The sequence below is a fragment of the Streptomyces sp. Xyl84 genome (assembly GCF_059731885.1).
Map to the genome: position 1 here is coordinate 2,401,005 of NZ_AP029182.1, position 228,718 is coordinate 2,629,722.

General features: G+C 73.0%; 198 protein-coding genes, 2 tRNA genes, 1 pseudogene and 1 riboswitch (2 of these 202 only partly in view). Of the genes and pseudogenes, 85 read left to right on the forward strand and 116 right to left on the reverse strand.

Annotated features, from left to right (window positions below; all coding sequences use genetic code 11):
* The 15 genes from AC6I72_RS10185 to AC6I72_RS10255 all read right to left on the reverse strand — a co-directional run.
* On the reverse strand, positions 1-1,156 hold the 5' portion of the coding sequence (locus AC6I72_RS10185) for an MraY family glycosyltransferase (RefSeq protein ID WP_498000496.1). Its footprint begins 239 nt before the window's first position; only the first 1,156 of its 1,395 coding nucleotides appear in the window; its start codon is at positions 1,154-1,156; its stop codon lies off the left edge, out of view.
* 206 nt (positions 1,157-1,362) lie between these two features.
* Positions 1,363-2,601, reverse strand: coding sequence for a serine hydroxymethyltransferase (glyA, locus tag AC6I72_RS10190; RefSeq protein ID WP_498000497.1), 1,239 nt, complete (start codon positions 2,599-2,601; stop codon positions 1,363-1,365).
* 228 nt (positions 2,602-2,829) lie between these two features.
* Positions 2,830-3,498, reverse strand: a complete 669-nt coding sequence (locus AC6I72_RS10195; RefSeq protein WP_051812328.1) for an arsenate reductase/protein-tyrosine-phosphatase family protein — start codon at positions 3,496-3,498, stop codon at positions 2,830-2,832.
* Between the two features lie 52 nt (positions 3,499-3,550).
* Positions 3,551-4,198, reverse strand: a complete 648-nt coding sequence (locus AC6I72_RS10200) for an L-threonylcarbamoyladenylate synthase (RefSeq protein ID WP_037851830.1) — start codon at positions 4,196-4,198, stop codon at positions 3,551-3,553.
* Between the two features lie 61 nt (positions 4,199-4,259).
* The gene (gene prmC / locus AC6I72_RS10205; protein ID WP_498004640.1) at positions 4,260-5,099 is read right to left on the reverse strand and encodes a peptide chain release factor N(5)-glutamine methyltransferase; all 840 of its coding nucleotides are present in this window, start codon (positions 5,097-5,099) and stop codon (positions 4,260-4,262) included.
* 206 nt (positions 5,100-5,305) lie between these two features.
* Positions 5,306-6,373, reverse strand: a complete 1,068-nt coding sequence (gene prfA, locus AC6I72_RS10210; protein ID WP_498000498.1) for a peptide chain release factor 1 — start codon at positions 6,371-6,373, stop codon at positions 5,306-5,308.
* Positions 6,374-6,481: 108 nt separating this feature from the next.
* Positions 6,482-6,706 carry a 50S ribosomal protein L31 gene (gene rpmE / locus AC6I72_RS10215; protein WP_019326867.1) on the reverse strand — a complete coding sequence of 75 codons (225 nt, stop codon included), beginning with the start codon at positions 6,704-6,706 and terminating at the stop codon, positions 6,482-6,484.
* Positions 6,707-6,864: 158 nt separating this feature from the next.
* Entirely contained in the window at positions 6,865-8,007 is a 1,143-nt protein-coding gene (locus AC6I72_RS10220) for an LCP family protein (RefSeq protein ID WP_498000499.1), read from the reverse strand.
* 256 nt (positions 8,008-8,263) lie between these two features.
* Entirely contained in the window at positions 8,264-10,303 is a 2,040-nt protein-coding gene (gene rho, locus AC6I72_RS10225) for a transcription termination factor Rho (RefSeq protein WP_498000500.1), read from the reverse strand.
* A 424-nt stretch (positions 10,304-10,727) separates the two neighbouring features.
* Positions 10,728-11,645, reverse strand: a complete 918-nt coding sequence (gene thrB, locus AC6I72_RS10230; protein ID WP_498000501.1) for a homoserine kinase — start codon at positions 11,643-11,645, stop codon at positions 10,728-10,730.
* A 653-nt stretch (positions 11,646-12,298) separates the two neighbouring features.
* The gene (gene thrC, locus AC6I72_RS10235; protein WP_037851848.1) at positions 12,299-13,357 is read right to left on the reverse strand and encodes a threonine synthase; all 1,059 of its coding nucleotides are present in this window, start codon (positions 13,355-13,357) and stop codon (positions 12,299-12,301) included.
* A 6-nt stretch (positions 13,358-13,363) separates the two neighbouring features.
* The gene (locus tag AC6I72_RS10240) at positions 13,364-14,656 is read right to left on the reverse strand and encodes a homoserine dehydrogenase (protein ID WP_037851849.1); all 1,293 of its coding nucleotides are present in this window, start codon (positions 14,654-14,656) and stop codon (positions 13,364-13,366) included.
* Between the two features lie 146 nt (positions 14,657-14,802).
* Positions 14,803-16,194, reverse strand: a complete 1,392-nt coding sequence (gene lysA, locus AC6I72_RS10245; protein ID WP_498000502.1) for a diaminopimelate decarboxylase — start codon at positions 16,192-16,194, stop codon at positions 14,803-14,805.
* 22 nt (positions 16,195-16,216) lie between these two features.
* On the reverse strand, positions 16,217-17,353 hold the full coding sequence (gene nrtL / locus AC6I72_RS10250; RefSeq protein ID WP_498000503.1) for an ArgS-related anticodon-binding protein NrtL: 1,137 nt from the start codon (positions 17,351-17,353) through the stop codon (positions 16,217-16,219).
* Between the two features lie 125 nt (positions 17,354-17,478).
* Positions 17,479-18,069 (reverse strand): response regulator, encoded by a 591-nt coding sequence (locus AC6I72_RS10255; RefSeq protein ID WP_498000504.1) that lies wholly within the window; start codon positions 18,067-18,069, stop codon positions 17,479-17,481.
* 63 nt (positions 18,070-18,132) lie between these two features.
* Here AC6I72_RS10255 and AC6I72_RS10260 point away from each other — a divergent pair.
* Positions 18,133-18,204, forward strand: a tRNA-Arg gene (locus AC6I72_RS10260).
* A gap of 370 nt (positions 18,205-18,574) precedes the next feature.
* Here AC6I72_RS10260 and AC6I72_RS10265 read toward each other — a convergent pair.
* Positions 18,575-19,102: a DUF3761 domain-containing protein gene (locus tag AC6I72_RS10265; RefSeq protein WP_498000505.1), complete on the reverse strand. Its 528-nt coding sequence runs from the start codon at positions 19,100-19,102 to the stop codon at positions 18,575-18,577.
* A gap of 245 nt (positions 19,103-19,347) precedes the next feature.
* Entirely contained in the window at positions 19,348-21,018 is a 1,671-nt protein-coding gene (locus AC6I72_RS10270) for an SWIM zinc finger family protein (protein WP_498000506.1), read from the reverse strand.
* 339 nt (positions 21,019-21,357) lie between these two features.
* On the opposite strand from AC6I72_RS10270, the gene AC6I72_RS10275 reads away from it, so the two are divergent.
* Positions 21,358-23,298 carry a hypothetical protein gene (locus AC6I72_RS10275; RefSeq protein WP_498000507.1) on the forward strand — a complete coding sequence of 647 codons (1,941 nt, stop codon included), beginning with the start codon at positions 21,358-21,360 and terminating at the stop codon, positions 23,296-23,298.
* Positions 23,299-23,304: 6 nt separating this feature from the next.
* Here the strand turns inward: AC6I72_RS10275 and AC6I72_RS10280 are convergent, their stop codons facing one another.
* Positions 23,305-24,765, reverse strand: coding sequence for a hypothetical protein (locus tag AC6I72_RS10280; RefSeq protein ID WP_498000508.1), 1,461 nt, complete (start codon positions 24,763-24,765; stop codon positions 23,305-23,307).
* Positions 24,702-25,976 carry a hypothetical protein gene (locus AC6I72_RS10285; protein WP_498000509.1) on the reverse strand — a complete coding sequence of 425 codons (1,275 nt, stop codon included), beginning with the start codon at positions 25,974-25,976 and terminating at the stop codon, positions 24,702-24,704. Before AC6I72_RS10285 ends, AC6I72_RS10280 begins: the two co-directional genes overlap by 64 nt.
* 851 nt (positions 25,977-26,827) lie before the next feature.
* On the opposite strand from AC6I72_RS10285, the gene AC6I72_RS10290 reads away from it, so the two are divergent.
* From AC6I72_RS10290 to AC6I72_RS10300, 3 genes are all read left to right on the forward strand, one after another.
* On the forward strand, positions 26,828-28,378 hold the full coding sequence (locus AC6I72_RS10290) for a phenylacetate--CoA ligase family protein (protein ID WP_498000510.1): 1,551 nt from the start codon (positions 26,828-26,830) through the stop codon (positions 28,376-28,378).
* Entirely contained in the window at positions 28,375-29,613 is a 1,239-nt protein-coding gene (locus tag AC6I72_RS10295; protein WP_498000511.1) for a hypothetical protein, read from the forward strand. The genes AC6I72_RS10290 and AC6I72_RS10295 overlap by 4 nt, the downstream gene beginning before the upstream one ends.
* A 309-nt stretch (positions 29,614-29,922) precedes the next feature.
* The gene (locus AC6I72_RS10300) at positions 29,923-31,701 is read left to right on the forward strand and encodes a beta-ketoacyl-[acyl-carrier-protein] synthase family protein (protein WP_498000512.1); all 1,779 of its coding nucleotides are present in this window, start codon (positions 29,923-29,925) and stop codon (positions 31,699-31,701) included.
* Between the two features lie 294 nt (positions 31,702-31,995).
* Here AC6I72_RS10300 and ku read toward each other — a convergent pair whose 3' ends face one another.
* Complete coding sequence (gene ku, locus AC6I72_RS10305) at positions 31,996-33,084, reverse strand: non-homologous end joining protein Ku (protein WP_498000513.1); 1,089 nt, start codon at positions 33,082-33,084, stop codon at positions 31,996-31,998.
* Between the two features lie 86 nt (positions 33,085-33,170).
* Here ku and ligD point away from each other — a divergent pair, with 86 nt between their 5' ends.
* Complete coding sequence (ligD, locus tag AC6I72_RS10310; protein WP_498000514.1) at positions 33,171-34,052, forward strand: non-homologous end-joining DNA ligase; 882 nt, start codon at positions 33,171-33,173, stop codon at positions 34,050-34,052.
* A gap of 226 nt (positions 34,053-34,278) precedes the next feature.
* Here the strand turns inward: ligD and AC6I72_RS10315 are convergent, their stop codons facing one another.
* Positions 34,279-35,118 carry a nuclease-related domain-containing protein gene (locus AC6I72_RS10315; RefSeq protein WP_498000515.1) on the reverse strand — a complete coding sequence of 280 codons (840 nt, stop codon included), beginning with the start codon at positions 35,116-35,118 and terminating at the stop codon, positions 34,279-34,281.
* Between the two features lie 102 nt (positions 35,119-35,220).
* Here AC6I72_RS10315 and AC6I72_RS10320 point away from each other — a divergent pair, with 102 nt between their 5' ends.
* From AC6I72_RS10320 to AC6I72_RS10365, 10 genes are all read left to right on the forward strand, one after another.
* Complete coding sequence (locus tag AC6I72_RS10320; protein ID WP_498000516.1) at positions 35,221-35,739, forward strand: protein-tyrosine phosphatase family protein; 519 nt, start codon at positions 35,221-35,223, stop codon at positions 35,737-35,739.
* A 194-nt stretch (positions 35,740-35,933) separates the two neighbouring features.
* Entirely contained in the window at positions 35,934-36,788 is an 855-nt protein-coding gene (locus AC6I72_RS10325; protein WP_498000517.1) for a hypothetical protein, read from the forward strand.
* Complete coding sequence (locus tag AC6I72_RS10330; RefSeq protein ID WP_498000518.1) at positions 36,785-38,131, forward strand: ATP-binding protein; 1,347 nt, start codon at positions 36,785-36,787, stop codon at positions 38,129-38,131. Before AC6I72_RS10325 ends, AC6I72_RS10330 begins: the two co-directional genes overlap by 4 nt.
* Before the next feature lie 317 nt (positions 38,132-38,448).
* The gene (locus tag AC6I72_RS10335; RefSeq protein ID WP_498000519.1) at positions 38,449-38,943 is read left to right on the forward strand and encodes an SH3 domain-containing protein; all 495 of its coding nucleotides are present in this window, start codon (positions 38,449-38,451) and stop codon (positions 38,941-38,943) included.
* A gap of 43 nt (positions 38,944-38,986) precedes the next feature.
* The gene (locus AC6I72_RS10340) at positions 38,987-40,405 is read left to right on the forward strand and encodes an FtsW/RodA/SpoVE family cell cycle protein (protein ID WP_498000520.1); all 1,419 of its coding nucleotides are present in this window, start codon (positions 38,987-38,989) and stop codon (positions 40,403-40,405) included.
* 31 nt (positions 40,406-40,436) lie between these two features.
* Entirely contained in the window at positions 40,437-41,912 is a 1,476-nt protein-coding gene (locus AC6I72_RS10345; RefSeq protein ID WP_498000521.1) for a penicillin-binding transpeptidase domain-containing protein, read from the forward strand.
* Between the two features lie 135 nt (positions 41,913-42,047).
* Positions 42,048-42,986 carry an AurF N-oxygenase family protein gene (locus AC6I72_RS10350; RefSeq protein WP_498000522.1) on the forward strand — a complete coding sequence of 313 codons (939 nt, stop codon included), beginning with the start codon at positions 42,048-42,050 and terminating at the stop codon, positions 42,984-42,986.
* A gap of 83 nt (positions 42,987-43,069) precedes the next feature.
* Positions 43,070-43,726: a TetR/AcrR family transcriptional regulator gene (locus AC6I72_RS10355; RefSeq protein ID WP_037852217.1), complete on the forward strand. Its 657-nt coding sequence runs from the start codon at positions 43,070-43,072 to the stop codon at positions 43,724-43,726.
* A gap of 10 nt (positions 43,727-43,736) precedes the next feature.
* Positions 43,737-44,045 carry a DUF8847 domain-containing protein gene (locus AC6I72_RS10360; protein ID WP_498000523.1) on the forward strand — a complete coding sequence of 103 codons (309 nt, stop codon included), beginning with the start codon at positions 43,737-43,739 and terminating at the stop codon, positions 44,043-44,045.
* 102 nt (positions 44,046-44,147) lie between these two features.
* On the forward strand, positions 44,148-45,491 hold the full coding sequence (locus tag AC6I72_RS10365; protein ID WP_498000524.1) for a C40 family peptidase: 1,344 nt from the start codon (positions 44,148-44,150) through the stop codon (positions 45,489-45,491).
* A gap of 50 nt (positions 45,492-45,541) precedes the next feature.
* On the opposite strand, the gene AC6I72_RS10370 is transcribed toward AC6I72_RS10365, so the two are convergent.
* From AC6I72_RS10370 to AC6I72_RS10390, 5 genes are all read right to left on the reverse strand, one after another.
* Positions 45,542-46,810, reverse strand: a complete 1,269-nt coding sequence (locus AC6I72_RS10370; RefSeq protein ID WP_498000525.1) for a styrene monooxygenase/indole monooxygenase family protein — start codon at positions 46,808-46,810, stop codon at positions 45,542-45,544.
* 135 nt (positions 46,811-46,945) lie between these two features.
* Positions 46,946-47,599: a GTP-binding protein gene (locus tag AC6I72_RS10375; protein ID WP_498000526.1), complete on the reverse strand. Its 654-nt coding sequence runs from the start codon at positions 47,597-47,599 to the stop codon at positions 46,946-46,948.
* Positions 47,580-48,002 (reverse strand): DUF742 domain-containing protein, encoded by a 423-nt coding sequence (locus tag AC6I72_RS10380; protein ID WP_498000527.1) that lies wholly within the window; start codon positions 48,000-48,002, stop codon positions 47,580-47,582. The genes AC6I72_RS10375 and AC6I72_RS10380 overlap by 20 nt, the downstream gene beginning before the upstream one ends.
* A complete protein-coding gene (locus AC6I72_RS10385) occupies positions 47,999-48,502 on the reverse strand; it encodes a roadblock/LC7 domain-containing protein (RefSeq protein ID WP_498000528.1) in 504 nt (167 codons plus the stop codon). Before AC6I72_RS10385 ends, AC6I72_RS10380 begins: the two co-directional genes overlap by 4 nt.
* On the reverse strand, positions 48,499-51,702 hold the full coding sequence (locus AC6I72_RS10390; RefSeq protein WP_498000529.1) for a sensor histidine kinase: 3,204 nt from the start codon (positions 51,700-51,702) through the stop codon (positions 48,499-48,501). The genes AC6I72_RS10385 and AC6I72_RS10390 overlap by 4 nt, the downstream gene beginning before the upstream one ends.
* Positions 51,703-52,123: 421 nt before the next feature.
* Here AC6I72_RS10390 and AC6I72_RS10395 point away from each other — a divergent pair, with 421 nt between their 5' ends.
* The gene (locus tag AC6I72_RS10395; RefSeq protein ID WP_498000530.1) at positions 52,124-52,909 is read left to right on the forward strand and encodes a hypothetical protein; all 786 of its coding nucleotides are present in this window, start codon (positions 52,124-52,126) and stop codon (positions 52,907-52,909) included.
* Between the two features lie 337 nt (positions 52,910-53,246).
* On the opposite strand, the gene AC6I72_RS10400 is transcribed toward AC6I72_RS10395, so the two are convergent.
* Complete coding sequence (locus tag AC6I72_RS10400) at positions 53,247-53,750, reverse strand: MarR family winged helix-turn-helix transcriptional regulator (RefSeq protein WP_498000531.1); 504 nt, start codon at positions 53,748-53,750, stop codon at positions 53,247-53,249.
* Positions 53,751-54,030: 280 nt separating this feature from the next.
* On the opposite strand from AC6I72_RS10400, the gene AC6I72_RS10405 reads away from it, so the two are divergent.
* Positions 54,031-54,879 carry a lysozyme gene (locus AC6I72_RS10405; protein ID WP_498000532.1) on the forward strand — a complete coding sequence of 283 codons (849 nt, stop codon included), beginning with the start codon at positions 54,031-54,033 and terminating at the stop codon, positions 54,877-54,879.
* Positions 54,880-54,990: 111 nt separating this feature from the next.
* Here the strand turns inward: AC6I72_RS10405 and lon are convergent, their stop codons facing one another.
* Complete coding sequence (lon, locus tag AC6I72_RS10410; RefSeq protein ID WP_498000533.1) at positions 54,991-57,414, reverse strand: endopeptidase La; 2,424 nt, start codon at positions 57,412-57,414, stop codon at positions 54,991-54,993.
* 118 nt (positions 57,415-57,532) lie between these two features.
* Complete coding sequence (locus AC6I72_RS10415) at positions 57,533-58,492, reverse strand: rhomboid-like protein (RefSeq protein WP_498000534.1); 960 nt, start codon at positions 58,490-58,492, stop codon at positions 57,533-57,535.
* A gap of 230 nt (positions 58,493-58,722) precedes the next feature.
* Between AC6I72_RS10415 and AC6I72_RS10420 the strand changes: the two genes are divergently transcribed.
* From AC6I72_RS10420 to AC6I72_RS10450, 7 genes are all read left to right on the forward strand, one after another.
* Positions 58,723-59,400: a spermidine synthase gene (locus AC6I72_RS10420; protein ID WP_498000535.1), complete on the forward strand. Its 678-nt coding sequence runs from the start codon at positions 58,723-58,725 to the stop codon at positions 59,398-59,400.
* Positions 59,401-59,522: 122 nt separating this feature from the next.
* Positions 59,523-60,260, forward strand: a complete 738-nt coding sequence (locus AC6I72_RS10425) for a response regulator transcription factor (protein ID WP_037851897.1) — start codon at positions 59,523-59,525, stop codon at positions 60,258-60,260.
* Entirely contained in the window at positions 60,257-61,363 is a 1,107-nt protein-coding gene (locus AC6I72_RS10430) for a HAMP domain-containing sensor histidine kinase (protein ID WP_498000536.1), read from the forward strand. Before AC6I72_RS10425 ends, AC6I72_RS10430 begins: the two co-directional genes overlap by 4 nt.
* A gap of 361 nt (positions 61,364-61,724) precedes the next feature.
* Positions 61,725-65,567, forward strand: a complete 3,843-nt coding sequence (locus AC6I72_RS10435) for a multifunctional oxoglutarate decarboxylase/oxoglutarate dehydrogenase thiamine pyrophosphate-binding subunit/dihydrolipoyllysine-residue succinyltransferase subunit (RefSeq protein WP_498000537.1) — start codon at positions 61,725-61,727, stop codon at positions 65,565-65,567.
* A gap of 134 nt (positions 65,568-65,701) precedes the next feature.
* Positions 65,702-65,884 carry a DUF6104 family protein gene (locus tag AC6I72_RS10440; protein ID WP_019075209.1) on the forward strand — a complete coding sequence of 61 codons (183 nt, stop codon included), beginning with the start codon at positions 65,702-65,704 and terminating at the stop codon, positions 65,882-65,884.
* Between the two features lie 255 nt (positions 65,885-66,139).
* Positions 66,140-67,081: a DUF4097 family beta strand repeat-containing protein gene (locus AC6I72_RS10445; RefSeq protein ID WP_498000538.1), complete on the forward strand. Its 942-nt coding sequence runs from the start codon at positions 66,140-66,142 to the stop codon at positions 67,079-67,081.
* A 1-nt stretch (position 67,082) separates the two neighbouring features.
* Positions 67,083-68,138: a PadR family transcriptional regulator gene (locus AC6I72_RS10450; RefSeq protein ID WP_498000539.1), complete on the forward strand. Its 1,056-nt coding sequence runs from the start codon at positions 67,083-67,085 to the stop codon at positions 68,136-68,138.
* 104 nt (positions 68,139-68,242) lie between these two features.
* On the opposite strand, the gene AC6I72_RS10455 is transcribed toward AC6I72_RS10450, so the two are convergent.
* From AC6I72_RS10455 to AC6I72_RS10470, 4 genes are all read right to left on the reverse strand, one after another.
* Positions 68,243-68,806, reverse strand: a complete 564-nt coding sequence (locus AC6I72_RS10455; RefSeq protein WP_498000540.1) for a Clp protease N-terminal domain-containing protein — start codon at positions 68,804-68,806, stop codon at positions 68,243-68,245.
* Positions 68,806-69,015, reverse strand: a complete 210-nt coding sequence (locus AC6I72_RS10460; RefSeq protein WP_037851906.1) for a helix-turn-helix domain-containing protein — start codon at positions 69,013-69,015, stop codon at positions 68,806-68,808. The genes AC6I72_RS10455 and AC6I72_RS10460 overlap by 1 nt, the downstream gene beginning before the upstream one ends.
* A gap of 122 nt (positions 69,016-69,137) precedes the next feature.
* Positions 69,138-70,103 (reverse strand): zinc-binding dehydrogenase, encoded by a 966-nt coding sequence (locus AC6I72_RS10465; protein WP_498000541.1) that lies wholly within the window; start codon positions 70,101-70,103, stop codon positions 69,138-69,140.
* 190 nt (positions 70,104-70,293) lie between these two features.
* On the reverse strand, positions 70,294-71,517 hold the full coding sequence (locus tag AC6I72_RS10470) for an NAD(P)-dependent malic enzyme (RefSeq protein ID WP_366724895.1): 1,224 nt from the start codon (positions 71,515-71,517) through the stop codon (positions 70,294-70,296).
* A 546-nt stretch (positions 71,518-72,063) separates the two neighbouring features.
* Between AC6I72_RS10470 and AC6I72_RS10475 the strand changes: the two genes are divergently transcribed.
* Genes AC6I72_RS10475 through AC6I72_RS10485 form a run of 3 tightly spaced genes read left to right on the forward strand, consistent with a single transcriptional unit; the run spans position 72,064 to position 74,798 of the window.
* The gene (locus AC6I72_RS10475; RefSeq protein ID WP_498000542.1) at positions 72,064-73,026 is read left to right on the forward strand and encodes an ABC transporter substrate-binding protein; all 963 of its coding nucleotides are present in this window, start codon (positions 72,064-72,066) and stop codon (positions 73,024-73,026) included.
* A gap of 33 nt (positions 73,027-73,059) precedes the next feature.
* Positions 73,060-73,995, forward strand: a complete 936-nt coding sequence (locus tag AC6I72_RS10480; protein ID WP_498000543.1) for an amino acid ABC transporter permease — start codon at positions 73,060-73,062, stop codon at positions 73,993-73,995.
* Positions 73,996-74,045: 50 nt separating this feature from the next.
* Positions 74,046-74,798 carry an amino acid ABC transporter ATP-binding protein gene (locus AC6I72_RS10485; protein ID WP_037852220.1) on the forward strand — a complete coding sequence of 251 codons (753 nt, stop codon included), beginning with the start codon at positions 74,046-74,048 and terminating at the stop codon, positions 74,796-74,798.
* A gap of 110 nt (positions 74,799-74,908) precedes the next feature.
* On the opposite strand, the gene AC6I72_RS10490 is transcribed toward AC6I72_RS10485, so the two are convergent.
* Complete coding sequence (locus AC6I72_RS10490) at positions 74,909-75,712, reverse strand: class I SAM-dependent methyltransferase (protein WP_498000544.1); 804 nt, start codon at positions 75,710-75,712, stop codon at positions 74,909-74,911.
* Between the two features lie 102 nt (positions 75,713-75,814).
* Here AC6I72_RS10490 and AC6I72_RS10495 point away from each other — a divergent pair, with 102 nt between their 5' ends.
* On the forward strand, positions 75,815-76,444 hold the full coding sequence (locus AC6I72_RS10495) for a CGNR zinc finger domain-containing protein (RefSeq protein ID WP_498000545.1): 630 nt from the start codon (positions 75,815-75,817) through the stop codon (positions 76,442-76,444).
* Here AC6I72_RS10495 and sodX read toward each other — a convergent pair.
* A complete protein-coding gene (gene sodX / locus AC6I72_RS10500; RefSeq protein WP_498004641.1) occupies positions 76,348-76,782 on the reverse strand; it encodes a nickel-type superoxide dismutase maturation protease in 435 nt (144 codons plus the stop codon). The two genes, AC6I72_RS10495 and sodX, sit on opposite strands and share 97 nt — an antisense overlap.
* 145 nt (positions 76,783-76,927) lie before the next feature.
* On the opposite strand from sodX, the gene sodN reads away from it, so the two are divergent.
* The 4 genes from sodN to AC6I72_RS10520 all read left to right on the forward strand — a co-directional run bounded on the left by sodN (position 76,928) and on the right by AC6I72_RS10520 (position 79,189).
* A complete protein-coding gene (gene sodN, locus AC6I72_RS10505) occupies positions 76,928-77,323 on the forward strand; it encodes a superoxide dismutase, Ni (protein WP_014674929.1) in 396 nt (131 codons plus the stop codon).
* Positions 77,324-77,462: 139 nt separating this feature from the next.
* Entirely contained in the window at positions 77,463-77,873 is a 411-nt protein-coding gene (locus AC6I72_RS10510) for a helix-turn-helix transcriptional regulator (RefSeq protein ID WP_498000546.1), read from the forward strand.
* 97 nt (positions 77,874-77,970) lie between these two features.
* Positions 77,971-78,387 (forward strand): VOC family protein, encoded by a 417-nt coding sequence (locus tag AC6I72_RS10515; RefSeq protein ID WP_498000547.1) that lies wholly within the window; start codon positions 77,971-77,973, stop codon positions 78,385-78,387.
* Between the two features lie 64 nt (positions 78,388-78,451).
* Entirely contained in the window at positions 78,452-79,189 is a 738-nt protein-coding gene (locus AC6I72_RS10520; protein ID WP_498000548.1) for a VOC family protein, read from the forward strand.
* A 198-nt stretch (positions 79,190-79,387) separates the two neighbouring features.
* On the opposite strand, the gene AC6I72_RS10525 is transcribed toward AC6I72_RS10520, so the two are convergent.
* A complete protein-coding gene (locus AC6I72_RS10525) occupies positions 79,388-80,599 on the reverse strand; it encodes a family 2 encapsulin nanocompartment cargo protein polyprenyl transferase (protein ID WP_498000549.1) in 1,212 nt (403 codons plus the stop codon).
* 118 nt (positions 80,600-80,717) lie between these two features.
* Positions 80,718-82,124, reverse strand: coding sequence for a family 2B encapsulin nanocompartment shell protein (locus AC6I72_RS10530; RefSeq protein ID WP_498000550.1), 1,407 nt, complete (start codon positions 82,122-82,124; stop codon positions 80,718-80,720).
* Positions 82,125-82,404: 280 nt separating this feature from the next.
* Here AC6I72_RS10530 and AC6I72_RS10535 point away from each other — a divergent pair, with 280 nt between their 5' ends.
* Both AC6I72_RS10535 and AC6I72_RS10540 read left to right on the forward strand, forming a co-directional pair.
* On the forward strand, positions 82,405-83,322 hold the full coding sequence (locus tag AC6I72_RS10535; protein WP_498000551.1) for a 1-aminocyclopropane-1-carboxylate deaminase/D-cysteine desulfhydrase: 918 nt from the start codon (positions 82,405-82,407) through the stop codon (positions 83,320-83,322).
* 148 nt (positions 83,323-83,470) lie between these two features.
* Positions 83,471-84,253, forward strand: a pseudogene (locus AC6I72_RS10540) (IS701 family transposase); the annotation flags it as partial.
* On the opposite strand, the gene AC6I72_RS10545 reads toward AC6I72_RS10540, so the two are convergent.
* The gene (locus tag AC6I72_RS10545; RefSeq protein ID WP_366724906.1) at positions 84,253-85,845 is read right to left on the reverse strand and encodes a Na+/H+ antiporter; all 1,593 of its coding nucleotides are present in this window, start codon (positions 85,843-85,845) and stop codon (positions 84,253-84,255) included. The pseudogene AC6I72_RS10540 and the gene AC6I72_RS10545 sit on opposite strands and share 1 nt — an antisense overlap.
* A 79-nt stretch (positions 85,846-85,924) precedes the next feature.
* On the opposite strand from AC6I72_RS10545, the gene AC6I72_RS10550 reads away from it, so the two are divergent.
* The 3 genes from AC6I72_RS10550 (at position 85,925) to AC6I72_RS10560 (ending at position 88,068) form a co-directional block, all read left to right on the forward strand.
* Positions 85,925-86,185, forward strand: a complete 261-nt coding sequence (locus tag AC6I72_RS10550) for a UBP-type zinc finger domain-containing protein (RefSeq protein WP_037851926.1) — start codon at positions 85,925-85,927, stop codon at positions 86,183-86,185.
* A gap of 258 nt (positions 86,186-86,443) precedes the next feature.
* Positions 86,444-86,860, forward strand: a complete 417-nt coding sequence (locus AC6I72_RS10555) for an ATP-binding protein (protein WP_009190566.1) — start codon at positions 86,444-86,446, stop codon at positions 86,858-86,860.
* Between the two features lie 17 nt (positions 86,861-86,877).
* Entirely contained in the window at positions 86,878-88,068 is a 1,191-nt protein-coding gene (locus AC6I72_RS10560) for an RNA polymerase sigma factor SigF (RefSeq protein WP_498000552.1), read from the forward strand.
* Positions 88,069-88,274: 206 nt separating this feature from the next.
* On the opposite strand, the gene AC6I72_RS10565 is transcribed toward AC6I72_RS10560, so the two are convergent.
* Positions 88,275-88,733, reverse strand: a complete 459-nt coding sequence (locus AC6I72_RS10565; protein WP_498000553.1) for a hypothetical protein — start codon at positions 88,731-88,733, stop codon at positions 88,275-88,277.
* Between the two features lie 134 nt (positions 88,734-88,867).
* Between AC6I72_RS10565 and AC6I72_RS10570 the strand changes: the two genes are divergently transcribed.
* Positions 88,868-89,836 carry a diacylglycerol/lipid kinase family protein gene (locus AC6I72_RS10570; protein ID WP_498000554.1) on the forward strand — a complete coding sequence of 323 codons (969 nt, stop codon included), beginning with the start codon at positions 88,868-88,870 and terminating at the stop codon, positions 89,834-89,836.
* A 318-nt stretch (positions 89,837-90,154) separates the two neighbouring features.
* Positions 90,155-90,412, forward strand: coding sequence for a WhiB family transcriptional regulator (locus tag AC6I72_RS10575; protein WP_016639615.1), 258 nt, complete (start codon positions 90,155-90,157; stop codon positions 90,410-90,412).
* A gap of 325 nt (positions 90,413-90,737) precedes the next feature.
* On the opposite strand, the gene AC6I72_RS10580 is transcribed toward AC6I72_RS10575, so the two are convergent.
* Positions 90,738-92,204 carry a sensor histidine kinase gene (locus AC6I72_RS10580; RefSeq protein ID WP_498004642.1) on the reverse strand — a complete coding sequence of 489 codons (1,467 nt, stop codon included), beginning with the start codon at positions 92,202-92,204 and terminating at the stop codon, positions 90,738-90,740.
* Positions 92,205-92,841: 637 nt separating this feature from the next.
* Positions 92,842-93,492, reverse strand: a complete 651-nt coding sequence (locus AC6I72_RS10585; RefSeq protein ID WP_498000555.1) for a TetR/AcrR family transcriptional regulator — start codon at positions 93,490-93,492, stop codon at positions 92,842-92,844.
* 93 nt (positions 93,493-93,585) lie between these two features.
* Between AC6I72_RS10585 and AC6I72_RS10590 the strand changes: the two genes are divergently transcribed.
* Entirely contained in the window at positions 93,586-94,386 is an 801-nt protein-coding gene (locus tag AC6I72_RS10590; RefSeq protein WP_498000556.1) for an SDR family oxidoreductase, read from the forward strand.
* 235 nt (positions 94,387-94,621) lie between these two features.
* Entirely contained in the window at positions 94,622-95,407 is a 786-nt protein-coding gene (gene nagB / locus AC6I72_RS10595) for a glucosamine-6-phosphate deaminase (RefSeq protein WP_498000557.1), read from the forward strand.
* A gap of 493 nt (positions 95,408-95,900) precedes the next feature.
* Here the strand turns inward: nagB and AC6I72_RS10600 are convergent, their stop codons facing one another.
* The 4 genes from AC6I72_RS10600 to AC6I72_RS10615 all read right to left on the reverse strand — a co-directional run bounded on the left by AC6I72_RS10600 (position 95,901) and on the right by AC6I72_RS10615 (position 100,708).
* Complete coding sequence (locus AC6I72_RS10600; RefSeq protein ID WP_498000558.1) at positions 95,901-97,424, reverse strand: glycoside hydrolase family 3 protein; 1,524 nt, start codon at positions 97,422-97,424, stop codon at positions 95,901-95,903.
* A gap of 9 nt (positions 97,425-97,433) precedes the next feature.
* The gene (locus AC6I72_RS10605) at positions 97,434-98,300 is read right to left on the reverse strand and encodes a carbohydrate ABC transporter permease (RefSeq protein WP_498000559.1); all 867 of its coding nucleotides are present in this window, start codon (positions 98,298-98,300) and stop codon (positions 97,434-97,436) included.
* Positions 98,297-99,283 (reverse strand): carbohydrate ABC transporter permease, encoded by a 987-nt coding sequence (locus tag AC6I72_RS10610; protein WP_498000560.1) that lies wholly within the window; start codon positions 99,281-99,283, stop codon positions 98,297-98,299. The genes AC6I72_RS10605 and AC6I72_RS10610 overlap by 4 nt, the downstream gene beginning before the upstream one ends.
* A gap of 141 nt (positions 99,284-99,424) precedes the next feature.
* A complete protein-coding gene (locus tag AC6I72_RS10615; RefSeq protein ID WP_498000561.1) occupies positions 99,425-100,708 on the reverse strand; it encodes an extracellular solute-binding protein in 1,284 nt (427 codons plus the stop codon).
* Between the two features lie 465 nt (positions 100,709-101,173).
* Here AC6I72_RS10615 and AC6I72_RS10620 point away from each other — a divergent pair, with 465 nt between their 5' ends.
* From AC6I72_RS10620 to AC6I72_RS10645, 6 genes are all read left to right on the forward strand, one after another.
* Entirely contained in the window at positions 101,174-101,938 is a 765-nt protein-coding gene (locus AC6I72_RS10620) for a GntR family transcriptional regulator (protein WP_498000562.1), read from the forward strand.
* 170 nt (positions 101,939-102,108) lie between these two features.
* On the forward strand, positions 102,109-102,387 hold the full coding sequence (locus AC6I72_RS10625; protein WP_498000563.1) for a DUF3311 domain-containing protein: 279 nt from the start codon (positions 102,109-102,111) through the stop codon (positions 102,385-102,387).
* Complete coding sequence (mctP, locus tag AC6I72_RS10630) at positions 102,384-104,012, forward strand: monocarboxylate uptake permease MctP (RefSeq protein ID WP_498000564.1); 1,629 nt, start codon at positions 102,384-102,386, stop codon at positions 104,010-104,012. Before AC6I72_RS10625 ends, mctP begins: the two co-directional genes overlap by 4 nt.
* A gap of 76 nt (positions 104,013-104,088) precedes the next feature.
* On the forward strand, positions 104,089-104,595 hold the full coding sequence (locus tag AC6I72_RS10635) for a GNAT family N-acetyltransferase (RefSeq protein ID WP_498000565.1): 507 nt from the start codon (positions 104,089-104,091) through the stop codon (positions 104,593-104,595).
* 151 nt (positions 104,596-104,746) lie between these two features.
* Positions 104,747-104,883: riboswitch (cobalamin riboswitch) on the forward strand.
* A 122-nt stretch (positions 104,884-105,005) separates the two neighbouring features.
* Positions 105,006-107,378: a ribonucleoside-diphosphate reductase subunit alpha gene (locus tag AC6I72_RS10640; protein ID WP_498000566.1), complete on the forward strand. Its 2,373-nt coding sequence runs from the start codon at positions 105,006-105,008 to the stop codon at positions 107,376-107,378.
* Positions 107,378-108,397 (forward strand): ribonucleotide-diphosphate reductase subunit beta, encoded by a 1,020-nt coding sequence (locus AC6I72_RS10645; protein ID WP_498000567.1) that lies wholly within the window; start codon positions 107,378-107,380, stop codon positions 108,395-108,397. The genes AC6I72_RS10640 and AC6I72_RS10645 overlap by 1 nt, the downstream gene beginning before the upstream one ends.
* Here the strand turns inward: AC6I72_RS10645 and AC6I72_RS10650 are convergent.
* Positions 108,310-108,582, reverse strand: coding sequence for a hypothetical protein (locus tag AC6I72_RS10650; protein ID WP_498000568.1), 273 nt, complete (start codon positions 108,580-108,582; stop codon positions 108,310-108,312). The two genes, AC6I72_RS10645 and AC6I72_RS10650, sit on opposite strands and share 88 nt — an antisense overlap.
* A 92-nt stretch (positions 108,583-108,674) precedes the next feature.
* Between AC6I72_RS10650 and AC6I72_RS10655 the strand changes: the two genes are divergently transcribed.
* Positions 108,675-109,640, forward strand: a complete 966-nt coding sequence (locus tag AC6I72_RS10655) for a helix-turn-helix domain-containing protein (protein ID WP_498000569.1) — start codon at positions 108,675-108,677, stop codon at positions 109,638-109,640.
* Positions 109,641-109,667: 27 nt separating this feature from the next.
* On the opposite strand, the gene AC6I72_RS10660 is transcribed toward AC6I72_RS10655, so the two are convergent.
* The 10 genes from AC6I72_RS10660 to AC6I72_RS10705 all read right to left on the reverse strand — a co-directional run bounded on the left by AC6I72_RS10660 (position 109,668) and on the right by AC6I72_RS10705 (position 119,836).
* On the reverse strand, positions 109,668-111,044 hold the full coding sequence (locus AC6I72_RS10660) for a bifunctional albaflavenone monooxygenase/terpene synthase (RefSeq protein WP_498000570.1): 1,377 nt from the start codon (positions 111,042-111,044) through the stop codon (positions 109,668-109,670).
* Positions 111,041-112,138, reverse strand: a complete 1,098-nt coding sequence (gene cyc1 / locus AC6I72_RS10665; protein ID WP_498000571.1) for an epi-isozizaene synthase — start codon at positions 112,136-112,138, stop codon at positions 111,041-111,043. Before cyc1 ends, AC6I72_RS10660 begins: the two co-directional genes overlap by 4 nt.
* 320 nt (positions 112,139-112,458) lie before the next feature.
* Complete coding sequence (gene def / locus AC6I72_RS10670) at positions 112,459-113,109, reverse strand: peptide deformylase (RefSeq protein ID WP_037851964.1); 651 nt, start codon at positions 113,107-113,109, stop codon at positions 112,459-112,461.
* Between the two features lie 74 nt (positions 113,110-113,183).
* Complete coding sequence (locus AC6I72_RS10675; protein WP_037851965.1) at positions 113,184-114,164, reverse strand: tetratricopeptide repeat protein; 981 nt, start codon at positions 114,162-114,164, stop codon at positions 113,184-113,186.
* A gap of 104 nt (positions 114,165-114,268) precedes the next feature.
* Positions 114,269-115,492 carry an HD-GYP domain-containing protein gene (locus tag AC6I72_RS10680; protein WP_498000572.1) on the reverse strand — a complete coding sequence of 408 codons (1,224 nt, stop codon included), beginning with the start codon at positions 115,490-115,492 and terminating at the stop codon, positions 114,269-114,271.
* Positions 115,492-116,919 carry an HD-GYP domain-containing protein gene (locus AC6I72_RS10685; protein WP_498000573.1) on the reverse strand — a complete coding sequence of 476 codons (1,428 nt, stop codon included), beginning with the start codon at positions 116,917-116,919 and terminating at the stop codon, positions 115,492-115,494. Before AC6I72_RS10685 ends, AC6I72_RS10680 begins: the two co-directional genes overlap by 1 nt.
* A gap of 113 nt (positions 116,920-117,032) precedes the next feature.
* Positions 117,033-117,365, reverse strand: a complete 333-nt coding sequence (gene rsrA / locus AC6I72_RS10690) for a mycothiol system anti-sigma-R factor (protein ID WP_037851967.1) — start codon at positions 117,363-117,365, stop codon at positions 117,033-117,035.
* Positions 117,362-118,057, reverse strand: a complete 696-nt coding sequence (gene sigR / locus AC6I72_RS10695) for an RNA polymerase sigma factor SigR (protein WP_366724933.1) — start codon at positions 118,055-118,057, stop codon at positions 117,362-117,364. Before sigR ends, rsrA begins: the two co-directional genes overlap by 4 nt.
* Before the next feature lie 256 nt (positions 118,058-118,313).
* Entirely contained in the window at positions 118,314-118,952 is a 639-nt protein-coding gene (locus AC6I72_RS10700) for an alpha/beta hydrolase family protein (protein ID WP_498004643.1), read from the reverse strand.
* Between the two features lie 68 nt (positions 118,953-119,020).
* The gene (locus AC6I72_RS10705) at positions 119,021-119,836 is read right to left on the reverse strand and encodes an SOS response-associated peptidase (RefSeq protein ID WP_498000574.1); all 816 of its coding nucleotides are present in this window, start codon (positions 119,834-119,836) and stop codon (positions 119,021-119,023) included.
* 50 nt (positions 119,837-119,886) lie between these two features.
* Between AC6I72_RS10705 and AC6I72_RS10710 the strand changes: the two genes are divergently transcribed.
* The 4 genes from AC6I72_RS10710 to AC6I72_RS10725 all read left to right on the forward strand — a co-directional run bounded on the left by AC6I72_RS10710 (position 119,887) and on the right by AC6I72_RS10725 (position 123,556).
* Positions 119,887-120,609, forward strand: coding sequence for a M50 family metallopeptidase (locus tag AC6I72_RS10710; protein WP_498000575.1), 723 nt, complete (start codon positions 119,887-119,889; stop codon positions 120,607-120,609).
* 157 nt (positions 120,610-120,766) lie between these two features.
* Entirely contained in the window at positions 120,767-122,098 is a 1,332-nt protein-coding gene (gene aroA, locus AC6I72_RS10715; RefSeq protein ID WP_498000576.1) for a 3-phosphoshikimate 1-carboxyvinyltransferase, read from the forward strand.
* A gap of 17 nt (positions 122,099-122,115) precedes the next feature.
* Positions 122,116-123,126, forward strand: coding sequence for a ribosome small subunit-dependent GTPase A (rsgA, locus tag AC6I72_RS10720; RefSeq protein ID WP_498000577.1), 1,011 nt, complete (start codon positions 122,116-122,118; stop codon positions 123,124-123,126).
* A gap of 106 nt (positions 123,127-123,232) precedes the next feature.
* The gene (locus AC6I72_RS10725) at positions 123,233-123,556 is read left to right on the forward strand and encodes a DMT family transporter (protein WP_366724938.1); all 324 of its coding nucleotides are present in this window, start codon (positions 123,233-123,235) and stop codon (positions 123,554-123,556) included.
* A 63-nt stretch (positions 123,557-123,619) separates the two neighbouring features.
* Here the strand turns inward: AC6I72_RS10725 and AC6I72_RS10730 are convergent, their stop codons facing one another.
* On the reverse strand, positions 123,620-124,228 hold the full coding sequence (locus AC6I72_RS10730; RefSeq protein WP_498000578.1) for a TetR/AcrR family transcriptional regulator: 609 nt from the start codon (positions 124,226-124,228) through the stop codon (positions 123,620-123,622).
* Between the two features lie 143 nt (positions 124,229-124,371).
* Here AC6I72_RS10730 and hisN point away from each other — a divergent pair, with 143 nt between their 5' ends.
* Both hisN and AC6I72_RS10740 read left to right on the forward strand, forming a co-directional pair.
* Positions 124,372-125,172: a histidinol-phosphatase gene (gene hisN / locus AC6I72_RS10735; protein ID WP_498000579.1), complete on the forward strand. Its 801-nt coding sequence runs from the start codon at positions 124,372-124,374 to the stop codon at positions 125,170-125,172.
* Between the two features lie 191 nt (positions 125,173-125,363).
* Positions 125,364-125,765, forward strand: a complete 402-nt coding sequence (locus AC6I72_RS10740) for a CBS domain-containing protein (protein WP_498004644.1) — start codon at positions 125,364-125,366, stop codon at positions 125,763-125,765.
* 198 nt (positions 125,766-125,963) lie between these two features.
* Here AC6I72_RS10740 and AC6I72_RS10745 read toward each other — a convergent pair whose 3' ends face one another.
* The gene (locus AC6I72_RS10745; RefSeq protein ID WP_498000580.1) at positions 125,964-127,415 is read right to left on the reverse strand and encodes a catalase; all 1,452 of its coding nucleotides are present in this window, start codon (positions 127,413-127,415) and stop codon (positions 125,964-125,966) included.
* A 145-nt stretch (positions 127,416-127,560) separates the two neighbouring features.
* Here AC6I72_RS10745 and AC6I72_RS10750 point away from each other — a divergent pair, with 145 nt between their 5' ends.
* Positions 127,561-127,977, forward strand: a complete 417-nt coding sequence (locus tag AC6I72_RS10750) for a Fur family transcriptional regulator (protein WP_037851986.1) — start codon at positions 127,561-127,563, stop codon at positions 127,975-127,977.
* A gap of 165 nt (positions 127,978-128,142) precedes the next feature.
* Here the strand turns inward: AC6I72_RS10750 and AC6I72_RS10755 are convergent.
* The 3 genes from AC6I72_RS10755 to AC6I72_RS10765 form a co-directional block, all read right to left on the reverse strand.
* Positions 128,143-128,216, reverse strand: a tRNA-Met gene (locus tag AC6I72_RS10755).
* Between the two features lie 108 nt (positions 128,217-128,324).
* Complete coding sequence (locus AC6I72_RS10760; RefSeq protein ID WP_498000581.1) at positions 128,325-130,253, reverse strand: SEL1-like repeat protein; 1,929 nt, start codon at positions 130,251-130,253, stop codon at positions 128,325-128,327.
* Positions 130,254-130,477: 224 nt separating this feature from the next.
* The gene (locus AC6I72_RS10765; RefSeq protein ID WP_498004645.1) at positions 130,478-133,468 is read right to left on the reverse strand and encodes a UPF0182 family membrane protein; all 2,991 of its coding nucleotides are present in this window, start codon (positions 133,466-133,468) and stop codon (positions 130,478-130,480) included.
* A 175-nt stretch (positions 133,469-133,643) separates the two neighbouring features.
* Between AC6I72_RS10765 and AC6I72_RS10770 the strand changes: the two genes are divergently transcribed.
* Complete coding sequence (locus tag AC6I72_RS10770; protein WP_498000582.1) at positions 133,644-134,186, forward strand: PPA1309 family protein; 543 nt, start codon at positions 133,644-133,646, stop codon at positions 134,184-134,186.
* A 251-nt stretch (positions 134,187-134,437) separates the two neighbouring features.
* On the opposite strand, the gene AC6I72_RS10775 is transcribed toward AC6I72_RS10770, so the two are convergent.
* The 4 genes from AC6I72_RS10775 to AC6I72_RS10790 form a co-directional block, all read right to left on the reverse strand.
* Complete coding sequence (locus tag AC6I72_RS10775; RefSeq protein ID WP_498000583.1) at positions 134,438-135,535, reverse strand: YlbL family protein; 1,098 nt, start codon at positions 135,533-135,535, stop codon at positions 134,438-134,440.
* A 63-nt stretch (positions 135,536-135,598) separates the two neighbouring features.
* Positions 135,599-135,763: a hypothetical protein gene (locus AC6I72_RS10780; protein WP_199811499.1), complete on the reverse strand. Its 165-nt coding sequence runs from the start codon at positions 135,761-135,763 to the stop codon at positions 135,599-135,601.
* A gap of 173 nt (positions 135,764-135,936) precedes the next feature.
* On the reverse strand, positions 135,937-136,398 hold the full coding sequence (locus AC6I72_RS10785) for a molybdenum cofactor biosynthesis protein MoaE (RefSeq protein ID WP_498000584.1): 462 nt from the start codon (positions 136,396-136,398) through the stop codon (positions 135,937-135,939).
* Positions 136,399-136,568: 170 nt separating this feature from the next.
* Complete coding sequence (locus AC6I72_RS10790) at positions 136,569-137,681, reverse strand: SDR family oxidoreductase (protein WP_037851998.1); 1,113 nt, start codon at positions 137,679-137,681, stop codon at positions 136,569-136,571.
* 192 nt (positions 137,682-137,873) lie between these two features.
* Here AC6I72_RS10790 and AC6I72_RS10795 point away from each other — a divergent pair, with 192 nt between their 5' ends.
* Both AC6I72_RS10795 and AC6I72_RS10800 read left to right on the forward strand, forming a co-directional pair.
* Positions 137,874-139,355 (forward strand): zinc-dependent metalloprotease, encoded by a 1,482-nt coding sequence (locus AC6I72_RS10795; RefSeq protein ID WP_498000585.1) that lies wholly within the window; start codon positions 137,874-137,876, stop codon positions 139,353-139,355.
* Positions 139,352-139,873 carry an NUDIX hydrolase gene (locus AC6I72_RS10800; RefSeq protein WP_498000586.1) on the forward strand — a complete coding sequence of 174 codons (522 nt, stop codon included), beginning with the start codon at positions 139,352-139,354 and terminating at the stop codon, positions 139,871-139,873. Before AC6I72_RS10795 ends, AC6I72_RS10800 begins: the two co-directional genes overlap by 4 nt.
* Positions 139,874-139,956: 83 nt before the next feature.
* Here AC6I72_RS10800 and AC6I72_RS10805 read toward each other — a convergent pair whose 3' ends face one another.
* The 4 genes from AC6I72_RS10805 to AC6I72_RS10820 all read right to left on the reverse strand — a co-directional run bounded on the left by AC6I72_RS10805 (position 139,957) and on the right by AC6I72_RS10820 (position 143,927).
* Positions 139,957-140,712 carry an AIM24 family protein gene (locus AC6I72_RS10805; protein WP_498000587.1) on the reverse strand — a complete coding sequence of 252 codons (756 nt, stop codon included), beginning with the start codon at positions 140,710-140,712 and terminating at the stop codon, positions 139,957-139,959.
* A gap of 14 nt (positions 140,713-140,726) precedes the next feature.
* Entirely contained in the window at positions 140,727-141,407 is a 681-nt protein-coding gene (locus AC6I72_RS10810; protein WP_037852007.1) for an AIM24 family protein, read from the reverse strand.
* An 11-nt stretch (positions 141,408-141,418) separates the two neighbouring features.
* Positions 141,419-143,167, reverse strand: a complete 1,749-nt coding sequence (locus AC6I72_RS10815; RefSeq protein ID WP_498000588.1) for a TerD family protein — start codon at positions 143,165-143,167, stop codon at positions 141,419-141,421.
* 163 nt (positions 143,168-143,330) lie between these two features.
* Positions 143,331-143,927 (reverse strand): M48 metallopeptidase family protein, encoded by a 597-nt coding sequence (locus AC6I72_RS10820; protein WP_498000589.1) that lies wholly within the window; start codon positions 143,925-143,927, stop codon positions 143,331-143,333.
* A 276-nt stretch (positions 143,928-144,203) separates the two neighbouring features.
* Between AC6I72_RS10820 and AC6I72_RS10825 the strand changes: the two genes are divergently transcribed.
* Both AC6I72_RS10825 and AC6I72_RS10830 read left to right on the forward strand, forming a co-directional pair.
* Positions 144,204-145,418 carry a TOMM precursor leader peptide-binding protein gene (locus tag AC6I72_RS10825; RefSeq protein ID WP_498000590.1) on the forward strand — a complete coding sequence of 405 codons (1,215 nt, stop codon included), beginning with the start codon at positions 144,204-144,206 and terminating at the stop codon, positions 145,416-145,418.
* Positions 145,411-146,778: an ABC1 kinase family protein gene (locus AC6I72_RS10830; protein WP_498000591.1), complete on the forward strand. Its 1,368-nt coding sequence runs from the start codon at positions 145,411-145,413 to the stop codon at positions 146,776-146,778. The genes AC6I72_RS10825 and AC6I72_RS10830 overlap by 8 nt, the downstream gene beginning before the upstream one ends.
* 13 nt (positions 146,779-146,791) lie before the next feature.
* On the opposite strand, the gene AC6I72_RS10835 is transcribed toward AC6I72_RS10830, so the two are convergent.
* The 5 genes from AC6I72_RS10835 to AC6I72_RS10855 form a co-directional block, all read right to left on the reverse strand.
* On the reverse strand, positions 146,792-147,019 hold the full coding sequence (locus tag AC6I72_RS10835; RefSeq protein ID WP_498000592.1) for a hypothetical protein: 228 nt from the start codon (positions 147,017-147,019) through the stop codon (positions 146,792-146,794).
* Between the two features lie 131 nt (positions 147,020-147,150).
* Positions 147,151-147,477 carry a putative WhiB-interacting protein gene (locus AC6I72_RS10840; protein WP_366725995.1) on the reverse strand — a complete coding sequence of 109 codons (327 nt, stop codon included), beginning with the start codon at positions 147,475-147,477 and terminating at the stop codon, positions 147,151-147,153.
* Positions 147,474-147,842: a WhiB family transcriptional regulator gene (locus tag AC6I72_RS10845; protein ID WP_037852019.1), complete on the reverse strand. Its 369-nt coding sequence runs from the start codon at positions 147,840-147,842 to the stop codon at positions 147,474-147,476. Before AC6I72_RS10845 ends, AC6I72_RS10840 begins: the two co-directional genes overlap by 4 nt.
* A 175-nt stretch (positions 147,843-148,017) precedes the next feature.
* A complete protein-coding gene (locus tag AC6I72_RS10850) occupies positions 148,018-148,338 on the reverse strand; it encodes a hypothetical protein (protein WP_498000593.1) in 321 nt (106 codons plus the stop codon).
* Between the two features lie 165 nt (positions 148,339-148,503).
* Positions 148,504-150,807, reverse strand: coding sequence for an ATP-dependent DNA helicase UvrD2 (locus AC6I72_RS10855; protein WP_498000594.1), 2,304 nt, complete (start codon positions 150,805-150,807; stop codon positions 148,504-148,506).
* 108 nt (positions 150,808-150,915) lie between these two features.
* Here AC6I72_RS10855 and AC6I72_RS10860 point away from each other — a divergent pair, with 108 nt between their 5' ends.
* Positions 150,916-151,158 (forward strand): mycoredoxin, encoded by a 243-nt coding sequence (locus tag AC6I72_RS10860; protein WP_037852025.1) that lies wholly within the window; start codon positions 150,916-150,918, stop codon positions 151,156-151,158.
* A gap of 197 nt (positions 151,159-151,355) precedes the next feature.
* On the opposite strand, the gene nudC is transcribed toward AC6I72_RS10860, so the two are convergent.
* The 5 genes from nudC to AC6I72_RS10885 all read right to left on the reverse strand — a co-directional run bounded on the left by nudC (position 151,356) and on the right by AC6I72_RS10885 (position 161,908).
* Positions 151,356-152,300, reverse strand: coding sequence for an NAD(+) diphosphatase (gene nudC / locus AC6I72_RS10865; RefSeq protein ID WP_498000595.1), 945 nt, complete (start codon positions 152,298-152,300; stop codon positions 151,356-151,358).
* A 152-nt stretch (positions 152,301-152,452) separates the two neighbouring features.
* Positions 152,453-153,856, reverse strand: a complete 1,404-nt coding sequence (locus tag AC6I72_RS10870; RefSeq protein WP_498000596.1) for a dipeptidase — start codon at positions 153,854-153,856, stop codon at positions 152,453-152,455.
* 10 nt (positions 153,857-153,866) lie between these two features.
* Positions 153,867-157,577, reverse strand: a complete 3,711-nt coding sequence (locus AC6I72_RS10875; protein WP_498000597.1) for an ATP-dependent helicase — start codon at positions 157,575-157,577, stop codon at positions 153,867-153,869.
* A 138-nt stretch (positions 157,578-157,715) separates the two neighbouring features.
* Positions 157,716-161,189: an ATP-dependent helicase gene (locus tag AC6I72_RS10880; protein WP_498000598.1), complete on the reverse strand. Its 3,474-nt coding sequence runs from the start codon at positions 161,187-161,189 to the stop codon at positions 157,716-157,718.
* A gap of 332 nt (positions 161,190-161,521) precedes the next feature.
* Positions 161,522-161,908 (reverse strand): MGMT family protein, encoded by a 387-nt coding sequence (locus AC6I72_RS10885; protein WP_498000599.1) that lies wholly within the window; start codon positions 161,906-161,908, stop codon positions 161,522-161,524.
* A gap of 185 nt (positions 161,909-162,093) precedes the next feature.
* On the opposite strand from AC6I72_RS10885, the gene AC6I72_RS10890 reads away from it, so the two are divergent.
* Both AC6I72_RS10890 and AC6I72_RS10895 read left to right on the forward strand, forming a co-directional pair.
* Positions 162,094-165,093 carry a lysylphosphatidylglycerol synthase transmembrane domain-containing protein gene (locus AC6I72_RS10890; protein ID WP_498000600.1) on the forward strand — a complete coding sequence of 1,000 codons (3,000 nt, stop codon included), beginning with the start codon at positions 162,094-162,096 and terminating at the stop codon, positions 165,091-165,093.
* Between the two features lie 108 nt (positions 165,094-165,201).
* Complete coding sequence (locus tag AC6I72_RS10895) at positions 165,202-166,752, forward strand: alpha/beta hydrolase (RefSeq protein WP_498000601.1); 1,551 nt, start codon at positions 165,202-165,204, stop codon at positions 166,750-166,752.
* A gap of 95 nt (positions 166,753-166,847) precedes the next feature.
* Here the strand turns inward: AC6I72_RS10895 and moeZ are convergent, their stop codons facing one another.
* The 12 genes from moeZ to AC6I72_RS10955 form a co-directional block, all read right to left on the reverse strand.
* Positions 166,848-168,026: an adenylyltransferase/sulfurtransferase MoeZ gene (moeZ, locus tag AC6I72_RS10900; protein ID WP_498000602.1), complete on the reverse strand. Its 1,179-nt coding sequence runs from the start codon at positions 168,024-168,026 to the stop codon at positions 166,848-166,850.
* A 63-nt stretch (positions 168,027-168,089) separates the two neighbouring features.
* Entirely contained in the window at positions 168,090-168,839 is a 750-nt protein-coding gene (locus tag AC6I72_RS10905; RefSeq protein WP_498000603.1) for a spherulation-specific family 4 protein, read from the reverse strand.
* A complete protein-coding gene (locus AC6I72_RS10910; RefSeq protein WP_498000604.1) occupies positions 168,827-169,789 on the reverse strand; it encodes an NAD-dependent epimerase/dehydratase family protein in 963 nt (320 codons plus the stop codon). Before AC6I72_RS10910 ends, AC6I72_RS10905 begins: the two co-directional genes overlap by 13 nt.
* A gap of 282 nt (positions 169,790-170,071) precedes the next feature.
* The gene (locus AC6I72_RS10915; RefSeq protein ID WP_498000605.1) at positions 170,072-171,289 is read right to left on the reverse strand and encodes a hypothetical protein; all 1,218 of its coding nucleotides are present in this window, start codon (positions 171,287-171,289) and stop codon (positions 170,072-170,074) included.
* A 467-nt stretch (positions 171,290-171,756) separates the two neighbouring features.
* Entirely contained in the window at positions 171,757-173,547 is a 1,791-nt protein-coding gene (locus tag AC6I72_RS10920) for a DUF3492 domain-containing protein (protein WP_498000606.1), read from the reverse strand.
* Positions 173,548-173,750: 203 nt separating this feature from the next.
* Positions 173,751-175,718: a dipeptide ABC transporter ATP-binding protein gene (locus AC6I72_RS10925; RefSeq protein WP_498000607.1), complete on the reverse strand. Its 1,968-nt coding sequence runs from the start codon at positions 175,716-175,718 to the stop codon at positions 173,751-173,753.
* Positions 175,715-176,722 (reverse strand): ABC transporter permease, encoded by a 1,008-nt coding sequence (locus AC6I72_RS10930; protein WP_498000608.1) that lies wholly within the window; start codon positions 176,720-176,722, stop codon positions 175,715-175,717. The genes AC6I72_RS10925 and AC6I72_RS10930 overlap by 4 nt, the downstream gene beginning before the upstream one ends.
* Positions 176,719-177,780: an ABC transporter permease gene (locus AC6I72_RS10935; protein ID WP_498000609.1), complete on the reverse strand. Its 1,062-nt coding sequence runs from the start codon at positions 177,778-177,780 to the stop codon at positions 176,719-176,721. The genes AC6I72_RS10930 and AC6I72_RS10935 overlap by 4 nt, the downstream gene beginning before the upstream one ends.
* Positions 177,781-177,784: 4 nt before the next feature.
* On the reverse strand, positions 177,785-179,503 hold the full coding sequence (locus AC6I72_RS10940; RefSeq protein WP_498000610.1) for an ABC transporter substrate-binding protein: 1,719 nt from the start codon (positions 179,501-179,503) through the stop codon (positions 177,785-177,787).
* Positions 179,504-179,755: 252 nt separating this feature from the next.
* Positions 179,756-179,848 (reverse strand): Ms4533A family Cys-rich leader peptide, encoded by a 93-nt coding sequence (locus AC6I72_RS10945; RefSeq protein WP_498000611.1) that lies wholly within the window; start codon positions 179,846-179,848, stop codon positions 179,756-179,758.
* 69 nt (positions 179,849-179,917) lie between these two features.
* Positions 179,918-181,492 (reverse strand): DUF3152 domain-containing protein, encoded by a 1,575-nt coding sequence (locus AC6I72_RS10950; protein ID WP_498000612.1) that lies wholly within the window; start codon positions 181,490-181,492, stop codon positions 179,918-179,920.
* A gap of 8 nt (positions 181,493-181,500) precedes the next feature.
* Positions 181,501-182,577 carry an alpha/beta fold hydrolase gene (locus tag AC6I72_RS10955; RefSeq protein ID WP_498000613.1) on the reverse strand — a complete coding sequence of 359 codons (1,077 nt, stop codon included), beginning with the start codon at positions 182,575-182,577 and terminating at the stop codon, positions 181,501-181,503.
* A 256-nt stretch (positions 182,578-182,833) separates the two neighbouring features.
* On the opposite strand from AC6I72_RS10955, the gene AC6I72_RS10960 reads away from it, so the two are divergent.
* The 4 genes from AC6I72_RS10960 (at position 182,834) to AC6I72_RS10975 (ending at position 184,828) form a co-directional block, all read left to right on the forward strand.
* Positions 182,834-183,058 (forward strand): Rv3202a family protein, encoded by a 225-nt coding sequence (locus AC6I72_RS10960; RefSeq protein ID WP_498000614.1) that lies wholly within the window; start codon positions 182,834-182,836, stop codon positions 183,056-183,058.
* A 191-nt stretch (positions 183,059-183,249) separates the two neighbouring features.
* Entirely contained in the window at positions 183,250-183,894 is a 645-nt protein-coding gene (locus tag AC6I72_RS10965) for a TetR/AcrR family transcriptional regulator (RefSeq protein ID WP_037852071.1), read from the forward strand.
* Positions 183,895-184,100: 206 nt separating this feature from the next.
* Entirely contained in the window at positions 184,101-184,328 is a 228-nt protein-coding gene (locus AC6I72_RS10970; RefSeq protein ID WP_037852073.1) for a DUF3107 domain-containing protein, read from the forward strand.
* Positions 184,329-184,558: 230 nt separating this feature from the next.
* Positions 184,559-184,828 carry a hypothetical protein gene (locus AC6I72_RS10975; RefSeq protein ID WP_498000615.1) on the forward strand — a complete coding sequence of 90 codons (270 nt, stop codon included), beginning with the start codon at positions 184,559-184,561 and terminating at the stop codon, positions 184,826-184,828.
* Between the two features lie 280 nt (positions 184,829-185,108).
* Here the strand turns inward: AC6I72_RS10975 and AC6I72_RS10980 are convergent, their stop codons facing one another.
* The gene (locus tag AC6I72_RS10980) at positions 185,109-185,855 is read right to left on the reverse strand and encodes a ferritin-like fold-containing protein (RefSeq protein ID WP_037852246.1); all 747 of its coding nucleotides are present in this window, start codon (positions 185,853-185,855) and stop codon (positions 185,109-185,111) included.
* A gap of 527 nt (positions 185,856-186,382) precedes the next feature.
* Here AC6I72_RS10980 and AC6I72_RS10985 point away from each other — a divergent pair.
* Positions 186,383-188,968, forward strand: a complete 2,586-nt coding sequence (locus tag AC6I72_RS10985) for a DEAD/DEAH box helicase (protein ID WP_498000616.1) — start codon at positions 186,383-186,385, stop codon at positions 188,966-188,968.
* 170 nt (positions 188,969-189,138) lie between these two features.
* Positions 189,139-190,065: an alpha/beta fold hydrolase gene (locus AC6I72_RS10990; RefSeq protein WP_498000617.1), complete on the forward strand. Its 927-nt coding sequence runs from the start codon at positions 189,139-189,141 to the stop codon at positions 190,063-190,065.
* Between the two features lie 12 nt (positions 190,066-190,077).
* Here the strand turns inward: AC6I72_RS10990 and AC6I72_RS10995 are convergent, their stop codons facing one another.
* A complete protein-coding gene (locus tag AC6I72_RS10995) occupies positions 190,078-190,986 on the reverse strand; it encodes an NYN domain-containing protein (protein WP_498004646.1) in 909 nt (302 codons plus the stop codon).
* A gap of 230 nt (positions 190,987-191,216) precedes the next feature.
* Here AC6I72_RS10995 and AC6I72_RS11000 point away from each other — a divergent pair, with 230 nt between their 5' ends.
* Positions 191,217-191,369 (forward strand): DUF8834 family protein, encoded by a 153-nt coding sequence (locus AC6I72_RS11000; protein WP_173860878.1) that lies wholly within the window; start codon positions 191,217-191,219, stop codon positions 191,367-191,369.
* 130 nt (positions 191,370-191,499) lie between these two features.
* On the opposite strand, the gene AC6I72_RS11005 is transcribed toward AC6I72_RS11000, so the two are convergent.
* The 3 genes from AC6I72_RS11005 to AC6I72_RS11015 form a co-directional block, all read right to left on the reverse strand.
* On the reverse strand, positions 191,500-192,105 hold the full coding sequence (locus tag AC6I72_RS11005; protein ID WP_498000618.1) for a MarC family protein: 606 nt from the start codon (positions 192,103-192,105) through the stop codon (positions 191,500-191,502).
* Positions 192,106-192,212: 107 nt separating this feature from the next.
* Positions 192,213-193,097: a PHP domain-containing protein gene (locus AC6I72_RS11010; RefSeq protein WP_498000619.1), complete on the reverse strand. Its 885-nt coding sequence runs from the start codon at positions 193,095-193,097 to the stop codon at positions 192,213-192,215.
* A 322-nt stretch (positions 193,098-193,419) separates the two neighbouring features.
* Entirely contained in the window at positions 193,420-194,061 is a 642-nt protein-coding gene (locus AC6I72_RS11015; RefSeq protein WP_498000620.1) for a DUF6758 family protein, read from the reverse strand.
* A gap of 425 nt (positions 194,062-194,486) precedes the next feature.
* Here AC6I72_RS11015 and AC6I72_RS11020 point away from each other — a divergent pair, with 425 nt between their 5' ends.
* The gene (locus AC6I72_RS11020; protein WP_497999502.1) at positions 194,487-195,689 is read left to right on the forward strand and encodes an IS110 family RNA-guided transposase; all 1,203 of its coding nucleotides are present in this window, start codon (positions 194,487-194,489) and stop codon (positions 195,687-195,689) included.
* A 61-nt stretch (positions 195,690-195,750) separates the two neighbouring features.
* Positions 195,751-196,980 (forward strand): MFS transporter, encoded by a 1,230-nt coding sequence (locus AC6I72_RS11025; RefSeq protein ID WP_498000621.1) that lies wholly within the window; start codon positions 195,751-195,753, stop codon positions 196,978-196,980.
* A 31-nt stretch (positions 196,981-197,011) separates the two neighbouring features.
* Here the strand turns inward: AC6I72_RS11025 and AC6I72_RS11030 are convergent, their stop codons facing one another.
* Positions 197,012-197,596 (reverse strand): suppressor of fused domain protein, encoded by a 585-nt coding sequence (locus AC6I72_RS11030; RefSeq protein WP_498000622.1) that lies wholly within the window; start codon positions 197,594-197,596, stop codon positions 197,012-197,014.
* A 469-nt stretch (positions 197,597-198,065) separates the two neighbouring features.
* Between AC6I72_RS11030 and AC6I72_RS11035 the strand changes: the two genes are divergently transcribed.
* Both AC6I72_RS11035 and AC6I72_RS11040 read left to right on the forward strand, forming a co-directional pair.
* Positions 198,066-199,181 carry a magnesium and cobalt transport protein CorA gene (locus AC6I72_RS11035; protein ID WP_498000623.1) on the forward strand — a complete coding sequence of 372 codons (1,116 nt, stop codon included), beginning with the start codon at positions 198,066-198,068 and terminating at the stop codon, positions 199,179-199,181.
* A 41-nt stretch (positions 199,182-199,222) separates the two neighbouring features.
* A complete protein-coding gene (locus tag AC6I72_RS11040) occupies positions 199,223-199,735 on the forward strand; it encodes a hypothetical protein (protein WP_498000624.1) in 513 nt (170 codons plus the stop codon).
* A 64-nt stretch (positions 199,736-199,799) separates the two neighbouring features.
* On the opposite strand, the gene AC6I72_RS11045 is transcribed toward AC6I72_RS11040, so the two are convergent.
* Positions 199,800-200,573, reverse strand: coding sequence for a hypothetical protein (locus tag AC6I72_RS11045; protein WP_498000625.1), 774 nt, complete (start codon positions 200,571-200,573; stop codon positions 199,800-199,802).
* Positions 200,574-200,897: 324 nt separating this feature from the next.
* On the opposite strand from AC6I72_RS11045, the gene AC6I72_RS11050 reads away from it, so the two are divergent.
* From AC6I72_RS11050 to AC6I72_RS11060, 3 genes are read left to right on the forward strand one after another with little or no spacing between them, the layout of a single operon-like run.
* The gene (locus AC6I72_RS11050; RefSeq protein ID WP_498000626.1) at positions 200,898-202,214 is read left to right on the forward strand and encodes a magnesium transporter MgtE N-terminal domain-containing protein; all 1,317 of its coding nucleotides are present in this window, start codon (positions 200,898-200,900) and stop codon (positions 202,212-202,214) included.
* Positions 202,201-202,794 (forward strand): DUF1003 domain-containing protein, encoded by a 594-nt coding sequence (locus AC6I72_RS11055; protein ID WP_498000627.1) that lies wholly within the window; start codon positions 202,201-202,203, stop codon positions 202,792-202,794. The genes AC6I72_RS11050 and AC6I72_RS11055 overlap by 14 nt, the downstream gene beginning before the upstream one ends.
* A gap of 43 nt (positions 202,795-202,837) precedes the next feature.
* Positions 202,838-203,971: an Mrp/NBP35 family ATP-binding protein gene (locus AC6I72_RS11060; protein WP_498000628.1), complete on the forward strand. Its 1,134-nt coding sequence runs from the start codon at positions 202,838-202,840 to the stop codon at positions 203,969-203,971.
* Positions 203,972-204,071: 100 nt separating this feature from the next.
* Here AC6I72_RS11060 and AC6I72_RS11065 read toward each other — a convergent pair whose 3' ends face one another.
* The 5 genes from AC6I72_RS11065 to sigE form a co-directional block, all read right to left on the reverse strand.
* Positions 204,072-204,743, reverse strand: a complete 672-nt coding sequence (locus AC6I72_RS11065; RefSeq protein ID WP_037852101.1) for a hypothetical protein — start codon at positions 204,741-204,743, stop codon at positions 204,072-204,074.
* A 166-nt stretch (positions 204,744-204,909) separates the two neighbouring features.
* Positions 204,910-205,386: a sec-independent translocase gene (locus AC6I72_RS11070; RefSeq protein WP_498000629.1), complete on the reverse strand. Its 477-nt coding sequence runs from the start codon at positions 205,384-205,386 to the stop codon at positions 204,910-204,912.
* 303 nt (positions 205,387-205,689) lie between these two features.
* On the reverse strand, positions 205,690-207,957 hold the full coding sequence (locus AC6I72_RS11075; protein ID WP_498000630.1) for a S1C family serine protease: 2,268 nt from the start codon (positions 207,955-207,957) through the stop codon (positions 205,690-205,692).
* Positions 207,958-208,096: 139 nt separating this feature from the next.
* The gene (locus tag AC6I72_RS11080; protein ID WP_498000631.1) at positions 208,097-209,107 is read right to left on the reverse strand and encodes an anti-sigma factor family protein; all 1,011 of its coding nucleotides are present in this window, start codon (positions 209,105-209,107) and stop codon (positions 208,097-208,099) included.
* Entirely contained in the window at positions 209,104-209,808 is a 705-nt protein-coding gene (sigE, locus tag AC6I72_RS11085) for an RNA polymerase sigma factor SigE (protein ID WP_078883779.1), read from the reverse strand. Before sigE ends, AC6I72_RS11080 begins: the two co-directional genes overlap by 4 nt.
* Before the next feature lie 248 nt (positions 209,809-210,056).
* Here sigE and AC6I72_RS11090 point away from each other — a divergent pair, with 248 nt between their 5' ends.
* Positions 210,057-210,752, forward strand: coding sequence for an O-methyltransferase (locus tag AC6I72_RS11090; protein ID WP_498004647.1), 696 nt, complete (start codon positions 210,057-210,059; stop codon positions 210,750-210,752).
* Between the two features lie 217 nt (positions 210,753-210,969).
* Here AC6I72_RS11090 and AC6I72_RS11095 read toward each other — a convergent pair whose 3' ends face one another.
* On the reverse strand, positions 210,970-211,137 hold the full coding sequence (locus AC6I72_RS11095) for a DUF3117 domain-containing protein (protein ID WP_003966491.1): 168 nt from the start codon (positions 211,135-211,137) through the stop codon (positions 210,970-210,972).
* A 395-nt stretch (positions 211,138-211,532) separates the two neighbouring features.
* Here AC6I72_RS11095 and chcB point away from each other — a divergent pair, with 395 nt between their 5' ends.
* On the forward strand, positions 211,533-212,336 hold the full coding sequence (gene chcB / locus AC6I72_RS11100) for a 2-cyclohexenylcarbonyl CoA isomerase (RefSeq protein ID WP_498000632.1): 804 nt from the start codon (positions 211,533-211,535) through the stop codon (positions 212,334-212,336).
* 35 nt (positions 212,337-212,371) lie between these two features.
* Here the strand turns inward: chcB and AC6I72_RS11105 are convergent, their stop codons facing one another.
* Together AC6I72_RS11105 and AC6I72_RS11110 are read right to left on the reverse strand one after the other, a co-directional pair.
* A complete protein-coding gene (locus AC6I72_RS11105) occupies positions 212,372-212,968 on the reverse strand; it encodes a DNA-3-methyladenine glycosylase I (RefSeq protein ID WP_498004648.1) in 597 nt (198 codons plus the stop codon).
* A gap of 41 nt (positions 212,969-213,009) precedes the next feature.
* Positions 213,010-213,372, reverse strand: coding sequence for a DivIVA domain-containing protein (locus AC6I72_RS11110; protein WP_498000633.1), 363 nt, complete (start codon positions 213,370-213,372; stop codon positions 213,010-213,012).
* A 125-nt stretch (positions 213,373-213,497) separates the two neighbouring features.
* Here AC6I72_RS11110 and folP point away from each other — a divergent pair, with 125 nt between their 5' ends.
* Positions 213,498-214,358, forward strand: coding sequence for a dihydropteroate synthase (gene folP, locus AC6I72_RS11115; protein ID WP_366726036.1), 861 nt, complete (start codon positions 213,498-213,500; stop codon positions 214,356-214,358).
* Between the two features lie 151 nt (positions 214,359-214,509).
* On the opposite strand, the gene AC6I72_RS11120 is transcribed toward folP, so the two are convergent.
* On the reverse strand, positions 214,510-215,268 hold the full coding sequence (locus AC6I72_RS11120) for an LOG family protein (RefSeq protein WP_498000634.1): 759 nt from the start codon (positions 215,266-215,268) through the stop codon (positions 214,510-214,512).
* A 95-nt stretch (positions 215,269-215,363) separates the two neighbouring features.
* Entirely contained in the window at positions 215,364-216,443 is a 1,080-nt protein-coding gene (dapE, locus tag AC6I72_RS11125) for a succinyl-diaminopimelate desuccinylase (RefSeq protein WP_498000635.1), read from the reverse strand.
* A gap of 184 nt (positions 216,444-216,627) precedes the next feature.
* Between dapE and AC6I72_RS11130 the strand changes: the two genes are divergently transcribed.
* Together AC6I72_RS11130 and AC6I72_RS11135 are read left to right on the forward strand one after the other, a co-directional pair.
* Complete coding sequence (locus AC6I72_RS11130; protein WP_498000636.1) at positions 216,628-217,605, forward strand: heavy metal transporter; 978 nt, start codon at positions 216,628-216,630, stop codon at positions 217,603-217,605.
* 331 nt (positions 217,606-217,936) lie between these two features.
* On the forward strand, positions 217,937-218,356 hold the full coding sequence (locus AC6I72_RS11135; protein WP_037852128.1) for a hypothetical protein: 420 nt from the start codon (positions 217,937-217,939) through the stop codon (positions 218,354-218,356).
* 63 nt (positions 218,357-218,419) lie between these two features.
* Here the strand turns inward: AC6I72_RS11135 and AC6I72_RS11140 are convergent, their stop codons facing one another.
* Together AC6I72_RS11140 and fdxA are read right to left on the reverse strand one after the other, a co-directional pair.
* Positions 218,420-219,511: a bifunctional succinyldiaminopimelate transaminase/glutamate-prephenate aminotransferase gene (locus AC6I72_RS11140; protein ID WP_498000637.1), complete on the reverse strand. Its 1,092-nt coding sequence runs from the start codon at positions 219,509-219,511 to the stop codon at positions 218,420-218,422.
* 107 nt (positions 219,512-219,618) lie between these two features.
* Entirely contained in the window at positions 219,619-219,939 is a 321-nt protein-coding gene (fdxA, locus tag AC6I72_RS11145) for a ferredoxin (protein WP_360979057.1), read from the reverse strand.
* 140 nt (positions 219,940-220,079) lie between these two features.
* On the opposite strand from fdxA, the gene AC6I72_RS11150 reads away from it, so the two are divergent.
* Positions 220,080-221,132, forward strand: coding sequence for a GNAT family N-acetyltransferase (locus AC6I72_RS11150; protein WP_498000638.1), 1,053 nt, complete (start codon positions 220,080-220,082; stop codon positions 221,130-221,132).
* Between the two features lie 17 nt (positions 221,133-221,149).
* Entirely contained in the window at positions 221,150-222,001 is an 852-nt protein-coding gene (locus AC6I72_RS11155; protein ID WP_498000639.1) for a transglutaminase family protein, read from the forward strand.
* 147 nt (positions 222,002-222,148) lie between these two features.
* Here AC6I72_RS11155 and AC6I72_RS11160 read toward each other — a convergent pair whose 3' ends face one another.
* The 6 genes from AC6I72_RS11160 to AC6I72_RS11185 form a co-directional block, all read right to left on the reverse strand.
* Positions 222,149-222,763, reverse strand: coding sequence for a response regulator (locus tag AC6I72_RS11160; protein ID WP_498000640.1), 615 nt, complete (start codon positions 222,761-222,763; stop codon positions 222,149-222,151).
* On the reverse strand, positions 222,760-223,950 hold the full coding sequence (locus AC6I72_RS11165; protein ID WP_498004649.1) for a sensor histidine kinase: 1,191 nt from the start codon (positions 223,948-223,950) through the stop codon (positions 222,760-222,762). The genes AC6I72_RS11160 and AC6I72_RS11165 overlap by 4 nt, the downstream gene beginning before the upstream one ends.
* Positions 223,951-223,955: 5 nt before the next feature.
* Positions 223,956-224,696: an ABC transporter permease gene (locus tag AC6I72_RS11170; RefSeq protein WP_037852146.1), complete on the reverse strand. Its 741-nt coding sequence runs from the start codon at positions 224,694-224,696 to the stop codon at positions 223,956-223,958.
* Entirely contained in the window at positions 224,693-225,622 is a 930-nt protein-coding gene (locus tag AC6I72_RS11175) for an ABC transporter ATP-binding protein (protein ID WP_498000641.1), read from the reverse strand. Before AC6I72_RS11175 ends, AC6I72_RS11170 begins: the two co-directional genes overlap by 4 nt.
* Positions 225,623-225,858: 236 nt before the next feature.
* Positions 225,859-228,363 (reverse strand): hypothetical protein, encoded by a 2,505-nt coding sequence (locus AC6I72_RS11180; RefSeq protein WP_498000642.1) that lies wholly within the window; start codon positions 228,361-228,363, stop codon positions 225,859-225,861.
* A 197-nt stretch (positions 228,364-228,560) separates the two neighbouring features.
* On the reverse strand, positions 228,561-228,718 hold the 3' end of the coding sequence (locus AC6I72_RS11185; protein ID WP_498000643.1) for a DUF6113 family protein. It continues 280 nt past the right edge of the window; only the last 158 of its 438 coding nucleotides appear in the window; its start codon lies off the right edge, out of view — the gene reads right to left on this strand; the stop codon is at positions 228,561-228,563.

Sequence of the window (228,718 nt, forward strand, 5' to 3'; positions counted from 1 at the left end):
AGCGCGGCGGCACGAACTGCTCCGCCCAGCGCGGGGCGCGCGGGGTGAAGCGCGGCAGCAGCAGGAGGACGAGCCCGAGGAAGCTGAGCAGCACGATCCCGAGCACGATCCACATCGAGGCCGAGTTGACCGAGTAGCCGAGCGCGCCGAAGCCGATCAGCGCCGCCCAGAAGTACATGATCAGCACGGCCCGGCTGTGCGAGTGGCCGATCTGGAGCAGCCGGTGGTGCAGGTGGCCGCGGTCCGCGGCGAACGGCGACTGGCCGCGCCAGGTGCGGCGCACCACCGCGAAGACGAAGTCGGAGGCCGGGATCGCGATGATCGTCAGCGGCATCAGCAGCGGGATGTAGACGGGCACCATCTGGTGCACGGCGTTGCGCTCGGACCCGGAGAACAGCTTCATCACGTCCGGGTCGACCTGCCCGGTCACCGAGATCGCGCCGGCCGCGAGGACCAGACCGATCAGCATCGAGCCCGAGTCGCCCATGAAGATCCTGGCCGGGTGCATGTTGTGCGGCAGGAAGCCCAGGCACATGCCCATGAGGACGGCCGCGAAGAGGGTGGCCGGGGCCGCGGCCTCGATGCCGTACGAGTACCAGATCCGGTAGGCGTACATGAAGAACGCGGCGGCGGCGATGCACACCATGCCGGCGGCGAGACCGTCGAGGCCGTCCACGAAGTTGACCGCGTTGATCGTGATCACGACGAGGGCCACGGTCAGCAGCGTGCCCTGCCACTGGGTGAGCGCCACCGTGCCCACACCGGGCACCGGCAGCCACAGGATCGTCAGACCCTGCATGACCATCACACCGGCGGCGATCATCTGGCCGCCCAGCTTGATCAGGGCGTCGATCTCGAACTTGTCGTCCAGGACACCGATCAGCCAGATCAGCGCGGCACCCGACAGCAGCGCGCGCGGTTCGTTCGACTTCTCGAAGACCTCGTTGAGGTTGGTGAGGTGGTCGGCGACCAGCAGGCCCGCGCACATGCCGAAGAACATCGCGATCCCGCCGAGCCGCGGAGTGGGTTCCCGGTGCACGTCACGCGCCCGGATCTCCGGCATCGCCCCCGCCACGATCGCGAACTTGCGCACCGGCCCGGTCAGCAGGTACGTCACCGCGGCCGTGATGCAGAGCGTCAGCAGGTATTCACGCACAGGCTTCCCCACAGGTCTCGCTGGCCATCTCAGCCTCACACCCTAGCGACGCGAGCATATGTATGGGGACTTCCGGGTAGCGACGATGGTTGCACATACGGCTGTGCGCGGGCTCCGCACGGGTCCGCGTCTACCCCCGCGCGGCCCTCTCACCCCGTACGGGGCCCTCGGTACAGGCCCTGTTCAGTCCGCCCGCACGGCCCGCCTCAGCCCGGATACGGCGGGAACGCGGCGGTGAGTTCGCGCACGTCCTCCCGCGCCCGCGCGCCGTCCAGCTCCCCGCGCAGCACCTTGCCGAGCAGCACCGCGATCCGCGCCATCTCCTCCTGTCCCATGCCCTGCGTGGTCACCGCGGCCGTCCCCAGGCGCAGCCCGCGGGCGCCCGAGTGCGGCAGCGCGCAGCAGTCCAGCACGATCCCGGCGGCGGCCAGCCGCCCGCGCGCGGTGCGCCCGTCGACACCGAGCGGCGCCGGGTCGGCGGTGATCAGGTGGGTGTCGGTGCCGCCGGTGGTCACGGCCAGGCCCTCCGCGGCCAGGTACGCCGCCAGCACGCGCGCGTTGGCGACCACCTGGTGGGCGTAGGCGCCGAACGCCGGGGTGGCCGCCTCACCGAACGCCACCGCCTTCGCCGCGATGGTGTGCATCTGGGCGCCGCCCTGGGTGAACGGGAACACCGCCCGGTCCACCCGCTCGGCCAGCTCGCTCCCGCAGAGGATCATCCCGCCGCGCGGACCGCGCAGCACCTTGTGGGTGGTGGCGCACACCACGTCGGCGTACGGCACGGGGCTGGGCGCCGCTCCCCCGGCGACCAGGCCCATCGGGTGCGCGGCGTCGGCGATCAGGTAGGCGCCGACCTCGTCGGCGACCGCGCGGAAGAAGGCGTGGTCGATGTGGCGCGGGTAGGCGATGGACCCGCACACGATCGCCTTGGGCCGGTGCGTACGGGCCAGCGCACGCACCTGCTGGTGGTCGATGAGCCCGCTCTCGGCGTCCACGCCGTAGCCGACGAAGTCGAACCAGCGCCCGGAGAAGTTCGCGGGCGAACCGTGGGTGAGGTGCCCGCCGTGCGGCAGGCCGAGGGCGAGCACGGTGTCGCCGGGCCGCAGCAGCGCCGCGTAGGCGGCCAGCACCGCGGACGAGCCCGAGTGCGACTGGACGTTGGCGTGCTCGGCGCCGAAGAGCGCCTTCGCGCGCTCGACGGCGAGGCGTTCGGCGGCGTCGACGAGTTCGCAGCCGCCGTGGTGGCGGGCGCCCGGGTAGCCCTCGGCGTACTTGTTCGCCAGCGGCGAGCCGAGCGCGGCCAGCACCGCGGGCGAGGTGAAGTTCTCCGCCGCGATCAGCTGGAGCGTCGTCGACTGCCGGGCCAGCTCCCCGAGCACGATGTCGGCCACTTCCGGGTCCTGCCGCCGCAGGACATCGGCCTCTAGGCCGGGGATGACCGACATGGTGGGCTCCGGACGGTCGACGGTGACGTACGTCCAATGTAGGCCCGCACCACGGGGGCCGCTCGGCCGTTACGCCTTCACGGGGACGGACGCACGGGTGAGGCCCGGACGCCCGGGCGGCCCTCGGTGACCCGGCGCCCGGCACACCCGCCGGGGCCGGCCCGTGCGGCGCCCCCGTCGCGCGGGCGCCGCGGTCCCGGACGGCGCCGGCACCACCGGCGCCCGGGCTCAGGTCCGGGCCGGGACGCCGGTCAGGGCGGTGACGACGGGGTCCAGCGCCTCGTGTATCTCGTCGCCGATGGAGCGGAAGAACGGCAGCGGGGCGCCGTAGGGGTCGTAGACCTCGTCCGCCTCCGCGTTCGGCGCCAGGAGCCACCCGCGCAGCGCCGCGGCGGCCCGCACCAGCGCCCGGGCACGCTCGACCACACCGTCCTGGAGCGGCGGCAGCGTGGCCGGGTCGATGGCCCTCACCAGGCGGGTGAACTCCTTGAGCGTGAAGGTGCGCAGCCCCGCCGAGTGCCCCATCGAGATCACCTGGGCCCGGTGGTCGCGGGTCGCGGTGAGGACCAGGTCGGCGCGGATCACGTGCTCGTCCAGCAGTTCCCGGCCGGTGAAGCCGGAGGCGTCCGCGCCGAAGTCGGCGAGGACCGTCTCGGCGTTGGTCTCCATGGGCGCGCCCTCGTGACCCCAGGTGCCCGCGCTCTCCACGATCAGACCGCCGCCGGCCGGGTCGCCGAGCCGGTCCGCCACGAAGTGCCGGGTCAGCCGCTCGGTGATGGGCGAGCGGCACACGTTGCCGGTGCTGACGTGGAGGATGCGGAAGGCCCCGCCGGGCAGCCCCGGCTGGGCCGGGATCGTCGGGATCACCGGCTCGTCCTTCCCGCCTATGCCACGCATGGGGGTCCCCCCTGCGGGAGCCGGGCCGTGAGCCCGGGGGTGTCAGGCGCCGTCAATTCGCCACCTCGAGGTCGGGTACGACCTTGCGCAGCTCCTCGGCCGACAGCGCGCCCGCGCGCAGCAGCACCGGCACCGCGCGGCTGACGTCGACGATGGACGACGGCACGTTGCCGGGGGTCGGGCCGCCGTCGAGGTAGACGGAGACGGAGTCGCCGAGCATCTCCTGGGCGGCGTCGCACGTCTCCGGCGCGGGGTGGCCGGTGAGGTTCGCCGAGGAGACGGCCATCGGGCCGAACTCGTTGAGCAGTTCGATGGCGACCGGGTGCAGCGGCATGCGCACGGCGACCGTGCCGCGGGTGTCGCCCAGGTCCCACTGCAGGGACGGCTGGTGCCTGGCGATGAGCGTGAGGGCGCCCGGCCAGAACGCGTCCACCAGTTCCCAGGCCATCTCGGAGAAGTCCGTGACCAGCCCGTGCAGCGTGTTCGGGGAGCCGATGAGGACGGGCGTGGGCATGGCGCGCCCGCGGCCCTTGGCGGCGAGCAGGTCGGCGACGGCCTCCGAGGAGAACGCGTCGGCGCCGATGCCGTACACGGTGTCGGTCGGCAGCACCACGAGTTCGCCCCGGCGGACGGCGGACGCGGCCTCGCGCAGACCCGTCGCGCGGTCGGTCGCGTCGTTGGTGTCGTATCGCCGTGCCATTGTCAGCGGGCCTCCTCGTACACGTACTGCTGGTCTGAAGTCCTGGTGGGCTGCGCCGGGCTCATGGCAGCGCCTTGCGGGCGGTGGCGAACCGCGGCCGGTTGTTGAGGTCGGGGTGGTCGGCCGCGTCGGCCCAGCCCCGCTCCTCGGTGAAGATCCACGGCACCTGGCCGCCCTGGGTGTCGGCGTGCTCGATGACGACGACACCGCCCGGCCGCAGCAGCCGGTGCGCGGTGCGCTCGATGCCGCGGATCAGGTCGAGGCCGTCCTCGCCGGAGAACAGTGCCAGCTCGGGGTCGTAGTCGCGGGCCTCCGGGGCGACGTACTCCCATTCGGTCAGCGGGATGTACGGCGGGTTGGAGATGACGAGGTCGACCAGGCCGTCGAGGTCCGGGAAGGCGGTCAGGGCGTCGCCCTGGCGCAGGTCGACCCGGGACCCCTCGACGTTCTTGCGGGTCCACGTCAGCGCGTCCTCGCTCAGCTCCACCGCGTGCACGCGTGAGCGCGGCACCTCCTGGGCGAGGGCGAGGGCGATGGCGCCGGAGCCGGTGCACAGGTCGACGATGCACGGTTCGACCACGTCCATGGCGCGCACGGCGTCTATGGCCCAGCCGACGACCGACTCGGTCTCGGGCCGCGGCACGAACACACCGGGGCCGACCTGCAGCTCCAGGTAGCGGAAGTAGGCCCGCCCGGTGATGTGCTGCAACGGCTCGCGCTGCTCGCGCCGGGCGACGACCTCCCAGTACCGGGCGTCGAAGTCGGCGTCCTTGACGGAGTGCAGCTGGCCGCGCTTGACGCCGTGCACGAAGGCGGCCAGTTCCTCGGCGTCGTTGCGCGGCGAGGGCACACCGGCGTCGGCCAGCCGCTGGGTGGCCTGCGCCACCTCCGCGAGCAGCACGCTGCGGGGGCCTGGGGGTCGCCCCCCGGATTCTTGCTGCACGCTGGTCCTCCGTGCTCGGTAACTACTCCGTGCGTCCGTACGTCCGCGGGCCCCTGCGCCCGCGGGTCGCGCGTCCGCGGGGCCGTACGGCGGTGGCGCCGGGCCCCGCGGGGGCGCCGGGCGGCCGTGTCCGCCTCACGCCGCGGTGCCCCGCGGCCCGGGCCTCACGCGGCCGCGAGCTTGGCGGCCGAGTCGGCGTCGACGCAGGCCTGGATGACGGCGGCGAGGTCGCCGTCCAGGACCTGGTCCAGGTTGTAGGCCTTGAAGCCGACCCGGTGGTCGGAGATGCGGTTCTCCGGGAAGTTGTAGGTGCGGATCTTCTCGGAGCGGTCGACGGTGCGGACCTGGCTGCGGCGGGCGTCCGCGGCCTCCTTCTCCGCTTCCTCCTGCGCCGCCGCCAGCAGCCTGGAGCGCAGGATACGCATCGCCTGCTCCTTGTTCTGCAGCTGGCTCTTCTCGTTCTGGCAGGAGGCGACGACTCCGGTGGGCAGGTGCGTGATGCGCACCGCGGAGTCGGTGGTGTTGACCGACTGGCCGCCGGGTCCGGAGGACCGGTAGACGTCGATCCGCAGGTCGTTCGGGTTGATCTCGACGTCGACCTCCTCCGCCTCGGGCGTCACGAGGACACCCGCCGCCGAGGTGTGGATACGGCCCTGGGACTCGGTGGCCGGCACGCGCTGCACCCGGTGCACGCCGCCCTCGTACTTCAGCCGCGCCCACACGCCCTGGCCGGGCTCGAGCTGCCCGCGCGCCTTCACGGCGACCTGGACGTCCTTGTAGCCGCCCAGCTCGGACTCGGTGGCGTCGATGATCTCGGTCTTCCAGCCGACGCGCTCGGCGTAGCGCAGGTACATGCGCAGCAGGTCACCGGCGAACAGCGCGGACTCGTCGCCGCCCGCGCCGGCCTTGATCTCCAGGATGACGTCCTTGTCGTCGCTGGGATCGCGCGGCACGAGCAGCAGGCGCAGCTTCTCGGTCAGCTCCTCGCGCTGCTTGTCCAGCTCCTTGACCTCGGCGGCGAAGTCGGGGTCGTCGGCGGCCAGTTCACGCGCGGTGTCGATGTCGTCGCCGGTCTGCTTCCAGGAGCGGTACGTGGCGACGATCGGGGTCAGCTCGGCGTACCGCTTGTTGAGCTTGCGCGCGTTCGCCTGGTCGGAGTGGACCGAGGGGTCGGCGAGCTTCTTCTCCAGGTCGGCGTGCTCGACGACGAGCTCCTCGACGGCCTCGAACATCTTGGGCTCCTGCTACTGCTGGGGGAGGGGAAGGGCGGACGACCAAAAACGCCGGTCCCGGGCGCACCCCGGTGGGGGCGCGGCCGTGGACCGGCGAAATGGGGCTCGCTACTTCTTGGAGCCGGCGGCAGCCTTGCCGAAGCGGGCCTCGAAGCGGGCCACACGGCCACCGGTGTCGAGGATCTTCTGCTTGCCCGTGTAGAACGGGTGGCACTCGGAGCAGACCTCGGCCCGGATGGTGCCGGACTCGATGGTGCTGCGGGTGGTGAACGACGCGCCGCAGGTGCAGCTGACCTGCGTCTCGACGTACTCGGGGTGGATGTCGCGCTTCAAGGTGTCTCCTAGGTTCGGGAGGGCGCCGGGTCGCCGCCGCGGGATGCGGGGACGTGAACCGGGGCCGACGTACCAGTCTGCCAGGACTGGGGCCATCTCCCCAAACCGGGGGTCGGCGCGGAGTATTCCCCGCCGCACCCCGGCACGGCCCCGCGCCGCTACGCGCCGCTCACGACGCCCTTGGCCTCGCCGGTCGCCGTGCCCTCGGTGGCCGCCCTGGGGACCGGCCGGTCGTTCTTCAGGGCCGTCCAGACCTGGCGGGCCTTGGTCTCCTCGATGATCACGCGGTTGGGGTTGGCCGGGTCGTACCGGACCGGCATGGTGACCATGGTCATGTGCGAGGAGCTGATGCCCTTGAGGCCGTCGGCGAAGGAGATCAGGGAGTTCACCGAGCCGAGGTCGGAGTCGGTGGTGACGGCCTTGGTGGCGGTGTCGGCGAGGTCGTAGAGCTTCTTGGGGTCGGTGAAGACCCCGACGTGCTTGACCTGGTCGAGCAGTGCCTTGACGAAGGCCTGCTGGAGCTGGATGCGGCCCAGGTCGGAGCCGTCGCCGACGCCGTGCCGGGTGCGGACGAGGCCGAGGGCCTGCTTCCCGTCGAGGGTGTGGGTGCCCGCGGTGAGGTTCAGGTGGCTGTTGGGGTCGTCGATGGCCCTGGTCGTGGTGACCTGGACGCCGCCGAGGTCGTCGATGAGCCTCTGGAAGCCGCTGAAGTCGACCTCGAGGTAGTGGTCCATCCGGAGGCCGGTGAGCGACTCCACGGTCTTGACGGCGCAGGTCGCGCCGCCGGTGCCGTAGGACTCGTTGAACATCGCGTCGTGCGCGGCCGGGTGCGTGCCGCCCTTGGGGTCGGTGCACTCGGGGCGGTCCACGAGGGTGTCGCGGGGTACGGAGACGACGCTGGCCTTCTTGTGGCCCTCGTACACGTGCACGATCATCGCCGTGTCGGAGCGGGCGCTGCCGTCGTCGGTGCCGCCGCCCAGCTTCTTGTTGCCGCCGGCGCGGGTGTCCGAGCCGAGGACGAGGATGTTCTCGGAGCCGTTGTCGGCCTTGGAGGGCCGGTCGGTGCCGAGGGCCTGGTTGATGTCGACCGTCTTCAGGTTGCCGTTGAGCTTGAGGTACAGGTAGCCGGCACCGGTGCCGCCCAGCACCACGATGCCCGCCGCGGTCCAGGCCGTGGCCAGCAGGGCCTTGCGCCGCCCCGTGGGGGGCTTGCGGCGGCGGCCCCCGGCGCCCTTGCGGCGGGTGCTGTCGGTGCGGGACTTCCCCGGTATGCCGGGGTCCGGTGTGCTCTGGGCGGACATGTGCTCCTCAGCTCTCGTATCCGGTCGGTTACCCCTTGGTGCCTGGGTCAGGCCCGGCCGGGTCGAAGCCGTACCGCACCATCGTCGCTCTTCACGGTCAGACGAGGTAACCGGGGCAAAGGTTGCACACCGGCCCCCCAGGGTGCTGTGGCGAAGCTCTCGCCGCGCGCGGAGGCCGGGCCCCGGGGCCGGGGCGCGTCCACGGCGAAGGGCCGCCCCCTGGCGGGAGCGGCCCTTCGCTGCCGTGCGGTGCGGATCAGTCGCCGTTGCCGGGGGCCGGCGTCGTCTTCTGGATCTGCATCAGGAACTCGACGTTCGACTTGGTCTGCTTCATCTTGTCGAGGAGCAGCTCGATCGCCTGCTGCTGGTCGAGCGCGTGCAGCACCCGGCGCAGCTTCCAGACGATGCCCAGCTCCTCGGAGTTCAGCAGGATCTCCTCCTTGCGGGTGCCGGACGCGTCCACGTCCACCGCCGGGAAGATGCGCTTGTCGGCGAGCTTCCGGTCGAGCTTCAGCTCCATGTTGCCGGTGCCCTTGAACTCCTCGAAGATCACCTCGTCCATGCGGGACCCGGTGTCCACCAGGGCGGTGGCGAGGATGGTCAGCGAGCCGCCGTCCTCGATGTTGCGGGCCGCACCGAAGAAGCGCTTCGGCGGGTACAGGGCGGTCGAGTCGACACCACCGGACAGGATGCGGCCGGAGGCCGGGGCGGCGAGGTTGTACGCGCGGCCCAGACGGGTGATCGAGTCCAGCAGGACGACCACGTCGTGACCCAGCTCGACCAGGCGCTTGGCGCGCTCGATGGCCAGCTCGGCGACCGTGGTGTGGTCCTCGGCCGGGCGGTCGAAGGTCGAGGAGATGACCTCGCCCTTGACCGACCGCTGCATGTCGGTGACCTCTTCCGGACGCTCGTCGACCAGGACGACCATCAGGTGGCACTCGGGGTTGTTGTGCGTGATGGCGTTGGCGATCGCCTGCATGATCATGGTCTTGCCGGTCTTCGGCGGGGCCACGATCAGACCGCGCTGGCCCTTGCCGATCGGCGACACGAGGTCGATGATCCGGGTCGTCAGCACGCCCGCCTCGGTCTCCAGACGGAGCCGGTCCTGCGGGTACAGCGGCGTCAGCTTGTTGAACTCCGGCCGTCCGCGGCCGTGTTCGGGCGCCATGCCGTTGACGGAGTCCAGGCGCACCAGCGCGTTGAACTTCTCGCGGCGCTCGCCCTCCTTGGGCTGGCGCACGGCACCGGTGACGTGGTCGCCCTTGCGCAGGCCGTTCTTGCGGACCTGGGCGAGGGAGACGTACACGTCGTTCGGACCGGGCAGGTAGCCGGAGGTCCGGATGAAGGCGTAGTTGTCGAGGATGTCCAGGATGCCGGCGACCGGGATCAGGACGTCGTCCTCGGTGATCTGCGGCTCCTGCACGTCGTCGCGGCCACGGCGGCCACGGCGGTCGCGGTAGCGGCCGCGACGGCCCCGGCGCCCGCCGTCGAAGTCGTCGTCGTCCTGCGGGCCACTGCTGCGGTCCTGACGGCCGCCGCCCTGCTGCTGGCTCTGCTGGCGCTGGCCCTGCTGGTCGTCGCCCTTGCCGCCACGGCGGTCGCGGTCACGGTCCCGATCGCGGTCGCGGTCCCGGTCCCGGTCACGGCCGCGCTCGCGGCGGTCGCGCCGGCGGCCCTCGCCCTCGCCCGCGTCGCCCTGCTGCGGCTGCTGGCCCTGGGTCTGCTGCTGGGCGGCGGCCTCGGCCTTCGCGTCACCCTTCGCCTCGGCGGTGGCGGTCTCCGGGCTGCCCGCCTCGGCGGTGGCCCGGCGCCGGCGCCGCTCGACGGGAGCGTCGTCTCCCCCAAGCTCTCGGCTCCGCTCGACCAGGGCGGGACCCCCAGCGGGCTGGCCGGGGATCTCGATCTGCTGCTGGGCCACGGCCTTCTCGGCCGGCGCCTCGGCCGCCTTCTTCCCCGCGGCGCTCTCGTCGCCCGTGCGGGTGCGGGAGGTGGCGCGGCGCTTCGGCTTGGTCTCGGTGGCCTCGCCGGCGGCGGTCGCGGCCTTCGCGGGCGCGGCGCCCCCTGCGGCCTGCGCCTCCTTGATGACCTCGATCAGCTGGCTCTTGCGCATCCGCGCGGTGCCCCTGATGCCGAGGCCGGAGGCGACCTGCTGAAGCTCGGCCAGCACCATGCCCTCGAGGCCGGTACCGCGGCGCCGCCGGGAGCCGGCACCGGTAGCAGGCGCGGAGGCGTCCGTGGCGGGCGCGGCAGCGGTCTCCTCGACACGTGCGCCCATCAGATCGGTGGTGTCGCTCACGAAGGGTCCTTCCCTGGAGCGGACGTCGGCCTGTCTGGCTCGGCGACCGGTTGTGCTGTCCGGCTTCGGTCCTTGCTGTGTGGACCGTGCCGGGGCGGTGGTCCGCCAAAGCGGCGGAAGAGATATCTGGTGAGTGGCGCTGCCGCGACGACTCGTGGCACCCGGTGTCACGTGGCCTGGTAGCACCGTTTCCGGAGCTCCCCCAGAGGGGGGATCCCCACCTGTGGACCGCTCAGCGTCCGCGTACGACGTACTGCCCGGATACGGCGTACGGAACACAGAGTGGCTTGGGGAGCTCCCGGAAGAATGTTGGTCCCGGACTGGGACACGAAGCACCTCGCCATGGTGGGGTCGGGTGCAGACTTGAGATTAACACTACCGGATCCAACAAACATTCCCCCTCTCCACATCCGGCAATCGCGTGTCAGCCCGACAGCGGCAGCACGCAGGCGCCCTGCGCGTCGAGACTCAGCCGGTTGGCGGCCCAGCCGGTCCCCGCGAGCCGTTCCACCTTGTCGGCGGTGCCCGCGTCGGCCAGCGCCATGACCGTCGGCCCGGCGCCGGAGATGACCGCGGGGATGCCGTCCCCGCGCAGCCGCTCCACCAGTGCGGCGCTCTCCGGCATGGCCGGCGCCCGGTACTCCTGGTGGAGGCGGTCCTCGGTGGCGGGCAGCAGCAGCTCGGGGCGCCGGGTGAGGGCCTCGACGAGCAGGGCCGCACGGCCCGCGTTGACGGCCGCGTCGACGTGCGGCACGGTGCGCGGCAGCAGGCCGCGCGCGGTCTCGGTCAGGACGGGTTTCGCGGGCACGAAAACCACCGGAACGATGGAATCGGACGGCTCCATCCTGATGGCCCGGGCGGCTCCGGCCTCCATCCACGACAGGGTGAACCCGCCGAGCAGGCAGGCCGCCACGTTGTCCGGGTGGCCCTCGATCTCGGTGGCCAGTTCCAGGAGCGCCGTGTCGTCGAGCCTGGAGTCGCCGCCTATGGTCACGGCGCGGGCGGCGACGATGCCCGCGCAGATGGCGGCGGAGGAGGAACCGAGTCCGCGGCCGTGCGGGATGCGGTTCGCGCAGACGATCTCCAGGCCGCGCGGCTGCCCGCCGAGCACGTCGAACGCGGTGCGCAGCGACCGTACGAGCAGGTGCTTCTCGTCGCGCGGCAGGGTCTCGCTGCCCTCGCCGGCGATGTCGATGTGCAGCCCGGAGTCGGCCACCCGGACCACGACGTCGTCGTAGAGCCCCAGCGCGAGGCCGAAGGCATCGAAGCCCGGGCCGAGGTTGGCGCTGGTGGCGGGGACGCGCACCCGGACGGCGGCGGCGCGGAACGCTGGACCGGCCATCGCTCGTTGACTCTCCTTGAGCTGCGTGATGGTCGAGTGACATTCGACCGGGATTCGACGGATACGTGGGGCCGTGAGGACCCTCGGGGGCCGCACGGACGGCGCGGCACCGCGACATGCGGCGGCATATGCGGTGGGCGGGTTCCTTACAGCCTATCGAAGGAAGGTTCTGTGGCGACATAGGGCGCACAGGAGGCGCACGATGCGTGTCGCGAGCCTTTCCGTGCCCCCTGCCAGCAGTCCCCGGGCGGGGACGCCTTGGGAGGTCGCGGAGTTGTGCGGGCGGGACCGGGCGGCGGGGCGGGGTATGGAGCCGGGGCGCGGGGCTGGGCGTGGGGCCGGGGGGTGGCACCGGGTGCCTCGGCGGCCCCGCTGTCCGTGCTTACGGTCGAGCCGCACGGACGGCCGGTAGTGCTCAGGCCGGGCTCCGGCCGTCCGATGACAGCCGGCGGGCGAGGCAGCCGGCGGACCGGACCACCGTCACGGCGACAACCGTCGCGCGAGGCTGCCCCTACGGCCGTACGGCTCTACGGCCGACCGACCTGTAGGGCCGGACCGGTGAGGACGGTGAGGCCGAACGGTCCCGGTCCCACCACCGTCCGCTTCTCCCCCTGTCCGCCGTCCCGGACGCGGACAAGGGGAGAGGGGAACCGTCAGGCGAGGCCCAGCCGCTCCGCCGCCGTGGCCGCGTCGACCGGGACGGTGACCGGCTGCGGAGCGCCGGCGACGGCCCAGTCGGGGTCCTTGAGGCCGTTGCCCGTGACGGTGCAGACGATCCGCTGCCCCGGGTCGACCTTGCCCTGCTCGGCGGCCTTCAGCAGGCCGGCGACGGACGCGGCCGACGCCGGTTCGACGAAGACGCCCTCCTGTGCGGCCAACAGCCGGTAGGCGCGCAGGATCTCACGGTCCGTCACCTCGTCGATGGCGCCGCCGGACTCGTCGCGCGCGGCGAGGGCGTACGTCCAGGAGGCGGGGTTGCCGATCCGGATGGCGGTGGCGATGGTCGAGGGGTCCTTGACGACCTCGCCGCGCACGATCGGGGCGCTCCCGGAGGCCTGGAAGCCCCACATGCGCGGCGTCTTCGTGGAGACCGCGTCGGCGGCGTACTCCTTGTAGCCCTTCCAGTAGGCGGTGATGTTGCCCGCGTTGCCGACCGGGAGGACGTGGATGTCGGGCGCGTCGCCGAGCATGTCGACGATCTCGAAGGCGGCGGTCTTCTGCCCTTCGATACGTACCGGGTTGACCGAATTGACCAGCGCGACGGGGTAGTTGTCGCTGAGCGCGCGGGCCAGCGTGAGGCAGTCGTCGAAGTTGCCGTCGACCTGGAGGATCTTCGCGCCGTGCACGAGGGCCTGGCCCATCTTGCCGAGCGCGATCTTGCCCTGCGGCACGAGCACGGCGGAGACCATGCCCGCCCGTACGCCGTACGCGGCGGCGGAGGCCGACGTGTTGCCGGTGGAGGCGCAGATGACCGCCTTGGCGCCTTCCTCCTTGGCCTTGCTGATCGCCATGGTCATGCCGCGGTCCTTGAAGGACCCGGTCGGGTTCGCGCCCTCGACCTTGAGGTGGACCTCGCAGCCGGTGCGCTCGGAGAGCACCTGCGCGGGGACGAGGGGCGTACCGCCCTCGCGGAGCGTCACGACCGGCGTGCTGTCGGACACCGGCAGCCGGTCCCGGTACTCCTCGATGATTCCGCGCCACTGGTGGGTCATTGCTGGTTACTCTCCTTCAACCCGCATGATGCTGGCGACGCCCCGCACGGTGTCGAGGCTGCGCAGCGCCTCGACGGTGCCGGTGAGGGCGGCGTCGGACGCTCGGTGGGTGACGACGACGAGCGATGCCTCGCCGTCCTTGCCCTGCTGGCGAACTGTGTCGATGGACACCCCGTGCTCGGCGAACACGGTGGCGACCTGGGCCAGGACGCCCGGTTTGTCGGCGACGTCCAGGCTGATGTGGTAGCGCGTGACGACGTCGCCCATGGGCGAGACGGGCAGCGCGGCGTACGCGGAGTCGCCGGGGCCGGTGGCACCGCTGAGCCGGTTGCGGCAGACGGCGACGAGGTCGCCGAGGACGGCGGAGGCGGTGGGCGAACCGCCGGCGCCGGGCCCGTAGAACATCAGCCGGCCCGCGGCCTCCGACTCCACGAAGACGGCGTTGTACGCGCCGCGCACCGAGGCGAGCGGGTGGCTGAGCGGGATCATCGCGGGGTGCACGCGCGCGGTGACGGAGGCGCCGTCGGCGGCCCGCTCGCAGATGGCGAGCAGCTTGATGGTGCAGCCCATCTCCTTGGCGGAGGCGAAGTCGGCGGCGGTGACCTCGGTCATGCCCTCGCGGTAGACGTCGTCGAGGCGTACGCGGGTGTGGAAGGCGATCCCGGCGAGGATGGCGGCCTTGGCGGCGGCGTCGAAGCCCTCGACGTCGGCGGTCGGGTCGGCCTCGGCGTACCCGAGCGCGGTGGCCTCGTCGAGGGCCTCCTGGTAGCCGGCGCCCGTGGAGTCCATCTTGTCGAGGATGAAGTTGGTGGTGCCGTTGACGATGCCGAGCACCCGGTTCACCTTGTCGCCGGCCAGGGACTCGCGCAGCGGCCGGATCAGCGGGATGGCACCGGCGACGGCGGCCTCGTAGTAGAGGTCGCGGCCGTGCTCCTCGGCGGCGGCGTGCAGGGCGGCCCCGTCCTGGGCGAGGAGGGCCTTGTTCGCGGAGACGACGGAGGCGCCGTGCTCGAACGCGGTGGTGATGAGGGCCCGGGCCGGCTCGATGCCGCCGATGACCTCGATGACGACGTCGATGTCGCCGCGTTTGACGAGGGCGGTGGCGTCGGTGGTGATGAGGGCGGGGTCGATGCCCTCGCGCACCTTGGAGGGGCGCCGGACGGCGACCCCGGCGATCTCCACCGGGGCGCCGATCCTGGCCGTGAGGTCGTCGGCGTGCGTCGTCATGATGCGCGCCACCTCTGAGCCGACAACCCCACAGCCCAGCAGCGCCACCTTCAGCGGACGCGTACGCATCATCCGACCTCGTTTCCTCATACCGTCTACGGTGGGACCAGTCTCACTCACCGGACCGGAGTTTCTGTCATTTGTCCGGATCGTGAGACGTTTATTTCATTTTCGCCGGGCCGGAAGACAGGAGATCTTCCGGCCCGGCGGTGCCTGTGTCACCCGACGTCGAGACGCAGGAGATCGTCCTCCGTCTCCCGCCGGACGATGACCCGGGCCTCGCCGTCGGCGACGGCGACGACCGGCGGGCGCAGCGCGTGGTTGTAGTTGCTGGCCATGGACCGGCAGTACGCGCCCGTCGCGGGCACGGCGATGAGGTCGCCGGGCGCCAGGTCGGCCGGCAGGAACGCGTCCTTGACCACGATGTCGCCGCTCTCGCAGTGCTTGCCGACCACCCGGACGAGCATGGGCTCGGCGTCGGAGGTGCGCGAGACCAGGGCCACGCTGTACTCGGCGTCGTAGAGCGCAGTGCGGATGTTGTCCGACATGCCGCCGTCGACGGAGACGTACGTACGCAGCCCTTCCAGCGGCTTGACGGTGCCGACCTCGTAGAGGGTGAAGGCGGTGGGGCCCACGACGGCGCGTCCGGGCTCGACCGAGATGCGGGGCGTGCGCAACCGGGCGGCGTCGCACTCGCGCGTCACGATCTCGGTGAGCGCCTTGGCGATCTCGTGCGGCTCGCGCGGGTCGTCGTCGCTGGTGTAGGCGATGCCGAGACCGCCGCCGAGGTCGATCTCGGGCAGCTCGACGCCGTGCTCGTCGCGGATGTCCTTGAGCAGCCCGACCACCCGGTGCGCGGCGACCTCGAAGCCGGACATGTCGAAGATCTGCGACCCGATGTGGCTGTGGATGCCGATCAGCTCGAGACCGTCGAGCCGGAGCGCCCGCCGCACGGCCTCGGCGGCCTGGCCCCCGGCGAGGGGGATGCCGAACTTCTGGTCCTCGTGGGCGGTGGCGATGAACTCGTGCGTGTGCGCCTCGACGCCCACGGTGATCCGGATCTGGACGCGCTGCCGCTTCCCGAGGGACTGCGCGATGTGCGCGACCCGCACGATCTCCTGGAACGAGTCGAGCACGATCCGGCCGACCCCGGCGCTCACCGCGCGCTCGATCTCGGCCGCCGACTTGTTGTTCCCGTGGAAGGCGACACGGTCGGCGGGCATCCCCGCGGACAGGGCGGTGGCCAGCTCCGTCCCGGAACAGACGTCGAGGTTGAGTCCCTCCTCGTTCAGCCAGCGCACGACGGCGCGGGACAGGAAGGCCTTGCCGGCGTAGAAGACGTCGGCGTCGTGCCCGAAGGCGGTGCGCCAGGCGCGGGCGCGGGCGCGGAAGTCGGCCTCGTCCATGACGTACGCGGGCGTGCCGAACTCCTCGGCGAGCCGCGTGACGGGTACGCCGCCGACGCTCACCACACCGTCCGCGTCCCGTGTCACGGTCTGCGCCCAGACCTTCGGGTCGAGGGTGTTGAGGTCGGTCGGCGGGGCGGCGTAGTGGCCCTCGGGCAGGACATCGGCGTGACGGGGCCCGGCGGGATGTGCGGAACGGCTCATGTCGGTGTGTCTCTCTGCGCTCTCAGAGGTGGTCGGGTGCGTCGATGCCGAGCAGGGACAGGCCGCCGGCCAGCACCGTCCCGGCGGCTTCGGCGAGCGCCAGCCGGGCACGGTGGGCGGCCGAGGGTTTCTCCTCGCCGCGCGGCAGTACGTCCGGCAGCAGGGGCGGCACGGCCTCGGCGACGGTGACGAGGTGCCGGGCGAGCAGGTCGGGTGTGCGGTTGCGCGCCGCACGGGCGAGGACGCGGGGGTGGTCGGCGAGGGCGGCGAGCAGCGGGCGGGCGGCGGGCGTGCCCGTGGCTCCCGGCTGTGCGGTGAAGCCGAGACCGGCCGCGTTGCGGTGCAGGGCCCGGGTGCGGGCGTGGGCGTACCGGACGCGGAAGAGGGGGTTGCTCTCGCGCTGGACGAGGTGGTCATCGCCGGTGCGGGGCCGGTCGTGACCGGCGGGGTGGAGCAGCGCCCAGCGTCCGGCGTCACGGCCGAGGGCGAGCAGGGCGGGGACGTCGGCCGCGGGGACGGGGACCGGCCGTACGTCGACGTCCGGCCGCCCCGTCCCGGTCGCCACGTCGACGTCCAGCAGCCGCGTCCCGGTCGCTACGTCGACGTCCGGCCGCCCCGTCCCGGTCGCGTCGGCGCGGGCACCGAGCACGGCCTGCCACGACGCGGGGACGGGGCTCTCGCAGGTGGTGCGCACGAGGGCGCCCTGGGCGCGCAGCAGCCGCGCGAGGACGTCGGCGACGACGAGGGCCCGGGGTTCGGCGGCACAGTGCAGCCGGACGACCTGCCCGGCGGCGTCCTCTCCGTACCCGTACCGCCGGCCGCCGCGCAGGATCTCCGCGACCAGCCGGCCGGACGCGGCATCCGCGCCGGTGTCACGGAGGCTGATGTTGAGGAAACCGGGCCCGGTGACGACGACACCCCCGATGCCGTCGGCCGTCATGGCCATCAGGTGGTCCCGCAGCACGCCGGCGACGCGCAGCGCGCTCTGCCCGGCGGGCCGCGCGAGCTGGAGCGCGACGTTGGTGGCGTAGTCCCCGCAGCCGCCCGGCCCGGGCGGCTTGACGACGACCCGCTCCGGAAGCGGCACGCTCAGCTCCCCCGCGTCGACAGCACGGCGCACCGCGCGCAGCACGGTACGGGAGAGCTCGACGGGGGTCACGGGACAAGCGTAGGGGAGGAGGGGGGTGGGGAGGCGAGCCGGTTTGCGCGGGGTATCGGCATGTGGACGGCGGGATGGTCATGCACGGGCTGCCGGCCCTGCGGGGCACCGGCACGGCCGAAGTGCTACCGGGTACCGCGCCAGGCCCGCCGGGAGTCTCCGCTCCCCCCGGGACCGGCCCCCTCCCCGCCGGCCGTACCGGGCTGCTGCCCCCTCCCCCGCCCCTCGACCAACTGCATGACCACCCGGACGAGTTCGGAGGGCTCGAAGGGCTTGGCGAGGAAGGCGTCGACACCGGCGTCGAGCCCGGCGTCGATCTCCCCCTGCGAACAGGCGCTGACGATGGCGAGCGGGAGGTCACGGGTCCGGGGATCGGCCCGCAGCTGCGCGGCGGTCGTGAGCCCGTCGAGCCGGGGCATCACGACGTCGAGGGTGATCACATCGGGCCGCACCTGATGCACGACATCCAGACACTCGGCACCGTCGGCCGCGGTCACGACCTCGAGACCCTCAAGCTCGAGATTGACCCTGATCAGCTGCCGGATGACCTTGTTGTCGTCCACAACAAGCACCCGGCCGGAAGCCCCTGGCACAACTCGAGAGTAGGTGCCCCCCGGCCACCGCGTCCGGGTTTTCCCCACTTCCACCCCCTGCGGGGGACGCCCCGGTTCCGGGTGTACCCAACGCCCCTCCCCCCACCCCCGGAAAACGTTCATGACCACCCCCGGGGAGCTGGTAGTGTTCTACCCGTCGCCGCGCCACAGAGCACGACGAACCCCGCCCCCGTAGCTCAGGGGATAGAGCAACGGCCTCCGGAGCCGTGTGCGCAGGTTCGAATCCTGCCGGGGGCACCCTTGATGAGGTGCCTGAAGACCCCGTGATCAGTGGAGACGCTGAGTGCGGGGTCTTTGTGTTTGTGCAGGCGGGTGCCGCTTCGAGTGGATGTAGGGCGGGGGTTGCGAGGGGCGGCGGGGGCGGGATCTTGAGACGTTCCCTGGACCTCGATCCTTCGCGGTCACTCCTGATCGCCAAGGCCGCACCTGCCTGGTGGACCGCCTCCCGCCCTGCCCCGCCCCCCGTACCGAGACCGGTCGGCCGTGGGGGCCGGACACGTCACCCTGGTTCAGAAGTCCAGAAGACGTGAGGCCGGCCTCCCTTCGTCAGCCGGGCAAGCGGCCCCATACTCACGCCGCCAGCCGGAGCACCGACCCGAGACGTTGACTACCGGTAGAAGACTGCGACGCCGCCGTGGTGCGAGCAGGCGCCCTGGTGGTGAGCGGCGTACGAGTACGTTCCGTCGTTGCACAGGGCCGTCGCGCCGCCCCCGTCGGAGCTGGAGCCGCCCGACGAGCTGGAGCCGCCGCTGGACGACGAACCGCCCGATGTCGAGCTGTCGTCCGTTCCCGGGTCCGCGGCCGGGGCGTGCGCGGTGACGGTCACCTTGACCTTGACCGTCTTCGTCACCGTCGGCGCGGGCTCCGGCTTCGCCGTCTCCGTCACCGTGGGCGTCGCGGTGATCGTGGCTGTGGCGGTGGCTGTGACCGTCGCCGTCGGCCGCACCTTGTCGTTGGCCACCGGCTTCGTCGCGTTCGGGTCCTGGCCGGCGGCGCCTGCGCTGCCCACGCCGATGATGAACGCCACACCCAGGGCGGGCAGCACGAATCGTTTACGGGCCCACTTGGGTGCGGGACGGGTGGCCGGCGGGCCGGGCGGCGGCTGGAACGGCGGTTGAGGCTGGTAGTAGCTCACAGGTCCCCCCTGCTTCAGTACGTGAGGGGTGAAGTTACCTACGGCGGCACCTACCATGTGCGGAATTGGTGAAGGTGGTGATCGGGTTGTGACCTTGGAATTTTCAACTACCGTCCCCGGGGCGCCATCCCGGCCGACGCGAGCCACCCCAACCCCCAGTGACTCGTTCAACTCCAGCTGCCGACCACCCGGGCACACCGTCAAGCTCGCAGAGGTGCGACGGCGGCCCTCGCACCGGCGTCCCGTCACAGACCGTGTTCGTCCATCAGCCGCATCAGGTTGCGCTTGCGCTTCTGGGCGGCGCGCAGGGCCGTGACGTACGCCGTGAAGTCGTCCGGCGCGCCGAGGTGGTGGTGGCAGGCGCGGATGCTCAGGAGGAGGGCCACCAGTTCCTCGTAGGCGCGGTCGCCCGTGCGGTGGGTGAGGGGCTCGGCCAGGCGGAGGTAGACCATGAGGGCTTCGGCGGGGCGGGTGGCTCGGGTGCGGTCGGCGAGGGTGCACCATTGGGCGTCGTGGGCGCCGAACTGCGTCGCCGCCTGCCAGGCCGCGTCGATGTCCTCGTCGTCCAGCAGGACGTCCACCAGCACGGGACCGCGGTGGGCTTGCATGTCGCCGGCGGTGTCCGTGCTCAGCAGGGCCAGGGCTCTCTGCCGCTCCGTCGGCCAGCAGCCGGCGGCCTCGGCCGCGGTGCGCAGTTGCCGGTAGGTGAGCAGGGTGCGGCGGGCGGTGAAGTGGTCGCGGCGCAGGGTCACGGCGTCGCTGAGGCGGCCGGCTCGGGTGTAGCGGTCGGTGAGGTGGTCGACGAGGGCGGTGTCGACGGTGGCCGGGTCCGCGGCGTCACGAAGGCCTCGCTCCGCCCATTCCAGGGCCTCGGCCGAGCGGCCGGCGGTGTCGAGTTCGCGGGCGATGAGCAGATGGGTGTGGCCGTTCGGGGCGAGGTCGGCAGCGTGCACGGCGATCACCGTGTCGACGTCCCTGCCCGCCTTGGCCAGCCGCCGCATCAGGTCCTTCTCCGCCCAGCCGGTGCGGTGGGCCTGCCAGGCCTGGACCGCGTGCCGGCGCAGGGCGTCCATCCCTCGCTCTCCCAGTACGTCCTCGTAGTCCAACGGGTCGAGGTCCGTCAGGTCGGCCGCGTCGTCGACGGTGTGCGTGACCAGCCAGTGCGCCAGTTCCTCCGGGTCGGGGCGGGCGGCCCGGCAGGCGTCGTGGTGGGCCGCGGCGAGGTCGGCGCCGATCTGTCCGAGCCGTCCGTCGGAGTCGTCGACGTTCTCCGCCGCCGCGGTCAGCAGGCCGATCGCCTCCCGGGCCAGCGCCACCGCTTCCGCGGGGCGGCCCGAGCCGGTCAGGTCCCTGATCGCGGACACCGCCTGCCCGGCCTGGTCCGCGTAGGCGCGGGCGTCGGCGTACTCGACGTAGCCGTAGGAAGCGAACGGGCCGATGTCGAACAGCTCGCGCAGACGGGACCTCAGTGCGGCCAGGTCTCCCTCGGCGCTCGCCGCCCGCAGCTCCAGCCGGCGCCGCACGTTCCGGTCCTCGGCGATCTCCTTCCGTACGAGAGCCAGCAGTTCTTCGCGCGGGAGATGCGACAGCCAGGCGTCTAGGGTCCGCGCCCGGTCCCGGGCGGTTCTCCTCTGGCGGGGGAGGTCGGCCTCGCGGGTCATCATGGTCAGGCCCAGCGCGACCAGGTGTTTGCAGAAGTTGCCCTCCCGGCCGTAGGGGCAGTCGCACTCCCCCGTGAGGCCGCGGGGGCCGCCGAAGGTCAGTTCCACCTCGTACCGCTCGGTGCCGCGGACCGACGCTCTGACCCAGTCGTCACCGACCTCGATCCCCGACACGGCGTCCACGTAGCCGCGTCCGCGTTCGAAGGAACGTGCGCCGGCCAGCGCCCTCAGTTTCGCCTCGGTGAGAACGACCACGACGTCACCCTAACGGCCGTCGGCCGGGGGGGCCGTCCTCCCGCGATTCCAGGCAGAGGTGATTCGTTACCGTGTACCTCGTCCATACGTACGTTCACGTAAGGGCCTGCCGCCGAATTCCGCCAGAAGATTGTCAATTGGCTTGAAATGGGATAAAAGCTCAGAATCGCCGCGAGCCGCGAGCCGCGAGCCGCGAGCCGCGAGCCGCGAGCCGCGAGCCGCGAGCCGCGAGCCGCGAGCCGCGAGCCGCGAGCCGCGAGCCGCGAGCCGCGAGCCGCGAGCCGGTGGGGGGCGGGCGGGTTGTTCGGTAGCCGGGGTCCGGGGCGGCTGCGGGTGCCCGTGGGGGACGATGCGCACCGGTGGAGCACCTTCCGTGGGGAGCGGGTCCTGGTCGTCGCCGCCCGTACGGTCACCTCGACGGTGCGGGTGCTGGAGGCGCTGCCCTCGCTCCTTCGGGGCGACGGCCGGGTGGCCGTCGTCTTCGCCTACGACCCCACTTCGGCCTTCAACGACGGGGTCCTCGAACTGCTGAACGGCACCGGGTGCCGGGTCATGCCCTGGGAGCAGTTGGGGGAGATCAGTCCCGATCTCGTTCTCTCCGCCAGCGAGAACATCGACGTGCCGGAGGGCGACTGTCCGGTGCTGGTGCTGCCGCACGGGGTCGGGTTCCAGAAGTTGGTGCCGGATTCGCGCAGCGCGCGGGTCAGGCTCTCCGGGGTCGTACCCGACTCCCTGCTGGAGTCGGGGCGTGCCTGGCTGGCGGTGTCGCATCCGGCGCAGGAGGAACAGCTGGTCGCCGACCGCCCCGAGGCCGCCGGGCGGACGCTGCTGGTCGGTGACCCGTGCTTCGACGAACTGGTCGCGAGCCGGCCGCGCCGGGCCGCCTACCGGGAGGCCCTCGGTGTCGCGGAGGGGCAGAAGCTGGTCGTGGTCAGTTCGACGTGGGGGCCCACCTCGCTCCTCGGCACCGACCCCGGACTGCTCCCCCGCCTCCTCGCCCAACTGCCCTGCGACGAGTACCGGTTTGGTCTGATCACCCACCCCAACGTCCGGTCCGCCCACGGTGCCTGGCAGCTCCGTACGCTGCAGGCCGCCGCCCTGGACGCGGGGCTGCTGCTGATGCCGCCCGTCCACGCGTGGCGGCCCGCGCTCGTCGCGGCGGACGTCCTGCTCGGCGACCACGGGTCGGTGACGCTGTACGGGGCCGCGGCCGGTACGCCGCTGCTGCTGGCCGCGTTCGGCGGTGACGCGGTGCCCGGGACCGCCGTGCACCGGATGGCGGCCCTCGCGCCCCGGCTGGATCCCCGTGGTGACCTGCGCCGGCAGGTGGAGGACGTGGTGCGTGAGCACGCCCCGGACCGGTACGCGGCGGTCGCCCGGCACGCCTTCGCCGAACCGGGGCACGCCCTCGCCCGGCTCCGCACAGCCCTGTACCGGCTGCTGGAACTTCCCGAGCCGTCCTCCCCGCCGCCTTCCTCGCCGATGCTTCCGGTGCCCGAGCCGGAGCCGCCCGCCTCGGTGGTCACCTCCTGGCAGGTGTCCACCGAGGTCGGGGGTCCGGGGACGGCTCCCAGCGTCACCGTGCGGCGGTTCCCGGCCTCCGTCGGCGCGTACGGGACGGTGCCCTCGGAGACGTCGTCCTGTTTCACCCACCTGGCCTGCGCGGACGACGAACGCGATCACCGGCTCGTCGAGAGCGCTTCGGTACTCCTACGGCGGCTGCCCGCGCCGTCCTCCGTCTCGGCGCTGGGCTGGATCCAGGAGACGCTCGCCCGGCTGCCCGGCAGCCTCCTCGCGGCCTCGGCCGTGCGCGGGGGCTGCTGTCTGGTCGGGCTCCGGGACGGGCGGGTGGTGGAGGTCTCCGTCACCGGGGCGGCCGTGGATCCCGGGCTGCCGGCCGCGGTCGTGTACGCCCTGCTCCGGACGGGGCACCCGCTGGGAGGAGCAGGTGCCCGGACCGGTGGGAGCGCCCCTGCCGGAGGCGGCCCCGGTACGAAGTCCGGCCCCGGGTCCGGTGGCGGCGGAGGCCCTGTCGGAGGCGGCCCCGGTCCCGCGTCCGGTGGGGGCAGAGGTTCGACCGGAGTCGGCCCCGGATCCGGTGGCGACGGCATCCCTGCCAGTGTCGGCCCCGGCCCAGACTCCGGCCCCGGATCCGGCGGCGGCGGAGTCCCCGCCGACGTCGGAGCCGGTGTCCAGGTGCTGCTGCGGGTCGGTGACGCGCGGGACGAGGACGTCGTCCTTCGTGTTCGGCCCGGGTACGCCCGGCGCCCGCTCCGCTGAGCGCCGTCAGCGGCCGAGATCCGCCAGACGGCGCCGCAGGTCCTCCGCCAGGCGGCTGCCGGTCGCCTCGTGGATCGCGACGGCCCGGGTCAGGCACGCGCGGACCAGGTCCTCGCGGCCTCCCGCCCGGGTCGCGAGGTCGGCGAGGTGCACCAGGGCCTGGGCCTCGTAGTGCGTGGCCTGCACCTCGGCCAACTCCTCGGCCGCCGCTCGGAGTTCGCTGATCGCTTCCTCCGTCTCGCCGAGGTGGCCGTGCACGACGCCGATCGCGGCCGTCACCCGGGCCGCCATGCGCCGGTCGGGCTCCCGGCGGTTCTCCAGCTCGTGCCGGGCCCGGCGCAGGGTGGCCATCGCCTCCGCGTGGTCCCCCGCCGCGTCCTGCGCACAGCCCAGGAAGTACGCGGCGATGGCCGCTCCGCGCGTCTCCCCCGCCCGTTCGTTGAGTTCCAGGGAGCGCCGGTACGCCTCGGCGGCGCGCGACGGCTCGAAGAGGTCGCGGTAGCGGCCGAGGAACTCCTGCACGGAGGCGCGCAGGACCAGGTGGCCGGATGTCTCGGCCAGGGTGACGGCCCGGTCCAGTTCCGCGCCCGCCCGGTCGTTCTCGCCGAGGTCCAGCAGGGGACGTGACAGCAGGCTGCGCAGCCGCGCCTCGGCCGCCGTGGCCTCGGCGACCTGTCCGGCCGTGTCCGCCGACGCCACCGCTGCCGCCGCCGCCTCGGCGCCCAGTTCCAGTGACTCCCGCCATGCCCCGAGGTAGCGGCGGTGGAGGAAGAGCGCCGTGAACACCTCGGCCAACTGCCAGACCAGGGCGTTCAGTTGGTGCCCCGCCGCCGCGCGCAGCACCGCCAGGACGGCGGCCCGTTCGGTGTCCAGCCACTCCAGCGGCGGCGGGCCGCCTGCTGCGGCGAAGGGGTCGTCGACGCCGCGCAGCAGGGCGGACAGGTCGGTGATCCGCAGCCGGTCGCGCCTGAGCGCGCGGTCGGCGCACGCGGTGAGGACGAGGTAGTGGGTGCCCACCCGCTCCGTCAGGGCCCTGTGCTCGGTCGGCGCCTCCTCCCGGGCCGCGCACTCGCGCGCGTGCAGGCGGACCAGGTCGTGCATGCGGAAACGGCCGTCGCCGACGGCCTCCACCAGGCTCGCCCGGGCGAGAGCGCGCAGCAGCCGGCTCGCGCCCGCCGTGCCGGTGCCGGCGGCGACGGCCGCCACGCCCGCGTCGAAGACGCCGACGGGCAGCCATCCCAGCAGGCGGTAGAGCCGGGCCGCGTCCGGCGGCAGCAGCCGGTAGGCGGAGCCGAGCACAGCGGACACCGAGATCTCCTCTCCGCCCGGGGCCGGGCCGTCGAGGGCCAGGCCCGGCAGTCTTCCGGTCTCGTCCGCCAGTTCGGCGGCCAGTTCGGTCATGCTCAGAGCGTCGTCGGTGGCCAGCCGGGCCGCCACGATCTGCAGGCCACCGGCAGTCCGCCGCACAGCTCCACGAGGCGTTCCGCCGCCTCCGGTTCCGCCGCTACGGCCTCCGCGCCGCAGCGGTCCCTCAGCAGCGCCAGACCGCCGTGCGCGTCCAGCGGCCGCACGGAGATCAACTGTGCTCCGTCCAGGGCCAGTTCCCCCAGTCTGCCGTGGCTCGTCACCAGGACCGCGCTGCCCGGGCCCTTGGGGATCAGCGCGCGTACCTGGGCGGGCTGGTCCACGTCGTCCAGGACGAGCAGGATGCGCAGGCCCGCCGAGCGGGTACGGAAGAGGTTGGTCCGCTCCGCGAGTGAGCCCGGGATGCCGTCGTCGCCGCCGGGCAGCGACCGCAGGCACATGGCGAGCGCCTCCGAGACGTCCGCACCGGCCGTCCCGCCGCCGGCGCCGGTCCCGATACCGGTGCCGGAGCCGAGCCGGGTTCCGTCCCCGGCACCGGCTCCGGTCGAGGTCCCGGTCCCGGCCCCCGGCGTGGTCCGGTCAGTCTGCCGGGAGGGACCCGAGCGGTCGCGCAGGGCCGCGAAGTCGACGTACAGCTGTCCGTCCGGGAAACGCTCCCGGGCCAGCGACGCCCACCGCCAGGCCGTGGTGGTCTTGCCGACGCCGGGGAGCCCGTTCAGGACGCCTACGCCGATGCCGGCGGGCCCCGCCGTGCCTTCGGCGGGCGCGGAACCCCGCGCCCGTCCGCCGAGCACCGCGTCCAGGGCGGCGAGTTCGGCCGTACGGTTGCTGAACGGGACGGTCACGGGCGGCACTTGGTCGGGCGTGACGGCGGGTGCCGAGGCGGGGCGCGTGGGCGGGGGGACGTTGAAGGTGATGCCGCCGTGGATGTGCGAACCCTGGAAGACCGGGCCGTTGTTCACGCCTCCGGTGACGAGGTGGACGAAGGTGTGCGACGCCTCCGGTGCCAGCTCGGACAGCAGCCGCGCCAGCTCCCCGGCGGCGCCGGCGTCCTGCCGGAACACCGCCTCCAGGTGCTGCCGCAGCCTGGCCTGTACGGCCGCCTGGGCGGAGGTGTCACCCGCCGCCCTGGCACGCTCCAGTTCCGCCCTCGCCGACCCCAGGTCGTCCGCGGCGGTCCCGGAGCGCTGCGCGCCGCGCCGTCCGAAGAACGCGGCCAGCCCGCTCTTCGCGCGCTCCCACGACTCCGACACCATCAGGCCGACCAGCGTCGTCGCCCCCGACGCGGCCAGTGCCGCCAACTCGGCTTCCACACCGTCCCCTTAGCGATCCAGCGCCCCCGTGAGGCAGTCCGGCACCCACCGTAGAGAGATCCCGGCCGCTTGGACAGCGCGGCTCGCCGTACGCGAGCGAGGGGCGTCTTCGCGGCGGGCACCCCGGCAACCTCCGGGCGCCGCGCCCACGTTCCCTGTCACGCCGCCGGCCTGCTCCCGTGTCCGCGCCGTGTACCGCCGTCCCCGCGTGGTTCCTCCGCGTACCGCCGGCCGGCCCCGGCCGCGCCGTCCGCGCTCTGGGGCACGCCGTGCGGATGCGGGTGATCCCGACTCGGGCGCCGGCACCGCGTTCGGATGGGCGAGGGCGGCCTCCACCATCCTGTCGCTGAGGACCGGCCCGGCGACCTCCCGGCCGGCGCCCTGCGCGGCGAAGGCGACCACACTGCGCCGGTCGTGGCACGGGCCGCCGGCAACCCCATACGGACGCAGCGGTTCCATAAATAATCGAGCGTTCAGGCGATTTATCCGCGCATGACGTCTGGTGCGGTGCTCGTGCCCGTTCCTAGACTGCCGCTGCTTCTGCGGCCCTGTCCGGGCGGCAGCTCATCACCTGGCCCGCGCCGTCCGAACGGCGGCGCTCCGTGAGGGAGGTTCCGACCATGGTCAAGCACTACCTCAAGTACGCCCTGAGCACTCTGTCCGCCGCGATGTTCGCGCACATGGCCTGACCCCGGGCCCCGGCACGCGCCGGGGGCGGGTGGGCGGACGGGGGCCACGAGCCGCCCGTCCGCCCGGGCCGGGGCCCGCGGGTGCGAGGTGACGAGTGAAGGCCGCCGGCCCGGTCCTGGGGCGGGGCTCCGGTCCAGGTCCAGGCGTCAGGAGGGCTCCCCTTGTTCGGCACCGCCCTGAGTCAGCTCCGCTACGGCATGGCCGTGCTGCGCAACCGCCCGATCCGGCCGCGTGACCTGGAGCGCATCGCCCGCGACCTGGTCGCCACGCTGGAGGAGTTCGGCGCGCCCGGCGCCGACTCGGCGCTGCTGCCGGGGCAGGCGGGACAGATCGATCCCGAGGTGCGGCGGACGGTCACCCGGCGCAGTCTGCGGGCCACCGCGCGGGCCGCGGTCCGGCACACCGCCTACTACCGGCACGTGTTCGAGCGAGCCGGACTCGACGCCGACGCCCTCGATCCCTGCGCCGACGGTTCCGGTGCCGGCAGTTGGTCGCAGGTGCCGGTCACCTCGAAGAAGGCGCTGCGCGGCATGCCCGGGGCGTTCGTGTCGGCCGCGGCGCGGCCCGCCCTGATGGCCCTCACCACGGGGACCAGCGGAACACCCACGGCCGTCTGGTACTCGCGTGCCGAACTCGACGTCACCATCGCGCTCAGCACCATCTCGGCCGCTCTCGGCATGGGACTGCGCCCGCACCACACCCTCGCCTACGCCGGCTGCTCGCGGGCCACGCTGCCGCTGATCAACGCCGAGGAGTCGACGACGCGGGTCGGCGCGTCCTTCGTCCAGTTCGGCACGCTGGCACCGGCCCTGGCCCTGGACCGGCTCGCCGCCCCGCTCGGGCTGCCGGGCAAGGCCGGCCAGATCACCCACCTCAGCACCTCGGCCTCCTACCTGTCCGCGCTGGTGCACCGGGCCGAGCGGGACGGCTGGCGGCCCGCGGACTTCGGGCTGCTGAGCATCGGCGTGGGCGGGGAGGTGCTGTCCGGGCCGCTGCGCGAGCGCGCCGAGGCCGTGTTCGGGGCGTCCGTCGGGACCTCGTACCTGATGACCGAGACGCTGCCCTCCGGCGGTACGCCGTGCGGCCAGGGGCATCTGCACCACACCCCCGAGTTCGGGCACCTGGAGGTCCTCGACCCGCAGACCTGGGAGCCGACGCCGCCCGGCGGCACCGGCGTGATCGTGCACACCCCCTACTTCCCCTACCGGGAGTGCACGCTGCTGCTGCGCTACGCCACCGGTGACCTCGTACGGACACCCTCCACCGCGCCCGCCTGCGAGCTGGCCCACCTGCCCGCCACCTCGGAGATCCTCGGCCGCTGGACCGGGCCGCTCAGCGCCTCACTGACCACCCGCGCCGTGCTCGACCTCGTCGAGGCCGAGCCCGAGGTGCCGCTGCCCGCCCGGTACTCGGTGACCGAACAGCCCGGCGGCGGCGCGCTGTTGCACCTGCTCGTGCCCTCCCTGCCCGCGACCGCGCTGCGGGCCCGGCTGGAGGAGCGCGCCACCGCGGCGGGCCTGCCGCTGGCCGGGCTGGTGCTCTACGACGACCGGTCGGCGATGCCGCCCACCAGTCCGCTCCGCGCCGACCTGCGCGAGCACAGCTTCGAGAGCGTGCCCGCGCCCGGCCGGCCGGACCGCCCGCCCCGCACCCACGCCGTCGCCGCGCACGGCGGGGCCGCGGCGGGCGAGGAAGGAGTGGCCGGCGCGTGAACGGAACCGCCCTGGTGGCACTGAGCTGTTGCGTGGCCGCGCTCATGGCGGTGGCCGGCGGCTATCTGGTCCGGGTCGCCATGCCCCGGCCGCCGGTCGGCGTCTACGCCCCGGCGGACGTCGCCGTGCTCTGCGCCGGGGTGGTCGTGGCCCCGCTGCTGTACGGCGCGCTGCCGGGCGCCTGGGTGTCGGCGCTGTTCGGTCTGGTGCTCTGCGTGGCCGTGCAGTTCACGCTGGCTCCGCTGTGTTCCGGCCGCTGGGCCTGGTGCCTCGCGCTCGCGGCGACCGGCCTGACCGCGGGGGCGGCCGTCGCGGGCGCGGCGGCCGGGGTGCGCGCCGGCACCGGCATGCTGCTGGCCGTGGCGGTGGTGGGCGTGGCGAACCTGTGGGCGCAGAGCGGGATGCGTTCGGCCCAGGTGGCCGCGCTGGCCGCCGCGTTGACCTGTTACGACCTGATCGCCACCACGCTCACCCACGTCACCGGGGACTTCTTCGAGCAGGTGCGGGGGCGCCCGTTCGCCCCGCTGCTCGCGCTCACCGGCGGCGCGCATCCGGTCGCCGTCGGCCTCGGGGACCTGCTGCTGCTCGTCCTGTTCCCGCTGGTGGCGGCGAAGGCGTACGGCCGGGGCGCTGCGCTGCTCGCGGGGGCCGTCGGGATCGCGGTCACCAGTGCGGTCAGCGCGCTGTTCGCCCTGGGCGCGCTCACGGAGGGCTTCCCCCTGCTGACCGCGCTGGGACCGCTGATCGTGGTGCAGCACGTGGTGTGGTCGCGCCGGGCGGGCGGGGAGCGGACCACCGCCCAGTGGCGTGCCGGTGCCGTGGCGCCCGCGCCGCGGCCGGGCGCCCTCGGGCCGGACGCCCGGCTGACCGCGGCGGTCGCCCTGACGACGGCCGACCTGACGGCCGCCGCGGAAGGAATGACCGCCTCCGGCGGCGGAACGGCGGTCGGCGGCGGGGGGCTGACGGCCGCCGGCGGGGGCCCCGCGGCCACCGTCGGAGGACCAGGGGCCGCCGTCGGAGGACCAGGGAACGCCGACCAAGGGATGACGGCCACCGCTTCGGGGCCGAGCGCGGGCGACGGGGCGCTGAGGGCCATCGGCGGGCTGCCGGAGGGCAGTTGGGTCGTTCTGCGCGACGGCCGTGTCGTCGGGTCCGGCGGCTCCCCCGGCCTGGCCCGTCGCGACGCCAGGGAACGCGGGGAAGGGGCCGGGCCGCTGGTGGCCCGCCTCGTCTGAGGGGCGCCGCCCCGGCCCCCGCCCCCGTCTCTCCGCCCCCGCCTCCGTCTCCGCAGCTGACGTGCCGTAGGTCACACGGCCTCACCTCGCACTCGGCGGTGCGTGCGTGAGCTGGGGCACACCCACGCTCCGACTCGCGGTCAACTCGGCGCGTCTTGGAAGCAATTGCGGGTATTAGTACAGGTGTCCTGTTTGGGACCAACATCTATTTCCGTAGTTTTCCGGCTGTTTGTCCCTTTCACTCAGATGGTCCGCCGAACGACACCTCGGGCCACAGGAAGCAGTACGGATATGTCCAATTCATCCGAGATGCCAGAAGTCCCCCTCACCCCCCACACAGTTACCGCCGCCGAGGCCGTCCCCGGCGATCTGATCGCCCTCTCGCGGGACGAGGCCGAGCGGCGGCAGTGGTGTGTCGTGATGCACACCCTGCCCGAGTCACCGGAGACGATCCGGGTGACCCTGCGGCCGCCGCTCGGCGGCCCCGACCGCGAGGCGGTCCTCGCGCGCGGCCAGGAGGTGGTCGTCGCCGGGCGGCGCGTCGACGTCGCCGCCGTGCCCGCCGTGTCGTCGCCGCGGCTGGACGCCGTCGAGTTCCGGGACGGCGACAGCGTCACCCGGCTGCGGGCCGTCGACCCGGAGGGCGTCGAGGTGACGTACCGGCGGCGCTGGGGGCTGTGGCACCGCGACCTCGACGCCCGCACCGCGCAGACCGTGTCCGACGACGTCGTACGGGCCTGGGCGGCCGACGCCGACCGGGCCGGGTACGTCGTACGGCACCACGGACGGCCGGCCCGCGAACCCTCGGCGGCCGGACCGCGGCGGGTCGTCGTGACCGGCCTCGGGGCCATGACGCCGCTGGGCGCCGGGGTGGGCGAGCTGTGGCAGGGGCTGCTCGCGGGGCGTCACGGCATACGGGAACTGGAGGGCGAGGAGTTCGCGGAGCTGCCCGTGCGCACCGCGGGCGTCGTGCCCGTGGATCCGTCCTCCCTGCTGCCCCGCGCCGCCGCCCGGCGGATGAACCGGGCCGCGCAGTTCGCCGTGCTCGCCGCCCGCGAGGCCTGGGGCGACGCCGGGTACGCCGAGGGCGGGACGCGGGAGAGCGGGCTCGACCCGGAGCGGGTCGGCGTCAGCCTCGGCTCCATCCTCGGGGACGCCTCGGTCCTCGTCGGCGGCGACCGGAAGCTGCGCGAGAAGGGGCCGCGCGGTGTGTCCCCGCTCACCACGCCCATGACCGTGCCCTCGCAGGCCGCCTCGCAGGTCTCGCTCGACCTGCACATCACCGGCGAGGCCCGGACCGTGACCAGCGCCTGCGCCTCCGGCACCGAGGCGATCGGACAGGCCGTCGACCGCATACGGTACGGCCGTGTCGACGTCGCCCTGGCCGGTGGCGCCGAGGCCGTCGTCACGCCGGCGATCATGGCGTCCTTCGCCGCCATGCGCGCCCTGTCCGGCCTGGATCCGGCCGACGGCACCTCACCTTCGCGGCCCTTCGCCAAGGACCGCGCCGGGTTCGTCAACGGGGAGGGCGCCGGGGTGCTCGTACTGGAGGCCGAGGAGCACGCCCGCGCCCGGGGCGCCCGGATCTACTGCGAGGCCGCCGGGTGGGGGCTGTCCGCCGACGCGCACCACATGGCGGCGCCCGACCCGTCGGGCGGCGGGGTCGCGCTCGCGCTGCGGCGGGCCGTGCGCGACGCGGGCGGGCACGTCGTGGACGTCGTCCACGTCAACGCGCACGCCACCGCCACCGCGGAGGGCGACCTCGCCGAGGCCGGGGCGCTGCGGGCCGTGCTCGGGGCGGGCGGCGTGCCCGTCACCGCGCTCAAGGGACACCTCGGGCACCTGCAGGGCGCCGCGGGCGGTGTCGAGGCCGTCGCCGCCGTACTCACCCTGCACAACGGCGTCGTACCGCCGACCGTGGGCTGCGCCGAGGTCGACGAGGAGATCGCGCTCGACATCGTCACCGGCGCGCCCCGCCCCCTGCCCGGCGACGGCGACCTGGTCCTGAGCAACTCCTTCGGCTTCGGCGGCCACAACGCCGTACTGGCCCTGCGACGGCTGCCCGCCGCACGCCGGGCCGGGCACTGAGCCCTGCGGGCGCCGGCCCCTCCCGCGCCAGGGCGTGTTCCGCAAGGAGCGCCGTCCGCCCGGAGACGGGCCCCGCTGCGTCCGGCGCGCGCGCTCGCGAGGCGGAAGGCCGTCCTCGTCCGTGCCCGACGCGGACGGTCCCCCGGCGACTGGGCGAGCGAGCGTGCCGGGCGCCGCCGGGCCGGGACACGTCCCGGCCGAAGACCGAGGGGGACTCCCGGCCGAAGGCTGGGGGCACCTCAGCGCCGGCAGGAGGGAGGCTCTCGGAACCCACCAAAGTCACCGGTATTGGGCCTAGGCCGTGCGTTTGCGGGAGGCCGCCTTCTTCGCCGGGGTCTTCTTCGCGGCCGACTTGCCGGACGAGGCGGTCTTCTTCGGCTGGGCGCGCGTCTGCGACGACTTGGACGCCGTCTTCTTGGCGCCGGAGGCGGTCTTCTTCGCGGAGGAGGCCGTCTTCTTGGCGGCCGTCTTCCCGGACTCTGCCTTCTGCGGAGCGGTGCGGGCCGCCTTGCGGCGCGGGAGGTGTCTGACCTCGGCGTCCCCCTCGCCCTCGGCCTCGGCTTCCTGGCCGCCCTCCCCGGCGGTCTTCGCCCCGTCCTCCTCCTCGCCGCGGGACCGCCTGGCCGCCCGCACGCTGTTCTCCAGGGCCGCCATCAGGTCGAGGACCTTGCCGCCGGGCGCCGGTTCGTGGGTCTCGGGGGGCGCCTCGCCGGAGGCCTTCGCGGCGATGACCTCCTCCAGGGCCTCGCGGTACTCGTCGTGCAGGTCCTCCAGGTCGACCTCGCCGAGGGTGTCCATCAGGGCGTCGGCGAGGTCCAGCTCCTTGTCGCGGACCGTGACGTCGGTCTCCGGGGCGACGCCCTGGGGCGTGCGGATCTCGTCCGGCCACAGCAGCCCGTGCATGGCGATCACGTCGTCCACCACGCGGAGCATGCCCAGGCGCTCGCGCCCGCGCAGGGCGAACTTCGCGATCGCCACCCGCTCGCTGCGCTTGAGCGCCTCGCGCAGCAGGGTGTACGGCTTGGCGGCCGGGGCGCCGCTCGCGGCCAGGTAGTAGGCGTGCTCCATCTGGAGGGGGTCGATCCGGTCGGCCGGGACGAAGGCCACGATGTCGATCGTCCGGGCGGTCGGCAGCGGCAGGTGGGCCAGGTCCTCGTCGGTGATCGGGATGATGGTGCCGTCCGCGTCCTCGTACCCCTTGCCGATCTCGCCCTGGGTGACCTCGCGGTCCTCCAGCTCGCACACCTTGCGGTAGCGGATGCGGCCGCCGTCCTCCGTGTGGATCTGGCGGAAGGAGATGGTGTGGTTCTCGGTGGCGTTCACCAGCTTGATCGGGATGCTGACCAGGCCGAACGAGATGGCACCGTTCCAGATGGATCGCACGTGCAGCACCTTCCGGGTCGGATCAAGCGGAGCCGTTTCGTCATATATGTCCATGTTTCATGCGATGAGCATGCTTTTCTTATCGTATGGCGCCGATCACAGTGGTGGCGGGGCGGCGGCTCGCGCTCAGCAACCTGGAGAAGGTCCTGTATCCCGCGACCGGGTTCACCAAGGGCGAGGTGCTGCACTACTACGCGACCGTCGCGGACGTCCTCCTCCCCCATCTGCGGGACCGCCCGCTGTCCTTCCTGCGGTACCCGGACGGGCCGGACGGCCAGGTCTTCTTCGCCAAGAACGTGCCGCCCGGTACGCCCGAGTGGGTGACGACGGCCGAGGTGCCGCGCTCGGAGGGGCCGGCCCGGATGGTGCTCGTGCAGGACCTGCCGAGCCTGATGTGGGCCGCGAACCTGGTGACCGAGTTCCACACCCCGCAGTGGGTGATCGCGGCGCCCGAGGAGGCCGACCGGATCGTCTTCGACCTCGATCCGGGACCGCCGGCGACCGTGGTCGACTGCTGCCGGGTGGCGCTGTGGCTGCGGGAGCGGCTGGCCGCGGACGGGATCGAGGCGTACGCGAAGACCTCCGGGTCCAAGGGGCTGCACCTGCTGGCCGCGGTGCGCGGGGCGTCCGGCGAGCGGACCTCGGCGTACGCGAAGGGGCTGGCCGTGGAGGCGGAGAAGGCGATGCCGCGGCTGGTGGTGCACCGGATGACGCGCAGTCTGCGGCCGGGGAAGGTGTTCGTCGACTGGAGCCAGAACGCGGCGCGCAAGACGACGGCGGCGCCCTACACCCTGCGGGCGCGGGCGGAACCCGCGGTGTCGGCACCGGTGACGTGGGAGGAGGTCACCGAGTGCCGCGCCCCGGGGCGGCTCGGCTTCCGGGCGGACGACATCGCGCCGCGGATCCAGGACTTCGGCGACCTGCTGGCCCCGCTGCTGGACACGGAGCGGGCACCCGAGGTGCCGTGACCGGCGGGCTCCGTCCACCGGTCCTGGAGGCCACGGAGGCCACGGAGGCCACGGACGACCGTCCGGGGTGCCGGGGCGGACGGACCAGCCGGGGCGGACGGACCAGTCGGCGCGGCGGGCCGGCGGCGCGGCCGACCGGCGGCCGGGGAGGACCGGCGAGCGCGGCGCGGCCGGCCCACGGCCGGGACGGGAAAGGGCGCGGCCCCTCCCGCGGGCCGCCGCCGGGTCACGCCCTCGCCCAGGTGCCCCGGTCCCGCGCCATCGCGTGCAGCGCTTCCACGTCCGCCGGTTTCAGCACGCCGCTCCCTCGGCCCAGGTCCGCCAGGTCCGTGTCCCGCAGGATGCGGACGCCGCGCGGCGGGGCCGTGACCCGCAGGTCGGCCGGACCGGTCAGCGCCAGCAGCGGGTGGACCTCGGCGGTGAGGGCGCGGGAGGCGCGGTCGGCGGCGGCGCGGACGCCGCGCAGCAGGGGCTCCGGCTCGTGGCGGCCCAGCGCGACCGACGGGTCGGCCACCCGCACCCGCTGCTTGCGCGCGTACAGGGAGTGCACGGTGAACAGTCCGCCGGGGCCGATCACCAGGTGGTGGATGCGGTCGCCGCCGGGCAGCGGGACGGAGTGCAGGACGCGCCAGCCGGCGCCCTCCAGCCGGTCGAGCGCCTCCCCCGTCGCCCGCTCCGCCGCGAGCGCCCGGCGGCGCGGGTCCGGGCGGAGGCGGTGGGCGGGGACCGGGTCCCGTTCGAGGGCGACGAGCAGCGCCTCGCCGGGGCGGTTCGGCGCCAGGTCGTCGTCGGGGTGGAGGCTCAGCCGGGCCAGGTCGGCGGGGGTGGGGACGGGCGGCGGGCCCACTGCGACCGGGCCGGTGAGGAAGGGCCCGAGCACCTCCAGCACGGCCTCGCGCTCGTCCTCGGCCGGCAGGTGGACGCGGGCGGCCTCGCGGTCGTACCAGGCGAGGACGCGCCCGTCGGCGGCCCGCACGTACAGCCGCTCCTGCCCCTGGTGTCCGCCCGGTACGACGCGCAGGCGGCCCGGACCGGGCGGGCCGGGCAGCCGACGTGGTCCGCTCATGCGCCATCACCCCCGCGACCATGGGAACAGGCGGGGTGCTGCCGGGGCAAGAACACGGCTACCTTTGAAGTGCCGTGGGTGGGGAGTTGGGGAGGCGCGCCGTTGCGGACCCGTGGGAACCAGCCCGACGTACCGGCTCCGGGCAACCCCTGGAGCGAGATCGTGCCCGGCCTGTGGATGGGCGGACACGAGTTCAGGAGCGGCGCCGGAGCGCTGGAGACCGTCGTCGTGCACGACGAGTTCGACCTGGTGCAGTCGCTGCTCCGGCTCCCGGGGTACGGCCCCGGCCCCGGCGTCACGCACCAGGTGTGGCCGATCCCCGACGGGCCGCTGGACGGCACGCAGCTGGCCGGGGTGATGCGCCTCGCACAGGCCGCCTGTGCCGCGCTGGACTCCGGCGGCCGGGTGCTGGTGCGCTGCTACTCCGGATACAACCGCTCGGGCCTCGTCGTCGGCCACGCCCTGATGCTGCGCGGGTACCGGGCCGAGGAGGCGATCCGGCTGATCCGCGAGCGCCGCTCGCCGTGGGCCCTGCACAACGAGCTGTTCGCCGACTACCTGCGGGCGGGCCTGGCGACGGCCCGGCTGCTGGAGGAGCTCGGGGAGCCGGCCGCCGAGTAGGGGATCCGTTTCTCACCTTCGCTGCGTACGCTCTGCGCACGCCCCCGCGTCACACCCGCCCGGGGCGGCAGCCCGTACGCGAGAACGACTTGCCCCGAATAATACGAATAAGGTGTACGAGGCTCGCCCCGGCCACCACCCGCCACCCGCCGTCCGCCCTCCGGAGAGCAGTGTTCCGCCAACGCCCCGCCCTCGTGACCGCCGTCGTGGCCCTGCTGCTGGCCACGGCGGCGGGCTGCGGCGACGCGGGCGGACTGCGCCCCGCGGGCACCACCCCGACCGCGGTCAGCCCGGCCCGGCTCTGGCCCTCGCTGCGGCCGGCCGCCAGCCCCGCGTGGCCGTACGACGAGGTGCAGATCGAGACGGTGAAGGGGATCACCGCCCCCGGCGACGACATCCGCGCGGTCGACCCGGTGGCCGTCGTACGGGCCGAGGTCGCCGCGCACCCGGACGACTACAAGGGCGCCAAGGCGCCGTACCGGGACACGGCCGCCCGGCTGGCGGACTGCGGCGCGGGGCCGGGCCGGGGCGGCTGCCCGGTCCTGCGGCCGTACTACCGCGACCTCACCGGCGACGGGCGCGTCGACCTGACGCTGGGTTTCCGGCTGTACCCCACCAACCAGACGGCCGTGCGGGTGTACACCTTCGAGGGGCACCGGCTCGTGCAGGTCTTCGCCAACGACGACGCGGTGATCGGCGTGGAGCTGGCCGGGCGCGCCGTGATCATCCGGTCGCCGGCCGGGATCGCCGGGTACGAGTACCGCACGACGTGGACCTGGGACCCGGACCAGCGGGCGATGGTGTTCTCCCGCGACGAGTTCCTGCGCACCGGCCCGCACAAGCCGACGCGGGCCCACACCCCTGCGGCCACCGCCGCCCCCTCCCCCGTGCCCCGGCCGACGCCGACTCCCGGCCTGACCCCGCCGGCCGCCTCCTCGGGACCGGACCCGGCGTCCGGAGCCGATCCGGCGTCCGAAGACGGCCCGTGGGCCGGTTCCGGTCCGGAGGCCCCCTCCTCGTCGGCCGCGGCGTCCGCGAGCGGCCGATGAGGAGGAGGGTGCCGCTCCCCCGGTGGACCGGGACGCTCGCCGTGAAGGCCGCGGCCTTCATCACGGTGATGTGCTGCGCGCTGGCCGCGCTGCTCGGCATCCTGGTGCACGTCTCGGTGACCGACCAGACCGTCGGCCAGGCCCGCGAGCTGGCGCTGGCCCGGCTGAAGGACGCCACGAGCGCGTTCGAGTCCGGGGACACGCTGCTGCCCGGCGCGGGCGTCGACCCGGAGGGGCTGCCGCCGTCGCTGCGGCGGCTGGCGGCGGACGGGCAGCGCGGCACGGTGGTCGGGCGGCACCACGGGCGGCCCACGATGTGGGCGGCCGGCCCCGCCGACCACGGACGGACGCTGGCCGTCGAGGTCGACTACTCGCAGCAGGCGCACACCATCGCCGGTCTGGACAACGCCATCCTGTGGTCGTCCGGGCTGGCGATCGGGGCGACGCTGCTGGTGGGCGCGTTCGCGGTGACCCGGGTGACCCGGCGGCTGCACGCGACCGCGCTGGTGGCCCGGCGGATCAGCACCGGCGACCTGGACGCGCGGGTGCACGACCCGCTCGCCCGGGACCGCACCCGTCCCCAGGACGAGGTGGCCGCGGTCGCCGCCGCGCTGGACTCGATGGCCGCCTCGCTCCAGGGCAAGCTGATGGCCGAGCAGCGGTTCACCGCGGACGTGGCGCACGAGCTGCGCACCCCGCTGACCGGTCTGCACGCGGCGGCCGAACTGCTGCCGCCGGGCCGCCCGACGGAGCTGGTGCGCGACCGCGTCTCGGCGCTGCGCACGCTCACCGAGGACCTGCTGGAGATCTCCCGGCTGGACACCGGGCGGGAGCGGCCGGCCCTGGACGCCGAGCACCTGAGCACGGTGGTGCGGCGGGCGGCGCGCGCGGCGGACGCCACGGCCGGGGACGGCACGGCCGGGGACGGCACGCGGGTCAGGGTCGTCCGGGACGTGTACGTCGAGACGGACCGGCGGCGGCTGGAGCGGGTGCTGGGCAACCTGGTGGCCAACGCGCACCGGCACGGCCGGCCGCCGGTGGTGCTGACCGTGGACGGGCCGGCGGTCACCGTCCGCGACCACGGCGACGGCTATCCGGAGTACCTGCTGGAGCACGGGCCGCAGCGCTTCCGCACGGAGGGCGGTGCGACCGGGCACGGACTCGGGCTGACCATCGCCCGGGGCCAGGCGGAGGTACTGGGCGCCCGGCTGGAGTTCGCCAACGCGGCGGACGGCGGCGCGATGGCGACCCTGACCCTGCCGCAGAGCCCGCCGGGGACGGCGGAACCCCTACCGGAGGGCTCCGGACCACCCGCCAAGAAGACCAGTCCTGACCGGTCCTGACGGACCAGCACCGGATTCCCGACGGACCCACCCACCGGCTTCCTGGCGGCCTCGCGCCGGATTCCTGACGGACCCACCGGCTCCCCGGCGGCCTCGCACCGGGCTCCTGACGGGCCCGTACCCGATTCCTGGCGGACCCCTGCCGGCATCCTCGGCGGCTCGTCGCGGGCCCCCGCCCGGTCCCTGGCGGCATTTCAGGTGACGTCCTCCTCACCCCCGCAGCGTGGCGGAACGCCCCCGGCGTCTGCGCTCCTAATGTGGCGGTAAGTCAGATAAGTCCGCCCTCGCGGACTTCGTCGCCCCGCTGGAGGTTGTCCATGTCCCTGCGTTCCCCGCTCGCCCGGCTGGCCGTGACGGCCGCCGCCGGCGCCCTCCTGGCCGCCGCCGTCGCGCCCGCCGTCGCCGAAGCGGACGGCCACGGCACCCCGGCGGTCACCCCCGGCCCGGGCGGCAGCGCCACCACCACCCCGGCCGGCCAGGCCCACCCCGCCGCACCGGCCGGCACCGCCACCCCCGCACCGGCCGGCTCCCCCGCCACCACCCCGGCACCGAGCGGCACCCCGGACGCCGCCACCCGCTTCTACCGGGGCCGCGTCACCGCGCGCGGCGGCCTCGCGCTGCGCTCGCGGCCGGACCGCGGCAGCCGGGTGCTCCGGGTGGCCCGGCAGGGCGAGACCGTGTGGATCTACTGCAAGACGAACGGCTCGAACGTGGGCGGCAACCACCTGTGGTACCTGCTCGCGGACGGCACCTGGGCGTGGGGCACGGCCCGCTACATCGACAACGTCGGGCCCGCGCCACGCTGGTGCTGACCCGTACGGCGTCCGATATGCATCTTTTAGGTAGGTTCCGGGCATGAACAAGGCCGGAACCACCGGGGGCCCCGGAAACACCGGGAGCCCCGGAAGCCCTGGCCCCGCCGGAGCCACCGTGGCGGCGGCCCCGCCCGCCCCGGGCGCCGTCGTCCGGCTCCCCCGGCGCCGCGGCATCGAACTCGCCCTCATCGTCCTCGCCGTCCTGCTGTCCGTGTACGGCTACTGCGCCGTCGGCCTGGCGAAGTCCGGCACCCTCCCGCCCGGCGCCGCCGGTTACGGCGCCGGGCTCGGCGTGCTCGCGCTGCTCGCGCACGGCGCGGTGCGCCTGCGGGCGCCGTACGCCGACCCGCTGCTGCTGCCCATCGGCGTGCTGCTGAACGGGCTCGGCCTGGTGCTGATCTACCGCCTGGACCTGGAGACGCCCGGCGAGGAGGCGGCGCCCGTGCAGTTGGTGTGGTCCACCCTGGGGGTGGCACTGTTCACCCTGGTCGTGCTCGTGCTGCGCGACCACCGCTGGCTCCAGCGGTACGCGTACGTCTGCGTCGTCGCCGCCCTCGCGCTGCTCACGCTGCCCATCCTCTTCCCCGCCGTGAACGGCGCCCGCATCTGGATCCGGCTCGGCGGCTTCTCCTTCCAGCCGGGCGAGTTCGCGAAGGTGCTCCTCGCGGTGTTCTTCGCCGCCTACCTGGCCGCCAACCGCAGCGCGCTCGCGTACACCGGCCGCCGGGTGTGGCGGATGCAGCTGCCCACCGGCCGGGTGCTCGGGCCGGTGGTCGCGATCTGGCTGCTGAGCGTGGGCGTGCTGGTGCTGGAGCGGGACCTCGGGACCTCGCTGCTGTTCTTCGGGCTGTTCGTCGTGATGCTGTACATCGCCACCGGCCGCACCGGCTGGATCGCCCTCGGGCTGCTGCTCGCGGTGGCCGGAGCCTTCGCCGTCGGCTGGCTGGAGCCGCACGTGCACAGCCGGGTGGCGGAGTGGCTGCACCCGTTCGCGTCCATCGAGGCCGGCCGGGGCCCCGGCCAGGTCGCCCAGTCGCTGTTCTCGTTCGCGGCGGGCGGGCTGCTCGGCACCGGCCTGGGGCTCGGCCACTCGGTCCTGGTCGGCTTCGCGGTCAAGTCGGACTTCATCCTGGCCACCGCCGGGGAGGAACTGGGCCTGGCGGGGCTCTCGGCGGTCTTCCTGCTGTACGCGCTGCTCGTCGAGCGCGGCTACCGCGCGGGCCTGGCGCTGCGCGACCCCTTCGGCCGGCTCCTGGCGGTGGGTCTGGCCTCCATCGTGGCGCTCCAGGTCTTCGTGATCGCGGGCGGGGTGACCGGGCTGATCCCGCTGACCGGCATGGCGATGCCGTTCCTGGCCCAGGGCGGTTCGTCGGTGGTCACCAACTGGGCGATCGTGGCGCTGCTGATCCGGGTCAGCCATGTCGCGCGGCGGCAGTACGACGGGACGGTGGCGCCGTGAGGGGCGGGCGGGCCGCTTCGGAGGCCGTCCGGTGAGCCGGCACATCCGGCACGCGGCCGCCTTCTGCGTGCTGCTGCTGGTGGCGCTGCTGGTGAACACGGCCTGGCTCCAGGTGCTCCACGGCCCCTCCTACGGCGGCAATCCGGCCAACCGCCGTCCCACCATCGCCCGGTACGAGCAGCCGCGCGGTGAGATCCTGGTCGGCGGCCGGCCGGTCACCGGCTCCCGGGACACCGGCGAGCAGCTCCGCTACGAACGGACGTACGCGGACGGCCCGTTGTACGCCCCGGTCACCGGCTTCGCCTCGCAGCGCTACGGGACGACGTTCCTGGAGCACGCCGAGGACCGGGTGCTGGCGGGCACCGATCCGATGCTGGCCGGGTTCCCCCTGTGGCACGACTTCACCCGGGGCCGGCCCGCGGGCGGCAACGTGGTGACGACCCTGAACGCGGCGGCGCAGCGCGCGGCGTTCGACGGACTGGGCGCGCGCAAGGGCGCGGTCGCGGCGGTCGAACCGGCGACGGGCCGGATCCTGGCGCTGGTGTCCACCCCCTCGTACGACCCCGCGGAGCTGTCCGGGAACGGGCCGGCGGTGGCGGCGGCCTGGGCGCGGCTGAACGACGATCCGGAGAAGCCGATGCTGAACCGCGCGGTGCGGCAGACGTATCCGCCCGGTTCGACGTTCAAGGTGGTGACCGCGGCGGCGGCCCTGGACGCGGGCCTGGTGACGGACCTGGACGCGCCGACGGACTCGCCGGACCCCTACCGGCTGCCCGGCAGCACGACACGGCTGGTCAACGAGGCCGACGACTGCGAGAACGCGTCGCTGCGCCTCGCCTTCGAGTGGTCGTGCAACACGGTGTTCGCCAAGCTCGGCGTGGACGTCGGCGCGCAGGCCATGCGGCAGGCGGCGGAGGGCTTCGGTTTCGACGACCCGGACCTGAAGGTGCCCTTCTCGGTCACGCCGAGCACGTTCGACGCGCCGGCGGACCGGGCGCAGCTGGCGCTGTCGTCGATCGGGCAGTACAACACGCGGGCGACGCCGTTGCAGATGGCGATGGTCGCGGCGGCGGTCGCGAACGGCGGGCAGGTGCGGGTGCCGTACCTGGTGGAGCGGACCACGCGCAGGGGCGGGGACATCGTGTCGGCGGCCGGTTCCCAGCCGGTGCGGCAGGTGATGCGGGCGACGACGGCGGCCCGGCTGCGGGAGCTGATGTGCGGCGTGGTGACCGACGGCACCGGCGGCAACGCGGCGATCCCGGGCGCCGTGGTCGGCGGCAAGACCGGCACCGCCCAGCACGGCGTGGGCAACACGGGGACGCCGTACGCCTGGTTCATCTCCTGGGCGCAGGGCGCCGGCGACATGGATCCGCGGGTGGCGGTCGCCGTGGTGGTGGAGGACGCCTCCGCCCGGCGCGGTGACATCAGCGGCGGCGGTACGGCGGCCCCGATCGCGAAGGCGGTCATGGAGGCGGTGCTGCACGCGCCGGGGACACCGGCTCCGTAGACGCCGGGTCAACAAGTCCGGCCCAGGGGATTGACGAGCTTGCTGACAGGCAGTCTCATAAGGGGGGAGGAACTGACTCCCCGGTAACCAGCCGATCCAGCCGGCCACATGCCCGTACGACGAGGTGGGACAGCCATGACGACCGTGACGGAAGCCGACGCGCTCGCCGGACTGCGCGACGCGCTCGGACTGCTCAAGGACCGGGAGCAGGTGGCCGAGCGGCTGCTCGACTCTTCCGCCAAGCACTCCTTCGACCCGGACAGGGAACTGGACTGGGACGCGCCCTTCGAGGAGGGCAAGTGGTTCTGGCCGCCGGAACTGGTGTCGCTGTACGGCACGCCGCTGTGGAAGCGGATGAGCGAGGAGCAGCGGATCCTGCTCTCCCAGCACGAGGCCGCCGCCCTCGCCTCCCTCGGCATCTGGTTCGAACTGATCCTGATGCAGCTGCTCGTCCGGCACATCTACGACAAGTCGGCCACCAGCGCCCACGTCCGGTACGCCCTCACCGAGATCGAGGACGAGTGCCGGCACTCGAAGATGTTCGCCCGCCTGATCACCCGCGGCGGTACCCCCTGGTACCCGGTGAGCCCCGCCCACCAGCACCTCGGCCGGCTCTTCAAGACCATCTCCACCACTCCCGGCTCCTTCACCGCGACGCTGCTCGGCGAGGAGGTGCTCGACTGGATGCAGCGGCTGACCTTCCCCGACGAGCGGATACAGCCGCTGGTCCGCGGGGTCACGCGGATCCACGTCGTGGAGGAGGCCCGCCACGTGCGCTACGCCCGCGAGGAGCTGCGCCGCCAGATGGTGACGGCACCGAGGTGGTCCAAGGAGTTCACCCGGGTCACCTCCGGCGAGTTCGCCCGGGTCTTCTCCATCGCCTTCGTCAACCCCGAGGTGTACACGAACGTGGGGCTGGACAAGCGCGAGGCCATGGCCCAGGTGAAGGCCAGCGGCCACCGGCGCGAGGTCATGCAGAACGGCGCCAGGCGGCTCACCGACTTCCTCGACGACATCGGGGTGCTGCGGGGCGTCGGACGGCAGCTGTGGCGGTCCTCGGGCCTGCTGGCGTAGGTCCCGTCGTGGACGCGCGGTGGCGCGGGAAGGGGCCTGATCGGCACGGCCGTGCGGGGCGGTCACCGATTACGCTGCTGGTCATGAGCCCTGCCGCCCCGACCCCCGCCTACCGCCGCCTCAGCGTCGAGGAACGGCGCGCTCAGCTGCTCGAAGCGGCCCTGTCCCTCTTCGCGCACCGGGCGCCCGAGGAGGTCTCGCTGGACGACGTGGCGGAGGCCGCCGGCGTGTCACGGCCGCTGGTGTACCGGTACTTCCCCGGCGGCAAGCAGCAACTGTACGAGGCCGCGCTGCGCTCCGCCGCCGACGAGCTGCGGCACTGCTTCGACGAGCCGCGCACCGGCCCCCTGCTGCCCCGCCTCGCCCGCGCCCTCGACCGCTACCTGGCCTTCGTCGACCAGCACGACGCCGGGTTCACCGCGCTGCTCCAGGGCGGCAGCGTGGTCGAGACGTCCCGCACGACCGCCATCGTGGACGGGGTGCGCCGGGCCGCCGCCGAGCACATCCTCAGCCACCTGCGGGTGACCGACCCCGGGCCGCGGCTGCGGATGACCGTGCGGATGTGGATCACGGCCGTGGAGGCCGCCTCCCTGATCTGGCTCGACGAGGACAAGCAGCCGCCCCTCGGGGAGCTGCGGGACTGGCTGGTCGAACAGTTCGTGGCCGTGCTGACGGTGACCGCCGCCCGTGACGCGCAGACCGCCGCCCTGGTCCAGGGCCTGACCTCGGCGGATGACTGACACTGGTGCCGTGAAGAGCGAACAGACCCCGTTCGAGGGCGGCCCCATGGACGGCCGCGTGCTGCCCGTGCTGGTGGGTCCCACCGGCCACCCGCCCAAGACGTACCGCATCCCGGTCCCGGACCCGGCGGGCGGCCCGCCCACCGTGCTCGTCTACCGGCGGGTGCCGCGCGCACAGAGCAGGAGGCTGGGGCTGCCGCGGGGGTGGAAGTACGAGTTCGACCCGGAGGGGAAACAGGACGGCCGGCCGAAGTGGCCGTGGTCCCGTCCCACGCCCCGGAACGGCCCGGAGGGCAAGCCGGGTGACACCGGCGGGTGACCGTGTTGCGCCGGCCGGCGTACCACGGGCACACAAATCGGCTCATACGTCGAATCCTCACGGTGTGGAGCGGAGAGGCCGCCCCGCGCCGGAGGTGATGACGTGTCAAAAAGGGCGCTGCGCCTGGTGTGCACGGCGGCGATGGCGGCCCAGGCCGCCCTCGTGCCGGTGACCGCCGGTGCCCAGCCACGGCCGGCCGGCCCCGGGCAGGGGCCGGGGCAGTCGTCGGAGCAGCCGGCCCCGCAGTCGCCGGAGCAGCCGGCCCGGCCGTCGTCGGGCGGTGCGCCGGGACAGCCGTCCGGACACCTGCTCACCCTGCCGGGCGCTCGGACGGACCGTCAGCCGGTCGGCGGACCGAGCGGCCAGTCGCTGGAGCAGCCGTCCGTCGTCGCCCTGCTGACGGATTTCCAGGCGTTGTACCAGCAGGCCGAGCAGGCCACCGAGACCTACAACGCCGCCGCGCAGCGGCTGGAGCGGCAGCGCGCCGAGACCGACCGGCTGACCGCCGCCCTCGCCCGGGCCCGGGCCGCCCTGCACGACGGCCGGGCGGCGGCCGGACGGCTGGCCCGGCAGGAGTACCAGGGCACCAGCGACTTCTCCCCCTACCTGCGGCTGATGCTGGCCCGCGACCCGCAGCACGCGCTGGAGGAGGGCCACGTCATCGGCCAGCTGGCGCGGGAGCGGTCCGAGACGGTGGCCCGGCTGACGGCCAGCGAGAAGAAGGCGCAGGACCTGGCGCGCGCCGCCCGCTCGGCGCTCGACACCCGTCTCGCCCTGGCTCGCCGCCGGCAGCGGGCCCGCGACGACGTCCGCGGCAAGCTGCAGGCCATCGAGAAACTGCTCGCCTCGCTCAGCCCGGCGCGGCTGACGGCGCTCGCCGCTCTGGAGGAGGCCGGGATCGCGCGGGCGCAGGACAGGCTCCTGGCCTCGGGCGCCCTCGGCGGCGACCGGCCGCCCACCCCGCAGGGCGAGGCGGCGGTGCGCTACGCGGTGGACCAGCTCGGCAAGCCGTACCAGTGGGGCGCGACCGGCCCGGCGGCGTACGACTGCTCGGGCCTGACCTCGCGGGCCTGGGGCCAGGCCGGTACGCCCATCCCGCGCACCAGCCAGGAGCAGTGGGCCCGGCTCGCGCACGTACCGCTGAAGGAGCTGCGGCCCGGCGACCTGGTGGTGTACTTCCCCGAGGCCACGCACGTCGCCCTCTACCTCGGCCACGGCCTGGTGGTGCAGGCGCCCCGGCCGGGCGCGCGGGTGAAGGTGTCACCGCTGGCCGCCAACCCGGTACTGGGGGCGGTGCGGCCCGACCCGGCCGGCAAGCCCCTGCCGCGCTACACGCCGCCGAGGCTCCCCGCACTCCCCCGGGACCCGGCCGGCGGACCGGCCGCGGGGCCGGCGACCGTGGGGCCGCCCGCGGTCTTCGGTCCGGCGAAGCCCGCGGTCCTGTAGAAGCCCTGGTGGACCAGGGCCTCCGGCCCGACCCTGACGACAGGGCCTAGCTAGGCCGCCGGGCCGGCGGTGGCTGCGACCTCGGCCAGGTAGGCCTCCGTCTTCGCCGGCTCGTAGAAGAAGTTCTCGAAGTCGGCCGGGTTGTCGAAGGCGTTGGCGAAGCGGTCGGCGACCGGCTGGAACCGGACACCGGCGCCGAGCAGGTTCAGGACGTGCTCCGGCGGCGGGGCCAGCATGGCGTTCGTCCACTTGGTGACGTGCTGGGCGGTGTTCCAGTAGCGGTCGAACGTCTGCTGCATCCACTCCTCGTCGAACGGCTTGTCACCGTGTTCGAGGATGGAGGCGAGGTAGGCGGCGGCGCACTTGGACGCCGAGTTGGAACCCTGCCCGGTGACCGGGTCGTTGGCGACGACGACGTCCGCGACACCCAGGACCAGGCCACCGCCGGGCAGCCGGCCGACCGGCTTGCGCACGGTGGGCGGGTAGCGGCCGGCGAGGGTGCCGCCGGCGTCGGTGAGTTCGACGTGCGCGGCCCGCTCGTACTCCCAGGGCGTGAACGTGCGCATGAGGTCCAGCGTCAGGGCCAGGTGCTGAGCCGGGTCCTTGACGCCCTGGAAGGCGTCGAGCGGACCCCCGGGTATGCCCTCCCAGAACAGGATGTCGGCGCGGCCGGAGACGGTGTACGTCGGCATGACGAACAGCTCGCCGACCCCGGGGACCACGTTGCAGCGGACCGCGTCGAACTCCGGGTGCTCCGGGCGCGGGCCCAGGCCGTGCACGTACGCCACCGCCAGCGCGCGCTGCGGCGTGCTGTACGGGGACCGCTCGGCGTCCCGCTCGAACATCGACACCAGCTCGCCCTTGCCCGCCGAGACGAGGACGAGGTCGTAGGCGCGGGAGAAGTAGTCGAGGTCGCCGACGGCCGCGCCGTGGATGACGAGCTGGCCGCCGCGCTGCGCGAAGGTCTCCATCCAGCCGGCCATCTTCACCCGCTGGTCCACCGACTGCGCGTACCCGTCGAGGCGGCCCACCCAGTCGATCGCGCGCTGGGTGGGGCCCGGGTCGTGGGAGCCGGGGGCGGCGACCGAGACACCGAGGCCCTCGATCCGCGGGGCCTGGGCCTCCCAGAAGTTCAGCTGCAGGTCACGCTCGTGCTGGAGCGCGGTGTGGAACATGCACTGCGTCGACATGACCCGGCCGGAGCGGATCTCGTCCGCGGTCCGGTTGGACATCAGGGTGACCTCGTACCCGTGCGACTGGAGGCCGAGGGCGAGCTGGAGACCGGACTGGCCGGCCCCCACGACGAGTATCTTGCGCATGCGGGTGGTGCCTCCTACGGCTGTGGGACTGCTCGAAGGATCGTGCTCGAAGGATCGCGGTCGAAGGAGCGTGCCCGGAGGATCCGGGCCGCGGGGATCACGCTCGGCGGACCCTTCGGCGGATCGTGCGGCGGCTCATTCGGGGGTCTCCTCGAGGGCGTGGGCCACGAGGGCCAGCAGCGTCTCGACGGCGGAGATCCTGCGCCGCGCGTCCATGATCATGACAGGTATGTGCGCGGGGACGGTGAGCGCCTCCCGGACGTCCTCCGGTTCGAACAGCTCGCTGCCGTCGAAGTGGTTGACCGCGACGACGTACGGCAGCCCGCAGCTCTCGAAGTAGTCCAGCGCCGGGAAACAGTCCTTCAGCCGCCGGGTGTCGGCCAGCACGACGGCACCGATCGCACCGCGCACCAGGTCGTCCCACATGAACCAGAACCGCTGCTGGCCCGGCGTACCGAACAGGTACAGCACCAGATCGTCGTCGAGCGTGATCCGGCCGAAGTCCATGGCGACGGTCGTGCTGACCTTGCCCGGGGTGGCGGTCAGGTCGTCGGTCTCGGCGCTCGCCTCGGTCATCAGCGCCTCGGTCTGCAACGGCGTGATCTCCGAGACGGCGGTGACCAGCGTGGTCTTGCCCACGCCGAAGCCGCCGGCCACCACGATCTTCGTGGCGATCGGGGCCCGCGTACGGTCCGTCTGCCAGGGCCGCAGCGCCTCGTCCGGCTCGTCGAGCGGGGCGGCGCCGGGGACGAAGGCGGCGACGGCGGAGTCAGAGACGGCGGAGTCCACTCAGCACCCTTTCCAGCAGAGCGCGGTCCGGACGGCCGGTGCCGTGACCGGTCCCGGTTCCGTACACACGGATCTTTCCCTGGTCCGCGAGGTCGCTCAGGAGCACGCGGACCACACCGAGCGGCATCCTCAGCAGCGCGGCGATCTCGGCCACCGTACGCATCCGGCGGCACAGTTCGACGATGGCCCGCATCTCCGGCATGACCCGGGTGGACAGCGGGGCGCTCGTCAGTTCCCTGCGCTCGTCGGCGGGTTCGAGCGCGGCGGTGCTCGCCACGAACGTCTCCACGAGCAGCACGTGCCCGAAGCGGGTGCGTCCGCCGGTGAGCGAGTAGGGGCGGACGCGGGCGGGTTTTCGGTCCCCGCCGCGGACCGGCAGCTGCTGCCGGGGCACACCGCTCATCGGGCGCTCCCGGCCGACTCGGTCTCCAGGGACTTGCGCAGCTCGCTGCGGAGTTCGGGCGTCAGGACGTGTCCGGCGCGGCCCACGAAGAGTGCCATGTGGTACGCCACCACGCTCATGTCGCACTCCGCGGAGCCGTGCACGCCGAGCAGCGAGCCGTCGCTGATCGACATCACGAACAGGCTGCCCTCGTCCATCGCGACCATCGTGTGCTTGACCGCACCGGACTCCATCAGCCTGGCCGCACCGACGGTGAGGCTGCCGATGCCGGAGACGATGGTGGCCAGGTCGGCGGCGGAGCCGCGCGGCCCGGCGGGGGCAGCGGAACGGGGCCTGCGGGCCTCGCTGTTGCGGCCGGGGTCGGAGGAGAGGAGCAGGAGGCCGTCGGAGGAGACCACGGCGACCGATTCGATGCCGGGCACCTCCTCGACCAGATTGGTCAGCAGCCAGTGCAGGTTGCGGGCCTCACTGCTCAGTCCGAAGGTGGTGGGCGCTGTCAACTGCTTGCCTCCTCGACTGTGCCCCCCGTGGATTGCTCGGCTTGCGTGCGGGTGGCCGGCGTCGGCCGGCGGTTCTGGGCGGTCTGGTCCGCGATCTCCGCCTCCACATCGCGGTAGCCGGCCTGGGCTCCTCGGCGGAAGCCGCCCAGGCGGCGGCGGAGGGCCTCGGCATCCACCGAGCCGGTGCGCTGGCGCGGGGCTTGGGCGGGTGTGGTGATTCTGGGGGTGCGCTTGGGAAGACCCTTGGCGGTCAGGGTCTCTTCGGGCGCCCGCGCGTGCTCGGCGCCGTCCGAGTCCGGCTCCTCGTCACCGGCCGCACCGGGCGCGGGGGCCGCGTCCGGCGTACGGGCGGGCGCGGGGGCCGCGCCGGGCCAGGGCGCCGACTCGGAGGCCGGGGCGGGGGCGGGGGTTTCAGCGGGTGCGGGGGCCTGCCCGGAGGCGACCTCCCTCGTGGGCGCCGCTCCCGGCCACGGCGCCGCCGACTCGGCCGCGGGCCTCGAACCGGGCGCGGAGGACCCTCCGGTCAGGGAGGACCCTTGCGGCGCGGAAACCGTCCCGGTCCCGGAGGCCGTCCCGGACGCGGGAGCGAGTCCCGGCCAGGGCGCGGTCTCGGCCGCGGAGGCCGCCCCGGAGGGGGAGGCCGACCCGGACGCGGAGGCGTCCTGCGCTGCCGGGGCCGGTGCCGCCGGGTCGGGGTGGCGGCGTGCCGTCTCGTGCGGCGCGGCGGTGTCCCGGTCGCGGGCGGGCTCCTCGGGGGCGTCCCGGTCCGCGGTCCGGTCCACCGCGGTGTCGCGGTCCGGTTTCCCGGCGGGGGCGTCCCGGTCCGGAGCCGGGGTCGGGAGCAGCAGCTCCATCGTCGTCTCGGACGGGGACTCCCGCGGTGTCGTCTCCTCTGTGTCCCCGGCCGCCTCGGACTCCCGTACCGCCTGCTCCGCCAGGGCGACCAGCGGGTCCGGGCCGCCGTCCTGGGCGCGGGCGTGCAGCACGTTGGAGTTGGCCTCGGCGTCGGCGCCGGGCAGGGAGAAGGTGCCGGTGCCGCCCTCGCCGGGGCCGGCCGCCGGGACCGCGGAGGCGGGCGCGGGGGCCAGCAGCGGCCGGGGCACCACGACGACGGCCGCCGTGCCGCCCTGCTTCTGCTCGCGCAACTGGACGCGCACGCCGTGCCGGTGACCGAGGCGGGCCACCACGTACAGGCCGAGACCCAGGTCCTTGGCGTCCTCCTCGCCGTCCTGGTGGTAGGCGGCGTCCGGGCCCGGATCGGCGAGCCGGGCGTTGAGGCGGGTCAGCCGCTCCCCGTCCACGCCGATGCCCTCGTCCTGGACGGAGAGCATGATCTCGCCGTTCTCCAGGAGCCATCCGGAGACCTCGACGGGCCGGTCGGGCGGCGAGAACGCGGTGGCGTTCTCCATGAGTTCGGCCAGCAGGTGGGAGAGGTCGTCGGCGGCGAAGCCGGCCACGTGCGCGTGCGGGGGCAGCGCGGCGATGCGGACCCGTTCGTAGCGCTCGATCTCGCTGACCGCGGCGCGTACGACGTCGACCAGCGGGACCGGCCCGGCGTGCTGCTGCACGTGCTCGGTGCCGGCCAGCACGAGGAGGTTCTCGCTGTGCCGGCGCATCACCGTGGCGAAGTGGTCGAGTTTGAAGAGCGTGGCGAGGCGGTCGGGGTCCTGCTCGCGCTCCTCCAGGCCCTCGATGACGGTGAGCTGCCGCTCGACCAGGCCCAGCGTGCGCAGCGCCAGGTTGGCGAAGGTGGAGCCGACGCCGGCGCGCATCCGGTCCAGCCGCGCCGTCGCCTCGGCGAGTTCGGCGCGCAGTTCCTCGCGGGCGTCGGCCATCTTCTGCCGCTGGCCGACCAGGTGCTTGCGGTCGGCCTCCAGGGTGGCGACGCGTTCGGCGAGCGCGGCGGCCTGGGTGTGCAGGGCGTTGACGGACCGGACGACCTGGGCGTACTCGTCGTTGCGGCCGGTGAAGCGGATCGGTTCCTCGGCGGCGAGGTCCTCGGCACCGGCCAGGCGGGCGGAGCCCAGGCGCAGGACGGCCAGCGGCCGGGTGAGGGTGCGGGCCAGGGCGGTGGCGATGCCGACGGCGAGGAGCACGAGGGCGCCGAGCAGGGCGATCCGCAGCTCCAGCGCGGTGACGTCGTCGTCGCGGAGTTTCGCCAGGTCCTTGGTGCGGTGGTCGTAGAGGGAGGACTCGGCGCCGCGCATCAGGTCGATCCGGGCCGTGAGGGCGGTGTCGGCCTTCTTGGCGCTGGTGGCGAGGTCGGAGTCGGACAGCGTCGGCTGGTCGGTGAGCCTGGCCAGGTAGGCGGTGGCCGAGTTGACCTCGGGACCGGTGACGGTGGAGTCGTAGGAGTCGCGGGCCGCCTCGGGCGCGGTCTCGCGGAACGCGGCGAGCGCGGCGTCGGAACGGACCCGGGCCTGCTGGGCCGCGGCGCTGAGGGCGTCCCGCAGCTTGGTGTCGGCCTTGGAGGAGCTGGTCGTCTCGGCCGGCAGGCCGGTGACCGGGTCGTAGGCGGTGCGCGTGGTGTACGGCACGTTCAGGGCGGCGAGCAGCAGGCCGCGGGCGGCGGCGGCCTGCTGGACGGCGGTGTCCAGTTCGGCGAGGGCGTGTGCGCCGGAGCCGGCCCGCGGGGGCGTCCGCTCGGCCAGTTGCCCGGCGAGCCGGTGCAGTTCGGCGATGGTGGCGGAGTACGCCTGGTGGGCCTGGAGGGCGCTGCTCTGGCCGGTGAGCGCCGAGCGGCGCACGGCGGCGATGCCGTCGAGGTCCGTGCGCAGCCAGCCCGGCGTGCCGGGGTCGGTGCGCAGCTCGTCGACCTGGCGGTCCACGCGGGTGCTGCGCTGCTCGGAGGGCGCCTTGGACTTGGGGCGGCCGGCGGCGATGTAGGAGGTGACCTCGTCGCGTTCGTCGGCGAGGGAGTGGGCGAGGGCGAGGGCGTCCTGGGTCTGTCCGGCGAGGGTGACCAGGTCCTGCGAGTCGCTCAGCCGGCCGGAGGCGTCGATCGCGCCGGGCGCGCCGGCGCCGGCCACGACGGCGGCCACCACGGCGACGGAGACGACGAGGCGGTTGCGTACGTGCGTGGGGCGGCCCTTGCCCACCGGGCTGGCGGTGGGGACGGCGGAGGGTGTGCCGGTCGTCCGCTCGGGTCCCTTCGCGGTGGCCGTCTGCTTGCCTGTGCGCCGAGGCCGCTTCTTCTGCACCGGTGCTCGCATTCCTGTACTCGTGTACTCATGGGCCCGGGTGGCGCCTCGTCAGCTGGTGCGACTGGTACGTCCACCCTCCCCCGGGCTCCCGCCGTCCGTGTGGCGCGAGCAGGGGGCCTGCATCGGTCTCCGACCCTCCCAGTGCCGGTGGGCAGTGGTCCCGCATCGTCCGACCGGCCACCCGAAGGAGTGAACATCGGAGGGGAGTTGGCGGGCAAGTTCCTCCGGCGAGTGCCAGGGTGCCGTGCGGCGGGCCGGTTGGACGTCGGCGGCAGGCTTTGGCAGGATTCGCCGCCACGCCTTCCCGGAGTGCTCCAATCCGCCTCAAATCAGGCGCCTGACCTGCGCCCCTGCGTCAATTCCAAGGCGAATGGCCTCCTTTGGCGGATCATGTGAAGGCCTGGTGCAGACTGGCCGGATGCGAACTGAGGTTGTTTCGGAGCCGGGTCTGCCGGATCACCCGAACGAGGACTTCGCCGCCTTCGCCCTGCCCGCCGACGGGCAGGGCGGGTGCCTGGTCGTCCTGGACGGGGTGACCCCGCCGCGGGAGACGGGGTGTCTGCATTCGGTCCCCTGGTACACCTCCAGGCTCGGCGGCGGACTGCTGGAACTGACCGTTTCGCGGCGAGATATGACACTTGTGGAGGCCCTCGCGCGCACGATCCACGGCACCGCGGAGGCTCACTCGCTCACCTGTGACCTTTCTCACCCCCGCACGCCGCAGGCAACCGTGGTGGTCGTACGGTGGTCCGCCGGTTCGGTCGAGTACCTGGTCCTGTCCGACTCGGCGCTCCTGCTGGAGTCGCCCGACGGCCTGGTCACCCCGGTCCTGGACGACCGGCTGGCCCGGCTGCCGCGCGCCGCGCTGGCCACGGACGCGCTGGTCGACGCCACCCTGCGCAACAAGGAGGGCGGCTTCTTCACCGCCGCGGCCGACCCCTCGGTGGCGGAGCGGGCGGTGACGGGCACCGTGCCGCGCTCCCGGGTCCGGGCCCTGGCGGCGCTCACCGACGGGGCGGCCCGCTGGGTGGAGAAGTTCGGCGAGGGCGACTGGGCCCAGTGCTTCGCCCTCCTGCGCAAGGAGGGGCCACGAGCCCTGGTGGACCGCGTACGCCTGCTGGAACGCGCCGACCGCGAGGAACGGACCCGTCTCGGCCGCAGCAAGACCCACGACGACGCGACGGCGGCGTTCGCGGAGCTGTGAGCGGGGGCGCGGCCCGCCGGCCGGCGAGGGGGCGGGGTGGGCCGCCGGCCTGGGAGAGGGCCGGGGCGGCCCTTCGGCCGGCGAGCGGGGGCGCGGAGCCCGGGCTGCGGGCGGCGCCAGGCGGTGTCGCCCCACGCCGCGTCATTCGCGGCGCGGGGAGGTGTCTGCCCGCCGTGCCACACGCGGGGCGGCGCGGGCGGCACCGGGCGCTGCCGGCCCCGCCGCGTCGCCCGCGGTCCGGGGCGGCGTCACCCGGTCGCGCCGCTCACGGCGCAGGACGGGCGATGTCACCCCGCCGTGCCACTCGCGGACGCGAGGTCGTGTCACCCCCGCCGTGTCAGTTCTCGTGTTTCTCCATGACGCCGTTCAGTTCGTGCAGCAGGCGGGCCAGTTCGGCGACCTCGCGGCGGTCCCAGTGGTCGAGCTGTCTGACGTAGCGCCCCCGCCGGGCATCGCGCACCTTGCCGACCCGGCGGCGGCCGTCGTCGGTGAGCGCGATCAGCCAGGCCCGCCCGTCCGCGGGGTCCGGCTCGCGCGCGACGAGCCCCAGCTCCTCCAGGGCGCGCAACTGACGGGACATCGTGGCCTTGCCGACGCCGATGTAGGCGGCGAGTGCCGTGGCGCGCTGGCTGCCGCACTCGTCCAGCCGGACCAGCAGTCCGTACGCCGAGGACTCCAGTTCCGGGTGCACCTCACGGGCCATCTCGGCCTGGCTGGCCCGGGCGCGCCGCAGCAGTACGGTCATCTCCCGTTCCAGGGAGAGGAACTCGCGGTCCACACCACCGGGCGCCGCGGTGCCAGGCTCGGCGGCCCGATGCCCGCCCTTCGCGTCTTCGTGCACGTCAACCCCTGCCTGGAGTGTCGCCGGTCCTGAAAGTTTCCGCCGCTCGCCGCCATCGCCGCAGCTTGGTCAGTATTTCGCAGGCGTAGACCAACGGCGGACTCCGGGCCCCCTTCCCAGAGTCGTTCTACGTGCGTAGCGTCTTGCCCAGGCACTGAATGGCATGCCCACGCCATCGGACTCCCCGGCGGGTCTCCCCAGGCCCGCGCTCCCCTCGTGCGACCGTGGGCCATGCCCGCGTTTCCCCCCACCGAGCACCACCGAACTTCGGAGGCACGTGATGCCCGTGCACAGATCCGGAACGGCCCGCATGCGGCGGCTGACCGCCGCGGGAGTCCTGCTCGCGGCGTTCTCCTTCTTCCTCACCAGCCCCTCCTCGGCCGACACCGGCGCCGGCAGCGGTGCCGCCGACGGCACCACGCCCGCCCGGGGCTCCGCCTACATGGGCATGGGCGTCGCGGCGCACGACGGCCGCAGCGGCACGCCCACGACGGACTCCGCCACCCAGACCGAGGGCGTCGACGTCAGCGGCTACCAGGGCAACGTCGCCTGGTCCACCCTGTGGAACAGCGGGGTGCGCTGGGCGTACACGAAGGCGACCGAGGGGACGTACTACACGAACCCCTCCTTCACCCAGCAGTACAACGGCTCCTACAACGTCGGGATGATCCGCGGCTCGTACCACTTCGCCACCCCGGACACCACCAGCGGCGCGACCCAGGCCAACTACTTCGTCGACCACGGCGGCGGCTGGTCCAAGGACGGCAAGACCCTGCCGGGCGCCCTCGACATCGAGTGGAACCCCTACGGCGCGGCCTGCTACGGCAAGTCCACGAGCGCGATGGTCAGCTGGATCGCCGATTTCCTCAACACCTACAAGGCGCGCACCGGCCGTGACGCCGTGATCTACACGGCCACCAGCTGGTGGACCCAGTGCACCGGCAACTACGGCGGCTTCGCCTCGAAGAACCCGCTGTGGATCGCCCGGTACGCCTCGACGGTGGGGACGCTCCCGGCCGGCTGGAGCTACTACACGATGTGGCAGTACACCTCGTCCGGCCCGACCGTCGGTGACCACGACAAGTTCAACGGCGCGCTGGACCGGGTGCAGGCCCTGGCCAACGGCTGAGCCGCGGCCGGCGGCCCACCCGCCCCCGTACGCGGGCAGACGTACGCGGACCGGCGAAGGCCCGGGCCTCCCTCACGGGACCCGGGCCTTCACCCTGCCCGGCAGCGTCCGTCACGCCGCTGCCGGAACCTCCGCCTCCGCGCCGTTCACGGCCGGTGCGAGGGCCAGTTCCAGGACCTGGCGGACGTCGGTGACGGCGTGGACGTCGAGCTTGTCCAGCACCTCGGCGGGGACGTCGTCCAGGTCGGGTTCGTTGCGCTTGGGGATGATCACCGTCGTCACACCCGCCCGGTGCGCGGCGAGCAGCTTCTGCTTGACGCCGCCGATGGGCAGGACCCGCCCGGTCAGCGACACCTCGCCGGTCATCGCCACGTCCGTGCGGACCAGGCGGCCGGACAGGAGCGAGGCCAGGGCGGTGGTCATCGTGACGCCCGCGCTCGGGCCGTCCTTCGGCACCGCGCCCGCCGGGAAGTGGATGTGCACGCCCCGGTCCTTCAGATCGCCCACCGGCAGTTCCAGCTCGGCACCGTGGCTGCGCAGGAAGCTGAGCGCGATCTGCGCGGACTCCTTCATCACGTCACCGAGCTGACCGGTCAGGGTCAGGCCCGCCGCGCCCGTCTCGGGGTCCGCGAGGGACGCCTCGACGTACAGCACGTCGCCGCCCGCGCCGGTGACCGCGAGGCCGGTGGCCACCCCGGGCACGGCCGTCCGGCGCTCCGCCGGGTCCTGGGCGGACTCCGGCACGTGGTGCGGCCGGCCGATCAGGCCCCGCAGATCGCCCTCGGTGACGGTGAACGGCAGCTCCCGCTCCCCCAGCTCGTGCTGGGCCGCCACCTTGCGCAGCAGCCGCGCGACGGACCGCTCCAGGGTGCGCACCCCGGCCTCGCGGGTGTACTCGCCCGCGAGCTTGCGCAGCGCGCCCTCCTCGATCGTGACCTCGTCCTTGTCGAGACCGGCCCGCTCCAGCTGGCGCGGGAGCAGGTGGTCGCGGGCGATGACGATCTTCTCGTCCTCGGTGTAGCCGTCCAGTCGCACGATCTCCATACGGTCGGCGAGAGCCTCCGGGATTGCCTCCAGGACGTTCGCGGTGGCCAGGAAGACGACGTCCGACAGGTCCAGCTCGACCTCCAGGTAGTGGTCCCGGAAGGTGTGGTTCTGCGCGGGGTCCAGGACCTCCAGCAGAGCCGCGGCCGGGTCGCCCCGGAAGTCGGAGCCGACCTTGTCGATCTCGTCGAGCAGGACCACCGGGTTCATCGACCCGGCCTCCTTGACGGCGCGCACGATGCGGCCCGGCAGCGCGCCGACGTAGGTGCGCCGGTGGCCGCGGATCTCCGCCTCGTCCCGGACACCGCCGAGGGCGACGCGGACGAACTTGCGGCCCATCGCGTGGGCCACGGACTCGCCCAGACTGGTCTTGCCGACACCGGGCGGCCCCACCAGGGCGAGCACGGCACCGCCGCGCCGGCCGCCGATCACGCCGAGGCCGCGGTCGCTGCGGCGCTTGCGCACCGCCAGGTACTCGGTGATCCGCTCCTTCACGTCCTGCAGGCCCGCGTGCTCGGCGTCCAGGACCGCGCGGGCGCCCTGGATGTCGTAGACGTCCTCGCTCCGCTCGTTCCACGGCAGTTCCAGGACGGTGTCCAGCCAGGTGCGGATCCAGGAGCCCTCGGGCGAGGCGTCGGAGGCGCGCTCCAGCTTGTCGACCTCCTTGAGCGCGGCCTCGCGGACCTTGTCCGGAAGGTCGGCCGCCTCGACGCGGGCGCGGTAGTCGTCGCTCTCCTCGCCCTCGCTCTCGCCGTTCAGGTCGCGCAGTTCCTTGCGGACGGCCTCCAGCTGACGGCGCAGCAGGAACTCGCGCTGCTGCTTGTCGACGCCTTCCTGGACGTCCTTGGCGATGGTCTCGGCGACGTCCTGCTCGGCGAGGTGGTCGCGCAGCTGGCGGGTGGCGAGCCGGAGGCGGGCCACCGGCTCGGCGGTCTCCAGCAGCTCGATCTTCTGTTCGGTGGTCAGGAACGGCGAGTAGCCGGAGTTGTCGGCGAGCGCGGAGACGTCGTCGATGGCCTGGACACGGTCGACGACCTGCCAGGCGCCGCGCTTGCGCAGCCAGGCGGTGGCGAGGGCCTTGTACTCCTTGACCAGTTCGGCGACCTGGCCGGGCAGCGGGTCCGGCACGCTCTCGTCGATCCGCGTGCCCTCGACCCACAGCGCGGCGCCCGGCCCGGTGGTCCCGGCGCCGATGCTCACCCGGCTCCGGCCGCGGATCAGCGCGCCCGGGTCGCCGTCGGCCAGCCGGCCGACCTGCTCGACCGTGCCCAGCACGCCCGTCCTGGCGTACGTCCCCTCGATGCGTGGCACCAGCAGGACCCTGGGCTTCCCGGGCTCCGACCTGGCGGCGGCCTGCGCGGCCTCCACCGCGGCCCGTACCTCGGCATCACTCAGGTCCAGCGGCACCACCATGCCGGGCAGCACGACCTCGTCGTCGAGCGGCAGCACAGGCAGGGTGAGCGGTGTGAACGCCGTGGACTCAGTAGCCATGATCTCCCCTTCGGCAGTCAAGTTGAGCTATGCCGACTCAATGCACGGGCGGGGCCGATTGTTCCCAGGCTGCTGTTCGCCGTCAGCGATCACGGGCGGGGGAAAATTCCGGGCCCGGTCAGCGGGGGGCGTGCGCCGGGGCGCGGGGGCGCAGCACCGGCCGGCAGGCGATGCCGGCGGCGAGGGCGATGAGGTGGCCGCAGTCGGTCATCGGGTCGGTGAACGCCACCAGGTTCACCACCTGCATCCCGGCGAACGCGACCAGGACGGGGCCGCCCAGCCAGGGGCGCAGCAGCCCGCACAGCGCGCCGACGCTCGCGGCGACCCCGAAGCTGATCCCGTAGTCCAGGCGGTGCAGCGCGGCGCCGGGCAGCCGGCCGGCCAGGACCGCGACACCGACGGGGATCTCCGTGGCCAGGGTGGCGAACACGTGCCCGAGCAGGAAGACGCCTGCCGCGCGCGCCGCGCCGACCCGCCGTTCGAGCGCCGTGAGCACCAGCAGGAAGCAGAGCGAGTACGCCGTCAGCACCCCGCCCGCGATCCACAGCGCACTGGCCGCCAGCACCCCGACCGGCTCCCGCACCAGGTGGGCGACGTCCGTACTGGAGCCGCGGTAGAGGGCGTCCAGCACGGCGGGGCCGGTGTACCGCGCGACGAGCGAGGTGACGGCGAGCACGCTCGCGTACCAGAAGGTGAACGGCGTCCCGCCCGGACCGGGCAGCAGCCGCCACACCCGCGCGCCGCCGAGCCTGTCGCCGGCCGCCCTGCCGAACCGGCTCCCGGACGCCCTGCCGGGCCGGCCGCCGCGCGCGGCGGCGGGCGAGGACGCCGGGCGGGGCCGGCCGGCCGCTGCCCGCCGGGCGCAGGCGGGCGCCGCCGGCGTGCCGGGCGCCGGGGCCGCCGGGAGCGCGCCGCGCCCGCCGGACTCCGGCTGCCCGGAAAGGTCCCCGGGGACACCCTCGCCCCGGCCGGGTTCCCGGGGCGGGGCGCCGGCGGGGGAGGCCGTCCGGGGCCGCTGCCGGGGCATGCCCTCCACCAGGGGCGGGGCCGCGGCGTCGGTGTCCGCAGTCCGTTCCACGGCAGGGCTCCTTGACGTCGGGCCCCCACCCTTGGCGTCCGGCGGGCCGCTGTCTATGACCGGCGCCACCCGGCGGCCGATTCACAGCAACCTATTAACTTCCCCCGGGCGCCGGGCCGCCCGGGCCCGTCGCCGCCCGCGCGGGCGAACGCGCCGTCCCCGCGCGGGGCTCCGCCCGCGTCACCCCTCAACCATGGGGTGGCGAGTCCGCGTTCGGGCAGGATGGCCGCATGAACGCCTCGTACGAGACACCCGTGGTCCTGGACCGCAGCGAGGGCCCCCACGGAGAGGTCGTGCTGCGCCGGCACGGAGAACTGCTGCAGATCATCGCCAACGGCTGCTTCCTGATGGACACCTCCGACGGGCGGTCGGAACGGCTGCTCGTGGACGCCGCGCTCGCCGCCCTGGACGGCCGTCCCGCCCCGCGCGTGCTGATCGGCGGCCTCGGCGTCGGCTTCTCACTCGCGCACGCCGCGGCCCAGGACCGCTGGGGCCGGATCACGGTCGTCGAGCGCGAGCCGGCGATCGTCGGCTGGCACCAGGACGGACCGCTGGCCGCACTGACCGCGACGGCACTGGCCGACCCGCGCACCGACATCGTCGAGGCCGACCTGATCGCCTACGTCAATGAGACGTCCGCCACGTTCGACGCGCTGTGCCTGGACATCGACAACGGCCCCGGATGGACCGTCACGGAGGGCAACGGAGAGCTGTACACACCCCCCGGACTGGCAAGCTGCGCAAGGGTGTTGAGGCCCGGCGGCGTGCTCGCGGTGTGGTCGGCGAAACCCTCTCCGGAATTTGAAGGAACCTTGCGGAATGTCGGGTTCAAGCAGGTGCGCACCGAAGAGATCCCGGTTGCCCGGGGCGTTCCGGACGTCGTGCACCTCGCCGTCAGGGCTGGATAGCAAAGGCACCGTGACTCCCCGTACGCTGCATCCCTGACGCCGATCATTCAAGCGTCAATCGCAACTACGCGCAGTCAAGGAATCACCCCACTGGTTCCGGAAAGCACACTCAGGGGCGGGCGATGGAGCAGACACACACCGCGCACAACGGCACGACGGCCGGACCGGGCGCGCAGCGCCGGGTCCTGGTGGTCGAGGACGACCAGACCATCATGGATGCCATCGCCACCCGCCTGCGCGCCGAGGGCTTCCTGGTGCAGACCGCGGGCGACGGGCCGAGCGCGGTCGACACCGCGGAGGCCTGGCAGCCCGATCTGCTGATTCTCGACATCATGCTGCCCGGCTTCGACGGCCTGGAGGTCTGCCGCCGGGTCCAGGCCCAGCGGCCGGTGCCGGTGCTGATGCTCACCGCGCGCGACGACGAGACCGACATGCTGGTCGGCCTCGGGGTCGGCGCCGACGACTACATGACCAAGCCTTTCTCCATGCGGGAGCTGGCCGCCCGCGTGCACGTGCTGCTGCGCCGCGTGGAGCGGGCGGCGCTGGCCGCGGCGACCCCGCGCAGCGGGATCCTGCGCCTGGGCGAGCTGGAGATCGACCACGCGCAGCGCAGGGTGCGGGTGCGCGGCGAGGACGTCCACCTGACGCCCACCGAGTTCGACCTGCTGGTGTGCCTGGCGAACACCCCGCGCGCGGTGCTCTCGCGCGAGCAGCTCCTGGCGGAGGTGTGGGACTGGGCGGACGCCTCCGGCACCCGTACCGTCGACAGCCACATCAAGGCGCTGCGCCGGAAGATCGGCGCCGAGCGGATCCGCACGGTGCACGGCGTGGGCTACGCGCTGGAGACGCCGACCCCATGAGCGAGGGGCCGGCCGCGCGCAGGGACCGGGGGGAGCCCTGGGGCGGGGTACGCCCGTTCTCGGTCAAGACGAAGCTGGGCGCGCTGGTCGTCATCGCGGTGCTGATCACCACCGGACTGTCGATGATCGCGGTGCACACCAAGACCGAGCTGCGCTTCATCATGGTCTTCTCCATGATCGCCACGCTCCTGATCACCCAGTTCGTGGCGCACTCGCTGACCGCCCCGCTGGACGAGATGAACGCGGTGGCCCGCTCCATCTCGCACGGCGACTACACGCGCCGGGTGCGCGAGAACCGCCGGGACGAGCTGGGCGACCTCGCCCAGACGATCAACCGCATGGCGGACGAGCTGGCCGCCCAGGACCGCCAGCGCAAGGAGCTGGTGGCGAACGTCTCGCACGAGCTGCGCACGCCGATCGCGGGTCTGCGCGCGGTCCTGGAGAACATCGTCGACGGGGTCACCGAGGCCGACGCGGAGACCATGCGCACGGCCCTGAAGCAGACCGAGCGGCTGGGCCGCCTGGTGGAGACCCTGCTGGACCTGTCCCGCCTGGACAACGGCGTCGTGCCGCTCAGGACGCGGCGCTTCGAGGTGTGGCCGTACCTGTCGGGCGTGCTGAAGGAGGCCAACATGGTGGCCTCCGCGCGCGCGGGCATGGCCTCCGGTTCCGGCAGTCACACCCGCACGGACGTCCACCTGCGACTCGACGTCGAGCCGCTGAGCCTGACCGCGCACGCGGATCCCGAGCGGATCCACCAGGTGGTCGCCAATCTCATCGACAACGCCGTCAAGCACAGCCCGCCGCACGGCCGGGTGACGGTGCGGGCGCGGCGCGGGCCGCAGCCGGAGTCGCTGGAGCTGGAGGTCATCGACGAGGGGCCGGGCATCCCGCGCTCCGAGTGGCACCGCGTCTTCGAGCGCTTCAACCGGGGCGCCGTGAGCCGGCCGCACGGGCCGGGCAGCGACGGCGGTACGGGCCTGGGGCTGGCGATCGCCCGCTGGGCGGTGGATCTGCACGGCGGCCGGATCGGGGTGGCCGAATCCGATCGCGGCTGCCGGATCCTCATCACCCTTCCCGGGCTTCCCTCTGTACCAAGTTGACGTAAAGTTCGATCCGGAACCTGAAGATCCACGAGCGGTCCACGAGCGGTCCTCGAGCGTGGCGCCGCCCGGCCCACCGCCCGACGGCGCTCCGGCCGGTACGTCTGCGGCTCACTCCCGTCGCAGGCGGACACGTGTGATCGGGCCGGGGCCTGCACCCTCCCGGGGCCAGGCCCGGATGGCCCCTTCCCTCTCACGGGCGAACCACGCTTGTTTCCCGCCATTTCAAGCCCCGAAACACAGCTTTCGATGTGACTTACGCGACGATGAACGGGCTCGACCTGACCTTCACGCTCTTGGAGGCGTAGCCTTTATTCCCGCTGTCCATCACCTTGTGAAGCGGAAGAGGGCGGTTGCCGCCGTGTCGCCACAGTCCCCCAGTAACTCGAGCATCTCGACCGAGACCGACCAAGCCGGGAAGAACCCCGCAGCCGCGTTCGGTGCCAACGAGTGGCTCGTCGACGAGATCTATCAGCAGTACCTCCAGGACCCGAACTCCGTAGACCGTGCCTGGTGGGACTTCTTCGCCGACTACAAGCCGGGGGCCGCCGCCGCTGCCCCGACGGCTCCGGCGGGTACTGCGGCCACGGGGGCCGCAGGCACCACCCCCACGGCTCCCCAGGCGCCCGCCGCCCCGGCGGCCCCGGCCCAGCCCGCGCAGGCCCCGGCCGCGCCGCCCGCCGCCGCCGCTCCGGCACCGGCCGCCCCGGCCCCCGCCGCCGCTCCGGCCCCCGCTCCGGCGAAGCCCGCCGCGCAGGCCCCGGCCCCGGCGAAGCCCGCCGCCGCCAAGCCCGCGCCCGCCGCCAAGAAGGCCGAGCCCGCCACCGAGGCCCCCGCCGGCCCCGAGTACGTGACGCTGCGCGGCCCGTCCGCCGCGGTCGCCAAGAACATGAACGCCTCCCTGGAGCTGCCCACGGCCACGTCCGTGCGCGCCGTCCCGGTGAAGCTGCTGTTCGACAACCGCATCGTCATCAACAACCACCTCAAGCGGGCCCGGGGCGGGAAGATCTCCTTCACGCACCTCATCGGCTACGCGATGGTGCAGGCCATCAAGGCCATGCCGTCGATGAACTGGTCGTTCGGCGAGAAGGACGGCAAGCCGACCCTCGTCAAGCCGGCCCACGTCAACCTCGGTCTCGCCATCGACCTGGTCAAGCCCAACGGCGACCGCCAGCTCGTCGTCGCGGCGATCAAGAAGGCCGAGACGCTGAACTTCTTCGAGTTCTGGCAGGCCTACGAGGACATCGTCCGCCGCGCCCGCGACGGCAAGCTGACGATGGACGACTTCACCGGCGTCACCGTCTCCCTGACCAACCCCGGCGGCCTCGGCACGGTCCACTCCGTGCCGCGTCTGATGCCCGGCCAGTCGGTGATCATGGGCGTCGGCTCCATGGACTACCCGGCGGAGTTCCAGGGCACCAGCCAGGACACCCTGAACAAGCTCGGCATCTCCAAGGTCATGACGCTCACGTCGACCTACGACCACCGGGTGATCCAGGGCGCCGCCTCCGGCGAGTTCCTGCGCCAGGTCGCCAACCTGCTGCTCGGCGAGAACGGCTTCTACGACGAGATCTTCGAGGCGCTGCGCATCCCCTACGAGCCGGTCCGCTGGCTCAAGGACATCGACGCCAGCCACGACGACGACGTCACCAAGGCCGCCCGCGTCTTCGAGCTGATCCACTCCTACCGGGTCCGCGGCCACGTCATGGCCGACACCGACCCGCTGGAGTACCAGCAGCGCAAGCACCCCGACCTGGACATCACCGAGCACGGGCTCACCCTGTGGGACCTGGAGCGCGAGTTCGCCGTCGGCGGCTTCGCCGGCAAGTCGATGATGAAGCTGCGCGACATCCTCGGCGTGCTGCGCGACTCGTACTGCCGCACCGTCGGCATCGAGTTCATGCACATCCAGGACCCCAAGCAGCGCAAGTGGATCCAGGACCGCGTGGAGCGCCCGCACTCCAAGCCGGAGCGCGAGGAGCAGCTGCGCATCCTGCGCCGGCTGAACGCGGCGGAGGCCTTCGAGACCTTCCTGCAGACGAAGTACGTCGGCCAGAAGCGCTTCTCCCTGGAGGGCGGCGAGTCCGTCATCCCGCTGCTCGACGCGGTCCTCGACTCGGCCGCCGAGTCGCGCCTGGACGAGGTCGTCATCGGCATGGCCCACCGCGGCCGCCTCAACGTGCTCGCCAACATCGTCGGCAAGTCCTACGCGCAGATCTTCCGCGAGTTCGAGGGCAACCTCGACCCGAAGTCGATGCACGGCTCCGGCGACGTGAAGTACCACCTGGGCGCCGAGGGCACCTTCACCGGCCTGGACGGCGAGCAGATCAAGGTCTCGCTGGCCGCGAACCCGTCCCACCTGGAGACGGTCGACCCGGTCATCGAGGGCATCTCCCGCGCCAAGCAGGACATCATCAACAAGGGCGGCACGGACTTCACCGTCCTGCCGGTGGCGATCCACGGCGACGCGGCCTTCGCGGGCCAGGGCGTGGTGGCCGAGACCCTGAACATGTCGCAGCTGCGCGGCTACCGCACCGGCGGCACGGTCCACATCGTCATCAACAACCAGGTCGGCTTCACCGCCGCCCCGGAGTCCTCGCGCTCCTCGATGTACGCCACCGACGTGGCCCGCATGATCGAGGCCCCGATCTTCCACGTCAACGGCGACGACCCCGAGGCCGTCGTGCGCGTGGCGCGGCTCGCCTTCGAGTTCCGCCAGGCGTTCAACAAGGACGTGGTGATCGACCTCATCTGCTACCGCCGCCGCGGTCACAACGAGTCGGACAACCCGGCCTTCACCCAGCCGCTGATGTACGACCTGATCGACAAGAAGCGCTCGGTGCGCAAGCTCTACACCGAGTCCCTGATCGGTCGCGGCGACATCACCCTGGAAGAGGCCGAGCAGGCGCTGCAGGACTACCAGGGCCAGCTGGAGAAGGTCTTCACCGAGGTCCGCGAGGCCACCTCGCAGCCGTCCGCCCCCCAGTCCCCGGACCCGCAGGCGGGCTTCCCGGTCGAGGTCAGCACCGCGATCTCCGCCGAGGTCGTCAAGCGCATCGCCGAGTCCCAGGTCAACATCCCCGACCACTTCACCGTCCACCCGCGTCTGCTGCCGCAGCTGCAGCGCCGGGCGGCCATGGTCGAGGACGGCACCATCGACTGGGGCATGGGCGAGACCCTCGCCATCGGCTCGCTGCTCCTGGAGGGCGTCCCGGTCCGGCTCTCCGGCCAGGACTCCCGCCGCGGCACCTTCGGCCAGCGCCACGCGGTGCTGATCGACCGCGAGACCGGCGAGGACTACACGCCGCTGCTGTACCTCTCCGACGACCAGGCCCGCTACAACGTCTACGACTCGCTGCTCTCCGAGTACGCGGTCATGGGCTTCGAGTACGGCTACTCGCTGACCCGCCCGGACGCGCTGGTGATGTGGGAGGCCCAGTTCGGCGACTTCGCCAACGGCGCCCAGTCGGTCATCGACGAGTACATCTCGGCCGCCGAGCAGAAGTGGGGCCAGACCTCCGGCGTCACGCTGCTGCTGCCGCACGGCTACGAGGGCCAGGGCCCGGACCACTCCTCGGCCCGCATCGAGCGCTACCTGCAGCTGTGCGCGCAGAACAACATGACGGTCGCGATGCCGACCCTGCCGTCGAACTACTTCCACCTCCTGCGGTGGCAGGTGCACAACCCGCACCACAAGCCGCTGGTGGTCTTCACCCCGAAGTCGATGCTGCGCCTGAAGGCCGCCGCCTCGAAGACGGAGGAGTTCACGACGGGCCAGTTCCGCCCGGTCATCGGCGACGACTCGGTCGAGCCGAACGCCGTGAAGAAGGTCGTCTTCTGCGCCGGCAAGGTCTACTACGACCTCGACGCCGAGCGGAAGAAGCGCGGCGTGACGGACACCGCGATCATCCGCATCGAGCGCCTGTACCCGCTGCCGGGTGCGGAGCTGCAGGCGGAGATCAAGAAGTACCCGAACGCCGAGAAGTACCTGTGGACGCAGGAGGAGCCGGCGAACCAGGGTGCCTGGCCGTTCATCGCGCTCAACCTGATCGACCACCTGGACCTGGCGGTCGGCGCGGACGTGCCGCACAGCGAGCGGCTGCGCCGCATCTCGCGTCCGCACTCCTCCTCCCCGGCCGTGGGTTCCGCCAAGCGGCACCAGGCCGAGCAGGAGCAGCTGGTGCGCGAGGTGTTCGAGGCGTAACCGCTGCCGCGGGGCGTCACTGCGTCGCAGGGCGCCGTCGCCGCGCGGACCGCGACCGGCCGGGCCGCACCCCCTCACCCGGGGGTGCGGCCCGGCCGTTTCCGCGAGACTGCGGCGCCTCTATCCTTGACCTCATGTACTTCACCGACCGTGGCATCGAAGAGCTGGAGAAGAGGCGGGGCGAGGAGGAGGTCACCTTCGAGTGGCTGGCCGAGCAGCTGCGGACCTTCGTCGACCTGAACCCGGACTTCGAGGTCCCGGTGGAGCGGCTGGCCACCTGGCTGGCGCGGCTGGACGACGAGGACGACGACGAGTGACAAACGGCTGACGGCCGGGACGGGGCGCCCCTTCGGGGGCGCCTTTCGCGTTCCACCGCACGTAGTACGGAGGGGGCGGTCGGCGACGCTCGCGTTTCACGGTGTGTCTTGACTTTCCGTGTCCGCGATATATCGTGTCCAGTGGGGTCGCGATATGGCGTGTCGTGTCCGGCGCGCCGCTCGCCTCCCCGACCCGGTCCCGTCTTCCGGTCCTGCCGCCCCGTGGGGTCCGGTCCGTCCCAGGAGGTCTGCACCATGTCCGAGTGGTCCGTGGGCGAGCCCGTCAAGCTCACCTTCGACGAGCCCCCGACGCAGCTGAACGTCCGCATCGTCCACGGAACGGTCAACGTCGTGGGCACGGACGACGGTTCCGCCCGCATGGAGGTCTCCCGCATCGAGGGACCGCCCCTGGTCGTCACCCAGCGCGGCTCCACCCTGACCGTGGCCTACGACGACCTGCCCTGGAAGGGCCTCCTCAAGTGGCTCGACCGCAGGGGCTGGCAGCGCAGTGCCGTCATCTCGCTGGCCGTCCCCGCGAGCACGCACGTCGAGGTCGGGGTCGTCGGCGCCGCCGCCATGGTCTCGGGCATCGACGGGCGGACGGAGGTGAGGGGCGTCACCGGCGACACCACGCTGGTGGGCGTCACCGGCCCGGTCCGCGCGGACACCGTCTCGGGGAACGTGGAGGCGCAGGCCCTCTCGGGCGACCTCCGGTTCAAGTCGGTCTCCGGTGACCTGACCCTCGTCGAGGGTTCCGGCTCGTCGGTGCGGGCCGACTCCGTGAGCGGATCGATGATCGTGGACCTCGACCGGGCGGCCTCCCCCACCGACATCAGCCTGACGAACGTGTCCGGCGAGATCGCCATCCGCCTGCCCCACCCGGCCGACGCGGAGGTGGAGGCGAACACGGCGAGCGGCTCGGTCTCCAACGCCTTCGAGGACCTCCGGGTGAGCGGCCAGTGGGGCGCCAAGCGGATCACGGGACGGCTGGGCACCGGCCGGGGCAGGCTGAAGGCGACGACGGTCTCCGGTTCCATCGCCCTGCTGCGGCGCCCGCCCGCCGAGGAGGACACCCCCTGGGGTTCCGGCCCCGCCGCCGGCGGCCCCGCCGACGCCCCGGCCGACCCCGTGGCCGGCTCCGCCGACGGCACGCCCGACGGCCCGACCGCCGGACCGACCGACAAGAAGGTGCTCTGACATGCCCCCCGTCTTCGCCCACGGCCGCCTCCGCCTCTATCTGCTCAAGCTGCTCGACGAGGCCCCGCGCCACGGCTACGAGGTGATCCGCCTCCTGGAGGAGCGCTTCCAGGGCCTGTACGCACCCTCTGCCGGCACCGTCTACCCCCGGCTGGCGAAGCTGGAGGCCGAGGGCCTGGTCACCCACACCACCGAGGGCGGCCGGAAGGTGTACGCCATCACCGACGCGGGCCGCGCCGAACTGGCCGACCGCAGCGGTGAACTGGCCGATCTGGAACTGGAGATCCGCGAGTCGGTCGCCGAACTCGCCGCCGAGATCCGGGCCGACGTGCGCGGCGCGGCGGGTGATCTGCGGCGCGAGATGCGCGCGGCGGCCTCCCAGGCCCGGCAGGGCTCCGCCGCTGGCTCGGGCGCACAGGAGTACGCCGGCGCCGACAGCGCGGACAGCGGCGACAAAGAGGCCTGGCGCGCGGCCAAGGAGGAGATGCGCCGCGTCAAGCAGGAGTGGAAGGAGCAGGCCCGGCGGGCCAAGGACGAGAGCCGCCGGGCACGCGAGGAGGCCCAGCGGGCCCGGCGCCAGGCCAAGGAGGCCCAGGAGCGGGCACGGGCCCAGGCCCAGGAGGAGTTCCAGCGCATCGCCCGGCGGGTGCAGGACCAGGTGCAGGACCACTTCGCGCGCGGCGACTGGCCCACGGGGGTGCGTGAGGGCCTGACCGAGCTGACCAAGGAGTTCGGCGACTTCGGCAAGGAGTTCGGCAAGGGCCTGGCCAAGGACTTCGGCTTCGGACCGGCGGCCGCCGGTCCGCAGGGGCCCGCCGAGTACTCCGAGACCCCGCCGGACTTTCCCGCCGCCTACGAACCGTCCTGGGCGCACGAGGACACCACCGGCGATCCGGCCCGCGACCTGGACCGGCTCCTGGACCGCTTCCGCGACGACATCCGCGACGCGGCCCGCGACCACGGCGTCACCGCGGACCAGCTCCGCACCACGCGCCGTCATCTGGCGACGGCCGCGGCACACATCGGGGAGGTCCTGCGCGGCACCCCGAAGTCCTGAGAGGCGGGCCTGAGAGGCGAGCCCGGGACGCGAGGGGTCCGGCGCCCCGGCGCCCACCCCCCTGGTGGAGGGAGCCGGCCGGCGGCCGGGCCGCCGGGTGCGCCTCAGCCGGCCGCCCGGGTCTCCGTGTCGCCGTACAGCACGCGGGTCAGCGACGTGTACGTCACCCCGTGGTCGGCGAGCACCTCGCAGGGCACACCCGGCCGGACGGTCAGGGCGAGGAGGATGTGCTCGTCGCCGATGCGCCGGTCGCGGCGGGCCACCGCCATGCGCAGCGCCTTCTCCAGGATCCTCTTGGCGTCGCGGCTGAAAGGGCGGCGGCCCGACCAGGGCGCGTCCTCCCGGCCCGTGGACAGGGCCCCGGCACCGTGCGCCGCCTCCACCCGGGAGACCAGTTCCAGGACGTCGATGCCGAGCCCGGCGAGGGCGTCGGTGTCGGCGCGGGACAGACCGGCGCGCCGCCGCGCGTCGTGCAGTTCCCGACGTACGGCGTCCTTGTGCGCGTCCAGTCCCAGCGCCGCCAGGGCGAAGGAGGCGCGGCTCGCTTCGCGGTCCAGTACGGCGAGCAGCAGATGCTCGGCGTCCACGGACGGCGAGCCGCCCGCTTCGGCATGGGCCACGGCCCCCTGTACGACGGCGCGGGCGTCCTTCGTGAACCGTTCGAACATCACTGCCTCCCGTACTTCTTGTGCACGGCCTGCCTGCTGACGCCGAGTTCGGCGGCGATCTCCTGCCACGACCAGCCCTGGTTGCGCGCACTGCGCACCTGCACCGCCTCCAGCTGCTCCAGCAGCCGGCGCAGCGCGGCGACGGCCCGCAGCCCGACCCGCGGGTCGCGGTCGCCCGCCCGCTCGGCGAGATCCGTTGCGTCGGTCATGCTGTCAACTTACGTTGACAGCACTCCACCTGTCAACCATGGTTGACGAAAGGCCCTGTGGACGCACGAGCGGCGGGCCCGGGAACCGGGCCCGCCGCTCGAAGAACCCCGAAGGGCGGGGATCAGGACGTGGTGAGCACGATCTTGCCGAACTGGCCTCCGGCCTCCATCCGCTCGAAGCCCTCCCGGGCCCGCTCCAGCGGCAGCACCTCGTCGATGACGGGGCGCACCCCGGTGGTGGCGCAGAAGGAGAGCAGGTCCTCCAGTTCGTCCTTGGTGCCCATCGTGGAGCCGACCACCTTCAGCTCCAGGAAGAAGATCCGGGTCAGCTCGGCGTGCGAGGGGCGGTCGCCGCTGGTGGCCCCGGAGATGACGATCGTGCCGCCGGGGCGCAGCGACTTCACCGAGTGCGACCAGGTGGCGGCGCCGACGGTCTCGATCACCGCGTCCACCCGCTGCGGCAGCCGGGCCCCCGGCTCCACCGCCTCCACCGCGCCGAGTTCCAGCGCCCGCTTGCGCTTGGCCTCGTCGCGGCTGGTGGCGAAGACCTTGAGCCCGGCCGCCTTGCCGAGCACGATCGCGGCCGTGGCCACCCCGCCGCCCGCGCCCTGCACGAGTACGGAGTCGCCCGGCCGCACCCCGGCGTTGGTGAAGAGCATCCGGTAGGCGGTGAGCCAGGCGGTGGGCAGGCAGGCGGCTTCCTCGAAGGAGAGCCCCTCGGGCTTGGGCAGGACGTTCCAGGTCGGCACGGAGACCTGCTCGGCGAAGGTGCCCTGGTAGCGCTCGGTGAGGATGGAGCGCGGCTCCTTGGGGCCGACACCGTGCCCGCTCTGGCCGATGACCGAGTGCAGGACGACCTCGTTGCCGTCCTCGTCGACACCGGCGGCGTCGCAGCCGAGGATCATGGGCAGCTTGTCCTCGGGCAGTCCCACGCCCTTGAGCGACCAGAGGTCGTGATGGTTCAGGGAGGCGGCCCTGACGTCGATCGTGCTCCAGCCGGGGCGGGCCTCGGGGGCCGGGCGCTCCCCCGTCTCCAGGCCGTTCAGCGGCTGGTCGCGGTCGATTCGGGCGGCGTAGACAGCGAACATGACCTTGACGATAGGGGCGGCCCGACGCCCGCGGAACCAGGCGGCGCTGTGACACACGCCCTCTTGCCAAGCCCGCCCCCCGGCCGGCGCCGGACAGCCGGACGGCCCCGCCCGAGGGGCGGGGCCGTCCGGGTGAGGTGCGGGCCGGTCACCGAGGGGGTGCCGGCCCGTCACCGGGGCGGGAGGCGCGTCAGCGCCGGGCCACGCCCTCCGCGCGCGCCGCCGCCGCGACGGCCGCCGTCACGGCCGGGGCGACCCGCTCGTCGAACGGCGAGGGGATCACGTAGTCCGCGGCGAGGTCGTCGCCGACGACCCCGGCCAGCGCCTCGGCCGCCGCGATCTTCATGCCCTCGGTGATCCGGGACGCCCGCACCTGGAGCGCGCCCGCGAAGATGCCGGGGAACGCCAGGACGTTGTTGATCTGGTTGGGGAAGTCCGACCGCCCGGTGGCCACGACCGCCGCGTACTTGTGCGCGACGTCCGGGTGCACCTCCGGGTTCGGGTTGGCCATGGCGAAGACGAAGGCGCCCTTCGCCATCGAGGCCACCGCGGTCTCGGGCACCGTACCGCCGGAGACGCCGATGAAGACGTCGGCGCCGGCCAGCGCGTCCTCCAGGGAGCCGCTGAGGCCCGCCTTGTTGGTGAACTCGGCCAGTTCCCGCTTGACGGGGGTCAGGTCCTCCCGGCCGGCGGAGACGACGCCCTTGCGGTCGGCGACCGCGACGTCGCCGATGCCGGCCTCGACCAGCATCTTGGCGATGGCGACACCGGCCGCGCCCGCGCCCGAGATGACGGCCCGCAGTTCGCCGATGCCCCGGCCGCTCAGCCGTGCCGCGTTGCGCAGCGCGGCGAGCGTGACGACCGCCGTGCCGTGCTGGTCGTCGTGGAAGACCGGGATGTCCAGGCGCTCCTGAAGCTTGCGTTCGATCTCGAAGCACCGGGGCGCCGAGATGTCCTCCAGGTTCACGCCGCCGAAGGACGGCGCGAGGCGCACCACGGTCTCGACGATCTCGTCGGCGTCGGTGCAGTCGAGCGCGATCGGCACGGCGTCCACGCCGCCGAACTGCTTGAAGAGGATCGCCTTGCCCTCCATCACCGGGAGGGAGGCTTCGGGCCCGATGTCGCCGAGGCCCAGCACGGCCGTTCCGTCGGTCACGACGGCGACCACGGACGATTTCCACGTGTAGTCGTGGACCAGTTCCGGCTGCTCGGCGATGGCGGTGCACACCCGCGCGACGCCGGGCGTGTACGCCAGGGACAGGTCGTCCTTGTCACGGACGGGAACGGTGGCCTGCACGGCCATCTTCCCGCCACGGTGCAGCGCGAAAGCCGGATCGAAGGAATCGAGCGGCTCTGCCCCGCCGTCCTGGTCCGTACTGCTGTCGCTGCGAGGATTGACGATCTCCGCTGCCACTTGGTTTTACCCCTTAATTGTTCATGGATTGAGGGTGGCCACTCCTGGTGAGGGGTGGGCGGGACCGCGCACGGCCCGGTGAGTGATGCGTTCGTGCCGTACGCGACGGGCGCGCCGCACACGCGCCCTGAGCCCCGGATGAGGGGTGTAAAGAACCTTCTTACCGGACGGACGCCATGGACGACGAGTCCATAACGCCAAGGTCACATGACGACGACACGACACGTGGCCCAATATGGGGACAAGTACTCGTCTAAGCCTTGACAAGTGCTCGAATTCGCCCATAAGCCGTCACCCGGCCGCCCGCATCCCGAGACGGGCCGAAGATTTTCCGGCCGGAAGGAGGCATTCCCGCGGATGATCCGGTCACGGGCGGCCGGTCACGCGGGTTCGGGGGTCACCCGTTATCCGATTTTGACATGGGGATTGCCCTGAACGGCGCAGCCCGAATGGCAAGATGCGTCAATCACACGAGGTCGCGACACCCGAAGGTGTGTGTTCTCGTCGACCCATCGGCATCTCCACCCATCCGCCGGAGGAACCACCATGACCGCACGCTCCACCCGTCGTACGACCGCCGCGCACTCCCGTCTGGCAGCGGCCGGTGCGATCGCGGTCGCAGGCGCCCTGCTCCTCACCGGCTGCGGTGACCAGACCAAGGACAAGGACACCTCCTCGGGCAGCTCGTCCTCCGCCGGCTCCGCCCCGCTCGCCGGCAAGCTCCCGGCGGAGATCCGCGACAAGGGTGTCATCAAGGTCGGCTCCGACATCGCCTACGCGCCGGTCGAGTTCAAGGACAAGTCGGGCAAGGTCGCCGGACTCGACCCCGATGTCGCCGCCGCCCTGGGCAAGCAGCTCGGCGTGACGTTCCAGTTCGAGAACGGCACCTTCGACGCCCTGCTCACCGGCATCCGCTCCAGCCGCTACGACATCGCGATGTCGGCGATGACGGACAACAAGAGCCGGCAGCAGGGTGTCGACCCGACCACCGGCAAGAAGGTCGGCGAGGGCGTCGACTTCGTCGACTACCTCCAGGCCGGCGTCTCCATCTACACGCGCAAGGGCGACACCGGCGGCATCAGCTCCTGGTCCGACCTGTGCGGCAAGAAGATCGCCCTGGAGCGCGGCACCGTCTCGCAGGACCTGGCCAAGGCCGAGGCCAAGAAGTGTCCGGCCGGCAAGAAGCTCACCATCGAGGCGTTCGACGACGACCAGCAGGCCCAGACCCGCCTGCGCTCGGGCGGCGTGGACGCGGCCTCCTCCGACTTCCCGGTCGCCGCGTACGCGGTGAAGACCTCCGGCGGCGGCAACGACTTCCAGATCGTCGGCCAGCAGGTCGAGGCGGCCCCGTACGGCATCGCCGTCGGCAAGAGCAACACCCAGCTGCGCGACGCGCTGCAGGCCGCGGTGAACGCGATCATCAAGAACGGCGAGTACCAGAAGATCCTGGAGAAGTGGGGCGCCCAGGACGGCGCCGTCAAGGAGTCCACCGTCAACGGCGGCAAGTGACCGCGCCCGAGCGGCCGCTGAGAGGCGACATCCGTGACTGCTGACATCGACAGGACGACGGGGCCCGAGGGCGCCCCCGCCACCGGACCCCAGGCGATCAAGGCCATACCGGTCCGGCACTACGGGCGCTACGTCACCGCGCTCGTCGCGATCGCGATCCTGGTGGCGATCGTCTACGCGTTCGGCCAGGGCAAGATCAACTGGCACGCCGTTCCCGACTACTTCTTCGACGACCGGATCACCACCGGCGTCGGCAAGACCCTCCTGCTGACGGTCCTGTCGATGCTGATCGGCATCGTCGGCGGCATCGTCCTCGCGGTGATGCGCCTGTCGAAGAACCCGGTGACCTCGGCCATCGCGTGGTTCTACATCTGGTTCTTCCGCGGCACCCCGGTCCTCGTCCAGCTGTTCCTCTGGTTCAACCTGGGCCTGGTCTTCGAGTACGTCAACCTGATGCCGTTCTACAAGGACTACTGGTCGAACTTCATGACGCCGCTGCTGACGGCGCTGCTCGGCCTGGGCCTGAACGAGGCGGCGTACATGGCGGAGATCTGCCGCGCCGGCCTGCTCGCCGTCGACGAGGGCCAGACCGAGGCCGCCCACGCGCTGGGCATGAGCCACGGCAAGACCCTGCGCCGCGTCATCATCCCGCAGGCGATGCGGGTGATCGTGCCGCCGACCGGCAACGAGGTCATCAACATGCTGAAGACGACCTCCCTGGTGGCGGCCGTCCAGTATCCGGAGCTGTTCCGCTACGCCCAGGACATCGGGCAGGTCTCCGGTGCCCCGGTGGAGATGTACTTCCTCGCCGCCGCCTGGTACCTGATCATGACCTCCGTGCTGAGCGTGGGCCAGTTCTACATCGAGCGGTACTACGCCCGCGGCTCCAGCCGCGCCCTCCCGGCGACGCCGTGGCAGAAGGTCAGGGCACACCTGACGTCCTTCTCCAGCAGGAAGGTCACGGCATGACCGACAAGCTCACCAAGCAGGACTCCCCCGCGCACGGCACGGGCGTGGCGATGGTGAAGGCCGAGGGCGTGCACAAGTCCTTCGGCCAGGTCGAGGTCCTCAAGGGCATCGACCTGGAGGTCAGGCCGGGCGAGGTGTTCTGCCTCATCGGCCCCTCCGGCTCCGGCAAGTCGACGTTCCTGCGCTGCATCAACCACCTGGAGAAGATCAACGCGGGCCGGCTGTACGTCGACGGCGAGCTGGTCGGCTACCGCCAGCACGGCGACAAGCTCTACGAGCTGCGCGACCGCGAGGTCGCGATGAAGCGCCGGGACATCGGCATGGTCTTCCAGCGCTTCAACCTGTTCCCGCACATGACGGCCGTTGAGAACGTCATGGAGGCACCGGTCCAGGTCAAGGGCGTGAACAAGGGCGGGGCCCGGGAACGCGCGATGCAGCTGCTGGAGCGGGTGGGCCTGGCGGACCGGGCCGGGCACTACCCCTCCCAGCTCTCCGGCGGCCAGCAGCAGCGCGTGGCCATCGCCCGTGCGCTGGCCATGGACCCGAAGCTGATGCTGTTCGACGAGCCGACCTCGGCGCTCGACCCGGAGCTGGTCGGTGACGTGCTCGACGTCATGCGCGACCTCGCCGAGTCGGGCATGACGATGGTCGTCGTCACCCACGAGATGGGCTTCGCCCGCGAGGTGGGCGACAGCCTGGTCTTCATGGACGAGGGTGTGGTGGTCGAGTCCGGCCACCCGCGTGAGGTGCTGACCAACCCGCGGCACGAGCGCACCCAGTCGTTCCTGTCGAAGGTCCTCTGAGGCGCTCCGGCCGGCGCCGCGCCGCGCGCGCGAAGGGGCGGTACGGAGACTCCGTACCGCCCCTTCCGGCCTCGTACCGCACCTTCGTGCGACCGCTGGCTCGCGCGTCCTCACTTCAGCGCGAGCAGCAGCGTGTCCGAGGGCGAGCACCACACCGGCCGGGCCTCCGCGAAGCCCTTCTCCCGCAGCACCCGCGCGTGCCAGGCGGCGGAGGGCATGTCGCCGTCGGCGTGCTCCCCGTAGATCTCGAAGCGGCGGGCGGTCGGGGCGGCCAGGACCGGGTCCTCGGCGGCCACCTGCCACCACTCGGCCCAGTCCAGGGCCCCCGCGCGCTTGGCCGCGTCCATGCGCGCGTGCCGCTGGGCGCGTTCGGCCGCGTTGATCCGCGGGGTGGTCTCGTCGATCATGTGGTCCGCGTTCATGAAGACACCACCGTCGCGGACGAGTCGCGCGACCTGACCGTAGAGGGCGGCGAGGGGTTCGCTGTGCAGCCAGTGCAGGGCGGTGGCGGTCAGGACGGCGTCGTAGGAGTCGTACGGCAGCTTCGCCGTCCAGTCGGGCTCCTTCAGGTCGGCGCTGACGAAGGAGACCCGTCCGTCGCCCTCGAAGGTGCCTTCGGCGATGGCGAGCAGTGCCGGGTCGAGGTCGACGCCGGTGCTGGTGGCGCCGGGGAAGCGGGCGAGGAGGCGGGCGGTGACGGTGCCGGTGCCGCAGGCGAGGTCCAGGACCCGCGGCGCGTCCCCGACCAGGGCCTCCACCATGTCGAGCATGATGCGGAAGCGGTCCTCCCGGTCGGGCATGTACCACTCCTGCTGCCGGTCCCAGCTCTCCTGCCAGGCCCGCCAGTCCGTCCCCGCGGCCGTGACGTCCCCGCCCGCGCCCGCCGTCGTGACGTCCGTGCCCGTGTCCGTCATCGCAGTCCTCCCTCACTCGACACTCGCGTAATACCCTGGAACCACGACCGGCTGTTACAAGGCCGTGCCCGTCACCATAGAGCGCCCGCGTAAGGACTACAAGTGGAACTGGCCTATTACTCGGATTACGCCGTACGTCTCGTCAACAGTGAGGAACCGGCCCGGGGCAAGGACGTGCTGACCACGGTGGAGGCGGTCCGGGACCTGTTCGGCGCGAACGCCTCGGCGGCCCGCCGGGCCACGGAGGCCGACGTCACCCGCTTCCGCTCGGTGCGGGCCCGGCTGCGCGCCGTCTTCGAGGCCGCCGACCAGGGCGACGAGACCCTCGCGGTCGCCCTGCTGAACTCCCTGCTGCTGGAGTTCCCGGTGAGCCCCCAGATCTCCGGGCACGACCACCGCGACGACGACGGCCGCCCGCTGTGGCACATGCACCTGGCCGACCACCCGTCCAACGCCACGGCGGGCTACGCGGCGATCGCCGCCATGGGCCTGGCCTTCCACCTGACCGAGTACGGCGTGGACCGCCTGGGCCTGTGCGAGGCGGCCCCCTGCCGCAACGCCTACCTGGACACCTCGACCAACCGCTCGCGCCGCTACTGCTCCGACCGCTGCGCCACCCGCGCCAACGTGGCCGCCTACCGCGCCCGCAAACGCCTGGAGGCCGACCGGTCGGTGAGCACGGGCCTGACGGCCGACAGCGCCCAGCGCACCCGCGCGAACGGCGAACGCTGAACGGCCCGGCGCGGCCGGAGGCGCAGCCACACCTTCGCCAGCACCAGTTCCTCGGGCACGGTGCCGTAGTCGGTGCTGTCCCCGCCGGCGTACGCGTTGTCGCCGAGCACCCACCAGCCGCCCTCGCGCCGCTCCACCGCCCGCTTGACGACGAGCAGGTCCTGCTGGAACGGATGGCGCAGCACGATCACGTCACCCGGACGGACGCGGGCGCCGTACTGCACCACCAGCCGGTCCCCGTGGTGCAGCGTGGGCACCATGGACGGCCCGGTCACCTCGGCCAGCCCAAGAGGCAGTACGGCACCCCTGCGCTCACCCTCCTGCAACAGCTCCGGCATCCCCGGCACCTCCCCGGTCCGTTCCTCCACCAGTCTCAGTCTGACCCTGGACTTTTGTCCTAAGCCCCAGGGGGCACCCGCGAAAACGGGCCTTGCACGGAGTAATGTCCCACCTGAGAAGACGATCACGAGGAAGGAATGCTCCATGCTTTCCCGCCTGTTTGCCCCCAAGGTCAAGGTCAGCGCGCACTGCGACCTGCCCTGCGGCGTGTACGACCCGGCCCAGGCCCGCATCGAGGCGGAGTCGGTGAAGGCCGTCCAGGAGAAGATGGCCGGCAACGACGACCCGCACTTCCAGGCTCGCGCCACGGTCATCAAGGAGCAGCGCGCCGAGCTGGCCAAGCACCACGTCTCCGTGCTGTGGAGCGACTACTTCAAGGCCCCGCACTTCGAGAAGTACCCCGAGCTGCACCAGCTGGTCAACGACACCCTCAAGGCCCTCTCGGCCGCCAAGGCCTCCACCGACCCGGCCACGGGTCAGAAGGCCCTGGACTACATCGCCCAGATCGACAAGATCTTCTGGGAGACCAAGAAGGCCTGAACCTCGAGGCTCGGTCCGGTGACCGGCGGTCGGTGCACCACCGCGGGCCGCTCCGGACGGTGAAGGGCCCGGCCGTGCGGCCGGGCCCTTCGCCGTGGGCGGGTCCTCCCGGCGGCCGGCGTGCGATGCTGGCCGGGTGATGTCGCGAGAGGATCTGGTCCGGTTGCGGGGGGCCCGGGACCGGATGGACCGGGAGTACGCCGAGCCCCTGGACGTGGCGGCGCTCGCGCGGACCGCGCTGATGTCGCCGGGGCACTTCCAGCGCAGTTTCCGTGAGGCGTACGGGGAGACCCCCTACACCTACCTCATGACCCGGCGCATCGAGCGGGCCAAGTCCCTGCTCAGGCGGGGTGACATGAGTGTGACGGAGGTGTGCCTGGCGGTCGGCTGCACCTCGCTGGGCTCGTTCAGTTCACGCTTCACCGAACTGGTCGGCGAGACCCCGAGCGCCTACCGCGCCCGCTCGCACGAGGAGAGCGCGGTGATCCCGGCCTGCGTGACCCGCGCCTTCACCCGCCCGAGGCGCACGGGGCCCCCGCCCGGGCCGTAGTGCCGGTCCGGCGGATCAGGCCGCGGGCCTCGGTCCTGTGGCCGCCGGGCGGCGCGAGCCGGTGAACCTTTCCGGTCACAGCACTAGCGTGGTGCGTATGGATCTCACACTCCGGCAGTGCTTCATCGCCGTGGACGACCACGACAAGGCGCTCACCTTCTACTGCGACGTGCTGGGACTGGAAGTCCGCAACGACGTCGGGTTCGAGGGGATGCGGTGGGTGACCGTGGGGTCGCCGGCCCAGCCCGACGTGGAAATCGTCCTGGAGCCGCCCGCGGCCCATCCGGACATCTCCCCGGCCGACAAGGAGATCATGGCCCGGCTGCTGGCCAAGGGCGTGCTGCGGGGCGTCAACTTCACCACGGGCGACTGCGACGCCCTCTTCGCGCGGGTCCGGGAGTACGGCGCCGACGTCGTCCAGGAGCCCATGGACCAGCCCTACGGCGTACGGGACTGCGCGTTCCGGGACCCGGCCGGGAACATGCTGCGGTTCATGCAGCGCGCGCGGGAATGAACGGGCTGCCGGGTGCCGCGGACGGGGCTCTCCCGCCCGCGCGTCCGCGCCCTACGATCACGCCATGAGCATCCGCTGGACGTACGCCTTCCTCGACCGGCCCGCCGGGCTCTTCGGCCCTGCCCTGGACTTCTGGTCGGCCGTCACGGACACCCGGCCGTCCGAACCGCGGGGCGGGAACGACGAGTTCGCCACCCTGGTCCCGGCGGACCCCGGCGTCGACGCCTGCGGCAAGGTGCAGGCCGTCACGGACGGCCGGGGCGGCGCGCACCTCGACCTCGCCGTCGACGACGTCCCGGGCCTGGTCGCTGCAGCCGTACGGCTCGGGGCCTCGGTCTTCGCCGAGCACGAGGGGTGGGCCGTCCTGCGCTCACCGGCAGGGCAGTTGTTCTGCGCGGTGCCCTGGCACGGGGAGGCGGTGCGCCCGCCCGTCGTCCGCGGCAGCCGCCTGGACCAGGTGTGCCTGGACGTGCCGCCGTCCGCCTTCGCCGGCGAAGTCGCCTTCTGGAGCGGCCTCCTGGAGGACTGGGAGTCGCGGCCCGGCTCCCGCCCCGAGTTCCACGTGCTCGAACCGCCGTCCCGGCTGCCGGTCCGGATGCTGCTGCAACGGCTGGACGAGGAACGGCCCGCCACCGCTCATGTGGACCTGGCCTGCGCGGACATCGGTGCCACCCGCGCCTGGCACGAGCGCCTGGGCGCGACCCACGTGGCCGATCACCCGCACTGGACGGTGCTGCGGGACCCGGCCGGCGGGGTGTACTGCCTGACCGGCCGGGACCCCGGCACGGGCGGCCTGCCGTAGGGCCCCCGAACGGCGTGCTTTCTCCCACCAGGCCGGTGCAGGGGGCCGGCGCAGAGCGTGCGTGGGCCCGGTGCCGGTGCGGTGAGGGGCGGGTCCCGCACACCGTGGGGCAGTGCGGGACCCGCCGAGCCGGAGCCCCGGGTCCGCACGGGGTCAGGAACCGTGCGGACCCGGGGCCGCCGGAGTCTCGGGCGCGCCTCAGCTGCTGCGCCGGGTCACGAACTCGGCCAGCGCCAGCAGCCCCCCGGCGGCGGCGGGGTCCGGAACGGCGCGGGAGAGCTCGTGGACGGCCTGGGCCATCCGGTCGGCCGCCTGGGACTGCGCCCAGTCCCGGCCACCGGCCCGCTCCACCGCCAGCGCGGCACGCTCCTCCTCTCCTTCCTGATGGGGCCGGGCGTACAGCTCGGCGAGTTCCTCGGCCGCCGGGGTGCCGGAGGTGAGTGCGGCGACCACGGGCAGGGACTTCTTTCGGGCGGCGAGGTCGGCTCCGGCGGGCTTGCCGGTGCGGCGCGGGTCGCCCCATATGCCGATCACGTCGTCGATGAGCTGGAACGCCAGCCCCGCCTGCCGGCCGAACGCGTCCAGCGCCTCCACCTCCTCCTCGCCGGCCCCCGCGTACAGCGCCCCGGCGGCGCAGGCGCAGCCGATCAGCGCCCCTGTCTTGGCCTCGGCCATGGCGAGCACCTCGGCGAGGGTGACCTGGTCGGGCGGGCGCCGCTCCAGGGCCGTGTCCGCGTGTTGGCCCGCGCACAGCTCGACGACGCAGGACGCGAGCCGGGAGGCGACCGCACGCGACGCCGGATGCGGGTCCTCGGCGAGCATCCGCAGGGCCAGCGCCTGCAGGGCGTCCCCGGCGAGGATGGCGTCGGCGTCGCCGAACACCGCCCACGCCGTGGGCCGGTGCCGGCGGGTGGCGTCCCGGTCCATCACGTCGTCGTGCAGCAGCGTGAAGTTGTGGACCAGTTCCACCGCCGCCGCGGCCCGGGCGGCCCCGGCTCTCGCCCCCGGTCCGCCGAGCGCGGCGGCCGCGGTGAGCACCAGGGCCGGACGGATCGCCTTGCCGGCGTTTCCCGCGGTCGGTGTGCCGTCCGCGTCCTCCCAGCCGAAGTGGTAGCTCGCGACCCGGCGCATCGAGGCGGGCAGCGAGGCGACCGCGGAGCGCAGCTCGGGGTCGAACGACACCCGCGCCCGTTCCAGGATCTCCGCCGCGTCCTGCCCGTCCCACGCACCCTCCTGCCCCCGGCAGCCGCCCCCCGGGCCGCCGGCAGCGGTATCGGACCCGTCGAGGCGGCCGGGCCCGGTGGGCCGGGGCAGCGGCTCCACGGGCGCCGCCCCCTCCTGCCGCGCCGCCGGCGCGGCGCCCCGCGCACCGGGCGGACGGGGCGTCGTCCCTGTCATGAACTCGGCCATCCGCTCCCCCTCGGAGACTGCGAGAACCGTGGCGTCCGCCCGCAGGGCACCGGGCGCGCGCCGCCGGGGTGTACTACCCGGCCCGTGGGGCGGGGACACCGGTGTCCGGCGAAGGGCCTCAGCGCCAACGCCCGACCTCGATGTTCTCCAGCACACCCAGGGCGTCCGGCACCAGGACCGCCGCCGAGAAGTAGGCCGTCACCAGGTACTTGATGATGGCCTGTTCGTTGATTCCCATGAAGCGCACGGACAGGCTCGGTTCGATCTCGTCCGGGATGCCCTTGGCGCGCAGCCCGATGACGCCCTGGTCCTCCTCTCCAGTGCGCAGCGCGATGATCGAGCTGGTCCGCGCCTCGGTGACCGGGATCTTGTTGCACGGGAAGATCGGCACCCCGCGCCAGGTGGGGATCCGGTTGCCGCCCATGTCGATCGTCTCGGGGACCAGTCCCCGCTTGTTCAGCTCGCGGCCGAACGCGGCGATGGCACGCGGGTGGGCGAGGAACAGTTTGGTGCTGCGGCGCCGGCTGAGCAGTTCGTCCATGTCGTCGGGGCTCGGCACCCCGTCGTGCGGCTGGATCCGCTGGTCGTACTCGCAGTTGTGGAGCAGTCCGAAGTCACGGTTGTTGATCAGCTCGTGCTCCTGGCGCTCCTTCAACGCCTCGACGGTGAGCCTGAGTTGCTGCTCCGTCTGGTTCATCGGCTGGTTGTAGAGGTCGGCCACCCGCGAGTGGATCCGCAGGACGGTCTGGGCGATGCTCAGCTCGTACTCGCGGGGCCGGGCCTCGTAATCGACGAAGGTGTGCGGAATGTCCGGCTCGCCGCTGTGCCCCGCGGCGAGCTCGACCGCCTTCTCGCCGTACTTGTTGGTGCGCTGCCCGGGGATCGAGCGCAGTCGCCCCAGGTGGGCGGTGAGCGAGTCGGCGCGCTCGGCGACCTGCTCGAAGTCGTGCCGGGACAGGACGAGCACGGTGCAGGCGGTGGCGGCGCGGACCGTGTGGTCCCACATGGCGTCCGGGTCGAGCAGCGCCTGTTCGCCGAAGTAGGCCCCGTCGGCGAGGACGCCGAGGACCTGGTCGTCACCGTAGGGGCCGGTGCCGACCTTCTCGGCCCTGCCGTGCGCGAGGAGGTAGACCTCCTCGGCCTGGTTGCCGAAGGAGGCGATCACCTGTCCGGCGGCGATCTCTCGCTGCCTGCAGCGCTGGGCCAGTTCGGAGAGCACGTCGTCGTCCTCGTACCCGCGCAGCACCGGCAGCTCGCCGAGTTCGGCGGGGATCACCTCGACGCGGTCGCCGGTCTTCACGAAGGTGATCCGGCCGTCGCCGACCGCGTAGGTGAGCCGCCGGTTGACCCGGTACGTGCCGCCCTGCACGTCGACCCACGGCAGCATGCGCAGCAGCCAGCGTGAGCTGATCTCCTGCATCTGGGGTACGGACTTGGTGGTGGTGGCCAGGTTCCGCGCGGCCGCGGTGCCGAGGCTCTGCTGCGGCCGGTCCTGCTCCGTGCGGACCTCTTCGCCTACCGACATAGAGAATTGCCCTCCCGCTCTCATGCCCGGCACGATCGGCGCCGCGCATCGATTTGCGAGCCCCAGCCTTCCATCACGTAACGTGTCCGTGCTATTACACGAAAGAGCGGGAATGGATCACCGTCGGTCCGGGCACGCGTAGCGATCCTGTTCGACTCGTACTCGATCTCGGTGGGACCGGCCCCCGGCGACCACGCCCCCGCCGTCGTCCGCAGCGGTGACCGCGGCACAGGCTCAGCGGCCTCGGCGCGGGCGCAGCGGTGCCGGGGACAATGGGCGGATGACCAGCTCCGCCGTCCCCGTCCCCCGCCCTGCCGCGCCGGCGCCGAGGCTCCCCTCACCCGTGCAGGAGCTGAGCGACGACCGGTTCGGCCGGCGCGGGCTGCGCCTGCTGCTCAAGCGGGACGACCTGATCCATCCGGAGCTGACCGGCAACAAGTGGCGCAAGCTCGCCCCGAACCTCCGGGCCGCCGCCGGACGGACCGTCGTCACCTTCGGCGGCGCCTACTCCAACCACCTGCGGGCCACCGCGGCGGCGGGCCGCCTCCTCGGGCTGCCCACGGTGGGTGTGGTCCGCGGCCAGGAGCTGGCCGACCGTCCCCTCAACCCCTCCCTGGCCCGGTGTGCGGCCGACGGGATGCGTCTTCACTTCGTCGACCGGCAGACGTACCGGCGCAAGGCCGAACCGGCGACCCTGGCGGCCGTCCTGCGCGCGGTCGGGGCCGCGGACGCCTTCGTGGTGCCCGAGGGCGGCAGCAACTCCCTCGCCGTGCACGGCTGCACGGCGCTCGGCGCGGAGCTGAGCGACCGGGCCGACGTCGTCGCCGTCGCCTGCGGGACCGGCGGCACGCTGGCGGGCCTGGCCGCCGGGCTGCCGGAGGGCAGGCGGGCCCTCGGCATACCGGTGCTCAGGGGCGGTTTCCTGGAGGCCGCGGTGCGAGCCCTGCAGGAGGAGGCCTTCGGCGCCCGGCGCGGCACGTGGTCCCTCGACGACCGCTTCCACTTCGGCGGCTACGCCCGCACCACCCCCCGGCTCGACGCCTTCGCCGAGGACTTCGGCGCGCGCCACGGCCTGCCGGTCGAGCGCCTGTACGTCGCCAAGATGCTGTACGGGCTGCTCACGCTGGCCGAGGAGGGTGCCTTCGCGCGCGGGACGACGATCGCCGCCGTCGTGACGGGGCGGCCGTTCCCGTCGTAGCCAGGTCTTCCGAGCAGCGGCTCGACGAGCCGCGCTCCCCGGGCGGCCCCGGCCGCGGGCCGGGCGGCGGCGCGGGATCCGGGCCCGTGCGGCTAGTAGTGCTTCGTTACGTTGAGTGATCTCGGCTGATCGCGGGCAGCTTCCCGGAATGAGGTTGGGGGAAGTGGAACGGCTCCGGGGCGAGTTATCGGAGTTCGTTGCCGATATGTTCGGGTCGTTTCCGCGGCGGGATCAGCGGCGGTGGGGCGAGTGTTATCTGCGGGGCCTGATGCTCGACGGCCGGCGCAAGTCGATCCAGCCGATGGCCGAGCGTCTGCCGGACGGGAACATGCAGGCCCTGCAGCAGTTCGTGAACCAGTCGCCATGGGATCCGCTGCCGGTCAGGCAGCGGATCGCCGAGCGGCTGTCCGGAGTTGTCAGGCCCGAGGTGTGGGTGATCGACGATGTGTCGTTCCCCAAGTGCGGCAAGGCGTCGGTCGGGGTGGCCCGCCAGTACTGCGGAGCGGTCGGCAAACGGGCGAACTGCCAGGTCGCGGTCAGTGTCCATGCCGCCACCGACACGGCCTCGTGCCCGTTGGAGTGGCAGTTGTATCTGCCGCGTGAGTGGACGGACGAACCGGAGCGATGCCGCAGGGCAGGTGTCCCCGACGACGTGGTGCACCAGGAGAAGTGGCGTCTCGCGCTCGGCCTGCTGGACACACTCGCCCAGTGGCAGTTGAAGGCACCGGTCGTGGTCGCCGACGCCGGCTACGGCGTCAGCACCCCCTTCCGACTCGGCCTCGAGGAGCGAGGGCTGTCCTATGTCCTGGTCCTGACCGGGAAGGAAGTCGCCCACCCGGAGGATGTTGAGCCGTACCAGCCTGCTTACGGCGGACTCGGACCGCCCACCCTTCCCCGCTACCGCACCCCACCGCGAACCGTCTGCGCCCTCTAGGCGGCTTCCCGGTAGGCGGCCGCCTCCTCCAGGTCCAGCCTGCGCAGCAGCGTGCGCAGCATCTCGTCGTCGATGTAGCGGCCGTCCCGCAGGCGCACGAAGACCGCGCGCTCGGCGCCGATCATGTCCCGGGAGAGCCTGCGGTAGGTGTCGTCGACCGACTCGCCGGTGACCGGGTTGGTCTGGCCGAGGCGTTCCCACACGGCGTTGCGGCGGCGTTCCAGAACCGAGCGCAGCCGGTCGGCCAGCGGTGGCGGCAGGGCGTTGCGCTCGTCGGTGAGCAGTTCCTCCAGGCGCTGTTCGGCGACCCGGGAGGCCTGCGCCTGGGCGTTCGCCTCGGCGAGCGTGGCGGCCTGCGTGTCGTGGCCGGGGAACTTCAGCAGGCGGATCAGCGGCGGCAGGGTCAGGCCCTGCACGACCAGCGTCCCGATGACCGTGGTGAAGGTCAGGAAGAGGATCAGGTTCCGCTGCGGGAAGGGCCCTCCGCCGTGCACCGTGAGCGGGATCGAGAAGGCGATGGCCAGGGACACCACACCCCGCATCCCCGCCCACGCGGTGACCATGGCACCTCTCCACGTGGGGTTCTCCTCCCGCTCCCGCACCCGCCGCAGCAGCCGCGGCAGGAACGTCGCCGGGTACACCCAAACGAACCGGGTGGCCACGACCACCAGGAAGACGGCGATCGCGTACCAGGCCGCCGCCGCTCCGGCGTACTCCTCCAGACCCCGCAGGACGACCGGCAGTTGGAGGCCGATGAGGGCGAACACCGCCGACTCCAGGACGAACGCGACCATCTTCCACACGGCCTCCTCCTGGAGGCGGGTGGCGAAATCGACCTCCCACGCGCGGTGACCCAGGTAGAGGGCGACGGTGACGACCGCGAGGACCCCGGAGGCGTGCACCTGCTCGGCGACGCCGTAGGCGACGAACGGGATCAGCAGGGAGAGCGTGTTCTGCAGCAGCGCCTCCTTCAGGTGGGTGCGCAGCCAGTGCAGCGGCGCCATCAGCACGAGTCCGACGCCGACACCGCCGACCGCGGCGACGAGGAACTCCTCCACTCCCCCGGACCAGGTCGCGCCCTCGCCGACGGCCGCGGCGAGGGCCACCTTGTAGGCGGTGATCGCGGTGGCGTCGTTGAGCAGGGACTCCCCCTGGAGGATCGTGGTGATGCGCGAGGGGAGCCCGACGCGGCGGGCCACCGCCGTGGCCGCGACCGCGTCCGGCGGGGCCACCACGGCGCCCAGCACCAGGGCCGCCGTCAGCGGCAGCCCCGGGACGATCAGGTACGCGGCCCAGCCCACCACGAAGGTCGCGAACAGCGCGTACCCGACCGAGAGCAGCGCCACGGGCCGCAGTTGTGCGCGCAGGTCCAGGTAGGAGCTGTCCGCGGCGGACGTGTACAGCAGCGGGGGCAGCAGCAGCGGCAGGACCACCTCGGGGTCGAGGGTGTAGTCCGGCACCCCGGGAACGTAGGAGACGGCCAGCCCGGCGGCGACCAGCAGCAGCGGTGCCGGTACCGGGGTGCGCCGGGCGGCCCCCGCCACCACGGCGCTGCCCGCCACCAGCAACAGCAGCGGCATCACGTCCATCGTCCTCGCCCACCCATCGTCTCGTCCCGCCCGGATCGCCCCGCGCGGTCATCCGCGCGGACGTCGTAATCTGGCAATCATGAAACAGTGCACGCACACCGACGCGCTGCCGCATCCGGAGCCCGGTCCCCGCAGCGAGACGTGCCCGGAGTGCCTGCGGGACGGTACACACCCCGTGCAGCTGCGGCTGTGCCTGACCTGTGGCCACGTGGGATGCTGCGACTCGTCGCCCGGGCAGCACGCCACGAAGCACCACAAGGACACCGGACACCCGGTGATGCGGACCTTCGAACCCGGGGAAGACTGGCGTTGGTGCTTCGTGGACCACGTCCTGGTGTGACCGGACTTTCGGACGGTTCGACCGTCTGACGTGTGGGTACGTCAACCCGGCGCGTGTCGCTCCCATTTGGATCCGCCCGACCCCTAGCCACGGAGCGTGTCCGCAGGTTTACTATGAGTGACAGAATGGGGTCGGGGTCCCGGGGACAGGAATGTCGAGCGCGCGGTAGCGTCACCGCTGGACCATGAATCGTGTGCCCCGGGGGGCGACCCTCGGCCCGAGAGAGCTTGTAGAGCTTGTACCACCTTGGAGGTGAGGGTGTCCCAGATCGCAGGCGAGCCCGCGGCGAACCAGGACTTCGTGGAAGTCCGGCTGCCGGCTGCGGGTGCCTACCTGTCGGTGCTGCGGACGGCCACGGCCGGCCTGGCGGCCCGTTTGGACTTCACCCTCGACGAGATCGAGGACCTGCGCATCGCGGTGGACGAGGCCTGCGCGATCCTGCTCCAGCAGGCCGTGCCCGGCTCGGTGCTCAGCTGTGTCTTCCGGCTGGTCGACGACTCCCTGGAGGTCACCGTCTCGGCCCCGACCACCGACGGTCACGCCCCCTCGCGGGACACCTTCGCCTGGACCGTTCTGTCGGCCCTGGCGGGCAAGGTCTCCTCCGCCGTGGACGAGGACAAGACCGTTTCGATCAGCCTCTACAAACAGCGCGGCGCGGGACCCGGGCCGGCGTGAGGAACGGGGACGGGCCGGTGCGGGACGAAGAGCGCGGCACACGGGAGCTGCCGGCCGAGGGCGCCATCGCGCCCCGTGCCGACGCGGCCGGGACTCCTTCCGGGGGCGGGCCGGGCGCGCCGGCGGGGCCTTCACGGCCCGCGGGCGGCATCGAGGGCATCGACGGCATCCCCGAGCAGGCCAGACCGCACCCGGACGACGAGACCCCGCGGCCCGGTCGTGCGGGCGAGGGGCCGCGGGAGCGGGACGACGCCGTGCAGGGCACGCCTCCGCCGACGCGGAGCGATGCCTCCGCCGGCCACGGGGGTCCCCCCGTCCGTTCCCCGCAGCCGGGGGCGCAGGAGCGGGCAGGGGCTCGGGGAAGGGCGACGGGCGGGACGATGAGCGAGCACGAGCGATACTCCGAGGACGCCGCGCAGGGCGCCCCGAGCGTGCACGGCACGCGGCACGACCCTCATGACCGCAGTGGCGCCCGCGCGATGTTCGTGGAGCTGCGCGCGCTGCCGGAGGGCAGCCCGCAGTACGCGGAGCTGCGCAACCAGCTGGTCCGGATGCACCTGCCGCTCGTCGAGCACCTCGCGCGCCGTTTCCGCAACCGGGGCGAGCCGCTGGACGACCTCACCCAGGTCGCCACCATCGGGCTGATCAAGTCGGTCGACCGGTTCGACCCCGACCGCGGCGTCGAGTTCTCCACGTACGCGACCCCGACGGTCGTCGGTGAGATCAAGCGGCACTTCCGGGACAAGGGCTGGGCCGTGCGGGTGCCGCGCCGGCTGCAGGAGCTGCGGCTCTCCCTCACCACGGCGACGGCCGAGCTGTCCCAGCTGCACGGCCGCTCCCCCACGGTGCACGAGCTGGCGGAGAAGCTCGCCATCTCGGAGGAGGAGGTCCTGGAGGGTCTGGAATCGGCCAACGCCTACTCCACGCTGTCCCTGGACGTCCCCGACACCGACGACGAGTCCCCGGCGGTCGCGGACACCCTCGGCGCGGAGGACGAGGCGCTGGAGGGCGTGGAGTACCGCGAGTCGCTGAAGCCGCTGCTGGAGGACCTCCCGCCGCGTGAGAAGCGCATCCTGCTGCTGCGTTTCTTCGGCAACATGACCCAGTCGCAGATCGCGCAGGAGGTCGGCATCTCGCAGATGCACGTCTCCCGCCTGCTGGCCCGCACCCTGGCCCAGCTGCGGGAGAAGCTGCTGGTGGAGGAGTAGCCCCGCGCGCGAGCGGTGGTGCGGCCGCGCGGGACGCTGGGCGGCCGGCTCGTGGGTGCGTGCGGCGCACGGCGCACGGCGCAGCAGAGCGTCCGGGCGACGGCGGTCCGCCGCAAGAACGAAGCCGGACGCGAGGGAGCCGGGCATCCTGCGGCAACGCCGCAGATGCGTACCCTGCGCCCGCGGCACCGGCCGCCGGCCAGGTGCTAGCGCTGTTCGCTCTCGTGCGCGCGGCCCGGGCCCCTGATGCCGAGGGCGCGGGTCGTCGCCGGGTGCACGAGCAGGACCAGGGAGGCCACGGCCACGACCGCGAGCGCGATGCCCGCCGGGACGGCCACGCTGTCGGCCTGCAGCAGGCTGTAGGCGACGGGCAGCGCCATGATCTGGGTGATGACCGCCGGCCCCCGGCTCCAGCCGCGCCGGCGCAGCAGCCCGCGGGCGGCCAGCAGCGGCAGCAGCGCCAGCACGAGGACGGTGATCCCGCCGGTGACCGCCTGCTGCCGGTCACCGCCGTCGCCCGTGAGGCCGAGCACCAGCATCCAGACGCCGCCGACGAGCAGTGCGAGCCCCTCCAGCGCGCACAGCGCCGCGGCGGAGGTCAGCCGTCCTGGGCGCGGGCCGGAGGCGTCCGTGGAGTCGGTCCGGGAGTTCTGCTCACTGCTCACCCCAGAAGGGTAGCCTCAGCCCGCGGAGCACCCCTCGCGGAGCCGACCGCCGTGTCCAGGCTCACGTCCGCTCCTCTTACCCGATCCCTACCTCGGCCTGGGCCGAGTACTCCTCAGTAGGTACGCTGCTGACCATGCGTGCACTTCTCGTGGTCAATCCGGCGGCAACCACCACAAGCGCACGTACGCGCGACGTCCTGATCCACGCCCTCGCCAGTGAGATGAAACTGGACGCGGTCACCACCCAGTACCGGGGCCACGCCCGCGACCTGGGCCGGCAGGCGGCGGACAGCGACGACGTCGACCTGGTCGTGGCCCTCGGCGGCGACGGCACGGTCAACGAGGTGGTGAACGGCCTGCTGCACCGGGGTCCCGACCCCGAGCGCCTGCCCCGCCTCGCGGTGGTGCCGGGAGGCTCCACCAACGTCTTCGCCCGCGCCCTGGGCCTGCCCAACGACGCGGTCGAGGCGACCGGCGCGATCCTGGACGCCCTGCGCGAGGGAAGCGAGCGCACGGTCGGCCTGGGGCTCGCGTCCGGGACGCCGGGCACCGACGACGCGGCGGTCCCCGAACGCTGGTTCACCTTCAACGCCGGCCTCGGATTCGACGCGGGTGTCGTCGGCCGCGTCGAGCAGCAGCGGGAGCGCGGCAAGAAGTCCACGCACGCCCTGTACGTGCGCCAGGTGCTGCGCCAGTTCTTCGGCGAGCCGAACCGCCGGCACGGCGCGATCACCCTGGAGCAGCCGGGCGAGGACCCGGTCGCCGACCTGGTGGTGGCGATAGTCTCGAACACCTCGCCGTGGACCTACCTGGGCAATCGCCCGATGTACACGTCCCCCAAGGCGTCGTTCGACACCGGCCTGGACGTGCTCGGTCTCAGCCGTCTGTCCACGGCCGCGGTCGCCCGGTACGGCACCCAGTTGCTCACTTCGTCCCCGGAGCGCGGACCGCAGGGCAGGCACGCCCTGTCGCTGCACGACCTGAGCAGCTTCACCTTGCATTCGAAGGCGCCGCTCCCCCTCCAGATGGACGGTGACCACCTGGGGCTGCGTACGAGCGTGACGTTCACAGGCGTACGCCGTGCACTGCGTGTGATTGTGTGAGTGGAAGGGCCCAAAGTCCTTTCACTCGAACGTTTAGGCCAGGATCCACCCCATGGAAGTACGGCTGTGACCTAGTCGACACCGAGGAATCCAAAAAAAGTTTCCGGAAGGGGTTGTATCCGCCGCCGAGGTTTGCGAATCTCTACATGGCGATCGGGACGGCCCACACACCGGGCCCCGGAGATCGCCGGAACCCCTCTTCAATCCACAGGACCACGCCAGGGAAACCTGACGGTCGGCCCTTCACTTGTTGAGGGATTCGTGAAAGCGTTCACATTCACAAGCACTTGCACGTAATACCAAGGAGAGGTAGCAGCCATGGACTGGCGTCACAACGCCGTTTGCCGCGAGGAAGACCCCGAGCTCTTCTTCCCCATCGGCAACACCGGTCCTGCGCTGCTGCAGATCGAGGAAGCCAAGGCCGTCTGCCGTCGCTGCCCGGTTATGGAGCAGTGCCTGCAGTGGGCGCTCGAGTCCGGCCAGGACTCCGGCGTCTGGGGTGGTCTCAGCGAGGACGAGCGCCGTGCGATGAAGCGCCGCGCCGCCCGCAACCGGGCCCGTCAGGCCTCCGCCTGACCACAGCCACCCCGCTGACAGCCTGAGCTTGGCGGCGCGTGCAGCGTGCACGCATCCCCCGCCCCCGAGCCGCAGCGCGCAGTACCCCCGATGCTCCCCCAGGCTCTTCGAGCACGGGGTACCCCCATTCCGATGGGGCAGCAACGAGCGACTGGCCCCGGACCTGCCAAGGTCCGGGGCTTTTTGCTGTGCCGACGACGGGGCGGGGCGGATCCCGCGGGGAGCGGTCGTGGCGGGGAGCGATCCTCGTGAGGAACGGTCACCGCGTGGAGAACTGTTCGCCGTGAGCAGCCGTTCGCCGTGAGGAACGGCTCGCCGCCACCGGCTACTTGGGCGTCCCCACCGGGATGTCGAGCACCACGCGCGTGCCCCGCTCGGGCGCCGGGACCATGTCGAAGGTGCCGCCCAACTCGCCCTCCACCAGGGTCCGTACGATCTGCAGGCCGAGATTGCCCGAACTGTGCGGGTCGAAGCCCTCGGGCAGCCCCACTCCGTCGTCCTGCACGGTGACGAGCAGACGGCCCTCGCGAGTGGTGCCGCCGCGGACCGCCGACACCTCGACGGTTCCGGTGTCGCCCTCCAGGAAGCCGTGCTCCAGGGCGTTCTGCAGGATCTCGGTCAGGACCATCGACAACGGCGTGGCGACCTCGGCGTCCAGGATCCCGAACCGGCCGCTGCGCCGGCCGGCGACCTTGCCCGGCGAGATCTCGGCGACCATGGCCAGCACCCGGTCGGCGATCTCGTCGAACTCCACCCGCTCGTCCAGGTTCTGAGACAGCGTCTCATGGACGATGGCGATCGAACCGACCCGGCGAACCGCCTCCTCCAGTGCCTCCCGGCCGCGTTCGGAGTCGATGCGCCGGGCCTGGAGCCGGAGCAGCGCGGCCACCGTCTGGAGGTTGTTCTTGACCCGGTGGTGGATCTCCCGGATGGTCGCGTCCTTGGTGATCAACTCGCGTTCGCGGCGGCGCAGTTCGGTGACGTCGCGGAGCAGGACCAGTGAACCGATGCGGGTTCCCTTGGGCTTGAGCGGGATGGCCCGGAACTGGATCACCCCGTCGTGCGCCTCGATCTCGAACTCGCGCGGCGCCCAGCCGCTCGCCAGCTTCACCAGCGCCTCGTCCACCGGGGCGCGGGACGGGGCGAGTTCGGCCGTGGCCTCGCCGAGATGATGGCCGACCAGGTCGGCGGCCAGACCGAGCCGGTGGTAGGCGGACAGCGCGTTCGGCGAGGCGTAGGTGACCACGCCGTCGGCGTCCAGCCGGATCAGGCCGTCCCCGACGCGCGGCGAGGCGTCCATGTCGACCTGCTGGTCGGGGAAGGGGAAGGAGCCGGCCGCGATCATCTGGGCCAGGTCGGAGGCGCTCTGCAGGTACGTCAGCTCCAGCCGGCTCGGGGTGCGCACGGTGAGGAGGTTGGTGTTGCGCGCGATGACCCCGAGGACGCGTCCCTGGCGCCGCACCGGGATGGACTCGACCCGGACCGGTACCTCCTCGCGCCACTCCGGGTCTCCCTCGCGGACGATCCTCCCCTCGTCGAGCGCGGCGTCGAGCATCGGGCGGCGGCCGCGCGGGACGAGGTGACCGATCATGTCGTCCTGGTAGGACGTCGGGCCGGTGTTGGGCCGCATCTGGGCGACGGAGACGTAACGGGTGCCGTCCAGCGTGGGTACCCACAGCACCAGGTCGGCGAAGGAGAGGTCGGAGAGCAGCTGCCACTCCGAGACCAGCAGGTGGAGCCATTCGAGATCGGAGTCGTCGAGGGCGGTGTGCTGGCGTACGAGTTCGTTCATGGAGGGCACGTCTGCGAGCGTACCCGGGCGTTTGTACGGTTTCGAAATACGCGGGGGCACGGGGGACGGGCCCGCGAGGGACCGGGTGAGGCACTGCGAGGGGCGGGCCCTGTGACTGCCGGAGAAGTGCGGGCCCCGGGGCCGGGTGCGGCCCGGCCCGGAGACACCCGCGGGCCGCGGCGCCTGAGAGGGACCCTCAACCCTCCCGGCACCGCAGCCCGGAGCAACATCGGCCGTGGGGTGTGCGGTCCCGGTCGGCCGAAGGGTGAGGAGCCGGGGCAGTCAGGGCAGAGAGCACCGGTTCCTCGGTCCGCCCTCCTGTGCGGGGAGGACGGAGGTTCACGTGTTCACCTCGGTGCCTGTGACGCGCGAGCGCGGCGCACAGGCCCTTGTTCTGGATCCCTCTCGATTCTGGACTAGACCACTTGTGCCTGTCCATGAGCGGGAAGCACTTCGTTGTGCCTTCTTCGTCGAACGACCGGCCGAGACCGGTGCGGGTCAGCGGCCGAGCCCACCGGCGCGCCCGCCTGCGGTGACCGGCCGGACCTGCCGGACCTGCCGGACCTACCGGACCGGCCGCCGGCCGTCAGGGGCCGGACGCCGGGCGTTCGTCACGGAGCAGCCTAGCCCGCCCGGCTCAGCCACGGGGCCAGATGGTCATGGCAATTTCCGCGACCGCCTCCAGTTCCTCGCGGCTCGCACCGTCGCGGGCCTGCTGGGACATCCCCTGGATCAGCGCGCCGGCGTACCGGGCGAGCGCGCCGGTGTCGGTGTCCGCGGGCAGGGTGCCGGCGGCCACGTCCGCCTTGATACGGCTCTCGAAGGCGGCGATGTTCTCGTTGCGCCGCGCCCGCAGGGACTGTTCGACCTCGGGCGTCGTGCAGTTGGTGGCCGCGTGGATGACCAGGCAGCCGTGCGGACGGCCCGGGGCGGTGTACTCGGCCGCCGCCTCGCGCAGGATCCGTTCGACGGCGGCGCGGGCCGTGGGCTCCTCCGTCAGGGCACGGGCGCCGAAGGACCCGTACCGCTCGCCGTAGTCGCGGACCACCTCGGCGAAGAGCGCCTGCTTGTCACCGAAGGCCGCGTAGAGGCTGGGGGCGCCGATGCCCATGGCTCGGGTGAGGTCCGATACGGAGGTGCCTTCGTACCCGTGCTCCCAGAAGGCCAGAACGGCCTTCTCCAGTGCCGTCGCCCGGTCGAACGAGCGGGGCCGGCCGCGGCGCCGGGCACCGGGCACGCCGGCCGCACCCGCGCTGACCTGCTCTTCTGTCGCCTGCTTCACCACCATGGGATGATTTTATAGCGGACACTAGAGAAATGACAGCCGCGTGCGGTACGGTCTTTCTGTAGCGACCGCTAGGGAAATTCGAAGGGGCTTGCCATGGGGACGGACGAGCGCTCGGGCGCGACCGGAGGGGCGGACAGGGCCGCGGGCTCGCTCGCGGGGAGGACCGCGCTGGTCACCGGGGCGAGCAGGGGCATCGGGCGAGGTGTCGCCGAGCGGCTGGCACGGGACGGCGCGCGCGTCGCCGTGCACTACGGGAGCAACGAGGCGGCGGCACAGGAGACGGTCGCCGCGATCCGGGCGGCGGGCGGCTCGGCCTTCGCCATCGGCGTCGAGCTGGGGCGGCCCGGCGACGCCGAGGCACTCTGGGCGGAGTTCGACCGGCAAGCGGACGGTGTGGACATCCTGGTGAACAACGCGGGGATCGGCACGTCACCGCCGCTGGAAGAGATCGACGAGGAGCAGTACGACCGGGTCTTCGCGGTGAACACCAAGGCACCGTTCTTCATCGTCCGGCACGGCCTGGACCGCCTGCGTGACGGCGGCAGGATCGTCAACATCTCCACCGGCCTCGCTCGCGACGCCGTCATGCCGGACAAGGTGGCCTACGCGATGACGAAGGCCGCGCTCGACGTGTTCAGCCGGGACCTGTCGAAGCTGCTGGGTCCGCGCGGCATCACGGTGAACTCGGTGGGGCCGGGCCTCATCGACACCGACAACACGGCCGGACTGCTGCACCGGACACCGGGCGGCTGGGAGCGGGGGGCGGCGATGTCCGCGCTCGGACGCGTGGGCACACCGGCCGACGTGGCGGACGTGGTGGCGTTCCTCGTCTCGGACGGGGGACGGTGGGTGACGGGGAGCTGGGTGGACGCGACGGGGGGTTCGCTGAGGTAGGCGCGGTGCGGGGCCGCCGGGTCGCGTCCGGGCGGACGGGGCCGGGAAGTGACGGGCGGAAAGGCGGCAGCAGCGGGGAGGTGACGACCGGGTGGCGAGGCCCTGAAGCCGAGGGCCGGGGGTTGCGCGGGACGGGTCCTGGGAACCCGATTCTGCTAGATTGGTCTAAACCACACGACCCCTCCTTTCCGGGTCCGGTCCCCTTCTCGGCTCTCCTCAGATCGGCAGGCCCAGCGTGGAAGTTGTCATCGTTCCGGATGCCAGGGCGGGCGGCGAGCTCATCGCCGAGGCCATGGCGCAGCTGCTGCGGCGGAAGCCCGACGCCCTGCTCGGCGTGGCCACGGGTTCTACTCCGCTGCCCGTCTACGAAGCGCTGGCGGCCAAGGTGCGTTCCGGCGCCGCTGACACCTCCCGGGCGCGGATCGCCCAGCTCGACGAGTACGTGGGGCTGCCCGCCGATCACCCGGAGTCCTACCGCTCCGTGCTGCGCCGGGAGGTGCTGGAGCCGCTGGGGATCGGCATGGAGGCGTTCCTTGGGCCCGACGGCACCGCCGAGGACGTGCAGGCGGCCTGCCAGGCGTACGACAAGGCGCTGGTCGACGCGGGGGGTGTGGATCTCCAGCTGCTCGGCATCGGCACCGACGGGCACATCGGGTTCAACGAGCCGTGCTCGTCGCTCGCCTCGCGGACGCGCATCAAGACACTGACCGAGCAGACGCGTGTGGACAACGCGCGCTTCTTCGACGACGACGTCGACCAGGTCCCGCACCACGTGATCACCCAGGGCATCGGCACGATCCTCGAGGCCCGGCACCTGGTGCTGCTGGCGACGGGTGAGGGCAAGGCGGACGCGGTCGCCGCGACCGTCGAGGGACCGGTCGCGGCGGTCTGCCCGGCCTCGGCGCTGCAGCTCCACCCGCACGCCACCGTCGTCGTCGACGAGGCCGCCGCCGCCAAGCTGAAGCTCGCCGACTACTTCCGCCACACCTACGCCAACAAGCCGGAGTGGCAGGGCATCTAGGGCCCGCCCTGCCGCCCCCGCGCGGCAGGGCGGGGGCGCCGGTTGCCCTGCAGGGCGCGACCGGCGCCTTCGCCGTACGCCCCCCGGAGCCCGGCCGAGCCCACGCCGGCCCCTTGCCCCCGCCAGCGGCCGAGCCGTCGACGGCATCACCGGCCACCGGCGCGGCACTCGTCCCGCCGGTACAGCACATGTCCTGCCCGCTGCCGGCCGTGCTCGGACCCCTGGACGACCACCGCCCCGGAACTGAACCCCGGACCCGGCGCCCCCACGGCCCACCAGCGGCCCCGCGCCGACCCGCGCCTCGCCCGGCTCCCGCGCCCGCCGGCGTCCATGGACGGGTCAGGTCCGCAGGCGCCCTCCGGGGCCGGGAATGGACGGCCCCGCCCGGCAGGGTGCTGCCGGGCGGACGAACCCCGTCACAGGCGGGGAGCCGGTGCGCGGATCAAGGCGCCCTCGAAGAGCGCGCGTCGCAGGAACCACCGTCCTGCGCCGCTCACTCCCCCGCGATGGCCTCTCCCGCGATGACCTCCGCCGCTGCCCGGCCGCATACGCGGGCCGCGCCGTGGGTCGCGATGTGGAGGGAGCCCCTGGAGGGAGCCTGGGGGACGCCCATCTCGACCACGATGGTGTCGGGGCGCGCCGCGATCAGGGTGTCGAGGGCCGCCGCCATCCAGGGATGGCGGTGCTCGTCGCGGACGACCGCCACCACCCTGCGGCCGTCCGCCGCCTCCAGGGCCGCCTGCCCGGCGTCCGGGCCGCTGAAGCTGCCGGTCTCCGTGCCGGGCAGGAGGCGGCCGAGTTCCGCCGCCACGCCCCAGGGGGTCTCGGTGCCGACGGCGATGTTGGCGACGGGGGTGAGGGCGGCGACGTAGGGCGGCCGGACCAGGGGGGTGAACGTTTCAGCAACGGTGACCCGCAGGGCGCGGCGGGCCGCCCTGAGTCCGACCTCCGGGTCGGCGGGGGTCCGCGCCGCGGCGGCCGCCGCGGTGGCGGTCCAGCGGGCGAGGGCGCGCACACGTTCGGCGGCGTCCGCGAGCCGCTCCTCGGGCAGGTCCCCGGAGCGGACCGCGGCGACCAGGGCGTCGCGCAGGCGGCGTACGGTCTCCTCGTCCGCGAGCCCGCCGCCCACGCAGATCGCGTCGGCACCGGCGGCGACGGCGAGGACGCTGCCCCGCTCGATGCCGTAGGTGTCGGCGATGGCCTTCATCTCCACGGCGTCGGTGACGATCAGGCCGTCGTAGCCCAGTTCGCCGCGCAGGAGGTCGGTCAGGACGCGCCGGGACAACGTTGCCGGAAGTTCCGGCTCCAGGGCCGGTACGAGGATGTGGGCGCTCATCACGGCCTTGGTGCCGGCGGCGATCGCCGCGCGGAACGGGGCCAGGTCGCGCGCTTGGAGCACGTCGGTGTCCACGTCGATGCGCGGCAGCGCGTGGTGGGAGTCGACCGCGGTGTCGCCGTGCCCGGGGAAGTGCTTGGTGCAGGCGGCGACGCCCGCCGCCTGCAGTCCGGTGACGTAGGCGGCGGTGTGCCGGGCGACCAGGTCCGGGGCGGCGCCGAAGGAGCGGACGCCGATGACCGGGTTGCCGGGGTTGGAGTTGACGTCGGCCGAGGGCGCCCAGTTGAAGTTGGCGCCGCACTCGGCGAGCCGCCGGCCCAGCTCCCGGGCGACGTGCTCGGTCAGCTCCACGTCGTCCACCGCGCCCAGCGCGTGGTTGCCGGGGAAGCTGGAGCCGGTGCGCACCTCCAGGCGCGTGACGTCGCCGCCCTCCTCGTCGATGGCGACCAGGACGTCCTCGCGTTCGGCGCGGAGCTGGGCGGTGAGGGCGCTCAGCTGCCCGGCCGTGGCGACGTTGCGGCCGAACAGGGCGACCGAGGCCAGGCCTTCGCCGAGGTGGCGCAGCAGCCAGCCGGGGGCCGTGGTCCCGGTGAAGCCGGGCTGGAGGACGGTCAGCGCGTCACGGGCGAGAGCGTCGTTCTGCGAGCCGGACGCGGTGGTGCCGCTGGCGAATGTCGTCATCGGGTGGCGTTATCCCTTCACGGCGCCCGCGGTCAGGCCCGCGGCCATCTTGCGCTGTACGAGGAGGAACAGAACGACGATCGGTACGGCCATCATGGTGGCTCCGGCCATCATCGGGGCGTATTCGGTGCCGTGCTTGGTGGTGAAGTTGCCGAGCCAGACAGTAGCGGTCTCGTGCTCCTGGCTCATCAGCATCAGGGCGTAGAGGTACTCGTTCCAGGCCTGGATGAAGCCGTAGACGGAGGTGGCGACCATGCCGGGGGCGAGCAGGGGGAAGACGACCCGGACGAAGGCGCCGGTGCGGGTGCAGCCGTCGACCATGGCGGCCTCCTCCAGCTCCTTGGGGATGTTGACGATGAAGCCGCGCAGTGTCCACACCGTGAAGGGGAGGATGAAGGTCAGGTACGTGATAATGAGGCCGGTCAGCTTGTCGTACTGCCCCAGGTCGTTGAGGAGCAGGAAGATCGGGATGATCATCGCGACCAGCGGCACCATCTGCACCGCCAGGATGCCCACGATCACGATCTTGCGGCCGCGGAAGGCGAACCGGGAGATGGCGAGCGCGGCCAGGGTGCCGACGACCATGCCGACGACCACCACGACCAGCGAGACGACGAGGCTGCGCCCGACCGGACCCCAGAAGTCGGCGATGTCCAGGGCGCGTTTGAAGTTGTCGAAGGTGAGGCCCGTCGGCAGCAGGCTCGGGTCCGGGTCGATGGCGTCCTTGGCCGGCTTGAACGCCGTGTTGAGCATCCAGTAGAGGGGGAAGCCCAGGACGAGGAAGACCAGCAGGCCGAGCAGGTTCCAGCCGAGCTTCGGCGACCGGCGGCGGCGGACCGGAGGGGTGGCGGTGGTCGTGCCGCTCAGGGTGCTCATTCGACCTCTCCGATCTTCAGCATCTGGCGCATGTACACGGCGACCACGCCCAGCAGCAGCAACACGGTGATCAGGGCGATCGCCGAGCCCTGCGCGTAGTCGTTGACCACGAAGGCGCGGTCGTAGGAGTAGGTGTTGAGGATCTGGAACTCCGCCTCGGGGTGGCCGCCGCGCATGACGAACACCTGCGGGAAGACGCCCATGTCCCAGATGACCGACAGGGTCGTGAGCATCACGATGATCGGCTTGAGGACGGGCAGCGTGACGTAGCGGAAGACGCCCCACGCGCCGGCGCCGTCCAGCCGGGCGGCCTCCTCCATCTCCTTGGGCACCTGGGTGAGGCCCGCGCTGAGCGTGATGACGACGAAGGGCACGGCCCCCCACACCACGAGGAGCATGATCACGGCGAGGCCCTGGGGGCCGCTGGCGAACCAGTTGTGGCCGATCATGTCGACCCCGGGCAACTTGCTGACCAGCGCGTTGAGGATGCCGTAGTCGGAGTCGAAGATCCACTTGAAGACGGTGGTGGCGACGATGACGGGCATGCCCCAGCTCGCCACCAGCACGATGTTGATCAGTGTCTTCACCCAGCCGGAGACCCGCTGCTGGAGCAGGGCCAGCGCCATGCCGATGACCATGGTGAGGACCACGCAGCCGACGGCGAAGACGATGGTGCGTACGACGACGGCCCAGAAGTCGCCGTCGCTCAGCACCTTGCTGAAGTTGTCGAACCCGACCCACTCGGCGCCCTGGAAGCCCCACAGCTGCGGCTGCCCGAACTTCTGGAAGGACAGGGTGACCAGGCGGACCAGCGGGTAGGCCATGACCAGGGCGAGGACCAGCAGGCAGGGCGCGAGGAGCAGCCAGGGGGTCGCCGCGCCGCCGGACGTCCGGTTTCTGCGTGGCCGGTTCACCGCGGCGGGCGGCGGCGCCTGCCGCGGCGGCGGCACCTTGGCAGGGGTGGTCGTGTCTGCGGCACTCATCGCGCGCTCCTCAGCGGTCCCTCATCAGGTGGTACGAAGGCGAAGCAGGCCAAAGCCGTGCGCGGCCGCACGGGGGCCGGGCCCCGGTCAGCGGCCGTGCCAGGAGCAGGGCCCCGCGCGCGGCGGGGCCCTGCGCCCGGGTCACTTGGTGTTGATGACCTTGTCGATCGCGGCGTCCGCGTCCTTGGCCGCGGCCTCGACCGACTTCTTGCCGGTGCCGATGCTCTGCAGCATGGTCTGCAGCACCTGGGCCTTCTCGACCTGGCCCCAGCCCGGCGCCATCGGGACGAACCAGCTGGACTCGGCGGCGGTGGCCGGGACCGCGGTCTTCGGGTCGCTCTTCAGCGTCGCGAGGTCGGTCTTGTTGTTGGGCAGGTTGCCCTTGGCGATCAGGCCCTTCTGGCCGCCCGAGCCGGTGAAGGCGTTGATCCACTCGGCGGCGAGCGCCTGCGCCTTGGACTTGACCGGGACGGCGAGGTCCGAACCGCCCAGGAAGACCGGCATGTTCTTGCCGGACGGGCCGGGCATCACGAAGTTCTCGACCTTGTCCGCGAGCTTGCCGACCTTGTCGTTCTTCGGGTCGGCGGCGGTCGCGCCCTCCCAGGCGGCGGCGAAGATCATGCCGGACTTGCCCTGGCCGTAGACGATCGGCCGGTCGGCCTCGTCCTTGGTCTTGTCGCCGTGCATGTACTTGTCGAGGACGGCCTTGTAGTCGTTCAGGCCCTTGAGGGACTCGGGGGAGGACAGGTTGGCCTTCCACTGGCCGCCCTCCTCCTTGGCGATGGAGCCGCCGGCGTCGTAGACGAAGGACATGGCGGCGTACCAGTCACGGCTGGGCTGGTACCACGCGCTGAACTTGTCGCCCTGCTTCCTCTGCACCTTGTCCAGGTCGGAGAGCAGTTCCTGGTACGTCTTCGGGGTGGTCTTCACACCGGCCTGGGCGAAGACGTCCTTACGCCAGTTGGCCACGCGGCCGCCGGCGTAGTAGGGGACGCCGTAGGTCTTGTCCTCGTAGGTCACCGAGGCCTTGAGGCCGTCCAGCCAGCCGGAGGAGTTGTCGAACTTCGACGCGTCCAGGGGGGCGAAGGCGCCCTTGACCATGTAGCCGAGCATCTCGGTGTTGCCCATCTCGACCACGTCGGGGGCCTTGTCGGTGGCGAGCACCGCGTCGAGCTTGGTGTTCTTGTCCGGCCAGCCGTAGTACTCGTGCTTGACCTTCAGGCCCGGGTGCTTCTTGGCGACCGCGTCGTCGGCCGCCTTGACCAGGTCCGGCCAGTTGTTCTGCGCGTCGACGGTGAGCCAGACGGTCAGCTCCTTGGCGTCGGCCCCCTTCGAGCCCCCGTCCTTGTCGTCACTGCCGCCACACGCCGCGATGGAGACCATCATGCCCGCGATACCGATCGCAGCAACCAGCTTGCGCTTCACGCCACCCTCCTCAAGGGATGCCACAAACCCCCCTGCCTCCCCGCGGTTGAGCGACAGTGGAAGCGTCAGCGCATACCGCCCATGGGGCTGGGACCTGGACCAATGGTGTAGACCAGTAGGGGGAGCTTGGCCCAGACCAATAGGGCTGTCAAGGGTGCGCCGACCCGCTCAACTGCTCCGTTATGGGACCGCGATATGCAGGGACCTTTCATTGCTCAAGCGGTCAAACGGACGTCCCCGCTCCACTGGACCACCGGCCGTCATCTCCCCCTGGCCGGACGCCTGTTCGTGTGGACCACCCGTCCCAGGGACGGACGATGGACTAGACCAGCAGGGGTCACGGCGGTATACAGAGGAGATCACGGAGCGTGCGGGAGAGCACCACGCACAAGAAGCCGTGCCACGATGTGAGCCGTGGCCGACGGGACGTCGGCCGCTTCGGCACCGGAGCCGGGAAGGCGGAGCATGAGCACCGACGTCAGCAGTGCGGAGAACGAGGGTGGGGCGACCGTCCGTACCGCGCGCGTGCCCAAGTACTACCGCCTGAAGAAGCACCTGCTCGACATGACCCAGACGCAGGCGCCCGGGACCCCCGTGCCGCCCGAGCGGACGCTGGCGGCCGAGTTCGACACCTCGCGCACGACCGTGCGCCAGGCGCTGCAGGAACTGGTCGTCGAGGGCCGGCTCGAACGCATCCAGGGCAAGGGCACCTTCGTCGCCAAGCCGAAGGTCTCCCAGGCGCTGCAACTGACCTCCTACACCGAGGACATGCGTGCCCAGGGCCTGGAGCCGACCTCCCAGCTGCTGGACATCGGCTACATCACCGCCGACGACCGGCTCGCCGGCCTGCTCGACATCACCACCGGCGGGCGCGTCCTGCGCATCGAGCGGCTGCGCATGGCCAACGGCGAGCCCATGGCCATCGAGACCACCCACCTGTCGGCCAAGCGCTTCCCCGCGCTGCGCCGCAGCCTGGTGAAGTACACCTCCCTGTACACCGCCCTCGCCGAGGTCTACGACGTCCATCTCGCCGAGGCCGAGGAGACCATCGAGACCTCACTGGCCACCCCGCGCGAGGCCGGCCTGCTCGGCACCGACGTGGGCCTGCCGATGCTGCTGCTCTCCCGGCACTCCCAGGACCGCACGGGCCAGCCCGTGGAGTGGGTGCGCTCGGTGTACCGCGGCGACCGCTACAAGTTCGTGGCGCGGCTCAAGCGGCCGATCGACTGACCGCGCGGGCCCCTCACCGGCCCCCGCCGCGCCCCTGCGGCCGGTCCCCGGCACGGCCCGCGCGGCCGTATGCGGAACCGGTATGCGGACAAGGGGTTCCGTTACCTGTCACCGTGACCTAGATTGCCTGCGCAATCGCACGGCTGACCAGCGAGGGGACGGAGCCGCACATGTCAGATGGGCCAGGAGTGGGCAAAGGGGTGGTGACCCCCCTGCGGGTCGTCATCGGCCTCTGCCTCGTCGCGCCGTTCGTGGCGATGCTGTGGGTCGGTTCGTACGCCAAGGTCGGCCCCACGTTCATCGGCATCCCGTTCTTCTACTGGTACCAGATGCTGTGGGTGATCATCTCCACGGTCCTCACGGTGATCGCCTACCGGCTGTGGCAGCACGACCAGCGCGGTCGCCGCACGGCGGGCACCGCCTCCGCGAAGGGCGGTGCGACCCGGTGAAGGACGGCGTCAACGGCGTCGCGCTCGGCGTCTTCATCTTCTTCTTCCTGCTGGTCACCGTCATGGGGTTCCTGGCCGCGCGCTGGCGCCGGGCGGAGAACGAGCAGAGCCTGGACGAGTGGGGTCTGGGCGGCCGGTCGTTCGGCACCTGGATCACCTGGTTCCTGCTCGGCGGCGACCTGTACACGGCGTACACCTTCGTCGCCGTGCCCGCGGCGATCTACGCGACCGGCGCGGCCGGGTTCTTCGCGGTGCCGTACACGATCCTGGTGTACCCGCTGATCTTCACCTTCCTGCCGCGGCTGTGGTCGGTCTCGCACAAGCACGGGTACGTGACGACGTCGGACTTCGTGCGCGGCCGGTTCGGCTCCAAGGGCCTGTCGCTGGCGGTGGCGCTCACCGGCATCCTCGCCACCATGCCGTACATCGCGCTCCAGCTCGTCGGCATCCAGGCGGTGCTCGACGTGATGGGTGTGGGCGGCGGCGAGAACACCAACTGGTTCGTGAAGGACCTGCCGCTGCTGATCGCCTTCGGCGTGCTGGCGGCGTACACGTACTCCTCGGGTCTGCGCGCGCCGGCGCTGATCGCGTTCGTGAAGGACGCGCTCATCTACATCGTCATCGCGGTCGCGATCATCTACATCCCGATCAAGCTGGGCGGCTTCGACGACATCTTCGCCAAGGCCGCCGACGCGTTCGGCCAGATCAACCCGCAGACACACAAACCCCGCGGGGCCGTCGTCCCGGGCGAGGCGAGCCAGTGGACCTACGCCACCCTCGCCCTGGGCTCCGCGCTCGCGCTGTTCATGTACCCGCACTCGATCACCGCGACGCTCTCCTCCAGGAGCCGTGAGGTGATCCGCCGCAACACCACGATCCTGCCGCTGTACTCGCTGATGCTGGGTCTGCTGGCGCTGCTGGGCTTCATGGCCATCGCGGCGGGCGTGAAGGTCCAGAACGGGCAGCTCGCCATCCCGCAGCTGTTCGAGGACATGTTCCCCGACTGGTTCACCGGCATCGCCTTCGCGGCGATCGGCATCGGGGCGCTGGTCCCGGCGGCGATCATGTCGATCGCCGCGGCGAACCTGTTCACCCGCAACATCTACAAGGACTTCATCAGGCCGGACGCGACGGCCGAGCAGGAGACCAAGGTCTCCAAGCTGGTGTCCCTGCTGGTGAAGGTGGGCGCGCTGGTCTTCGTGCTGACCATGGACAAGACCGTGGCGATCAACTTCCAGCTGCTGGGCGGGATCTGGATCCTGCAGACCTTCCCGGCCCTGGTGGGCGGTCTGTTCACCCGCTGGTTCCACCGCTGGGCGCTGCTGGCCGGCTGGGCCGTGGGCATGGTCTACGGCACGGTCGCGGCCTACGGGGTCGCCTCCCCGACGCAGAAGCACTTCGGCGGCTCGGCCAAGGAGATCCCGGGCATCGGCGAGATCGGCTACATCGGCATGACGGCGTTCGCCCTGAACGTGATCGTCACCGTCGTCCTGACCTTCGTCCTCAAGGCGCTGAAGGCCCCCGACGGCGTCGACGAGACCAGCCCGCAGGACTACACCGCCGACGCGGGTGACCCCGGCGTCGCGGTCGAACTGCCGCCGGCCACGGCGGGCAGCGCGCACTGAGCCGCCGCACCCACGCCGACGGGCCGCCGGGAAAACCGGCGGCCCGTCGTCGTACCCGTGCGGCACACTCGGCCCCATGGACCTCGTGATCAGGCCGGCCGAGCCCGGCGAGTACGGCACCCTCGGTGAGATCACCGCCCAGGCCTATCTCCAGGACGGGCTGCTGGACTTCGGGGAGGACGATCCGTACCTGGGCGCGCTGCGGGACGTCGCCGGGCGGGCGGCCGCCGCCGAGGTTCTGGTGGCCGTCGCGGACGACGCGGTGGCCGGCGGGGTCGCCTTCGTGCCGTCGGGCGGCGCCATGGCGGACATAGCCGGGCCCGGCGAGGCCGAGATACGCATGCTGGCGGTCGCCCGCGCCGCGCGCGGCCGGGGCGCGGGCGAGGCCCTGGTACGGGCCTGTCTGGAGCGGGCGCGGGCCACCGAGGGATGCGTGCGGGTCGTGCTGTCCACCCAGCCCACGATGCACGCCGCCCACCGCCTCTACGAACGCCTGGGCTTCGTCCGCACCCCGCAGCGGGACTGGAACCCGCTGCCGGAGCTGGACGACATCTCGCTGCTCACCTACGCGTTGACCCTCTGACACCCGCTGACGGCCGCTCAGACCCGCCGACAGCCACTGGGACCCGTGGAGTCCCGCCGCCGGCCACCGACCGCCACTGACATCCACTGACATCTTCCGCGTCGACGCGGCACAACATATGGGGGTGCTTCCCTCGCCCGGCACAAGATGTATGCTCATGCTCGCTGTCGTCGCAGGGGAATCCGGTGCGAATCCGGAACTGTCCCGCAACGGTGTACCCGTACGCACATGCCCTCGAGGCCGTGTACGGGCGTCAGTCCGAGGACCTGCCGACAGTGCACCCGGCCGTCCGGTCCGGGTGCCTGACGTCCGGGCCTCGCGGAATGGGCCGGTGGACGCGGCGCCGCGTGCGCTCGTGTGCTGCCCCCTGCCCTCGGTGAGGCCCCGTGCCGAGCGAGGGAGAGCCACACGTGACCATCGCGCCCGCCGATCCGGTCTCAGCCGAAGGCAACCTGGAGAACGACGGTCCCGGTGCCGCGCTGCTGCGGACCCTGACCGAGCTGACCGCCGACCTCCCCGACGCCGACCCCGGCCGGGTCGCCGCCGCCGCGCTGCGCGGCCGTTCGGCCCGCGCGGACGAGGCGGAGCTGCGGGAGCTGGCCACCGAGGCGGCGGCCGGACTCATCTCGGAGGACCCCGCCTACTCACGGCTGGCCGCCCGCCTGCTGACGCTCTCCCTGCGCGCCGAGGCCGCCTCGCAGGGGGTCACGACCTTCACCGAGTCGGTGGCCGTGGGCCACCGGGAGGGGCTGATCGCCGACCGGACCGCCGCGTTCGTCCGCCTCCACGCCGCGCGCCTGGACGCGCTGGCCGACCCGGCCGCCGACGACCGCTTCGGCTACTTCGGGCTGCGCACCCTCTACAGCCGCTACCTGCTGCGGCACCCGATCACCCGCAAGGTGATCGAGACACCCCAGCACTTCATGCTGCGGGTGGCCGCCGGTCTCGCCGAGGACGACAGCCCGCGGGCCGCCGACGAGGTCGCCGCGCTCTACGGGCTCATGAGCCGCCTCGACTACCTCCCCTCCTCCCCCACGCTCTTCAACTCCGGCACCCGCCACCCCCAGATGTCCTCCTGCTATCTGCTCGACTCCCCCAAGGACGAGCTGGACAGCATCTACGACCGCTACCACCAGGTGGCCCGGCTCTCCAAGCACGCCGGCGGCATCGGCATCGCCTACTCCCGCATCCGCTCGCGCGGTTCGCTGATCCGCGGCACCAACGGGCACTCCAACGGCATCGTGCCGTTCCTGAAGACCCTGGACGCCTCGGTGGCCGCCGTGAACCAGGGCGGCCGGCGCAAGGGCGCGGCCGCCGTCTACCTGGAGACCTGGCACTCCGACATCGAGGAGTTCCTGGAGCTGCGCGACAACACCGGCGAGGACGCGCGCCGCACCCACAACCTCAACCTGGCGCACTGGGTCCCGGACGAGTTCATGCGCCGCGTCGACGCCGACGGGCCGTGGTCGCTGTTCTCCCCGGCCGACGTGCCGGAGCTGGTGGACCTGTGGGGCGAGGAGTTCGACGCGGCCTACCGCGCGGCCGAGGCGGCCGGTCTCGCGCAGAAGACCCTGCCCGCCCGTGAGCTGTACGGCCGGATGATGCGCACCCTCGCGCAGACCGGCAACGGCTGGATGACCTTCAAGGACGCCGCCAACCGGACCGCCAACCAGACGGCCGAACCGGGCCACGTCATCCACTCCTCGAACCTCTGCACGGAGATCCTGGAGGTCACCGACGACGGCGAGACGGCAGTCTGCAACCTCGGCTCGGTCAACCTCGGCGCCTTCGCCGACCCGGAGCGCGGGGACCTCGACTGGGAGCGGCTGGACGAGACGGTCCGCACCGCCGTCACGTTCCTGGACCGCGTGGTCGACATCAACTTCTACCCGACCGAGCAGGCGGCCCGTTCCAACGCCCGCTGGCGGCCGGTCGGTCTGGGCGCGATGGGGCTGCAGGACGTCTTCTTCCGGCTGCGGCTGCCCTTCGACTCGCCCGAGGCGAAGGCGCTGTCCACCCGGATCGCCGAGCGGATCATGCTGGCCGCCTACGAGGCCTCCGCCGACCTCGCCGAACGGAACGCCCCTCTGCCCGCCTGGGAGAAGACCCGCGCCGCGCGCGGTGTGCTGCACCCCGACCACTACGACGTGGACCTCACCTGGCCCGAGCGCTGGGCGGCGCTGCGCGAACGGATCGCCGCCGTCGGCATGCGCAACTCGCTGCTGCTGGCCATCGCGCCGACCGCCACCATCGCCTCCATCGCGGGCGTCTACGAGTGCATCGAGCCGCAGGTCTCCAACCTGTTCAAGCGCGAGACGCTCTCGGGCGAGTTCCTCCAGGTCAACTCCTACCTGGTGCACGACCTCAAGGCGCTCGGCGTGTGGGACGCCCGCACCCGGGAGGCGCTGCGCGAGGCGAACGGCTCGGTGCAGGACTTCGCGTGGATCCCCGAGGACGTGCGGCGGCTGTACCGCACGGCGTGGGAGATCCCGCAGCGCGGTCTGATCGACATGGCCGCCGCCCGCACGCCGTTCCTGGACCAGGCCCAGTCGCTGAACCTGTTCCTGGAGACGCCCACCATCGGCAAGCTCTCCTCGATGTACGCCTACGCCTGGAAGCAGGGCCTGAAGACGACGTACTACCTGCGCTCGCGCCCGGCGACCCGGATCGCCCGCGCGGCCCGCGCGCAGACCCCCGCCACCGTCCCCGTCCAGCAGCCGGCCGACTCCGACGCGGTCGCCTGCTCCCTTGAGAACCCCGAGTCCTGCGAGGCCTGCCAGTGATGACCAGCACCAGCCGCACCACCAACCTGCTCGACCCGGGCTTCGAGCTGACCCTGCGCCCCATGCGCTACCCGGACTTCTACGAGCGCTACCGGGACGCCATCAAGAACACCTGGCACGTCGAGGAGGTCGACCTCCACTCGGACGTGGCCGACCTCGCCAGGCTCACCCCCGGCGAGCAGCACCTCATCGGCCGCCTGGTCGCGTTCTTCGCCACCGGTGACTCGATCGTCGCCAACAACCTGGTGCTCACCCTCTACAAGCACATCAACTCCCCCGAGGCGCGCCTGTACCTGAGCAGGCAGCTGTTCGAGGAGGCCGTGCACGTCCAGTTCTACCTGACGCTGCTCGACACCTACCTGCCCGACCCGGAGGACCGGGCGGCGGCCTTCGCGGCCGTGGAGAACATCCCGTCCATCCGGGAGAAGGCCGAGTTCTGCTTCAGGTGGATGGACTCGGTGGAGAAGCTGGACCGGCTGGAGACGAAGGCGGACCGCCGGCGCTTCCTGCTCAACCTCATCTGCTTCGCCGCCTGCATCGAGGGCCTGTTCTTCTACGGCGCCTTCGCCTACGTCTACTGGTTCCGCAGCCGGGGCCTGCTGCACGGCCTGGCCACGGGCACCAACTGGGTGTTCCGGGACGAGACGATGCACATGTCGTTCGCCTTCGACGTGGTGGACACGGTCCGCAAGGAGGAGCCGGACCTCTTCGACGACGGACTGGAGCAGCAGGTCACCGACATGCTGCGGGAGGCCGTCGAGGCCGAGCTGCAGTTCGCACGCGACCTGTGCGGTGACGGCCTCCCGGGCATGAACACCGACTCGATGCGGCAGTACCTCCAGTGCGTGGCCGACCAGCGGCTGACCCGCCTGGGCTTCGCTCCGGTGTACGGCTCCGAGAACCCCTTCTCCTTCATGGAGCTGCAGGGTGTTCAGGAGCTGACCAACTTCTTCGAGCGGCGTCCGTCGGCGTACCAGGTGGCGGTGGAGGGCACCGTCGACCTGGACGAGGACTTCTGAGTCCTCTCCTTCGCCTGCTGTGCCTCGCGGTACTCCTGTTCCTGGTGTGCCTTCTGTGCCTCGCGGATGCTGCGGTCGACGCGCTTGTCGCGCACGATGCCGAGCACCGAGGGCAGGGCCATCAGGGCCAGGAGTCCGAAGGTGGCGAGCATTCCGATCAGGGCCTGTGTCTGGTCTGCGTTCATGCACACCAGCATCGCGCCGGACGCTCCTGTCCGTGAGTGGCAGGACTGCCGCGCATCTTCAAATTCCTGCCACTTCCCGGCACACTGGCGGCATGTTGCAGAACGTGGCGGCCGTCCTGCTGGACGGCGTGCATCCCTTCGAGCTGGGTGTGGTCTGCGAGGTCTTCGGGATCGACCGCAGCGACGACGGGCTGCCGGTGTACGACTTCGCGGTGGTCTCCGCGGAGGGCCCCTCGCTGGGCACCCACGTGGGCGGCCTGAGCGTCACCACCCCGTACGGCCTCGACCGGCTCGACGAGGCCGACCTGATCGCCGTGCCCGCCGGGAACGACTTCGCCAGCCGGGTCTACCCGCCCGAGCTGCTGGCCGCCCTGCGCCGGGCCGTGGACCGGGGCACGCGGGTGCTGAGCGTGTGCTCGGGGGTGTTCGTGCTGGGCGCGGCCGGGCTGCTGGAGGGGCGGCGCTGCGCGGTGCACTGGCACCACGCGGCCGAGCTGTCCCGGCAGTACCCGCACGCCACCGTCGAGCCGGACGTGCTCTACGTCGACGAGGACCCGGTGATCACCTCGGCCGGCACGGCCGCCGGCATCGACGCCTGTCTGCACCTGGTGCGCAAGGAGCAGGGCCCGGAGGTCGCCAACAAGATCGCCCGGCGGATGGTGGTGCCCCCGCACCGGGACGGCGGGCAGGCCCAGTACATCGAGCGTCCGCTGCCTCGGTCCCGGTGCGACACGGTGGGTGAGGTGCTGGTGTGGATGGAGCGGCACCTGGGCGAGGAGGTCACCGTCGAGCAGCTCGCCGCCCGCGCCCACATGTCGCCGCGCACCTTCGCCCGCCGCTTCCAGCAGGAGACGGGCACCACCCCGTACCGCTGGCTCCTGCGCCAGCGGGTGCTGCTGGCGCAGGGCCTGCTGGAGGCGACGGACGAGACGATGGACGCGATCGCGGACCGGGCCGGGTTCGGCACCGCGGCGGCGCTGCGCCACCAGTTCGTCCGCGCGCTGGGCACCACGCCGAACGCCTACCGGCGCGCGTTCAGGGGCCCCGAGGCCGCCTGAACGCGCGCTCGCCGGGCGGGCCGCCGGTCAGCGGGGCAGGGCCCGCAGCAGCAGGCGGCGCGGACGCAGCGTGATCCCGATGCGGGGCCTCGGGTCGGAGCCGGGTGCCTGCTCGAAGCGGTAGGCGCCGGCGATCGCGGCGGTGAGCAGCGTGAGTTCGGCCATCGAGAAGTGGTCGCTGGGGCACTTGCGGTTGCCCACGCTGAACGGGCTCATCGCGTACTTGGGGACCTCGGCGGACCGCTCCGGGAGCCAGCGGTCGGGGTCGAACTCCTCGTGCCGGTCGTAGGAGCGGGGGTCGCGCTGGATGGCGTACGGGCTGTAGATGACGTCCGCGCCCGCCGGGATGGTGCAGCCGCCCAGCTCGGTGTCGGCGACCGTCCGGCGGGTCAGAATCCAGACGGCGGGATAGAGCCGCATTGTCTCTACGACGACATTCGCCGTGTACCTCAGTTTTCGGACGTCGTCGAATGTGACGGGGCGGTCGCCCACCACCGTTTTCACCTCGTCGCGGATCTTGTCACCGAGGTGCGGGTGCTCGGTGAGGACGAGAAGCAGCGACATGATCATGGATCCGACGGTTTCGCTGCCCGGGGTGAGTATCGCGATGACCTGATCGTGGATCTCCTGCTCCCCAATAGGCTCGCCATTCTCGTCCTTCGCCTCCAGCAAAGCCGTCAGCAAATCGTCCGGTTTTTGACCGCTCGCCCGGCGGTCGGCGACGATCTCGTCGACCAGGAGATGCAAATCGGCCAATGCGCGGTTGAATTCCCGGTTCCCGGCGAGCGGGACCTTGTAAAGGGGTCCGAGCGGCACGACCATGCGCTGGTACATGCCGCTGAACAGCGTGGCCAGCGCGGCGCAGATGCGCTCGGCGCGGGCGTCCATGTAGCTGCCGCGCATCAGGCACCGGGCGGCGACGCGCACGGCGACGCGGAAGGACTCCGCGGTCACGTCGAGCACCTCGCCCGACCGCCAGCGCTCCACCAGGGCGTGCGCCTCCTCGGTCATGATCGGCCCGTACTCGGGGATCACGTCGAGCCGGAAGGCGGGCTGGATGGTGCGCCGCTGGCGGCGGTGGAGCGGGCCGTTGGCGGTGGCCACGCCCTCCTTGCCGAGCAGGCTCTCCAGGGACTCCCACAGGGGGCCCGCGATGATGTAGTCGGGGCTGAGCGCCAGCGCCCCGGTGAGGGCGGGCGCGGTGACGGCGTACACCGTCTTCGGGCCGAGCCTGAGACGGACGACGTCGCCGTGGTCGCGCAGCCGGCTCAGGAAGGCCAGCGGGTCGCGGGCCAGCCGCAGGCCGTGGCCCAGGAGCGGGACCGCGCCGCCGGCCAGGGGCGGTTCACGCCGTGGCCGGCCCGTCTGCGACCTGTCCTCGGGCTTCACCGACTCGACGGTCATTTCTCACCTGCCGCTTCGTTGTTGACGTAGGGGGGCGTGGACCGGTCGTCCCAGCTGTCGACCATGTACCGGCCGGACTCGTGATGGAACCAGTAGACGGAGCTGAACCAGTTGCGCATATTGCCGACGCAGGCCCGCACGGCGGAACTCAGTTCTTTCCCGCGTACCGTCCCGTCCGCGAGAGCGTCAGCGAAACGCAATGCTTCCTGTTCCGCGACAAGGAATTCTGCTATGCATTCCTCGATACGGCGGCGGATTTCCGCTATTGCTTCCTCGAGACTCAGCCCTTCGTGTTTGACCAGACTTATCCCGAGGTTGTGCACCTCGTCACCCGCTATTTCCTTCGGCAGGGAACACAGGTCGTTGTACCAGGCGGCGAATTCCTGGCTCAGCAGGGCCGGACGCCGGTAGGCGGGATGCTTCCGGACGGCGTCCGGGAGTTCGCAGCCCGCGCTCGGCTCCAGCAGGTCCGTCCAGATCCAGTGGGCGAAGGTGAGCCGGCGCAGGGCCAGGTACTCCTCGACCGGGGGCACGACGCCCTCGCCGCGGTTGTGGAACTCCCGGTCGTACGCGTCGATCACCGCGTGGAAGTGCCGGGCGAAGCGGGCGTTCCAGGTGCCCGGCAGGAACGAGTACAGCCGCAGCACGCTGTCCGCGAACCCCGCTACCAGGGCGTCCGGGTGGTGCAGGTGTTCCCGCGGGGCGTCGAGCGCCGTGTGCAGCGCCCTTCGCAGCCTGCGCCAGGCGACGGGACGGCCGTGGACGATGTCACGGTCGTGCCGGTCGTCCCAGAGGAAGAACCAGGCGCTGTAGTCCGCGATGGCCTGCAGCACCTCGTCCGGGGCTCCGAGGTAGTACCCCGCCATCAGGTCGGTGTAGCGCAGGCCGTCGGCGTGCTGCTCCACCTTGTCCGCCGGCATGAGCCGCTTTTCGAGCAGCCAACCGCGGGTCTTCTCCTGGAGTTCGGGCCAATAGGCGTGCAACTTCCTGGGAAACGCCGCTTCGATCACCGGAAGAGCGAGTGACGGTGGCACCGCGACCGCCGTCGGTGTGGATGTGGACGTCGATGTGGTGCTGTATGGGAAAGCTGGCACGAACAACCCCTCTCAGCCGCCAGTGGCGCCCGCCCCTTCGCTGTGCCCGGCGCACGCCGTCACGCATCCCCGTACTCCCATTCAGCACCACAACTGACCTTCCTGGGAACGGATTTGGCCCACTCGTCGGCTGGGATGCCGAGAATATCCCCTTGTGTGACTGATTCTGATTCAACAGTTGCGCAGAGTACAAAGACCCGACCGGGTGAGTGGCCGTGCCATGAACACAAAGACGGCGCCCGGCCGGTGTGCGGTCGGGCGCCGTGTGCGCGACGGGCGCGCCCCGGCGGTGCCGGGGCAGCCCTGGGGCGGCGGGGGGCTCAGTCGTTGGCGACCACGGGGTAGCGCGGCTCGTTCTCGGCCATCTGCCGCAGCGCGTCCTTGCGCTCCCGCTTGGAGAGCCGGTCGATGTAGAGGTAGCCGTAGAGGTGGTCGGTCTCGTGCTGCAAACAGCGTGCGAAGTAGCCGGTGCCGCGCACCTTGACGGGGTTGCCCCGCTCGTCCTGGCCGGTCACCTCGGCGTAGTCGGGGCGGGCGAGCGGCGCGTAGGCGGTCGGCACCGACAGGCAGCCCTCGTTGCTGTCGTCCAGACGGCGCCGGTCCGCGGGCAGCTCGACGAGGCGCGGGTTGCAGACGACGCCCACGTGCCGCACGCCCTCGTCGTCGGGGCAGTCGTAGACGAAGACCTTGAGGTCGACGCCGATCTGGTTGGCGGCCAGGCCCACCCCCTCGGCGGTGCGCTGGCTGGCGAACATGTCCGCGACCAGCTGCTGAAGCTCGTCACCGAACTCGGTGACGTCCCTGCACTCCTTGTGCAGCACCGGGTTGCCGACGACCGTGATCGGCCGCGAGGTGCCCCGCTCGCGCCAGGCCGCCTCGCGCGCCTCGCAGTCCTCCGTGTCGACGACATAGCCCTCGTCGTCGACCGGGAGCACGCCCGCCTGCTGCTGATCGGTGTCCTGCTGCGCCATGACCGACGTACGCCTTCCTGCAAGCCTGAGAAGTTCTGCCCGTACAGCCTACGGGGACCGGCACGGGCCCCGCTTCAGCAGACCTCTTCGAGGTCCCGCCAGTCACGGGAATCGGGGCTGTCCGCGACCCACCCGTCCAGCAGTCCGCGCACCAGCGAGGCCGGGGCGGCCACCCCGCACTCCCGCTCCGGCACCCACAGCTGCCCGTCGGTGCGGTGGCCCAGCGGCCCGGGGTGCCCCGGCTCGCTGTGGTCGTGCGGGTCCAGGTGCACGCCGTCGCCCTCGTCGGAGGGCATCCGCGACTCCGAGCACGTGCGGCACAGCAGGCGGACCGAGGACGACCAGTCCTCGGCGGCGAACCCGGCGTCCGCGGCGAGCTGCTCCAGCGCGTCCCGGTCGGCCTCGGTGGCGGCCTCCAGCAGGACCACCCAGGTGGGCACCGGTGAGGGAGCCCACAGTTCGATCTCGTCGAAGACGGGGAAGCTGTGCCCGGCGGCGGTGGTCCGCTCGCCGTGGGGCACGCCGTCGTGCAGCACGACCTCGCCCCAGCGCCGCCCGGAGGAGGGCAGCGGGATCGACAGCACCTCGATCCGGGCCGGGTCCAGCCGCCGGCCCCACACCACCTCGGCCTCGCCCTCCGGCGACAGCCGCACCGCCGCACTGCCCAGCTCCATGCCGACCGGTTCACCGGCGGCGGCCGCGCCCCCGGGCACCTTCAGGCCGTACGCCTGCCACGCCCGGCGGGCCAGCGGCCAGTCCTGCAGCGCGGTGGCCGCGATGCCGACGTTCCACCAGTCCGGCGCCCCGGTCTCCTTCTCCAGCAGGGCCACGGCCCGCAGGCCCGCCGCCCGCGCCTGTTCCCAGTCGTGCCGGAACTTGTGCAGCAGCGCGAGGTTGAACCAGGACTCCGACAGCCAGGGCTCCAGATCGGCGGCGCGCGTCAGCAGCGCGCCCGCGTCCTCGTACCGGCCGTCGCCGATCAGGGTGAACGCGCGGTCGGTGGCCTGCCGCCAGGAGGCGGAGGGCCGGTGCCGTCCCTTGCCGAAGATCCTCACGATTCCCGCCTGCCAGTTCCGTCGTATGGGCTGGCTCTGCCCCCGGACACCCTTTCCTTCGCATCCAACCACGTACGGCTTGAGGGGCGCTCATTACCCATGGGTTACCCCACAGCGGGGGGAGTCAGACAATCCCCCCGGGCCAGGACCCGGGCCAGAGATTCCACCACATCGGCGGCGTACTCGCCCGCGGTGGCCAGCCGCAGCTCCTCCAGCGCCTTCAGCGAGCCGCCGGGCCCGGCGTCGCGCACCTTCTCGTCGTAGGCGTTCACGGCCCGGACGATCCGCGCGGGCAGCGGCTGCTCCGCGCACGGGTCGGCCTGCCGCTCCACCACCACCGCGACCTCCCGGTCCACCCCGGTCTGCCGGACCACGGCGCCGCCCAGCAGCGCGATCCGCCGCCGCTCGGCGGCGGGCAGTCCCGCGGTGGCGCCCGCGGGCACCGGGTCGACGAGGCTGAGCTGGCCGATGTCGTGCATGAGGGCCGCGTGCTCCAGCACGGTCAGCTCCGGCTCCGCGAGGCCAAGGTCCCGGCCCACGGCCCGGCTGAGCGCCGCCACCCGCCGGGCGTGCCCGGCCGGGGTGTACCCGGCGACCTCGGTGGCGCGGGCCAGCGAGGCGATGGTCTGCCGGTAGGTGTCCCGCACGGACGCGTACCGCCGCAGGGACAGCTGGGTGAGCAGCAGCGGCACACAGAAGACGGGCAGCGCCCACAGGCCCGCCACGGCGACCCCCAGCGCCATCACCGCGCCCGTGGCGCACACCGCGGACCCGATGCCGAGCAGGCCCCGCAGTTCCTCGCGCAGCAGCGGGCCGAACGGCCACCGGGCGCGCCGGTGGGCCTGTGCGGCGGCGAGCACGGCGCCGCACAGCGACGTGAGCACGAGGAGGGCGACCAGCAGCAGGGCGTGCGCGGGTCCGCCCCATGCCCGGAACACCCCGGCGTTGTAGAGCGGTTGGAAGCAGACGGCGGCGAAGGAGACGGTGAGGACGCGGCGGACCAGGTGGTCGAGGGTCCGGCTCTGCCCGCGGGCGATGTGCGGTACGCCGCCGAGGAGCGAGGCGGCGAGCACCACGGCGACCACCTGGCAGGCGGTGTGGTGGCTGGGCCGGCCGGCGTCCTCGCCGAGCAGGGCGTACGACAGCGCCCCGGCGGCCCCGAGCGGCGCGGCCTCGCCGACCTCGGTCCCGGGCCACCGGGTCAGCTCGCCGACCAGCACGAGCGCGCCGAAGGCCAGGGCGGTCCCGGGCGCCTCCAGCCCGGTCCACAGGGTGAGGGTCAGGCAGAGCGCGGCGACCAGGAGGGCGGCGGCGCGCAGGAACACCATCAGGACGCCGGGGTGCCGGTGCCCGGGCCGGCACTCGCGACGGCGCCGGGGCCGGTACTCGCGCGGTCACCGGCGACGCTGCCGGGCCCGGTGCGCGGCGCGGCGGGGCCGGCCGGTGGGCGGGGCGGTCCCGGGCGGGTGTCCTCCGCGGCGGTGACCGACGGCTGCCAGCCGTCCCGGTCCAGGGCCCGTACCAGGGCGGCGACCATGCGCGGGTCGAACTGCGCGCCCGCGCAGCGTTCCAGTTCCGTCAGGGCGGCCCCGACCGGCCGGGCACGCCGGTAGGAGCGGGTGGACGTCATCGCGTCGAACGCGTCGGCGACGGCGACCACGCGCGCGCACTCGGGGATCTGGGCGCCCCGCAGGCCGTAGGGGTAGCCGCTGCCGTCGAGCCGCTCGTGGTGGTGCAGGATCGCCGACCGGGCCTCGCCCAGGAAGGAGATCCCGCGCACCATCTCGTGCCCGTACTCGGGGTGCAGTTCGATCACGCGCCGCTCCTCGGCGGTGAGCGGGCCGTCCTTGCGCAGCAGCCGGGTGGGCACGCCCAGTTTGCCGACGTCGTGCAGGATCCCGGCGAAGCGCAGCACCTCCACGCGGTCGTCGTCCATGCCCAGCTCCCGGGCGATCATCATGGAGGCCTGTCCGACGCGTTCGCTGTGCCCGCGCGTGTACCCGTCCTTGAGGTCGACGGCCTGCACCAGGGCGCGGATGGTCGCCCGGTGGGCGGCGCGCTCGCGGTCGTACTGCGCGTACACCCACCAGGACACGCACATGGGCAGCAGGACGAGCAGCGCCGCGGCCGGCCCGTACGGGCTGCGCCACAGGACCGCCATCATCAGGCCGCCCAGGCCGTGCACGCCGATCGGCGCCAGCGAGCGGACGAACAGGCCGCACCAGGCGCGGCGCACCGACGGCCGCCCCGGCCGCCGCGGCGTCCCCGCCGGTCCGCCGGCGGCCGGCAGCAGGATGCCCCCGTCCAGCACCGTCAGCATCAGGCAGAACGCCGTCACGGCGGCACCGGCGGGGACGAGGGCGTAGGGGAAGTCGTGGCCGACGACGGCGTCGCGTCCGCCCAGCTCCCAGTGGACGCGGGCCGCCGCCCACACGGCGAGGGTGAGCTGCGCCGCCCGCCAGACGCGGCGCAGGGTCTCGGGGCGCCGTCCGGCCGCGGTGAGCAGGGCGCCGGGCAGCGGGACCAGCGCGGCGGCGGGCGGCGGCAGCAGGAAGGCGGCGGCCAGCAGGACGGGGTAGAAGGGCCCCGCGAGGTGCCGTCGGACGAGCAGCCGGCCGCAGCCGGCGTAGACCGCGGCGAGCGCGCACACCGCCCACCAGGGCGCCGGCATCACCGGCAGGGGCAGCAGGCACGCCAGGGCGCCGAGGGCGACACAGGTGACGTACGCGCGGGTGCGTGGCGCAACCGCCTCCATGACGCCCCTCCCGGTCGTGCCCGTCCACAGCCAGTGGGCCGAGCCTAGGGCGCGGGGAGGGGAGTGCGCGGGCCGATAACCCGCGCATTGGCACGTACGGGTGAACCGGAGGTTCAGGACTCCTGGGGGGTCACCGGTGCCGTGGTCACGTCACGGTCGGACGGTACGGAACGGCCGGAGGCGGGCTGGCCGCCCGACCGGATCAGGTCGAGCCGGCCCATGACCTTGGCGCGCAGGTCCGAGGGAACGTCGTCATGGCCGCAGCACCGCTTGACCAGCTTCTTCACGGCCTGCTCCAGGCCGTACTTCTCCAGGCACGGGGAGCATTCCTCGAAGTGCTGCCGGAACTTGTCGCGATCGACGTCCGGCATCTCGCTGTCGAGGAACTCGTACAGGTGGTCGAGGACCTCACTGCAGTCCGTCTCGTGCGGCTCTCCGCAGCTCATGAGCCCGAGCCTTTCGCTTCGTTCGACTCTCCGGCGCCGGCCGGGACCAGTCCCCGCTCGCGGGCGTAGTCCTCGAGCATGCCGCGCAGTTGACGGCGGCCCCGGTGCAGCCGGGACATCACCGTGCCGATGGGTGTCCCCATGATGTCCGCGATCTCCTTGTACGCAAAGCCCTCTACGTCCGCGAGATACACGGCGATGCGGAATTCCTCGGGGATCGCCTGGAGCGCTTCCTTGACGTCCGAGTCGGGCAGGTGGTCGAGCGCCTGCGACTCCGCGGAGCGCAGACCCGTCGACATGTGCGACTCGGCACGGGCGAGCTGCCAGTCCTCGATCTCCTCCGCGGCGCTGCGCTGGGGCTCACGCTGCTTCTTGCGGTAGGAGTTGATGAAGGTGTTGGTGAGGATCCGGTAGAGCCACGCCTTGAGGTTGGTGCCCTCGCGGAACTGGTGGAAGGACGCGTACGCCTTGGCGTACGTCTCCTGCACCAGGTCCTCGGCGTCGGCCGGGTTGCGCGTCATGCGCAGCGCCGCCGAGTACATCTGGTCCAGGAATTCCAGGGCGTCCCGCTCGAAGCGCGCGCTGCGCGCGGCGGTCGACTCCGCGGGCGCGTCCGCACCCGTGCCCTGGCCCTCGGGCAGCTCCGCCTGGCCGTTGTCGGTCCCTGCGTCGGTACCGGGAACCGGACCCACCTCCTCAAGCGACGTCGTGGGACCGAAGGCGGTCCCACTCGTTTCGGAGGATAGACGACGATCCGGTCCGCCCGCCGCCCGAATAGGGGCGGTCCGGGCCGCGTGCAGCACCGACCAGTCCAGGTCAGTACGGCTGCTGCGGGCCGGGCAGATGGTCGAACCCATGCGGCGGACTCCCTTTCCATGACGTCGGCACTGGGGCACCAGCGCTTCTGTCCGGCTCAACAGTGCGCGCACGGCCCGCATTCCCGGGGCGTCACCCGAGTGACGCGGTCCACCGCAGCACACCGCCGGTGAGGACGCCGAGGGCCTGGTCCTGGGTGATCCCGGCGCGCTTGGGCACCGCGAAGCCGTGGTCGCCGTGCGGGACGGTGATCAGCTCGAAGGGGCCCTCGGGGAACTCCTGCGGCCTTCCGAACGGGTCGTTGCCGCCCTGGACGACGAGCGTGGGCACGCCGGCGGCGAGCAGTTCCGCGGCGCGCGACTTCTCCGGCCTGCCCGGCGGGTGCAGCGGGAAGCCGAGGGCGAGCACGGCGTGCGCGCCGAGTGCGGCGGCTGTGCGGCAGGCGACGCGCGCGCCCGCGCTGCGCCCGCCCGAGACGACCGGCAGTCCCGGGGCGGCGAGCGCGGGCCAGACGCCGCGCCAGCCGGTGTCCAGGGTCTTCGGGGCGGGCGCCACCTTCTTCCCGGCCACCCGCCAGGGCTGCTCGACGAGCGCGACCGTCACCCCGTGCCCGGGGAGCGTGCCCGCGAGGGCCTGGAGGTCGCGGGCCTCGATGCCGCCGCCCGCGCCGTGGCCGACGGCGAGGACGAGGCGTGCCCCGGCGGCCTGGTGCCAGGTGACGCGGGCCGGTCCCGCCTCCGTCTCGACGGTCTCGCGGGTGTCAGGGATCACAGGGGTCACCTGGCCGAGGATGCCAGAAGGGGGGCCGGAAGGCGGGACGGCGGCAGGCCGAAGGCGGGTCAGAAGAGGGTGCCCTCTTCCGGCGCCGCCAGTTCCTTCAGCAGCTCGGGACCGTTGTTGCGGACGTTGCTCACCGCCGTGGACACGGGGTGGGCGCGCATCAGCCCCTCGGGCGGCGGGGCCAGCAGGGACCGCAGGTCGCCCGGGTCCGTGCGGGCCGGGTCCAGCCAGGCGTCCCAGCGGTCGGGGGTGAGCATCAGCGGCATCCGGGGGTGGATGTCGGCCAGCGACCGCGGCCCCTCGGCGGGCGCCACCGCCAGCGGGGCCCGCTCGGCTTCCGTGGTGATCACCGAGCAGGTCACCCACCAGGCCCGCGGATGGTCGTCGGGCAGCGTGCGGTCCCGCCAGAACTCGTACAGCCCCGCCATCGCGAACACCGATCCGTCCGCCGGCGTCACGAAGTACGGCTGCTTGCGCGGGCGTTTCCGCTTCCCCTCGACCTCCAGCTCCCGCTCCTCGGTGCCGGTGACCCACTCGTAGTAGCCGTCGGCGGGCACGATGCAGCGCCGGGCGGCGAAGGCGCGGCGGTACGACGGCTTCTCGTGCACCGTCTCCGCGCGGGCGTTGATCATCCGGGCGGCGCCCTCGGGGCTCTTCGCCCACGACGGGACCAGTCCCCACCTCAGCTTGCGCAGCTGCCGAACCGGGCGGGGGTCCTGCGCGTCCTTCACAGGACGGTCGAGGACGACGTGGACCTCCTTGGTGGGAGCCACGTTGTAGTCGGGCTCCAGGATCTCCTCGGGCTCCCACTTCTCGATGCCGAAGACGCCCGCGAGGTCCTCGGCCCCGCGACTGGCTGCATACCGTCCGCACATACGTGCCACACTGCCAGACTCCGTACGACAAGAGGGAGCCGCTCGGAAACATGGACAGTCTCGCCTCCGTCGCGTTGCCCGGCCTGTGGGACCGGCTCGTCGGCAGCCAGCCGGGACCCGACCTGTGGGTGGTGCTCGCCACCGCGGCCGCCGCCCTCGCCGTGGTGGTCCCGCACACCCTGTGGCGCGTCTCCCGCAACGCCGTCACCATCGCCCACGAGGGCGGCCACGGCCTGGTGGCGCTGCTCACCGGCCGCACACTGACCGGGATACGGCTGCACTCCGACACCAGCGGCCTCACCGTCAGCCGCGGCAAGCCCTACGGCCTCGGCATGATCCTCACGGCGGCCTCCGGCTACACCGCTCCCCCGCTGCTGGGCCTCGGCGGCGCCGCGCTGCTGGCCGCCGGACGCGTGACCCTGCTGCTGTGGGCGGCCACGGCTCTGCTGGTGGCCATGCTCGTGATGATCCGCAACGCGTACGGCGTGCTGACCGTGGTCCTCGCCGGCGGCACGTTCCTGCTGGTGTCCTGGCTGGCCGGGACCCAGGTGCAGGCCGCGTTCGCGTACGCGGTGGTGTGGTTCCTGCTGCTCGGCGGGGTGCGTCCGGCCTTCGAACTCCAGGTCAAGCGCTCGCGCGGGGGCGCCGGGGACTCGGACGCGGACCAGCTGGCCCGGCTGACGCACGTACCGGCGGCCCTGTGGCTGTTCCTCTTCCACGCGGTGTCGCTGTGCTCGCTGATGGGCGGGGGCCGCTGGCTGCTCGGCGTCTGACCGTCCCGCCGCGCCGGCGGGGACCGGCCGGCCGTTGCCGACACCGGCGGCCACCGTGCCGGCCCTCCCGGGGCCCGGCGGGCATCGTGCCGCTCACCTCCGTGCACCGGTGCACGGCAGGAAGGCCGGCTCGACACCCTCCTTATAGAGTGGGCCCATGGCCCCGAACCCCGCCCACACCGCCCTCTGGCCCGCCCCGCACGCGAGCGGAGCCGTCGACGCGACGGTCCACGTGCCCGGGTCCAAGTCGGTCACCAACCGTGCCCTCGTGCTGGCCGCCCTGGCCTCCGAGCCGGGCTGGCTGCGCCGCCCGCTGCGCTCCCGGGACACCCTGCTGATGGCCGGTGCGCTGCGGGCGATGGGGGTCGGCATCGAGGAGACGGTGTCCTCCAGTTCCTCCGGCTCCGGCGGCTCCGGCGAGGCGTGGCGCGTCATCCCCGCGGGGCTGCACGGCCCGGCCACCGTCGACGTGGGCAACGCGGGCACGGTGATGCGCTTCCTGCCGCCGGTCGCCGCGCTCGCCGACGGCCCGATCCGCTTCGACGGCGACCCCCGCTCCTACGAGCGTCCGCTGCACGGCGTGATCGACGCGCTGCGCGCGCTGGGCGCCCGGATCGACGACGACGGACGCGGCGCGCTGCCGCTGACCGTGCACGGCGGCGGTGCCCTGGACGGCGGCCCGGTCGAGATCGACGCCTCCTCGTCCTCCCAGTTCGTCAGTGCCCTGCTGCTGTCCGGGCCGCGCTTCAACCAGGGCGTCGAGGTCCGCCACGTCGGGTCGTCGCTGCCGTCGATGCCGCACATCCGGATGACGGTGGACATGCTGCGCGCGGTCGGGGCCCAGGTGGACACACCGGAGTCGGGCGGCGAGCCGAACGTCTGGCGTGTCACCCCGGGTGCCCTGCTCGGCCGGGACCTGACGATCGAGCCTGACCTGTCCAACGCGCAGCCGTTCCTGGCGGCGGCGCTGGTGACCGGCGGCAAGGTGGTCGTCCCGGACTGGCCGGAGCGGACCACGCAGCCGGGCGACCGGCTGCGGGAGATCTTCACCGAGATGGGCGGCTCCTGCGAACTGACCGACTACGGGCTGGTGTTCACGGGCTCGGGAGCGGTGCACGGCATCGACGTGGACCTGGGCGAGGTGGGCGAGCTGACCCCCGGCATCGCCGCGGTCGCCGCGCTCGCGGACTCCCCGTCGACCCTGCGGGGCGTGGCCCACCTGCGGCTGCACGAGACCGACCGGCTGGCCGCGCTCACCAAGGAGATCAACGAACTCGGCGGTGACGTGACGGAGACGGCCGACGGCCTGCACATCCGGCCGCGCCCGCTGCACGGCGGCGTCTTCCACACCTACGAGGACCACCGCATGGCGACGGCCGGTGCGATCATCGGCCTGGCGGTCGAGGGCGTAGAGATCGAGAACGTGGCGACGACGGCGAAGACCCTGCCGGACTTCCCCGACCTGTGGACCGGGATGCTCGGGGCGTAGGACACGGGGAACAGGTCATGCGCCGCTACGGCAAGCACACCGACGAGGACGACATCCGCTCCCGGCCCAACCGCCGCGGAAACCGGCCGCGTACGCACATCCGCCCCAAGCACGAGGACGCCGCCGACGGCATGGTGCTCACCGTCGACCGGGGACGGCTGACGTGCCTGGTCGACGGCCGCACGGTCATGGCGATGAAAGCACGCGAACTGGGCCGCAAGGCCGCCGTCGTGGGCGACCAGGTGGCCCTCGTCGGCGATCTGTCCGGCGCGAAGGACACCCTCGCGCGCATCGTCCGCATCGGCGAGCGCACCTCCGTGCTGCGCCGCACCGCGGACGACGACGACCCCTACGAGCGCGTGGTGGTGGCGAACGCCGACCAACTGGCCATCGTCACCGCGCTCGCCGACCCCGAGCCGCGCCCCCGGCTGATCGACCGCTGCCTGGTGGCGGCGTACGACGCGGGGCTCGCCCCGCTCCTGGTGATGACGAAGTCGGACCTGGCCCCGCCGGACAAGCTCCTGGAACTGTACGGGGCGCTGGACATCCCCTACGTCGTCACCAGCCGCGAGGAGCTGGAGGCCGGAGACGCGGCGGACCGGGTGCGGGCGCATCTGGGCGGCCGGGTCACCGCGTTCGTGGGGCACTCCGGCGTCGGCAAGACCACGCTCGTCAACGCCCTGGTCCCCGCCGAGCGGCAGCGGACGACGGGGCACGTGAACGCGGTGACCGGCCGGGGCCGGCACACCACCACCTCGGCGCTCGCGCTGCCGCTGGCCGGCGGCGACGGCTGGGTCGTGGACACCCCGGGCGTGCGGTCCTTCGGGCTCGCCCACATCGACCCGTCCCGGGTCATCCACGCCTTCCCCGACCTGGAGCCCGGCACCGAGGGCTGCCCGCGCGCGTGCAGTCACGACGAGCCGGACTGCGCGCTGGACGCCTGGGTGGCCGAGGGTCACGCCGACCCCGCCCGGCTGTACTCGCTGCGCCGCCTGCTGGCCACGCGGGAGCGCACGGAGGGCGACTGACCGGGCGCCGGGCGCCCGCGTTGTTTGCCGCACCCGTGGGCAGGTAAGTGCATAATCGCACCGAGCCGGAGCGGCCACGGAACGCGGACACACGGGAGGACAGCACATGGCGTGGCTGCTGGTCATCGTCGCGGGACTGCTCGAGACCGGCTTCGCCGTCTGTCTGAAACTCTCGCACGGCTTCACCCGGCTGTGGCCGACCATCGCCTTCGCCTGCTTCGCCCTCGGCAGCTTCGGTCTGCTCACCCTGTCCCTGCGCAAGCTCGACGTGGGGCCGGCGTACGCGGTGTGGACCGGCATCGGCGCGGCGGGCACCGCGATCTACGGCATGATCTTCCTCGGCGACCTGGTGTCGACCCTGAAGATCGTCTCGATCAGCCTCGTCATCCTCGGTGTGATCGGCCTCCAGCTGTCGGGCTCCACGCACTGAACCGCCGTGCCGGCGGGGCGGAGGAGAGCCACCGCGGGGTGCGGACACCGGCTCGCGTTCCGCTCAGCCGGGCCGGCCTCGGTGCAGCAGGCCGTCCACCAGACCGGCCATCCCCCTCTCCTGGGGCGGGGCCGCGACGCAGGACAGCGCGAGGCGGAACACCAGTTCGCAGACGCCGGCCAGCTCGGCCCGGTCCGCCTCCGTCGCGCCCGGCGCGCACACGGCCGCCACGGCCCGGTCGCGGACGGTGGCGAGGAGTGCGGCGGGCGAGGGCAGCGTGCCGTCCGCCGCACGCCGGGCCGGCACGCCACCGGGGGACGGGGCCGCCGACCGGGCCGGCGAAGGCAGCCGCTCGCTCCAGCAGCCGGTCAGCACGGCCTTGACCAGCGGGTCGCCGCCCGCCGCGGACGCGGTCCACTCGGCGGCGGCGGTGAGCCGCCGCACCGGGTCGCCGTGCCCGGCCAGGGCGCGCTCAACACCCGCGAGCCAGCCGTCCGCCGCTCTCCTGACCAGCGCCCGCGCCAGCCCGTCCTTGCTGCCGAACTCGTTGTACAGCGTCTGACGCGACACGCCGGCCGACGCGGCGACGTCCACCATCCGCACCACGGACCACGGCCGCCGGGCCAGCGCCGAACGCGCGGCGTCCAGCAGGGATTCCCGCGCTGCGGGCATCGTCGCCTCCTGGGGAGCAGCTGTGCGCACAGGTTTGACGCGGGCGCGGGCACTGTCGAGGGTCCGCGGCGGCTTGCCGCGTCCACCTGGTGTTCAGCACCCCCTGTGGCCCTGATTCGCCTCGGACGGATACCGTTCCGTACATGCCCGACTACCTCGACGATCTGCGTCTGGCCCACGTCCTCGCGGACGCGGCGGACGCGGCCACCATGGACCGCTTCAAGGCGCTCGACCTCAAGGTCGAGACGAAGCCCGACATGACCCCGGTCAGTGAGGCGGACAAGGCGGCCGAGGAACTGATCCGCGGTCAGCTGCAGCGCGCCCGCCCCCGTGACGCGGTCCTCGGGGAGGAGTACGGCATCGAGGGCAGCGGCCCCCGCCGCTGGGTCGTCGACCCGATCGACGGCACCAAGAACTACGTGCGCGGTGTGCCCGTGTGGGCCACGCTGATCTCCCTGATGGAGGCCGGCGAGGGCGGGTACGAGCCGGTCGTCGGCGTCGTCTCCGCGCCCGCGCTCGGGCGCCGCTGGTGGGCCGCGAAGGGACACGGCGCGTTCGCCGGCCGCAGTCTGGCGCAGGCGTCCCGGCTCCAGGTCTCCCGCGTGTCCCGGCTCGCGGACGCCTCCTTCGCGTACTCCTCGCTCAGCGGCTGGGAGGAGCAGGGGCGGCTGGGCGGCTTCCTGGACCTGACCCGCGAGGTGTGGCGCACGCGGGCGTACGGCGACTTCTGGCCCTACATGATGGTGGCCGAGGGTTCGGTGGACTTCTGCGCCGAGCCCGAGCTGTCGCTGTGGGACATGGCCGCGAACGCGATCGTCGTCACCGAGGCCGGCGGCACCTTCACCGGTCTGGACGGGCGCCCCGGCCCGCACAGCGGGAACGCGGCGGCGTCGAACGGGCTGCTGCACGACGAGATGCTGGGGTATCTCAACCGGCGCGCCTGAGCATCTGCCGGCACCCCCGCACCACCCGGCACCGCACGCGCGCCCTCTTGTTGACCGCGGCTTTGCCTGCGACTCTGGGAAGCCCCCACTTGTGAACAAGTGAATCCAACCCTCACGCGGTTCCGGACCCTCCGGGGCGCCGCGCCCGCGTGGATTCCTTGAGGAGGTGGCTCCATCCCATGCCCGTCCCCCTGCTGGTCCGCGACGCCATGAGCACGGTGGTCCTCACCATCGGCCCCGACCACACCCTCCGCCAGGCAGCCGCCCTGATGTCGGCCCGCCGCGTCGGCGCGGCCGTGGTCCACGACCCCGACGCCGGCGGCATCGGCATCCTCACCGAACGCGACATCCTCAACTCCGTGGGTCTGGGCCAGAGTCCGGACACCGAGCACGCCCACGCCCACACCACCACCGACGTCGTCTTCGCGGCGCCGTCGTGGACCGTGGAGGAGGCGGCACGGGCCATGGCGCACGGCGGTTTCCGCCACCTCATCGTCCTGGAACGCGGCGAACCGGCCGGCATCGTCTCGGTCCGCGACATCATCCGCTGCTGGGCGCCGGCCCGGCAGCACGCGGCACGGGTGCCCGCCTGAGCGCGCCCCGGCTCACGGCGGGCCGGCCCGGCAGCACGATGCACGGGTGCCCGCCTGAGCGCGCCCCGGCTCACGGCGGGGACCCGGCGCCGGGCACCCCCGCCGCACGAGACGGAGGGCGCGCGGCACGAACGGCGGCGGGCCGGGTTCCCGAAGGAACCCGGCCCGCCGGTCCCGGCAGACGGTCCAGTGCCGGAGTCAGCCGCGCAGCGCCTGCACGGCGGCCTCCAGCCGCTTGCCGAAGTCTCCGTCGGCCTGACGGAAGTTGCCGATCGCGCGCTCGACGATGTCCTCGCGCGAGACCTGGGAGAGGGCACCGGCGAGGTTGCCGATCAGCCGGTCCTTCTCCTCGTCCGTCATCAGCCGGTAGAGGTTGCCCGCCTGGACGAAGTCGTTGTCCTCGGCGTGCGAGGGAGCCGCGTGGTCACCGGTGGCACCCGCCACCTCGACGGGCTGCCACAGCGGGCGGTCCGTCTGGAAGGGGCCGCCGAAGCTGTTCGGCTCGTAGTTCTTCGCGCCCTTGTGGCGGCCGTCGTACAGGTAGCCGTCACGGGCGTGGGTGCGCGCCTCGGTGGCGTGCGGCCGGTTCACCGGCAGGTGCGCGGCGTTGATGCCGACGCGGTAGCGGTGGGCGTCGCCGTAGGCGAACAGGCGGCCCTGGAGCATCTTGTCCGGGGAGGGGCCGATGCCGGGCACGAAGTTCGCCGGGGTGAAGATCGACTGCTCGACCTCGGCGAAGACGTTCTCCGGGTTGCGGTTCAGCTCCAGCTTGCCGAACTCGATCAGCGGGTAGTCGGCGTGCGGCCACACCTTGGTCAGGTCGAACGGGTTGAACCGGTAGCCCGCCGCGTCCGCCGCCGGCATGATCTGCGCGTACACCGTCCAGGAGGGGAACTCGCCGCGCTCGATCGCCTCGCGCAGGTCGCGCTGGTGCGAGTCGGGGTCCTTGCCCGCCAGGACGTCCGCCTCCTCGGCGGTCAGGCACTTGATGCCCTGGTCCGTCTTGAAGTGGTACTTGACCCAGAAGGCCTCGCCGGCCTCGTTGTTCCACTGGTACGTGTGCGAGCCGAAGCCGTCCATGTGCCGGTAGGAGGCGGGGATGCCGCGGTCGCCGAAGAGCCAGGTCACCTGGTGCGTGGACTCCGGCGACAGGCTCCAGAAGTCCCAGACGTTGTCCGGCTCGGTGGAACCCGTGTACGGGTCGCGCTTCTGGGTGTGGATGAAGTCGGGGAACTTGATGGCGTCCTTGATGAAGAACACCGGGGTGTTGTTGCCGACGAGGTCGTAGTTGCCCTCCTCGGTGTAGAACTTCAGCGCGAAACCGCGGGGGTCACGGACGGCGTCCGCGGCGCCGAGGTTGCCGGCCACGGTGGAGAAGCGGAGGAAGGTCTCCGTCTCCTTGCCGACCTCGGAGAGGAACTTGGCGCGCGTGTAGCGCGTGACGTCGGCGGTGACCGTGAAGGTGCCGTACGCGCCGGCGCCGCGGGCGTGCACCACACGCTCCGGGATCCGCTCGCGGTTGAAGTGGGCGAGCTTCTCCAGGAGGAGCTGGTCCTGGACGAGAACCGGGCCGCCGACGCCCGCGGTCTCGCTGTTCTGGTTGTCGGCTACCGGAGCACCGGCCTCCGTGGTGAGCGGCCCCTGGGTCACGTCGCCTCCTGCGGCATTTTTTTCTGCGGTCCTGTCGCTTGGCCTGAGCCAGTCTCGATCCTACAATGGACAATGTCTAAGTCAAGCCAGGCTCCAAAGTCACACTTGTTCGGGATCTGTTCTCCTTGCTGTTAGGCTGGTGTGTATGAGTGACCTTCTGGAACGGCTGCGTGGACGCGGCTGGCGCATGACCGCGCAGCGTCGCGTCGTGGCCGAGGTCCTGGACGGCGAGCACGTACATCTGACCGCCGACGAGGTGCACGCGCGGGCCGTGGCCAAGCTGCCGGAGATCTCCCGCGCCACCGTCTACAACACGCTGGGCGAGCTGGTCACGCTGGGCGAGGTGCTGGAGGTCAGCACCGACAAGCGCGCCAAGCGGTACGACCCCAACGCGCACCGGCCGCACCACCACCTGGTCTGCGCGGGCTGCGGCGCGATCCGCGACGTGCACCCGAGCGGCAACCCGCTGGCCGACCTGCCGGACTCCGAGCGCTTCGGCTTCACGGTCTCGGACGTCGAGGTGACGTACCGCGGGCTCTGCCCGAACTGCTCGTCGGCCTGACGGCCCGCTGACGTAGGGCACTCGGCCCCGGCGCCTCTCCTGGCGCCGGGGCCGAGTGCCGTACGGGTCCGGGGAGGGCGGGTGCGGGCAGGGCGGGCGCACCGGCGGCCGGGACAACGCACCGAGGGCCGGAATCCTGATCGGATTCCGGCCCTCGGCCTTCAGTAGCGGGGACAGGATTTGAACCTGCGACCTCTGGGTTATGAGCCCAGCGAGCTACCGAGCTGCTCCACCCCGCGTCGATGAATAGAACACTACGTGACCGACGGGAGAAGAAGCAAATCGCTTCTCCTGGGCCCCCGTCGGCAGCGGTCCGCGGGGCGTCGCGCCGCGGCGGCCCGCGGACGTCACGCCGACAGTTCCTCGCGCAGCGCGTCCCGCAGCCGTGCCGCCCGCTGGGCGACCTCTCGCGGGCCCAGCGCCACGGCCCGGTCGGCCCACCGCTGCCCCTCCGCCAGCTCGCCCCGCCGCGCGCAGACGAGGGCCAGCCGCAGCGCCGCCCTCCCGTGCCCGGCATCGGCGGCCCGGGTCCACCACAGGACCGCCTCCGGCTCGCTGCCCTCCCGGGCGAGCAGCAGCCCGAGGTTGAACGCGCCGTTGCGGGAGCCGGCCTCCGCGGCCTCCCGGTACCACCGTGCCGCCTCGACCACGTCCCCGCGTGCGGCGGCCAGCATGCCCACCCGCACCTGCGCGCGGCGGTGGCCCTGGGAGGCCGCCCGCTCGTACCACTCCTCGCACTCGGTCTTCTCGTGGATCACCGACTCCCCGAGTTCGTGCGCGGGCGGCGGCGGACGGCGCGCGTCGAGCAGGGACGCCAGCCGGTACGCGGCCTCCGCGCTCCCGCCGCCGGCCGCGCACCGCAGGTGCCGCTCGGCCTCCCGCTCGTCGCCGCCGCGCAGCCGGGCCATCCCCACCTGGAGGGCCGCCTCCGTGTGCCCGGCCGCCGCCGCCCGCTCGTACCAGCGCAGCGCCTCGGCCTCCAGGCCGCGCCCCGCGTAGAGGATGCCCAGGTTGAAGGCGGCGTCGACGCTGCCGGCCTCGGCCGCCTTGGAGAACCACGGCTCCGCCCCGGCCGTGTCCCCGCCCTGGAGCAGCAGGACCGCCAGCGCGTTCGCGGCCTCCCGGTGACCGGCGTAGGCCGCGTGCCGGTACCACTGCTCGGCCTGGGGGGTGCGTCCCTGCTCGGCGCAGAGCAGCGCCAGGTTGTACGCGCCGTTGACGTCACCGGCGTCCATCGCCGCGCGGTACCAGCGCTCGGCGGTCTGCGTCTCGCCGCGCTCGGCGTGCAGCGCGCCCAGCGCGTTCGCCGCGTTGCCGTCGCCGTCCTGGGCCGCGCGCAGCCACCACACGGCGGCGCTCTCGGTGTCCCCCGCGTCGCGCAGCAGGAAGCCGAGCGCGCAGGCCGCCCGCGCCTCGCCGTCCTTGGCGGACGTCAGGTACCAGCGGCCGGCCTCCTTCAGCTCCCCCCGCTTCTCCAGGATCGCGCCCAGGTGGAGCGCGGCACGCCGGTGCCCGCGGGCGGCGGCCTGCCGGTACCACTGCTCGGCCTCCGCCGGTGGGCCCGCGCCGCTGTCCGCGGCCGACTCCCCGGCCCGCCGGTCCAGTGCCCGCGCCAGGCGGTACGCGGCCTCCCGGTGCCCCCGCTCGGCGGCGACGCGCATCCAGCGCTCGGCGTCCGCGTCGGCACGGTGTTCGAGCAGGTCGGCGAGTGCGTAGGCGCCCAGGACGTGGCCCTGCTCGGCGGACTGGCGCAGCCAGTACTCGGCGGCGGGCTCGTCGCCGCGCTCGCGGTGGTGCCGTCCGAGCGCGTGGGCGGCCGGGGCGGAGCCCGCGACGGCGGCGATACGCCACCAGCCGGCCGCCTCGTCGGCGTACCCGCGCTGCTGGAGGAGGACTCCCAGGTTGTTGGCCGCCGCCCGGTCACCGGCCGCGGTGGCGGCGCGCAGGTGGGGTTCGGCTCCGTCGAGGTCGCCGCGGCGCAGCAGCATGGCCCCCAGGACGCTCATCGCCTCGACGTCGCCGGCCTCGGCGGCGAGCCGGCGGCGCGCCAGCTCGGCGACCTCGTCGGCGACCGCGCCGGTCTCGTCGGGGCCGGTCCCGTCGGTGCCGGTGCCGTCCAGGCCGAGCGGGACCGCACCGGTCCGGTCCGTGCCCGCGTGACGTGTACCGGTCGCGTACGGGTGCGCGCTTCCGGCCCCCTCGGGCTCCTCGGCCGGCCCGCGATCGGAAGTCTGCACAAATCGCCCTGACTCGAACAGAGTTACCTTGTCCCCCATAACGTCCATCGTCGCACCACCCGCAACCTGGGTACACCCGGTATACCGCAGCCAGTGAGGTCACTTCAGCGTTTTGTCGACATGCCCACAGAGAGACAAGTCAAACACAGATCGCCCAACTCCCCTCGGCGGCACGGCGGTCCGGCAGGTCGGCACATGCGTTCGCACATCACGGAGGCCCGGATCCGCATCGGGATCCGGGCCTCCGAGTCGGTCAGGAACGGTCAGGTTCCGTTCCCGCTTTTGTCATTTCCGTTCTTGGCGTCGCCATTCCCGGCACCGCCGGTTTTGGCGCCACCGGTTGCGGCGTCACCGTTCTTGGCAGCGCCGTTCTTGCCGCTGCTCTGCTTCTGGGCCTCGGCCTGGGCGTCCTCGGCCCGCTTGAGCGCGTCCTGCAGCTCCTGCTGCGCCTTGCCGTACGCCTGCCAGTCGGTCGGCTTCTTGTTCAGCGCGGTCTGGCCCTCGTCGAACGCCTTCTGGGCGTCCTCCAGCGCCTGCCTGACCGTCGGACTGCTCGACGCCGGCGGGTTGCCGGTGCCGGTCCCCGTGTCCGGCGGCGGGTTCGCGGCACCGGAGGTGCCGAAGACCTTGTCGAGCGCCTCGCCGAGACTGTCCTCGAACGCGGTGGCCCCGCCGTAGGTCACCAGGACCTTGCGCATCAGCGGGTACTTGAGCTGTCCGCCGCGCACGTAGACCGGTTCGACGTAGAGGAATCCGCCGTCGAGCGGGATGGTGAGCAGGTTGCCGTACTCGATCTCCGAATCGCCGCCTCTGATGAGCTTCACGAACTCGGCGATGTTCTGCGAGGAGTTGGAGTTGAACTGGCTCTGCACCTGTTTCGGGCCGCCGACCGTCGTGCTTCTCGGCTTCAGGATCCTGATCTTGCCGTAGTCGGACGTGCCCGCCTGCGAGTCGACCGCCATGAACGCGCTGAGGTTGTCCCGGCCGTTGGGCGTGAACGTCGTCGTGAGCGAGAAGGCCTGGGACGCCTGGCCGGGCATCTTCATGGTCAGGTAGTACGGCGGCACCGCGTTGCCCGACTTGTTCGTCGGGTCGTCGGGCACCTGCCAGACCTCGCTGCTGCTGAGGAAGGTCTGCGCGTCCTGCACGTGGTAGCGGGTGAGCAGCTCGCGCTGGACCTTGAACAGGTCCTGCGGGTAGCGCAGGTGCTCCATCAGCTGGGAGGAGATGGCCGTCTTCGGCTGCACCGTGTCGGGGAAGGCCTTCATCCAGGTCTTCAGGACCGGGTCCTGGGTGTCCCACTGGTACAGCTTGACCTCACCGGTGTAGGCGTCGACGGTCGCCTTCACCGAGTTGCGGATGTAGTTGACCTGGTTCTGCTGGGCCACCACCGCGCGCTGGTTGTTGTTGTACGTCAGCGAGTCGGCCGTGGTGTCGCCGAGCGTCGTACGGGAGGCGTACGGATAGCCGTTGGTCGTCGTGTAGGCGTCGACGATCCACTGGATGCGGCCCTTGACCACCGCCGGGTAGGCGTCGCCGTCGATGGTCAGCCAGGGCGCCACCGCCTCGACGCGCTCCTTGGGCGTGCGGTTGTACAGGATCCGCGAACCGTCCCCGATGGCGCCGGAGTACAGGATCTGCGGCTCGCCGAACGCCAGCGCGTACGCGGCCCGGTTGACCGGGCTGGACAGGCTGACACCGCTCCCGCCCTGGTAACTGGTGGTCTTCTCGCCGTCGTTGTTCGAGTAGTCGATCTCCTTCTGGGGACCGCCGACGATCGAGTAGGTGGTGGTCTTCTCGCCGTAGTAGACGCGCTGCTCGTAGGTGCCGAGGTCGCCGGTGGACGGCAGGTTCTTCTCGGTGAAGACCGGCTCGCCGTTGCTGGCCTCGGTGCCCTTGGCGGCGACCACGCCGTAACCGTGGGTGTAACGGAAGTGGCTGTTGATCCAGTTCTTCTTGATGCCGTCGAAGTTCAGCTCGCGCAGGCCGACGACCGTGTCCTGGACCTTGCCGTCCTTGGTGGGGTACCGGTCCACGTCCAGGTTGTTCGGGAAGGTGTAGAACCCGCGGATCTGCTGGATCTGCTGGAAGGTGGGCGAGACGATGTTCGGGTCGAGGATGCGGACGCTCGCCGTCTTGTCCACCTGGTCGCGCAGCGTCGACCTGTCCTTGGTGCTGCTCGTGCCGTCGTAGTCGGACACCTCGGTGTGGTCGATGCCGTACGCCTCACGCGTCGCCTCGATGTTCTTCGCGACGTACGGTGCTTCCTTGGCCTGCTCGTTGGGCTGCACCTGGAACTTCTGGACGATCGCCGGGTACAGACCGCCGATGAGGATCGCCGAGAGCACCATCAGGCCGAACCCGATCACCGGCAGCTGCCAGGTGCGCCGCCAGAGCGTGGCGAAGAACAGCAGCGCGCAGATGACGGCGATGCAGAACAGGATCGTCTTGGCCGGCAGGTAGGCGTTGGCGTCGACGTATCTCAGGCCCGTCCAGTTGTCGGTGGCCTTGAAGTCGCTGGACTTGACCGCGAGCCCGTACCGGTCGAGCCAGTACGCGACGGCCTTCAGCGCGACGAAGACACCGAGCAGGACCGACAGGTGCCCGGTGGCCGCGGCCGTGGCCCGCGCGCCGGGGCTGGTGACCCGCAGTCCGCCGTACAGGTAGTGGGTCAGCACCGCGGCGATCAGGGACAGGATCGCGGCGGCGAAGCCGAAGCCCAGCAGGAAGCGGTACCAGGGCAGGTCGAAGGCGTAGAACGAGACGTCGAGGTGGAACTGCGGGTCGGTCCTGTGGAACGGCACGCCGTTGACCCACAGCAGCCAGGTCCGCCACTGGCCGGCGGCGGAGGCCCCCGCGATCAGGCCCACCACGGCCGTGATCCCGCACAGCAGCCACTTCTTGTACGGCGCGATGCCCATCCGGTAGCGGTCGAGGTTCTGCTGCTCCATCGACATGGCGCTCAGCGGGGGCCGCAGCCGGTGCGCGAGCCAGACGTTGAACCCCACGGCCAGCGCCATCAGCAGGCCGAAGACGAGGAACAGCCCGATCTTGGTCCACAGTGTGGTGGTGAACACGGACGAGTAGTGCACCGACCGGTACCACAGCCAGTCCGTCCAGAAGCCCGCGAACATCGTGAACGCGATGCCGAGAGCGGCAAGGACGCCCAGTGTCATCAGCAGGGTCCGGGCTCGCCGGGACGGGCGGCCGACTCTGATCCGCGGCCCGGACGGGCCTCCGCCGCGGTCCGGCATCTGGAAAGCCAAGGTGCGCACCTCGAAGTTCGCTGGTGGTTCGCTGTCGTTGCGTCAGGCCCCCGTGTCCGCGGACCGTACGGTGCGCCCTCCGATCGCGGGCGCACACCTATGCAACTTACTCACCGTTTATTCGGTTCCCGATTCCGGCCGGGAACGAGGCAGGATTGTGACCATGTCCAACACTCCCATGGCAGCGAACCCGCTCACCCGGGCCGTACTCGAGATCGACGAGTACGCCTCCGGCCTCGGCTGGGACCAGCCCGCTCGCCTCTTCGCCCTCGTCGACACCGCACGGCTGCGGACCGAGGAACCCGCCCTCGCCGCCCAGCTCGGCCTCCAGGACGAGCCGGAGACCTCCGGTCTCACCCCGATCGAGCAGGACGAGGTCCCCGCGGACCGCCCGCTCGACGAGTTCCTCGCCACGATCGCCTGGCCCGACGCGGTCGCGGGATGCGCCCTCACCGTGGAGCGCCTGATGCTGCCGCCGTCCGCCGAGGCCCAGGTCCCGCAGGGGCTGGACGAGACGAAGCTCACCCAGTGGGTGGCCGGCCACCCCGAGCGCCAGGAGGTCCGCATGACGGTCGCCGTGCTGCGCGACGGCTCCCGGGACTCGGCGCTGCGCCTGCGGGAGAAGGACTCCGTTACGGAGGTCCTCACCGGCTCCGGGCTGGTACCGGGCCTGGCGGAAGCCCTGGCGGCCACGTTCGAGGACTGAGGCGCGAGGGGGCTTGCGGGGGGGGCTGCTCCGCGAGCGCGGGGGGCTGGGGCGCCCTGGGGGCGCCCGGGGGCGCTGGGGCGCCCTCTGAGCGCCGGGGGCTGTGCGGGCGGACCGGCGGAGGGCTGTGAGCGCGGTGGGGCCTGTGAGAGACACCGTGAGGGCTCTCAGCGCGGTGGGGGGCTGTGAGCGTGCGCGGCCGGGGCCTGGGGCTCCGGCCGCGCACGGCAGCGTCGGGGGCCGGTGGCGGGTCAGCCCTTGGCCGTGCAGGTGGGCAGGTCCGCCGTCCTACCGGAACGGATGTCCTTGAGGGCGCCGAGCGCGTCGCCGATGGTGCCGACCTTGACCAGGGTCAGTCCGGAGGGCGTGTCCTTCGCGGCGGCCGCGCAGTTGTCGGCGGGCGTCAGGAAGTACTGGGCGCCCTTGTCGCGTGCGCCGATGGTCTTCAGCTCGATGCCGCCGATCGGCCCGACCTTGCCGTCGTCGTCGATCGTCCCGGTGCCGGCCACGAACTTGCCGCCGGTCAGGCTGCCCGGGGTGAGCTTGTCGTAGAGGCCCAGCGCGAACATCAGGCCGGCGCTGGGACCGCCGACGTCCGCGAGCTTGATGTCGATCGTGAACGGGAAGGTGTGGTCGGTCCCCGCGGAGATGCCGACGACGGCCCGCTGGGGACCGCCGTCGTCGGACTTCGCCGTGGTGAGGGTGACGTCCTTGGTGGCCGTCGCCGTCCTGTGCGCCTTCTCGGCGGCGGCCTGGTCCTTGGCGGGGACGATGGTGAAGACGACGTCCTGGCCCGGCTTGTGCTTGGTGACCAGCTTGGCGACGTCGGCGGGCTCCTTGACCGGGGTGCCGTCCACGGCCTTGATGACGTCACCGGCGTGCAGCCTGCCCTGCGCCGGGGTGCCCTTGACCACGGTCGAGACGATCACCCAGCTCTGCACCGGGATGCCGAGTTCCTTCAGCGCGGAGACCTTCGCGCTCTCCTGGGACTGGCTGAACTCCTCGGCGTTCTCCTGGCTGGACTGCTCCTCGGTCTTGCCGTCCGGGTAGAGCGTGTCGTGCGGGACGATCTTGTTGTCGTGGGCGAGCCAGCCGTAGACGGCCTCCACGAGGTTCATCCGGTAGTCGGGGCTGGTGACCCGGACGGTGGTCATGTTCAGATGGCCGTCCGTCGGATAGGTCTTGTGCCCGCTGACCTGCAGCACCGGCTCGCCGTCGTGCTCACTGAGGGTGTTGACCGTGGGTCCCGGGGACATCTCCGAGTACGGCACCGGGAGGAACACTCCCGCGCACAGGAGCGCGATCAGCATCAGGGTGGAGGCGAGCATCGTCGCGGTGCGGCGTGGCATGTCTCGACAGTACGGGACGGGCCTGTCGGCGCACCGTCAGGGCGGCCGTCCGCCGTCCCCGCTTCAGGTGCCGGACGTGGACCTCTCCATGGCTTCGCGGAAGCGGTTGTACCCGTCGAGTTCGGGGCCGTCGCTGCGGATCCTGCGCGTGCGGTTGGCCCAGCTCCCCCACAGACCGGCGGCTATCCCGGCCACGAGTGGAATCAGCAACCAGGCGAGCGCTGCCATGCCGACCTCCCTACCCCAATCGAGCGACCGCGAGTGACTGATCAGCAGATTAACCATCCGCACTGACAACGCTCGGGCCAGGGTGCCGGTTACGCAACCGGGGACGCGGCACGGGAGCGGCGCCGGGCAGCGGCCGCGTCACCCGGCGCGGGCCCCGCGGGCACCGGCCCGTCTCAGCAGGCCCCAACCCACTCCTCCGTACCGTCGGAGAACCTCTGGTGCTTCCAGATCGGCACCTCGTGCTTGAGGTCGTCGATCAGCTTCCGGCAGGCCTCGAAGGCCTCGCCCCGGTGCGGGCACGACACGCCGACGACGACAGCGAGATCGCCGACCTTCAGATCCCCCACCCGGTGGACGGCGGCGAGCGCCCGCACCGGGTACTCGGCCACGACCTTCTCGGCGATCCGCCGCATCTCGGCCTCGGCGCTGGGGTGGCAGGAGTAGCCCAGCTCGTCGACGTCGGCGCCCCCGTCATGGTTGCGCACGGTCCCCACGAACAGCGCCGTCCCCCCGGCCGCGTCGTCCCCGACGGCCCGGAAGACCTCGTCCAGGGACAGCGCGGTCTCCCGGATGCCGATGAGCTTGATGGGGTCGCCGGCCGCGTACTCGCCGGGGTGATCGTGGATGGGTGCCATGCCCCCATCGTGCCGCACGCGCGCGAGGACACGGAATAGCGTGATCGCCCCGCACACACGCGTACGGCTTTGGAGCCTCCTACGACGCCGGGCCGGCCGGGCGGCAGCCCCCGGGTACGGCGGCCGGGCGGGGCTGCCGGGCCGGGGCGGCCGGGCGGGGCGGCCGCCCGTCAGATGCGGCGTCGGGCCTTGCGGGCCCGGCGCACCACCGCGGCGGCGCCCAGCAGCGCGACCGTCGCGCCCGCCGCGCCCGCGGCCGTCGCGTCCTTGCGCCCGAGCCGGCGTCCGGCCACCGTGTGCCGCCCGGCGACCTCCTCCAGCAGCTCCGCGAGGACCTCCTCGTTCGTCCACTTCGGCCGCCACCCGGCGTCGTGCAGCCGGCTCCCGCTGACCACCCACGGGTACATCGTGTAGGCGAGGTCCCCGGCCGGGGACGGGGTGAGCCCGATCCGGTGCAGCCGGGCCGCCGCGCCGAGCGCGACCGCCGACGGCAGCTCCATCCGCCGGATCCCGCTCAGCTCCTCGACCTCCTCCTGCTCCAGCCAGCCGTCGCAGCCGACGGCCAGCTCCCCCTCCGCCTTCTCCAGCACGGCGTACTCCAGCGCGCTGCACAGGTCCTCGACGTGGCAGAACTGCCAGGCGGGCCGCGACCCGGCCACCACCAGCAGGCGGGGCGACTCGAAGTACCTGGTCAGCGCGGTGTCGGTGCCCCCGACCAGGACCGCCGGGCGGACGACGGTGACGTTGAGTCCTGGGTGCGCCCGGGGCGCGCGCCGCGCCAGCCGCTCGATCTCCAGCAGGTCCCCGACGCCGGTCGCCTCCGCGGTCGCCCGCAGTTCGGCGTCCTCGGACAGCGGCAGCTCGTTCTCCGGCAGCGCCCCGTAGACCATCGCCGAGGTGCACAGCACCACCCGGTGCACGCCGGCCGCGGCGGCCGCGGTCAGCACGGTCTGCGTCCCCCGGACGTTGTAGGCGCTGCGCGCGGCGGGGTCGGTCTCCAGGTCGAGGTCGAGCGCCAGGTGCACCACGACGTCGGCGCCGCGCAGCCGGTCGGCGATCGCCGGGTCCCGCACGTCGAGGACGTGCCACTGCGCCGCCGCGCACTCCCCGCGCCGCTCGTCGATCGCGATGACCTGCCTGACCTCGGCGGACGCGGCCAGCCGCTCGGTGAGCAGGGCACCGACCCCGCTCGCGGCTCCGGTGACCGCGACGACGGGCCCGCGCACGGCGGGGGTGCTTTCATGGTTTCGCGCTGCGCGAACCTGTGGATCTGGGGAACTCACCGGGCGTCTCCAGCGGTTGTCTTCCATACGGGCGCGAACGACGCGTACGTACCAGGTGGCATCCATCCTGCCGCAGGCGTCCTGTCGGCGAAGCACCGAGCCCCGAACCGCTCACGGTGTCTACGCTGGGTGGTGTTGTCGGGCAGCCGCGCCGCCGGAAAGAACCGGTGGCCTTACCAGCCGAGGAACCCCGTGAGTGACACCCCATTCGGATTCGGCCTTCCGCCGGAGGAGCCGGACGACGGCGACGAGGGCAAGAAGAAGGACCAGCAGAGCGGCGGTGGGCAGGGGCCGGCCAACCCGTTCGGTTTCGGGCTGCCCGGAGCCGGAGGCTTTGGCGGGCCCGGCGCCGACAATCCGCTCGCAGCGATGTTCGGCTCGCTGAACCCCACCGACCTGGGCGCCGCCTTCCAGCAGCTCGGCCAGATGCTCTCCTACGAGGGCGGCCCGGTGAACTGGGACATGGCCAAGCAGATCGCCCGCCAGACGGTCTCCCAGGGCACCTCCGACGGCACGAAGGACGCCAGCGTCGGCGCCGCCGAGCGCACCGCCGTCCAGGAGGCCGTCCGCCTGGCCGACCTGTGGCTGGACGACGCGACGTCCCTGCCCTCGGGCGCCGCCTCGACGGTGGCGTGGTCGCGCGCGGAGTGGGTCGAGGCGACCCTTCCCGCCTGGCAGGAGCTGGTCGACCCGGTCGCCGAGCGCGTCGGCAGTGCCATGGGCGACGTGCTGCCCGAGGAGATGCAGGCCATGGCCGGCCCGCTCATCGGCATGATGCGCTCCATGGGCGGCGCCATGTTCGGCACGCAGATCGGGCAGGCCGTGGGCGTGCTGGCCGGCGAGGTCGTCGGCTCGACCGACATCGGCCTGCCGCTCGCCCCGGCCGGCAAGGCCGCGCTGCTCCCGGTGAACGTGGAGAAGTTCGGCAAGGACCTGGGGGTGCCCCAGGAGGAGGTGCGGCTGTACCTCGCGCTGCGCGAGGCCGCCCACCAGCGGCTGTTCGCGCACGTGCCGTGGCTGCGTTCGCACCTGTTCGGCGCGGTCGACGGCTACGCGCGCGGGATCAAGGTCGACACCGCCAAGCTGGAGGACGTGGTCGGCCAGTTCGACCCGCAGAACCCCGAGCAGTTGCAGGACGCCCTCCAGCAGGGCATGTTCCAGCCGGAGGACACCCCGGAGCAGAAGGCCGCCCTGGCTCGTCTGGAGACCGCCCTGGCGCTCGTGGAGGGCTGGGTGGACGCGGTGGTGCACGCCGCCGCGAAGCCCCGTCTGTCGTCCGCCGACGCGCTGCGGGAGACGCTGCGCCGCCGCCGGGCCTCGGGCGGCCCTGCCGAGCAGACGTTCGCCACGCTGATCGGCCTGGAGCTGCGTCCGCGCCGGCTGCGGGACGCGTCCCGTCTGTGGGCCTCGCTCACGGACGCGCGCGGGGTCGAGGGCCGGGACGCCCTGTGGGCCCACCCGGACATGCTGCCGACCGCCGCCGACCTGGACGACCCGGACGGCTTCGTGCACCGCGAGCAGCTGGACTTCTCCGAGCTGGACAAGATGCTCGGCGAGGCGGCGCGCGGCAAGCCGGACCTGCACAAGAAGGACGCGGACGAGGGCCAGGCCGGGGACGGCGACGGGGACAAGGGCCCCTCGGACGGCGAGGGCAAGGACGACGGCGCCGAGTGAGCCTCTTCGACGACGCGGTCCTCGTGCTCAAGGGCTACGAGGACCAGACGGAGCTGCGCCAGGCCTACCTGGACCATCTGGCCGCGCACCCGGACGGCATGTGGAAGGCCTGCGGGGCGGGGCACATCACCGCGAGCGCCCTGGTGATCGACCCCGAGCGCGGCCGGGTGCTGCTGACCCTGCACAAGAAGCTGCGCATGTGGCTGCAGATGGGCGGCCACTGCGAACCGGGCGACGCCACCGTCGCGGCCGCCGCACTGCGGGAGGCCACGGAGGAGTCCGGCATCGCGGGGCTCACTCTGCTCCCGGGCGGTCCGGTGCGGCTGGACCGGCATCCGATCCCGCCGCCGTGCCACTGGCACCTCGACGTGCAGTACGCCGTGCTCGCCCCGCCCGGGGCCGTCGAGGCGATCTCCGACGAGTCGCTGGATCTGCGCTGGTTCGCCTTCGACGAGGTGCCGGACGTGGCGGACGAGTCGGTCGTACGGCTGCTGGAGGCCACGCGGGCCAGGCTCTGAACGGGGCCCGTCAGGGTGGATGGGAGGGGCGACCACGTCGGCGGTCGCCCCTCACCCGTGTCCGGCCTCGCAGGCCCGCCCGCTCAGCTCCAGACGTTGCCCTGGTTCTGCCCCCGGGCCCCCTGCTGGCCCATGCCGAACTGCGCGGCGAGGCCCTGCCCGATCACCGCGTTCTGCGGCGGCAGCAGCTCACTGGGCTGGACGAGCGCGTAGCCGCTGCCCATGAAGCTCAGCTCCCAGCCCTCCCCCGTGTTGCCGCGGCGCCGCCACACCCCCGAGGAGTGGGTCTGGGCCTGCATCTGCACCCGCAGCCCCGTGGACCAGGCGACGATGGCGTCCGCGTCGCAGTTGACGTACTTGTCGGGCGTCACCTGCATCATCAGCGGCGCCCCGGAGGTCATCAGGGCCACCTTGCCGCGGCCCGTGATGTTCAGCTGGTACTTCCCCGAGCCGGAGATGCCGTACATGCTGTCGACGGCGATGACCTCGTGGTGCAGCGAGGAGTCCATCGCCAGGACGTAGCTGCTGTCGACCGTGAGGCCGTCCTGCTCGACGTCCATGACGTGCACGTACTGGGCGAGGTTGGCGAGGAAGACGGTGCCCTGCCCGTGGCAGCGCATCAGGTCCAGGCCCTCGCCCGTGTAGGCACGCGCGCGCCCCTGGTCGTTGTTCTGGTACTCGGCGTCGAACTCGACCATGCCCTGGTAGGCGACCATCGTCCCCTTGCGGGCCAGGATGTCGTCGTGGCCCTCCAGGACGACGCGCAGCATCTGCTTGTTCTGCAGACTCCAGCGCTCCTGGCTCTGGACGTCGTTGTGGGCGAAAAGCGGGCTCTGCATGTTCTGTCTCCCCCTCAGCCCCGGATCCGGAGGCGGTCGGTGCTGTCCTCGCTGGGCTGGACGACGACGATGCCCTGTCCGGAGAACGCCATCTGGTAGGCCTCGCCGCTGCCCCGCCCGATCAGGGACTGCGCCTTGAAGCTCCGCTTGCCCTTCACCTTCAGGTTCGGTGACCAGGCGACGAGCGCGTCCGGGTCGACGTAGGTCTCGTCCTCCCCGCCGCCGCAGTCGACGACGATCGGCTTGCCGCGGGAGGTCAGCGCGACCCACCCCTGGCCGGAGATCTTGGTGTTCCACAGGCCCTGCCCGGCGAACTTCGCCAGTCCCTTGACCCGCTCCACGCCCCACTGGAGGTGCGCGTCGAAGGCCAGCAGGTTCGTGGCGTTGACCGAGATGGCGTCCCCGCCCAGGTTGATGACGACCACGTCGGCACCGTAGTCGGCGAGGTAGAGCAGGCCGTCGCCGGTGCACTTCATCAGCGGCGCGCCCTCGCCGGTGATCCAGTCCCGGGCGATCTGGCGCACGGCCGGCGGGTTGGGCTCGTACTGGACGAAGCCCTCGTAGGCGACCATCGACCCCACGCGCGCGAAGAGGTCGTTCCCGGTCTGCATGGCGACCTTCAGCATGTGGCTGCCGTGGTTCTCCATGCGGGCGGTGACGGGTGCGGGGGCGTAGCCCGCGAGCGGCTGGTTCATGACGGGCTCCCTCAGACCTCGTAGGGCTGGACGACGACGAAGTTGCCGGGCGCGGCCCGGAACTGCAGGTTGACGCCCTCCCCGGTGTGTCCCGGGTAGGCGTTGCGGCGCATGCGCACCTGGCTGGAGACGATCACCTGGGCGGCGGCGGACCAGGCGACGACGGCGTTGGAGTCGACGAACGTCGTCGGGGTCACCGGCAGGACGACGGGCGTGCCGTGCGTCTTGACGACGACGGTGCCGGTGCCCTGGAACTGCATCGTGAACAGCGCGCCGCCGGGGATGCCGTGCCCCTCGATGCGGCGGACCTCGTACTGCAGGCTCTCGTCGAAGGCGAGGACGTTCTCCGCCGAGACGCAGATCGCGTCGCCCTGCAGTTCGACCGGGTGCAGGTGGGCGGAGTTCTCGGCGAAGAACACCTGGCCCTGGCCCGTGCAGCGCATGAGCTGCATCTCCTGGCCGGTGGCGTTGCCGACGATGCGGCCCGCGAAGCCGGCGCCCTTGTAGCTGAAGTCGACCTTGCCCTGGTAGAGCACCATGCTGCCCTGCCGGGCGAGGACGGGCTGCCCGCCCGTGCCGAGGTCGGCGCGGATCAGCTTGCCGTTCTGCAGCGTCCAGCGCTGACCGGTGGGCGTCTCCTTGAACCGCTGGAGCGCGGCGGCCACACCGGCGCCCTGGGGTGCGTGGCCGCCGCCCTGGGGAGCCCCGTAGGGGGCGGGCTGTCCGGGGACCTGCCCGAACTGCGGCTGCCGGCCGTAATCGGCGGGCGGCGCGGGCTGGCCGTAACCGGGCGGCGCGGTCGGGGCGTGGGGCGCCGGGGGCCGGCCGTAGCCCGGGGGCGGGGGTGCCGCCGGGCCGGGGGCCGGCTGGCCGTACGGCGGCTGGTGGCCCGGCTGGCCGTAGGGCGCCGGAGCCGGGGCCGGCGGCGGGACGGTGCCTCCGGGCGGGTTCACGGGCGCGATGAGGGTCGGTGCGGCGTGCACGGAGGGGGCGGGCGCCGGTGCCGGCGGGCCGGGCTGCGGAGTGGATCCGGGGGGCGGCGCGTAGCCCTGGGCGGCGGGCTGCGGCGGGGCCGCCGGGGCCGGAGCGGGTGCCGACGGGGCCGGGGAGGCGGGCGGCGAGCCGGCGGGGGCGCCGAAGGGGGGTGGAGCGGCCGCCTGGGCGGGCGGGGCGAAGCCGGGTGCCCCGCCGGACTGCGCCTGCTGCGGTGCTGCCGGGGCGGGTGCCTCTTCTTCCAGTACCTCGCCGCCGAAGTTCTTCAGGAGGGCTTCGAGGCCGCCGTCGAACCCCTGTCCGACCGCGGCGAACCGCCAGACGTCCTTGAGGTAGATGTCCCCCAGCATCACGGCCCGCTCGGTGGAGAACTCCGCGCCGGTGAAGGCGTACCGGGCCACCTCCTCGCCGCCCGCGACGATGCGCAGGTAGCCGGGGGCGATCTGCGACATCTGCCCCGCGCCGTCGATGGTCGCCGTGAACGACAGTTTCTGGATCTGCGGCGGGATCCGGTCGAGCGTGACCCTGAAGGACTCCGTGTCGCCGGCCTGCGCGCCCAGCAGCTGGATGGCCTCCTCGGGGGACTTCGGCTGGTTGAAGAAGACGAAGTACCGGTCGTCGGAGAGCCGTTCCCCGGCGTCGAGTCCGAAGCAGCTGATGTCGAAGGTCAGTCCGGGGCCGGAGATCTGTACTCCCACGTACAGATCCGTGCCCGCGGTCAGGTCACTGATCCTGGCCTTGTGGCCGCGTTGGAATTCCCTGGGCATGCGTAACGACCGTCCCCCATCCCGAGTGCGAGTGCGTCGCGTCAGGCTAGCGGCAAAGTCCGACACCGGACCAAGCCGGTACAGACCCGGTACACAATCCCCGCGCGGCCGTGGCGTACGCCCCTCGGGGCGCCCCGCTCGCCGTTTCAGGAGGGACGAGCGCTCACTCGTCCGGGTCGGCGGGCGGATGCGGCAGCCGCGCCGCCGCGGCCACCCCCTCCAGGTAGCCGCGGGCCCGCTCGGTGCGCGGGTAGGCCTCCAGGAGACGCCAGAAGTCGGGGCCGTGACCGGGCACCAGCAGGTGGGCCAGTTCGTGCAGGAGTACGTAGTCGACGACGTACTCGGGCATGCCCCGGAGACGGTGCGAGAGCCGGATGCTGCCCTCGGCCGGGGTGCACGAGCCCCAGCGGGTGTTCTGGTTGGTGACCCAGCGGACCGAGGCGGGCCGCGCCCTGCCGTCGTAGTACTGCGCCGAGAGCCGTGCGGCGCGAGCGGCCAGTTCCGTGTCACCGGGCGACCGGCGGCTCTCCTGGGCGGCCAGCTTGCCGAGCATGACGTTCACCCAGCGCCGCTCCTCCGCCTCGGACATCCGGGCGGGGATGAGCACGACGGTGCGGTCGCCGTCGCGGTACGCGGAGACCGTCCTGCGGCGGCGGGTACTCCTGCGGACCTCGATGGGACCCGCCGCCGGGCCGCTCGGCGGCGGGCTCGTCCTGCCGCGTTGCGGCGTTCCGGCGCGGTGCAGTGGGTCGGCGGACACGCCCCGACGTTACCGGGTGTACGCGGTGGAAGTCCCGGCTGCCGGACGGTTCCCCGCCGATCCCCCACCGACGGTCCGATTCGTACGACGAATCCCCACCGCCTGTGGACAACTTTCGGCACCGTCCGGCGGGAGCGGGCATGCTGGCACTCGTCGGCGGAGCATGACCGGCTCCCCGGCAGCCGTACCTCTCTTCCCTCTCGTTCCCCTCCCCTTTCTGCTGTCTCATCCGTTTCTCTTCCTGCTGTCTCATCCATCCGGCTACGGGGGCCGCTCATGCATCCGATGGTGAAACCCGCGCTGCGGCGCGGCTGGCGCGATCTCAACACCGTGCAGTTCGGGATGACACCCGCGCACGCCCTGACCCTGGGACCCGTCGACACCGCGACGGGGAGCTTCCTCGACCTGCTCAACGGCACACGCGGACTGCCCCTGCTGCGGGAGCAGGGCCACCGCATGGACCTGCCCGAGGGGCATGTCGACCTGCTCGTGGAGCGGCTGGCCCGCGCCGGTCTTCTGGACGACGCGCGCGGCGGCGGCGCGGAGGCCGGTGAGCTGCGGGCGAGGAAAGAGGTCATGGACCGGCTGGGGCCCGACCTCGCCGCCCTGTCCGTCCTGACCCGTGAACCGGGTGAGGCGATCGACCGGCTGGCCGCCCGGCGCGGTATGCGGGTGCAGGTGCGCGGCGCGGGCCGGGTGGGGGCGGTGCTGGCCGCCCTGCTGTCCGGTGCGGGTGTCGGCGAGGTCGAGGTGATGGACGGCGGCTGCGTGGAACCGTGGGACGTCGCCCCCGGAGGGCTGCCCGCCGACGCCGTGGGTGAGCGCAGGGACGCCGCGGCGCGCCGGGCCGTGCGCCGGGCCGCCCCGGGCCGTCCGGTGCGCCAAGGCCGGGGGACGCCGTCCGGGGCGGAGGAGACCGGTCATTCACTGGTCGTCCTCGCCCCGCGCGACGACGTCTCGGTGTACGCGCCCGATCCGGCCGCGGCGGCTCCCCTGATCGCGTCGGGCACCCCTCATCTGTACGCCGGGGTGGTGGAGGCCACCGGTGTCGTGGGGCCCCTGGTCCTGCCCGGGCTGACGAGCTGCGCGGAGTGTCTGCACCGGGGGCGCGCGGACCGGGACGAGACGTGGCCGCGGCTGGTGGCCCAGTGGCGGTCCGGCAGGCAGCCCCGGGTACGCCCCTGCGACCTGGCCCTCGCCACGACCGTCGCGGGACTGGCGGCGGCCCACGCGCTGGCCTTCCTGGACGGGGACTCGCCCTCCAGCGCGGGCGCCCGCTGGGAAGTGTCGGCGCCCGCGCTGAACTGGCACGGGCGCCCGGTGTGGCCGCATCCGGACTGCGCCTGCGGGGCGGTGCGCGATTCCGTGGCGGAAGACACCTCAAAGGAGGCCGGTCCACGCGCGACAATGGCGGGGCAACAGCCGTCGTCCACGCCCCGCCCGCAGGCGGACGCGACACGGCTTGCTGGGACTTGGAGGGCGCATGTCTGATCTTCCCCGGAAGGCGGTCACCCGGACCGCCAAGCTCGCCGCGCTCCCGCTCGGCTTCGCCGGGAGAGCGACCTGGGGCCTCGGCAAACGGATCGTGGGCGAGTCCGCGGAGATCGTCGGCCGGGAGCTGCAGCAGCGCACGGCCGATCAGCTCTTCAAGGTGCTCGGCGAGCTGAAGGGCGGCGCGATGAAGTTCGGGCAGGCCCTGTCCGTCTTCGAGTCGGCGCTGCCCGAGGAGGTCGCCGGCCCCTACCGGGCGGCTCTGACCAAGCTCCAGGAAGCCGCGCCGCCGATGCCGACGCGCACGGTGCACGCCGTGCTGGAGGAGCGGCTGGGGACGGACTGGCGTGCGCTGTTCGAGGAGTTCGAGGACAAACCGGCCGCGGCGGCCTCCATCGGCCAGGTGCACCGGGCGGTGTGGCACGACGGCCGTGAGGTGGCCGTCAAGGTCCAGTACCCCGGTGCCGGTGAGGCCCTGCTGTCCGACCTGGCGCAGTTGAGCAGGTTCGCCCGCCTGCTGGGGCCGCTGATCCCCGGCATGGACATCAAGCCCCTCATCGCGGAGCTGAGGGACCGGGTCTCCGAGGAACTGGACTACGGCCTGGAGGCGGAGGCGCAGCAGGCGCACGCGGAGGAGTTCGCGGACGACCCGGACGTCGTGGTCCCGGCGGTGGTCCACCAGTGCGAGCAGGTCCTGGTCACCGAGTGGATCGACGGTGTCCCGCTGGCGGAGGTGATCGCGGACGGCACCCAGGAGCAGCGCGACCGCGCCGGCCAGCTCCTCGCCCGGTTCCTGTTCTCGGGCCCCGCCCGCACCGGCCTGCTCCACGCCGACCCGCACCCGGGCAACTTCCGCCTGCTCCCCGGCGGCCCCGAGGGTGAGGACGACTGGCGCCTGGGTGTCCTGGACTTCGGCACCGTCGACCGGCTGCCCGGCGGCCTGCCGGAGCCGATCGGCGCGTCCCTGCGGATGACGCTGGACGGCGAGGCCGACGCGGTCTACGACATGCTGTGCGCGGAGGGCTTCGTCAAGGAGTCGATCGAGCTGGACCCGGACGCCGTGCTCGACTACCTGCTGCCGATCATCGAACCGGCCCAGGTGGAGGAGTTCACGTTCACCCGGGGCTGGATGCGCAGCCAGGCGGCCCGCATCGCCGATCCCCGCTCCCCCGCCTACCAGCTGGGCAAACGGCTCAATCTGCCCCCGGCGTACCTGCTGATCCACCGTGTGACGCTGAGCACGATCGGCGTGCTGTGCCAGCTGGGCGCCACGGTACGGCTGAGGGACGAGCTGGAGGAGTGGCTGCCGGGCTTCGTCACCGGGGCGGAGGAGGAGGAAGAGGCCGTCGTCGAGGCGTGAGCCGCACAGGGGATCACCACCAGGCGGAGTCGAGCCGTCCCTCGATCGACCGCAGGTGCTCACGGGAGCAGGCGTCGCAGAAGTAGCGGCGCACTCCGTCCTCGACGGAACAGGTCCAGGTGGGAGGCGGTTGTGGCGCCGAGGTGCCGCAGCGGGCGCAGCTCACGGGCGGCCGCCGGGCGTCGCCGCCGGCTCCGTGGGCGCCGGGCTCTCCGTCGGGGTCTGCGCAGGGACGCGTCACGGGGTGACGATACCTCCGCGCCGGGGACGGCGGGCGTGACGCACCGCGGGGCCGGTCCGTGCGAACGGACCGGCCCCGCGAACGCAGAGGCGCCTTCCCGGCCGGGAGGCCACCGCTGAGCGGTGTGGCGGTTACTGCATGACCGCCATGGCGAGCGCGCGGCGGGCGCGCCGCGAGGCGCGCTCGGCGCGGCGCTGCATCCGGCGGGCGGTCACCAGGCGCACGGCCAGGCGTTCGCGCTCCACCTCGTGCAGCCGCTCCTGCATATGCGCACGAGCCATGGCTTCTGGGATGAGTTGCATCTCTCGGGTCCTGTTCTGTCGCGAGTCGTTCGCGCCGGTGGTGGTGACGTCTTCGGTGGCGGAGCCTGCGGGCTCGCTGGGGGCGGACGGCTTCATCGGGGCCTGCTTCTGGGGGTCGTGCGTGAGGGGGCGATCGATGGTTCCTGCGATGTTCATGCCGCAACCGGGTTCTTGCGCGGGCGGCCACGCGGCCGCTTCCGGGCGACGACAACGCCCTGGACGAACAGTTCGCCGCCCCAGACGCCCCAGGGCTCGCGCCGCTCCTTGGCGCCGGCGAGGCAGGCCTCGATCAGCGGGCAGGTGCGGCACAGGGACTTGGCGTACTCCACGTCCGCCGGCGACTCGGCGAAGAAGACCTCCGGGTCGTAGGAACGGCAGGGGACGGGCACGCCGAGGTTCTCGATGGCGTCGTCGAGCGCGGTGAGCGCGGTGAGCGGGATCAAGGCGGGGTCCTCCGTGAGACCGGGCTTGGGGATCGTGTCGGAAGGCGGTACGGACGGGGCGTGCGCTTCGAGTTGCACGGGTGGTCTTCCTCGTCTGGTCGGTCCGGCCGGGTCGGCCGGGTGTCGGCTGGGTACCGGGTTCTTTTCTTGTCCCGAGGCCCCTTCGGTCTGTCGTCCCCGTTCGGGAAAAACAGAAGGGCCGCGGATCCCGGGTGGGGTTCCGCGGCCCTGAAGGCGCCGGCCTGATCGACGATCAGGCTGGATCACTCCAGGGTTCTGGCCCACGGAAGGCCCACATCAGGTGGTGCTGCGTCGTCTGCTTCCGGATACCGGCACCGGCCGCCGCAAAGGCATAGGCATGCGCCTGTGCCGCTACTGCTTCCAGTGCCTCGGTCGGTCGCTCATTGCGCTCGCGGACAGGAAGACCCGCGATGGACAGGAAGGACTCGGAGCGCACGGCGCGAACGCCGGACACACCGGTGCCCTGGTCCGAGACGCCGAGCATGCACAGGGAAGCGACCGAGCGATCGGTCATTTTGGCGGTGCTGAAGAAGCTGCTCTTGATGCTGATCACTGGACTCGCCTCCTCTCGGCGTCTGGGGGACTGGGGTGAGCCAGTCCGTACGGATATGCAAGTACAACACGGAGTCAGGGCCTCAAGGAAGACCGCTGTTCCCGTGACCAAGAACCTATGGGGATTCCCCGGGCATGCGCAAACTATTTTTCCGACGAGTTCGCATCAGTCGTCGATCACTGTGCCCGTACGCTCCTGACCTGTGCAGATGGCGAGAACATCGGCTCCGTGACGGCGCAGCTTACGTGTCCCGACACCGGGGATGCGCGCCAGCTCGCGGGCGTCGTCGGGGGCGGCCTCGGCGATCGCCATCAGGGTTCTGTCGGTGAAGACGCAGAAGGCGGGCTGCCCGCTGAGCCGCGCCTGCTCCTCCCGCCACTCGCGCAGCCGCTCGTACAGGCCCTCGTCCATGTCGGAGGGGCAGCCGTCGCAGCGCATCAGCTTCATCTCGCCGGCGTCGGTGAGGGTGCGGCCGCAGACCCGGCACCGGGCCGGAACCCGCTGCATCCGCCGGGTGGCGGCCTGCGGCCCCCGGGCCGCAGTGCCCCCCGCCGCCGCGGTCCCGCGTTCGATCCCTCCGGCCGCGCCCCGGCCGCCCCGGCCGGCCACGGCGGCCGAGCCGGGGCGAAGTCCGTCGAGGAAGCGGCTGGGGCGGCGGCTGGGACGACCGCCCGGCGTGCGGGTCAGGGACCAGGACAGGTGCAGCCGCTCGCGGGCGCGGGTGACGCCGACGTAGAGCAGGCGGCGCTCCTCCTCGATCTGTTCGTCCGTCCTGGCGTAGGTGATCGGGATCATGCCCTCGCCGACGCCGACGAGGAAGACGACGTCCCATTCCAGGCCCTTGGCCGAGTGCAGGGAGGCGAGGGTGACGCCCTGGACGGTGGGGGCGTGCTGGGCGTTCGCCCGTTCGTCGAGTTCGGCCACGAGGTCGGCGAGGGTGGCGCCCGGCCGGGCGGCGGCGAAGTCCCGAGCGAGGTTCACCAGCGCGGCCAGCGACTCCCAGCGCTCCCTGACGGCACCCGAGCCGGCCGGGGGCTGGGCGGTCCAGCCCTCGCCCGACAGCACGGCACGCACCTGGGAAGGCAGGTCGACGGCCTCGTCGAGGAGGGAGTCGTTGCCTCCGAAGCGGGCAGCGGCCCGCAGGGCGACGCTCGCCTTGCGGACCTCGGGCCGGTCGAAGAAGCGCTCGGCGCCGCGCAGCTGGTAGGGCACCCCGGCGTCCGCCAGGGCCTGCTCGTAGATCTCGGACTGGGCGTTCGTCCGGAACAGGACCGCGATCTCGCTCGCCGGGACCCCGGAGGCGATGAGGTCGTGGATGCGGCGGGCCGCGCCCTCGGCCTCGGCGGGCTCGTCCGCGTACTCGGTGTAGTCCGGCTCCGGGCCCGCGGGGCGCTGCGAGACCAGTTCCAGCCGGTGGTCGGCGGCGCGGCCGCGTGCCTGGGCGAGCAGCCCGTTGGCGAGACGGACGACCTGGGGGGTGGAGCGGTAGTCGCGGACCAGTTTGACGACGGTGGCTTGCGGGTGCCGGACGCGGAAGTCGAGGAGATGGTCGGGGGTTGCTCCTGTGAACGAATAAATGGTCTGGCTGGCGTCACCGACGACGCAGACGCTGTCCCGCTCCCCCAGCCACAGTTCCAGCAGGCGCTGCTGCAGGGGGCTGACGTCCTGGTACTCGTCCACCACGAAGTGCTGGTACTGGGCGCGGACCTGTTCGGCGACGTCGCGACGGTCCTGAAGGATGGCGACGGTCAGCAGCAGGACGTCCTCGAAGTCGATGACCGAGCGGTCCCGCTTGAGGTCTTCGTAGACCGAGTACAGCTGGGCGACCTCGGCCGGGTCACGGGGGGTTTCGCGACCGGCCTTCGCTGCTGCGAGGGCGTAGTCGGCCGGGACGGTCTGGGTGACCTTGGCCCACTCGATCTCCGCGGTGACGTCCCGCAGCTCGCCGCGGTCCAGCCGGATGCGGCAGGCCGCGGCCGCGTCCGCCACGAGCTGGATCTTGCGGTCCACGAGCCGGGGCATGGTGCCACCGACCGCTTTCGGCCAGAAGTACTGGAGCTGACGCAGGGCGGCGGAGTGGAAGGTGCGGGCCTGGACGCCCTGGGCACCGAGCTGGCGCAGCCGACCGCGCATCTCGCCCGCGGCGCGGTTGGTGAACGTGACGGCGAGCACGCTGGAGGGCTGGAGGATCCCGGCGCGCACGCCGTAGGCGATCCGGTGGGTGATCGCGCGGGTCTTTCCCGTCCCGGCTCCCGCCAGCACGCACACCGGGCCGTGCAGCGCGGTGGCGACCTCGCGCTGCTCGGGGTCGAGCCCTTCGAGCACCGCGTCGGCAGAGTCCGGTACCTGCGGGAAGAGGGTGGAGTGCGTTGCTGCTGTCACACAGCCATGCTGCCAGGTCGCGGGAGACGGGTGAGCTGGTTGTCCACAGGCGGCCCCTCGCAGTCGTACTAATGCGACGGGACTCACCCGCCTCCCCCGGGCGTCGATACCCCCCGTGGGAATGCGGGGGGCGGTGACGTACGTTCATCGACTGCGACCACTACGTCCCCGACCCGCTGAAGGAGCGCGAGAGACATGCCGGGCACTGTGACGATGTACAGCACCACGTGGTGCGGCTACTGCCGCCGGCTCAAGAGCCAGATGGACCGCGAAGGCATCGCGTACAACGAGATCAACATCGAGCAGGACCCGGAGTCGGCGGCCTTCGTCGAGAAGGCGAACGGCGGCAACCAGACGGTGCCGACCGTGCTCTTCGAGGACGGGTCGACGCTGACGAACCCGTCGCTGGCGCAGGTCAAGCAGAAGATCGGCGTCTGAGTCCGTCCCCTGCCCCGTGCGGGGAACCGTGCTCGGCACGCGCGGAAGGCGGCCCCCGTGATCGCTGGATCACGGGGGCCGCCTTCGTGCGCCTGCGGGGCCGCGGCCGGGGGGCTCGGCGTGCTCTCCTGCCGGACTGCCGGGCTGTCGCGCTCAGCGCGGGCCCGGCGCGGTCGGGACCTGGGCCTGGGCCTGGCTCAGACGAAGGTCCTCGTCGGCAGCGGCTTGCCGTACCAGAGTTCGATGAGCCGGGCCGCGATGGAGATGCCGTAGGGCGGCAGGACCTCGCCGGACTCGAACGCCGCGAGCAGCTCCTCGCGGGAGAACCAGCGGGCCTCGTGGATCTCGTCGCCGTCGACGTCGATGTCGGTGGAGGTGGCGTGCGCCATGAAGCCGAGCATGAGGCTGGAGGGGAACGGCCAGGGCTGGCTGGCGACGTACTCGACCTCGCCGACGGCGATGCCGACCTCCTCGTGGACCTCGCGGCGCACCGACTGCTCGATGGACTCCCCCGGCTCGACGAAACCGGCGAGCGTGGAGAAGCGGCCCTCCGGCCAGTGCACCTGGCGGCCCAGGAGGATACGGTCCTCGTCGTCGGTGACCGCCATGATCACCGCGGGGTCGGTGCGCGGGTAGTGCTCGGCGCCGCAGGCCGGGCAGCGGCGGATGTGGCCGGCCGCGGCGATCACGGTGCGCTCCCCGCAGCGGGAGCAGAAGCGGTGCAGCCGCTGCCAGTTCTCCAGGGCCACCGCGTGCACCATCAGACCGGCGTCGCGGGGTGACAGCAGCAGGCCGGCCTCGCGCAGTCCCGCCGGGCGCGCGGACTGGTCCATCCGGCCGGGCAGCGAGTCCTTCTGCAGCGCGAAGTAGCTGACGCCCTCGTCGTCGGTGCCGAGGAAGTAGCGGTGCGCCTCGGTGAGGGGGGCTTCGAAGGACGGGGTCATGACGAGTTCGGTGCGGCCGTCGGGTGTCTCGTCGATGAGTGCCTGGCCGCCGGAGACCACGAAGCAGCGGGTGGTGGGGTGGCTCCATGCCGCGGCGAGCCAGGCCTCGTCGAGCCGGTGGTGGGCGGCCCGGTCGATGCCGCTGGGCGCGGTGAGCGAGACGGGGCGGTCTGCGGTGTGGTCGGTCCAGGTGGTCACGGGTGCTTCCAACTCCCCCGGTGCAACGGTTGATTCGGCGGCGGTTCAGCGGGACGTACGGCAGGAGGGGGCCGGGTCCGGCGGGACGTCAAGGGCGCGGGGCGGCCCCTCCAGTGTGCCCCTCGTGCGACGGCGTCCCGGACGGCGGTGGGTCAGGGTGCATCGCGCCAGTGCCCGGCGAGATCGCCCCACAGGTACGCGCTGGTCTCGACGCCCTTGAGCAGCAGGTCCAGCTCGACCTTCTCGTTCGGGGCGTGCCAGCCGTCGGAGGGGACGGAGATGCCCAGGAAGAGCACGGGGGCGCCCAGCACCTCCTGGAGGTCGGCGGCCGGCCCGGAGCCGCCCTCACGGGTGAAGCGGACGGGGGTCTGGAAGGCCCTGCTCATGGCACGGACCACGGACTGCAGCGCCGGGTGGTCCAGCGGGGTCAGGCACGGGCGGGTGGCCGCGCCGAACACCGTCTCGTGCCGGATCCCGTCGGGCACCTGTTCGTCGATCCAGGCGCGGACAGCCTTCTCGACGTGGTCGGGGTCCTGGCCCGCGACCAGGCGGAACGACAGCTTCACCATGGCCGTGGACGGGATGATCGTCTTGCTGCCGGGGCCCTGGTAACCGCCCCCGATGCCGTTGACCTCGGCGGTGGGGCGGGCCCAGATCCGCTCCAGGGTGGTGTGCCCGGCCTCTCCCCGGGCGGCGTACGACTTGGCGGTGCGCAGCCACTGTGCCTCGTCGAAGGGCAGTTCGGCGAAGAGGGCGCGTTCGCGGTCGGTCAGCTCCACGACGCCGTCGTAGAAGCCGGGGACGGCCACGCGCGCGTGTTCGTCGTGCAGCGCGGCGACCAGGCGGGCGGCGGCGGTCGCCGGGTTGGGCACGGCACCGCCGAAGGAGCCGGAGTGGATGTCCTGGTCCGGGCCGTACAGGCGGATCTCGCACTCGGCGAGTCCGCGCATGCCGGTGCACACCGTGGGCGTGTCCTCGGACCACATGCCCGTGTCGGAGACGATCACCGCGTCGGCGGCGAGCCGGTCCGCACGGCTGTCGACCAGGGCGCGGAAGTGCGGGGAGCCGGACTCCTCCTCGCCCTCGATCAGCAGCTTGAGGTGGACGGCCGGGGTGGTGCGCCCGGTGGCGGCCAGGTGGGCGCGGACACCGAGTGTGTGGAAGAACACCTGGCCCTTGTCGTCGGCCGCCCCGCGCGCGTGGAGCCGGTTGTCCCGGACGACCGGCTCGAAGGGCTCGGTGTCCCAGCCGTCCTCGCGGGCGGCGGGCTGCACGTCGTGGTGGCCGTAGACCAGGACGGTGGGGGCGCCGGGGTCGTCCGAGGGCCACTCGGCGTAGACGGCCGGGGCGCCCGGGGTCTGCCAGACCTCGGCGGTGGGGAAACCGGTCTCCTTGAGCTTGGCGGCGAGCCAGTCGGCGCTGCGCCGTACGTCGGGCGCGTGGTCGGGCTGCGCCGACACGGAAGGGATGCGCAGCCACTCGGCGAGGTCGTCGAGGAAGGCGGCGCGGTGCTGCTCGATGTACGTGCGGACGGCGCTGTCCGGGGTCTGGCTCATGCTCCCGAGCCTATCGGCCCGCGGTGGCATCCGGTTCGGGCGGTTCGTCACACTGCGGACCGGGCCGCGGCCGGGGCGGGGGTCCCTCCTGGGCGCCGGGCCGGGGGTCGTCCAGCAGCAGCCGTTCCAGCGCGGCCCGGTCCGGCAGCGGGTCCGGGCGTACGACCTCTCCGGTGCGTACGTACACGAACGCTGCCGCGACCCGCTCCAGGGGCAGTCCGTGCCGTTCGGCCCAGGCCAGCCGGTACACGGCGAGCTGGAGCGGGTCCGCCGTGCGGGAGCGGTGCGTCTTCCAGTCGACGATCTCGTACGTCACCTCCCGGCCTTCGCCCTCCTTGTAGACGGCGTCGATCCGGCCACGGACGACGCGGCCGGCGATCTCCAGCTGGAAGGGCGCCTCGACGCGGTGGGGGGTGCGGCGGGCGTACGGAGTGCGTTCGAAGGCTGCCTTGAGGGCTTCCAGGTCCTGCTCGTCGAGGATCTCGGCGTCGGAGCCGGGCAGCTCCTCGGGCTCCAGCAGGGGCAGGGTGAGCGCCTCGAAGCGGGTCTCGACCCAGGCGTGGAAACGGGTGCCACGGCGTGCGGCCGGTTGCGGAGGGAGCGGCATGGGACGCGCGAGTTCCCGTGCGAAGCCGTCCGGGTCCGCCGCCAGGCGCATCAGCTGGGAGGCGGTCAGGGTCGCCGGCAGGGGGACGTCGACGACGCTCTGCCGGGCACGGCGAAGCTCTCCGGTGAGTGCGTCGAGGTCGCGGTCCCAGGAGGCGACGGTGCGGGCTTCCTCCGGAGTGAGGTGCGCGGGTTCGGGCTCCGGGACGCGTTCCGGTTCGGGCTCCGGGACGCGTTCCGGTCCGTGTTCCAGGGCGGGCTCCGGTCCGTGTACCGGGGCGTGTTCCCGTCCGTGTTCCGGGGCGGCTTCCGGGTCGTGTTCCGCAGCGGGCGCCCGGCGGGATCCGGGGGTGCGTCCCTCGCCGGAGGTCGCCTGGTGCGGGATCGCGGGGGCGGGGCGGTCGGCGCTCCAGGAGTCCCAGTCGCCGGGCTCGTCCTCGGCGGGGACCCCGTCGTCGAAAGGCGGTGCGTCGTCGAAGGGGGGTGCCTCGTCGAAAGGGGGTGCCTCGTCGTAAGAAGGCGCGTCGTCCCGCGGGGGCGGGGGCCAGTCCGGGTCGTCGTGGGAGTCCGGTGTGTGCGCGGCCGGCGGGAGGCCGCGGGCGTCCGCGCGGGCGGCGAGGTCGTCGAGGTGGGCCAGGACCGTCGCGGCGGCGGCGCGGCGGCGGGCCAGGGCCGTCTCGTCCAGCGGCAGGGGCCAGACCTGATCCGCCTCGGCACGGTGCAGGACCGGGTTCTCCTCGTCCTCCTCCGGTTGCTCCGCCCAGACCTCGGTCTCGCCGTACCCGGCCGCGCAGTGGTCGTGCAGCGCCAGCAGGAAGCCGGAGGGGCCGCGAGGCTTCTTCTGGCTCGGTCCCCACCAGTGGCCGGAGCCGAGCAGCAGTGAGCGCGGGCGGGTGAAGGTGACGTAGCCGAGGCGCAGTTCCTCGGTGTGCTGGTGGTCCTTCATGGCCTCGTGGAAGGCCTTCATGCCGCGTGCGTCCCAGCTGCCGACGTCGGGCAGGGTGTCGGCGTCGCCGCGCAGGGCGTGCGGGAGGACCTTGCCCTGGCTGGTCCACTTCTCCCGGCCCTGCCCGCTCGGGAAGGCGCCGGTGACCAGTCCGGGGACGGCGACGACGTCCCACTCCAAACCCTTGGAGCGGTGCGCGGTGAGCACCTTGACCGTGTTCTCGCCGCCGGGCAGCGCGTTGTCGAGGCCCTTCTCGTACTGGGCGGCGGTGCGCAGGAAAGCGAGGAAGGCCAGCAGGGACGCCTCGCTCTCGTGGGCGGCGAAGGAGGCGGCGACGTCCAGGAAGTTCGACAGGGTCTCGCGGCGGCGGGCGGCCAGGGCATGCGGGGACGCCGACAGTTCCACCTCCAGGCCGGTGACGGCCAGCACCCGGTGCAGGACGTCCATCAGCGGGTCGGACAGGGAGCGGCGCAGGTCGCGCAGCTCGGCGGCGAGCCGCGCGAAGCGCACGCGCGCGTCCGGCGAGAACGGCAGCCCGTCGTCGCCGCCCCGGCCGTCCAGGGGCGTCTCCAGGAACGTGTCGAGGGCGTCGGCCAGGGAGACCACCTCGGCCGGGTCGACGCCCTCGACCGCCTCGGCGAGCCGTCGGTCCGGGTCGTCGTCGCCGTCCGCGCGCGCGTGGGCGACGAGCAGCCGCGCCCGGCGTCCGAGGAGCGCCAGGTCGCGCGGGCCGATCCGCCACCGCGGGCCGGTCAGCAGCCGTACCAGGGAGGCGTTGGCCCCCGGGTCCTGCAGGACCTCGCACACGGCGACGAGGTCGGCGACCTCGGGCAGGTGGAGCAGCCCGGACAGGCCGACCACCTCGACGGGGACGTCACGGGCGACCAGGGCACCCTGGATCTCGGCGAAGTCGGCCGCCGTACGGCACAGGACCGCGATCTCACCAGGTGCCTTGCCGGTCCGCACCAGGTGGGCGATCGAGTCGGCGAGCCACCCGATCTCCTCGGCGTGGGTGCGCAGCAGCGCGCAGCGCACCAGTCCGTCGCGTTCGGCTCCGGGGGCCGGGCGGAGGGCTTCCACGCCCGCGTGCATGGCCCGCAGGGGCTCGGCGAGGCCGTTGGCGAGGTCGAGGAGCCGGCCGCCGCTGCGCCGGTTCTCGCTGAGGGCCTGCCGGGTGGCGGGCCGGCCGTCGGCATGCGGGAAGTGCTCGGGGAAGTCGTCGAGGTTGGCGACGGAGGCCCCACGCCAGCCGTAGATCGCCTGGCAGGGGTCACCGACGGCGGTGACGGGGTGGCCCGTGCCGTCGCCGAACAGGCCCGCCAGCAGGAGGCGCTGGGCGACCGAGGTGTCCTGGTACTCGTCCAGGAGGACCACCCGGAACTCGTCGCGCAGCACCCGGCCGACCTCGGGGAGGCGGGCGAGCCGCGCGGCGAGGGCGATCTGGTCGCCGAAGTCCAGCAGGTCGCGCTCGCGTTTGGCGGCCCGGTAGCGCAGCACCAGCTCGGCCAGGTCCCGGCGGGCGGCTGCCGTCTCGGGGACCTTGCGCAGGTCGGCGTTGGTGAGCTTGGCGCCCTGGAGGGTGTCCAGCAGTCCGGCGTCCCACGCGCGCAGGTCCTCGGGTCGCACCAGGTGCTCGGCCAGCTCGGCGTCGAGAGCGAGGAGGTCGCTGACCAGGTCCGGGAAGGAACGGGTCAGTGCCGGGTAGGGGCCGGGGGCCTCGCGCAGGACGCGTGCGGCGAGCTGGTAGCGGGTGGCGTCGGCGAGCAGGCGGGTGGTGGGCTCCAGGCCGATGCGCAGGCCGTGGTCGGCCAGGAGACGGCCGGCGAAGGCGTGGTAGGTGGAGATCACCGGCTCGCCGGGCGGACGGTCCGGGTCGATGACGTCGGGGTCGGTGACGCCGGCCCGGACCAGTGCCGTGCGGACCCGCTCGGCCAGCTCACCGGCCGCCTTGTTGGTGAAGGTCAGGCCGAGGACCTGTTCGGGGGCGACCTGGCCGGTGCCCACCAGCCAGACCACGCGGGCCGCCATCACGGTCGTCTTCCCCGACCCGGCTCCGGCCACGATCACCTGCGGGGCGGGCGGCGCGGTGATGCAGGCCGTCTGCTCCGGGGTGAAGGGGATCCCGAGCAGTGCCTTGAGCTGTTCGGGATCGGTGATACGGGCGGGCACGTCGAAAAGGCTAGCGGCGGGCACTGACAACCGGTGCCCGGTTCACCTGCCGGAACCGAAGAAGCGCAGGTCAGCCCAGGTGGTGCCGTACGTCACGCGGGCCGGCGGGCTCGCTCGCCACCGGGCGGGCCGCCCGGGTCACTCGACGACCTGGCGGCCTTCCGGCCGTGCGCTGCAGGAGGCACGGAACGCGCAGTGGGTGCAGTGCTGCCCCGCGGTCGGCGTGAACCGCTCGTCGAGGACCTTCCCGGCGGCGGTGGCCAGCAGGTCACCGACCCACTCCCCCTCCAGCGGCTCCTGGGCCTGCACCTTCGGCAGGGTCTCCCCGCCGTCCCGCTTGGCCGCGCCCTGCCGCAGCTGGACCAGTTCGGCGCCGCCCGGCTCGGGGCGGCCGCCGTCGAAGGCGTCGTCGACGGCGCCCTCGCGGACGGCGAGCTGGTAGACGGCGAGCTGGGGATGGCGGGCCACCTCGGCGCCGGTGGGTGCCTGTCTGCCGGTCTTGAAGTCGACGACGTACGCGCGGCCCTCGCCGTCGGTCTCCACCCGGTCCATGGAGCCTCGGATGCGCACCTGGTGGCCGCCCGCGCTCAACGTCACGTCGAAGTCGTGCTCGCTGGCCACCGGTGTCCGGCCGGCGCGGTCCAGGACGTGCCATTTCAGGAAGCGTTCGAGCGCCACGCGCGCGTTCTCCCGCTCCTGCCGCGACTTCCAGGGCGCGTCGAAGGCCAGGGCGTTCCAGACGGTCTCCAGGCGCTCCATGAGGACGGCGAGGTCGGCGGGCGTCCGGCCGGAGGCGACCTCGTCGGCGAGGACGTGCACCACGTTGCCGAAGCCCTGGGCGGCGCTCGCAGGAGCGTCCGCCTTCACCTCGCGGCCCAGGAACCACTGCAGGGCGCAGGTGTGGGCGAGCTGGTCGAGGGCGCTGCCGGAGAGCACGACCGGCTGGTCGCGGTCGCGCAGCGGAACCTTGCTCTCGGTCGGTTCGGCCATGCCCCACCACCGGTAGGGGTGCGCCGAGGGGACGAGCGGGCGGCCCTCCTCGTCGGCGAGGGCGGCGAGCCGGGCCAGGCGGCGGGCGGCGGCCTCGCGCAGGGCGTCGGACACGCGCGGGTCCACGGTCGTGGCACGCAGCTCGGCGACCAGGGCCGCGACGGACAGCGGGCGGCGGGGACGGCAGGTGACGTCCTTCGGTTCGACACCCAGTTCGGTCAGGAAGCGTGAGGGCTGGTCGCCGTCGTCCGCGGGTGCCTTCACCGCGGTCACGACCAGGCGTTCACGCGCGCGCGTGGCGGCCACGTAGAAGAGCCGGCGCTCCTCGGCCAGCAGGGCGCCGGGGGTGAGCGGCTCGGCGAGGCCGTCGCGCCCGATGCGGTCCGCCTCCAGCAGGGAGCCGCGGCGCCGCAGGTCCGGCCACAGCCCTTCCTGGACGCCCGCGACGACGACGAGGCGCCACTGGAGGCCCTTGGAGCGGTGCGCGGTCATCAGGCGCACCGCGTCCGGGCGCACGGCACGCCGTGTGAGCGTGTCGGCGGCGATGTCCTGGGCCTCGACCTCCTCCAGGAAGTTCAGCGCGCCGCGGCCGCCGGTGCGCTCCTCCGCGCGCGCGGCGGTCGCGAACAGCGCGCACACGGCGTCCAGGTCCCGGTCGGCGTTGCGGCCGGCGGCGCCGCCGCGCCGGGTGGCACGTTCCAGGCGCGCGGGCCACGGAGTGCCCTCCCACAGGTCCCACAGCGCCTCCTCTGCGGTACCGCCGCCCGCCAGGCGCTCCCTGGCCTTCCTGAGCAGCGCGCCGAGACGCTGGGCACCGCGCGCGTACGCGGGGTCGTGGGTCACCAGGCGTTCGGGTTCGGCCAGTGCCCGTGCGAGCAGGTCGTTCGAGGACGGGGGCAGGGGATTGCCCGCGGCGCGCTCCTCCTCGCGCAGCGCGCGGCCGAGACGGCGCAGGTCGGCGGTGTCCATGCCGGCGAGGGGCGAGGCGAGGAGGGCCAGGGCGGTTTCGGTGTCCAGCCAGCAGGGTCCGGCCTGCGCGGCGGTCTCGGCGGCGGCCGTCTGCGGGGCCTCCCGCGCCTCGGTGCGGTCGGGTCGCGCGGCAGCCACCGGGGCGGCGATCTGCTCGTCGTCGGCGGGCGGCTCGCCGGGTTGTTCGACGCCCTGTTCAAAGTGTTCGAGGCCCTGTTCCACGGACTGTCCGGCGGACGTCGTCGCGGCGCGCGGGGCCGCTTCGGCCGTCGCCACCGCGCGCAGGGCGGTCAGCAGCGGCGTGACCGCCGGTTCGTGGCGCAGCGGCAGGTCGTCGCCGTCGACGTCCAGTGGCACACCGGCGGCCGTCAGCGCGCGGCGCAGGGTCGGTATGGTGCGGGCGCCCGCGCGTACCAGCACGGCCATCTCGCCCCAGGGGACGCCGTCCTCCAGGTGGGCACGGCGCAGGATGTCGGCGATGTTGTCCACCTCGGTGCCCGCCGTCGGGTACGTGTGGACCTCGACGCGCCCGCCGTCCGTCACCGGGATCAGCTCCCGGTGGGCGCGGACCTTGTCGGCCGGGAGCCGGGTGAGGGGCATGCGCCGGGTGAGCAGGCGGGTGGCGGCCAGCAGCGCGCCGCCGGAGCGGCGGGAGGTGCGCAGCACGGCGACGGGGGCGGGGCGGCCGTCCGCGCCGGGGAACGTCCGCGGGAAGTCGAGGATGCCGTTGACGTCCGCGCCCCGGAACGCGTAGATCGACTGGTCGGGGTCGCCGAAGGCGAGCAGGGTCCTGCCGCCTCCCGCCATCGCGCGCAGCAGCCGCACCTGCGCCGGATCGGTGTCCTGGTACTCGTCCACGCAGACGACGTCGTACTGCGCGGCGAGCCGCTCGGCGACATCGGGGCGGCCGGCGAGGAGCACCGCGCGGTGCACGAGTTCGGCGTAGTCGAGGACGCCCTGGAGGTCGAGGACGTCGAGGTACTCGGCGAGGAAGGCGGCGGCGGCCTGCCAGTCGGGGCGGCCGATGCGGCGCGCGAACGCCGCGAGCGCGTCGGGGCCGAGGCCCAGTTCCCGGCTGCGGGCGAGGACGGCGCGGACCTCGTCGGCGAAGCCGCGGGTGGTCAGGCAGGCGCGCAGTTCGTCGGGCCAGCGCACATGGGCCAGGCCCAGTCGTTCCAGGTCGACCTGGCCGGCCAGGAGGTCGCGGACGGTCACGTCCTGCTCGGGTCCGGACAACAGCCGCAGCGGCTCCACGAACAGACCGGTGTCCTGGTGAGCGCGGACGAGGGCGTAGCAGAAGGAGTGGAAGGTGGTCGCCCGGGGCGCACGGGCCGCTCCGACGCGCTGTGCCATGCGGTCGCGCAGTTCCATGGCGGCCTTGCGGCTGAAGGTCAGCACCAGGATCCGCTCGGGGTCCTGCCCCCGGGCGATCCGTGCGGCGACGGACTCGACCAGGGTCGTGGTCTTGCCGGTGCCGGGGCCCGCGAGGACGAGCAGCGGACCGGCCCGGTGGTCAACCACGGCACGCTGGGCGGCGTCCAGACGAGGGGGATCAGGCCGGGCCGGCGGGGTACGCACCAGTCGGTAAGCGCCACGGTCCCCCTGCCGCACCTCGTGGTGCGGCAGGTGCCTGGTGGAGGAAGAGGAGCTCACGTGGTTCGCCGGTCCTGGTGGGTGTGCTGGATTGGGTCGCGGCCGACGCGGAGCGCCGTGGCCGCGGGGGAGGTCCGCCGGCCGCGGCGGGCGGTGGCCTCGGGGTGAGGGGGACACGCTCGGCCGACGCTACGCCCGCGCCCCCTCCGGAAGCAGGGCTTCCCCTGCTTCCCGCGGGCCGGACCGGCTTCGCGGCCGCCCACGGCGGATACGGCGAGCGCTGCCGTCGCGTGTGTCTCTCGATGCACGAACGTACGGCATCACGCGCACGTGCCGGGATTCGCTCGTACGGGTCCCGGGCTCCCCATGGGCGGGCCGGATGGCGGAAGCTGTCAGGTGTGACCCTGCGCACGTTCGCCGCCGTCGCCGTCCCAGCGGGCCCGCCGCATGTCGAGCCGGGGCAGGTGGCCCTCGGCCGTCCTGCCCGCCTGGCGCAGCGGCGTGCCCTCGGAGCGGTAGTGGGCGAGCGCTCTCAGTTCGTGCCCCGGGAGCAGGACGCCGTCCGCGCGGACGACCCGCCACCAGGGGACGGCGCCGCCGTAGAGCGCCATGACGCGGCCCACCTGGCGGGGCCCTCCCTCCTCCAGCCACTCGGCGACGTCCCCGTACGTCATGACCCGGCCCGCGGGGATGCCCTCGGCGACCTCCAGGACCCGCTCGGCGTACTCGGGCAGCGTCCCGGCCGGGCCGCTGTCGTCCGCAAGGCTCACTTCGCTCATCCCACCCATCCTGCCCCACGCCACCGACAGTGCGGCCCGGCCGCCACCCGTCGTGAGCCTCGCTCCAGGGCGGCGGTTCCGGCAGACTGTCGGACCCGCATATGCACCCTGATGCCCCCGTGTGTCGGTGGGGCATGCCACCATCATGCGGGCGGTGACCGGTGATACGAGACCAAGAAGAGACCATGAAGCAGCAGGGTGTGCACCCCGACGACGCGGAGGGCACCTCTGGGGTCTCGTCGCGCCCGGACACCGGTGACGCGGACCGCGCGAAGGAGACGGGCCGCGGTAAGGAGACGAGCCGTGCCGACGGCCCGCACGGCGGGGGCGGCCCGCACGGCGGCGACAACGCGGGCAGCTCTGGCGGCGCGGGCGGTCCGGCTTCCCGGGGTCCCGGCGAACAGGCCGCCGCGGCAGAGGAGCAGCCCCCCGCCGACGCGGGCGGGCCTCCCGACGGCGACCGGGGCGGGCGTTCCGGCGGGGAGGCGGACGAGCCGCCCGCCGTGGACCGACCGCCCGCCGGGGGCGCGGGCAAGGAGCCCGGCGAGAGTGCCGACGTGGCGCACATCGACGAGGTGGAGGGCGACGAACCGCTGCTCCCCGCGCGCGTGCACCGTCCCTCGGACCTGATGCGGCTGCTGGTGGGCGTGCTCGCCGTGGTCGTCCTGCTCGCCGTCGCCGCGTTCGCGCACGGCACGACCTCCGGCCTCGAACAGGACATCAACAAGGGCACGGGCCAGGCCCCCGACTTCCTCATCAAGATCGCCGGACTGGTGTCCAGCATCGCGATCCTGCTGGTGCCGGTGGCCTTCGCGATCGAACGGCTGATCAAACGCGACGGGCTGCGGATCGCCGACGGCGTCCTCGCGGCGGTCCTCGCGCACGGGGTGACCCTCGCCACCGACCTGTGGGTGGCCAAGGCGGCACCGGGCTCCATCCAGGACGCCCTCACCCAGCCCTCCCCCGGCAACCTGCACGCGCTGACCGACCCGGTGCACGGCTACCTCGCCCCGGTCATCGCGTACATGACGGCCGTCGGCATGTCCCGCAGACCTCGCTGGCGTTCGGTGCTGTGGATCGTTCTGCTGCTCGACGCCTTCTCCATGCTGGTCACCGGGTACACCACACCGTTCTCGATCATCCTGACGGTTCTGATCGGCTGGTCCATCGCCTACGGCACCCTGTACGCGGTCGGCTCGCCGAATGTCCGTCCCACCGGCCGGACCCTGATGGCGGGGCTGCAGACCGTCGGCTTCCGCCCGGTGAGCGCGGCCCGCCAGGAGGCGGCCGAGACGACCGCCGACAACGGGGACCGCGGCCGGCGCTACTTCGTCACCCTGGAGGACGGTCCGCCGCTGGACGTCACGGTCGTCGACCGCGAACAGCAGGCACAGGGCTTCTTCTACCGGCTGTGGCGCAACATCACACTGCGCGGGTTCGCCACCCGCAGCAGCCTGCAGTCGTTGCGCCAGGCCCTGGAGCAGGAGGCGCTGCTCGCCTACGCGGCCATCGCCGCCGGTGCCAACGCGCCCAAGCTGATCGCGACCTCCGAGCTGGGCCCCGACGCTGTGATGCTCGTCTACGAGCACACCGGCGGGCGCACGCTCGACTCTCTGGCGGACGAGGAGATCACCGACGAACTGCTGCGCCACGCCTGGCACCAGGTGCGGGCGCTGCAGTCCCGGCGCATCGCGCACCGCAGGCTGGCGGGCGACGCGATCGTGGTGGATCGTTCCGGCAAGGTGATCCTGACCGACCTGCGCGGCGGCGAGATCGCCGCGGGGGACCTGCTGCTGCGCATGGACGTCGCCCAGCTGGTCACGACGCTCGGCCTGCGCGTGGGCGCCGAGCGCGCGGTCGCCTCGGCGGTCGACGTCCTGGGGCCGGACGCGGTCGCCGACTGTCTGCCCATGCTCCAGCCGATCGCCCTGACCCGCTCCACCCGCGCCACCTTGCGAAGGCTGGCGCGGGAGCGGGCGCAGCGCGAGCGCGACGCCGTCCTGGAGGCGTCCCGGCAGGCCAAGCAGGCACGCCTGGAGCACGCCTCCCAGAGCGCCGGGGCGCCGACCGGTGTCGTCCTGGAGAAGACGGACCGCAAGCAGGACAAGAAGACCGAACGGGCCGAGGCGCGCGCGGAGAAACGGGCCATCGACGAGGCCCTGGAGGAGGCCCGCGAAGAGGACCTGCTGACGCAGATCCGCCACCAGGTGCTGCGGATCAGGCCCCAGGCCCCGGTCGAACCGGCCCGGCTGGAACGCGTACGGCCGCGGACGCTGATCAGCTTCATCGCCGGTGCCATCGGCGCGTACTACCTGCTGACGCAGCTCACGCACATCGAGTTCAACACGCTGTTCGCCCACGCCCAGTGGGGCTGGCTGGCCGCGGCGGTGCTGTTCTCGGCGCTCAGCTACGTCGCGGCGGCGATGGCGCTGCTGGGGTTCGTGCCGGAGCGGGTGCCGTTCGTGCGGACGGTGGCCGCCCAGGTCGCCGGGTCGTTCGTGAAGATCGTGGCACCGGCGGCGGTCGGCGGTGTGGCCCTCAACACGCGCTTCCTGCAGCGGGCCGGCGTGCGCCCGGGGCTCGCGGTGGCGAGCGTCGGAGCGTCCCAGCTGTTCGGGCTCGGCTGCCACATCCTGATGCTGCTGTCCTTCGGCTATCTGACGGGCACGGAGAAGACACCGTCGCTGTCGCCGTCCCGCACGGTCATCGCCGGACTGCTGACGGTCGCGGTGCTCGTCCTGGTGGTCACCTCGGTGCCGTTCCTGCGGAAGTTCGTGGTCACGCGCGTGCGGTCGCTGTTCGCCGGAGTGGTGCCGCGCATGCTGGACGTGCTCCAGCGGCCGCAGAAGCTCGTCACCGGCATCGGCGGCATGCTGCTGCTGACCGCCTGCTTCGTGATGTGCCTGGACGCCTCCATCCGGGCGTTCGGCGACGAGTCGACCTCGCTGAGCATCGCGAGCGTGGCCGTGGTCTTCCTCGCCGGCAACGCGCTCGGTTCCGCCGCCCCGACCCCGGGCGGGGTGGGCGCGGTCGAGGCCACGCTGACCGTCGGCCTGATCGCCGTGGGGCTGCCCAAGGAGGTGGCGGCCCCCGCGGTGCTCATGTTCCGGCTGCTGACGCTGTGGCTGCCGGTGCTGCCGGGGTGGCTGGCCTTCAACCATCTGACGCGCAAGGGCTCCTTGTAGGAGGGCCCGGGGCAGCTGCCTCCGCTCCTCCTGGCCGCGCGGGCCTCGGATACCCCCGGACGGCCCGCGTCCCGCGCGGGAGGGCGTACGCGGCGTGAGGATGGAGTCATGCAGAACCCGCGCGGACTGCGCGCAGCCGCCCTGACCGCAACCGCCGTGCTGCTGGCCGCCCTGGTGGCGGGCTGCGGCGGCGACGGTTCCCAGGACACCCACGGGAACCTGGCGGCCCAGAAGCTGGACTGGAGGGACTGCCCGGCCCCGTCCGCGGCCGAGGGCGGCGGCGCGGCCCCCACCCCGCTGCCCGACGGCGGCACCTGGCAGTGCGCCACCATGAAGGCGCCGCTGGACTGGAACAGGCCCAAGGGCGACACGATCGGCATCGCACTGATCCGGGCCAGGGCCGACGGGCCCGGCCGGCGCATCGGTTCGCTGATCTTCAACTTCGGCGGCCCGGGCGGCTCCGGCGTGAGCACGCTGCCCTCCTTCGCGCAGGACTACGCCAAGCTCCGCACCCGTTACGACCTGGTCAGCTTCGATCCGCGCGGGGTGGGCCGCAGCGCGGGCGTGCGGTGCGAGAGCGACGCGCAGCTCGACCAGTACTTCCAGCAGGACGCGACGCCCGACGACGCGGCCGAGCGGGCGGCCTACCTGAAGAACACCGAGCAGTTCAACGCGGACTGCGAGAAGAACTCCGCGAGGATCCTCCCGCATGTGCGCACGACCGACGCGGCCCGGGACATGGACCTCATGCGGCAGGTCCTCGGCGACTCGCGGCTTCACTACTTCGGCATCTCCTACGGGACGGAGCTGGGCGGCGTCTACGCCCACCTCTTCCCCGGCCACGTGGGCCGCGCCGTGCTCGACGCGGTCGTCGATCCCACGCAGACCCCCGAGCAGAGTTCGCTCGGACAGGCCAGGGGATTCCAGCTGGCCATGGACAACTTCGCGCACGACTGCGTCTCGAAGAGTTCCCCGTGTCCCCTCGGCAGCACGGCCCAGGAGGTGGAGAACCGCGTCGCCGCGCTCCTCAAGAAGCTCGACGGCGCACCGATCCCCGGTATCTTCCCCCGGCAGCTGACCCAGACGGCCGCGACCAACGGCATCGCCCAGGCCCTGTACTCCAAGGAACTGTGGGAGCCGCTCACCGAGGGACTGGAGCAGGCCTACGCAGGCGACGGCCGGATCCTCATGCTGCTGTCCGACGCGATGAACGGCCGCAGCCAGAACGGCGAGTACAGCAACCTCACGGCGGCGAACGTGGCCATCAACTGCGCCGACGAGAAGCAGCGCTACGACCCGGCGTACGTGCAGCGGAAGCTGCCGCAGTTCCGGGCCGCCTCCCCGCTGTTCGGGGACTTCCTGGCCTGGGGCATGCTCAGCTGCAGGCACTGGGCGGTGCCCGGTGCGGCCGACCGCCCCGACGTGAGCGCGCACGGCTCGGCGCCGATCCTCGTCGTGGGCAACACCGGCGACCCGGCCACGCCGTACGAGGGCGCGAAGAAGATGGTGGACGCGCTGGGCCAGGGTGTCGCGGTGGAACTGACCTACAAGGGCCAGGGGCACGGCGCCTACAACAGCGGGAACAAGTGCGTGCAGAACGCGGTGAACGGCTACCTGCTCGGCGGGAAGGTACCGGCGGCCGGCACCGTGTGCTCGTAGCCGCCCGTGCCGGCCGACAACGACGGAAGCCCACGGCATCTGAGGAGTTCAGAGCCGTGGGCTTCCTGAGCCCCGCTGGTAAGCGAGACCCGTGATCAGTAGACCGGCTTGTGCGGTTCGATCTGGTTGACCCAGCCGATCACGCCGCCGCCGACGTGCACGGCGTCCGCGAAGCCCGCGGACTTCAGCACGGCGAGGACTTCCGCACTGCGGACACCCGTCTTGCAGTTCAAGACGATCTTCTTGTCCTGCGGGAGGCTCTCCAGGGCGGTGCCCATCAGGAACTCGTTCTTCGGGATCAGGCGGGCGCCCGGGATGGAGACGATCTCGAACTCGTTCGGCTCGCGGACGTCGATGAGCTCGATGTTCTCGCCGTCGTCGATCCACTCCTTGAGCTGCTTGGGAGTGATCGTGGAGTCGGCCGCCGCCGCCTGGGCCTCCTCGGAGACGACGCCGCAGAAGGCCTCGTAGTCGATGAGTTCCGTGACGGTCGGGTTCTCGCCGCACACCGCGCAGTTCGGGTCCTTGCGGACCTTGACCTGGCGGTACTGCATCTCCAGGGCGTCGTAGATCATCAGGCGGCCGACGAGCGGCTCGCCGATGCCCGCGAGGAGCTTGATCGCCTCGTTGACCTGGATGGAGCCGATGGACGCGCAGAGCACGCCCAGGACGCCGCCCTCGGCGCAGGAGGGAACCATGCCGGGGGGCGGGGGCTCCGGGTAGAGGCAGCGGTAGCAGGGACCGTGCTCGGACCAGAACACGGAGGCCTGGCCGTCGAAGCGGTAGATCGAACCCCACACGTACGGCTTGTCGAGGAGCACACACGCGTCGTTGACCAGGTAGCGGGTCGCGAAGTTGTCCGTGCCGTCGACGATCAGGTCGTACTGGCTGAAGATGTCCATCACGTTGTCGGCCTCGAGCCGCTCCTCGTGAAGGACCACGTTCACGTACGGGTTGATGCCCTTGACGGTGTCACGCGCGGACTCGGCCTTGGAGCGGCCGATGTCGGACTGGCTGTGGATGACCTGGCGCTGCAGGTTCGACTCGTCGACCTCGTCGAACTCCACGATGCCGAGCGTGCCGACGCCCGCGGCGGCCATGTACATCAGCGCCGGCGAGCCCAGGCCGCCGGCGCCCACACAGAGCACCTTGGCGTTCTTCAGCCGCTTCTGCCCGTCCATCCCCACATCCGGGATGATCAGGTGGCGGGAGTACCTGCGGACCTCGTCTACGGTGAGCTCATCAGCTGGCTCGACCAGGGGTGGCAGCGACACGGGGACTCCGTTGGTCGGTCAATCACTACAGTTGTTCTCCCCGTAACACTGCCACGGCCTTCTTCATTCCGAGACTCCCGTTCCGACCTGCGAGACGATGTCGTCCCAGTAGCCGGGCAGGGTCTCCCAGGGGTCGCTCCGGCCGCCGTGGTCCGTGCGGTCGGTGAACCAGATCGTCGCCGCGCCCTGCCAGCGGGCCACGCGCAGCGCCTCGTCGAGATGACCGCGCGGCACTCCGTGCACGAAGTGGCAGAAGCGCTCGGGCGGGTGGTCGGCGGTCCATTCGGCGGCCCGCGAGAAACGGTAGTCGCTCCAGGACCCGTTGAAGGTGACCAGCTGGTCGGCGTTCTCGACGTAGCCCGGGTAGGGGTGGGTGCCGTGGCCGAGGACCACATGGGCGTCGGCGCGCAGCGCGCGCAGGGAGGTGATCGTGCGGCGGGTCTCGGGCAGCCCTTCGCGGGTGGCGGGGCAGCGGTCCAGGAAGAAGCCGTCGACCTGATACCACTCCAGGTAGCGGTGTGCGTCGGCGATCACTTCGATCCGGGGCCGGTAGCCCTGGGCGCTGCCGATGCGGCCGAGGACCCGGACGCCCGCGTTGCGCAGGCGTCCGGCCGCGTCGAGGCAGTGCGGGTCGGGCTGTACGCCGGGGCCGCCGGCGACGTCGAGGACGGCCCAGTGCAGGGGCGCGCCGGGCCGGGTGAGCGCGTTCCACTCGGCCGGGGCGAGCAGGGGGTGCGCGCATCCGGGGACGCCGAGGCCGGTGCGCACCCCGGTGCCGGACGTCCCGGCCCGAAGGCCGGTCAGATACGGCATGCGGCCTCCATCCAGATGTCGGCGAGGGACTCTTCGAGGCTGATCCGGGGGCGCCAGCCGAGCCGGTCGCGTGCGGTACGGACGTCGGCCTGCTGCCAGCCGCCGCAGCCGTCGGGGTACGGGTACCCGACGGGCGCCGGGTGGTCCGGGTCGGTGCGGGGGTGGCCGATGGTGGGCCGGAGGTGGCCGCCGGGCGGCCCGTCGAGTTCGTGGAGGGCACCGCCGTACCCGGCCACCCGCGCCAGGACGGACGCGGCGTCGCGCAGCCGGACGGCGCGGCCCGACCCGATGTTGATGACGCCCTGGGCGGCCGAGAGGGAGGCTGCGTGCACGGCACGGGCCACGTCGCGGACGTCGACGAAGTCGCGCTGGGCGGCCAGACCGCCGAGTTTGAGGTCGCCGTCGCCGGACTGCATGGCGCGCCGCATGGCTTCGGCGAGGCGGCCGAGCGGCGAACCGGCCGGGGTGCCGGGCCCGGCGGGCGAGAAGACCCGGAGCACGACGGCGTCGAGTCCGGAGCCGAGGACGAGTTCGGTCGCCGCGAGCTTGCTGACCCCGTACGGGCCGCCGGGGCGGGGCACCGCGTCCTCCGCGGTGGAGGAACCGGGCTGGCTGGGGCCGTACTCGGCGCCGCAGCCGATCTGCACCAGGCGGGCACCGCATCCGCTGCGCCGCAGCGCCTCGCAGACGGTGGCGACGGCGACGGTGTTGTGCCGGGTGAGTTCGCGGGCGCCGCCGCGGGTGGCACCGGCGCAGTTGATGACGACACCGGGGTGGACGGCGTCGAGGAAGCGGGTGAGCGCTCCGGGACTGCCCGTGGCGAGGTCGAAGCGGACGTCGGCGTCGTCACCTCGGCCGAGCGCGGTGAGCTGGACGGCCGGGTCGGCGAGCAGGCGGTCGGCGACGAAACGGCCGAGGTATCCGGTTGCTCCGATCAGCAGAACCCTCATCGGGCGGCTCCCGGGGTGTGCGCTCCGGTGGCTCCGGATGCTCCGGACGCTCCGGATCGGGCGGTGATCATCTGGTGTTCTCCTTCAGGGGGGTGGTGCGGTGGGCTCCGGCTGCGCGGCCGGGCGCCCGTGGTCCGCCCGCGGCCGGTTCCGCCTGCGGCTCCGGTCCGGTGCGGTCGCGTGGGGGGGTGCGCCGGGGGCGCGTGGTGCGCGCGGCTCCCGGAGCGCGCCCGGGGGTGTGCTGCGGACGGACGCGGGTGGTGGGTGCCCGCCCGGCGCCCGTCACGGCTGCGTCCCGGTGGGCGCATGGGCCGACGCCCTGGTCAGGGTGCGGGTCGCGTGCACCAGGAGGGCCGTGGCCGCGGCTCCGCAGGCGAGCGCCGGGACACTGCCCGGTCCCCAGGCGGTCAGGAGGGTGTCGACCGGGACGGCGAGGGGGTCACAGCCCGGCAGACGGCCGGCGAAGACGCTCGCCTGGGCCGTCACCTCCGCCCAGGCGGCGGCGCCGAGAGCGACGGCCGGGGCGTGGGTGAAGCCGTGTGTGGCGAGGAGGCGGGCGAGCAGCAGCAGGGCACCCAGGGGAAGGGTCTGGGCGAGGCCGGCGGGCTCGTGCAGGACCCTGCCGCAGACCACGAGCAGCACGGCCAGAGCGCACAGGAACCCGGCGAACACCGCGAGGAGCAGAGGCCGTACGGAGGCGGCGAACTCTTCCAGGCCGCGGCTGGCCGTCAGCCTGCGCCGGGCGCGCACCGCGAACAGGTGCGCCCCCCAGCACGCCGGGGCGCAGGCGAGGGCGAGCGCCAGGACGGGGACGGTGGTCAGCGGCCAGGGGCCGGTCGCGGAGCCGTCGGGCAGTTCGTCGGGGCCGCCCCCGACGGCCGCGCCCAGCAGGCCGTCGCCGAGGACGGCGTAGACCAGGAGCCAGCACGTCCAGGCGCGGGCGCCGGGCGGCTGGGGGCCGGTCCGGCCGGGGCCGCGGGGGCTGAGCGGGCCGCGGCGGAGCAGGGCGCGCACGGCCAGGGCCAGGGACAGGACGCCGATCCCGGCCACCGCCGGACGGACGCGGCCCGCGGTCAGGTGCAGTCCGGCCACCGTCGCCGCGCCCAGGGCGCCGGGCAACAGGCTGAGCACGATCCAGCCGGCTCCCGCACGGGGCTCGTCGCGGTGCTCGGGGCGAGGAGGTGCCCCGGTGCCGCGTGCGATGCGGGCGTACATCTCCTCGGCGAGGGAGAAGACGTCGCGGTGGCGGAAGCGGGCGGCGGTTCGGTCGGTGACGCCGTGCGCCTCGAGTCCGGCGGCGATCTCCAGCGGGTCGACGGCGCGTTCGCACAGCTCGCGGTGGCGGGGCAGCAGGGTCCTGACCGGGTCGGCGGCGCCCCGGCGCGGGGCGGGGGCCGCGCCGGGGGCCCGGTCGCGGTGCAGGACCGTGCCACGCCCGGGTCCGGGCGCCCCGCCGTGCGCCGCCGAGCCGCCGACGTCACCACGACGGCCTCCCGGCACGGCGCCTTCCTGGCCGCCAACGCCTCCGCGGCCCACACCGCCTTCCGGCGCGGCGCCGCCTGCTCCCCCGACACCGCTTCCCGGGGCGGCACCGCTTCCCTGGCCGGCGCCGCCTGCTTGCCCGAGACCGCTTCCCACCACGGCACCGCCTCCCTGGCCGACACCGCCTCCCACCACAGCGCCGCTTCCCTGCCCGCCACCGCCACCCGGCGCGGCACCGCCCCCGCCTGCCTGCCCTGGGCGGGCGGTGCCCGGTGGGGTGGCGGGGCGCACGGGACCGTCGAGACCGGTGTCGTGGGGCGGCCGCTCCTCCGCTGCTGCGCCCGCCCCCTCCCCCGGCGGCCGGACGTCGGTGCCGCGCCGCGGCGCCCGGGCCGCGGGGGGCCGCAGCAGCCACTGCCGCGATTCCGCGTTCCAGGCGCCGGGGTTCGCCGGGGTGGCCGGGGGGTGGGGTTCTCTCGGGCTGGTCATCGGGCGGCCTCCGGGGCCGGAGCTGTGCGCTGGGTGCGGGAGCCGGCGGCAGCGGCCCAGGCGGGGCCGCCGCGCCGGGCCGGTGAGGAGGCCGCGGCTGCGGCCCCGGCGCCGGTCGCCGCCGTCGTGGCCGCACCGGTCCAGCGGCCCGCGAGGTGGGACTCGGCCGGGGCGGCGAACGGAAGGGGCTCACCGGAGTCGTCCAGGACGACCCGCCGGACCGGGCACCGCGAGACGATCTCCAGGTAAATGCCGTGAAATGCCGCGATGTTCTGCTCGACGGTGAACAGTTCGAGTGCGCGGGCGCGGGCGGCGGCCCCCAGGCGCGCACGGCGCTCCGGGTCGCGCAGCAGTGCCACGCACGCCTCCGCGAGCGCCCGCGGATTGCGCGGGGGCACGACCAGCCCGGTGCCGCCGATGACCTCGACGACCGCGCCGACGTCCGTGGAGACCGTCGCGCACCCGGAGAACATCGCCTCCACCAGCCCGGCCGGGAAGCCCTCGACGACGCTGGACAGGACGATCACGGCACCGGAGGCGTAGGCGTCGGCGAGGGTCGGTGCCTCCGGGCCGCCGACCTCCTCGAAGGAGACCGGGTTCTCGCCGACGGTGTGCGGGCCCTCGGCCTCGTCCGGGAAGAGCTGGGCGGCCAGCGCCTTGCAGTGCCCCAGGTAGGCGGCGGCCTCGGGGCCGCCGGGCGTGGCCGTGGACACGATCCGCAGCCGTGCCCGCGGCTGTGCCCAGCGGACCTCCGCGAAGGCGTGCAGCAGGGACACCAGGTCCTTGGCGGGTTCGATGCGCCCGATCCACACCAGCGTGTCCTCGGCGGCCGCCTGCGGCGAGGCGCCGCCGCCGGTCTCCGCGCCCTCGCCGGCCTCGGCGAACGCGGTGGCGTCCATGCCCGGGTGGACGGTGCGCAGCCTGGCGGGGTCGGCGCCGCAGCGCTCCTGCCAGCGACGGGTGTGGGCGTTGCCGTGGGTGAGGAGGGCGGCCTGCCGGTAGACCTCCGTGACGAGCCGGCCGTGGAAGGCGGCGAGCAGGGCGCGGGCGGGCGGGGCGGTTCCGTCGGCGGCGGAGGCCAGGTAGTGCGAGCGCAGCGGTACGCCGTACTCGGTGACCAGGACAGGGACGCCGCAGAAGTGGCGCGCGAGCAGGCCGGGCAGGGCCGCGGTGCCGCCGCCGGCGGTGTGGCAGACGTCGGCGGCGCCCAGGCCGTCCTCGTCGTACCAGTCGAGCGAGAGGGGGCGCAGGGAGTGCTCCAGGTGCGCGGCCACGGTGAGGAGATCCGGTACGCGCGCCTCGCGCGCGGCGCGCGAGGCACTGGGTGCGCGGCAGGCGTGCTCCAGCGCGCGGACGGCGGTCTCCGAGCGGAGCGCGCCCGCCAGTCCGCCCGTGTCGCGGGCCAGTTCCGCGAGCCCGTACAGCGCGCTGGCGAAACGGTCCGCCTCGCCGTCCCGGCGCTCCCCGGAGCCCTGGCCGCCGGGGCCGGGGCCGCTCGCCGCGCCCAGCACCGCTGCCAGTTCCCCGTAGCACTCGGCGAAGCGCCGGCGCGCACGGCGCCCGAGCCGCGCGCCGTCGTCCTCGGTGGCCCACAAGGGGGCCGTACGGACCCGGCTGACCTGCCGGGGCAGCGGAACCCAGCCCTCGTCCTCCTGCCGGCGGCTCCGGCTGAGCGCGTAGAGGTCGAACTCGTGCTGCCCGAGCCCGCGCACGAGCCGTTCGCACCAGAGTCCGGCGTCACCGCTCACATACGGGTAGCCACCCTCCGTCACCAGTCCGATGCGCACGCGTGCACCCCCGTTCTCTCCCGTGTGGAGAGCCGCCGTCGCACCGGCGGCTCGCAGCGGGACGAACGTATGCGGACATGCCGGTGGCGCGACGGACGGTTGTCCATCGCGCCACCAGAAGGGGTGAACGGTCGTGACTTTCCCGTGCGGACGGCGTTTCGCCGCGCTAGGAGATCAACAGGAGATCAGCCGGACACGCTTCGTCAGGCCGCGGCCAGCTCCCGCCGCTGGGCCCGGCGCCGGGCGGCGGCCTCCGGGTCGAGCGCCGGTACGGCCGCCAGGAGTTGCCGGGTGTAGGGGTCCCGGGGGGCGTCGTAGACCTCTCCCGCCGGACCCTCCTCGACGATCCGGCCCCGGCGCATCACCGCGACCCGGTCGCTGACCTGGCGCACCACGGCGAGGTCGTGGGCGATGAAGACCAGCGCGATCCCGAGGTCCCGCTGCAACTCGCCGAGCAGGGCGACCACCTGCGCCTGTGTGGTGACGTCCAGGGCGGAGACGGGCTCGTCGCACACGATCACGCGCGGGTCGGCCGCGAGCGCACGCGCGATGCCGACGCGCTGGCGCTGTCCGCCGCTGAACTCGTGCGGGTAGCGGTCGTGGTGCGCCCCGTCGAGCCCCACGCGCTCCAGCAGTTCGCCCACGCGCCGCCGGATGCGCTGCTCGTCCCGCTCCCCCCGCGCCCGCAGGGGGTCCGCGACGGACTCCCCCACGCTGCGGCGCGGGTTGAGGGAGGAGACGGGGTCCTGGAAGACCATCTGCACGGCCGGGTTCACCCCGGCCCCGGGACGGCCCTCGAACCGGACCTCGCCCGCCGTCGGCTCCAGGAGTCCGACCAGCATGCGGCCCAGCGTGGTCTTGCCGCTTCCGCTCTCGCCCACGACGCCCAGGGTCTCGCCCCGGCGCACGGTCAGCGACACGCCGTCCACGGCCGCGAACGCCCGCCTGCCGCGCCCGAACTCGCGCCGCAGCCCGTTCGCCTCCAGCACGACCTCGGCGGCCCCGCCGCCCTCAGCAGCACCGCCAGCCCCGGCAGCGTCAACCACAACTACGCCATCGACACCTGCGGCCGCTGCACCCTCAGCAGCACCGCCACCCCCAGCAGCGCCAACGGCAACGGCAACGGCACCAGCCGCGACACCGCCACCGACCCCGGCGGCTCCGGCGGCCCCGGCCGCCCCGGCCGCCCCGGTCACCTCGGCACCGGCAGCACCGGCAGCACCGGCGGCCCCCGTCACCTCGGCGCCGACCGCCGAGGACGCACCCGAGGACACCCGTACGTCCTCCTCACGCGCTCCCGTCTCCCCGCGCGCTCCGCCCGCGCCACCGTGCCCCGCGCCCCCGCCGTCCAAGCGCGGCACCGCGGCCAGCAGTTCCCTGGTGTACTCGGCGGCCGGCGCGCCCAGCACCCCGGCGACCGGCCCGTGCTCCACGGCGCGCCCGTGCCGCATGACCAGCACGTCCTCGACGCTCTCGGCGGCGACTCCCACGTCGTGGGTGACGAGGAGGAGGCCCATCCCGGTCTCCTCGCGCAGCGTGTGCAGCAGGTCGAGGATCTGGGCCTGCACGGTCACGTCGAGCGCGGTGGTCGGTTCGTCGGCGATCAGCAGCTCGGGGGCGCACGCCAGCGCCATCGCGATCAGGGCGCGCTGGCGCATGCCACCGCTGAACTCGTGCGGGCGCGAACGCGAGCGCCGCGCCGCGTCGGGGATCCCGACCCGGTCCAGCACCTCCACGGCACGCGCGCGTGCGGCACGTCGTGACGCACGCGCGTGCGTGCGGTACACCTCGGCGATCTGGTCACCGATGGCGTAGTACGGGTCCAGGGAGGACAGCGGGTCCTGGAAGACCATGGCGGCCTTCCCGCCGCGCAGCCGCCGCAGTTCCTCCTCGGAGGCGGACCGCACATCGGTGCCGGCCACCCGGACCGCCCCGCCCACCCGCGCCCCGGTGCCGCGGTGCAGCCCCAGCAGGGCGGAGGCGACCGTGGACTTGCCCGAGCCGGACTCACCGACCAGGGCCAGCGCACCGCCCCGGGGCAGCCGGAAGGAGAGCCCGTCCACCGCCCGCAGTGTCCCGAACCCGACGGTCAGGTCCGTCACTTCGACGAGGTCCGTCCCCTCGGCCGGACCCGCGGTGTCCGTGGCGTCGATCAGGTTCGTCGGGCTCATGCGAGTACCACCCGTCGGTCGGCCACCGCGAACAGGACGTCCGCGACGGCGTTGGCGATGACCACGAAGAAGCCGATGACCAGGACCATGCCGACGACCACCGGCAGGTCGACGACGTTCACCGCGTGCACCAGTTCCTGGCCGATTCCGGGCAGACCGAAGAGGGTCTCGGTGAGCACCGCGCCACCGACCGCCGAGCCGACGTTGTTGGCGTTCAGCGCGATGACCGGTGCGAGAGCGCCGCGCAGGGCGTGCCGCCCCACGATCGACCGCTCGCCCACGCCGTACGCCCGGAAGGTGCGGATGTGGTCCTCGGCGAGGGTCTCCAGCATCGACGCCCGGGTCATGCGGGCGAAGGTCGCGGCCTCGATCAGGGCGAGCGACAGCCACGGCAGCAGCAGGTTCCACGCCCACTGCTCGGGGTCGTCGGTGAGGTTCACGTACTGCGGGAAGGGCAGCCACTGGAACTCGCCGCAGACGACGATCATCAGGATCAGGCCGATGACGAAGACGGGTGTGGCCGTGCCCGCGAGCGTGACGGCGGTGAGCACCCGTTCGGAGAGCCGGCCGCGCCGCCAGGCGGAGAGCACGCCGGTGCCCACGCCCAGCAGGAGCCACAGCACCATCGCGCCGAACACGAGGGACAGGCTCACGGGCAGCTTGGTCAGGATGATGCTCAGGACCTGCCGGCCGGTCTGGTAGGAGATCCCGAGGCAGGGCGCCGGGCAGTGCTCGACGGACGTGCCGGTCGAGTAGTCCTGGCCGGCGACGAGCCCCTGCAGGAAGTGCCAGTAGCGCAGGGAGAGCGGATCGTCCAGCCGCAGTTGCTGGGCGACCTGGTGCACCTGTTCCGGCGAGCAGCGCGGCCCGCAGGTGATCTGGGCGACGTTGCCGGGGGTGACGTAGAAGACGACGTAGACGATCACCGAGATGGCGAAGAGGGTGATCAGCGCGCCGAGGGCGCGGCGCAGCACGAACCCTCCGAGTCCGCCGAAGGCGCTCATGCGGTGGCCTCCTTGCGTGCTTCCCTGGGCGGGATCCCGGTCTGTGCGCCCGGCCCCGGACCGGTGTCCGTGCCGCTCTCGCGCCTGCGGCCGGTGCCGATGCGCAGGCGGGAGGCGGCGCGCGGGTCGAGGGCCGTGCGGACGCCGTCGCCGAGGACGGTCAGGGCCACCACGGTCACGAAGAGGGCGCCCGCGGGGAGCATCAGGTACTGCGGCGCCGCCTGGTACCAGACGTCGGCGGCGGTCAGCATCTGCCCCCAGGACGGGGTGGGCGGCTTCACGCCGACGCCGAGGAAGGACAGGGCCGCCTCGACGGAGATGTTGGCGGGGACGAGCAGGGCGGCGTAGGTGATGACCGGGGCCGCGAGGCCCGGCAGCAGCTCGCGCCGGGCGATGCGCACGGTGCCCCAGCCGCTGAGCCGGGCGGCGGCGACGTGGTCGAGGCCCTTGAGGGTGAGGGTCTGGGCGCGCACGATCTTGGCGATGTTGCCCCAGGCGATCAGGCCGATGACGAGGGTGACCAGGACCGGGCGCGGGAAGCTCGACGGCACGACCGCGAGCAGCGCCAGCGCCATGATCATCAACGGCATGGAGACGATGATGTCGGTGGCCCGGCTGAGCAGTTGGTCGACCCAGCGGTTGCCGAGCGCGGCGGTGACACCGACCGCGACCCCGATGGCGATCTGTATGAGGGTGGCGGCGAGCGCCACGCCCAGGGAGACCCGGGCGCCGTAGACCAGGCGGGCGAACAGGTCGCGCCCGGTCTGCGGTTCGACACCGAGCCAGTGGTGGGCGCCGGCCCCGCCGAAGGAGCCGACGGGCACGCCGCCGCGCGCGGAGTCGACGAGGTCCGGGTGGTAGGTGGTGGGGTCCTGGCCCTCCAGCGCGGTGAGCAGCGGCGCGGCGAGCGCGACCAGGACGAGCAGCGCGACGACGGCCGCCGCGACGAGGGCGGCGCGCTGCGCACGCAGCCGCCGCCAGAACTGACGGGCCCCCGAGGCCGCCGGGACGGGTGTGTCCGTCCCGGCGGCCGGGGAGGCGGCAAGTACCTCGCTCACGGCGTCACTTCACCGCGACCTGGGAGATGTCCAGCACACCGGTCCAGTCGCTGATCACGATGTTCTTGACGTCCTTGCCGTACAGGCGCTTGTAGACGGGGTGGAACAGCGGCACGGTCAGGGCCTGCTCGCCGATCTTCTTGTCCAGGGCGCCCCAGCGCGCGGCGGCGGCGTCCAGGTCGGTCAGCTTGTTGATCGCGTCGATCTCGTCGTCGACGGACTTGTCGTCGAGCTGGCCGCTGTTGAAGTTGGCGCCGTCCTTCACGATCTGGCGTCCGTCGAAGATCGGGGCCAGGAAGGGGCCGCCGGAGGGCCAGTCGGCGCCCCAGTGGGCCAGGAAGAAGCCCGGCTCGGTCTTCACGTTCTGGGTCTTGTCCGAGTAGTCGTTCTTCTCGAGCCCCTGCAGCCTGACCGTGATGCCGGCCTTCTTCAGCGCGTCCTGGACCGCGGTGGCGATCTCCGGGCTGGTCTCGAAGTCCTTGCTGTTGGAGTGGGTGAGCGTGACGGTGAGCCCGTTGGGGTGGCCCGCCTCCTTCAGCAGCTGCCGGGCCTTGGCCGGGTCGCCGGAGGCGCCCGCCGGGAAGAGGTCGTAGGGGGTGTAGCCGAAGGACTTCTGGTTCGGCAGGAAGGTGGTGGCGGGCTCGGCGAGCGCGCTGCCGCCGGCCGCGTTGACGACCGAGGAGCGGTCGATGGCGTAGGAGACGGCCTGGCGCACCTTGGGGTCGTCGAACGGCTTGACCTTCGGGTTGAAGGCTATGTAGTTCGTGTAACCGAAGTGGCCGGTGCCCACGCGCGCGGCGAGTTCCTTGTCGCCGCTGACCTTGGCGAGTTCGGCGGGGCCGAGGTTGGTGTCGGTGGTGACGGCGGCGGCGTCCGGTCCCTGGGACGCGGAGAGCCGCTGGTTGATCACGGACGAGTCCAGCCCGGAGCGTACGTCGATCTTGTCCGGGTAGGCCTTGCGCTCGGCGTCGGTGGCGGCCGACCAGTTCGGGTTGCGCTCCAGGACGAGGTGCTCGCCGTCGTTCTCGTTCTTGACGACCTTGTACGGGCCGGACGAGACCGGGTGCTCCTCGTACGCGGTACCGGTGTCCTTGGCCTTGGGCACCGGCGCGAACTGCGTCTGCGTGGCCAGGAAGGGGAACTCGCCCTCGGGTTTGTTCAGGTGGAAGACGATCGTCCGGGCGTCCGGCGTCTCGATCGCGGCCAGGCCCTTCTTGTCCTTGTAGGGCCCCTGGTAGCCGGCCGCGCCGACCAGCCAGTCCCGCAGGTAGGGGGCGCCGCCGGAGAGTTCGGGAGCGAAGGAGCGCTCGATGCCGTACTTGATGTCGGCGGAGGTGATCGGGGTCCCGTCCTCGTACTTGAGGCCCTCCTTGAGGGTGTACGTCCACACGGTCGCGTCCTTGCTGGGGCGCCCGGTGTCGGTGGCGAGGTCCGGGACGACCTTGGCGCCGGCGGCGCCGTTCTCGCGGTTGCGGGTGGTGAGGGTGCGGAAGACGAGGGAGGGGACGTTGCCGCCGCCGGAGGTGTACAGGCGGGCCGGGTCGAAGTCCTGCTGCGGCTGCGCGTTCAGGACGTTCAGGGTGCCGCCCTTGTGGGGCTGCGAGTCGCCGCCGGCGCCCTTGACGTCGTTGTCCTTCGGCCCGCAGGCGACGGCGCCCGCTGCCACGACCAGGCTGACGGATACCGCGGCCACGCGGCGGGCTGAGACGGACGGTTGGCGCATCGCAGTGACGACCTCTCGGGAGGAGTGCCCCCGGTTCTGGGTCCGGGGAGCACGGAGTACAGGGACCGTCTCGGATCGCGAGACGGACGGACGAGGGATGAGACGAATCCAGACAGACGTCTGCTTCGGCGGCGGGTCGTCGGACCACCAGGAGCCGCAGCACCGCGCTGCGGCGCTCAGCGGGAGCGCACGGAAGGGCGGGGCCTCACGGCGAGGGGGAGAACAGGGCGACGCGCGCGCCGGGGGCGGGCGTCAGCAACAGTGGATGTCGGCCACACAGAGGGCGGTCACACCGAGGAGCGCCCTCTCGATGGGGGCGCTGCCGGCAGCGTGACGGGACCACATGCGCAGAAATATGAACGACCGTTCGGCGCATTGTCAACATGATCCGCGGGCCGCTCACCGGGCCCGGCGTCAACTCTTCGGATACGGCCAGGAGTTCGGCAGACAGTGGATTCCGTCATGGTCCAGGAACTTGGTCTGCTGCTGCATGACCGGAGCCAGCTCGCCGTCCTTCTGGCAGCTGACGTGGTTGTGGCCGAGGCGGTGACCGACCTCGTGGTTGATCAGCATCTGCCGGTAGGCGTACATCCGGTCGCCGAAGGTCTTCGCGCCCTGTGCCCACCGGTAGGCGTTGATCATCACGCGCGGGGTGGCGGCCGAGTCGCAGGAGACGTTGTCCTCGGTGGTGTCCAGGCCCGACTTGGCGCACCAGGCGGCCGTGGTGCCGGGGCTGGCGAGCGTGATCACGAAGTCGCTCGCACCGGAGGAGACGCGCTCGAAGGTGCGTGCCCCGTCGTGCGCCCAGCTGCGGTCGTCGTTGAGGGTCTTCTGCACGGCGTCGGCGAAGAGCCGGGCGTCGAGGCCGAGGCCCTGTTCCACGTCGACCCGGTAGGTGTACTTCCGCCCCCGGCCCGGTGCCTCGGCGGAGCCCGGGACCACGTCGAACCTGCCCGGGCCCTTGAGGGTGGGGCTCAGTTCGTACTTCAGGTTCATCTTCTGCTCGTACGTCAGCGTCTTCACGCCGGGTGAGGGGGACGGGCTCGTCCGGCCGCCGGGGCCCGCGACGGAACGGGCGCCGCTGTCCTCGCCGGTGGCCGCCTGCGTCCGCGTCCCGGTCCCGGAGCGGTCGTCGCCGACCTGTCCGGCCACGATGACGGCGAGCACGGTGGTGACGGCGGCGGCCGCGATACCGGTGAAGGTACGGCCCTTGGCGCTCCTGCCCCCGGCGGGCGCGCCGGGGCCCGCGGGCGGCGCGGCGCCGTCCAGGTCTCCGGGAACGGCGCCCCCACCGGAGCGGCCGGCCCGCTCGGCCGGTGCGGTCGCCGGTGCCGAAGGCGCCGCCGGGGGGCGCGCGGCGCGGCGGGAGCGCGGGACGAAGGCGTCCGCGCTCTCGTCGAACGCGTCGAGGTAGTCCTGCCGGGGGCCGTCGGCGGGCGGCGCCTGCCGCTGCCGCGGGATGGGCACGGTGGGACCGGCGGGGCCGGTGCCGCCCGGAGCGGGGGTGCCTTGCGCGGACGCGGGACGGGCCGGGGCGTCGTGGCCGGACGGGCCGTCCTGGCCGGACGGCCGGCCGGGGCCGGCGGCTGCCGGCCGTCCCCCTCCCGTGCCGCCCGCCGCCGCGGACCGCGCCCTGAACTCCCCCCAGCCGCCCCCGCTTTCCCGCTGCTCGGGATGACCGCCGCGGGCCTGCGGTACACCGCGCGCGGGGGTGCCGTCCGACAGCCGGGGCACGCCGTGCGCGGGCGTACCGCCGGGGAAGTGAGGGCCGCTGCCGTACGCCGAGGGTGCCGCCGGGGCGCCCTGTGCGGGCGGACCGCCGCGGCGCTCGCGGCCTGCGTCTGCCCGCGCCGCCCCCCACGCGTCCGGGGTGCGTGCCGCCCCCGGGGCACCCGCTGTCGTCCCCTCTGCTCCCGCTGTGCCCGTCGTCTCCGTCGTTCGCGCGCTGTCGCCCTTCGGGGCGGGGCCGCGGCGGCTGTGGCGTCCCACGTGGTCCGTCAGCCTCCCAAGCCCGCGTCGCGGGCGCCCTCGTCGGCCCCCGCACCGCATTCTTCCGTACCGGATGTCCGGGCACCCGGTGCTTCCGCGCCGGATCCCTCCGGCCTGTCCGGCACCCCCGGCCCTCCCGCGTCCGCGAGCAGCTCCCGGAACGCGGTCGCCACCGTCTCCGGGTACTCCATCATCGCCACGTGCCCGGCGTCGGGCAGGGTGACCAGGCGGGAGTCACGGAAGGCGCGCGCCGCGCGCCGTGCCATGCGGTAGCCGACCAGCTGGTCCCGGCCGCCGTAGACCAGCAGCGTGGGGGCGAGGACCCGCTCGGCCTGGCGCCACAGACCGTGCTGCCCGCCCAGGGTGTACGCGTCGACGATACCGCGCGCGGAACGCGTCATCGCGTCCCAGAAGTACGGCAGTTGAAGCCGCCGCTCCATCTCCTCGACCGCGTTGCGGAACCCCTCCGGGGTGACCCGCTCCGGGTCGCCGTAGCACAGGGCCATGACACCGCGGACCCGCTGCTCCGCCGTCCAGTCCCGGGTGAGCCGGGTGAACAGCGCGGTGACGCCCGGCAGCGCGAGCATTCCGGTCGGCAGGGCGGAGCGCTGGACCCGCAGTTCGGGCAGCGCGGGGGAGATCAGCGTGAGCGTACGGACGAGGTCGGGGCGCAGCGCGGCGACGCGCGTCGAGACGGCGCCGCCCAGCGAGTTGCCGAGGAGGTGGACCGGCTCGCCGCCCGAGGCGTCCAGGTGGCGGATCACCGCGCGCGCGTGGGCGGTGACCGAGTAGTTGCCGTCGTCCGGGGGCGGGGAGTCGCCGAAGCCCGGCAGGTCGAGCGCCTCGCCGTCGACGTCGCCGGCCAGGAGCGCCATCAGCGCCGACCAGTTCTGCGAGGAGCCGCCGAGTCCGTGGACGTACAGGGCGCGGGGCAGGCCCTCGCGCGCGGGGGGCCGGGAGCGCACCGTCAGGGTGATTCCCGGCAGTTCGACCGAGCGCAGCCGCTCCCCCTCCTCGACCCCGGCGGGCCCCACCCTGGGAAGTACGTTGGCGGGCGGCACGGCGGGCAGCTCGGTCGAAGACATGCGGCAATGTTACGAGACGATCACGCCGCGATTTGTGTGTTCGCCGTCACAGCAGCCCCCTGCCGCCCCGCCCGCCCCACGCACCGCACACCAGGTGAACGCCCCGCCCGCCGCACCGCGGTACGGACGCGCACCGCATGGCATCCGGATCGGGTGTCTCCTACCCTCTTACAGAGGGCACCCGCATGCAGCCCCTGCTTCTTCCAGGGACACACGAGGACATTCGCAGGGACGTTCACAGGAAGGGAGCCCCACCATGGCATTCGACCCCACCGATCCCGAGACGTTCGAGGACGAGGCCACCGAGAACGGCACGGAGATCGACGTCGAGGCCCCCGAGGACGACGCCGCCGAGCAGCAGGCCGACATCGCACCGGACCGCGACGACCCCCTGACGGGCGTGGACCCCGCCCGGGCGAACGAAGCCGATCTCGCCGAGCAGGCACGGGTCGTGTCCCTCGACGAGGACGACTACCGGTGACGGTGCCGGACAGCCGCTGAGCAGCGGCGGCGATCTCCTATGCCCGGACTCGACCTGTTGGAAACCCTCTGTGCCGGTTTCTTCACCGTCCGGTCCGTGAAATTCTGCGCTCGCACCGCGCACAGTACGGTTACCGAAAAGTACGATGGCGGCGCGGCGCACACCGCACAGGGACGACTTTGGGAGGCGGCGTGACAGCCATCGAGCAGACAGAGGCGGCGCGCCCGCGAGGCACGCGCCTGCCGCGCCGTGCCCGGCGGAACCAGCTGCTGGGCGCCGCCCAGGAAGTCTTCGTGGCGCAGGGCTACCACGCCGCCGCCATGGACGACATCGCCGAGCGCGCCGGCGTCAGCAAGCCGGTGCTGTACCAGCACTTCCCGGGCAAGCTCGACCTCTACCTGGCGCTGCTGGACCAGCACTGCGAGGCGCTGATCCAGTCCGTGCGCGGCGCGCTGGCGTCGACGACCGACAACAAGCAGCGCGTGCGGGCGACGATGGACGCCTACTTCGCCTACGTCGAGGACGACGGCGGTGCCTTCCGGCTGGTCTTCGAGTCGGACCTGACGAACGAGCCCGCGGTGCGCGAGCGCGTCGACAAGGTCACCACCGAGTGCGCCGAGGCGATCTGCGACGTCATCGCCGAGGACACCGGCCTCTCCCGCGCGGAGTCGATGCTGCTCGCCTCCGGGCTGGGCGGCCTCGCGCAGGTGGTGGCCCGCTCCTGGCTGCACAGCGACCGCAGCGTCCCGCGCGACCAGGCGGTCCAGCTGCTGACCTCCCTGGCCTGGCGCGGCATCGCGGGCTTCCCGCTGCACGGCATCGAGCAGCACCACTGAGCACCGCGGCCGGCGCCGCCCCGAGCGGCATCGTCGGCCGGTACCGCCGAGCAGCGCGCGGGAGCACCGAGCCGGTCGTTTGTTCCCGCCCGCTGTTCGCTCCTGGCGTTCTCCGGCGGAGCATGTCCCTCCCCTCACCGGGCTAATGTGTGCTGGGTACGGCGCGGAAGGCCGCGCACTTCACTGACCGTCGGAGGGACATAGCCGTGGAGGTCAAGATCGGCGTGCAGCACGCGCCCCGCGAGATCGTTCTGGAGAGCGGTCAGAGCCCCGAGGAGGTCGAGCGGGCGGTGGCCGAGGCTCTGGCCGGCAAGTCGCAGCTGCTGACCCTCGTGGACGAGCACGGTCGCAAGGTGCTGGTCCCGGCCGAGCGTCTCGCGTACGTCGAGCTGGGCGAGCCGGCTCCGCGCAAGGTGGGCTTCGGGGCCCTGTAGGCGCGGACGACAGGTGGGGCCCGGCGGTCGGTGACCGCCGGGCCCCACGTGCGTCCACCTGCTGTCCCTCGCGTCGCCGCGCGCGCCGCGCGAGGGCTTCACCGGCCGCCGCGCGGGGGCTTCACAGGCCACGCACGAACAGCCCACAGGGGAGGGTTGCATTTCGCAGGTCAGGGGTATGACGGGGCTACGACCGCCAGCACCGGCCGACCGTGTGGGAGGGAACCGTGATGTTCTTGGAGGCCTTCGGCTCCGCCGTGCTCGGCCTGCTGCTCGGCTGGGCCGCCCTGCGCCGTCTGTCGCACCGGCTGCCGTCCCGCCTCCTGGTGCTGTCGACCGGCGCCGGGGGCGCCCTCCTCGGAGACTTCGTCACGCACAGCGCGCTGGGCTCCGCCCCCGTGGTGTCGAGCCTGGCCGGAGCGGCGGTCGTCTCGGCCGCCTCTCTCTCCCTGCTGCTGCGCCCGGCCGGCCGCCTGCGCCGACGATCCCTGACGGCGTGAGCCGGCCCCCGGCCGCGTGAGCCGACGCCGGGTGCCGGCCGCGTTGGCGTAAGCCGGCTCCCGACGCCGTAAGCCGGTCCCCGACGCCGTAAGCCGGTCCCCGACGCCGTACAACCGCCCCCCACCCCGTGGCCGCCGAGTAAGACGGCAGCCCTCACCGCGCAGGACGCTCCCCGCCGCACGACCGGCGTCCTCGCCTCCGCGAGCCCGCGGGTCCCGCGAAAAGGCGGCCCGGCAGCCGAGGGCCACCGGACCGCCGCACGCCCGCCCCGGGGCCGCGCTACGCGGCCAGACCCAGCGCGGCCATCCGCTTGGTGTGCGCCTCCGTGATGCGGGTGAACATCCGGCCGACCTCGGCGAGGTCGAAGCCGTCCGCCACACCGCCGACGAGCATCGTGGACAGCGCGTCGCGGTCGGCGACGACCCGCTGCGACTGCGACAGGGCCTCGCCCATCAGCCGCCGCGCCCACAGCGCGAGCCTGCCTCCCACGCGCGGGTCCGCGTCGATCGCCGCGCGCACCTTCTCGACCGCGAAACCGGCGTGCCCGGTGTCGTCGAGGACGGCCAGCACCAGCTCGCGGGTGTCGGAGTCCAGCCGGGCCGCGACCTCCCGGTAGAAGTCACTGGCGATCGAGTCGCCCACGTACGCCTTGACGAGCCCTTCCAGCCAGTCCGAGGGCGCAGTCTGCCGGTGGAAGCCGTCGAGCGCGGCGACGAAGGGGTCCATCGCCGCGGTGGGCTCCGCGCCGATCTCCGTGAGCCGGTCGCGCAGCCGCTCGAAGTGGTGGAACTCGGCCGAGGCCATCTTCGCCAGCTCTGCCTTGTCCGCGAGGGTGGGCGCCAGCTTGGCGTCCTCCGCGAGCCGTTCGAACGCCGCTAGCTCCCCGTAGGCGAGCGCGCCGAGCAGGTCCACGACGGCGGCGCGGTACTGCGGGTCGGCGGCGGCCGTCGCCCAGTCCTGGGCGGCGATCCCGGTGCGTTCGGCGGGTGCGTCGGAGGCCTGGTCAGGCTTGTCAGAGCTGGTCATGAAGCGCACAATAGCCCGCTCGCGGGGCCCCGGAGAGACCTTGCCGATCAGTGTGACGACGACTACGTGACCAAATCGGCCATCGCGTGTGCGCGATTCCGGGGTATGGTGGTAATGCGCCTGCTGGGCACGCCGGGTCTCCCGGCGCAATCCGACAGGCCGCACGCATGAGGATGCCCGGTCGGTGGCCCGATCGGCTCCGACCCGACAGCCCTCCCTGACCGTACGGCACTGTGCGTACGACGATCGGAGGGACACCCTCAGCGGTACGAGCGCTGGACCTGCCCGTGGGCAGGTCCGCAGAGCGTCGGCAGAGGTCCCGTGCCACTACGGCCGGCCTGAGCGGTTCGCCCGTACGGCCGCCGACGTCCCCGGCACGGTCCGACACGACCCCCGCGCTCGCCTCGCACCGCACACACAGAAGAGGCAGCACCCTGACTACGACGTTCCGAGAGCTCGGAATCCTTCCCGAGACCGCCGAGGCCCTGGAGGCCGTCGGCATCATCAACCCCTTCCCCATCCAGGAGATGACGCTCCCCGTGGCCCTGTCGGGCACGGACGTCATCGGCCAGGCCAAGACCGGCACCGGCAAGACGCTGGGCTTCGGCCTCCCGCTCCTCGAGCGCGTCACCGTCCCCGCCGACGTCGAGGCCGGACGCGCCACCCCTGAAGCCCTCACCGATGCCCCGCAGGCCCTCGTCGTCGTCCCCACGCGCGAGCTGTGCGTCCAGGTCACCAACGACCTGCTGACCGCCGGCAAGGTGCGCAACGTGCGGGTCCTCGCGATCTACGGCGGCCGGGCCTACGAGCCCCAGGTCGAGGCCCTGAAGAAGGGCGTCGACGTGGTCGTCGGCACCCCGGGCCGCCTGCTGGACCTGGCCGGCCAGAAGAAGCTCGACCTCAAGCACGTCAGGGCGCTCGTCCTGGACGAGGCCGACGAGATGCTCGACCTGGGCTTCCTGCCCGACGTCGAGAAGATCATCGGCATGCTGCCGGCCAAGCGGCAGACCATGCTGTTCTCGGCGACCATGCCGGGCGCGGTCATCGGTCTGGCCCGCCGCTACATGTCCCGGCCCACGCACATCCGCGCCACCGCGCCGGACGACGAGGGCGTGACGGTCGCGAACATCAAGCAGTTCGTCTACCGCGCGCACAACATGGACAAGCCGGAGATGGTCGCCCGCATACTGCAGTCCGAGGGCCGCGGACTGGCGATGATCTTCTGCCGGACCAAGCGCACGGCCGCGGACATCGCCGAGCAGCTCCAGCGCCGCGGTTTCGCCTCCGGCGCGGTCCACGGCGACCTGGGCCAGGGCGCCCGCGAGCAGGCGCTGCGCGCCTTCCGCAACGGCAAGGTCGACGTCCTCGTCTGCACCGACGTCGCCGCGCGCGGCATCGACGTCGAGGGCGTCACGCACGTCATCAACTACCAGTCCCCCGAGGACGAGAAGACGTACCTGCACCGGGTCGGCCGTACCGGCCGCGCGGGCGCCAAGGGTACGGCGATCACCCTCGTCGACTGGGACGACATCCCGCGCTGGCAGCTGATCAACAAGGCGCTGGAGCTGGACTTCAACGACCCGGTGGAGACGTACTCGAGCTCCCCGCACCTGTTCTCCGACCTCGGCATCCCCGAGGGCACGAGGGGCACCCTGCCGCGCTCGGAGCGCACCCGCGCCGGACTGGCCGCGGAGGAGCTGGAGGACCTCGGCGAGACCGGTGGTCGCGGTGCCCGCGGGCGTGGCGGCCGGGGCGGTCGCCCCGAGGGACGGTCCGCCGACCACGAGCGCGAGCGCGAGCGGGACCGCGAGCGTCCCGAGCGCACCCCGCGCCGCCGGCGCCGTACACGCAATGGCGCGCCCATCGACCCGGCTGCGCCCGCCGCCGCTGCGCCCGCCGTGGCCACGCCGGCCGAGCCGGCGTCCACGGAGGAGGCCGCCGGCCCCCGCACCCCGCGCCGCCGACGGCGCACCCGTGCCGGTGCGCACGCGCAGCAGGCGGCGCCCGCGGCGGTGACGGCCACCGAGCCGGTGACCTCCTCGTCCGTGGTCACGGCGCAGCCCGCCGAGGCACCGGTGACGGAGGCGCCCGCCCCGGACACCGCGCAGGCCGCCGCGGCCGTGGAAGCGGTCGAGGCCGTGGAGAAGCCGCGCCGCCGCCGCACCCGCAGGGCCGCCGAGCCCACGGCGGCGACGGCGGTGACCGCGTCCGAGGCCGCGCCCGCCGAGGCTGTCACGGCCGTGCCCGAGGCCGGTGCCGAGGCGGCCGCCCCGGCTCCCCGCCGCCGTACCCGCAAGGCGGCCACCGCCGAGGTGACCCCCGAGACGGTGACCGACACCGCCGAGGCGGCGCCCGCCGAGGCCAAGCCCAAGCGCACCCGCAAGACCGCCGCCCCCAAGGCGACCGCCGCCGACACGACGGAAGCCCCCGAGGCCGAGGCCAAGCCCAAGCGCGCCCCGCGCAAGAAGGCCACCACCGCCGAGGTGACGCCCGAGACGGTGACCGACACCGCCGAAGGCACCCTCGCGGAGGCCAAGCCCAAGCGCGCCCCGCGCAAGAAGGCCGCCACCGCCGAGGCGCCCCCCGAGACGGTGACCGACACCGCCGAGGCCGCGCCCGCCGAGGCCAAGCCGAAGCGCACCCGCAAGAAGGCCACCGCCGCCGAGGCGACCCCCGAGACGGTGACCGACACCGCCGAAGGCACCCTCGCGGAGGCCAAGCCCAAGCGCGCCCCGCGCAAGAAGGCCGCCACCGCCGAGACGACCCCCGAGACGGTGACCGACACCGCCGAGGCCGCGCCCGCCGAGGCCAAGCCCAAGCGCACCCGCAAGACCGCCGCCCCCAAGGCGACCGCCGCCGACACGACGGAAGCCCCCGAGGCCGAGGCCAAGCCCAAGCGCGCCACCCGCAAGAAGGCCACCGCCGCGCAGGCACCGGAAGCCGCCGAGGCCGGGGAGGCGGAGGCCAAGCCGCGCCGCCGTGCCCGTAAGGCCGCCGGGACCGCCGACACCGCCGGGGCGGAGATCCCGGCGCAGGCGACCGGCGAGCCGGAGGCCGCACCGCGCCGCAGGGCCCGCAAGACGGCCGCGGCCGTGGAGTCCGCGGAGGCGTAGCCGACGGGCGTGCGGCAACGCGCCCCTCGTTCGACGACGGCCCGGTCCACCTCGTGTGGGCCGGGCCGTCGTCGTTCCCGGCGTCCGGGCCCGGCCCGCACAGGGGCCTGGCCGGACGCCCCGCACGAGGCGGAGCGGCCGCCTCGTCCCGCGCCCGATAACCTCACCGCATGAGCAGGCCTGCGACCTTCGTCCCGCCGCCCGGTGCCCGCGGCTACCGGCTGCGGACCGCGCGCGGTGAGTTCGCCGTCGTCGACGCGCCCGCGGCGGCCGGTGCCGAGCCCAGGGGCACGGCGCTGCTGCTGCCCGGCTTCACCGGCAGCAAGGAGGACTTCAACCCGCTGCACGCACCGCTGGCCGCGCGCGGGTACCGGACCGTGGCCGTGGACGGGCGCGGGCAGTTCGAGTCGGACGGGCCCGAGGACGACGAGTCCGCCTACGCGCAGGAGCAGCTCGCCCGGGACGTCCTCGCCCAGGCCGCCGCGCTCGGTACGCCGCTGCACCTGGTCGGGCACTCCCTCGGCGGCCACATCGCCCGCGCGGCCGTGCTGCTCGACCCTTCCCCGTTCGTCTCGCTCACCCTCATGTCGTCCGGACCGGCACAGGTCTCCCTCGCGCAGCAGCAGCGCGTGAAGCTGCTGCACGACGCGCTCGCGGTGATGTCGATGGCCGAGGTGTGGGAGGTCATCCGGTCGATGGAGCGTCCCGCGGCGGCGCCCGGGGAAGGGAACGGATTCCTCGCGGCGTCCGCGGAGGGCCACGGCTCCCTCGCGGCGGACCTCGACCCGGCCGCCGACGACCGGGAGGACCTGCGCCGTCGCTGGCTGGGCACCAAGCCCGCGCAGCTCCTCGCCACCGGCCGCCTGCTGTGCACGGAACCGGACCGGACCGCCGCTCTCGCCGCCGTCGCGCTGCCGTTCCATGTGCTCTCGGGCGCCCGGGACGACGCCTGGCCGGTGCCGCTGCTGGACGAGATGGCCGTACGGCTGGGGGCCCGGCGCACGGTCGTCGAGGGCGCCGAGCACTCCCCCAACTGCGACCGGCCGCTCGCCACCGCCCGCGCGCTCGCCGACTTCTGGGACGGCACGGGCCGGTAGGCGCGTCCTGCGTCAGTACTGCGCCTGGAGGTGGTCCCAGAAGCCGTCCCGCAGGGCGCGCCGCAGGTCGGCCTGGCCGCGCAGCGAGTACTGGAGCAGACCTTCGGCCTCGACCAGCAGGTCCTGGTCCACCGAGCCGGGCAGGTAGGGATGGCCGGGGAGGAGTTCGGCGAGGCTGTCCCGGCCGCGGGCCCCGAGCCACTTCGCGGCGATCTGCGCGCCGACGAAGCGGACGTCCTCACGGCTCGGCCGGGCGGTGCCGGCGGGGTCGTACGTCACCGCCGTGCGCCGGGAGACGTAGGGCTTGAAGAAGTCGAGGTCGAGGGTGCGCTGGCTGTCGACCTCCCACAGCAGCGGTTCGGCCTGGTTGCGGCCCTCGGGGGCCTCGATGCCCCACAGGTGGACCCGCGCGCCGTAGCCCTGGGCGGCCTCCACGGCGGAGACCAGGTCCTCGTCGCCGCCGAGCAGGGCGGCGTCGCTGATGGCGCGGTGCCGGGCCAGGGACTCCAGGTCCGAGCGGATGAGGGAGTCGACGCCCTTCTGCTGGTTGTTGGCGTTGAGGTTGCCGAGACGGACCTTGACGTCGGGCAGCTCGGCGATGGTCTGCTGCTCGGCGGTGTGGATGCGGCGCCGGGCGCCGTCGTACCAGTACACGCGCAGCAGCCGGCTGTCGGCGAAGATCGTGCGGGCGCGGTCGATCAGCGCGTCGATGAGGCCCTCCGCGTCCAGGTCGAAGGCGCGGCGGTCCTCGGTGCCGGCCACGAGGCGGCCCGCGGCGGCGTAGAGGTACCCGGCGTCGACGAAGATCGCGTGCGTCGAGGGTGTCTTGGCCACCTCGGCGAGCATGCGTTCCAGCAGCTCGTTCGTGCGGTCGATGCGGGCGGCGAGCGCCGCGCGGTCCTCGTTCATGGCCTCGTTCATCGGGTCCATTGTCCTGGTGGTCACGCTGCGAACACAACCGGTCCCGGTCGGTCGTTCGAATGTCCCTGACGCGTCAGTAATTAGGCGGTCGAAAATTTTCTTTAGCGTAGGGAATGTTCGTCACGGGGAACTCGTTGACTACATACGGAGCACGGGGCGCCGTAGCCACGTGCACCATCCATCTCACAGTAATTCTCCGCAGGAGGATGACCAGACGAAGGGAGAAGCCCGTGCGCTTCGAGATCATGCGACTCGACGAGGTCGACGGCACCACCGTGGACAGCACCGTCGTGGACGCCGCCTCCGTCAATCGGATCGTTCAGCAGGCCGCGGCCGTAGGCCAGCGCCTCTGGATCCGCCCGGCCGACACCCCGGCCTCGTAACACCGGGCCGGTTTTCACACTTCGGAGCCCCCGCACGGCACGCATGAGCGTGCCGCGGCGGGGGCTCCGTCCGTCGGTGCGGCCCGCCGCGGCGGGCCGGGGCGGGCCGAGGCGGGGCGGGCCGGGGCGGTCAGGCGCCCCGGACGACCTGGGTGATGCCGTTGATGATCTGCTGGACGGCGATCGCGGAGAGCATCATGCCCGCCAGCCGCGTCACCAGGACCACGCCGCCGTCCTTGATCACCCGGATGATCAGCAGCGAGTAGCGCATGACCAGCCACAGCACGACGTGGATCGCGAGGATCGCCGACCACACCGAGATCTGGCCGCCGAAGCCGTCCGCCTTCTGCACGGCGAGGATGACGGACACGATCGCGCCGGGGCCCGCCAGCAGCGGCATGCCCAGCGGGACCAGGGCGACGTTGACGTCCTTGGTCGCCTTGGGCTCGTCGGTCTTGCCGGTGAGCAGGTCCAGCGCGATCAGCAGCAGGAGCAGCCCGCCCGCGATCATCAGCGCGGGGACGGAGACGTGCAGGTAGTCGAGGATCTGGTGGCCGAGCACACCGAACACGGCGATGACACCGCCGGCCACGCAGACGGCCTGGAAGGCCATCCGCTTCTGGATCTTGGCGGGGCGTCCGGCGGTCAGCGCGAGGAAGATCGGGGTGATCCCGGGGGGATCCATGATGACAAAAAGGGTGAGGAACAGGGAGCCGAAGACGGCAGCGTCGAACATCGTCTGAACAGGCCTTGCGTACGTGCGGAGAGGGGGAGGGAAAAAGGCAGGGGTGGGTGCGGGAGCGCCCGGAGAGCCGGAGAGGGGCCAGAGGGTGGCAGGGGCCGTCAGGCCGCGCCCGCGCCCGCGTCCGTGCGGCTTCCGCCGGCGCCCGGCACCGGGAACGCGCCGGTCGCCCGCCGCGTGATCTCCCCGTACACGTCGGGGTCGGTGGTGAACTCGCCCAGGGAGATGGTCTTGCGGCTGCCGTGGTAGTCGCTGGAGCCGGTGACCAGCAGTCCCAGTTCCTTCGCCAGGCCGCGCAGCCGGGCCCGGGTGTCCGGGTCGTGGTCCATGTGGTCGGCCTCGATGCCGTCGAGACCGGCGGCGGCCAGCTCGGCGATGGCGGACTCCGGGACCGTACGGCCGCGCTTGGCCGCGGCCGGGTGGGCGAAGACGCAGACCCCGCCGGCGCCCTTGACCAGGCGGATCGCCTCGAACGGGTCCGTCTCGTGCTTGGCGACCCAGGCCCGGCCGCCGTCGGCCAGCCACTGGCCGGTGAAGGCGTCGCTCACGGTCGGTACGACGCCCAGCTCCACGAGCGCGGAGGCGACGTGCGGCCGCCCGACCGAGCCGTCGCCGGCGATCCGCGCGACCTGCTCCCAGGAGACCGGGACGCCCAGCGCGTTCAGCTTGGCGACCATGCCCTTGGCACGGGGCACCCGGTCGTCGCGGACCAGCTCCCGCTCGGCGAGCAGGGCGGGCTCCTCGGGGTCGAAGAGGTAGGCCAGCAGGTGCATGCTGACGCCGTCGAGCCGGCAGGACAGCTCGGCGCCGGTGACCAGGGTGAGTCCCTCGGGGAGCGCGGCGATGGCCTCCGCGTGCCCGCGCGTGGTGTCGTGGTCGGTCAGCGCGACGACGTCCAGTCCGGCCGCGGCGGCGCCCAGCACCAGCTCGGCCGGGGTGTCCGTGCCGTCGGAAGCGGTGGAGTGGGTGTGCAGGTCGATACGCACGACACGGACTCCAGGCGACGGGACGGAAAGGGACACTCAAGGATAACGGGAGACAAGGGATGCCTTGTCACACCCGCCGACCCGTTCCGCCCCCTACAGATTCCGCCTGGGGGCGCCGGCAGCCGCGGAGCGCGCCCGCCCGCGGCTGGAGCGGCCGCGGAGCAGCGCGGTCCGCTCACGGCGGGAGCGACCGCGGGGGACGGTCCGCCCACGGCTCGGGCCGCCCCCGGCCGCGGCGGTCCGGCGCACGGTCCGCCCGCGGCCGCGGCAGCCGCAGGGCGCGGACGGCTTACGGCCGCAGCAGCCGTGGCGCACCCTCCGCCTACGGCTGGAGCAGTCGCGGCGACAGTGCCCCGCACGGCACCAGGTCGATCTCGGCGCCCGCGTCCCGCAGGTCGGCCAGGACCAGTTCGTCGTACATCAGCAGGCCCGACTGCTCGGGCCAGACGACCGCCCACAGCCACAGCCCGCGGGCCTCGCCCGCGAAGACGGCGCGGTCGACCGGGGCACCGGAGACGTGCCACAGCGGGGTCGGGCGGCCCGCGGCCAGCACCTTCGCGTCCGGCGGCTTCTCGACGTTCAGGCAGGGGCCGGGGTCGGGGCCCTCGATGCCGGCGTAGCGGGCGCCGAGTCCGACGCCGAGTTCCTCGGCGACCAGGATCAGCTCCCCCATGCCGCCCAGCGGGCCGGGACCCGAGCAGGCCACGGCGCTCGCGCGGCCGCCGCTGCGGTCGTCACCCGCGCCGGCCACGCCCGTGAAGAGCCAGCCGACGGGGAGCGGCCACGGCATCCACACGGGCACCTGGGTGCGGTGCACCACGACGCCGAGCCCCTCGACGCTGGGCGGGGTCACGGGCTGCACCGGATACACCGTCCCGTGGACAGCGCACTGCCAGGTGTCGCTGAAGAGTCCGGGAGCCCTGACCCGGCCACCGCACTTCGGGCAACTGGGTTCGCCCCTCATAGGGCCCCACGCTCCTACCCGGACCGCGCCGCGTCAAGGACGATCACCCGTCCGGAGGGAACGGCCCCGCCGGAGACCAACTAGATGCATCTTGCATTAATTAGCCGCGCTAACTTACTATGTGCATACGCCAACCATATGGCCGCCCCATCATCTCGTCCCCCCCGTTATCTTTTTCGCGGTCCTGCAAGAGGGCCGCTGGCCTCCGGGCCCGGCATGACTGTTGCCCCCTGTCGATCGGATGACCTGGGGGGTGGTGTCACCGGGTCCGAGGGGTGCCGTCGGAGACGCTGATCAGAGGTCCGACCACCGTCCTGCCGGGCGCAATGCCCGGCCGCTCGCGGGCGGCAGGTCTGCATAACGTGGCTGCGCGAGAACGGCTCCCGACCCTGGGGCCGGCACGCATCGACGCATGTGGGGGCACGGTGATCAGCATCGACGGGGTGGACGTCTTCCTGGGCCTGGACGTCGGCAAGCAGACGCATCACGGACACGGTCTGACCCCGGCCGGGAAGACGGTCTTCGACAAGGCGTTGCCGAACAGCGAACCAAAGCTGCGGGCCGTCTTCGACAAGCTCAAGACCAAGTTCGGCACCGTCCTGGTGGTCGTGGACCAGCCCGCCTCCATCGGCGCCCTGCCGCTGACCGTCGCCCGGGACACCGGCTGCCAGGTCGCCTACCTGCCCGGCCTGGCAATGCGCAGGATCGCCGACCTCTACCCCGGCGAGGCCAAGACCGACGCGAAGGACGCCGCCGTCATCGCGGACGCCGCCCGCACCATGCCCCACACCCTGCGCACCCTCGACCTGACCGACGAGGCCACCGCCGAGCTGACCATGCTGGTCGGCTTCGACCAGGACCTCGCCGGCGAGGCCAACCGCACCTCCAACCGCATCCGCGGCCTGCTCACCCAGTTCCACCCCAGCCTCGAACGCGTCCTCGGCCCCCGCCTGGACCACCAGGCCGTCACCTGGCTCCTCGAGCGCTACGGATCCCCGCAGGCCCTGCGCAAGGCAGGCCGCCGCAGGCTGGTCGAGATCGTCCGTCCGAGGGCACCGCGGATGGCCGAGCGGCTGGTCGACGACATCTTCACCGCACTCGACGAACAGACCGTCACCGTCCCCGGCACCGGCACTCTCGACGTGATCGTCCCGTCGCTGGCGAAGTCGCTGGCCGCCGTCCACGAACAACGCCGGGCCCTTCAGGCCAGGATCGAAGCCCTGCTGGAGGCCCACCCTCTTTCCGAGGTCCTGACGTCGATGCCCGGCATCGGAGTCAGGACCGCCGCAGTCCTCCTGACCACCGTCGGTGACGGCAGCAGCTTTCCCACCGCCGCCCACCTGGCCTCCTACGCCGGCCTCGCCCCGGCAACCCGGCAGTCCGGCACGTCGATCCATGGTGAACACGCCCCCAGAGGCGGGAACCGGCAGCTGAAACGGGCGATGTTCCTCTCCGCGTTCGCAGCCCTCCACGATCCCGCCTCCCGCACCTACTACGACCGCTGCCGAGCCCGCGGCAAGACCCACACCCAGGCCCTCCTCCGCCTCGCCCGCCACCGCATCAGCGTCCTGTTCGCCATGCTCCGCGACGGAACCTTCTACGAACCGAGGAACCCTCGACTCGCTTGACGAAAGACATAGAGGCACCCCCCCCACCGTCCCCCTCCCTCCAGCCCGGATTGGAGCACTCATGGCCGCGGACCCCTTCGACGCGGGTGCCGGCAGCATCCTGCGGCAGCCGAAGGCAGTCTGGGCGACGGCCGGCGCGTCCGTCGTCGCCTTCATGGGCATCGGTCTGGTCGACCCGATCCTGCCCTCCATCGCCAAGGGCCTGGACGCCACCGCCAGCCAGGTCTCCCTGCTGTTCACCTCGTACTTCCTGATCACCGCCGTGGCGATGCTGGTGACCGGCTTCGTCTCCAGCCGCATCGGCGGCCGCAAGACCCTGCTGCTCGGCCTCGCCTTCGTCGTGGTCTTCGCCGGGCTCGCCGGCACCTCCGGCTCGGTCGGCCAGCTGGTCGGCTACCGGGCCGGCTGGGGCCTGGGCAACGCGCTCTTCGTCTCCACCGCGCTCGCGGTCATCGTCGGCGCGGCGGCGGGCGGCAGCGCGGCGGCCATCCTGCTCTACGAGTCCGCGCTCGGCCTCGGCATGGCGTGCGGCCCGCTGGTGGGCGCCCTGCTGGGCAACGCCAGCTGGCGCTACCCGTTCTTCGGCACCGCGTGCCTCATGGCCGTCGGCTTCCTGTGCATCACGGCCTTCCTCAAGGAGCAGCCCAAGCCGGCCCGCAAGACCTCGCTGCTCGACCCGGTCAAGGCGCTCGGCCACGGCGGCCTCGCCTCGGCGGCGGTCTCGGCGTTCTTCTACAACTACACGTTCTTCACCGTGCTGGCCTTCACGCCGTTCGTGCTGGACATGACGCCGTACAAGTCGGGCGCGGTGTTCTTCGCCTGGGGCCTGCTGCTCGCGGTCTTCTCGGTGCTGGTGGCCCCGCGCATGCAGGCGCGGTTCGGGTCGCTGAAGGTGCTCGGCGGCTCCCTGGTGCTGCTCGCCGCCGACGTCGTCGTCCTCGGCTACGGCAGCCACACCACGGCGATCGTCTGCACCGTCCTGTCCGGCGCGTTCATCGGCGTGAACAACACCGTCTACACCGAGCTGGCGCTCGGCGTCTCGGACGCGCCGCGCCCGGTGGCGAGCGCGGGCTACAACTTCGTCCGCTGGTTCGCCGCCGCGGCGGCTCCGTACCTGGCACCGAAGATCGAGGAGTGGACCGACATCCACGTCCCGTTCGTGGTCGCCGGCGCCACCGCCGTGGTGGGCGCGCTGGTGGTCCTGGTGCGGCGCCGGGCCCTCGCCCACGAGGCGGAGGAGCTGGAACCGCGCCACGCGACGGAGGACGGGGTCACGGTTTTCGCCAACTGACGCACTCCACCCGGCTCTTGGGTGAGTTCGGTCACTCCAGCGGGGCGGACCGGCGGGCAGGGTCCCGCAGGTCCGTCCCGCTGCTCAGCCAGCGCTCCTGGAGGGCCTGCGCGCCGTGCACCCGCTTCCAGGCGGCCTCGTTCGGCGTCATCGGCAGCAGCGGCAGGAACCGTACGGGATCGAGCGGCGCGCCGAGTTCCAGGTCCTCCACCAGGCCGCCCGGCTCGGCCACCAGGACCGAGGTGAAGGGCGCACCCGGCCACAGCGCGTCCCCCACGTCGAGGGAGGCGCCGGGGGCCACGACCACGCCCTCGACCTGCGGGGACGCGCCGAGCACGGCGAGCGGGCGGAGCACCTTGTCGGTGTCGGCGAGCCCGGCCCGCACACTCAGCACCAGTTCGGCGCGCGGTCCTTCGACCGGGTCGGCGAGCATCGCCGTGGGATCCGCCATGGGGTGGGCCGACATGCCGAGGGTGGCGTACCGGACGATGTCACCCTCCAGGAAGCGCAGCACCTCGATACGGTCCGTGCCGAGGAAGGTGACCGCCGCGCGCGCGTCCGGCTCGCCCAGCGCGGAGCGCAACCGGGCCTCGACCAGAGGAAGAACATCTGCCATGCCGCGAGCATAGAACTCGTCAGTACCCGGCAAAGCGGCACCTTGACACGTCGGCCGACTGATACTCTTGCCCGTGGTTCGGGGCAGCACGCAGAGCGTCGCCATCAGGCTCCGGACACCGATGGGACTCCCTTACGAGGGACCGGCCGGAGGAGGTGGGGCTGTCATGGATCGAAGTCGACCGTGCAGTAGCACCCGCTCTTCCCGCCGCTGATGTAGCTGTTCCGGCTCCGGCTGACCCGCCACCTCTCGCCTTCGTGCCCCCGCGCGTCGTACGGAAGAGCACTTCGTTTCGTTTGCCTGATCGCCCGATCTGACCGATCGAATCAGTGACGAGGCCCGTCACCGCGTCGGTGCGGTGCTCCCCGCTTTGTGGACGTGCGAAACATCCGCACACCGGACGTCCTCATTCCGGGCAGTTCCGACCGTCGTCGGCGCTCTTCGTCGCTCGTCACGAAGGAGCCCCGCCATGTCGATGATCCGTGACCTGCGTGCCGTGGTCCGTCCGTCCCGCCCCACGCAGCGCAAGGACAGCGGCACGTACGACACCACCCGCGACCCGGCCACCCCCTCGGCCGTCGTCGACTGCGCCGTCTACCGCGACGGCGCCCGTCTGGAGACCCCCGCACCGCTCACCCCGCAGGAGGCGATGCGCCAGGTGCGGCGCGACGGGGGCTTCGTGTGGATCGGGCTGCACGAGCCGACCGAGTCCGAATTCGCGGGCATCGCCTCGGAGTTCGGCCTGCACCCCCTCGCCGTCGAGGACGCCGTCCAGGCCCACCAGCGGCCCAAGCTGGAGCGCTACGACGACTCCCTGTTCACCGTCTTCAAGACCATCCACTACGTCGACCACGACCAGCTCACCGCCAACAGCGAGGTGGTCGAGACCGGCGAGGTGATGTGCTTCACCGGGCGGGACTTCTTCATCACCGTCCGGCACGGCGGACAGGGCTCGCTGCGGGCCCTGCGCCACCGGCTCCAGGACGACCCCGAGCTGCTGGCCAGGGGCCCCTCGGCGGTGCTGCACGCCATCGCCGACCACGTCGTCGACGGCTACATCGCGGTCGCCTCCGCCCTCCAGGACGACGTGGACGAGGTCGAGACCGAGGTGTTCTCGCCGGGCCGCGGCCGCACCCCGCGCGGCACCGACGCCGGACGGATCTACCAGCTCAAGCGCGAGGTCATGGAGTTCAAGCGCGCGGTGTCGCCGCTGCTGCGGCCCATGCAGCTGCTGAGCGAGCGGCCGATGCGGCTGATCGACCCGGACATCCAGAAGTACTTCCGGGACGTCGCCGACCACCTGGCCCGCGTCCAGGAGCAGGTCATCGGCTTCGACGAACTGCTCAACTCCATCCTCCAGGCCAACCTCGCCCAGGCGTCCGTCGCCCAGAACGAGGACATGCGCAAGATCACCGCGTGGGCCGCGATCATCGCCGTACCGACGATGGTCTGCGGGGTCTACGGCATGAACTTCAAGTACATGCCCGAGACGCACTGGAAGTACGGCTACCCGGTGGTCATGGCCGTCACCGCCGCGATCTGTCTCGGCATCCACCGCACCCTCAAGCGCAACGGCTGGCTGTGACCGCCGGCACCGCGCCGGGCGCGCCTGGCTACCCTGCTCCCATGACTGGTGCGTTCCTCGACCGGGCCCTCGTCGAGGAGGCCACGAAGAAGTCCGGCCTCATCTGGGTCGAGGGCCCTGGTGGCCCGGCCCGCGCGCTGTGGCACGTCTGGCACGAGGGCGCGGCGTGCCTGGTCGGTGACGGCCCCGGCGAGCAGCCGCTGCCGCACCTGACCGACGGGGCCACCGCCGAGGTCACCGTGCGCAGCAAGGACAAGGGCGGCCGGCTGGTCACCTGGACGGCGCGGACCGTGGAGCTGGCGCCTCGGTCGCCGGCGTGGCAGGAGACGGTGGCCGAGCTGAAGGGCAAGCGCCTGAACGCGCCCGACGGCGAGGCCATGACCGGACGGTGGGCCCGCGAGTGCCGGGTGCTGCGCCTGGAGCCGACGGGGACGGTCGGACCGCTGCCCGACGGCTCGCTGGCCCAGCCGCCGCTGCCCACCCCGGCGACCACCCGGCAGCCCGCCCCTGCGGGGCTGCCCCGGCTGCTGCTGAAGAAGCGGCGGCGGAAGTGACCGCACCCGGCGGGGGAGACCGCCCGTGGTGTCCCCGGTACGCCAAAGCGTCCGGGGGCGCCGGTCAGGACGCCGGCAGTTGCCGGCCGTAGTCGACCGTCTCGTCCGCGTCCGGCTCGCTCAGCGGGAAGTCCTTGCCCCACTCGGAGAAGCTGAGCGTGCCCGCGTCCCCGGCGCGGGCGAGCCGCAGCGGGTAGGGGGTGCCTTCCAGGGAGACGTCCAGGGTGCCGCCGGTGCCCTTGCCGCCGGTGACGCGGATGGTGCGCACCCCGGACTGCTCGTGGTGACCGTCCGTCGCCAGCGCGCCGTGCAGTGTCAGCAGGCTCTCCAGGAGCACCTGCTTGTCCGTGAAGCCGCTGAACCGCTGGTAGGCGGGGTCTCCCTGCGGCACCTTCACGTACTTGCCGTCGAGCTTGTCCCCCGCGCCGCCGTCCGCGCCGCTCTTCCCGCTCCCCGCGTCCTTGCCGTCGGCGTTGTTCCAGAACTGGGCGTCCGCCTTCAGGTACAGCTGCCTGCCCACCCGCAGCAGCCCGAACGTCACCCCCTGCGAGGTGACCGAGCCGGTGCCGCCGCCGGACTTCAGCCGCATGTCGAGCCGGTAGGTACGGCCGTTGCTGACCACGTTCCCCGACAGGTGCACGGCACCGGCGGACCCCGCGGCGGCCGCGGCCCTGGCCTGGATCCGGTCGGCCGGGAGCTTGCCCACGCCGTTGGTGCCCGCGTCGGGATCGTCCGCCGAGCACCCCGTCAGGCCCGTGCCCGTGACGACCGCCAGTGCGCACAGCGCGCTCGCCAGCACGGCACGGCGGGTACGGCGGGACGGGGGGATCGCAGTCACGGGCGGCACTGCCTTTCTGCTCGCGTTCGGCGGGTGCTGGTCAGCGGCGGTGCTGCGGCGCGTACGCGGGGTGCACGGCACGCAGACGGCGCGACGGGAGGGGCCCGGGGGCCCTGTCGGCGTACGGCAGCGTACCGGGGGCGGCACCGCCCGGCGGAGCCAGTCCGTCCGCACCGCTCACCAGGGCGGATCCGAACGGGACGGACTAGCCTGAAGCCCACTTGAGCGGGCAGGGGGGAACGGACGCCCCGGGAAGGCGCCGCATCCCGGACGCCCGGACAGCACGAGCACATACGTCACAGAGCACGCAAAGGAGGCGCGGTCATGGCAGCGGGCGCTCCCCGGATCTTCGTCTCGCACCTCGCCGGTGTCGCCGTCTTCGACCCGACGGGCGACCAGGTGGGGCGGGTGCGTGATCTGGTCGTCATGCTGCGCGTCCGGCGCCGGCCGCCCCGCCTGCTCGGCCTGGTCGTCGAACTGTCCACCCGGCGCCGCATCTTCCTGCCGATGACCCGGGTCACGAGCATCGAGTCGGGCCAGGTCATCACCACCGGGGTGCTCAACGTGCGGCGGTTCGAGCAGCGGCCCACCGAACGGCTGGTCTTCGGCGAGCTGCTGGACCGGCGGGTCACGCTCGTGGAGAGCGACGAGGAGGCGACGGTGCTGGACGTGTCGGTGCACCAGCTGCCGGCGCGCCGGGACTGGGAGGTCGACCGCGTCTTCGTCAGGAAGGGGCGCAGGGCCGGCGCCTTCCGCCGCAGCAAGGGCGAGACGCTGACCGTGGAGTGGTCGGCCGTCACCGGTTTCTCGCTGGAGGAGCACGGGCAGGGCGCGGAGAGCCTGCTCGCCACCTTCGAACAGCTGCGCCCCGCCGACCTCGCCAACGTGCTGCACCACCTGTCGCCCAAGCGGCGCGCGGAGGTCGCCGCCGCCCTGGACGACGACCGGCTCGCGGACGTCCTCGAGGAACTCCCCGAGGACGACCAGATCGAGATCCTCGGCAAACTGAAGGGCGAGCGCGCGGCCGACGTGCTGGAGGCCATGGACCCCGACGACGCCGCCGACCTGCTCGCCGAGCTGCCCGAGGAGGAGCAGGAGCGGCTGCTGAGCCTGATGCAGCCCGCCGACGCGGCCGACATGCGCCGCCTGATGTCGTACGAGGAGCACACGGCGGGCGGGCTGATGACGACCGAGCCGATCGTCCTGCGCCCGGACGCCACCGTCGCCGACGCGCTCGCCCGGGTCCGCAACCGGGACCTGTCCCCCGCGCTCGCCGCGCAGGTCTACGTCTGCCGGCCGCCCGACGAGACCCCGACCGGCAAGTACCTGGGCACGGTCCACTTCCAGCGGCTGCTGCGCGACCCGCCCTACACGCTCGTCAGCTCGATCCTGGACGACGATCTGCAGCCGCTCGCGCCGGACGCCACGCTGCCGGTGGTCGCCGGGTTCTTCGCCACGTACGACATGGTCGCGGCGCCCGTCGTGGACGAGGCCGGCGCGCTGCTGGGCGCGGTCACCGTGGACGACGTCCTGGACCACATGCTGCCGGACGACTGGCGCGAGACGGAGTTCCACCTGGACGACGGGCCGGCCGGCACGGCGGGAGACGGACAGGGGGTGGGCGCGCATGGCGGAGCGTGAGAGCACGCGCGAGCGGCACCCGGCCGGGGCCACCGCCGCGGGCCGCCCCCGCACCGCCCGGCTGGACCAGCCGCGCCCGCTGCGGCGCCGGCTGCTGCCCGAGTGGGACCCGGAGGCCTTCGGCCGGCTGTCCGAGCGGATCGCGCGCTTCCTGGGCACCGGACGGTTCATCGTCTGGATGACGGTGGTGATCATCGTCTGGATCATCTGGAACGTGGCCGCCCCGCGCCACCTGCGCTTCGACGAGTACCCGTTCATCTTCCTGACCCTCGCGCTGTCCCTGCAGGCCTCCTACGCCGCCCCGCTGATCCTGCTGGCGCAGAACCGGCAGGACGACCGGGACCGGGTCAACCTGGAGCAGGACCGCAAGCAGAACGAGCGGTCGATCGCCGACACCGAGTACCTGACCCGGGAGATCGCCGCGCTGCGCATGGGCCTGGGCGAGGTGGCGACCCGCGACTGGATCCGCTCGGAGCTGCAGGACATGATGAAGGATCTGGAGGAGCGGTACGACGGCCACCGCGAACCTGCCGTATTCCCGGCAGAACGTCCGCCCCTACGTGACATGGACGACCGCTGACGGGGGTCCCGGGGCCGCCGCCGCGCGCCGTACCATCGTCCTTATGGCTACGGAAGACGCGGTGCGCGCAGCGCTGGCGACGGTTGACGACCCCGAGATCCACCGACCCATCACCGAGCTGGGCATGGTCAAATCGGTGGAGATCGGCGCGGACGGATCGGTCGCGGTCACCGTGTACCTGACGGTCTCCGGCTGCCCCATGCGCGAGACGATCACCCAGCGCGTGACCGACGCGGTCTCGCGGGTCGAGGGCGTCACCCGGGTCGACGTGTCGCTGGACGTGATGAGCGACGAGCAGCGCAAGGAGCTGGCCAGTGCCCTGCGCGGCGGCCAGGCCGAGCGCGAGGTCCCCTTCGCCAAGCCGGGCAACCTGACCCGGGTCTACGCCGTCGCCTCCGGCAAGGGCGGTGTCGGCAAGTCCTCGGTGACGGTGAACCTGGCGGCGGCGATGGCGGCCGACGGCCTGAAGGTGGGCGTGGTCGACGCCGACATCTACGGTCACAGCGTGCCGCGCATGCTGGGCGCGGACGGCCGTCCCACCCAGGTCGAGAACATGATCATGCCGCCGTCCGCGAACGGCGTGAAGGTCATCTCCATCGGCATGTTCACCCCGGGCAACGCGCCGGTGGTCTGGCGCGGCCCGATGCTGCACCGCGCGCTCCAGCAGTTCCTCGCGGACGTGTACTGGGGCGACCTGGACGTCCTGCTGCTCGACCTGCCGCCCGGCACCGGTGACATCGCCATCTCCGTGGCCCAGCTCGTGCCGAACGCGGAGATCCTGGTGGTGACGACGCCTCAGCAGGCGGCCGCCGAGGTCGCCGAACGGGCGGGCTCCATCGCCGTGCAGACCCACCAGAAGATCGTCGGCGTGGTCGAGAACATGTCCGGTCTGCCCTGCCCGCACTGCGGCGAGATGGTCGACGTGTTCGGCACGGGCGGCGGCCAGCTGGTCGCCGACGGCCTGACCCGCACCACCGGCGCCTCGGTCCCGGTCCTCGGCTCCATCCCGATCGACGTCCGGCTGCGCGAGGGCGGCGACGAGGGCAAGCCGGTCGTCCTGACCGACCCGGACTCCCCGGCCGGCGCGGCGCTGCGCGGGATCGCGGGCAAGCTCGGCGGACGGCAGCGGGGCCTGTCGGGGCTCTCGCTGGGGCTCACGCCGAAGAACAAGTTCTAGGCCCGGCCGCGAACGCCGGGCCCGGCCACGGCTGTCGTACGACGAGGAAGGGCGCCGTCCGCACGGACGGCGCCCTTCCTCGTCGCGGCCGGCGCGCGGGTCACGCGTAGGCGGTGATGTCCTCCACGACGGCGAAGCCCAGCCCGTACGCGCTCATCCCCCGCCCGTACGCCCCCACGTGCACCCCCTGCGAAGTCGATCCGGCTAGCACCCAGCCGAACTCGGACTCCCGGTAGTGGAAGGGGGTCGGGACGCCGTCCACCGGCAGCGAGAGCGTCGACCAGTCCGGGCCGGACAGGTCGTCGGCCAGCACCCACGCCGTCTCGGTCTGCTGCTCCAGCCAGTCGTCGCGCAGGGCGTGGTCCATCTGCATGGGCCAGGTGACGGACAGCAGCCCGACCCCCGCCAGCCAGGCCGCCGAGGAGACGGAGGTCGCCTCCAGGCGGCCCGTGCCGTCGGCGAGCTGCCGGACCGGGCTGGCCGCGACGGTGACGACGACCGTGAACTTCTCCCTGGGGTCGTCCGGGGAGCCGGACACGAACTCGTTGCGCACCGAGGGCTCGTCGCCGTGCCCGAGGGAACCGTGCTCCACATGGCCGTCGGCCGAGGTGCCGACCTGCATCAGCCGGCGCGGACCCGTGAAGGCCTCGTCCAGGCCGTACCACGGGAAGGGCGCCAGCAGGTAGCCGTCGACCGTGCGCCGGGCGGAGGAGAGCTGTTGTCCGCCCTCCTCGGCCGGTGCCTGCGCGACCGCCCTACTTGTCGTCTCCATGAACCCGGACGCCTCCTCGCTCTCGTCGGACCGGCGCGCCCGCCCCCCATCGGGCGTACTCGTCCGGTCCGCACAACAACTCGGCAGCATATCGACCCCGCCCCGGGGCGCAGGGAACGCGCCCCGGGGCGTGGCCCGGGCAGGCGGCGGGTTCCGGCCGTGTGGGTCAGGTGGCGTCGGCGTCGAACGGCGGGCGGTCGTCCCGCTCGGGGCTCTCGGGCTTCTTGGTCATGTCGACGCGGCCGCTCCCCGGTGCGGGGGAGGCCGGCGAGGAGGACGCGACGGACGAGGAGGAGGACGAGGCCGGCGCGGAGTCGGAGTCGTAGCTGCGCACGGCGTCCGTGACCTCGGCCATCTCCTTCTTCAGGTCGAAGCCGTTGCGGATCTCCTTCAGCCCCAGGTCGTCGTTGTCCAGCTGCTTGCGGATGAACGTCTTGGGGTTGAGGTCCTCGAACTCGAAGTCCTTGAACTCCGGGCCCAGCTCCTGGCGGATGTCCTGCTTGGCCGACTCCGAGAACTCACGGATCTTCCGGATCGTGCGCACCACGTCCTGGATGACCTTCGGGAGCTTGTCCGGACCGAACACGAGCACGCCCAGGACGATGAGCGTCGCCAGCTCGGGCAGTCCTATGTCGTTGAACACCTGAAGCTCCTTGCGATGTCCGTGGTCCTCGGCCCTCGGGCGGTCCGGTCTGTGCGGGTCTATCCGTGGTCCGGGCCGGATCCACGGTACCCGCCCCAGGTGTCCGACCGGTACCGTCCCGAGGTGTCGGAGTCCGTGTACACGACCAGTTTCCCGGCTTGTCCGCCTCGCGGAAGGTCCGCGCCGCGCCGGCGGGAGGTCCGGGGCGGCCTCGCGGAAGGCCCGGGGCGGGTGCGCGGAAGGTCCGGGGCGGGCGGGGACGCTCGTGTGCCGCGGGCGGGCGGGCCGCGAGCGGAGACCGCGTCAGCCGCTGTCCGAGGAGCCGAGCACCAGGGTGACCCGCCGTTTCTGGCCGCCGCGTTCGACGGTCAGGTCCAGGCGGTCGCCGGGGCGGTGGGCGCGGGTCCTGACGATCAGTTCCTCGCCCGAGTGGACGGGCACGCCGTCCACCGCGGTGATGACGTCGCCGGCCCTGATGCCCGCCTTGGCGCCCGGCCCGCCCGGAGTGACCGGGGACCCGCCGCCCTTCGCCTTGTCCCCGACCTTGGCGCCGTCCCCCGGGTAGGCCATGTCGAGGGTCACCCCGATCACCGGGTGACTGGCCCGGCCCGTGTTGATCAGCTCCTCCGCCACCCGCTTGGCCTGGTTGACCGGTATGGCGAAGCCGAGGCCGATGGAGCCCGCCTGGCCCGTCTGCACGTCCGACCCGGTGTCGGCGGAGCGGATGGCCGAGTTGATCCCCACGACCCGGCCGCGGGAGTCGAGGAGGGGGCCGCCGGAGTTGCCCGGGTTGATCGGCGCGTCGGTCTGGAGCGCGTCGACGTACGACAGGTCGCTGCCGTCGCCCTTCTCGCCGCCGGCCGTGATGGGCCGCTCCTTGGCGCTGATGATGCCGGAGGTGACGGTGTCGGCCAGGTCGAAGGGGGCGCCGATGGCGACGACCGGGTCGCCCACCCGCACGTTGTCGGAGTTGCCCAGCGGCATCGGGGTCAGCCCGCGCACGCCGCGGACCTGCACGACGGCGAGGTCGTAGCCGGTGTCGCGGCCGACGATCGTGCCCCGGGCGGTCTGGCCGCCGTTGAAGGTCACCGATATGTCGCCGCCGGAGGCGGCGGGGCCGACGACGTGGTTGTTGGTGAGGATGTGGCCGAGGCGGTCGAGGACGAAGCCGGTGCCGGTGTCCTGCTCGCCGGAACCGGACACGTGCAGGGTCACGACGCTGGGCAGGGCGCGGGCGGCGATCCCGGCCACGCTGTCCGGGGCGCGGCCGGCCGGCTCCTTGCCGGCCTGCGGCAGCTCCACGGTCCCGAAGCCGCCGTTGCGTTCGAGGTACGCCCCCGCCACCCCGCCGGCCACCCCGGCCACCCCGGCCACCAGCGCCAGCAGCACGGCCCCGCCCACGAGGGACCGCCGCACCCGCCCGCGCCGCCGCTCCCCGCTCACGGCCCCGGCCCCGCTCTCCAGCAACGGCCCGGCCGCCGGCCGTACCGCCCAGGGGTCGTAGCGCTGCCACGGATCGACGGCGCCGGCGAGGCCGGCGGCCTCCTGCGGCGCGGGAGCACCGGCCCCGGAGGGCGCCGCGGCGGGGTCGGCCCCACCGGGCGGCGCTGTCGCCGGGGCGGGCGGAGGCGGCACGTCGGCCGGGGCGATGCCCTGGGGCAGTACGTCGGCTGGGACGGCGGGATCGGGCAGGACGGCGGCATACGCGGCGGGCGCGGGGACGGCCGGGGGCACGGGTCCGGGAGCAGGTACAGGCGCTCCTGCGGGCGGGGGCGGTGTCAGCGCGGCCGGGTGCTGCACCGGCGGTGCGGGGGCCCACGGGCCCGGTTCCCCGTAGGGCGGGGTGCTGTAGGGATCGGGGTCGTGCAGCGGCCTGGGGCGCTGAGCGGCGGGCCCGGCCGGCCCGGGCGCCCCGGGCACTGCGAACGGCCCGGACGCCGCCGGCGGCTCAGGCACCGTCGATGACCCGGGTGCCGACAACTCGTCGAGCGTCGCCGACGACCCGGGCGCCGCCGGTGCACCGGGCACCGCCGGCCCGTCGAACACCGTCGGCTTGTCGAGCGGCACCGGCGGCTCAGGCACCGACGACGACCCGGGCGCCGCCGGTGCACCGGGCGCCGTCGGCCCGTCGAGCACCTCCGGCTTGTCGAGGGCCCCCGACGGCTCAGGCACCGCCAACGAGCCGGGCGCCGCCAGTGCGCCGGGCGCCGCCAACTCGTCGAGCGCCCCCGACGACCCGGGCGCCGTCGGCCCGTCCGGCGTCGGTGCTGGGCCGGGCGGGGCGGGCTCCTCGGACGGCACCGGCGTGCCAGGTGTCGCCGGGAGGATGTCCCGTTGTGGCGTCGCGGGACGTTCCAGTTCGTAGTCGCCCTCGTGGTGCACGGGGGCGACGGCGGGCGCCGTCGGTTCCGGGGCGGGGACGGCCGCGGGCGGGGCCGCCGACGTCGCCGCCGGAACCTCCGGGGTGCCCTGGGCGTCCTGGCCCTCCGAGGCGTCAGGGGCGCCCGGGGCCTGCCGGGGGCGGCTCCACCAGTTCGGGCGGGTGGACTTCTGGGGCTTCCCCTCGTTCATGCTCTCCCCAAGGTGCCCGCCACGGCTCGTCGGCGGTGGCCGTGCTTCGTCGACTGCGCGCCCGGACGGGTGTCATGGGCGCGACCACCTGGATTCAACCAGGTTCCCCGGCCACCGCGCAGGAGCCTGCCGCCGTCGGTCAGGGCGCCAGGTGCGAGGTGGCGGGGGACGGCGGACGGGGTGTCGGTCCGGGCGCCGGTGCGGTGAGCAGGCCGGGCGCGGTGAGCTGCGGGTCGGCGGACCACCCGGTCAGGGCGATCGGCGGCCGGGCACTGAGCGGGCGTATCAGCGGGGACAGGATCGCGGCCCCCGCGCTCATCGGCGCCGCCAGCGTGTGCACCGCGTCCGTCACCGGTGCCGCGGCGGCGGCCGGGGCCGGCACGCCGGGCAGCAGGGGCGCGGACAGCGACGTCGGCGCGTAAGGGGCCGTGCCGGTCGACCGCTGCACCGGCAGCGGTCCGGTGGGCGACTGGCGGCGCCGAGAGACCTCGGCCGTTCCCGCCGCCGCGCCCGCCGGACGCGCCGGGGTCACATTGCTGCCCGTGCCGGAGCCGCCGCGGGCCTCCGCGGTCGTGTCGCCCGCCGCGCCGGTGGTGACGCCGCCGAGGGCGACCGCGGCCAGCGACACCGCGCCGGCCGCGACGAACGCGAAGCGCAGCCCGCGCGAGGCCGGCCGCTCACCGTCGGGGCGGCCCACCGGGTGGATCCGGAAGCCTTCCGGCCGCTCCGGCTCCGGTTCGGACGCGTACGGTCCGGCCGCGGCGTACTCGAAGGGGAACCGCTCGCCGCGCCGCACGCCGAACGTCCCGGAGTCCCCGGAGCCCTGCGTGCGCCCGGGGAACCCGGGAAGCCTGCCGGGAAAGCCTCCCGCGCCCAGCGGCGAACCGCTGTCGCCGTCGCCGCCCGGCAGCCCCTGCAGGCGGGCCAGGAAGCTCTCGGAGGGCGGCGGGGGGGCCGTCTCGGCGAAGACGTTCTTCAGGCGGCGCTGCGCGTCGACCTCCGCCTTGCACTTCGCGCAGGTGGCCACGTGCGCCAGGACGCGCTCACGCGTCTCATGACCCAGCTCTCCGTCGACCAGGGCGGAGAGTCGGTCTCCCAGATGCTGTTCCGCGAGGCCCCTCACGGCGGGGTCGGGTCGGGATCCACTCACGCGGTCGCGCCCCCTCCTCCCAGCGCGGCGACGCGGGGCACGAAGCGGCGCCGCTCGGCCTGCCGGGCCTCGGGCGAACGGTGCGCCAGGGCCTTGCGCAGCTGCGAACGGCCGCGGTGGATGCGTGAGCGCACCGTGCCGAGCTTGACGCCCAGAGTGGCGGCGATCTCCTCGTAGGAGAGTCCCTCGATGTCGCACAGGACGACCGCGGCGCGGAACTCGGGCGCCAGGGTGTCCAGGGCCTGCTGGACGTCCGCGTCGAAGTGCGCGTCGTTGAAGAGCTGCTGCGGGGTGGGCTCCTTGCTGGCCAGCCGCTCGGCCGCGTCGTCGCCGAGCGCGTCGAAGCGGATGCGCTGCTTGCGGCGGACCATGTCCAGGAACAGGTTGGTCGTGATGCGGTGCAGCCAGCCCTCGAAGGTGCCGGGCGTGTAGGTCGACAGGGAGCGGAAGACGCGGACGAAGACCTCCTGGGTGAGGTCCTCGGCGTCGTGCTGGTTACCGGTGAGGCGGTAGGCCAGGCGGTAGACGCGGCCGCTGTGGGTGCTGACGATCTCCTCCCAGGTGGGCGGAGTCCACGCCTGCCCGTCCGCGTCGCTGGAGAAGGTCGCGGTCTGGGCGGGGCCCTCGGCGTGGGTCGGGTCAGCAGCGGTGTCGTTCACGGATTTCGGCCTGCTCGCCGATCCGAGAAAGCGCCGCAGCACTCCTCCCCGATCCACGGGCGCGGCCGCACCTCCCCTGTCGGCTCTGGTGGTGTCCAGTGGAGCCCCTACCATAGCCACCTCGCCCGTTAGCTCCGGATAAGCGGTTTTACTTGAATTTGACACGCCCTGCCACGCCTCATCCGGCTGCGTCAGCACTTGCTCGTCGTCCCGATCCATCCCATACCCCCCGTCCTGCCTCCGGTCGCCTCGCCGGGCTCTCCCCCACCCCTTCAAACGCCCGGTCCCATCTGCGGGTTCCCGGCCCCAACGGATACAGTCACGCCGAGGCATCCACGGGACAGGAGAGGGTCATTACCGGCAACCGGCAGACGAGCTGGGCGTTCGCCGACGCCTATGTCGCCGAGGACGACGCACTGCGCTGGGCCCGGGACCGGGCCGGCGAGGCAGGGCTGCGTCCGGTGTCCCCCGCCGCGGGCGCGGCGCTGCGGTTGCTCGCCGCCACCGTGGACGCGAAGGCGGTCGCGGAGATCGGGACCGGCACCGGCGTCTCCGGCATCCACCTCCTGCACGGCATGCGCCCGGACGGGGTGCTGACCACCGTCGACCCCGAGCCGGAGCACCAGCAGTTCGCCCGGCAGGCGTTCAGGGCCGCCGGCTTCGCCAGCAACCGCTCCCGCTTCATCCCCGGCCGCGCGCTGGAGGTCCTGCCGCGCCTCGCGGACGCCGGGTACGACCTGGTGTTCTGCGACGGCGACCGGCAGGAGTTCCCGGACTATCTCGGGGAATCGCTGCGTCTGCTGAGGCCGGGTGGCCTGGTCGTCTTCGAAGGCGTCTTCGCGCACGGCCGCACGGTCGACTCCGGACCGCAGCCCGCGGAGGTCGTGCGGCTGCGGGAACTGCTGCGCACGGTGCGCGAGAGCCCCGAGCTGGTGCCCTCGCTGCTCCCGGTGGGCGACGGCCTGCTGTGCGCGGTCAAGCGCTGAACCGCCGCGCCGCCTGCGCCGTCCCGTGTGCCGCGCCGCCCCGCGCGGTGCGCCGTCGCGAGCACTGAACTGCAAAGACCGCCGGGCGCGAAGCGCTGGGCGCAGGGCGCGGGAAGAGGCCGCGGGCGGCCCGGAATGTTGGGCGGGGCCCGGAAAACAGTGACCCCGGCACCGCTCACGGTGCCGGGGTCACTGAAAGGGTATGGTCGCTTCCGCGTCAGCCGACGACCTTCTTGAGGGCGTCGCCGAGCGCGTCGGCCTCGTCCGGGGTCAGCTCGACGACGAGTCGACCGCCGCCTTCGAGCGGAACGCGCATGACGATGCCCCGCCCCTCCTTGGTCACCTCGAGCGGGCCATCACCCGTCCGCGGCTTCATGGCCGCCATGCTCGTTCCCCTTCCTGAAACCCAGCTCATCGTCAAAGCCGACGGCGCACCGAAAGGGCACACACGCGCGCGGTCCACCCGCAAAACGGCCCAGGACACGCGACACCGGCATCGAACACATTGCTTCCCAGCCATTATCCCGCATCTCAGGACCCGATGACCAACATCGGTAGGCATCGCTTGGGCAACGCGCGCGAGCAAAACCACTCAATTCGGGGATGTGACTGCGATACTGCGCACCCGCGACCGCACCTTCCGGCTCCCGGCCCGCCCGAATTCTTTGACGCAGGTCACACGCCCGCTCCGCACCCGGGCCGGTGATCTCCGTCATGCTGTCCCTCGGACACAGGACGTACCGGCCGGTACGCCGGAGCCGACAGCGGAGGGGATGCCCCATGGCCGACACCGTGCTCTACGAGGTGAGCGACGGGCTCGCGACGATCACGCTGAACCGCCCGGAGGCGATGAACGCGCTGAACATCGCGGCCAAGGTCGCGCTGCGGGACGCGGCCGAATCCGCGGCGGCCGACACCGCCGTACGGGCGGTGCTGCTGACCGCCGCCGGTGACCGGGCGTTCTGCGTGGGCCAGGACCTCAAGGAGCACATCGGGCTGCTGGCCGCCGACCGGGAGAGCGGGTCGGGGCAGACGATGAGTACCGTGCGGGAGCACTACAACCCGATCGTGCGGGCGCTGGCGGGTGCGGCCAAGCCCGTGGTCGCCGCGGTGAACGGGGTGGCCGCCGGGGCGGGCTTCGGCTTCGCGCTCGCCGCCGACCACCGGATCGTCGCCGACACCGCGTCCTTCAACACGTCCTTCGCGGGCGTCGCGCTCACCGCGGACTCGGGCATCTCCTGGACCCTGCCGCGGGTGGTCGGCGCCGGCCGCGCGACCGACCTGCTGCTCTTCCCGCGCACCGTGAGCGCCCAGGAGGCCCTGGAGCTGGGGATCGCCGACCGGGTGGTACCGGCGGCCGAGCTGCGCGCCGAGGCCGAGAGGACCGCGCGGAAGCTGGCCGCGGGCCCGACGCTGGCGTACGCGGCGCTCAAGGAGTCGGTGGCCTACGGTCTGACGCACTCCCTCCTGGAGACGCTGGACAAGGAGGACGAGCTGCAGACGCGGGCGGGACAGTCCGAGGACCACGCCATCGCCGTCCAGGCGTTCGTCGACAAGGAGAAGCCGAAGTACCTGGGCCGCTGACCCGCAGGTCGCGGCCGCGCCGCCCCTGAGCCGGGTCAGGGGCGGCGGCGTGCCACGCAGTCCGCGAGGTGGTCGTCGACCAGCCCGCACGCCTGCATCAGGGCGTACGCCGTGGTCGGGCCGACGAAGCGCAGGCCGCGCTTCTTGAGGGCCTTGGACAGGGCCGTGGACTGCTCGGTGACGGCGGGGACGTCCGCGAGGGTCCGCGGAGCCGTCCGGGTGGCCGGGTCGGGGGCGTGGGACCAGATGAGCTCGTCCAGCTCGCCCGGGGACCACGCGGCGAGCACGCGCGCGTTGGCGAGGGTGGCGTCGACCTTGGCGCGGTTGCGGATGATCCCGGTGTCGGCGAGCAGGCGGGCGCGGTCGGCGTCGGTGAACCGGGCCACCGCGGCGATCCGGAAACCGGCGAAGGCGGCCCGGAAGCCGGGGCGGCGGCGCAGGATCGTGATCCAGGACAGCCCCGACTGGAAGGCCTCCAGGCTGAGCCGTTCGTACAGGGCGTCGTCGCCGTGGACCGGGCGGCCCCACTCCTCGTCGTGGTAGGCCACGTACTCGGGCGCCGACAGCGCCCAGGGGCAGCGCCGGGCGCCGTCCGGGCCCGCGAGTGCCGTTCCGGCCGCCGTGTCGGTCACCGGGCTCTGGGCCGCCGCCTCCTTGGTCGCCGCTCCGTCCGTCACCGGTGGTCCTCCGTTCCCGGCAGGTCCGGCTTGGTCAGGCGTACCGGGGCCGCGGCGGAGCGGGCGCCGGCCAGCGCGGACTCCAGGCCGGCGATCCGGGCGTCGCGCTCGGCGAGTTCGGCGCCGAGCCGGCCGAGGGCGTCGTCCACGTCGGCCATGCGGTAGCCGCGGACGGCGAGCGGGAAGCGCAGGCTCTCCACGTCGGTGCGGTCCACCGGGCGGTCCGGCGGCAGCGGGTCGTGCAGCCGCTCGGGCGCCGCCTCGGGCAGCGGGCCGCTGCCCCCGCCGCCCACGACGGCGAGGGTCACCGCGGCGACGACGACCGCGAGCGCGACGACCAGGAACAAGAACATCACCATCGCTGAGGTCCCCACGGAGTTACGGAGTCTGTCGTATGTGTCAGGGTCCGATCGTGCCATGGGACGCTGACGGTTAGGGTCGCAGGCGGCCCAAGACCGGAACGTAGGAGAAGAGGTCACAGCGGATGCTCAGGCTGGGCAGGCGTGAATTCGGCGCCCACGAGCCGGTGATCATGGCGATCGTCAACCGGACCCCGGACTCCTTCTACGACCAGGGGGCGACGTTCCGCGACGAGCCCGCCCTCGCGCGGGTGGAGCAGGCGGTCGCCGAGGGGGCCGCGATCGTCGACATCGGCGGGGTGAAGGCCGGTCCCGGCGCGGAGGTGACGGCCGAGGAGGAGGCGCGGCGCACGGTCGGCTTCGTGGCCGAGGTGCGGCGGCGCTTCCCGGACGTCGTCATCAGCGTGGACACCTGGCGGGCGGACGTCGGCGAGGCGGTGTGCGAGGCCGGCGCGGATCTGCTGAACGACGCGTGGGGCGGTGTGGACCCGCGCCTCGCCGAGGTCGCCGCCCGGTACCGGGTGGGGCTGGTGTGCACGCACGCGGGCGGCGCCGAGCCGCGGACCCGGCCGCACCGGGTGACGTACGACGACGTCATGGCCGACATCCTGAAGGTCACCGTGGGGCTGGCCGAGCGGGCGGTGGCGCTCGGGGTGCCGCGGGAGTCGGTGCTGATCGATCCCGGGCACGACTTCGGGAAGAACACGCGGCACAGCCTGGAGGCGACGCGGCGGCTGGACGAGATGGTCGCCACGGGCTGGCCGGTGCTGGTGTCGCTGTCCAACAAGGACTTCGTGGGGGAGACGCTGGACCGGCCGGTGAAGGAGCGGGTGGTGGGGACGCTGGCGACGACCGCGGTGTCGGCGTGGCTGGGGGCCCAGGTGTACCGGGTGCACGAGGTCGCCGAGACGCGGCAGGTGGTGGACATGGTGGCGGCCATCGCGGGGCACCGGGCGCCTGCGGTGGCCCGGCGGGGACTGGCGTAGGGGGCTTCCGCCCCCGCCGCCCCTTCCCTTCCCGTCCCGGACCCGGCGCTCCGCCCCCGGGCCCCCGTGCGCGGCCGACCGCGCGGCGGGGGTTCCCGCGGCGGAGCCGCGGGCCGACGCGGCCCCGCGCCTCTTCGCCTCCGGGGCGCTTCTACTTGCCCGCTTCCTTCGACATCAGCGCCACCGCCTCCTCCACGTCGTCCGTGACGTGGAAGAGGGTCAGGTCGGCCTCGGCCGCCTTGCCCTGGGCGATGAGGGTGTGGGTCAGCCAGTCGACCAGGCCGCCCCAGTAGGCGGTGCCGAAGAGGACGATCGGGAAGCGGGTGACCTTCTGGGTCTGCACCAGGGTGAGCGCCTCGAAGAGTTCGTCGAGGGTGCCGAGGCCGCCGGGCAGGACCACGAAGCCCTGCGCGTACTTCACGAACATCATCTTGCGGACGAAGAAGTAACGGAAGTTGAGGCCGATGTCGACGTAGGGGTTCAGCCCCTGCTCGAAGGGCAGCTCGATACCCAGGCCGACCGAGATGCCCCCGGCCTCGCAGGCACCCTTGTTCGCCGCCTCCATCGCGCCCGGGCCGCCGCCCGTGATCACCGCGAAGCCCGCGTCGACCAGGCCCCGCCCGAGCCGCACCCCGGCCTCGTACTCCACGGAGTCCACCGGGGTGCGCGCCGAGCCGAACACGCTGATGGCAGGCGGGAGTTCGGCCAGCGTGCCGAAGCCCTCGATGAACTCCGACTGGATGCGCAGCACCCGCCAGGGGTCGGTGTGCACCCAGTCGGTGGGGGCGCGCTCGTCCAGCAGCCGCTGGTCCGTGGTGCTGGCCTGGACCTGTCCCCGGCGCCGGAGCACCGGTCCCAGGCGCTGCTCCTCCGGCGGCTGCTTCTTGCCCTCGGGGTTGCCTGTCGGCATGTGCGCTCCCTCCACGTGCGGTCGTTCCACCTCAGCGTAGGTCTCCGCGGGTTACCGGCGGGGGACCTCGGCCGGTCGGGTTCGTGGCCGCCGGGTCAGCCCGTCAGCCACGCCCGCAGGCGCTCCTCGCCCAGGAGGATCTTCTCCGTCTCCACCCGCTCGTCCCGCTTGTGCGCCAAGTGCGGGTTGCCGGGACCGTAGTTGACGGCGGGGACGCCGAGTGCCGAGAAGCGGGAGACGTCCGTCCAGCCGTACTTGGGCTGCGGGGTGCCGCCGACCGCCTCGATGAAGGCCGCGGCGGCCGGGTGGTCGAGGCCGGGCAGCGCGCCGCCGCTGTGGTCGTCGATCACGAACTCCTCGACGCCGCAGTCCGCGAAGACCTCGCGGACATGGGCGACCGCCTCCTCCTCGCTGCGGTCGGGCGCGTAGCGGAAGTTGACGGTGACGACGCACTCGTCGGGGATGACGTTGCCCGCAACTCCGCCGGAGATGCCGACCGCGTTGAGGCCCTCGCGGTACTCCAGGCCGTCGATGACGGGGTAGCGGGGCTGGTACTCGGCGAGCTTGCGCAGGATCGGCGCGGCGGCGTGGACGGCGTTGGCGCCCATCCAGCCGCGCGCGGAGTGGGCCCGCTCGCCCTTGGTCCTCAGCAGCACGCGCAGGGTGCCCTGGCAGCCGCCCTCGACCTGGCCGTCGGAGGGTTCGAGCAGGATCGCGAAGTCGCCCGCGAGCCAGTCCGGCCGGGCCTCGGCGACGTGCTTGAGGCCGTTCAGCTCGGCGGCGACCTCCTCGTTGTCGTAGAAGACGAACGTCAGGTCGCGGTTGGGGGCCGGGACGGTGGCGGCGATGCGCAACTGCACGGCCACGCCGGACTTCATGTCGCAGGTACCGCAGCCCCACAGGACCCCGTCGTCGTCCAGCCGGGACGGCACGTTGTCGGCGATGGGGACGGTGTCGATGTGGCCGGCCAGGATCACGCGCTGGTCGTGCCCGAGGTTCGTGCGGGCGACGACGTTGTTGCCCAGACGGTCGACCGTCAGGTGCGGCAGGGCGCGCAGCGCGGCCTCGATCGCGTCGGCCAGCGGCTTCTCGGTGCCGCTCTCCGAGGGGAAGTCGACGAGCTGCGCGGTCAGCCGCGCGGCGTCCAGCGTGAGGTCAAGCGGGGTATCGGCCATGCCGCCGACCCTAGGCCCTGCCCGGCGGATCGTGCCACCGGCGCCCGGCCTCCCCGCCGGGCCGGACCGCACCTCCGCGCACCTGCGGCGCTCGGACCGGACCGAGCGCCCGGACCGGCCCCGCGCCGCCGCGTCCCCGCCTACCGCGCGCTGCGGCGCGGTCACTCTCCAGTACCTTGTACGCGTGCCAGAGCCGTCCCCCACTCCGAAGCGTCGTGGCCGCCTCCTCAGAATCGGGGCGGCCCTCGTCGTCCTCCTCGCGGTCGCGGGTTATCTCACGGTGCAGTACCTGACCGGCGGGACGGGTCCCGGCTGCGAGGTCGTCTCCGCCGACCGGGACGGCGGGGCGTACGAGTTCACGCCGGAGCAGGCGGTGAACGCGGCGACGATCGCGGCCGTCGGCACCGGGCGCGGCATGCCCGAGCGGGCCGTGACGATCGCGCTGGCGACCGCCCTGCAGGAGTCGGGGCTGCGCAACGTCGACCACGGCGACCGGGACTCCCGCGGCCTGTTCCAGCAGCGGCCCTCGCAGGGCTGGGGGACGGCGAAGGAGATCATGGACCCGGCGTACGCGGCGGGGATGTTCTACGAGCACCTGACCAAGGTCCGCGACTACACCCGGCTGCCGCTGACGGTGGCCGCGCAGCGGGTGCAGCGCAGCGGTTTCCCGGAGGCGTACGCCCGGCACGAGCGGGACGCCACGCTGCTGTCCGCCGCGCTCACCGGGCGAGCCGCGGCCACGCTGACCTGCCAGGGCCGTCCGGGGATCAGCCCCGCGACCGGTCCGGCGGCGGTGCGGGCGGCTCTCGTACGGGACTTCGGGCGGGACGTGGTGCAGGAGGCCGGTGCGCAGGTGGGCGGCCGGGACGGTGCCGCGCCGCCGTCGGCCGCGCCGGGCGGCGGCGCGGACGAGCGGACGGTGACGCTGCCGGTGCGGGACGACACCGGCTCGCGCGGCGGGCGCAGCCTGGCGGAGCGCGGCTGGCAGCTGGCGCACTGGGCGGTGGCCAACGCCTCGGCGCTGCACATCGAGCGGGTGTCCTACGCCGGCCGGGAGTGGACCGCGGGGGTCACCGAGGGCGAGTGGCGGGCGGCCGACGGGAAGAACGCCGACGGGGCCGGCGCGGGGGCCGGCGCGGTCCGCATCACGACGGGGCACTAGTTCGGATCTTCACCCGCCGGGGTGGCGCGGCCGGGTGGGCGCGGCGGTGTGCGCAGGTTTTCGCGCCGTCACCCGGCTGTGCGCCAAAACCCTTGGAATCACAGTGCTGTAAGGATTCAGCAGGCTTTCCACGCGGTTGCCCTTTGCCCGTTTTTATCCACAGCAGATTATGCGACGCATTGCCAACTCTTTACGTTGCCCCGCCGCAACCTTCGCGGGCTTCGAGCGGTAGTCACTGCGTCCGGGCCGGGCCACCGACGGCCCCACGGCTTCCGGTGAAGTACCGGGCCCGGTCGGACACTTCAAGGTTCTCTCCCGTCGAAGGAGCAACATGTCCCTCCCTCTGACCCGCCGGATCGCCCGTGCCGCGCTGCTCGTCGCCGCCGGGGCGGCTGCCGGGGTCGGTGCGGCCGGCTCCGCCGGTGCTGCGCCCCAGCTGCCGGCCACCCCGAACCTGGGCGGGCTGACCGCCCTGGACACGGCGAGCGTCGGCAACACCGCGGACGGTGCGGCGCAGCACGTCACCGGGGTCGCGGGCGACACCGGCAGCAAGGCGCTCAAGCAGGCCGTGCCGGCCGCGGGCAAGACCGGCGGCAAGCTGGTGAAGCAGACCACGCCGGTGGCGCAGAAGACGGCGGGCGACACGGCGGGCACCGCGGCCGGTCTCCTCGGTGACACCGCGAAGACGGCGACGAAGGGCGGCCTGCCGACGCAGGGCCTGCCGGTCCAGGGCCTGCCGCTGGGCGGCTGACCTCCGCCGGTACGACGCGACGGGGCCCGGGGATCTCCCCGGGCCCCGTCGGCGCGTGTGCGGTCAGAGCCGGGCCACGGCCGCCGCGATCCGTTCGTCCGTGGCCGTGAGGGCGACGCGGACGAAGCGGTCGCCGGCCGGGCCGTAGAAGTCGCCGGGGGCGACCAGGATGCCGAGGGCGGCCAGGTGGGCCACCGTGTCCCAGCAGGACTCGCCGCGCGTCGCCCACAGGTAGAGGCTGGCCTCGCTGTGCTCGATGGTGAAGCCGTGGGCGAGCAGCGCCTGGCGCAGGGCGGTGCGGCGGGCCGCGTAGCGCTCGCGCTGCTCGCGCACGTGCGTGTCGTCGCCCAGCGCCGCCACGACCGCCGCCTGCGTCGGCGCCGAGGTCATCATGCCGCCGTGCTTGCGGATCTCCAGCAGCGGGCCGAGGACGGCCGGGTCACCGGCGAGGAACGCGGCGCGGTAGCCGGCCAGGTTGGAGCGCTTGGAGAGCGAGTGGACGGCGACGATCCCGTCGTAGGAGCCGCCGTTCACGTCGGGGTGCAGGACGGAGACCGGGTCCGCCTCCCAGCCCAGTTCGAGGTAGCACTCGTCGGAGACGACCAGGACGCCGTGCTCGCGGGCCCAGGCGACGATCCGGGTCAGCTCCTCCTTGCCGAGGACCTTGCCGGTCGGGTTGGACGGCGAGTTCAGCCACAGCAGCTTCAGCCGCGCCGGGTCCAGCTCCGTGGGGTCGTCGTAGGCCACGTACTCGGCGCGGGCCAGCCGGGCGCCCACCTCGTAGGTCGGGTAGGCCAGGCGCGGGAAGGCGACCGTGTCGCCGGGGCCGAGGCCGAGCTGCGTGGGGAGCCAGGCGACCAGTTCCTTGGAGCCGACGATCGGCAGGACGTGGCGGTGGGTGACCCCGCGCGCCCCGAGCCGGCGCTCGACCCAGCCGGTGATCGCGTCGCGCATCTCGGGCGTGCCCCACACCGTCGGGTAGCCCGGCGAGTCGGCCGCCGCGACCAGCGCCTTCTGGATCAGCTCGGGGACCGGGTCGACGGGGGTGCCGACCGAGAGGTCGACGATGCCGTCCGGGTGGGCTGCGGCCGTCTTCTTGTACGGCTCCAGCTTGTCCCAGGGGAAGGTGGGGAGTCGGTCGGAGACTGCGGACACGGGTTCTGGCTCACTTTCTGGTACGGAAAACGCCTCGGTCCCGTACGGCTGCCGACGCGCGGGGCGGTCAGGCCGTACGGGACCGAGGCGGCGGGGCCACCGGACGGTTACTCGCCCTGCGGCGGCAGCGCGGAGATGACCGGGTGGTCGCGCTCGATCAGCCCGAGCTTGCTGGCGCCGCCGGGAGAGCCCAGCTCGTCGAAGAACTCCACATTGGCCTTGTAGTAGTCCTTCCACTCCTCCGGAGTGTCGTCCTCGTAGAAGATCGCCTCGACCGGGCAGACCGGCTCACAGGCACCACAGTCGACGCATTCGTCCGGGTGGATGTACAAGGACCGCTGGCCCTCGTAGATGCAGTCGACCGGGCACTCCTCGATGCACGCCTTGTCCTTGACGTCGACACAAGGCTGCGCGATGACGTAGGTCACGCTGTCGTTCCTCCTCGATAGGGCGCTGGCGGGCCTCCACAGGCTCCGCCGCCTGGCGCGCGGGAGCGCGGCGTCGTCGATGCCCGCACCTAGTATCTCCGTTCCGGGGCATGATCCATACAGGAGGGGTGAACTGACCTGTGGAAATCTGGGCGGCAGGACGGCTTGAGGTCCGCATCACCGCTGCTGACGTGGGCAAACGGGTCTCCGTGCGGCGCTCGGCCGAACCGCGGGGAACGGGTGAGAAGTTCACCGACACGGTCGGTGTTCTCACATCATGGGACAATGGTGTGCTGCTGATCACACGAAAGGACGGCGAAACCGTCCGGATCGCGGAATCCGCACTGGTGGCCGGGAAGGTCGTGCCCGCCGCGCCGGCCCGCCGCCGGGGCCCCGCCGCCACCTACCCCGAACTCGCGCGTGTCGCCGCGCGCGCCTGGCAGCCGGTGGAGAGCGAGCGGCTCGGCGGGTGGGAGCTGCGGGCGGCCTCCGGCTTCACCCGCCGGGCCAACTCCGTCCTGCCCCTCGGCGACCCCGGCCTCCCGCTCGACGCGGCGCTGGAGGCCGTACGACGCTGGTACGGGGAGCGCGGCCTGCCCGCGTACGTCCAGACCGCCACCGGCGGCGAGGGCACGCAGGAGCAGCTGTGCGCGGAGCTGGAGCGGCGCGGCTGGACCCGTGAGGTGACCGCCGAGCTGTGGACCGGTGCGCTCGCGCCGGTCGCGGACCGGGCGGAGGGCGGCTCCGGCGGGCCGTCCGGGGCCGTGCTGTCCCGCACGGCCGACGAGGCGTGGCTCGCCCGGTACCAGCGCAAGGGGGTGAGCGAGGTGGCCCTGAGAGTCCTGGCGGCAGGGCCCTCGGTGTGGTTCGCGTCCGTCCCGGGCGCGGCCGCCGGGGCGCCGCCCGCCGCGATCGGGCGGTGCGTCGTGGACGGACGGTGGGCCTCGTTCGCCGCCGTCGAGGTGGACCCGGCGCGGCGGCGCCAGGGGCTGGCCTCCACCGTGCTGGCCGCGCTCGCCCGGCAGGCCCTCGACGAGGGCGCCTCGGCCGCCTGGCTCCAGGTGGAGACGGACAACACCGCGGCGCGTGCGTTGTACGCCGGTCTGGGCTTCGCCACGCACCACACGTACCACCACTACCGCGAGCCGGGACCGGCGGCGGGGACGGGTCCGTCCGCGCCCGGCATCTCGTGAAAGGACACGGGCCCGCCATGCGCCACCCCAGTCCCCCACCGCCCGGCCGGTCGGCCGAGCTGCGCCGGCGCTTCGCCGACCAGGCGCGCGCGGAGCGGCCCGACCTGGCGGCGCTGTGCCTGCTGGTGGGCGCGGCGGGGGACGGGACGCTGGACGAGGCCGGCCTGGACGCGGCGCAACTGGAACTCGACCGGCTGGCCGGGCAACTGCCCTACCGGCCCGGCGGGCCCCTCGCGTGGGCGCGGGCGCTGCGTGAGCTGCTCGGCGAGCGGCACGGGTTCCGCGGCTCGGCCGCGGACTACGAGCGGCTGGACTCCTCCCTGCTGCACACGGTGCTGCGGCGGCGGCGCGGACTGCCGATCCTGCTGTCCGTGGTGTGGATGGAGGTCGCGCGACGGGCGGGAGCACCGGTGTACGGGGTGGCGCTGCCGGGCCACTTCGTGGTCGGCTTCGGCACGGCCGGGCAGCAGGTGCTCGCCGACCCGTTCGACGGGGGCCGGGTGCTGACCGGGGCGGACGCGGAGCTGCTGGTCACCGGGGCGACGGGGGCGCCGCTGGAGCCGTCGATGCTGGTGCCCGCGGAGCCGCTGGACCTCGTCATGCGGATCCTGAACAACATCCGGGCGTGGGCCGCCGCCCGGCCCGAACGGTCGGACGTGGCGCTGTGGGCGGTCGAGCTGTCCCTGCTGCTGCCCTCGCACCCGGCGCGGCTGCGGTACGAGCGGGCCCGGCTGCTGGTGGAGCGGGGCGACTTCGTCGAGGGGGCGAAGGCGCTGGAGGCCTACGCGGAGGTGGTGGGCGCGGTGGACGAGGGCGCCGGCCGGCGGGTGCGCGGAGAGGCGCTTGCCGCGCGGGCCCGGTTGAACTGAGACCGGCTGCCGGCGGCGGCTGCCGCGGGGTGCCCCGGTGCGGTCGGGGCGTGCCCGGACGGGCGGGTGCGGGTGCGCTGGGGCCGGCCGGCGCCCACGCGGCGAGGCCGCTGCCGGAACGCCCCGCGCCCCCAGGGGCGCGGCCGGTCAGAGCCAGCCCTTCTCCCGCGCGATGCGGACCGCCTCCGCCCTGTTCCTGACCGCCAGTTTCTGGATCGCGGTGGAGAGGTAGTTGCGGACCGTGCCCTGGGAGAGGTGGAGGGCGGTGGCCAGTTCGGCGTTGGTGGAACCGTCGGCGGCGGCGCGCAGGACCTCGCGTTCGCGGTCGGTCAGCGGGTTGGCGCCCTCCGCGAGGGCCGCGGCGGCGAGTGTGGGGTCGATGACCCGTTCGCCGGCGAGCACCTTGCGCACGGCCTCGGCGAGCTGGGCGGCCGGGGCGTCCTTGACGAGGAAGGCGTCGGCGCCCGCCTCCATGGCGCTGCGCAGGTAGCCGGGGCGGCCGAAGGTGGTGAGGACGACCAGCCGGACCGCGGGCAGTTCCTTGTGGAGCCGGGCCGCCGCCTCGATGCCGGTGCAGCCGGGCATCTCGATGTCCAGCAGGGCCACGTCGACGTCGTGGGCGTGCGCGGCGGCCACGACCTCGTCCCCGCGCGCCACCTGGGCGACGACCTCGATGTCGTCCTCCAGGCCGAGCAGTGCGGCCAGTGCCTCGCGGACCATCGACTGGTCCTCGGCGAGGAGAACCCTGATCGTGCTGCTCATGCCGGGGATCCTACGTGCCCCGGTGCGGCGGCCGGCACCCGGGCGACCAGCCGGAACCCGCGCCCGGACCGGCCCGCCTCCAGCATGCCGCCCGCCTTCTCCAGGCGCTCCTGGAGGCCGGTGAGGCCGTTGCCGGGCCCGGTGCCCGGGCCGCCGGGGCCGTCGTCCTCCACGGACAGTTCGAGCATCGGCCCGTCCAGGGTCTGGCGGCGCACGACCTCGACCGCGCAGCGCCGGGCGCCGCTGTGCCGTACGACGTTGGTGACGGCCTCGCGCAGCGCCCAGGCGAGCGCGGCCTCGCTCTCCTCGGGGACGCCGGTGAGGTCGGGCTCGGCGGGCAGTCGGGGGCTCACCCCGGCCGCCGTCAACGCGACCTGGGCACCGGCCAGTTCACCGGCCAGGCGGGGCCGCCGGTAGCCGGTGACGGCCTCCCGCACGTCGACCAGGGCCTGCCGGCTCACCTGCTCGATGTCGGCGACCTGCTGGGCGGCCTTGTCCGGGTGGGCGGGGAGCATCCGGCCGGCCAGCTCGCTCTTCAGCGTGATCAGGGAGAGCGAGTGGCCGAGCAGGTCGTGCAGGTCACGGGCGAGGCGCAGGCGCTCCTCGTTGGCGGCGAGCTGGGCGACGGTGGCGCGGGCCTGGCGCAGTTCGACCGTCGTGCGCACCAGCTGCCGTACGCCGCTCATCGCGAAGCCGACGAGCAGCACCAGCAGGACCATCGTCCACATGTCCCCCGCGCCGACGATCCGGCCGACGGCCAGCATCACCGCGGTGGTCAGCGGGATCGTCCAGTAGGCGACGCGCAGCGGGAACGCCGTGCCGCACACGACCGCGACGTACACGAACAGGCCGACCCACGCGCCGCCGAGGGTCAGGCTCAGCACCACCGCGAGGACCCCGAGGACGGCGACCAGGCAGAGGAGGACCCGCGGCGGGAAGGGCCGGCCCATGTTGCGGAAGATCAGCGCCAGGTAGGTCCCGGTGAAGGCGGCCAGGCCGGCCCAGCCGGCGGCGGTGGCCGCGGGCGTGTGCGTGCCCGCGGCCAGGTCGCGCACCGGCGAGCTGAGGAAGATCAGCCAGGGCAGGATCCACAGCAGCTTGCGCCAGGCCTCGCCCAGGTCGCGGGGCGGCTCCCCCATGCGCAGCAGCCGGTCCTGGCGGGCTTCCCCGATGCGGTCGTCCGTCATGGCGCTCACGCCTTCAGCGTGTCCTTCCGGTACAGCCAGGCCGCGCCGCCCGCGAACAGGGCGAAGAAGACGACCAGGATGGTGATGTCCTTGGCGTGCGGGGCCTGGCTCTGTTCGATGGCCTGCCCCAGAGCAGCGTACGCGTGCGTGGGCAGCCACTTCGCGATGTCCTGGAGCCACTGCGGGAAGGTGGTCGAGGGCATCCACAGGCCGCCGAGCAGCGACAGACCGAAGTAGACGATCATGGTGATCGGGCGGACCGCGTCACCGCTGGCGAGGTAGCCGATGGCAACCCCGAGCGCGGCGAAGACCAGGCTGCCGGCCCAGATCGCGCCGGTGAGGGCGAGCCACTGCCAGGCGTCGAGGCGGACCTGCTTGACGACGGCGGCGACCACGAAGACGACGACGATGGACGGCAGGCTCACCACGGCCGCGCTGGCGGTCTTCGCGAACACGTAGCCGCGCCCCGGCAGCGTGGTCAGCCGCAGCTGCCGCACCCAGCCGCTCTCGCGCTCCTTGGCGATGCGCTCGCTGTTGCCCATGAGCACGGCGGTCAGGGCGCCGAAGGAGGCCATGGAGACCATCATGTACGTCGGCAGGGTCAGGGCGGTGCCGTCGATCCTGGCGTCGCCGTCGGCCTGGCCGGCGATGATCAGGAACAGGATCGAGGGGTAGAGCACGGAGAAGAACAGGAACTTGCGGTTGCGCAGGGAGCGGGCGATCTCCAGCTTGATCAGGCTGTTCACGACTGCTTGGCCTCCTCGGCCTCGGTGATGGCGACGAACGCCTGCTCCAGACCGAGCCCGGCGACTTCGAGGTTGCGGGGGTAGACACCGAGCCCGTACAGGGCGTGGACGGTCGCGTCGGCGTCTGCGGACTGGATGCGGACGGTCTGGCCGCTGACGTCGAGGGAGGTCAGGAAGGGCAGGCCGCGCAGGGCGGACTCGTCGATGGCGCCCTCCAGGTCGAAGGCGATCCGCCGGGCGCCCGCCTTCGCCTTGATCTCGGCGGCGGTGCCGTCGGCCAGCAGCCTGCCCCGGTGCAGCACCAGCACCCGGTCGGCGATGGCGTCGGCCTCTTCCAGGTAGTGGGTGGCGAACAGGACCGTACGGCCCTGGTCGGCCTGCTCGCGCATGGTGGCCCAGAAGGCCTGGCGGGCGGAGACGTCCATGCCGGTGGTCGGCTCGTCCAGGACGATCAGGTCGCTGTCACCGGCGGTGGCGAGGGCGAAGCGGACGCGCTGGGCCTGGCCGCCGGAGAGCTTGTTGACCTTGCGGTCGGCGATCTGCGTGATCCCCGCCCGGGCCAGCACGTCGTCCGCCTTGTACGGCTTGGGGTGCAGGGCGCAGGCGAGCTTCACCAGTTCGGCGACGGTGACCTCGTCCATCAGTCCGCCGCTCTGCAGCATGGCACCCACGTGTCCGGCGACGATGGCCTCGCGCGGGCCGGTCCCGAAGACGGCGACGGATCCGCTGTCGGGGTTCTTGAGGCCGAGGAGCAGGTCGAGGGTGGTCGACTTGCCCGCGCCGTTCGGGCCGAGCAGCGCCACGGTCTCCCCCGGGTACAGGGCGAGGCTGAGCCCGTCCACGGCCCGTACGTTCCCGTAGCTCTTGGTCACCTGGTCGAACGCCACCACCGCGGTCGCGGTGGCGGTCTCCGCTGTCGTCGTCATGTCCCCATGGTCGCCGGGCGGCCGGGGCGGGCGGCAGTGTCGGCGGTCCTGACGACGGGATGACAGATGTCATGCGGGACGGGTGAGGGCGGGGCCGCGGGGCGCTGGACGCGGGGGCGCGGTGGAGGGGCGGGCCGGCGAACGGCCCGCACGGCGAAGGGGCCTTCGGTGCGCGGGTGCGCTCCGAAGGCCCCTTCGCCGTCGACGGGCGGTCCGCCGGCCGGGACCGGGGTCGATCAGTCGGGATTGGTGTCGATGATGCCGACCCGGTTGGTCCTGCTGACCAGGGCGGGCCGCAGGGCGGCGATCACGTCCTGGACCGTGACGGGCGTCTTCTGCCCGTTGCCCCGGGTGATCAGCACCCCGTCGAAGACACCGCCGTAGAGCTGCTTGAGCTTCTCCTGGTCGTAGTACTCGACGAGCTTGCCGTCGACCGCCTTGACCCCGAGGAACTTCCACAGCGACTTCTGCGGGCTCATCGGCAGGCCGTGCGCCGCGTCGGCCCGCACGGTCACCTTGGCCGACATCGCCGGCTCGGCGAACTGCTTCATCATCCGGTCGACCTCGGCGTCGGAGACCGTCGGCTGCCGGGTGGTGGTGGGGACCTGGACCGGCGCGGCCGTGCCCGTCTCCACCTGGGTGCGGTACGCCTGCTCGACCGCCTGCACGGAACGGGCGGCGTCGATGCCCTTGCCCGCCTTGCCGTACACGGCGACGGCCTTGCCCGGCTCGAACCGGATGGTGCCGTCGGTGGCCGAGCCGGCGCCGCCCGCCGCGCTCTGCAGCGCCGCCTGGAGCTTCTCCTCGTCGACCGGCATCTGCGGCTCGACCACCCGGTGGTTGCCGAACAGCGAGCCGATCACGGAGACGGGGTTGTAGTCGCTGCGCGCCGCCGCGCTCGCCGTCGCCTGGGTGTCGAGCTGGAGCCCCGCCTGGTCGGGCCGGAGACTGACGGTCCTGCCGTCGACCGACATCTTCAGCGGCTGCTTCTCACGCTTGCCGAAGGCGTCGTCGAGCTTCTTGACGGCGTCGTCGCGGCTGCCGCCGCCGATGTCCACGCCGAGCACGGTGGTGCCCTTGGGCACGTCGGAGTGGTTCATCAGCAGTCCGGCGCCGTAGGCGACGCCCGCGGCGACGACCACCAGGCCGCCGAGCAGCGCGACCTTGCTGCGGCCCTTCTTCTTGGGCGCCTTGGTGGCCTTGGCCGGCTTCCCCGCCGAACCGTTGCTCTGCCGACCCGGCTCGGACGAGGCGGGGGACGTGGACGATCCCGTACGGGGGCCGCCCGCGACCGGCCGGAACGGTGAGTCGGCCTCGCCGCCCGCGCGGCTGCCGCTGCCGTTCCCGGGGGACACGACGGGCATGCCGCTGGTGACGGTGTGTCCGGAGACGTTGTCCGGCCGGTGGGCGTGGCCGCCCGCGCCCGGCTCGGGAGCGGGCTTCTGCGGGGTGAGGATCGCGGTGTCGTCACTCAGACCGCCGCCGGGCAGGGCGGAGCCCGGGTGCGCGGAGCCCGGGTGCGCGGAGCCCTGGTGCGCGGTGGGCGCGCCGGGTGCCGCGGGCGTGCCGGGGACTCCCGCAGGGGTGCCGCCGTCGGGCAGCAGGGGGCCGTCGCCGGTCACCGGGCCGCCGGTCGGTCCGGCCGGGCCGGGCGAACCGCCCAGGCCGCCGGGGCCGCCGGGGACGCCCGCGCCGTCGAAACCGCCGAGGCCGCCGGGACCGCCGGGCCCCTCGGGTCCGCCCTGACCACCCTGGCCGTTCTGGCCGTTGCCGGTGAAGAACGGCAGGTCGTCGCGGCGCGGTTCGCCGCCGGGACGGGAGCCACCGGACAACGGTCCCGCGGCCAGCGCCTCGGTGACGTCGAAGGAACCGGTGCCGCCGCCGTGGCCCGGCGCGACCGGGCCGCCGGTGGCGCCGGGCAGGCCGGAGCCCTTGCCGCCGCCGGAGCGGGAGGCTCCGCCGGGCGCCCGCATGGCGCCGACGACACCGCCGGGGCGGGATGCGGCACCCGGCCGCGAGCCGCCGGAACCGTTCACGCCGGAGGATGCCGCCCCGGAGGGACCCGTACCGGAGGGTCCGGAGGCGGACGATCCGGTGCCGGAGCCGCGGGAGGACCCCGCACCGTTCACGGAGGCGCCGCCCGCGTCCGAACCGCCCGGGAGTCCGGCACCGTTGGTGGCGCCGCCGCCCTGACCGCCCTTGCCCGCGGAGGACTTGCGGGGCGCGAACCAGTCGCTGGTCGCCTTCTCCTCGGCGGGGGCGGCGGATTCGGCGCCGGACGGCGCGCTGCCGCCGCCGGAGGGCGCCGGGGCGCCGCCCGAGGGCCGTACGTCACCGCGGACGTCGTCGCGGCGTGGGCCGCCGTCGCCGGCGCTCCCGGCAAGGCCGGTCACGTCGCTGCCGTCGCCCGGCCGGGCCCCGTGGACGGCCGGCCGGTCACCGGTCCCCGCGGACCTCTCGGCCGTCCCGGTCCGGCTGCCGGACTGCTCGGCCTCGCCGCCCTCGGCGACGGTCTTGCGGACGACCACCGGCGGAATCGGCCGGGATCCGGGGATGTTGATCCGGATCCGGGTCGTCAGCGTGGTCTCGGTCTTGCGTTCCTCCGGCTGCGTGGCCGAACGGCCCGCCGCCGCACCGTCGTCGGAGGGCGCCGGCACACCGTACGGCGGGGTCCCCGAAGGATAGGCGGCTCCTCCGCGCCCGCTGGGCCCGGAGGACGGAGTGTCAGTTTCACGACTCAAGGCAGGTTCTCCCGGTTGGCTCCGCCGCCCGTCACGACCTCACTCGCGTGGGGGTCCCCCCTGCACGAGCGCAGTCGAGCGTTTGGGGGAAGCTCGGCGGCGCGCACCACCATACTGGCCACTTCAGGCCCTCATCCCGGGACCGCCGGGGAAACCCGCACCGGACCCGCACGGGGACTTGGGGAAGAAGTAGTACGTCACTCGCCAAGTCGGGCTTCGCGGCCTTCCGGTTGCCTCCCACCGCCCCAGGTGGCGCAGATCACAGCCACGGCCATGCCGCCGAGCAGGAAGAGGTAGGAGCCGCCGCCCGCGGCGAAGAAGAAGTCGCCCTCGGGGCGGCTGGCGGTGAGCAGCA

Coding starts and splice junctions, on each gene's coding strand:
- glyA (WP_498000497.1), bottom strand. CDS start 2,601: ATGTCGGTCATCCCCGGCCTAGAGGCCGATGTCCTGCGGCGGCAGGAC.
- AC6I72_RS10195 (WP_051812328.1), bottom strand. CDS start 3,498: ATGCGTGGCATAGGCGGGAAGGACGAGCCGGTGATCCCGACGATCCCG.
- AC6I72_RS10200 (WP_037851830.1), bottom strand. CDS start 4,198: ATGGCACGGCGATACGACACCAACGACGCGACCGACCGCGCGACGGGT.
- prfA (WP_498000498.1), bottom strand. CDS start 6,373: ATGTTCGAGGCCGTCGAGGAGCTCGTCGTCGAGCACGCCGACCTGGAG.
- AC6I72_RS10220 (WP_498000499.1), bottom strand. CDS start 8,007: ATGTCCGCCCAGAGCACACCGGACCCCGGCATACCGGGGAAGTCCCGC.
- thrB (WP_498000501.1), bottom strand. CDS start 11,645: ATGGCCGGTCCAGCGTTCCGCGCCGCCGCCGTCCGGGTGCGCGTCCCC.
- thrC (WP_037851848.1), bottom strand. CDS start 13,357: ATGACCCACCAGTGGCGCGGAATCATCGAGGAGTACCGGGACCGGCTG.
- AC6I72_RS10240 (WP_037851849.1), bottom strand. CDS start 14,656: ATGATGCGTACGCGTCCGCTGAAGGTGGCGCTGCTGGGCTGTGGGGTT.
- lysA (WP_498000502.1), bottom strand. CDS start 16,194: ATGAGCCGTTCCGCACATCCCGCCGGGCCCCGTCACGCCGATGTCCTG.
- AC6I72_RS10255 (WP_498000504.1), bottom strand. CDS start 18,069: ATGAACGTTTTCCGGGGGTGGGGGGAGGGGCGTTGGGTACACCCGGAA.
- AC6I72_RS10300 (WP_498000512.1), top strand. CDS start 29,923: ATGCCAGAAGTCCCCCTCACCCCCCACACAGTTACCGCCGCCGAGGCC.
- ligD (WP_498000514.1), top strand. CDS start 33,171: ATGGCGCCGATCACAGTGGTGGCGGGGCGGCGGCTCGCGCTCAGCAAC.
- AC6I72_RS10315 (WP_498000515.1), bottom strand. CDS start 35,118: ATGAGCGGACCACGTCGGCTGCCCGGCCCGCCCGGTCCGGGCCGCCTG.
- AC6I72_RS10330 (WP_498000518.1), top strand. CDS start 36,785: ATGAGGAGGAGGGTGCCGCTCCCCCGGTGGACCGGGACGCTCGCCGTG.
- AC6I72_RS10335 (WP_498000519.1), top strand. CDS start 38,449: ATGTCCCTGCGTTCCCCGCTCGCCCGGCTGGCCGTGACGGCCGCCGCC.
- AC6I72_RS10340 (WP_498000520.1), top strand. CDS start 38,987: ATGAACAAGGCCGGAACCACCGGGGGCCCCGGAAACACCGGGAGCCCC.
- AC6I72_RS10350 (WP_498000522.1), top strand. CDS start 42,048: ATGACGACCGTGACGGAAGCCGACGCGCTCGCCGGACTGCGCGACGCG.
- AC6I72_RS10355 (WP_037852217.1), top strand. CDS start 43,070: ATGAGCCCTGCCGCCCCGACCCCCGCCTACCGCCGCCTCAGCGTCGAG.
- AC6I72_RS10370 (WP_498000525.1), bottom strand. CDS start 46,810: ATGCGCAAGATACTCGTCGTGGGGGCCGGCCAGTCCGGTCTCCAGCTC.
- AC6I72_RS10380 (WP_498000527.1), bottom strand. CDS start 48,002: ATGAGCGGTGTGCCCCGGCAGCAGCTGCCGGTCCGCGGCGGGGACCGA.
- AC6I72_RS10395 (WP_498000530.1), top strand. CDS start 52,124: ATGCGAACTGAGGTTGTTTCGGAGCCGGGTCTGCCGGATCACCCGAAC.
- AC6I72_RS10405 (WP_498000532.1), top strand. CDS start 54,031: ATGCCCGTGCACAGATCCGGAACGGCCCGCATGCGGCGGCTGACCGCC.
- lon (WP_498000533.1), bottom strand. CDS start 57,414: ATGGCTACTGAGTCCACGGCGTTCACACCGCTCACCCTGCCTGTGCTG.
- AC6I72_RS10420 (WP_498000535.1), top strand. CDS start 58,723: ATGAACGCCTCGTACGAGACACCCGTGGTCCTGGACCGCAGCGAGGGC.
- AC6I72_RS10425 (WP_037851897.1), top strand. CDS start 59,523: ATGGAGCAGACACACACCGCGCACAACGGCACGACGGCCGGACCGGGC.
- AC6I72_RS10430 (WP_498000536.1), top strand. CDS start 60,257: ATGAGCGAGGGGCCGGCCGCGCGCAGGGACCGGGGGGAGCCCTGGGGC.
- AC6I72_RS10440 (WP_019075209.1), top strand. CDS start 65,702: ATGTACTTCACCGACCGTGGCATCGAAGAGCTGGAGAAGAGGCGGGGC.
- AC6I72_RS10445 (WP_498000538.1), top strand. CDS start 66,140: ATGTCCGAGTGGTCCGTGGGCGAGCCCGTCAAGCTCACCTTCGACGAG.
- AC6I72_RS10450 (WP_498000539.1), top strand. CDS start 67,083: ATGCCCCCCGTCTTCGCCCACGGCCGCCTCCGCCTCTATCTGCTCAAG.
- AC6I72_RS10455 (WP_498000540.1), bottom strand. CDS start 68,806: ATGTTCGAACGGTTCACGAAGGACGCCCGCGCCGTCGTACAGGGGGCC.
- AC6I72_RS10460 (WP_037851906.1), bottom strand. CDS start 69,015: ATGACCGACGCAACGGATCTCGCCGAGCGGGCGGGCGACCGCGACCCG.
- AC6I72_RS10465 (WP_498000541.1), bottom strand. CDS start 70,103: ATGTTCGCTGTCTACGCCGCCCGAATCGACCGCGACCAGCCGCTGAAC.
- AC6I72_RS10475 (WP_498000542.1), top strand. CDS start 72,064: ATGACCGCACGCTCCACCCGTCGTACGACCGCCGCGCACTCCCGTCTG.
- AC6I72_RS10485 (WP_037852220.1), top strand. CDS start 74,046: ATGGTGAAGGCCGAGGGCGTGCACAAGTCCTTCGGCCAGGTCGAGGTC.
- AC6I72_RS10490 (WP_498000544.1), bottom strand. CDS start 75,712: ATGACGGACACGGGCACGGACGTCACGACGGCGGGCGCGGGCGGGGAC.
- sodX (WP_498004641.1), bottom strand. CDS start 76,782: ATGCCGGAGCTGTTGCAGGAGGGTGAGCGCAGGGGTGCCGTACTGCCT.
- sodN (WP_014674929.1), top strand. CDS start 76,928: ATGCTTTCCCGCCTGTTTGCCCCCAAGGTCAAGGTCAGCGCGCACTGC.
- AC6I72_RS10510 (WP_498000546.1), top strand. CDS start 77,463: ATGTCGCGAGAGGATCTGGTCCGGTTGCGGGGGGCCCGGGACCGGATG.
- AC6I72_RS10515 (WP_498000547.1), top strand. CDS start 77,971: ATGGATCTCACACTCCGGCAGTGCTTCATCGCCGTGGACGACCACGAC.
- AC6I72_RS10520 (WP_498000548.1), top strand. CDS start 78,452: ATGAGCATCCGCTGGACGTACGCCTTCCTCGACCGGCCCGCCGGGCTC.
- AC6I72_RS10525 (WP_498000549.1), bottom strand. CDS start 80,599: ATGGCCGAGTTCATGACAGGGACGACGCCCCGTCCGCCCGGTGCGCGG.
- AC6I72_RS10530 (WP_498000550.1), bottom strand. CDS start 82,124: ATGTCGGTAGGCGAAGAGGTCCGCACGGAGCAGGACCGGCCGCAGCAG.
- AC6I72_RS10535 (WP_498000551.1), top strand. CDS start 82,405: ATGACCAGCTCCGCCGTCCCCGTCCCCCGCCCTGCCGCGCCGGCGCCG.
- AC6I72_RS10545 (WP_366724906.1), bottom strand. CDS start 85,845: ATGGACGTGATGCCGCTGCTGTTGCTGGTGGCGGGCAGCGCCGTGGTG.
- AC6I72_RS10550 (WP_037851926.1), top strand. CDS start 85,925: ATGAAACAGTGCACGCACACCGACGCGCTGCCGCATCCGGAGCCCGGT.
- AC6I72_RS10570 (WP_498000554.1), top strand. CDS start 88,868: ATGCGTGCACTTCTCGTGGTCAATCCGGCGGCAACCACCACAAGCGCA.
- AC6I72_RS10575 (WP_016639615.1), top strand. CDS start 90,155: ATGGACTGGCGTCACAACGCCGTTTGCCGCGAGGAAGACCCCGAGCTC.
- AC6I72_RS10580 (WP_498004642.1), bottom strand. CDS start 92,204: ATGAACGAACTCGTACGCCAGCACACCGCCCTCGACGACTCCGATCTC.
- AC6I72_RS10585 (WP_498000555.1), bottom strand. CDS start 93,492: ATGGTGGTGAAGCAGGCGACAGAAGAGCAGGTCAGCGCGGGTGCGGCC.
- AC6I72_RS10590 (WP_498000556.1), top strand. CDS start 93,586: ATGGGGACGGACGAGCGCTCGGGCGCGACCGGAGGGGCGGACAGGGCC.
- AC6I72_RS10600 (WP_498000558.1), bottom strand. CDS start 97,424: ATGACGACATTCGCCAGCGGCACCACCGCGTCCGGCTCGCAGAACGAC.
- AC6I72_RS10605 (WP_498000559.1), bottom strand. CDS start 98,300: ATGAGCACCCTGAGCGGCACGACCACCGCCACCCCTCCGGTCCGCCGC.
- AC6I72_RS10610 (WP_498000560.1), bottom strand. CDS start 99,283: ATGAGTGCCGCAGACACGACCACCCCTGCCAAGGTGCCGCCGCCGCGG.
- AC6I72_RS10620 (WP_498000562.1), top strand. CDS start 101,174: ATGAGCACCGACGTCAGCAGTGCGGAGAACGAGGGTGGGGCGACCGTC.
- AC6I72_RS10625 (WP_498000563.1), top strand. CDS start 102,109: ATGTCAGATGGGCCAGGAGTGGGCAAAGGGGTGGTGACCCCCCTGCGG.
- AC6I72_RS10635 (WP_498000565.1), top strand. CDS start 104,089: ATGGACCTCGTGATCAGGCCGGCCGAGCCCGGCGAGTACGGCACCCTC.
- AC6I72_RS10645 (WP_498000567.1), top strand. CDS start 107,378: ATGACCAGCACCAGCCGCACCACCAACCTGCTCGACCCGGGCTTCGAG.
- AC6I72_RS10650 (WP_498000568.1), bottom strand. CDS start 108,582: ATGAACGCAGACCAGACACAGGCCCTGATCGGAATGCTCGCCACCTTC.
- AC6I72_RS10655 (WP_498000569.1), top strand. CDS start 108,675: ATGTTGCAGAACGTGGCGGCCGTCCTGCTGGACGGCGTGCATCCCTTC.
- AC6I72_RS10660 (WP_498000570.1), bottom strand. CDS start 111,044: ATGACCGTCGAGTCGGTGAAGCCCGAGGACAGGTCGCAGACGGGCCGG.
- def (WP_037851964.1), bottom strand. CDS start 113,109: ATGGCGCAGCAGGACACCGATCAGCAGCAGGCGGGCGTGCTCCCGGTC.
- AC6I72_RS10680 (WP_498000572.1), bottom strand. CDS start 115,492: ATGGTGTTCCTGCGCGCCGCCGCCCTCCTGGTCGCCGCGCTCTGCCTG.
- AC6I72_RS10685 (WP_498000573.1), bottom strand. CDS start 116,919: ATGGAGGCGGTTGCGCCACGCACCCGCGCGTACGTCACCTGTGTCGCC.
- rsrA (WP_037851967.1), bottom strand. CDS start 117,365: ATGAGCTGCGGAGAGCCGCACGAGACGGACTGCAGTGAGGTCCTCGAC.
- AC6I72_RS10705 (WP_498000574.1), bottom strand. CDS start 119,836: ATGTGCGGACGGTATGCAGCCAGTCGCGGGGCCGAGGACCTCGCGGGC.
- AC6I72_RS10710 (WP_498000575.1), top strand. CDS start 119,887: ATGGACAGTCTCGCCTCCGTCGCGTTGCCCGGCCTGTGGGACCGGCTC.
- aroA (WP_498000576.1), top strand. CDS start 120,767: ATGGCCCCGAACCCCGCCCACACCGCCCTCTGGCCCGCCCCGCACGCG.
- rsgA (WP_498000577.1), top strand. CDS start 122,116: ATGCGCCGCTACGGCAAGCACACCGACGAGGACGACATCCGCTCCCGG.
- AC6I72_RS10725 (WP_366724938.1), top strand. CDS start 123,233: ATGGCGTGGCTGCTGGTCATCGTCGCGGGACTGCTCGAGACCGGCTTC.
- AC6I72_RS10730 (WP_498000578.1), bottom strand. CDS start 124,228: ATGCCCGCAGCGCGGGAATCCCTGCTGGACGCCGCGCGTTCGGCGCTG.
- hisN (WP_498000579.1), top strand. CDS start 124,372: ATGCCCGACTACCTCGACGATCTGCGTCTGGCCCACGTCCTCGCGGAC.
- AC6I72_RS10750 (WP_037851986.1), top strand. CDS start 127,561: ATGAGTGACCTTCTGGAACGGCTGCGTGGACGCGGCTGGCGCATGACC.
- AC6I72_RS10760 (WP_498000581.1), bottom strand. CDS start 130,253: ATGGGGGACAAGGTAACTCTGTTCGAGTCAGGGCGATTTGTGCAGACT.
- AC6I72_RS10765 (WP_498004645.1), bottom strand. CDS start 133,468: ATGCCGGACCGCGGCGGAGGCCCGTCCGGGCCGCGGATCAGAGTCGGC.
- AC6I72_RS10770 (WP_498000582.1), top strand. CDS start 133,644: ATGTCCAACACTCCCATGGCAGCGAACCCGCTCACCCGGGCCGTACTC.
- AC6I72_RS10775 (WP_498000583.1), bottom strand. CDS start 135,535: ATGCCACGCCGCACCGCGACGATGCTCGCCTCCACCCTGATGCTGATC.
- AC6I72_RS10780 (WP_199811499.1), bottom strand. CDS start 135,763: ATGGCAGCGCTCGCCTGGTTGCTGATTCCACTCGTGGCCGGGATAGCC.
- AC6I72_RS10785 (WP_498000584.1), bottom strand. CDS start 136,398: ATGGCACCCATCCACGATCACCCCGGCGAGTACGCGGCCGGCGACCCC.
- AC6I72_RS10805 (WP_498000587.1), bottom strand. CDS start 140,712: ATGCAGAGCCCGCTTTTCGCCCACAACGACGTCCAGAGCCAGGAGCGC.
- AC6I72_RS10810 (WP_037852007.1), bottom strand. CDS start 141,407: ATGAACCAGCCGCTCGCGGGCTACGCCCCCGCACCCGTCACCGCCCGC.
- AC6I72_RS10815 (WP_498000588.1), bottom strand. CDS start 143,167: ATGCCCAGGGAATTCCAACGCGGCCACAAGGCCAGGATCAGTGACCTG.
- AC6I72_RS10825 (WP_498000590.1), top strand. CDS start 144,204: ATGCATCCGATGGTGAAACCCGCGCTGCGGCGCGGCTGGCGCGATCTC.
- AC6I72_RS10830 (WP_498000591.1), top strand. CDS start 145,411: ATGTCTGATCTTCCCCGGAAGGCGGTCACCCGGACCGCCAAGCTCGCC.
- AC6I72_RS10840 (WP_366725995.1), bottom strand. CDS start 147,477: ATGAACATCGCAGGAACCATCGATCGCCCCCTCACGCACGACCCCCAG.
- AC6I72_RS10860 (WP_037852025.1), top strand. CDS start 150,916: ATGCCGGGCACTGTGACGATGTACAGCACCACGTGGTGCGGCTACTGC.
- AC6I72_RS10870 (WP_498000596.1), bottom strand. CDS start 153,856: ATGAGCCAGACCCCGGACAGCGCCGTCCGCACGTACATCGAGCAGCAC.
- AC6I72_RS10885 (WP_498000599.1), bottom strand. CDS start 161,908: ATGAGCGAAGTGAGCCTTGCGGACGACAGCGGCCCGGCCGGGACGCTG.
- AC6I72_RS10890 (WP_498000600.1), top strand. CDS start 162,094: ATGAAGCAGCAGGGTGTGCACCCCGACGACGCGGAGGGCACCTCTGGG.
- AC6I72_RS10895 (WP_498000601.1), top strand. CDS start 165,202: ATGCAGAACCCGCGCGGACTGCGCGCAGCCGCCCTGACCGCAACCGCC.
- AC6I72_RS10905 (WP_498000603.1), bottom strand. CDS start 168,839: ATGCCGTATCTGACCGGCCTTCGGGCCGGGACGTCCGGCACCGGGGTG.
- AC6I72_RS10910 (WP_498000604.1), bottom strand. CDS start 169,789: ATGAGGGTTCTGCTGATCGGAGCAACCGGATACCTCGGCCGTTTCGTC.
- AC6I72_RS10925 (WP_498000607.1), bottom strand. CDS start 175,718: ATGAGCCCGACGAACCTGATCGACGCCACGGACACCGCGGGTCCGGCC.
- AC6I72_RS10930 (WP_498000608.1), bottom strand. CDS start 176,722: ATGAGCGCCTTCGGCGGACTCGGAGGGTTCGTGCTGCGCCGCGCCCTC.
- AC6I72_RS10940 (WP_498000610.1), bottom strand. CDS start 179,503: ATGCGCCAACCGTCCGTCTCAGCCCGCCGCGTGGCCGCGGTATCCGTC.
- AC6I72_RS10945 (WP_498000611.1), bottom strand. CDS start 179,848: ATGTGGTCCCGTCACGCTGCCGGCAGCGCCCCCATCGAGAGGGCGCTC.
- AC6I72_RS10955 (WP_498000613.1), bottom strand. CDS start 182,577: ATGTCTTCGACCGAGCTGCCCGCCGTGCCGCCCGCCAACGTACTTCCC.
- AC6I72_RS10960 (WP_498000614.1), top strand. CDS start 182,834: ATGGCATTCGACCCCACCGATCCCGAGACGTTCGAGGACGAGGCCACC.
- AC6I72_RS10975 (WP_498000615.1), top strand. CDS start 184,559: ATGTTCTTGGAGGCCTTCGGCTCCGCCGTGCTCGGCCTGCTGCTCGGC.
- AC6I72_RS10980 (WP_037852246.1), bottom strand. CDS start 185,855: ATGACCAGCTCTGACAAGCCTGACCAGGCCTCCGACGCACCCGCCGAA.
- AC6I72_RS10985 (WP_498000616.1), top strand. CDS start 186,383: ATGACGCTCCCCGTGGCCCTGTCGGGCACGGACGTCATCGGCCAGGCC.
- AC6I72_RS10990 (WP_498000617.1), top strand. CDS start 189,139: ATGAGCAGGCCTGCGACCTTCGTCCCGCCGCCCGGTGCCCGCGGCTAC.
- AC6I72_RS10995 (WP_498004646.1), bottom strand. CDS start 190,986: ATGAACGAGGCCATGAACGAGGACCGCGCGGCGCTCGCCGCCCGCATC.
- AC6I72_RS11005 (WP_498000618.1), bottom strand. CDS start 192,105: ATGTTCGACGCTGCCGTCTTCGGCTCCCTGTTCCTCACCCTTTTTGTC.
- AC6I72_RS11015 (WP_498000620.1), bottom strand. CDS start 194,061: ATGAGGGGCGAACCCAGTTGCCCGAAGTGCGGTGGCCGGGTCAGGGCT.
- AC6I72_RS11025 (WP_498000621.1), top strand. CDS start 195,751: ATGGCCGCGGACCCCTTCGACGCGGGTGCCGGCAGCATCCTGCGGCAG.
- AC6I72_RS11030 (WP_498000622.1), bottom strand. CDS start 197,596: ATGGCAGATGTTCTTCCTCTGGTCGAGGCCCGGTTGCGCTCCGCGCTG.
- AC6I72_RS11035 (WP_498000623.1), top strand. CDS start 198,066: ATGTCGATGATCCGTGACCTGCGTGCCGTGGTCCGTCCGTCCCGCCCC.
- AC6I72_RS11040 (WP_498000624.1), top strand. CDS start 199,223: ATGACTGGTGCGTTCCTCGACCGGGCCCTCGTCGAGGAGGCCACGAAG.
- AC6I72_RS11050 (WP_498000626.1), top strand. CDS start 200,898: ATGGCAGCGGGCGCTCCCCGGATCTTCGTCTCGCACCTCGCCGGTGTC.
- AC6I72_RS11055 (WP_498000627.1), top strand. CDS start 202,201: ATGGCGGAGCGTGAGAGCACGCGCGAGCGGCACCCGGCCGGGGCCACC.
- AC6I72_RS11060 (WP_498000628.1), top strand. CDS start 202,838: ATGGCTACGGAAGACGCGGTGCGCGCAGCGCTGGCGACGGTTGACGAC.
- AC6I72_RS11065 (WP_037852101.1), bottom strand. CDS start 204,743: ATGGAGACGACAAGTAGGGCGGTCGCGCAGGCACCGGCCGAGGAGGGC.
- AC6I72_RS11075 (WP_498000630.1), bottom strand. CDS start 207,957: ATGAACGAGGGGAAGCCCCAGAAGTCCACCCGCCCGAACTGGTGGAGC.
- AC6I72_RS11095 (WP_003966491.1), bottom strand. CDS start 211,137: ATGGCGGCCATGAAGCCGCGGACGGGTGATGGCCCGCTCGAGGTGACC.
- chcB (WP_498000632.1), top strand. CDS start 211,533: ATGGCCGACACCGTGCTCTACGAGGTGAGCGACGGGCTCGCGACGATC.
- AC6I72_RS11110 (WP_498000633.1), bottom strand. CDS start 213,372: ATGGTGATGTTCTTGTTCCTGGTCGTCGCGCTCGCGGTCGTCGTCGCC.
- folP (WP_366726036.1), top strand. CDS start 213,498: ATGCTCAGGCTGGGCAGGCGTGAATTCGGCGCCCACGAGCCGGTGATC.
- AC6I72_RS11120 (WP_498000634.1), bottom strand. CDS start 215,268: ATGCCGACAGGCAACCCCGAGGGCAAGAAGCAGCCGCCGGAGGAGCAG.
- dapE (WP_498000635.1), bottom strand. CDS start 216,443: ATGGCCGATACCCCGCTTGACCTCACGCTGGACGCCGCGCGGCTGACC.
- AC6I72_RS11135 (WP_037852128.1), top strand. CDS start 217,937: ATGTCCCTCCCTCTGACCCGCCGGATCGCCCGTGCCGCGCTGCTCGTC.
- AC6I72_RS11155 (WP_498000639.1), top strand. CDS start 221,150: ATGCGCCACCCCAGTCCCCCACCGCCCGGCCGGTCGGCCGAGCTGCGC.
- AC6I72_RS11160 (WP_498000640.1), bottom strand. CDS start 222,763: ATGAGCAGCACGATCAGGGTTCTCCTCGCCGAGGACCAGTCGATGGTC.
- AC6I72_RS11165 (WP_498004649.1), bottom strand. CDS start 223,950: ATGACGGACGACCGCATCGGGGAAGCCCGCCAGGACCGGCTGCTGCGC.
- AC6I72_RS11175 (WP_498000641.1), bottom strand. CDS start 225,622: ATGACGACGACAGCGGAGACCGCCACCGCGACCGCGGTGGTGGCGTTC.